The organism is Paenibacillus sp. BJ-4 (assembly GCF_020404765.1).
Taxonomy (GTDB): domain Bacteria; phylum Bacillota; class Bacilli; order Paenibacillales; family Paenibacillaceae; genus Paenibacillus.
This window is the reverse complement of sequence record NZ_JAIVEM010000140.1, coordinates 230,687-461,372: the sequence shown is the minus strand read 5'-3', so window position 1 is coordinate 461,372 and position 230,686 is coordinate 230,687. Positions and strand designations below refer to the sequence as shown.

Here is a 230,686-nt window from a genome sequence, read left to right as displayed (position 1 = left end):
TATGTATTTGCTCTGCTTAATAACAATGATTGTATCCCTGCCTAATTATTCCGTCAATACTTTGATGAAAATTTGTCATATTTATCTATAATTCAGGAAGAAAACAGTTGTTTTATTTCAGAAATAAATAAAAAAAGCCTAAAATGGATCAATTCCATTTCAGGCTTTAATTAATGCTATACGATTCATCACACGAGTGGCTCCGTAACCAAGGGACCGCCGAGTTTCTCTACAATTAAGCGGCTTTCCTCATTGAGCCCCCGCAGCGTGATGGATTTACCGGAGTTCCTGTATTTTTGCAGTACCTTGCCAATGGCAGTCACCGCAGAATGATCCCAAACATGTGAATGACTAAAGTCCACCACGACACGCTTCGGATCATCCGCAGGTTCAAAATGATCGACAAAATGAGTTGTTGAAGCGAAAAACATCGGACCCGCAACATGGTACACCTTCTCCTCGTTATCCTCTGTTGCACTGATGCGGATTTTAGCCATTTTCCAGCCAAAATGCAATGCACTCAGCAGGACGCCCGCGATCACGCCCTTTGACAAATCATGCGTAGCCACCACGATGATAACCGTCATAACCATAATAAACGTGTCTGCCTTGGGTACCTTGGCGATATTTCGGAGTGCATTCCAGTCCACGGTCCCGATACACACCATGAACATGACGCCCACCAATGCGCCCATCGGCACTTCCTTCACAACCCCGCCAAGCACTAACAGCAAAAAGGCCAAAAATGCCCCTGCCGTAAAAGTGGACAAACGTCCTCTGCCGCCTGAGCTGACATTAATGACCGATTGCCCGATCATGGCACAACCGCCCATACCACCGAAAAAGCCAGTTACAAAGTTGGCAATCCCTTGCCCACGGGCTTCCCGGTTTTTATTGCTTTTCGTTTCGGTCATTTCATCCAGAATGCTAGCCGTCAGCAGCGACTCCAGCAATCCGACCAGTGCCATCGTAAAGGAGTACGGCAGCAAAATCCATAACGTGTGCCACGACCACTCAATTTGAGGCAAATGGAATGAAGGCAACGAGCTGGTCAGCGTACCGATATCCCCTACGGTTTTCACATTTAATCCAAATACATACGTAGTGATCGTCATGATAATAATGGCAGTCAATGGAGCGGGGATGCTTTTCGTGAACTTTGGTAAAATATACACAATGAGCAGCGTACCCGCTACCATTGCGTACATGATCCAGTTGGCTCCATGAAAATGGGTAAGCTGAGCCATAAAGACGAGGATCGCCAGCGCATTCACAAACCCGGTCATAACCGGCTGCGAAATAAAGCTTATAAAGCGACCTATTTTCAAAACACCCAGCAACACTTGAATGATCCCTGCCAAAATGGTAGCTGCAAACAGATATTCCACGCCATAATCCTTCACTAAGCCAACGACCAGTACCGCTACCGCCCCGGTTGCTGCCGAGATCATCGCCGGGCGTCCGCCTGCAAAGGAGATGACAATGCCCATCGAGATGGAGGCGTACAGTCCAACCATGGGATTGACACCCGCAATGATCGAGAAGGCAATGGCCTCCGGAATCAGCGCCAGCGCCACGGTCATGCCCGCAAGTATATCGGCTCGAATATTACCGAACCATTGTTGTCTAAGATTCATACTGTCTTGTTCCAGCCTCCTATATTTACGGAGAACAGCGTATTGACCCGCAACCCGATACTATTCAGGCATCCGTCCAGCGGCCAATCGCAAAGGCTCTCCTATCATTCAGCTCGTCTCTCTCAAACGAACCCGTCCGTTACATTCAGTCCATCATTATAACGTAAGGGATTCGCAGAAACGAATTGGAAAAAGGCTGTTTATAGAAAAAAATCACTCGTTTTCTTAAAATATCGCTCGTTTACTTCATATGGTTCGTTTTCTTATATTTAAAATTTTTGCAATTTCTAAGACTCCGACCTGTTAAAGTTTATCACCTTAACCTTATACTCGGATTCCGCAAACTGCAAATCTTGATCCGCCGTAACCAGCACCAATCTGTTTATAATAGCTGTCGCAAGAATCAAAGCATCCGGGGTCTTAAGCTTTCTTGCAAACTTATCCTTTTGTTCTCTTCTGATACGCCCGGCTTTAACTGCAATCTCTGAATCAACTGCAATAAAATCCCCGCTAAGAAAAGGTATCAATTCTAAGTCAGTATCTGTGGACAACCCAGCTATAAACTCGGACTGAGTTATGACAGAAAAGAAAATATTTTCTTTATCTTTCTCGGCTTGTCGTATTACTCTATCCAAGGATGAGTCAAGTCTATGAAGGGCAATAGCTGCATTCGTGTCAAATAAATACCCATCTAATCCCAGTCCTCCCTGGATTGCTTAACACTCTCTTCGATCTCAAGTAATTGCTCCTTGCTTAGACTGCCTCGGGAATTTAAGACGGCTTGCAACCCTTTCGGTAACGGGGACTCTAAATCAATAACCTCAGTCTCCCCTTGTTTATTTTCTATAGTAACTTTTGATGGTTCAAACCCAATATCACGAAGGAGATTTAAGAGACGTATACGATGTATATCAGTTAATTTTTTTGCCACTAGAAACACTCCTTAGTAAAGATTAGATTCCGGTCGCAGCTCGGGGGACTCGTTTTCTTATATTTAAAATTTTTGCAATTTCTGCACCAGCTCGGATAAGGCTTCTGCTATCTCCGAATCGGAATTATGCTGATACATGCTTTCAAAATCAGGGAGAGCTTGCTTCAATAGCTGGTAGCTGTAATCGTAATAGCTCCAAAAAGCCACTGAATCATAGCCGCGCGCTTCCTCTTCCTCCCACTCCAGTTCATCTTCTTCGGGATCACCGTTTTCAGACCATAGATATTTTTCGTCCAATAGCATGGTCAGAGATGCCACAGACTGCTGCGAATCGGCTTGCTCTTGTACCATCTCTATTGCCCCAACGACCGCATGATACAATTCCAATTCACTCAGCGTAATACGATCCGGTCTTCTCGTCCGTATATCACGCAATAAGAAAAGCAACACCCACGGCGTAACCTGCCATAATGTGCCCTGATGCTCAATCAGATTGGCGATTCTTTTATACTCTCCGTCTGATATCATTTGTGGCAACTCCGTCCCCCTGCCAAAAGGCGTGGTCAGGCGGTGCCACGGCACATCTGTTATTTGGAGATTATGGATTGGGGCTGTATTGATCTTATGAGTATCCATGGCTCATCCTTTCCTGGCAAGTACCTAAAATCTCCCTGATTTAAAAATAGAATATAGTAAAAAGGCAACCATTAAGAGAGCCACGACAAAACCAATTTCAATCGCAGGCACGTTCCATAGCATCGTCGCCTGATGGTTCAGTGATGAACCGATTATCAATCCAACCATAATAATGCTGAACGCTAACAGTACAATGCTGAAGGAGAGGCGATTGCTAATCTGATCCAGCCTGCGCAGTAGCATTTCCAGTTCTGGTACGGTGACCTCTAGCTTGAGCTTGCCCTTACTGATAATGGAGGCCAAGTGTCTCGCCTGTCCTGGCAGCTCCATGAGCGTCTCCACTAGCTCGGTCGCACCGCCCAACAGCTTGCCCCGAATGCGGCGACCACTGAAGCGTTCCTTCAGCAGTTTGTTACCGAAAGGCTCCGCTAATGCAATCATGCTGAGATCGGGGTCAAGCAGCTCAACAACTCCCTCCAATGTCAGCAACGCCTTGCCGAGCAGCAGGACATCCGACGGCAGACCGATTCGATGGCGCTGTGCTGCGCCAAACAGGTCGTTCAGAGCATCGCCAATGCTGACCTGAGAGAAAGGAACGTCCGCATAATCTTCGCGTATCTTGTCCAGATCGGCACGCAGCGCATTCAAATCGGTATTCGGTTCAACCAGACCCAGCCGTTCGATGGCCCGCACCATGGCATCGGTGTTTTTGCGCATCAGTGCAATAATGAGGGAGGCGAGATGATCCCTCATCTCTTCACTGAGTCGCCCGGTCATGCCAAAATCGAGGTAAGCGAGACTGCCATTTTTCAGGACGAGCAAATTCCCGGGATGAGGATCGGCATGAAAAAAGCCCTCTATAAAAATCTGATGCAGCATGCTGTTTACCAACTGCTGCGCCAGTTCTTTCAGGTTATATCCACGGCGTAACAACTCCTCGCGACTACCCAAATGAGTTCCATCCAGAAACTCCATGGTCAGTATGCGGGAAGAAGTATGATCCCAATATATTTTTGGAATATAGATATGTGGGTCCTGCTCAAATTGGAGCGCAATCTTCTCTGTATTACGGGCCTCATGGTTGTAGTCCAGCTCCTGAATGAGCGATTTCCCCAGTTCCTCCACCATTTGGCGAAGCTGATAACGCTCCACCCATTCCCAACGCTTGGCTGCCATATTGGTCAGTTCCCGCAAAATGTCCAAATCCCGTCGAATGATGCGGTTAACGCCAGGACGCTGGATTTTAATAGCGACCATTTCACCGCTGTGCAGCTTGCCCAGATGCACCTGCCCAATCGAAGCAGCAGCCAGCGGAACATCGTCAAAACGAGCCAATATGTCCTCCAATGACGTGTCCAGCTCCTGCTCCAAAATGCCCCGCGCCATTTCAGGCGAAAAGGGCGGCACCTGATCCTGAAGCTTGACCAGCTCACGGATAATAGGGTCCGGCAGCAGGTCAGCACGCGTGCTTGCCAACTGTCCAAGCTTGATAAATGCAGGCCCCAGGTCCTCCAGTACCAGTCGTATCCGTTCACCCAGCGTTTTGGACTCGGGAGCTTCTCTCGTCAGCCATTTGCGTGGCAGTGACAGCAGTTGGAACAGGCCCATTTCCTCCACCATATAGCCAAAGCCATGACGCGCCAGCGCCATGGCAATTTCCCGGTAACGACCGGCATGCTTCATACGAACTGCCATTTAATCCAGCCGATTCGCTTCTTCGGCATCGCTCGAACCCGTAAGCGCAGCCTTTTCTTTTTCCAGTTCTGCTACCTGTTTTTCCAATAATGCCACGCGTTGCTCCAAACTCGCGACATCATTTTCGGTAGGTACTTCCAGCTCCTGCAAAATGCGGTTAACCTGCTCGCGGATCAGCGTTTTGAATTGGCCCTGTTCCTCTGCTCCCCGTTCGATCAGACGATCGATCAGCGCTTTGGATTCTGAGGGTGCAAGTTCTCCCCGGTTTACAAGATCCTCGACGGCTTTCTCCACCTTTTCTTTGCTGACAATAGTGAGGCCCCATCCCAATGAGATGGCTTTTTTGAACAAGTCGCTCATGATATATCCTCCCCTACCTGTGATTACCTATAGTATAACCTGAAAAGGGAAGCCGCATAAAGTTTGCAGCTCCCCTTCTCTTAAAGAATGGTACTCGTTATGTTTAACCTGGAAAACGTCCGGCCCACTTGGCAGCCTGAAGCAGCAGCTTGCGGTATCCCTCGTGCTGGAAGCTTGGCTGATTATGTCCAGGCATTAAGTAGACGACCCGACCCAAGCCATAGGATAATGACCATGCCGCCGGCCACCACTGGCCTTCATACTCGTATTCCATCAATAGTGTTTTTTCAGTGAATGGATCAAAATCAAAACGATATGGCTCCTCCTGGATCTCGAACGGTTCAATTCCTTCCATGATCGGATGATCCGGCTCAGTTACTTTGAAGGAAAGTGGCCCCGCAGCCGGATGCCGCAAGAAACGTGCTCCCATCAGCTGTGCAATTTCATACCGTCCTTGCAATGTAATTCCATTATGCAATACAAGCAATCCGCCTCCGCCGCTAACGTAGGACAGCAGTCCTGCCGTTTGTTGAGGGGACAAAACCTCCTTGCGACTATCGCAGTACGAAATACATAGATCGAATGAGGCCAGATTTTCCTTGAGCAGCATTTTACGATTTTCGCTGCATTGTACCGTCATCCAGTCCTGTAAAATATGGCTAATCTCTTCGTCCACCCCTTGCAACGGGTGAAACTCCGGGTATGAATAATCTCCCAATAGCAATGCTTTTCTTCTGTCCATGCTAATCCTCCTTGCCTGACTTGTATATAAGGACTTTAAAGGCGTGCCCCGTGTCATTTATTTTTGTTTGTGTGGACAAATCGCTCTACAAATTTCGGTTGGCTCTCATCCATTTCACATAACAACGCCATCATTGCCCGAAGCTACAGCATATATAAATAATTCTACATACCGCCTATGAAATCCTTTAGCAGAGGATTATAACATATACATTCGCTCGGAATAAACTTATTTAAAAATTATAAATATGAACGCTGGCGATTCGGTCCGTTTATGGTATACTCGTAAGAAAAAAAGTGTGCCCACACATTCTTTTAAAAAAGAAGGGACGCTTTTTGTAAAATGTATGCTTGCGGTTATAGAATTGTTAAGCCTTGCTTCAAACTTATACATTCTATAAATCTTAAAAACCGGGGAGGTTGCATGAATGAAAAGGACTGGAATGACCCGGCCCTTGGACAGCTTGGGACGAATTGTGCTTCCTAAAGAGTTGCGCATGACGATGGAGATTGACATCGGCGATCCATTAGAGTTTTTTATTGAAGACCAGACACTCATGCTCCGTAAGTACAAATCAACCAATTGCATCTTTTGTGGTGCGGTTGATACCAACACCTACTTTAAAGATCAGTTTATTTGCGATGAATGTGCAACCTCGATGAAAACGGAAGATTTGCCTCCAGTCACGACGGCTGAAACCAATTCGCCTCCACTTAAGCAAAATATGCATATGAAAAAAATTTATCAGCGTACAGACGTTATTTTGGAGAAAATGAGAGAACTGATGGAGGAGCATCCCGCATCTTCACAAAAACAACTCGCCTCCATGCTTGGTGTGAGTCAAGGAAGGATTTCCCAACTGAAAAAGCTCATGTAAACAAGTCATCAAAAAAGTAATGAATGCGCTTCCGTCAAATGCAAGGTACATCATATCCACGTAATAAAAGCCGGGTTCCCAAAGGGACCCGGCTTTTATTGTTCACATGAAGCGGCTCGTTCAACTTACTGACTGTAAGCTCTGCATTTCTCCACCCAGCGTGCTGCAGCTTTGGGAAGAGAAGCGAGATGTATATGGGTGTAGGCTGCCAAAAGGTTCCCTTGCGCGTAGCCCTCGCTCTGGAGTCCACGCATCCCCTTGGTCTGATAGGCATAGGGGTAGGGAGTAGTCGATTCATCATAGGCCATCACTGAATAATGAAATTCATGGCCCCGAATCGTCTCTCCAGCCTCCAGCAACAGGCAATCCTGCAATGCAGTTGCTTCCCGATATCCCAGTGCAGCCCGCTTCTCCTGCATCCGGACATCGGACGGGATGACTCCAGCCATACGATGAACACTCCCGGCACGATCCCTAAGTGTGCGCGCCAGCACCATATAACCGCCACATTCAGCAAATATAGGCATATCCCGGCGTACTGCATGGCGGATATCTTCCAAAAAGCCTGTATTGGCAGCGATAGCTGCGGCAAACTCCTCAGGAAAGCCGCCGCCCAGATATAGGCCCTTTGCCTGCTGAGGAACGCGCTCTCCCGCCAGTGGACTAAAATAGACAATTTCTGCTCCCGACTGGCGCAGCAAGTCCAGATTTTCCGGGTAGTAGAAATTGAACGCCGCATCTTTGGCGACAGCAATGACGGGGCGCTCCCCGGTCGCGGCCTGCGATCCTTCTGATGGAAGCCCTTCCGGTGGAAGCCGATTCGGGGCAAATAATGGCTGCGCGGGCAGAGACAACGGCGGAGCCGAATCCGCCAATGCCCGCAACGCTTCCAGATCCGTGCCCGCGCGGATCAGCTCTGCCGCCCGTTGGAACAGCGGCTCCAGCTCGCCGCGTTCCACAGCAGGCACCAGACCCAGATGACGCTCGGGTATGTCCAACCCGTCATCGCGCTTCAACCAGCCGAGCACGGGGATACCGCACTCCTGCTCAATCGCCTTCTTGACGATGCTGTAATGTCCTTGGCTTCCACAGCGATTCACGATCACGCCCGCAATGTGCAGCTTCGGCTCCAGTCGCTGGAAGCCGAGCACAATGGCAGCCGCGCTGCGTGCCATGCTGCGCACGTCGACGACCAGCAATACGGGGCTGTCCGTCAGCATGGCAATTTCGGCAGTCGACCCGGTATTGCTAAGCGGGTCCTTACCGTCATACAGCCCCATGACGCCTTCAATCACGGAAAGATCCGCACCTTCGGAAGCGCGGATAAAGGTTTCACGCACCGTATCCGGTGAGGTCATCCAGGAATCAAGATTACGGGAAGGCGTTCCGGTCGCAGCCGTATGATAGGTCGGATCAATATAATCCGGCCCGCACTTAAAGCCCTGCACTCGCAGGCCGCTATCGGCGAACGCCTTCATCAGCCCGAGAGTGACAGTCGTTTTCCCGGCACCGCTGCCCGTGCCGGCAACAACAATACGGCTTCTGCGCACAGCAGCAGACGGATCAGGCTGTACATTCTGCTTCATAACGTCAGTCATAGGAAACCCGTGCTACAGACAGCGTCATATTGCCGCTTTTTTTCTTCTCCAGCAGCCAATACTTTGCACCGGAAGACAACAGGGCTGCAGGCTCGCTGACCCCGTATGCACCGGTGTATTTGAAGACGGTGTCCGATGGATTGGGAAGCTGTATGGTGTTCAGCTCTGACGGGGTGTACGCCACCAGCTCCCAGCCGTATTTGGCGCAGAGGGCAAGCAAGCCCTCTTCATCCTTTTTCAGATCAATGGTAGCTAAATTCCGCACGCTTTTTACGGACAAGCGCAGCTCTTGCAGGGTGTCCAGCACGCCAGCCTCCAGCTCCTCCACAGTCGTGCCCCGGTTGCAGCCAATACCAAGCACCAAGCTTTTGGGGCGGTACAGCACACCGTTGGCAAGAAATTGCTCCTCTTCCTCCGGCTCCAGCAAACGGTCACTAATGACCAACGCGGCGTTAAAGGGCTCTCGTGATGCTTCTGCCATCGAAGCGTATACCTTGATATGCGCAGGTACAGGCTTGTCATAACGCCACCAGTTCTGTTCACCTGTCTCTTGTATGAGCGCGACAGGCTCCTCGTTCACAACAGCCGCACTTACTGGAGTGGCCTTGTCGAAGCTATCGACCACCCAGCCCAATTCCCGACCAAACATGTCGACCGGAATTGTGCCCTGCACATCCGATGCCGTTGTAATCACTGCACGTGCGCCCAGCACAGCGGCGATATGGCGGGTCAACTCATTGGCACCGCCCAAGTGGCCGGACAATACGCTAATGACATGCTCCCCGCGATCATCAATGACGACTACGGCCGGGTCTACCTTTTTATCCACCAAAATCGGCGCAATCATGCGCACCACTGCACCGAGGGAAATAAATAAAATAATTCCGTTATATTGCTTAAATAAATCCGGCAAAATCAGCTTGACCGAGCCTTCGAACAATTGAATGCCGCGCTCCTGCTCGTCACCCCGTTCAAACTTGGACATGTAATATACATCCGTACCGGGAAAGCTGGTTCCCAGATTACGTACCATTTCCACTCCATGCTTCGTGATCGCCACCGCGGCAAATGGATTACTCACCGGGCTTCACTCCCTTCCGGTAGCCGTGGGTGAACGACTTATCATACAGCTTGGAACGATGCACGTCTTTATCCACCAGCCCCGGATCGAGCGCCCAGCCTGCCAAAATCATGGCATGCATCGTAATACCCGCAGCACGCAAATCAGTCGGCAATTGGGCGAGCGTCGTGCGTACAATCTTTTGATCCGGCCAGGTTGCACGCTGCACTACCGCTACCGGTGTATCCTCGCTCCAGCCTGCAGCCAGAAACTCAACGACCACCTTTTTCGCCAGCGTTGCGCTGAGGAACAGGGCCACTGTACAGTGGTGGGATGCCAGGTCACGCAGCTTTTCCCGATCCGGTACAGGTGTGCGGCCTTCGGCACGCGTCAGAATAACCGTCTGCGTCAGGTCAGGCACGGTTAGCTCTGCGCCCAACACAGCCGCAGAAGCAAAGACCGAGCTGACACCCGGTATGATTTCGTAGGCTACTCCACGCTGCTTCAGCAGCACCATTTGCTCCAAAATCGCACCATACACTGCCGGATCACCCGTATGTACACGGGCTACACTGCGTCCAGCCTGCACGGCCTCGCTCATAATCTCGACCTGTCGCTCCAGATCCATACCCGAGCTTTGCAGTACCTGCGCCTCCGGCTTGGCTGTGGCAATCAGCTCGTCGTTCACGAGTGAATCCGTGTACAATACAACATCGGCTGTGCGCAGAATCCGGGAGCCTTTGACAGTAATCAGCTCCGGATCGCCGGGACCCGCTCCTACGATATATACTTTTGGCTCCAACGTCATTTACTCACCACCATCAAACTCAAATATTCAAGCTCCTGCCCGCGCAGCTCACGCGCGTTGCGCCATACCATTTCATATGGGGAAGTGACCTTGGTGATCACAGACGCACGGTCCCCAAGCTTCAGCTCATCCAGCACATCCAGAATCAAATCCAGTACCTTGGCAACCTTGATAAATACAACTGTGTCGTGATTTTCAATTGCCCGCTTCATCGCTTCCCTATCCTCCGTAGCCGGAATAATACCGACCTGTTGATCTCCGTCTGCCAAGGGCAATTCCAGCGCTGCCGCCGCGCCCAGTACGGAGGAAATCCCCGGAATAGATACAATCGGCACCTCAGGATGGAGATCCTTCATCAGTCGCGCCAAATGAATAAAGGTACTGTACAGATTGGGGTCTCCTTCTGTGACAAAGGCCACATCCTTGCCTTCACGCAGCGCCTCCCAGCAAGCAACCACCGTTTTGTTCCACTCCCGCTCCAGGACTACCGGGTCCTTGGTCATTGGAAAAATCAGCCCCAGCATCTCTTTTTCCTCCGGATTTACGTACAGCTCCACGATCTCATGGGCATACGATTTGCCTCCCCGGCGTTTCTTTGGATAAGCCACCACTGCACATTCCTGAATCATGCGGTACGCCTTGACTGTAATCAGCTCGGGATCACCCGGCCCAACACCTACGCCGTAAAGTGTTCCTGTTGCCGCCGTATTCATGCTGTCTCTCTCCCCCTCTTGATTTACCAACTTACTCCCCTGCTGCCTCGTCAACCGCATCCACCGAAGGTCGCCCTGTAATGACATAGATCGGATTCAACCCGTCAAAACGCGTCATATTCAAAATCGGCTTGCTACGCGCCGTCTGCAGCAGCGTTACCGAAGTCTCCAGCCCCGCTTCCTGCATCGCCTTCATCCCATCATGCAGCGTCTCGATGGTGGCGGCATTCACTACAATTCGTCCATCCGCACGCAGACGGGAAGCGCACAGCCGAATCAGCTCGGACAGCTCTCCTCCGCTCCCGCCGATAAACACCGCATCCGGGTCTGGCAGCTCGTCCAGTCCGGCAGGCGCTTTGGCATGGATAACCGGAAAATCGGTGCGGAATTTGATTTTATTCGCTTCCACATTCGCCAAATCGCCTTCGTTCTTCTCAATAGCAAATACTTGCCCGTACTTGGCCAGCCTTGCACACTCCACAGCTACAGAGCCGGAGCCTGCACCGATGTCCCACACGATACTTCGCTCGGTCAGACGCAGCTCGGACAAACTGAATACGCGTACTTCACGCTTCGTGATCAGTCCTTTTTCCGGCTTGCGCTGGTGAAATTCTGCATCCTCGAAGCCGAATCCCCGACGAATTGCAGGTACGTCTTCACCCTTACGGCGGCGCAAAATAACCACGTTCAGTGGTTGGAACACTCCCTGTGCCATTTCCTCCAGCGTATAATGCCGATACGTCTCGTCCGGTCCGCCCAAATGCTCACCGACAAAGGCATCATATTCTGTCATGCCAAAATGCAGCAGATAAAGGGCAACTGCGGCGGGATGATTGCGGTCATCTGTCAATAAAGCGACCTTATTCTGTCCGTCGATCCGCTGCGCCAGTCCGGTTATCGGACGACCGTGTACGCTTTCCAGCACCGCATCCTGCCAGCTTTCACCCAGACGAGCAAAAGCAAGCTGAACCGAGCTAAGATGCGGTAAAATCTCCAGATGCTCAGCCCCCAGCTTGGCAGATAAATACCCTGCGATGCCAAAAAAAAGCGGATCACCTGACGCGAGCACGACAATATCCTTGTCCTCGCGCAAACGTCCCAATTCTTCCACCACGGCGGATAAACCGCTCTTTAATGTTCGTTTTTCCCCTGCGGCTGCCTTGAAAAAGGCCAACTGGCGCTCTCCGCCAACCAGCAAGTCCGCACGCTCAATTCGCTCCAGCGTCTCCTGCGACAAACCCGCCGCTCCATTTTCACCGATGCCAATGACACGGATCACTCTACTCACCGACTCTCGCCCTCCCCAGCACGTTTCCTTTCAGCGTTACCAGTACCATTTCTACGACAATTCCACCGCCTGCATGCTCCAGACAATGCTGACATCCATAGGTGCATAGCTTTTCAAAAAAGCTCAGCTCATGGGCCTCGGTCATCATATCGGCCACCTGGGTCGCGGTGTTCGCTTCTGCTACCGCTGCTGCAAGCGACTCGTCCACACCTGCTTCGCGAGCGACCTTAGCCAAAAAGCCAAAGTCCACCGGGGCACTCTTGGAGTGAACCATCATGACGCCTTGGGCAACCTTGGATAGCTTGCCGGGCATACCGACGAGAATGATCTTCTTCATTCCCAGTCGTTTGCCATGCTTGATCGCAAAGCCGACAAAGTCGCCCATCTGAATAAAGGCTTCTTCCGTCAGCTGATCATACATTTGCATTGCATATTTTTCACTGCTGCCGCCTGTGGTCAGGACAATCTCTTGGCAATTCATCGCTTGCGCAACCGATATGGCCTGCACGACGCTGGCTTTATAAGCCGACGTGGAAAACGGAACGACCACCCCACGTGTACCCAGTATGGAAATACCGCCAAGAATGCCAAGCCGCCCGTTCAACGTTTTCTTGGCGATTTCTTCGCCGTCCGGCACGCTGATGACGACACGGACACCTTTGGCTGATCCGTGCTCCTCAAGCACGCCTGTGACAGCCTCCGTAATCATCCTGCGCGGGACAGGATTGATCGCTGCTTCCCCGACAGGTACAGGCAAACCGGGCTTCGTTACCCGCCCTACGCCGATACCGCCGTCCAGCTCAATGCCCGGCTCCTCACGCCAGCTAACGGACGCGATTATTCTCGCCTGATGCGTGGCATCCGGGTCATCGCCACCGTCCTTGATCGTCGTGCAGGAAGCTTCGTCCGCGTTCAGCACAGGCTCGATCAGCTCGAATGCATGATCGAAACCCGCTGGCAGCGATATCACCGCTTCCTTTGGTGGAATGCCTGTGATGAGCAGTTGCACCGCTCCTTTGGCAACCGCAGCCGCACAGGCTCCGGTCGTAAAGCCTGACCGCATCGGCTTGTCCGGCGCGGGGGCTTCACCGCTTTTCATCCGTTTGGGCCTGTCGGCGGACGCCGCTTCCTTTTCCATACCCATTCCTCCTTAACCTCACATGCTGATCATGCTCCAATTCATTTCATGATACAGCAAACGGACAACCGCATCTAGCGGACAGCCATTAAGGAAATCGCATTCAATGCCGCCACGACGATGGTACTGCCGCCCTTGCGCCCAATATTCGTAATGAACGGAATATCCAGCTTGCGCAGCTCGTCCTTGGATTCTGCCGCCGATACGAAACCGACAGGCATTCCAATCACCAGTCCGGGCTTGGCCGCTCCTTCTTTTACCAGACGAATCAGCTCCAGCAGCGCTGTCGGCGCATTGCCAATCGCATAAATACCGCCTTCGCCTGCCTGAATCGCTTTGCGCATCGAAATGATGGCGCGTGTCGTATTCAGCCTTTTCGCTTCCTCCATCACGTCCGGGTCCGAAATGTACACATGCACATCTCCGCCAAACTGACGGATACGATCCTTGCTAAGACCCGCCTGAATCATTTGCACATCGGCAACGACCTGCTGACCTGCACGAATGGCTGCGATTCCGGCTTCAATCGCTTTTGGATGAAACACCATGCTGCGCCCCAGCTCAAAATCAGCGGACGCGTGAATGACGCGCTGTACGACAGGATATTGCTCAGCTGTAAAAGGATGCTCTCCCAGTTCCTCTGTGATCATCTCGAAGCTTTTGCCCTCAATCTCCTGCGGCTGTACCGTTAACGGTTTAAAATCGGTTTTAAAATCCATCGTCTCGACCGCTCCCTTATATTAGTTTAGAAAAATACCAGTTCATGCTACGGAATAATACATATCACTATAAAACTATATAAACAGAACTTAAAAGTTTCATATTGTGCCACTGCGCAGTCGGATAGTGCTTCCCATCGCCACCGCCCCCGGATTTCTGGAATAAAGCCTATGATAAGGGTAGAAATCCGGGGACAAAAGCGACCGCTGCGCTTGTACAGCACCATTCCGCCTGCTCCATTTTGATGTGCATTTTTCAATTTCAACTTATATAATTATTTTAAGATAGCTATATTTTAAATACACGCCAGAAATCGTTCTGGATTCATCGGATTGACCGGGATCGACCATCTCTCCATAGGATCATAGAGTCATGGCTTAGAGCTCAGGCTTCTATTCGGCTGTACGCAGGGCATCAATCACTCCGTCAAAATGATCAAATACCGTACCAAATTCCACTTCTGGTCTGGAAATTAAAATGACATGAATGCCCAGTTCCAGTGCAGATTGAACCTTTTCATCTACTGCCCCTGTGCGACCACTTTCTTTGGTCACCATCACCGTTGTACCAAAGTGCTTGTACAATGCCTCGTTCATCTCACGGGAAAAAGGTCCCTGCATGGCGATAATATTTTTTTGCTCCATCCCCAACTCGCTGCATTTCTCCATATTGTCCAGACGCGGCAGCATGCGTGCAACCAGACGAATATCCGGGTATCCGAGCAAATGATTGGTGAACGTGCCGAGCGTCTTGCTGCCTGTGGTAAGCATAACAGAGCCTTTCAGTTGCTTCGCTTCCAGTGCGGCCTCCTCATAGGACGATACAATGTGAAGCAGCGGATGATTGTCATACACCAGCCCCGCCCGCTCGTAGCGAATATAAGGCACTCCAGATTCGCGAGCGGCTGCCATGGCGTTCGCATGTGCTTCTTCAGCAAAAGGATGACTGGCATCTACGATGGCCTGTACTCCCAGCTCCCGGACCCCTGCTGCCATTTCATCGGCTGCCATTCGACCTGTCCGTACATCCAGACCCGCTTCGGACAGGCTTGCTGCGGCACTTTCCGTTACGACAGAGGTCAATACCTTGAAGCCATTATCACGGATTTGCAGTGCCAATTCCCGCGCATCGCTCGTTCCACATAGCATGAATATCATGAACTCTTCACCTGCCCGCTGCCAGCAATCCCGCTGCTATCCACGACAGATGGTGTGTGTGCATGATCGTGGTGGTGTTCATGATCATGTTCATGATGACCGTGCGTATGTGCATGAGCATGCTCGTGTCCGTGGTCATGCGAGTGTCCCTCATGGTGATGATCGTGTCCATGGTTATGTTCATGATGATCATGTCCGTGGTCGTGGTCATGATCGTGGTCATGATCGTGGTGATGATGGTGATGCTCCTGCGCCTCCAAGCGGAACTGGCAGTTATCGCAATTCGCTGCGACCTTGCCGAATAAGCCTTCATTAGCACGCTCCAGCACCAGCTCGACCAGTTGCGGATGGAAACCAAAATATCCCCCGATTTCAACCTGCAGCTCGGGGTGAGCCTCGGCAAATTCCTCGGTCATTTCTCCGATACGTTTAATCAACACCCCTGTGAATAGAAAATACGGAAGTACGATAATTTTTTTGGCTCCCAATCGTACACAACGCTCCAAGCCAGCTGAGAAGGAAGGCTCTGTCACACCGATAAAGCTGCTCTCTACCCACGTGTAGGGAAGCTTCTCCCACAGCATGCGACTCATTTTGAAAAAATCGCTGTTGGCATCTGGATCGCTGCTTCCGCGTCCCAGTACAAGCACCGCTGTTTCCGCGTCCGTCGCCTCGGCGGATGCTTCTACAGCGTTATTCATTCCCGCTGGAACTGCAACCGGACGTGCCTCTTTCAAGCGGCTTTGCAAAATGCTAACGATTTTCTCGTGAACGCCAATCGGACGTCCGTATACAAATTCCACCTGCGGATGCTTGGCCTTCGCTCGATCAATCGCCATCGGAATATCAATTTTGGCGTGTCCTGCGGCAAACAAGATAATCGGCACAAGAACAACACGTGTCGCCCCTCTCTCCACACACGCCTGCACCCCATCAGCAATGCTTGGGCGTGTCAACTCCAGAAAGCAGGTTTCTACACACGTACCCGGTACCCGATCTGCCACTGCCTGTGCAAACTCCAGCAGCTCCCGGTTCCCCTCCGGGTCCCGACTTCCATGTCCAACCAACAATATTGCATTCACTGTCTGTTTTTTCCTCCTCATGATAGGGATAGCCTACATGACGCCCTATTTTATATATATGCTTGTGTCCGGCTCATTTAGGCCTCTGGCCCACTAATCACCGCAAACCGCATTCACTTCTACGGTTGTCGGTGCATCCTCATGCCGGAAGCTGGCAACAACGCCTACACGTTTGAAAAATTTATGAAAACGCTCGTTCGGGTGCCCTTTTTCCTTATACTCAGCGATGATATGCTCGACGATGTCTGTAATCTGCTCCCCCGGAATCCCTTCCGCTACAGGTTGAGCGGCATGAGCATTACGGCCGAATTTTTTGCCGCCGAGGAAGAGATCGTATCCGCCCTTACGGTAGACGATTCCGATATCCTCCAGCACTGCTCCATAGCAGGCCATACCGCAGCCGTTCAAAGCAATGCTGGTTTCTTTGGGTGCCTGCAATCCGCCAAGCACAACCTGTAGATGCTCAGCCACAGGCACAGCATCATCCTTCTCCATATTGCAGAAGTCGCACGCCTTCACCTTAAACACATCGCCAATGGGCATGACAATCAATCGCTCATCCCGCAGCCGTCCGACCAGTTCCTCAGGGTCTGCGCACGGTACGCGCAGCACGATCTGATGATCGGGCGTATACTCCAGCTCGCCATCATCACCCACTATCTCCGCGAGCAGGGCCATCTGACGAGCGGTGAACTTTTTGTTTCCCACGCCAGGGGAAACGCCCACCTCGAACAGCGCCGGCTTGCCAAAGCCTCCCGTCGCTGTCCCGGCCGTAGCCCCCGCTCCGGCCACGGCTGCCGTTCCGGCGGCGCTCACAGCGGGTGCCTGCCCGCTCCAGCGTGCGCTGGCTTCGCCTGGCAGCTTCCCACCTGCAGCGAGGCGGCTCAAGGCCTCTGCTGCCAGCGATGCCGGGGCCACCCCGGCTTGCGCCGCAGACGGCGCGGCCTGCACGGCAGCTACCGCTTGCGGGCGTGCCTGCGTGGCAACCGCAGTCGCAGCAACGCTCGCGGAAGGTCCGGACACGGCTGGGGCTACGCTTGCCTGCGACGCATCCAGCGCGCGATCCTCCTGCGCGCCCAGCGACCACGGCTCCGCTTCCGTGCGGAGCCGCTGATGCGGCTTGAGCGCCTGCTCGGTCGCATCCAGCGTATACTTGCGCTGATATCCACGTGGCGTTACAATCAAACCGTCATATACCATCGTCGAGGAATTGCCGATGATTACGGTCGTCAGCATTCCAATGTCATGGTTCAGCATATCCTCCAGCGTCGTCACGATCACCTGCTGACGTTCACGGTAAGCACTCTTAACCAGGCCAACCGGAGTCTGTGGATCACGATAGCGCAGCAGAATGGACTGAGTTTCTACAATTTGGCGTGTACGTCGACCACTGCGCGGATTGTATAATGCGATTACAAAATCCGCCGAAGCTGCGGCTTCCACACGCTTTACAATCGTTTCCCACGGGGTCAGATGATCGCTCAAACTGATCGTGCAGGCATCATGCATAACTGGCGCACCCAGCAATGAAGCGCAGGATTGAATTGCCGAGATTCCCGGCACAACTTCTACCTCAACCCCGTCCTCACGGCGCCAGCCCTTCTGCATCAGCACTTCATACACCAGCCCGGCCATACCATATACGCCTGCGTCTCCACTGGAAATAACAGCTACCTTTTTGCCCATCTCTGCCTGTCGAACGGCCTCCTGTGCGCGGCTCACTTCCTCTGTCATCCCTGTGCGTACAATCTCTTGTCCGTTCAACAACGGCCGGATCAGATCCACGTATGTGTTATAGCCGATAATGACCTCGCTCTCGGCCAGCGCATCCAATGCCCGTTTTGTGATATGTTCCATATCTCCCGGTCCAAATCCAATTACCAGCAATTTTCCTAATGGACTCATCGTGTTCCTCCTCCTATATCTCAAAAAAACCCCATCCTACCCGGATGGGGTTCCTATGTACGCATCTTCTCACCAGACAAGCAGGCGTAAGCAGACATTTCTTGTCTCCTCCATCCTGTCGTTGTTTTCCATCCGTCTGTTTACGCTTCAAACGCTTCTGAACATTCATGTCCACGTAAAGCTGCAACCAGCATGGAAATAGCAACGTGTGCCTGATTCCTGATTTCGTACACCCATCCTCTCCGCGAAGGCTAATGGTGCATACAGATCAAGGTAGGTCTCCTGGCTTGGCATCCATGGATTTTTCCGTCTTCCCCGTTTTTCACGAGTGACAACTTGAAAAAATCCTCTTCCTTACAGTGGCGGGACCGCTCGGGATTTACACCCGATTCCCTGTTACCCTTTGCTCCATCGCAAAGGCACCTTGTCTGTCCGCTATTCGATTATGGGTCTTATCATAACCTTGCCTTAATCAGTTGTGCAAGCACGAAAAACGCTTTATTTCAAGTTCTCCGCCTTATTTTTTAGCATACGCAGCAATTCATCCGGGTCCGCAGAGATGCTCAGCAGCGATGGATGCTCAGCCCCGGCGAAACCCTCCTGCGCACTATGGTGCACCATTTCCACCAACGGATTAAAATATCCGCTCACATTCAGCAATCCAATGGGCTTGCGATGAATGCCGATTTGCGCCCAGCACAGTACCTCGAACAGTTCCTCGAAGGTACCCAGGCCACCCGGGAGGGCAATGAACGCATCGGCCATTTCGCTCATCGCTGCCTTGCGTTCATGCATATTTGCAACCTCAATAAATTCGGTAACGCCCCGATGAACAATTTCCGCATCAAATAACAGCGTCGGCATGATTCCGGTGACCTGACCACCGCCCGCCAGCATTCCGTTTGCCACCTCGCCCATCAGCCCCCTGCTGGAGCCTCCATAGATCAGGCGAACATGATGTCGGGCCAAAGCCTCTCCCAGCTTGCCTGCCGCCTCAAGGTATACCGATGAATGTCCAGGTCTGGACCCGGCAAATACACAAATAGAATTCATAAACGCTCAGCTCCTGTCCTAGTAGCATGCATCGAAAACTTATTCATTATATTAGATAAATATTTTCGCTATAACAAAAAATGCTAACGATGCATTTCAACAAAAAAAGATAAAGGCCTCGTAGACCCTTATCTTTATTGTACTCTTGATCACATGTCAGTGCTCATTCACAACTTCCAGACCGAAGCCATGCGCTGAACCGCGATGCTCAAAATATTTTCCCAGCTCCACCATCATCGCGCCCATACGCTCTTCTACCGGGAACACGATCCGTTCAATTCCTTCCTCCAAAATAGACTGCGCAGTCACCTTGCCTACTGACACCGCAATTACATCTTGGCGAAAAGCCTCTAGCAAATCCTCCATACGGTTCTGTTCTCTAGCATATTGGCACAAAAAGCGGATCTGCGGACCACTCGTAAACGTAACTGCATCAACGTTGCGATTCACGATATCTGCTAGCAACGCTTGTAAATTCGCTTCCTCGGGTGGAATATGCTTATAAGGAAGCACCTGTCGGGTAACTGCCCCCTGCTCATCCAGCCACTTCACCAGCCGCGGGGCCGGATCACCGTGCGGCTGCAACAGCACTTCCTTCCCCTTCAGATCATACGGAGCAAAAGCTCGCGTCAACCCGTCCAAACTTCCATCCTCATCCCGTACATCTGGCGTGAAGCCGCGCTTTTTGAGTTCATTGACCGTCTTGTAGCCTCGCGCTGCAATGTTCGATGAATGTAGCAGCTCCATAATCTGCTCTGCCACACCCATATCCTCAGCCATATCGAACAGCGCGTTCAAGCCCATACCTGTCGTAAAAATGTTCCAATCCGGTGGCTGCTTCACCCACGATACAACCGCGTTGCGCAGCTCAATATCATCCAGAAAAACCGTGCCCTGGGCCGGACGCTGCACTGGCTCGCCCCCCATTTTCGTAACCAGCAATGCCATTTCGTCTGCTTTACGGGGACCGGCAAGGGCAACTCTCTTGCCTGCCATGCGTTGTGCCATCCTGTTCCCTCCTTTGTAGAAGTCGTATTTCTTTCTACCAAGTATACAATTAGAGGGCTGAAAGACAAATAAGAATTACTTTTCCCATGAATATAGTAAACTTATAAGTTAGCTTCTCCTGTGCTGCTTGCCTGCTGGCTTTCTTGCTGGCTCGCGCTATCTGGCTGACTTGTACTATCCTGCTTCTCTCCAGATGGCTTATGATCACCGTTATCTTCTTTTGGTTTGGGCCGGAGTAGCAGCCATAGCACTAAAGGCATGAAAACGAAGAAAATAACCATCACCATGGTCCACTCCCGACTGAAATCATAAATTTGGACGACGTTAGAGAACAGCATAAAAGAGCAGACGTAACCCAACAAGCCTACAGGCCAAACCATCAGACTTCCCCATGTATGGGCAAACATGCGTTTGGTCGTCAAACCAATAACGTACAGATCAACCCCAACTTTGGTAAGAAAGGTCGGTACGGTCAGTCCAGCCACAAACAAGTCAAACCGATCCAGAAAGTCCGTTAGCTGCAACTGGCGCGCCAGTTCATACGATGGATAAAACAGCCGTGACAAGATAGGAACACCAATAACCAGCTCTGACTGCAACACTAGCACGATCAGAAATGCGCTCCCGATCAAATGTCCAAGCCACGCACTGCGTCCATTGTAGCTGCGCCCAGCAATGATAAAGGGCAGCATCATAAGGTCTGCCATATAACCAAGCATGCGCCAGCTGCCTTTGATCACTCCACCTATATCCGGGTGTAAAAACGGTCTTATCGCTGAAAAATCCATATTACGCCCGAAAAAAAGCGGCATCGTCAGTAGCGTCAGAATCAACAACGGTACAAAAATCTCCGCTAAATTCACAATGGTGCTTATACCGCCCTTAGCCATGAACGTTAAGGTCAGTAGTAAAATAAGGGATATGACGACAATCGGAGTCAGCGGCAAAAGGACAATCTCCACCAGATCAGTAATAATTCTCAGATCTCGTGCAAAAATGATCAGGAATAAAATAAGATAGACCACAAGCAGCATACGCCCTAGCACGGGGTGAGAGCTGACTATGGCCTGTAGTAGATCCTGATCTGGAAAACGCCGCTTAAGCTTCAACATCGCCCAGATCGGCAAGCATATTACGATGGCAGCAATCGCACAGGTCCAATAGGCATGCTGGTGCGCGTAATCTGCTGCCTGACCCGGAGCATGCACCAGGGTAATACCGACCTCTAACAATACACCAAGCAATACAATTTGTCTGGTTGTGAACTGCCTCATGCAGGTACATCCTCCTTTTGCGCATTCATTACATGCGTTACAATGCAGCCAACCTCATTCTAGTTTCCCTGTTCTTCTCCCTTATTCTTGGGTCGTAGCAACAGACACAGCACTAAGGGAAGAACTACAAGGAACATCATCATCACGACCGTCCACTCCCGGCTAAAATCGTAAGTCTGAATGATATTTGAAAAAACAATGAAGGAGCAGATGTATCCCAGCAAACCTACAGGCCAAACCATCAAGGCACCACTGACATGAGGGAATAATCGTTTAATTATCATGCTGAGCACATACAAATCCATTCCCAATTTAATAAGCAAGGCAGGTATCGTGAATCCGCCTACAAATATATCAAACCGATCCAGAAAATCCGTTACATACAGCTGACGTGCCAGCTCATAGGAGGGATAGAACAATCGCATCAGAATCGGAACACCTATGACAAGTTGCATAAGCAGGACAATCATGATCATGAAGCATGTCCCTATTAAATGACCCCACCATGCACCAGAAGGGCGATAGCTTTTCCCTTGAAGTACAAAAGGGATCATTAGAATGTCCGCCATATAAGAAAACATATACCAGCCTCCCTTCATGATTCCACTCATGTTCGGGTACAAAAATGGCCTGAACTCTGAAAAGTCCATATTGACGCCAAAGAAAAACGGCATCGTTAGCAGTGTTAAAATGGATATCGGTATAAACATTTCACTCAGGTTCACGATGGTGTTAATACCGCCCTTAGCCATAAAAACAGTGGTTAACAGCACGATCATTGAAATCATAAAAAAAGGGGTTTGCTGTAGTAAGACCGCCTTGACCAAGTCGGTAATAATCCACAGATCCCGGCTAAACACGATTAAAAATAGAACGAAGTAGATCATCAGCAGGATCCGCCCTATGAACGGGTTAGAGCTGACCATAACCTGAAACAGATCTTGATCAGGAAACCGCTGCCCCAGCTTCAAAAATACCCAAATAGGCAGGCATAACACGATGGCTGCAACCACGCAGGTCCAATAGGCATGCTGTGCTGCGAACGCTGCCGCCTGTGAAGGAGCATGTAACAAAGTTACATGGGTCTCCAGCAACACACTAAGCAGCACGATTTGTCTGGTTGTGAACTGTTTCATACAGGAGATCCTCCTTTTCCTACTGGCATCTTACGCTCGTTACAACGCAGGAGGGAGCCATATATCAATGAAACGGCTTAGCCATGTGGCCACATAAACGGAACTCTTTGTCGAAGTTCCATAGATCCAGATCCCAATGCTAATGGCATATAATACGATTGAGACCCAACGATTGACAGAAGGTGCGGATTTTAGACTTTTACGGTCAATCAGATACATAAAAAGCATAGCCAGTACCAACGGTAACAAAAATACTTTATTCATTTTGGATCTGCTCCTTTTTGATCCCGAATGGTTTGGTGATCGCCCCGACATTCTCAATATGCACAATTGGATCTATGGTGACCTCTACCTTGGGATACAGCTGTTCCCATCGAGGTTTAATCCGTTTCCATTCATCAGGAAGATTCATAATGATAGCCCGGCCCAAACCAAGTATGTCTGAATGATATTTTTGCTGAATAACCCGGACAGCCTCACCCAACTCTTTCTTGATTTCTTCGGCAACTTGCTGCTCCAGCCACTTCAAATTTTCCTCATTGGATATATCAAAAGTGGTCTCATCCTCCCTTACATTCCCGTTGCAGTTCAGACGAATGCTCATTCGAATATCATCCCCCTGAATATGAGGCTTGATATGGACGTTATTTTCGATGAGATGAACGGATATATAACCAGCACCTTTAGGAGGGGGGATGAATATCTCCGTATCCTTGGCCTGCTCCATACCCAATAGCAGAAACCGGCTTAGATGGTTATCAATAATTCCCGTTACTCTGTCTTTGCGAAAGACAGCCAGCCCATCCACCTGAATATTCGTCTTCTTGTCTTTTATATTGGCGGGACCATTTTTCACGAGAGACATCACCGGCACAACCGGGTCAATTCCATCCATCAGGATTGAATTCATCAACAGCTTAATGGAGCGGGGTTTCTTCATATATGAAAAGTTGAGCTCACGCACCATCTCTGCTGGATATTGCTCAATCGGCGCATCCGCCTGCAGCACATCCATGGCTGATCCCTTCGTGATGACAACCAGTGAAGACAGACGGTTCTGCGGAATACGCGCCAATACATCCATAAATTTGCTGATCCCCTCACGTGCCAGCGCCTCGCCGAATAATAGTACCCGTCGATGGGAGAAATTCAGCGTTCGTGAAACTCCCCGCTGCTCCTCGGCGCTTGCTCCCCGAAAGCTTGGGCCTGTCTTGGACACCAGATAATAGGATTTTGTTCCGCTTGTACCTCCCCCACCTCCTGTGTTTCCCGAAGAACCGAGCTGTCCGGGAAGAGCAATTTGCATCGTTACACGGTATTGATCTCCTTCCTTATCCAACCCGGTACCCATTACAAAGGCCACATCGTTCACTTCACGACGATCCCAGCATCCCCCCAAAAGAACAGAACAAAGCAACAAACAACTGAGCACAGCCGCTTTACGTACTTTCCCTGCATCAGACGCTTTGGACTTCTTCATCACCATCCCTCCTCGGTTGTGGGCGTTCCATTCATCTTTTTCTTCGCTCGTTTGTTGTTGTCTTTTCTAACCCAGGAAGGTCGACTGGTCAATTTCCACCATGGCGCACGAACGACGATATCCTTTTGGTCCATGTGATTGTACGGGCTATACCCGCTCATGTAAGGCACACCAAACGACGTTAGCTTAGTTAAATGTGTAGCAATCAGTGTGGTTGCGATAATGACTCCAAACAATCCGAATACCCCCGCCATCAGCATGATCGGGAACCGTAACAGGCGGACCGTAATGGCAAAGTTAAAACGCGGAATCGTAAACGAAGCAATCCCCGTGAGGGACACAACAATAACGATGGGAGCCGATACGATTCCTGCTTGTACGGCTGCCTGCCCGATAACAAGCGCCCCGAGGATACTGACAGCCTGACCTACTGTTTTGGGGAGGCGAATCCCTGCTTCCCGTAACGCCTCAAAGGAAATCTCCATCATCAACGCTTCCACCAGGGCGGGGAACGGGATGGACTCACGCGCCGCCGCGATACTCAAGATGAGTGTCGTCGGCAGCATATCCTGATGATAGGTCGTGACCGCTACATATAATGCGGGCAAAAAGAGCGCTAATATGAGAAAAAGAAACCGAATCCAGCGCACCATATTACTGATGAAAAAACGCTCGTAATAGTCTTCGCTCGCCTGCATCATCATCCACATCGTGACTGGACCAATCAGGGCGAAGGGCGTCCCGTCCACAAAAATGGCAAAGCGCCCTTCCAATAATTCCGCGGTGACAGTATCGGGTCGTTCCGTGTATTCCATTTGCGGAAACGGGGAAAACGGGTGGTCCTCAATCAACTCCTCAATGTATCCCGTATCCAGCACACCATCAATTTTGATATCGCTGAGCCTTTTTTTTACATCATCTACTAGCTTCGGATCGATAATCCCCTCGATATAGCTAAGGACGATGCTCGTTTGGGTTTCTTTCCCGATGGTCATGCTGAGCATCTTGAGCTTGGAGGTTTTCAGCTTGAATCGCAGCAAGGCTGTATTCACCCGAAGGGTCTCGGTAAATCCTTCACGCGGTCCACGAATAACCGCTTCGGTCTGAGGCTCCTCCACCCCACGGCGGACGCCTCCCTTAGCACTGAAGATATACGCTCGAGACTTACCGTCTACGAACAAGGCGGCATTGCCGTCCAGTATCGCCGCCGAGACCGTTTTCCATTGATCCATCGTTTTGGTCTGGGACATGGAAATCCGAGTTTCATCCAGCGGGTCCAATGTACCGTTTACCTCAGGGTCCTTGAGCATCATGCCTAAAATGAAAGGCCGCAGGATATGATCCTGCAAATCCTCCGATTTCACCGTACCTTCAACATAAGCCAATAACCCTTTGTGTTCAGGTGAAATCATCAGCTCTCGGTAGACGATATCAGAACAATCCTTGAAAATATCACGCAATGCAGTCAAGTTGTCTTCCAGGCTGCCCCGCAACGGCTGTTCCAGCCAGGATGGTTCAGGCAATCCTTTAAGAGCATTGGTATTTTGGGACTTACGATCTGCGGCCGGAATCGCTCGCCGGCTCCATGGTAATCTTGGCAACTTGGGTCCTTTCCTCATCGTTATTCCCCCTCTACGAATAAGCCGAACAGGTATATGACATGTAGGATTACCAGCCTGCAAAGGATTATGTATCCAACAAGCTCAAAAAGAAGACTCCAGTTCCACTTCAAGGTGGTTTTGGAGTCTTCTTTTTGAGCTTAAAAGTTACCTATTGCGCCACCTGCGCAGTCGGATGGTGCTTCCCATCGCCACCGTCCTGCTTGCACAGCACCATTCCGCCTACTTCGTTTTTGTGTTCATTTTTCGAGTTTAGATTATATGACAAAAAGAGTGCTTCTGGATCTCTCCAAAAGCACTCTGCTGATTCTCAATTCCTTAGACTATCCAAGTTGAGCATAACCCTTCAACCATATCATAAATTGTTTAAGTAGACATAGTTACGACAATCAATAATAAAATAATTTATATTTTTTTCCTTTACTAACTAAAGTTTCGTAATTTGAATGAGCTTGAACGTCTGCAAATTCATTAAATTGCTCAAATAATCTTATGCACCTAATAAAAAAAGCTTCTTTATTAATGGCTAATGATTTAGATAAAACGTCTAACAAATATTTAAATCCAATTGAGTATCTACCTCTATTTAAGTAATATTTAGCTAATTCATATTTAAAACGCGTAGATTGTTCTGGTACTACTTGATGAGTATACATATCAGCAGATGGTTGCTGTTTGGTAATAAATTAATCTCCGTTTCAAAACGCCGAAGTATGTTATCTACATCAATCTGATATCGGTTAGCAGCAAGCATTACGTTCAACAGCTTAGTAACCATTTCTTTGTCGGCCTCATTAGTTGTTACAGCAATGCATTCAACATAATCGTTTAGCACACTTATATCTCCAGACAGGAGTTTATTAACGTAAATATTACATTTCGCCCAATCTTTATACTGTTTGATCCAATATAAAGTATCTTCGTCCGTCTCTTTTACCCCCTATTAATGCCTGCAATATGCCCGAATTACGTTAGGCTCACCCCTCTTGTTTTAGGTATCTGTCTAATTCCGCCCGAATCGTAGGTGTATGCTTCATGTCATATCCATCCTTCATATAAAAATCCTAAAATTTTTATATTATTGCATTTTATTTTTCCCTAAAATTAACCATATATAATATTATATGAAATTTATGTTATGTATCACATTTTTTGCAAAATATGCTGATCATCTAAAAAGCTATTCGGTGAGTAATATGATAATTCATTCAACAAAAAAATTCCCACCGACCAATTAAGGTTAGTGGGAATTTTGATTATTTCTTTTTTCGGAATTATTTTTATTTTTTTTCTCAGCAATAAGTAAGCCTAACAGCTTATACCCCCTGTACAATAGTCCAATTAAAAGCACTCCACCAGCAATAGAAACAAGAATAATTAACATATTAAGTATAACTAGAAATAATTCCAAAATGACACCTCCTCTAAAAAGAAGATTATAGACATGCAGGATTACAATAATGGCATGCGTAAACGTAACCCCCCATCGGCATAGCCAGTAGGGTGTCATTATGCTTCTATACATACAGTTTTCTTCTAAAAATTCACATAACAATAAGCTAAATAGGTATTTACTCCTATATAAATTTTATTCTTCATAATTACAAATATAGCTGAAATATAACAGTAGGTGGGATTCTAATGAGGAATTAATGAGCCTAGATTTAGTAACATAATCAGTAACCGTCGAGACACTGCTTTGCTGCTCCGGACAGTGACGTGGATTACACAATACTTATCTGTTCAGTTACGATGATTTTAGAGTAAATAATAACCCGATGATAAACAGACATGCCTTTTAAAAAGAGAATAAAAAACACCTAGATATCTAAAAGCGGGAACAACTTGAGAGGATGAATATGAATGAGAAATAAATGGTTTTCAATTTTATTAATGGCAATCATTACTGTAGTCACCATTCTTCCTAGTTATCCTGAAACGGTTTCGGCAGATACCTACCATGTAGGCCAAACATGGGAAGTTAGAGATGGAGAAACGTCTTACACCTTTGACCTAGGAGATCCTGGAGTTCCGCGAAATATGTATAGCATAAAGAGTGTATTCAATGCGGAGACAGAAAATACAGGAGCTGATCCCGAATGGGTTTCCCTGTACTATTCTCAGGATGGAGTAAAATGGTACTTAGAGGATTCGACACCGTTGCATTATGATAGATATGATGGTGTTTACACTATTCCTTGGACTATATACAAGAGTAAACACCCAGAAGTGAGCCATATCCGATACGTTAAGATAGAAGCTGACTCATGGCAGGTGTCTATCAAAAACATTCGCTTAGAAGTAGTGGACAGATCTGTAGCTTGGTAGTTGTACTATCGAATTATAAAAATGTAAATATAAAGCGCCTCTTTAAAATTCATTGTGAATGATCAGGAGGCGCTTTATTCTCAAGGAAAAACTGCCAGCTGATTCAGCAAATTACTGACTCTACTAATGTTTACGATTATTCAAGCTCATCATTACCCGTAACTCCAGCCGACTTCCCATCCACATAAGCCTCGGCCAAGATGTACGAAATCACCGCCTCAAATACACCGATTACAACAGTTACTTGGATATCGTATTGCTATCCGCTCCAAAAATAGTGAGCACAGCAACACTCCACATTTCAGATTATACAACAGTTCTATTGCTCTATTCAGTAGATGCAGGTGCTTGAACAGCTTCTGCCGATGCTGAAATAGACTCAGGATCAGACTGCGCCTTGGCAGGAACAACGGGCACCACCTCTGCCGTAGCCTGGGCCAAGAAATCATTAAGCTTTGCAGCCAGACCAGATACAGCCTCTTTAGCAGCCGCCTGTGCTACATCCTCTGATAGCTGTGTTTCAGCGATGGATACAGCCTTTGTCTTAGCTTTATACTCTAGATATGCCTTCTCAATCGCTGCTTGAAGCTCTACGACTGACACTGTAATGCCTTGTTCGGCAAGTCGCAGTGTAACATACTGCAAAGCCTCCTGAAGCTTGCTTGTAATAAACGATGCCGAAAAGGGATGGATTAAGCATTGACTTTTATCGCCATCACCCCTTCCAATCCTTTTTCGACAAATTTTGAGGTGTGAAGGACCCGGGGTTTTTATGTGAGCTTCACATTCGCACCTAACCGGGACAGCCCTTCAAAAATTCAATATAAAAAAAGGATTAATCTCCCCAATACTCCTCGGGATGGTATTCAATCTCAGAACCAGCTTCGAGCGTAAGCTCACCTGTCTGATCATTATATTTTACGCTTTCCGGGGTAACGTAGTACCAATGCTTCACAATAGATTGTTCCTCCGGCGTTACAAAACGAAATACGTTCAGTTCCTCGCTATATCGTACAATCGTCTCTGCCGTCTCACGCGGCAGCTCTTGAATCGTAAAGCGAAAGAGGCCATCCGTCGTATCCAAACGACAATCGAAAACCTGCTTACGGCTGTCAGCAAAGCTACGACCCGTGACGGCATGCTTGATCAGCCAAGTTTCGTGCTGCGCCATTGCGCATACCCCCTTTTAAGGTAAATCGATCAGCATATAAAATACGGGCTCCTGTGCCTCCAGTGACAGCTTGGGCTCCTGCTCAATCCGGGCCGAATCACGCCCTTGCAGAATATGTTCACCGTTCACACGCAGAGAGCCTTCGATGATGAACAAGAACACACGTCGTCCCTCAGCTTGTATGAATTCTACACGCTCTCCAGACTGAAGTTTGCTTAAATAAATCGTCAAATCCTGATGGATTGTAGCTATTTCACCCTCTGTGTCTGGCACAAGCTTTCCGGCAACAACAGGCAAAAGCTGGCCGTGCAATCGCTCAGGGTTGAACGCTGTAGCCTCATAAGATGGCTCCAGCCCTCTCGTGTGCGGGCTAAACCACAATTGCAGCAAGCTGACATCCTCCGTTTGCGAAGCGTTGTGCTCCGTATGGATGATGCCGCGGCCCGCTGACATTCGCTGAATGCCTCCAAAACGGGTCACCGCCACATGTCCACGGTTGTCCTCATGACGCAGCTCTCCATACAGCACGATGGAGACAATCTCCATGTCACTGTGCGGATGCGCCCCAAAGCCTCTTCCCGGTGCGATGACATCGTCATTACAGACGCGCATAGGACCAAACGCTGTATTGTTCTCATCCTGATACTCCGCGAATGAAAAGCTGTGACTTCCCCGCAGCCAGCCCTTATCGAAGCTGAATCGGGAAGCAGCCGGATATATTGTGAACATAATAGCCCTCCTTCAGGAAGTAAAAATGAGATCAAATCCTTTTCATTGTACCCGAGCCCAAGCGATAAAGCTACGCCTGTATCTGAGCGACAATTTCATCGATAAAGGACTGCAAAGTACTGGTAACATAGGCTTCCTTACGACGGATAAACACCGTTGTCACTTCATTGTACGGCTCTGGAAGCGCATGACAATGTACATGTCCCTGGGCCTTCAGCCCGCTGATCGAAGACTCGGGGAAAACGGTCATTCCGATACCAGCCGCCACGCTGCCGACAATCGTCTCAAACGTCCCAAACTCCATAATCTGCTTGGGGATAATCCCCTCCATCTTGAGCCAGGTTTCCAGCCGCTCCCGGTACCCGCACCCCTTTTTATATAAAAGAAGCGGGCGGGTTGTAATATCCTCTATGGAAAAGTCATCTCCCTGGGAAACGAGGACCAGCTTTTCCTGAAAGACATCGAACTGTTCAATGAGGGGATGCTTCACCGGTCCGGTCACAAAGGCTCCATCCAGCCTCATTTCTGCAACCTCCTGTACCAGATGCTCTGTAACCCCGGCCTTGAGGGACAACTCAACATCGGGGTAGTGGCTGTAGTAAGCATGCAAAATCGAAGGTAATGCAACCACCGTCTCTACAATGCCAATCTCCAGCACCCCCGAAGGTGCAGAGGTGCTCTGAAACGCATGCTTCATCTCCTCAAATTGCGACAAAATGCTTTTCGTATATTGCAGCAGACGCTTTCCCTCCGCATTGAGGATCATGCCCCGCTTATGTCTATAAAATAAAGGCGTTTGCAGCTCCTTTTCCAGCAGCTTGATTCTGGCCGTCACATTGGACTGAACATAGCTAAGCTCGGCTGCCGCCTTGCTGACACTGCCATGAGCGGCTACGGTCTGGAAAATGTTTAAATCGTTCAAATCCACAGCTGCTCCCCCTTAAATATGAAGGGCAAGACCGTCGAAATTGACGCGCCTTGTCACTTATGATCATTTTAAATGATTATAATGTTTATTTTCAATCATTTTACCATCAGCTTTCCATCCTTTATGATGTGTCCATAAGATATGTCCGCTGAGACCGGCAAGGAGGAGCTTTTTTTCACCATGAATAGACAAATAATGACCGGATCTTTGTTGTGCCTGATCGCCAGTATGTCCTGGGGGGCCATGTTTCCGGTTTCGCACATTGCCTTACAACAAGTCAATCCGCTGTACTTTTCATTTTTACGTTATTTCTCGGTTACGCTCATACTGATCGTGCTGTTGTGGCTCAAAGAGGGACGAGCTGCTTTTCGCTTTGAGGGCAAGGGCAAGACATTGCTGTTCTTCGGTACGATGGGATTTACCATTTATAATATGGCCGTTTTCCAGGGACAACACTGGATGGGAGCAGCAGGTACCATTGTGGCTTCTATTATGGAAGTTTTGATGCCGATGATCTCGATTGCGATGATATGGGTCATGACCCGTAAAATGCCTCCGAAATATACGCTAATCAGTATGGTGATTGCGTTGGCTGGGGCAATACTTGTGATCACGAACGGAAAATGGACCTTCTTCACGCTTGCCGGGCAGCATTTGCTGCCGCTGCTGCTCATTTTTGCAGGGGTCGTCGGATGGGTCGTGTATTCCATGGGAGGCAGCCACTTTGCAGGCTGGTCCACTCTTCGCTATTCGACCTTAACCTGCCTGCTCGGAACCCTTGTTTCCTTCGTCGTCGTCACGGTCTCCTCTGCCTTCCATTGGATTACAGTGCCGGATTGGCAGGATGTATGGTCAGTCAAATACGAAATGAGCTTTATGATTCTGCTTCCAGGACTTGCAGCCTTGCTGAGCTGGAATGCCGGAATTCGAAAGCTGTCTCCATTGAACGGGATTTTATTTATTAACTTTGTCCCGATTACTACGCTGGTACTCATGTATTTTCAAGGCTATACGATCAGCCAATTCGAGCTGTACGGAACATTTCTGGTCATCTTCGCACTGGTGCTGAACAATATGGTTCAGAGAGGTTCTCTACGCACCACCAGCAGAACACGCCGGATCCGTGTCCGTCTGAATCGGCCCAAGTCATTCCAAAGATAGTACCTATCTATATGAGCCATATACTGTGGCAAAAAAGCATAAAAGCGCATGGACAAGGAGGTAACCCCCTGTATCCATGCGCTTTTTCATTTATTATTTTTCTCCGACCCGGAAGCGTCCAACCAGCTCACGCAGCTCCTCAGCCATTTGGCTCAAATCCGCTGAGGAAGAAGCAATTTCCTCGATAGAAGCAAGCTGCTGTTCGGCTGCGGCCGAGATCGACTCGGTGTTGCCCGCTGCCTCATTCGAAATAAGGGAAATGTCGCTCATAATACTCACGACATCTGCGGCACCGTGGGCCATTTCCTGTGTCACTTCGGTAATGTCATCGATATGCCCCATCGCTCGTTCCACAGCCTGGCTGATTTCCGCAAAGGATTGCTCAGATGTGCTTACTGAATCAATGCCTTCTGTAACCCGTGTCCGCGCTTGATGCATAGCCGTCAAAGCGTGGTCCATATCTATCTGCATCGCCTCAATACGCTCTGAAATCAAGGTCGCCGATTTTGCCGATTCCTCGGCCAGCTTGCGTACCTCCGTAGCAACCACAGCAAAACCTTTGCCTTGATCGCCAGCGCGTGCCGCCTCAATGGACGCATTCAGCGCCAGCAAGTTCGTTTGCTTGGCAATACCGGATATGACACTGATGATATTTCCAATTTCGCCGGAGCGTTCATTCAGGGAATCCATCGCATGTCCGAGATCGTTAACGGTCTCGTCGATATCATGCATCTTTTGTACAGCACGCGTAGCTGCTTTGCTGCCTGCTTGCGCAGACTCGGCGTTTCTTTTCACCTGTTCAGATACGCCCACCATACGCTCCGATACGTTCACTGCCTGCTGAGCAAGCTCCTCCATACTTACAGAGCCATGTTTGACGCTTTGAAGCTGACGCTCGCTGCCCACTGCTACTTCCTGAATAGCTATGGTTACATGCTCAATGGCTTTGGTCGTCTGATCTGCGCCCGCAGCCAACTCCTCTGCCGAAGTGCTTACCCGATCTGTAGTTTCGTGTACGCTTCGAATCATCATACGCAAGCTATCTACCATCGTTTGGAAGTGGGAAGACAACTGACCAACCTCATCGGTTTTTCCCGTTTCCAAATCGCCTGTCAAATCTCCCTCACTGATCTGCTCTGCCGACTTTTGTAGTCTGCGGATCGGTACCAAAACGGAACGAGTAATCAGGAAAATCGCAATTGTTGCAATTACCAACGAGGCTGCCAACACGAAAATGGTTACGTAACGCATGGCAGCGGTGGCATCGCTAATCTCGGATTGATAGAAGGTGCCTGCAATTTTCCAGCCGGTATCCTGATTCGTTACATAGGTCAAATATTTTTCATGATCTTCATACACATAGTTAAAGTTTCCGCTCGGTGATTTATACATCTTATCAATAAAACTTTCCTGAGAAGATGAACCCGGTTGGGCCGTAGGGTGGACCACAAATTTTTTCGTATGATCCAAAATAATGATATACCCCTCCTGCCCCACTTTGATGGAAGCCAGCTTACGTACACTTTCCAGATTCAGGGAGATTCCGATAACCCCGGACTGGTCGGAGAGCGTTCGAGATACCACGACAACAGGAATACCCGAAGAATTGATTAGGACAGGAGTGATGGCCACCTTACCGGGCTGCTTCATGGCTTCGATGTACCAGTCCCGCTTGCGGGGATCATATGTACCTTCGTTCTCTTTGGGCCCCCCCCGGATCATCAAGCCCTCTGGTGTACCGACAAAAATATCGTTCGCATCTTCGTGCAAGCCTTTGTACTGGATCAGCTTGGGCTGAATCAACGGGCTGTTTCGACCATCAATCATCGAACCGTCGAGCCGGTCCGCCAAATATTTCACATCTTTGATTTTACTGGCGATTGCATATTCAATAATGGAGTTGGCCGTGGCTACCCCCTGATTTGCACTGCTGTGAAGTTGTTTCTCCATAGCATTATATGATGATCTATAGGTCGCGATGGATATACTTAAGCTTGGTAACAACAAGACAAGCAGAAAACCTAAAATCAGCTTGTTCCTGAGTGTCCAAATGGTCGTTCTCTTTCGCATTTTTTCCATGTATTTTTCCCCTTTACTTGAAAAGCTATGTTTTGAATTACACTCAATGGAAGTTATATCGGTCAAATACAGCAAATGATTTACAGCTATTTTTCATAAATGGGCAAAATAAAAAACCGCGCCCTGAGACTAGGGACGCGGTTATATGAACATTTAGACCTGCACGTTACTGCTTTCAGACTTTTTACGGCCAAACAACTGATCTACCGCCAGAAAGCGTCCACCAACAAGTGCTTGCTGAAGACTAGTGAACAGAAGCAGTAGATCAAATTCAATCGAGCCAAAAGGCTGTCCTTTTTTAGCAGTCAGTAATACACCGATCATAACGATGGTCAATGCTGCTCCGGCAAGTCGTGTTCCGATACCCAGGACCAGTGCAATACCGCCAACCAGCTCAACGGTAGCGACCACAGGAGCCAGCCAACCAGGAAGTCCGATACTTTGGAAGAAGCCGGCGGTTCCGTCCAGTCCCTGAAATTTTTGTGAACCGTGAACAATGAAAATAACCCCTGTAAAGATTCGTACCAATAGTAATCCAATATTCGTAAGTGTTTGATTCATATGCTCATCTCCTTTTAAGTTGTATACAGATTGGGTGGACAACACTACAAATCGTAGTGTACTGTGCATCAATAATCGGTAGCGCGTAAAGCGCCACCCATTAGGATATATTTTGCCAAACTACATTAACGCCAGTGCAAACATAAGCGTCAGCATCACTAGTACATAGCTGGAAAACATAATCGAACGCCAAGGCATTTGAATGATCGGCTCTTGCTGAGGGTCTAGAATACGTGAAATACGATAATTAATGGATGTTTCAGCAAAAGAGGAACAGGCAACGGAATTTACCAGGCGGGTATTAGCAGGCGTCATACTCAGAAGCTTGAGCAATGCGCTCCCAATCCCCACCGGCGAACCGGTTCGATGAATCGCTTCGTTGTCAGCCAAAATTTCACGGGCTATCTTATAATGGTTGGTAATATGACGCAGTACCGGCAGATAGAACAGCAATGTGGCGCACATTTGCAGCAGCCATGTCTTCAAAGGATCATAATGTTTCATATGATACGCTTCATGGTATACGACAGCCTCCTCCTCTTGTTTGTCCAGTACAGACAGCAATGCGGAGGATAATACAATGCGCGGCTTCCATAATCCCATGGTGAAGGCGGCAGGCTTGGCATAATCAATGACCCAAATCCGGTCAGCTCCGAGTTCACGATAACGTTCGCCCAGTGCTTCCGTCAGCGGCAGATCACGCATTCGGTGCAGTCTGCGGAAAACCGCCCGCGTGGCCATACACTGTCGGATCGCTTCGCCCCCGGCGATGCCGAAGGTAAGGAAGACGAGCCCGCTAAGTGCATCCACCATGTAGCCGATTCCGTAATTTTGCAACAGACTTCTGCAAATTTGAAACACGTTAAAATTCAATTCCCAGCCGAAAACGTGCTGCCCGGCGTACATACCCATCTGTATAAGGGCGAAACCCGAAATCAAGGCGCCTGCTGTAAACAGTAATTTAGAACGTGTTTTCCACATCGTCTACATATCCTTTTTCCATTGTTTAATTTTTTGTTCCAGACGTTCGATCAGCACAGGATCGGCCACCTCCAGAGCATCAATCATATGATTGACGGCGAGTGGACCAAATTCATCCACCAATTCGTGACTCAACTCCTTGGACTGTTCGTCCATGAACTCTTCCCTGCTGAGAACCGGCCGATATAAAGACGTTCTTCCACGGACACTCTTACTCAGTATTCCCTTTTCCACCAAACGGTTCATAACGGTCATTACCGTATTGAAGTTAAAGTCACGATCCCCCTCCAAGGCGGTCTGCACTTCTTTGATACTCCGATCCGAAGTGGACCATAAAATATCCATGATTTTGGCTTCCAGAGGTCCGAAAAAACGGTTAAGTCCAGTTTCGCCAGCTTTAAAATTCAGTCGTTTCATAAGAAGCACCTCACACTACCGATTGTAGTGTATGTATCCTGATAAAGTCAACCGTCACATCTAGTGTCAGTTTCTTCAAGGAATTCATATATCTCCGCCGAATGTCTCTCATCCGGCGGAAATTCATCAGCTTAGATGACCTTCAGTTCAATCGGCCAATCTGTAGCCTACACCTCTTACAGTCGCAATATATTCAGGCTCGGCAGGCCGGTCGTCCAGCTTCTTGCGCAAGCTTTTGACATGTACGTCCACAACGTTGCTGCCGCCTACAAAATCCGTCTCCCAGATATCGTGCATCATTTGCTCACGAGAGATCACTTTGCCTTGAGCATCAATCAGCTTCAACAGCAAATCATATTCTGTTTTGGTCAAACTCAATTGTTTTTCTTCTTTATATACGAGCATTTTGCCACGGTCAATCCAAATATCCTTGAACACGGTACGACGGCTGGTCTGCTCGGCCTGGCGGGAAGTTGCCGGATGACGTACAATCATCCGTTCGATATCATGCACCATGTGATTGGAAACCAGCGGCCATACCAGAACCTCTTCGGAAGGAAGCAGCTCATGCGCTCGTACAGCCAACCGATCCTGAACCACGTACATGACGGGAGTTCCTTTCATATGCTCTGCTGCAAGACGATTGCGGAAATCCAGCAACTCACTACGCGTATCGGTAGCAGTCAAATCGTAAATCAGCAGATCGCTTCCCAAATGGCGCTGCACTTCTGGCTCCCAGCGATGGAACACCATCACATCAAAGCACGCGTCTGACAACGTACGTACCAAACCATGAACTACACCCGGAACCGAGCTGATCAGAACGAGGCGACGGGTGGTCGGGCAATACAACGGCTCATTGGAAGGAACCGTCTGTAACGCAGGAGCAGAAGGATCGGATAATATCGTTGTCCAGCTCCCCTTCACCCGTGTAGGCATCTCAGCTGCTTTGAAACGATTCGTTATTTGATTCGCTTGCTTTGGCATTCCTTACACACTCCTCCGAATACGACATGGGCATGGGCAATGTTATATCCCGTTTCATGCGCAACCGTCTCGATCCAATCGTGTGGAACCTCGCTCATCACTTCATCTACCCGTCCACATACCTGACAAATAATATGCTGATGATCATCCATCCGTCCGTCATAACGACTGGCAGCTTCCCCCAGCTTCAGCTCGCGGATTAATTCCTTATCGGTTAAATAACGCAGCGAATTATATACCGTTCCATAGGCCAGATTATACCCGCGCTCCATTAACCGATTCATGACATCGGCCGCAGTAGGATGATCGTGGGCCTCACGAACCACATCATACACCGCTTGGCGCTGTGAGGTTAAATTTAAAGTTCTCATACCGCATCTCCCTTAGCTAATGCAGATTATATTTATTATCAACTAGTAATCACAACAACATTTTAATTTAGAATAAGTATAAATCTTAATTTATTTTAAGTCAATGGGATCGGATAAATTAGACCACTTTGCAACACAATGTATACATGTAATACGCTCTAGCTCATACACACGGGGGGATATTTGATGAAAATACTTTGGATATTCACACTCTTTATGATACTCATGCTCGGAACCAATCTACTGGTGAACTGGTTATTTGGTATTCATCATCCTTGGGAGCCTATTTCATTGGCTTTTCGCACCATGCGACCATCGGAATATATCGTCCTGGCAGGAATGCTCCTTTTGCTCTTTGTAACCGCGGGCAAAAAGCAAATAGGAAACGCATGTCAATTCCTTTTCTCACGATGGTCACGTTTTCTGAGAGTTCCCTCTTCTAACTCTGCTTCTGCGCACCAGAGTAATCAGAAAGAACAGAAAAGGGAAAATGCAACAAATACTTCAAATCCTAGCCAGAGAACATAAATTACACATATAACCTATCAGAAAGGTAACGTATTACCGAACAATTTACGGACATCGGTGCTCAATGTTTGGCCGGGAAATATTTCTGCCGTGTAGGTATAACTGATGTATGTTTTGTTGGCAAAACGTTGACTCACGACGCATTCTCCTCTCTTTTTTTATTCCGGGTCTTTTTCAGCCATGACACGATAAGCAGCAAGAAAGGAAAAAACACGGCAAATATCGGAAACAGCCATTTCAGCACAAACTCGCCTATTACAAGATGGTGTTGATAGCTCAGAGCCATCAATACGCAAGAAACGAGCATGATCAGCCCAAATGGCAGGAGCAATTTACGGTAAGATATTCTTAATACATCCTCCGCAGCCTTAACCGCCGCATAATAGAAGATGAAGATTTTGAAAAAATCAAAAATAATAACGGTCATGACTCCAATTACATCGATCCTGTCGATAAAATCGGATATTTCTACCTTACTGATCATCGAGAGCAGTGGGTAATTCGCCCGTTTGAACACGTTCTCTCCCAGTGCAAGCACATTGGACAATGTAACAACAGACAGGAGCAGCCCCCCCAACAATACAGCGGTCACCCCTACCCCATTGGCACGGTAGCCCTTTTTTAATGTGGGGAGGATCATAGCAAACGTAACCATCTCGCCGTACGGGAGCATCACGGCTTGCGAATAAACAACTTGCCATATCGGCTGCCAGCCATGCTCGGCTATGGGCAATATATTGCCCACATCCACAATGCCTGCCAACAAAATCAATATATTCGTAGCCAGTCCCAGCAGCAGCAGCAAAATCAACATGATGATGGCCGTCCGGCCTGCAACCTCGATTCCCAGATGCATCACATACATCACAAGTCCAATCATCAAGGCACAGATGACTGTCAACGGCGTATGCTGAAGTGTCCGGTCGGCAATTAGGATCCCCGTGTCCCGAAGATCCCGTGCTCCGCCGTAAAGAAAAAACACGATATATAAAAAAGCAAGCGCACTCCCTGCTTTCTTGCCCAAAAGGGTTCTGCAGTACTGCGTCATGAGCAAGTCGGGAAAGCGTCGGTGAAGGCTGCCATAGCATACAAAAAGCATTGCCCCAAAAACCGTGGAAATGAGGATGGCGATCCATGCATCCTTACCCGCATTCCTTCCGGGAATAGACATCATGGATGTGCCCATCTCAAACAGCACCATAAGAGAGATCATCTCTTTTGTACCTATCCGTATCTCTTTTTTCATGGCCTTCCCTCCTTGTTCTATTTTCACTATTCTGATTCTCCCTTGGAATACGGGTTAGTCCGCGACTGCGTGTGTTTCAGCACAGAAGTCACTTGAATACGGACGGTGCTTTCCGCAAAATAACGGCTCCATTCGGAAGAGAGTTTTTTCCATTTTTTAGGATGACTCCTCTCCAGCGCAAGGCCGAAGCCTATTACATCGCTGCGGGTACGCTGAACCTCCCTGACTGTTGAAGTGATCACTTTTTTCGTCTCCTCTGTCCATTGCTCCTGCAATCTTTTCATCGCCTCCTGACTTTGCAAGTTAATCGGGCACTCGGCTTCCTGTACCGCCCCGGTCTGTTTTAAGTTAATCACAAAAACAGGCTCCCCTTGCTCCATCTGAGTGTGTATATTGGTTGCAGAGAACAAGGTTTCGATGCCAATAGTTTCCCCATTCTTACCGCAGTTCAATGTTGTTTGGGCACTTTTTACCTTGTTGTTGATCATAGACAGTCCAATGGCCTGTTCATCGTTCAACCAGCGGACAAGCCGGTCCTTTTGGAACACCCCCATTCCGTTAATATGAACAATTGCTTTCGGTAAAATATTGTCCACATTGTTCTTGCTTGGGGCCTGCTCCAAATTCCCATCGACCTCTACGCCCGTCAGCACAGGACCGCCACCCTTATTGGACATGCTGCGAATGACATCGTCGATAGTCACCGTGTAATCCCCGGCATACAAACGCTCCGATGTTTCCAGCTTTCCTGAAATATCATTGGCGGGAATACGGCCGATCGCGGTCATGATTGCCAGCACATCCTTCCCAGTATTACCGCGTGCCACCATCATTTTCACCGGCAGCCGGATTTCTGTAGATCTTTCCAGAAAATCCATCGTATCGCCGATTCCAGCCCGTGCCAGCTTTTCTCCAATAACGACCAGTCTGGTATGCGCCAGAGAAATGATCCGCGAAACCCTTTGTGAAGCTCTACGGATCGCTTGAAACAGATTCTTGCCCTTTTCCTGGAACAAGACGACAGGGGTGGCTCCTCTCGCTTTAGCTCCGGCTATTTCATCTGCCACGATTACCTGCAGGGAAACCACATAGCCCGACTCCCCATCCTCATCAATACCTATAGCCGCTACTACTGCTCTCTGGTTCAGCTCCACGGAATCCCAACAGCCAGATAGAAGAGGCATCAATAACAGCCCCGTCAAACTCAGAATCCACACTCTCCACTTGAGGGTTATTGTTCTCCGTTCATTCCCCTTCCCCTGATGCACCCTGAACGCCCCCCTCCTGCATCGGTGAAGTTTTATTGGAAGGGGAAATTCCGCTTCCATCCTTCATTCGTTTCTGATTCGTAGATGCGATACTTTTAGGACGTTTCCGCATCATCCAAAATGGGAGCCGCAATACGGCATCCTTTTGACTCTCCAGCACGAAGGGACTGAAAGGGGCCATGTAGGGCACCCCAAAAGAACGCAGGCTGTTCATATGGGCGATCAGCGCAATCAACCCCAATGTAATGCCATACAGGCCCATAATCGCCGCCAATATCATAAAAACAAACCTGAACAGTCTCCCGGCCACCGCCATGTTATAAGCCGGAATCGCGTAGCTGGCAATCCCTGTAAGTGCTACTACTATCGTGAGCAGCGGGGTGACGATTCCTGCCTCCACAGCCGCTTGTCCCAATACAAGCGCACCGATGACAGATACGGTCTGTCCACCCACACGCGGCATTCGAATACCTGCTTCACGCAGGATTTCAAAGGTGATCTCCAAAATAAACGCCTCCAGAAAAGCCGGAAAAGGAACGGATTCCCGCTGTGCCAGTATGCTGATGAGTAGTGGGGTCGGTATCATTTCATAATGATACGTCGTTAAGGCAATGTAGAGTGAAGGTCCCAAAATCAGAATAATAAAGCTGATATACCGGATGAGTCGGACGACAGTCGCCATATCATAACGCTCCGAATAATCCGAAGAACTCTGAAAAAATTGGGAAAATACGGTAGGCATCACCAGTACGAATGGATTTCCATCCACAATGAGTGCCACCCGTCCCTCCATGATGTTGCTGCTGATCGTATCCGGTCTTTCTGAGTTATAGATCGTTGGAAATGGTGTAAGATTGTTGTCCTGTATCATCTCTTCCACCATGCCGGCTTCGAATATTGCGTCAATATTGATGGATTTTACCCGTTGACGAACTTCATCTACGACACTTGCATCTGCAATATTCTTCATATACAGTATGGCCACATTCGTGAGGGACGTGCTTCCCACTTTGAATATTTCCATCGTAAGATCGGAGCTTTTAATACGTCGGCGTACAAGAGAGATATTCGTGAACAGGGATTCCACAAATCCGTCCTTCGGTCCCTGGACGGCAGACTGTGTGGAAGGCTCGTTGACCGCCCGCACCTCTCCTCCACGTGTGCCGCACGCAATGGCCTTTTTACAGCCCTCCAGTAAAATAATCGTATCTCCCATCAAGAGCTGTTCCATCATGGAATTCCAATCTTCACATTCCTTCACTTCACCAAGTTCAAGTGCATGGCCCTGTATCCGATTGTAGAGCCCTTCCGCACTTTCTGTCTCAGCAGCCACCTCGGCGGATGGGCGGCTAAGCAATGATTTCATGACGAGTTCATTCACTGTATCCGTCTTGGCCATACTGTCCAAAAATACAATTGCGGCAGGAACGTCCGCTTTCAATCCCAGACTAAAGCGACGAATCAGAAAATCTGGGCTGTTTGACGTCAACTCCTTAATTTGCTGCAAGTTGGTTTCCAAATGGGCTTCAATCCTTAAAAAACGCGGGGAATTGCCATTATTCTTGTCCGCAACCGACTTTTTATTATGTTTGCGATAGGGATAGCGAATCATGAGCAAACCTCATCTCCAGAGTGGCAGTCCACGGACACCACTTCTTTTTCCTAATTCTTGTATGTTTGGAGTATGCTCAATCTATTCCCAGTTATACACTAAACCTAAGGGCGAAACGCTATAAGTCACACCCACGTAATAAATTTCAAATAAATTCTTCATTTTCAAGCCTTATATCAGTTTTTTTTGATAAAATGAAGGAATATGCCTCTCGGGAGGGTTAGCATCTTGTTCAGTACGTTTTTTGTAAATACCTGTATCCTTGTCACCTTTTTGTACATAACCGGTCTTATATCGCAAAGATATAAAATCCGTATACACACCTTGAAGCGTAAGGTACATTGGATCGGAGGCACTCTTTTTGGGTGTTATGGCATTGTCTTGATGTACTATTCGATCCCCCTGGAATCTAATACGATTGCCGATCTTCGTCATCTGGCCATCGTAGCTACTGCGACTTACATTGGCGGTCCGGCAGCACTCATGGCTACCCTTTTAGTATGTTTAGGTAGATTATTGCTGTTTGGTATCACCACTCAAGCCATTGTGGGGGCCTTTTTTATGATGCTTGTGGGTCTGGGTTGTGCTTTATTGTCACATCTGTCCTGGTCACGTTTAATGAAGCTGATTGTCATGAACATTTTCGCTTTGGGTATTATTTTCTGTTCTTTCACGATTAATTTAAATAATATCGATGATGTTCTGCATGTATATCCGCTCCATTTCCTTATTTCTATGGCAGGCGGGTTTCTTCTGTATCTCGTAGCTGAGTCCATCAATACCTCCAATGAGCTGTTACTTCGTCTGGAGCATAGCTCCTATACAGACCACCTCACCAATTTAAGCAACAGAAGGCAGCTTGAATTTTCACTGGAAGAGCACCTTCCCCAGGCTCGTCAACTTCACGAGCACTTATCTGTTCTGGTGTTGGATATTGATCACTTCAAGGAAGTGAACGATACCTATGGTCATGCCGCTGGGGATGCCGTGCTGCGCCAGCTTGGGCAGATTTTGATAGACAAATGCCGCTCTAATGATATAGTCACCCGCAGTGGGGGGGAAGAATTCACCGTGCTTTTGCCGAATTGCGCTTTTCGGCAAGCACTGCGCATAGCTAATCAGATCCTTAGCGGCGTAAATCAGTACGAGTTTATTTTAGCGGACGGGCTTATTCTCAAAGTCACCGTGTCCATCGGCGTAACGACTTATCCCGGTACAGGGGGAGATATATCCGGAGCAGTTCTGCTGGAGCAGGCAGATAAAGCATTATACGAAGCTAAAAATGCAGGACGTAACCGAGTTTGCTCGTATGAAATATAATTTGGGACATATGTATTTTACAGAAATAGCCGATACAATCCTCTTCTAGAGAGAGCTGTATCGGCTATTATCATCTTGAATAAATGTGCTATTCCCTTTTGGAAGGTGCCTTGGTATCCTTGCCTTCATTATGACTGCAACTACCCACTACGAGTGTTGTACGCTTGGCGAGCGAAGCTAGTGTATGAGACTCCCATACTTCAAGCATACGCCGTTCACTCTCGGCTAAAATTTCGGATACGGCGGTTGCAAGCTCCTCACAAAAAGGGTTAGTCTCTTGTTCATGCATCATACCCGGGAAAATCGGATCACCTATTTCAATGGCGTGGTATATATCGGCAAGTGTAATCTGGTCCGCCGAACGGGTAAGCACATAGCCTCCCTCACGGCCTTCACGTGCTGCTATTAATTCTGCCTGTACAAGTCGCGTTAACACCCTGCGCACTAAAGTGACCTCGCAGTCAATGGAACGAGCAATAGATCCGCTGGCACAGAGTTCCCCATACTTTTCCAAATAGACAAGCGCCTTTACCGCCACCCCAAGCCATCTGGGCGTTGCGGTGCGTAGTCTTTTTTCACTATTCAAATGAAATGACACCCCTAAGCTGTAGAAACTTCGTTGAATGCATTGTACGTGAAGTCAGAAGTAAGTTCAAGCCTACAGTCTAGAATCTCCTGTAGCACAAGCACTCAAGGTAAAAATGACTTAGCCGCACTTCGCCACTCAACCGCAGATACACATCACGTGAGCCTGAGACTGGACCCAGTGCCTCGGAGAGCGTAATCCATGCTTGCGCTCCTCCCGTATTGCCAACGTTCATACGTGCTACAGCTGCGCTGTCCGGCGTATCCAAGCGAAGCTCAATTGCTGCGTCACTGCTATTGCCAGACACGCGGCATTGAAGTTCGACCGCTCCCGTCGTATCTAATTCTACGCCATGAAAGGCAATCCAGCCAGAACGCTGAGGTGAATACAGACGTACACAGGCCTCTTTTTGCTCCTTGCTTTCATCCAGCAGGATGTTGGAACAATCATCAAAGTTCTCAGCGCGAATGCTTCGTCCGGCTTGCCAGGGCGGAATGACTTCGCCTCGAACGTTCACAAGATGCTCCAGCCGGATATCCGCTGAAGAAGCGCCTGCCAGCAAAATGTACTCGCCAGCTTCAACGCAATAACGATCCCGTGTAACATCCCAAATCGCCCAATCCCTTACTCGAATCGTAAAAGAAACCGTTCTCGTCTCACCCGGCTCTAAGCAGATGCGTTGAAACCCGCATAAGGTCTTCAACGGTCTCTTTACTCGCGAAGCTCCGGGACGTACATATAGCTGCACAACCTCCTCGCCGGCAGTTACGCCCCGATTAGTCACATCCACCCATACGTTAAGAGCATCCGTTGCGTCCAGTGCAGCAATAGCGTTTACTTTACTCTCGCCATCTTCTACACCAGCCATGTCGCTTGGGCCAGGCGATTGGGCATCTGTGCGCAGCTCGCTATATTCAAATGGCGAGTACGTCAGCCCGTGACCGAACGCATACAAGGGCTCACCTTCAAAATATTGATAGGTACGACCGCCGCGAATAATATCATAATCTATGATATCGCCTAACTGATCCTCGCTCTGATACCATGTCATGTTCAAACGACCCGCGGGCGCGTAATCACGAATAGTACATCGGCTACTGACGTGCCATGCTCTTGACCCGCATGGGACGTGTATATAATCGCCGGGATATGCTCCTGAACCCAGGGAATGGCATACGGGTAGCTGCCTGTCAAAACCACAATCGTATTCGGATTGACACGGTACACTTCCTCGATGATCCGCTGCTGGGAAGCTGCCAATTCCAAGCCTGGGCGGTCATTCTCTTCCTTTCCGTTAATGAGCGGGTGATTGCCGACGAATACAATCGCTGTATCTGCCGCTTGCGCAGCGGCTATCGCTTCCGCTAAACCATCCAACACCGTTTCTACCTGGAACGTCGTATGGCCCTGTCCTGAGGCTGTTGTGGCCTCCATTACCTTTAATGAGCCCTCCGCCCCAGCAATCACAGGCTTACCGTTCCATGTCGTCCACAGATGATCTCCTTTTTCAACAGGAGTCAGTCCGAAGACTTCTTTAACATACCAGCCATACGCTTCTTCAGCCGTCACACGAAGCGTTTCTTCATCGCTCGTCACGTAAGTACCCAGATGCTCATCGGTCAACGTCACACTTCCATAGCCCCAATCCGTCACGGTCAATACCGTTGGCTCATTATCATGGGACAGCCGTATATCGCCGGAAGGATCGACTGTAAGCTTCGCCCCGTCGGCCGCCGCCGTGAAGATCACGCGATCCTTGGCATCGCGGTATACGACGCGTTCCTTCACGTTCTCACCTTCCAGCTTGGCGCGAATCGCTTCCAGAGGCGTAACCCGATAAGGCAATGTACCGGAATACCAATCGCGGTACACCTCATTGCCGAGCGTACCGATCACGGCTACCTTGCCGCACTTCGCAGGGTCCAGTGGCAAGAGCGAGCGCTCATTTTTGAGCAGTACGATCTGCTCCCTTGCCGCACGCAGCGACAATTCACGGGCTTGTTCCGTCATTAGAAGCTCTTCACCGATCAAGGCATAGGGATTGTCTGCCGCCGGATCAAATTCTCCCAAACGGAAACGGACACGGAACGTATGGAACAATGCCCGATCCAGGTCTGCTTCCTCCAGTGTCCCTTGCCCCAATGCCTCACGGATTGCCTGCTTGGAAAGCTCCGCATCATCCGTTATGCTGTCAATTCCCGCTCGAATGGATTCGGCCACACCTGGCGTATGGGAATCATAATACTGATGGTCGTTGGCAATCCCCGTGACATCACCTGCATCACTAACGACAAAGCCGTTCATCCCCCATTCGCCCCTGACAATATCGTTCACCCCATGATACAACGTAGCAGGCGTTCCATTAATGAGGTTATAAGAGGTCATCATGGACTGGGCTCCGCCCTCCGTAAAAGGCTTCTCGAAGGCTTTCAGATAATATTCTCGCAGGTTCCGCGGATCGATGCTGGAAGAGCCGCTCCCCCGATCTACTTCATTATTGTTGCCCAGAAAATGCTTTAACGTCGCAACCGCTTTCAAATATACCGGATGATCACCCTGTATTCCCTTAACCAGTTCCTTCGCCAACTCTCCTGTCAAATACGGGTCTTCACCATAGGCTTCCTCATTACGTCCCCATCTTGGGTCACGCTCCATATCCACCGTAGGTGCCCACAGGGTCAGGCCGTTTAATTTCGGATCACGACGGTAATAGACACGCGCCTCATCTGCGATCACAGAGCCGATTTGCCGCATTAATTCCGTATCCCATGTACACGCCAATCCCACGGGCTGAGGAAACGAAGTCGCCTCTCCCAGCCAGGCTATCCCGTGTGCCGCTTCCGTACCGTGCTTGTAAGCCGCGACCCCCAAACGGTCAATGGCAGGCTGATATTGCAGCATGGATTCAATCTTTTCCTCCAAGGTTAGTCGGGACACCAGATCCCGTACACGATCGTCCAGCTGAATCCTCGGATCTTGAAATAAGTATTCGATATCCGTTGTTTCATGACTCATATCCGTCATCTCCTTGTTCCAAATAAAATGTTATAAAAGGTCGTTATGAAAGCGTTTTAGTATATCATAGCGAAAAAGGATACGTCCGGCAACAATACCGAAATTCTCCTTTATTAGATGGAGAAGAGGCCATAGCAAAAAAAGTTTTTTTTTCCTGCAATATTCAAAGCTGAAAATAATATCTTTTGGTATAATCAGGATATATCACGAAAGGAGGAAGCAAGGATGAAAAATACTGGAATGACAAGGCCTCTGGATCAATTGGGGCGAATTGTACTCCCTAAGGAAATGCGCACCACGATGGATATCAATATTGGTGATTCGCTTGAGTTTTTCGTAAATGAAGAAGGATTTGTGTTAAGAAAATATACCGGGGTCTCCTGCAAATTTTGCGGCACAGTTGATCATTTAACTTATTTCCGAGACAGCTTTATTTGCGCAGACTGCATCCGGGTATTAAAGACAGAGGAAAATGTACATGCCACCAGCACCGATGCCATCCAGGCTCAAGAACATGTCAAACCGATCAGAACCAATACAACCTGGCAGCCTAAGCAATCCAGAGTGCAGCAGGGTGAAATGGTAAAAAAGCTCCGCAAGCTGATTCTGGAACATCCAAACCTGCCACAAAAGGTTTACGCCGAAATGCTCGATATTTCCCAAGGCCGGGTGTCTCAGTTAAAGAAGCTACTCTAAACCTTCAAAAAAATGATATCCCAAAAATAAATATTTACGCTAGACCGCAATTCTATATTTATTTTCATCACGTATTCCATGGTCAGGCATAGAGTAAAGAACGTATCTCCAGATGTGTTCCTTACTCTATGCCTGACTTTTTTGTGCTTTCCGCCCCACCCCGAATGTGACAATAGTCACATACTCATATACCATCCGTATATACAATATATAGACTGAAACAATTGGTTAGAACACAATATCATCAATATGTTGTTTTTGTGAAAATAATATATATTTTACTATATGGAGGGTTTTACGATGAAAGTGTTGGAGGAACAGCAATTATACGACATCGGGGAGCGGGTCATAGGAGCACAAGATCTGGACATGCTGCGCGAGAATGCAAACTTGAACGGAGAATCATTCAGCGGCAAAATGAGCAAGCTCGGCTCCGAATATGCCAAATGGTATGCACGCCTGCGCGTGCTTCCGCCTGAACTGACGGACGCTATTGATCACGGTTATGTATATGTTCACGATTTGGACCAATATGCGCTCGGAACAACAAATTGTATCTTTATTCCGTTTGGTCGTTTGCTGCAAGACGGCTTTAATACAGGCAACGGGTCTGTGCGCACACCGCAAACGATTATGTCCGCTATGGCACTGGTCGCCATCATATTCCAGTCTCAGCAAAACAGCCAATTCGGCGGTGTCTCCGCCAATAAAATAGATTGGGACCTTGCCCCATACGTCGCCCGCTCCTTCCGCAAGCATCTGCGTAAGGGACTTCGGCTGTTTGAGGAAGAGATTAAGCCTGCACTGTCTGAGGATGAATTACATATAGCCAATAGCCAATTGCAAGAAATCTGTCCTCGTTCATACGCATTTGCACGCGAAGAAACGGAAACAGAGACCCGGCAGGCCGCTGAATCGCTCATTCATAACCTGAACACCATGAGCAGTCGGGCGGGCGGGCAAATTCCGTTTACTTCACTGAATTACGGAATGTGCACTTCCGCTGAAGGGCGGCTTATCTCGCAATCGCTGCTGGAAGCCACTATTCGCGGACTGGGCAGCGGAGAAACTCCTATTTTTCCACAACATATTTTCCAGTGCAAAAAAGGGATTAACCAGGCAGAGGGCGATATCAACTACGATTTGTTCTTGAAGGCGGTAGAATGCTCCAGCAAGCGGATGTATCCCAATTTTGTGAATGTGGATGCTACCTTCAACCTGCCCTATTACCGTGCAGATGACCCGGATACCATCATTGCGACGATGGGCTGCCGTACCCGCACCATTTCTGACCGTTTCGGCAGAAACCGACAGAGCGGCAAGGGCAATCTCTCATTTAATACCATTAATCTGGTGCGCCTCGGCATTGAATATGGCATTTGTACAGGCAAGCGCATGGTGCCTGACCGGGATGGCTTTGATGCCAGACTGGAAGAGGTTATGCGCATTGCTGTAGATGGACTAATACATCGCTATCACATCCAAACGAGCCAACCGGCCAAAGCGTCAGACTTTATGATGCGCGAAGGGGTATGGGAAGGCGGAGAAAAACTGGCGGCGGATGAAAAAGTAGGAAGCGTACTAAAGCACGGTACGCTGTCGGTCGGGTTTATCGGATTGGCCGAATGCATGAAGGCACTCTATGGCAAGCACCACGGAGAGGATGACGCTGTATATCGTGAAGCGCAGCGAATCATCACTTCCATGCGCATGTATTGTGACCGGATGAGCGAATATCACAATCTGAACATTACGTTGTTCGCTACACCTGCCGAAGGTCTGTCCGGCAAGTTCACACTGCTGGACCAACGTGATTTCGGAATCATTCCCGAGGTAAATGATCGAGAATACTACACGAATTCTTTTCACATTCCTGTGTATTACACGCTCCCGGCTGCCCGTAAAATCAGTTTGGAGGCTCCGTTCCATAACCTGTGCAACGCCGGTGCGATTTCGTACATTGAGCTGGACGGCAATGCGCGGAATAACCCGGATGCGTTTCTTAAAATTGTACAGTATGCACTCGGTCAAAATATTGGCTACTTCTCCATCAACCATCCGGTGGACCGCTGCACAGACTGCGGCTATGAAGGGATTATAGGGACAAGCTGTCCTCAATGCGGCACAGACGAGGAGCACACCCACTTTCAGCGCTTACGTCGGGTAACCGGATATCTGACAGGGGATTATACCGTTCGCTTCAATGCTGCCAAGCAAGCCGAAGTTCGCGATCGGGTGAAGCATAAGTGAATTTGTGCGGCTATATTCCGGAGTCTCTGAACGAAGGGGACGGCCTGCGCTCGGTCGTGTTCATTAGTGGTTGCCGCCATGCCTGCCCTGGCTGCTTCAATCCGGCATCGTGGAGCTTCCGCGCAGGTGAGCCATTCACACCGGAACGACAACAGGAAATCATCCGTGACATCATGGATAATCCGTTGTTGGACGGGCTGACCCTCTGCGGAGGGGACCCGTTCTTCTCGGCGGCAGAATGCTCGCAATTTATACGTGACTTTCGCACAGCCTGTCCCGACCGAACCGTGTGGGCCTATACGGGTTTTGTCTATGAGGATTTGCTTGCGGATCAGGCACGACGGGAATTGGCACTGCTATGCGACGTGATTGTGGACGGACCTTTTGTAGAACAACAAAAGGACCTGACCCTCCGCTTCCGAGGCAGTCGCAATCAGCGTCTGGTGGATGTAAAGGCCAGCATTCAGGCAGGTCATGCCGTTTCATTAGCTTGAGCCAATCTTATTCTCTGCCAAATCGTTATCCCCTAGACAAGTCCCCCCCTACAGGGAAGGCTTGTCTTTTTTCTATTGCGTATCCCGTCCGTTTCACTTATGATGATGAACAAGTATACGAGTGCATAAATATTCGTCATACCTTAATTTCATAGCTTGGAGATAGGTGTCTGTTCTATTCAGTTCAGACTTAAAAGGGAAGCCGGTGCAAATCCGGCACGGTCCCGCCACTGTATACGGGGAGCTTTCAGCTATTCATACATCCACTGGTCCACACATAGACCGGGAAGGATCGCTGAAAGTCATGATCCGTGAGTCAGGAGACCTGCCTATTTCAACAACATCGCAAGTACCTACGGGAGATAGGGAGGTGTTAAGAGCAGTCGCCGTATTTTTATTTTTTATGTCGGAGGCATTCTTTCCCCTACTCATCTTTAAGCCTTGGGGATGGAATGCCTTTTTTGGTACGTAAAAATAAACTGGCTACCAGCTAGGAGGAAAAGTACATGTCTATTAACGAACGGTCTGCATTGTCCGGTTTGATTAGCAGTAATCTGGGTTATCCGCGTATCGGCGGAAACCGGGAATGGAAGAAAGCGCTGGAACGCTTCTGGAACGGCACCATTGACGAAAGCGAACTGCATGTCGAGATGAAAAGATTGCGCCTGGAGCATCTGCGCAAGCAGCAGGACAAGGGAATTGACCTCATTCCTGTCGGAGACTTCTCCTATTACGATCACATGCTCGATACATCCGTCATGTTCGGTCTGGTACCGGAACGCTTCAACTATCACCCCGCAGGCCCGGTTCCTCTATCCGTTTATTTCGGGATAGCTCGTGGGCAAAAAGGGGCTACCGCCAGTGAAATGACCAAATGGCTGAATACCAATTACCATTACATCGTGCCTGAATTGGCAAATGTAGCCCCGGTGTTCACCGAAAACAAACCCTTACAAGCTTATCGTGAAGCCAAGCAGGAACTGGGCATTGAAGGCAAACCGGTCCTCATCGGTCCCTATTCATTCATTGCCCTGTCCAAGGGCTATGACCGTAAAGAGCTCGCCGCCATTGTACGAAGCTTCCTGCCGCTGTATACCCGTGTCCTGTCTGAGCTAGCAGCAGAAGGTGTTCAGTGGGTCCAAATCGATGAGCCTGTCCTGACCACCTCATTCCCGGCAGAGGATTTGGACATTATTCAGGAAGCCTATGAAACTTTGACTCAAGCGGCACCCGGCTTAAATATCATGCTGCAAACCTACTTTGGCAGCCTGGAGCATTATAAGCGCCTGTCCACCCTTCCGGTACAGGGGTTGGGTCTTGATTTTGTGCATGATCATGGCGAAAATCTTCAGCATGTATTGCAGTATGGCTTTCCTACAGGGAAAACACTGGGCGCTGGGGTCATTGACGGACGTAACATATGGCGCAGTGATCTAAAAGCCGTGGCTGCGCTGCTCAATCAGCTGGCGGAACAGACAAGCGCCCCACAGCTTATCGTACAGCCATCATGCAGCCTGCTGCATGTACCAGTTAGTCTGGAAGCAGAGCAAACGCTGGATACAGAGCTGATGCACGCCCTAGCCTTTGCCGATGAAAAGCTGGAGGAGCTCGCCGGCCTGACAGCTGCACTGGGTGAGCGCAATCCATCCGCACTTGCGCAGCTTGAACAAAGCACAGAAGCAGTAGCCCGCTTCAACAGCTCGTCAGCACGCGTACAGACGGCTGCTGATATGGCCGCGCTGCTGACCAGAGAGCCTCAGTCACGCAGCGTGCCTTTCGCCCAGCGTCACGTGATTCAGCAGGAGAAGCTGAAGCTGCCTCCACTGCCTACAACGACCATCGGCAGCTTTCCGCAAACCGCCGAGGTCCGCAAAGCTCGTCTGCAATATCGCAAAGGAGAATGGTCTACCGAGCAGTACCGGACATTCATACAGCAGCAAATTAAGGAATGGATTGATATTCAAGAGGACATTGGTATTGACGTGCTTGTACATGGAGAATTTGAACGAACAGACATGGTTGAGTTTTTTGGCGAGAAGCTAAAAGGCTTTGCTTTTACGCAAAACGGGTGGGTGCAGTCCTATGGCTCCCGCTGCGTCAAACCGCCGATTATATACGGGGACGTTTCGTTCGATCAACCTATGACGGTGGAAGAAACAGCCTTCGCCCAATCTTTGACTTCCAGACCTGTCAAAGGAATGCTTACAGGCCCTGTGACCATTCTAAACTGGTCCTTCGAACGTAATGATATTCCGCGCAGCCAAGTCGCTTTGCAGTTGGCGCTCGCATTACGGGCAGAGGTAGAGGCATTGGAGCAAGCGGGCATAGGCATGATTCAGGTCGATGAGCCCGCAATTCGCGAAGGACTCCCGCTGAAAAAAGAGCAGCAGCAAGCCTATCTGGATTGGGCGGTTCAAGCCTTTCTGGTGACCACAGCCACCGTCAAACCTGCGACCCAAATCCATACGCACATGTGCTATGCCGAATTTCAGCATATGATCCAGTCCATCTCCGATATGGATGCCGACGTTATATCTATTGAAACCTCGCGAAGCCACGGAGAACTGATTGTCAGCTTTGAGGATCAGGTGTACGACAAAGGCATCGGTCTTGGTGTGTACGACATCCATAGCCCGCGCATTCCCGATGTGACCGAAATGCTGAGTATGATCCAACGTGCCCTACGCGTGTTGCCATCAGATTTATTCTGGGTGAATCCGGACTGTGGCCTGAAAACCCGCACCAAGGAGGAATCTATCGCCGCATTGCGGCAAATGGTGCAGGCCGCTCAAGCCGCCCGAGATGCGTTGGCTGTATCCAACTGATTTCTTTATCGTGTCGCATCAACGCCATTATTTTCACAATATTCTATCCCCTTTCCGGTCCTTTCTGCTTAAAGCCGGAAGGGGCTATTCAAGATCATATAATGTATATGCGCCTTGAATATGCTCCACTTTCATCTGCTTGATATGTACGCCTAAGCCATGTTCTCTATCCCAAGAGCAACTAAAATTCAAATATAGTTCATCCTCCTCCGATGCGTCGGAAATCAGTATGGACACAGGCTGTAATCGCTCCAGCAATTGTTCTGCCCGCTCTACATAAGGCGCGTACTCATCCGGATCCTCTCCCCATGAGCTGTAGACATTCCGGTATTTTTCCACTATGGACGTATAATGATGGTGGATAGATTTCAGAATTTGGGAATGGATAGTCGACGCATATGACATATATTGCTCCCATGTCCTTTTCTGCTTCTCCGTAGGCTCTTGTATAGCCTGTGCCTGTTCTTCGGAATCGGCTTTCACAATAAACTCTACTTCTACTTGCGAATTCTGGCCGCAAAAAAAGAGCTGTGCCACACCACGCAGCACGACTTCCTCCGATACTTCCCAAGCCTCATCATCCTGCTCCAATTCCGAGTACCACCGTTTCCAATCCATCCTTTGCTCATCCTTTCATAAAAAGTGATCTTTAACTCGGTTGAATACTTTACAATCTATCATTTTAATGAATGAAATTAAAGTCGGGTTCTATTTGCACCATTCGCCAGCATTCGATATATTTCCAAATAGAATTACTTTCTTCTACAACATTCGCTAAAGTATGCAGCCTTTGGAGAAGCAAAATCACCTTTTGCCCGAAAAATTTATTTATAAAATTTTAACACCTTGCATTAATCAGTACATGATGTTAAATTATACCTGACTACTATTCTATGATTAGTACCTGTGATAAATTAAGCACGGACACACATTCTTCCCCTTACTCCAAACGACATCTATGAAGCATTGATAACATCAAGGAAGGGAGCACCGCTCGTGAATGTGAACATCCAATTCAAAAAAGGGGTGCTAGAACTGTGCGTTCTGGTTCTAATTGGTCGCAGGGACCGATATGGCTACGAATTGGCTCAGGCCGTTTCCCGTCATATCGAAGTAGCCGAAGGGGCTTTATATCCGCTGCTTCGCCGTCTGGTATCAGAAGGATATTGCACAACCTATTTACAGGAATCGGCTGAGGCCCCCCCCCCCCCCGCAAATATTATCGGCTGACCGATACAGGCAACCATTATACGATAATGCTTACACGGGAATGGAATGATTTTGTCCATCATGTAGCAAGCCTACTGGAGGAAGGGAATCCCGATGAATAGAAAACAGTTTCTTATAAACGAGACCGAGATTGCCAACGAGCTAGGCAATCCCGCTACTGTTTCTCAATTTGTTAATCTCCATCCCGATTCTAGCCACTCTGTGGGTGATATGAGCTTCGTTGGCCTCAGTATCGGTTAGCCTCGTTGCAGCTCCCCTTCTGCCATCACCGATTATGTGCTGAACAGCATCTTTTACCCGACCACATTCTATTTCTCTATCACGCTGACTGGTATCGGCCTATTGCTGCTCCCCGGAGTACGTTACCTTCTGTCCTCAGTGGAGGCGAAATTTGGTTCGAGGAACTTAAAATTGTATAATGTAACCATGTGCTCATATGTACAAACCGTTATTTATAAGGAGGAGACTGGATGGAGCTTAAAAATAAAACAGCTATTATTACAGGGGCCAGCAAAGGAATTGGCAAAGCAATTGCCGAAACCTTGGCCAAGGAAGGCGTTAATCTGGGGTTAATTTCACGCACATTGACTGACCTGCAAAAATTGCAGGATTCGCTAGGAAGTACATACGGCGTGAAGGTGGTGAGCGCGGTTGCAGATATATCGGATCGCACACAGGCTGCTGCCGCTGTAGCATCGCTGGAGAACGAGCTGGGCGCTGTCGATATTTTGATCAACAACGCAGGAATTGCTACCTTCGGTACAGTCGCAGATATGGCCCCTGAAGAGTGGGAACGTATTATTCGTGTCAATTTGTTGGGGACCTATTATGTTACACACGCGGCTCTCCCAAGCATGCTGGCACAACAGGGCGGAAATATCATCAACATTTCCTCTACAGCAGGAGAACGGGGCTTTGCGACAGGCTCGGCATATTGCGCATCCAAGTTTGCTTTGATGGGCTTCACGGAAGCACTGATGCAGGAAGTTCGCAAATCCAACATTCGCGTTACAGCGCTAACCCCAAGCACCGTTAATACAGAACTGGCGGCAAACGCAGGCTTGCCTATTGGCGACGAGGATCGCATGCTTCAGCCACAGGATTTGGCCGATTTAACTTTGGCCGCATTGAAGCTGCCTCCGCGGGTTCAATTAAAAGTAGCCGGTATTTGGACAACCAACCCACAATAATTTGACACAACATCTTAGATTCATTGGCTGTATCATGCTCCGGTAGGCGTAACTGCATGCCGGAGCTTTTTAGCATAGCTTACCAAAACAGAACGTAATATAAGCGCTTTGTACTTCCAGCATACATAACATACAACTTTCGCAACCATAAGCGCATTTCATGAAAGGGGAAAAAATGATGAAAAACACTGGAATGACACGACCTTTAGATCATTTGGGCCGTATTGTGCTGCCCAAGGAGCTACGCAATTCCATGAATATTAATATTGGTGATGCACTCGATTTTTTTATTACTCCAGAAGGCTTGATGATTCGCAAATATACGGGGGTTTCTTGTTATTTTTGTAGCGCCGTAGATCACTTGAGCTATTTTAGAGACCATCTGATATGTAAAAGCTGTATTGAATCCCTGAAGAGCGGCAACCCTTCCAGTCATTCGAATGAAGTCCGTCCTGCCCCGCCCAAGAAAAGAAGGAGTTACAGAAATCAGAATGAACTTCTGAATAAATTAAAACAGCTCATGCAGGAGCATCCTAATGTATCTCAAAAAGAATTAGCTGAAATGCTCGAACTGTCTCAGGGACGTGTGTCACAGCTTAAAAAGCTGTTGTCTTGAATCTCTCTAATCGCCCCCTGCTTGATCTTACGACACAAAAAAAGAGCCTGTCGGCTCTAGGGGTGATCATTCCTATGCAATGTCAAATTGCTCTATAACCGGGACCCGATAGGCCAGCAAGGACTCGTCTATAACGGCAGATATAAACGTTGCTTCTATTTCAGGCACCAGTCTGAGCGCATAGTTCCATGCATTTTCTTCAATTTGCAGCGCAAGCTGTTGCCGGGTCCCTATCTCACTCTCTTGCTCCAGCGCATCGGAGAGATTCATGAGCTCAGCATCAGCAGCGTGTCCTATCTCATGGGCAAGCACAACCGTAAAATACTCCTCGACTCGTTCAACGCTGCCGAACATCTGCAAACATTGGGTTTCAATAACGTCCGTATACATCGTAATGGCATGAGCATTCAGAGCATACTTGCCGCCGATCAGCCGTCCGCCTGGAAAACGCTTCTCCAGCTTGACCGTCACACCTATAGCAGCTCGTTCCAAGAGCTCAGCGACTATGCGCTCTGCCTGATTTTTCTCCAACTTTGCTTCGCTCCTCAAACCAGTATATATAAAAGCTGAATTCACTACATACTTATGAAATAATGGATGTATTTATATCAATGACAGTACGATATTATACCTTTTTACAAAGGAGAATACCATGCCAGAAGATTATTACGTGGGCTGGGGAACACTCGCCCTCATTAATGCCGGTTTAGCACAGTCCAAAAATCGGAGTAGGCTTAATTGGTTCCTGCTCTCACTGTTAATTGGGCCGCTAGCTACTCTGTTTATCGTTGTATGGGATGAACCGGAGTCCTAGTCCATTCCATTGAATTTACTCTGTTATCCAGAATGGAAAGGGCAGCCTTGTGATTTCTGCTGTGGTACTGAATCTATATCAGCTTGTCTTGGCAAATACGGCTTCTCTTGAACCCCAAAATTTGGCTTCACAAGCCGATTATCGTAGGAACTGTGAAAAATATGCGTTGTTGCCGGGGATAACGGCGGGATCAGCCATGTCCAATTGCCTGTCAGCGCGCGCCCAGCCTTGGCCTCCCTTTCCTCAAACAGCCGGAATTGGGCCGCTGCGGTATGATGGTCGACAATGCTGACTCCTGCTTTTTTAAAAGAATGCAGCACGGCAATATTCAATTCCACCAGCGCCCGATCGCGCCATAGCGTTGTTTCGCTGGTAGTATCCAGTCCCATCAGCTCAGCCACCTGTGGCAGCATGTTATAACGGAAGGTATCCGCAAAATTGCGGGCACCGATTTCTGTTCCCATATACCAGCCGTTAAAGGGAGCCGCCGTATAGACGATACCGCCAATCTCCAATGTCATGTCGGCAATCATAGGTACCGCATACCAACGTAATCCCAATGAAGCCAAGCTTGGAAGCTCCGGATGCTCGATGGGTACCTCCAGCACCAGATGCTTAGGAATCTCAAATAGCTTGGGAGGCAGTCCACCCGCTTCCACAATCAGCGGCAAAATATCAAAAGCAGTCATGGCTCCCTGCCATCCCATATCTCTACAAGCTTTGGTAAAATCCACCGAGATCGGGTCCCCGATCACCCCTTCATCTGTTTCATAGCCTGCATAACGAATAAGCTGATGATTCCAGATGCGAATATTCGGCAATCCTGGCTTGGAGGCGCGAAATACAGTCAGCGTCGGCTTAATTTTACCGTCATTGGTCCCTATGCGTATATGCTCCAGTAGCTCGTTTACGACTTCATCTGCATCTGACGCGTAACGAGCATCCCTCACTAAAAGCTTGTCCCAAAATAAGCGACCGATACAACGATTGCTATTGCGCCAAGCCATGAGTGCTCCGTGCTCCAGCTCTTCGTACGTATGATCATACGTTCCAGTAGTCTCTATGTCGTAACGAACATGAAGAAGCCGGGCTGCCGCTTCATCGCGGCTTCGGCCCAGCTCCTCATAACATGTATATATAAACTGCTCTGCTTCATGCAAAAGCTGTTGTTTCACTTCCATAACACACACCCCATCCCGGTAGCTCTATTACTTATGAGCCTCGTGGTCTACCACGCCTTCTCGTCATTATACTCCAGTGGCAGACTGGAACCAACGGGATGTATGTCTTGTTCACCTGATCTCCATATCCGTGGAAATCTCTCCCAAACCCTTATCCCAAATAAGCACTGAGCATCCAGATATGTTTATCCATCGCTTCTCTCAAACCATTAAGAAGATCTTCTGTCGCTTTATCATGTGCTGCATCCGCTGCTTCCATGCCGTTAGCCAGTTCAACAGTAATGGTTTTGAAATCAGCGACAACGGACTTCACCATATCCTCAGCTGTTTGCTCACCTGCTGATTCCTGAATGGCCGACAGTTGCAAATGCTCCTTCAAGGTAGCAGCCGGACGGCCACCAATGGCCAGAAGACGTTCAGCAATCGTATCCAGATTAGCTGTCGCTTCATTATAAAGCTCCTCAAATTTGGCATGCAGCGTGAAGAACTCAGGACCTTTTACGTACCAGTGGAAATAATGCAGCTTCGTGTACAACACAGACCAGGTAGCTACCTGACGATTCAAAGCCTTATGCAATTCTTGAATAGCCTCTTGTGTAGGTTGTGCGTTCGTATGATTTAATGTACTCATGTTAAAATCCCCTCTCCGTTATCATTCTTAATATGGTTGGTGTAAAGCTTGGATGCTCGTTACAGTAGTGTCTGATTTTCTTTTAAATCCCATGCGTGAATCCAATAATTATTTAGCAATTAATTTAGACTTAATCTAAATCCTGTTTTAATTATAACACTGTGTCGATGTTTTTCAAGACCTTATTCGGTTTTAATCATGAAGATTATGTGAAGTTGTCAGTTTAGTCATTATCCCGCAAGCCGTATAACCTGTTGTACATAGGTTACATCAATAAGAGTATAGAAGATGTTAATTTTGTCTGCTGAATCATTAATACTGGACAGATCCGATCTGCTCACAGCAGACCAGTTGAATACGGTTGTACAGGTTCCTACATTTGCAAATGGATGGACTCCTCCTTTTGAATCTACCTGGAAATGGTTGTTCCATCATGTATATACTCATGAGGCTTACCACGCAGGACAAAATGGAGTAATTGCCAGGCTAAACGGTTTTCCTTGCTCCGGCTTTTGAATTCATAGCCTAACTCATTACCTGAATCACGACAAAAAAAGAGCCGCCCCGCAAAGGGGTCGGCTCTACTATTATTCTTGCATTTCGGAAGGCTCCACGATTAAAGGTACAACCTTGCCCGCGTTTACATCAATCAGGCCGTGATCGGTAATTTTCAAGGCCGGACTGACCGGCAGAGAATGCGTGCTCAGCGACATGATTGGATTGTAATGGCGATAGCCCAGTGACAGCATGGCTGAACGCAGCTCCTTCACTTGGGCCGCAACCATTTCCAGCGGTCCTTCTGTTAAAATCCCACCTACGGTTAACGGCAAATGGGACAGTACATTGCCATTTTCAACTACACAAAAACCGCCTTGGCTGGAAAGAACCGTATTGGCGGCCAATACCATATCCTGCTTGTTATGCCCTACGACCAGCAGGTTATGGTTATCGTGCGAATAGGTGGTTGCCACCGCCCCCCGTTTGATCGTATCTCCCCCGATCAAACCGTAGGCACGGTTGCCGTTCTTGCCATACCGCTCAAACGTAGCAATGAGTCCGTGCTCACCATGTTCCCATATCAACTCACCCTGCTCCACTTGCGCAGGTGCAATCCGTTCGCTTGTAAAGGTCGATCCATCCTTGACCATCATGATACGGCATTGATGTGTACCATCTGCTACATCCATCTCTACCGTAAAATCCTGCTCCGTGAGCGGCTCCAGCTTGACACTTTGATAAAAATGGGCAGGGAAGTGGCGTTGCATCAATTCCTGATGGTATTCCTCGAATTTATCAAATACCTTGTTCCCGTCCTTATAGACTTGATCCACATCAAACTGGCCAAGATCGGACAGCAATACAAAATCAGCTATTTTTCCCGGTGCAATCGTTCCGCGATCATGCATACGCATTCGTGCCGCTGGAGTATAGGTAGCCGCATAAATGGCGTCCTCAGGCTTCATCCCCATGCGGATCGCTTTACTTACAATATGGTTCAGATGTCCTCGCTCTACGAAGGAGTCTGGCATCACATCATCCGTTACGAAGCAAAAATGCTGTGCCACATCTTCCTGAATCAGGTAGTCCATCACCTCAGGAGTCATGGATTTTTCCTGAATCTCAATAAACATCCCGGCGGCCATCCGTGCCTTCATACCTTCAATGCTTTGGTGCGTATGGTCTGAACCAATTCCCGCATAGATTAACTGATGCAGGTCCAAGTCCAGCAGTTGTGGAGTATGACCTTCAATAATCAGCTCCGGGTAATGCTCACGAACATGTCGCAGGATGCGATTCGTTTTGCTTTCCGGGTCACGAATCACATCCACATAGTTCATAATTTCACCCAGGCAAATCATCTCGCCGGTTTGCAGCAGCGCATCAATCTCAGGAATATCAATTTCGCCTCCTGAGGTTTCGAGCGGCGTTGCCGGGACAGAGCTTGGAATACCGTAGAACATATCTGCCACGCAATCCTTGCTGGCTTCCATCATTTCCTGAATTCCTTCCAGCCCAAAAACATTCGCCATTTCATGTGGTTCCGGTACAATCGTCGTCACACCGTTGCGAATGAGTCCATAAGAAAAAGTGGATGGTGTCACCATAGTACTTTCAATGTGCAAATGAATGTCGATTAAGCCGGGAATCATATATTTCCCATGCCCCTCCACAATTTCAGCAACCTCGAAAGACTCCAGACCACGCTGACCAATATACATAAACTTGCCGTCAAGTATAGCAACATTGCCTACCTCGAACGTTTTATAGTAGCTGTTATACATCTTAACTTGTAAAATCATTTTGTCTGCACGCATGATGTATCTCCTTCATTGAACCCGCTGATTATTGGACCAGCACCATTTTATCTGCCGGAAAATGCAGAGTAACCCGTTGACCACTGAGGTAAGGCGTATCCATTTCCTGATTGGCGGTAAAGCTTCCCTTTGCCGTTTCCACCACATATTGATAGCTACGTCCCAGGTACGTACTCACCTTAATGATACCGGGAAGCTCATTTTCCCCTGTCTCGTTGCCTTCCGTACGAATGACCAAATCATCCGGGCGAATAGCGCCCTGACGAGCACCCGGCTGAACTGTCCCTTGATTACGGGCTACGCTGAATGCTAGATCACCTGTATGGAGTCGAATATGATCCTTTTCTTCAGTACGTTCGTCAAAAGTCAGGAAATTATTAAACCCGATAAAACGGGCAACGAATTCAGTCGTTGGGTATTTAAAAATGGTCGATGGCGCATCCAATTGCTCAATATTCCCCTTATTCATAATCGCAACCTGATCAGAAATTGAAAAACATTCCTCCTGATCGTGCGATACATACACGGTAGTGATCCCTAATTCCTGTTGAATACGTCGGATTTCCACACGCATATTCACACGCAGATTAGCGTCCAAGTTACTCAGCGGTTCGTCAAACAGCAGCAGATCAGGTTCAATCACGAGTGCGCGGGCAATCGCGACACGTTGACGTTGTCCTCCTGATAATTCACCGGGGAAACGCTTTTCAAAGCCTCGCAGACTGACCGTATCCAGCATATTCATCACACGGCGTTTAACATCATCTTCCTTAACCTTGCGCAAACGCAGACCAAAGGCAACATTATCAAAAACAGATAGATGCGGGAAGAGTGCATAACTTTGGAATACAAAACCGAAATTCCGTTTGTTGACCGGAAGCCGGGTATAATCCTTATCGCCAAACAAAAATGTCCCTTGTTTGGCTTCGAGAAATCCTGCAATGAGACGCAGCGTGGTCGTTTTGCCACAACCACTCGGTCCGAGTAACGAAAGTAGTTGCCCCCGTTCGAGCTGCAAATCGAAATCCTGCAAGATCAGTTGGTTGTCGTAAGCGACCGAAACGCGATCCAGAGTAAGCAGTGCCATAAGGTTGAAGCCTCCATTACCTTTTAGTGAAGTAAGACAATCCCATCAGTCGTTCGATCAAGAACATAAGGATACCGGTCAAAATCATCAGCATAACCGAAATTGCTGCAATCGTCGGGTCAAAATAATTTTCGACGTAGGTCAGCATTTGAATAGGCAAGGTGCTAAAGCCCGGTCCTGTCATGAAGACGGAAATGTCGACATTGTTGAATGATTCCAGAAAGGCAATCAGGATAGCCGCAATAATACCTGAACGGATGTTGGGCAGAACCACCTTGAAAAAGGTTTCCAGCCGTCCAGCTCCCAAACTGAGCGCTGCTTCCTCAATCGCAAAATCAAAGTTAGACAAGCTGGATGCAATGACCCGTATAATGAACGGCAGCATAATCACCGTATGTCCAATTAAAAGTCCCGCGTATACCGGCAAATGATACACAATAATCAGATAACGCAGCAGTGTAAAGCCAAGAACAATACCCGGTATAAGCAACGGGGAGAGGAATAGAGCATTTAGCGCATCCTTCCCGCGAAACGAAAAGCGACTAAGCGCATAAGCAGCAGGCATACCGATCAGTAGCGCCATGATGTTACCCAACAAAGAGACGACAATCGACGTTTTGAATGTGGACATAAACAAGTCCACCTCAAAAATGTTCTCATACCAGCGCAAGGAAAAGCCCTGCGGCGGAAATTTTAATACCGTGCCCGGCTCGAAAGAAGTGACCGATATGATCAACAGCGGACCGAGCAGAAAGAAGAAGACCAGCAGGCTAAAGAAGCCTAGTCCGTAATGTTTCTCCCGCATATCCACCTACCCCTTCGGATTGAGTTTATGGGCCGCCTTATTTAAGAGACCGACCACGATAAATGTAATGACAATCATAATGGTTGCAATAACAGAGGCTAAAAACCAGTCGTTCAGTGTCATCGCATTCTGATACAAAAATGTAGCGATAACCCGCTGCTTTCCACCAAGCAGTGCTGGTGTCGTATAGGCAGTCAGACTGCCTACGAAAACAAGAATACTTCCGATGATCAGACCCGGCACAGACAGCGGAAATACAATTTTACGAAATGCGCTGAATCTTGAAGCTCCCAAGCTCTGAGCAGCATGAACGAGATCACCATCGATATTTTCAAGTACACCGATTAGTGAAATAATCATCAGCGGTAAAAACAAATGAACAAGACCAATAATCATCGCCGCCGGAGTGTACAAAGTATTCAATGGCTCGTCCACGATTCCCAAACCGATGAGTACGTTATTTAACAGACCTTTGCGACCCAATATGACCATCCAGCTGAATGACCGCACCACTGGACTCGTCAACAAGGGAAAGATAGCCAGCGCCAGCAAAATTCCTTTACGACGCGGGGCCTTTTGCGAAATATAATAAGCTGTCGGGAAGCCCATCAATATGCACACGAGTGTCGTAACGACACTAACTTCCAGCGTAGTCAGCAATATTTTCAGAAAATAAGGGTCCTTGAAGAAATGGAGATAGCCTTCTAGGGTGAATGAGCTGTTCTGTACGAAGGTCGAGCCGATCGTCAACACAATCGGAATGACCATGAACACCGCCAGAAAGAGCAGACCTGGCAGCAGCAGCCAATACAAGTATGTTTTCTTCATGGGTAGCTCCTTGCGGTTATCAAAATGTTATTCCTTGTTCAGCACCTGGATAAACAATTCCAGAAAAGCTTCGCTGTCCACCTGCTCGCATACGTCCATGTTGGGACTATGATTGAGACGGTTCTGCACATCGCCCACCGTTTGTCCGTCACATAAGCGGCTGGAGGTTTCCACATCAACATGCAGCAGCGAGGTTTCTACCAGCCTCGAATTCAACACAACGCCCACGGCAAGCGGATCATGAAGCGCACATGCTTTTACCCCGTTGCGTTCCTCATATCGTTTGGTATAGACGGCTGTGCTTTCAGCCACATAGGTACGAATGGCCGGATGGGTCAAGCGGGCAATATGATCGGCTGTCAGCAGCGCTTTCCGTGTTACATCCAGCCCCACCTGTACCAGCCGCTTAAATCCGGCATGAAATACGATCCGCGCCGCTTCCGGGTCAGCATACATGTTATATTCGGCCACAGGGGTAATATTACCGCAGCCATGAATAACACCGCCCATAAAAACAACTTGATCAACGCGGTCCGTCAGCTCGGGACACTTCAGAAGCGCCAGCGCCAGATTGGTGAGCGGACCGGTGCAAATGAGCGTGACTTCTCCTGGATGAGTCATCACTGTATCAATGATGATATCCGGTGCAAAACCTTCGGACTCAGATATGGCCGGGATAACATTACTCAATGCGCCTCCGATACCGTCTTCTCCATGCACACGGTGCTCGTGCAGTCCTTTACGTATTAATGGTGCCTCGGCCCCCCGATAAACCGGAATATCCGGTCTATCCAAAAGGTCGAGGATTTTGCATGTGTTCAAGGTTGCTTGTTTAAGCGAAACATTGCCACATACCGTAGTAATCGCTTGGATATCAAGCTGACCGCTTTTGGCGGCCAGTAAAATACCCAACGCATCATCAATACCTGTATCTACATCCAATATGACTTTTTTCATTATTGTGTAACTTCCCGGTTCCAGCGATCGGTCCATGCCTTAATATGGTCGTTAACGAATTTCATATCCAGCTTGGTCAGCTTGTTCACTACATCTGTACCGTACGTAATTCCTTCTGTATCCGCACCGGACAGTACCACCTGTGTGTTCACCGGAGAATCAACCTTCGCCTTGGCAGACTTCTCTTGAACTTCCTTACTCAGCTGCCAGTTGATAAATTCCTCAGCCAGCTCCTTTTGATCGGAGCCTTTGACTACATTAATCGTGTTCATTACGGCATAGGCACCTTCACTTGGAGATACAAATTTCGCTCCTGGCACAGCCGCCTGTAAATCTTTGAAGTACATTTCCATAATCGGTCCGCCTGCGATTTCCTGCTGGCTAAACATGTTGACGAACTCGGATGTTTTACTATAGAACTTAACGATATTCGGACTCAGCTCCTTCAGTTTCCCGAAAGCCTTGTCTTCATTAAACTCCTTGCTACCTGCTACCTTGGACGCTGCATCTACCATCATTGGTCCGGCTGTAGCTGTGATGTTCGGCAGAGTCACGTTGCCTTTGAACTCACTGCCCCACAGGTCAGCCCAAGAGGTCACATTCTTTTTCACCAATTCCGGGTTGTAGGCAATCCCAAGACGGCCCACCGTATAAGCAGGGCCATAATCCTCTCCTAGCGGTGCCTTCGCAATATCATAAATTTGATTCAAGTTTGGCACCTTGCTGCGATCCAGCTTTTCAAACAATCCTTGTTGAACCCCCTGTTGAGCATAATAATCAGACAGATAGATCAGATCGACATCGGTACTTCCTTGACTAATTTTGTTCAACCGCTCTGCGTTATTGCCAATTTCCACGACAATATCCACGTTATGTTCCTTTTCAAAGGGCTCGTACACTTCTTTATTGAAAAAGTCCTCGGAAAAGCCCCATGTGGAAATGACCAGCTTCTTTTTCCCATCAACTGAGCTGTTTTTTCCATCTGTCTGACCGCCAGTAGCATTGCTGCCGCAACCAGCCAGTACCACAGATGCCAAGGTCACAGCCACAAATCCTTTAAACCATTTTTTCATTAGAAACTCCCCCTGTTTTTTAATTCGTCACACCTAATGACACAAAAAAGAAAAGTACTCTTGTAAAACAAGAATACTTTTCTTCGTAAACAAAGATAAGTTGATCCCGCTGCGCGTTATAACAGGTTCTCCCCTCAGATAGATCCGAAGCGAAAAGCCGAATATCCAATTGTATTAGGATGCTTTCAATATGATGTTCGTGATTGCCCACTGCGTTGCTGAATCATAATCGCGCAGCAAGGCTTCAATTTCGAGCCCCATATCCTCAATCAGCTTTTCGCGAAGTCTTTTTTTATACAGCATGGACATTCGGAAATCCACTTCCAGCTTCAAGCCGGGGGCTTCCACTTCCAATGCCGCCGAGCGTGGAGAACGCCGGTGCTTCGCCACAAAGGTAACAATATTGTTCTCAACGGTGGCCCGCAGCAGCGTGGTCCCGAAGCCGAACAGTTCCTTTGAAATTTCGTTGTAAATCTGGCACATCCGCTTCTTGCTTTCGTTACTGTCGAGCAGCGTCATGAACCCACCCTCATCAGCATATTACGTACAATCAATCTATCAACATGATAGATTATACATAAATATACGATAAATAGCAATCAGAATCCCCGATCCAATAATATATGATGCGAAAAAGCGAACAATATGTCGAACTTTGTAGAGCTTTAGGACATTTTCGCGTTTTTTTCGTCTGAGATATCAGAACAGCTTATAATTTTTCTCTTCTACTATATATGTAATTTGAATACGTCATTTCTTCCAAGCACATTTAACCGTACTCCGCCAGAGTCCCCCACGGTGTACGGTTTATTTTATAATATGTAGCTAACTGCGCTGAGCTGGAGACTCTTTTATGAAAAAGCTGATTGAATCAATGAGGATACTACAAGGGCAGCCGGCCACAGCAGCATAAAATTCGCTATGATATACGCCTTCTTAAAAGCATAACGATGATAAAAATACCAACAGCTCCACGAAATGAATACTCCTAACGGGTAGCTCATCATGATATAGACAAAAATATAACTGATCAGGTGGTCACCGGCTGTCGGTGCATCAAAGGAAAACACAGCCAGCATCAGCATGAGTGGATAGGCTAGTAACGTTAAGCCATAAACAATATTCAATATAAGTAAAATAACGAATGCGTTTTGATTTTTCATGATGTTCTCCTAACTATTACGGTTACCTATCACCATTGCGCTGCCCGTTTGCGTTTCTCTTCCCGTCGATCGGCTTCTTCCATTTTGCGAATATAACGTTTCAACTGCTCTTTATGCTCGTCCAGTTCTTGTATTCGTACAGTTGTTCCCTGGAGAAACGCCTCCATTTTACGTGTTAATTCAGCAGCCGATTCGCCCCGCCAGTCTTGCAGACGACCATATATATTTCTCATCTGCTGCTCTTGATGCTGAAGTCTTTGCTTTAGCTGCTCGCACTGCTGTACAGCCCTCCGCAGATCCCCAAGGCTCAAAGATATCCTGCTCATCTCTTTTGCCTCCCGTTGTGTTCTTCCAGTTGATGATCTATTTACTGATCCACCATCGTAAATTCCTGGCCCTTGCGATCTATATACTCCGCTATCTCCGTAATTGATTCCTGATACCAGCGATTAATCCGATCCAGCGTCGCCGTTGCACTGTGCGCAAGCGGGGTCAAAGACTGACTTTCACTTGTCCCAATATGAGCCTGGAATAGCTGGATGGAGGCTCGGGTATCGCTGGAAAACCCATGCAAGCTGGAACGCATCTGATTAGCAGCATGCTTTAGCTCCTCGGGTGTTAATTGAATTGTGCCCCCATTTTTGTTGCCCACAAAATAAGCCCCGCCATTGGAGCGACCATTCTGTTGCCCTTCTCCCACAATATTTACTCCCAGTGCAGTAGCAGCAAGCTGCCCGAAGGCACCCATTTGACCACCGTAGCGTTCAACCAAATCGCCCATAACTTCCTTGAATTTCGCCTCCGCCGCAAGCCTTTCCTCGTATGCCTGTAATCGTGGGTTCCCCTCTACCAGTTGTCCGTCCATCGTGTACAATGGATTGCTGATATTGCCGTTTGCATCAAACGTAAAGTTTTCCATTGCATGCGTGTGCTCCCCACCTATTACTGAATTATAGAATTTGGTGAATGCATCTTGTTGTATCATAGGCAATGTAACCGGGACAAAAACAATGGGGGACCATTGAGGGCCAGAAATAAGATCTCTCAATTCATTATTTTTTCTTAGTGGAACTGAAATAGGAATAGTAATCTTGGCCGCATTCGCAGTCTTATAATCACTCCCAATATGATACGTCTCTCCCACATGTTGATTGGCACTTGTGGCCCCTCCACCAACTGAATCTCCCGGATGGGCATAAGCTGTATTGGTCTTCTTGAACTCCCCTGCCTTTGCTCTCTTTTGAAGCTCCTCGGGCAGCAAGTGTACAATGCCCGGAGCAGCAAAACTCACGGATGATAAACCATTTTTTACTGCAACATATTCTGCTTCTGCACCGCCCAAAGAATGGCCCGTTGTAGATATTTCGGCAGCGGGGTACTTCTTCTTCACTTCATCGTACAGATTTTGGGCTTTCGTAAATTGATTATCCTGATATTGGGCTTCATATTGCTGAAATGAACTTTGCACCTGTGGGGGGAGCTTTTTTATCTCTTCCTGGTTATTCACATAGTAATCGTGAACTTGATTTAGGGTTTTTGTTCGTCCACCCACGACATCGCTGATATCCGTACCTATGTCCATCATTCTACTCCATATTGGTCTTCCTCCTGGTTCTGTCCCCCTATACCCTATAATTACCTGGTTAGTGTCCGCGTTATGAAAAACGGCCGCATCAAATCCAGAACTGTTCGTGTCATGTAATAGTTTCTCATCCAACTTAACAGCCTTCCAACCAGGAATTTCTTCATTTTTATAAGTCTTTGGATCAATATCCAATATGTAAGCCTCATCTGCTATCTTCCAGTATGTTTTATCGCTAATATACTGCAACTATTATCCCACCTTGTCTAATCACCTAATATATTATAAAGTTAGAAAAAGTTGATACTTTTAAAAAAGGAGCATCAAAAAGTTGAAAAAGAAAAAAATTTGGATTACTGTTCTTGTCTTGCTCTCCATCCTAGTAGGTGTTTTCTATTACATGCAGTACGCATCGAATGTACAAAAGGAGGAGAATGTTCGCACAGGTATACCTATTGGTAAAGAGTACATCAAGAAGTACTACAGAGCTGATTTCATATTTAAGAGTTACGACTATATAGGTAGCTATGTTAATAATACGGTTCATCTAATCGGCTATATAAAGGGGCATGAAGACCAATCGATATCCATTGCTTATGATTTCAAAAAAAAGGAAGTGCTTAGTGTAACAGGACCAGATTGGTTCATCGACAGCCGATATCCCAAAAAGAATGTACCCCCATATTAAAAATTAAGACACGTATTCAAGAAAAGATACTCATAATTAGTCCCTATACAACGAAAGTGTTTTTCCAATCTAAGGAAGTGAAATCATTATAATACTTCCTGTTTACTTGGGGTATAGTTAAAACTAAAAATAAGTATAAAGTCGTTGGTCACTGCATTCCTGGTCATAGTTCATACCTAATAACGATTAGGACTTTGTAACTTTATGTTAGAAGAACTTTGCATGTATGAACACAATTTGAAATACTACAATGCAGAATTTATATACAAAGATTACGACTTTATTGGTAGCTATGTTAACTCTACTGTTTATCTTCGTGGCTATATAAATGGGCATGAAGGCCAAATAATCTCAATAAATTACGACTATAAGAAAAAAAAGGTGCTCTACGTGACTGGTCCTGGTTGGTTCATTGACAGCCGGAATCCCAAAATAGAGGCATCTACTCCTTAAAAGCTGCATCTAATAATAAGAAAAGGCTCCTGAGGAGCCTTTCCCAGTCGTCACCAGACACATTTACCGTTCTTCACTTTTGGTACTATGCTGATTTACATGAATAAAAGGATATTCGCCTCTGCTTATTTTACGTTTCCATTCTTGAATTATATCTTCCTGGGTTGGCGGTTGCTCATTCACGATTGCTCCAGTAGTTACTTTAGCCATGATTATTACCTCTCACGATAATTTAATTATTGCGTCTTTTTCTTTTCTCCAGTCATTTTGATGTTACCATTCATTTCTACCAAACTCGTTTTACATTTTAAACCGATGGCATCCTTCGCTGTGACTTGTATTGTGTTACCCGCATTGAACACCAGGTTTCCATCAGCCTTAACACGGATATCTTTTTTACTCCGCAATTCGATTCCATGGTCATCCAGCAGTCGAATCACCACTTCATCGTCGTTCCCGGTGATTAAAATTTCATTTTTCTCAAATATAATCGCTTTGCGGTACTTGGTCATAAAGATCTTTGTTGACGGGTCCTTAATAAAGTCGCCCCCTTTGGATCTCTTGCGGATCGAGTGGGTTACAATGGCGTCTTTTTCTTCAGGGGTCGGAAAGTAGATGTCTACAAAGTCAAACAGCTCTGGCATGCAGTACCATCCCGTATTCTCTTCCGATGTATAAAATGTAGCCGTTGGAAAAGCACAGGTTTCCTTGACGTTCGGCTTTACCTTATCCATTTCATAAAAGAATACCTTCACATGATCCTGCTCAATTCCAATGACCTTGGACTTCAATGAGATACCGCGAATGTTCTCATTTACAATCAGATCCTGCTTCATTCCATCCGCTGTCGTCAGCACATATTCATGCCACAAGGCACTGTGCCGTACAAACGCAACAGACTGCAAGGCGTACAAGTTTTTCCCTTTGAATTTGACTTCAGCCCCAATGTCCAGCAGGACATCTTTGGCCCCTGTCGTCTGCACTTTATAATACAAAAGATTATCGTCCTTGCTGGCCCCTGGCTTGGTTTTTCTGGTCATGGAGTAGTTATACTGTTTGAGCTCCCCTTGATTGACACCATCCGGTAACCCAAAATAAAACTGAGGTTTTTCTCCTACCGGATCAGGTATCAGCCCCCAACCGAGCCGAGACGCTATACGTTTCAGAAACGACCAGTCTGTTTCGTCGAATTGCATCGTAAATTCCTGTAAAAGCTGATCCTTTAATTGGCTCGTACAATTAGCTTTAGGATAGGACTTGAGCACATGCTCCAGCAATGTCTGCAGCTTCATCTTTACATTTTGAAAAGACTGCCTATGAGGCACTTCATCCAGCTGGCTTGTATAGGATACGGCTTCAGCGACCAAATGAGCTACATTGGACACCAGCTTGATTCGGATCTGCGTGGTTAATCCCCTGAACAACACAATCTGTTTATGCTCATCGTTCATTAAGAAACAACTAACTTCGCCCCTGCCTCCATATGATCTGTATACTCTTCCATTTGTGTACCGTTTAACACCCCCGTCAAAAAGACCTTCACATGCTCATTCATTTTCTGTACAACTTTAACCTTCGGATTTTGAAGAGATAGAACAGCTCCGTTATACTTGATGATTGGATATCCCATGTTTCTGCCCCTTTTTGTCGGTTAGTTTACGTTTATCCGTTGTTTGCTTACATATTGAATGACATCTTTAATGGTTTGATTATGTCCTTTATCATTGATGGCCTGATCCAGTGCAGGGAGTGTGGTAAAGGTTTTATTTTTCTTCTGAAAATATATGCCTACTACAGGAAATGGCTTTGCACCATCTGGTCCAGATCCCGTTTCATAATAAGCAATAATAATAACGTCTTTTAATCCATCCTTATTTATATCCTTGAAGGCCACTGCTTCTACGCCTTCATCAGCATACCACCATTCATTTCCATATAAATCTGGAAATGAATATATAACTCGCTCTCGGTCATCTAATAGAAAAAAATAGTTTTTGGGAATTCCCTCTTTCTTTGTTTGAGTCGATACAAAACGTACTTTCCCAAAGCCTTCGAGAGTAGTTTGAAAAGACTGCGACTCTTCAATTTCATATTGGTCGGAATCCAATTTTCCACCGGCAACAGCGGAAACAGACTGATCCACAACATGATTTAGCTCACTCCATAGTTCCTTATTTCGCTTGATATCCTCTGGAATTTGTGCAAAACGAATTTCATACTCTGCGTGGTCCCCTACTGCATGAACCACAGGAATACTAATTCCCAGTGAATCGCTTGTGAGATAACTAAACGTATCTGATTCTGACTCCTCGGTTGAACCTTCGAGTACATCTGCGCATGTTAACGATTGAATTAAATCACGTTGTGTAAAATTAGCAATCAAACCTTTTTGCTCTGGCTGTATTGCTGTGAACTTTCCGCTTTTTAAAAGCTCAATAAAAGGTTTCTCGATCTTTATGAGATCACTCAATTTTAATTTTGAAGTCTGCTTCATATCCAAATTGGTCGTATAAAATATATGATTAGGATAAGCTGCACCCTTGAAATAACGAATACCCTTATATTGAATACTCAAGAACCGTTCACTTTGCCGTTTAATCTCATAATCAATTTCAAGATGAACTCCAGAATCAGAATCGCCGTATTCGTGTAATCCTTTTAAAGCTTCGTTCTTAAGCAATTGGTTTAAAGATTTTTGCTTTTCAGCATCCTCAAGTTTCGTAATTTGAGGATACTTAATAACGATTCCGTTTTCCGAATATATCCCTTGAATGAGTTCATAGCTTTGCTGCCCAATATGAGTATCTGAGGTGAGGCTATGTGCAGAATCAATACGGACTTCTCTACTTTTAGAAAACTCAATGATAATGTTCTGTTCAGGATCATCACTGTTTATTAAGAAACCATCGCCGTGGTCTAATACTTCGATACCCATGGTATTATGTTGTCGATTCTCGAAAATAAGCTCATTCACATCCTTGTTCAATTCCCACGCATCTGGGAGCTTCATCTTACCTACATCTATACTTTTCTGCGCCCACTTTTGCCCAAACAATTCCCACAAATCAACAAATACGGGGTTTGGATGATATATGGAGACATGTCCCCCTAACCACAACTGTATTCCTTGGTCTGAGTCTCGAATCACAAAATCTGTAGTCAATTCCGGCCCGCCATCCTCAATCATCTGGGCGTGCACACGCTGTTTCGTAGTCCACCACTGAATAAATGTGTATTTATCTCCGATTGTACCTGTCACCGTAGTGGGTGCTCTATAATTCACAACTCTAACATTTAGCTGCCCACTTTTTAACTGAAACGATTTTGTTAAGATAATAAGACTGTTATCAAATTTTTCTACTAATTCTCCACCCTTCATCTCTACACTTTCTGGTTTGTTTAACAACAAATTAAGTTCCTGTGTGAACTCCTCAATCTTTTTTTGTCTGACATCAGATTCCACATTTTCATCGTTGACTATATGAAGTTTTTGCACTAACGCATCCAACTTTTTCGAATAGGAAATCGTTTTAGCATCATTTTGGAGAGAAAGCGTATGATTAGTTTCTGTTGTTGGAGAATCCTGTCCCTTCGTACATCCGTTCATTACTACACAGGAAATTAGTAGTAACAGCGCGTAACAAATTCGCCCATGCTTCAAGTAGCTCATGCTAGATATCACGCTCTCTACAATTTATCGTTTATCTCTATGCTCATAATCTGCCACTTACCCGACTGCTTTTCTAACGTAAACACAAGTCCTTGACTTGTTTCCTCTTCTTCTGAGCTACTCCTTACCAAAAACGTCCGCTGATTAGCCTCATTAGCAATTTCTCTTATATTCAGATCTAGTCCCGTATAGTCCATAGCGGAAAAATCTATGATATCTTCAAAATTATTTTTGGAGCTTGCTGACAAAGCAGTGAATTCCGCCATTTCAGGCAAGTGTATCAAGAAGCGATTCATAAGATAATGATCCTCCAAATAATTTCGAATAATATCTTTAGGAACCGTTGGGTATGCAAATTTCTTATTTTTATTCTCATATAGTACTTTTAATTTTTCTGGTCCAGTCCTGTCGAATTTTTGATTAGTCATTATCGTATGTTGTTGAGTATCCTGAAAACGGTAGTAACTCACATCCTCAAAAACACCATCTTTATTAATATCCTCCAGCTTCCTGCTTCCTTGCCCTGTTGCTTCTGGATAATTGTAATTCAGGTTGTTAATTCGGTTATGGTCTAAAGTAAATATAGAAAATCCTTCTCCATCATCCTCTTTGCTAGTGGAATATACTACGATGAAATCACGCTTAGTTTGGTCTAAATGCATAACCTTAACATCCTTATTAATATGCTCTGTAACTATCGGATCATCCAATTTTCCAATTATTTCAAGGTGGTCATCCTTATTTCTTACTACATATATAGATTCTAAATGATCCGGTTTTTTCCCAAAAGCAATCACAAATTCTAAAGTACCTTCCTTGTCAATATCCTGTTTTATTAATTTTTGTAATTTCATATTAGCGGGTTGAATTTTCTTAATAAACAGATCTAATTTATTCGATTCTTGCACAATAGCTTTGCTTGAATCATACGTTAGCTCATGGCTACTAGCAGTCGATATAGCTGATTTAGAAACTGCGTTTTTTACCTCAACTTCTTTCTTCAGACCACACCCACTAAAAATTAGAACAACTAAAACAAGCACAAATAGCTTCTTCAAATACACTCCCTCTTCTTTCGAAACATAAATTTTTTATAACCTGATTACCTTGACAAAGGTTGTATAGGCTCAGGGAAAGCATTGTCCGGCATATTTTTATAAATCGGGATCCTAAAACTAAGAGGTGCATCAACAGTTTTAAGACCTTTTGAAAAACGGTCAGCTTTCGTATAAGCATCCATAATATTCGTAGCATATTGTTTACTAATAGTTCCGTTCTTCTTGAATGAATTTACATTCCACTTTAAGCTATAGAGAGTATCTTGGCCCTTTTGAATATAATTCTCATTAATCCACTTACCTCCACCAATTATCGCACTATCTACAGAGTTCCAGTTCTCTGACTTGGCTTTTTTCGCACCCTTTATACGTGCATTTCCATCATTCGCACCAATGCCATACATATTGTACCATCCGGTATATCCTGGAACCTGTCCTCTTCCTAAAGTTGAAGTCCCACCTCCTGATTCAACCATGGCTTTTGCCGCTAAAAATACTGCACTCGCCTCATTCCCTCCTGCCTTTAGAAATACATCTCCTTTATTAGCTAGACTTTTGCTTAACACTTTATTAACCGCCTCTTTATTTTGGGTGTTCTTATCATACTTTCCAGATAAAAATTGAAATACACGAGATTCAGTCAGAAAGTTACGTGGATCTAAAAAATATGAAACTGCTTTAGGGGAAGCGGCGTTATATTCATTATCATATTTTAACTTCGGATCCCTCCAAGGCGGTGAATATCCATATTCACTTACTTGAGTGCATACCAATCCATTTTTCATTTCAGCCTTCAGGAAACTATTAAAATCCACATTAGTTTCTTCTGCTATAAAACGCCAAGATGGATGTTGATTGTGTAATTTTAATAGCGCATTTCTATATGATTCCGGGAATTTAGAAAGCTCAGCCTCAAAGCTATCATTTTTTGACTTATCAGGAGGTACTTGTGTGGGTTCAGAATCATCCTTCTTAGGTGGTACCTCAGAACTCGTATCGATCAGACCCAACTTCTCTCGTATAGCCCGTCCCGCTTCCTCAGCAGCCAGCTTTTGCTTGATATTTCCGCTTGCCTCAGCTGTCATCCAACGAACGGTTTCTTTTTGCATCTGCTCTTGAGCCCACTTGGGGAATGTCGCCATTTCGCGGAGCTTACTGCGAAGTCCTTCTGCCAGCTTTTGCGCTTTACGCATGCCAACCTCGTCGCCATTTGCTCGAGCGATGTACCAGTCCTCTTTGTATTTACGCATCCAGGTTTGGGCCCAATCAGGGTAATTCAGTTTTTGTTTCTTCTGTTCTGCCGCCAGATCAAAAGCTTTTGCTTTCCTGTGCGCATTAGCGGTTGTTAAAACTTTCAACATAGGTGTTGCACCAAACGTTGGTTCTTTCCACTTCATATGACTTCTCCTTTGTTAGGAATGCTAGAACAGTCGTAGATCAGATATACATGTATCCTGATATTTCGTTCCACGTTCAACCGATAAAATAGTAAGTTTAATAAATGAGGTATAAATGGGTTCTTTAAAACTTTTACGTGCGTTAAATTCATTCAATACCAGAGAGGAACCGTCTGAGAATTGCAGCTTTAGTTTCTGAGCACGATTGTTTTCCCGATAACTTTTTTCAGATTTAGCATATCCATTAATAATTTGGATGCCATTTACCTTTTGTAAAGAACCCAGATCTAATACTATTGTTTCTCCTTCCCCGTTGCCCTTCACGCCTTCACACCATGCAGTAGCTATATTCCCATCCACCAGATTTTTGGCATCATAAGACTGGTTACCTTCACTTGATAGAGTGGATGAAGCTTTGATTTGATGCACTTTTATTTCACTTTCATATTTAGAAAAATCATTAGCGGTATAAAACCACTGCACAGGTGTTGCCATATTTCCATCAATTGTAGTGATGGGTGCAGCTTTACTTTCGAAGCCTGTATTTATATTCAGTTTATAATTGGACGACGAATCTAACTTTTCAAACCATAATTCCGACCCATCACGAGACATTAAAAGTCGTTCCATCCCTTTGCCTAAAAGGCGCTCCTTTCCATCACCTAAATTTAACAGGTACGTTTTAGTTACTGACATAGAATCTAGGGAATAGATTATTTTATCTTTCTTAACCCATTGGTTAACTATTGCCATACCAGAATCAATATGGATTTTCTTAATAACTCTATGATTTGATACATCAAATACGACAATATTCTGCTGGCTGTCAGTAAAACAAAACTGGGTACTATCTGGAGAAAATTGTCCTTGATTAATGTCATCTACATCTGTAGAACTTCCATCTAATTGAATAGCTGTTGATTGATTAGTTAACGTGTCATGTATATACGCTTTATCTTGATCCGCATATAAATACTTGGTTAAATCAGAAGAAATTACTGGGTGGTTATAAGGCAACTCAAATTCATTTGCTTTGTTACCCGAATCTAAATCATAAATTTGTATTATTAATCTTGCTTCTTTAAATAAATCTAATACGAATGCGATTTGATTCCCATCATCTGTGATTCTCCCTACACTTATATAGGAATCTCGATATTTCTCTTTATCCTCCTTCGACTGTAGGAGACTGATCAGCTTCTCGGCACTTAAGAACCGTTCAACTTTTGCCCCTTCCAGTTGAACTAAAAATTCTGCAGGGTCTTCCTTACCTTCTTCTACCGTCAAAGCCCATTCTTTCTTTCTATTCTCTTTAGCAACCTCAGTTTTATCATTTTTATCCGATGACTTTACCACTTCCGAGACTACATTCGCTGTTTTCGAAGAAAAGGGAGTAGAGTCTCCTTGGGAAGCATTACACGCTGATAATACGATTAAAAAAAGAATTAATAATATATTTCTTATCATCTTCACTTTGATCTATCCTTCCGATCAATGATAACTAGTCCTTTTATTTTAATGTCATCGGCAGTGCTTATATCATCTATACTAACTCTTTTGTTAATAACCCCCACTGCTAATAAAAAATTTACATACTCTCCCTTATAGATAGTAATACATCCTTCCGATGTATCTCGACCAGCAGTATCGTTATTATAGCCCATATGAACGTTTATCCCTTTTGCAGGATGATCTAACTTCCCACCTTTATACGTAGCCGGTATCAGTCCACCACTTCTAACTCTCAAAGCTGGGTATATCCCTTTATGACGTCCCCCAGCAAAATCATATACTCCTTCCTTAATAGTGGTAATGCTGTTATTCGTGTAATCGTTTATTCTGTACAGGGCTCGAGCCTGATTGCCTATTATGCCCTTACTACTTATATAATTTTTAATCTTTTCCACCGCTACCAACCCATCTTTATAATCATCAGGGTTTAATGGCTTCGATTCCTCCTTCGTCGGCTTTTCAGGAGTAATCGGCGGCTTCTTGCCCGGTTCCGTTTTCGTTGTCGGAACAACTGGCGTTGCAGCCTTGCTAACCTTAGGCCATGGAAGAATGCCGTTGGCTACCTGATGCAGGTACACTGCGAGCACATCACGACCATAGCCCTTATTCTCCAGACCATATTTCTTCGCAAAATCGTGCAATGCGGCGTTAAGCTCCTGATCCCAATCGCCTGTAGTCGGCAGCTTGTATGAGAAGCTGTCCGGATATTTCTTGGCAAGCTTGTTCAAATTCTCTCTCGCAAGCAGGCTGTTCACGCCATACTTGCTCCGCAGGGCAGCCGCTTCCTTGGCGATAGCCTTTTGATCAGCTACGGTCAGCTTATGAGCCACATCCGCGTATTGCCCGGACAGCTCCTCTAACCGATTGGCATCGAGATAGGAGTTGGGCGAATGGCCACGAATCAGCTCGTTGATGATCACATTGTCACGTAGCTGATTCGCGAGAAGATGCATTTGCTTTTGCTTGGCTTTATCGTTGGCGCCATGTGCTTCCCACCACTGGGACGTGTATTCATGCATTTGTACTCTGGCCCAGGCAGGCATACGATCTATTTCTGCCACCTGCTGACGCAACTGCTTGGCCTTGGTCGCTGCTTCCTTGGCCGCCTTTTTGTCTCCTGCTGCCACAGCTTTGTAGTAGTCCTTTTTATATTGAAGCAGCAAATCCTGCACCCATTGCGGATATCCCTTTCCCTTCAATTCCTGAGCCAGGGATTTATAGGCTTTCAGTTCTGCATCAGGCACTTGATTTTTCATGAACTTACCAGCCTTGAGATGAAGCGTTCCATCGGTTCGAATGTAGCTGGTTTTGCACGTCAAAGACAGCTCGCGAGTAGCGGTCATCTGTACCTTTTTGCCATGCAGCACCAAGTCTGTATCGGCGTGAAAGGTAAGATCGTGGTGACTATATACGTGAATACCGGATGCAGAATTTAAGCGTACAAGTATTTTTTCTTTTTGAATGGAGAAAGCTACTTCTTTATCATCGAATCTCGCCACTTTTTGAGCTTTGGTATGAAACAGCTTTCTTTCCGGCTTACTGATTTCATCTCCTTTGTAGTCTCTCTTACGAAAAGATTGAACCACATGAGCTTCCTGCTCTTTATTGGATGGAAAATACAAATGAACATGATCCCCAAGCTCAGGCATGCAATGCCAGCCGATTCCATCACCGGTATACATCGTCGGGTAAGAAAACCAGCAGCCTTCGGCCTTGGATTGCAAAGCATCCACGGACAAGTGGAGCTTGACGGCCTCTCCTTCACTGTCTAAATCAATGACCTTTCCCTCAATCGAGACTCCTTGTATAAACCGATTATGTATAACCTCTCTTGGAATACCTACTTCCGGAACAAGAACATAATCATAGGTCATGACACCTTGCTTCATCTCTGCCTGAATCTCCTCAATAACCCAATGCTTTCGTTGAAACACAACGACATCTCCAAGCTCAAAACGTTTCGTATCCTCCACTTCAGCATATGTATACTTGGAACCTGACTTTGTTTTCTGAAGGGAAAAATTAATACTATGCAGTTCCCCCTTCACCTGTTCCTTCGAGGTGCCCAACCACAATCTCGGGAACACGGAGGTGATCTCGGCAATCAATCCGGTTTGCAGGTGAGAGGCCATTCTTTTCAGAAACTCCCAATCACTCTCTCGATACTGAATAGTAAAGCCGTCCATCTTTTGATCGTTGTCTGTCAGGTCAATAAAATCCCCGTGTGGGTAGGCATCTATTAGCTCACGGAACAATTGATAGTACGTCAAATTATGATTTTGAAACGAACGATTTTTCGGTTGTTGATCCAACAAATATGTAAAAGAGGCGGCCTCTATGTACATGTGATATACGCCATTTTTGAATCCAATTCTAATATTAGTGACTATTCCTTTAAAAATGCTAACTGTCCCTCGATCTTCATCCGTCTCATATACCTCCAGCACATCCTCAGCATAAGCTAATCCGTCATACTTGGCATGATCCTCATCCGGTATGAGAGCAGTGATGTATACCTTGCCATGCTCATTCACCTTCTGCGTCAATTTAACATCTAGCAGCCGGACAATTTCATATGGAGCATTCACCCTTATATTGCCATAAGTCAGTACAGTTCCAGCCAGTCCCATCTTGCTCCCCCCATTAGTCTTTCATATGATGTTGATATCACTTTCTGCAACCTCAGCTATTCCTGCCCATCTGTCGTGAATGAAATTTTACCGCACCACATGCATAAATTCGTGGAGCAGCTCATAAGGGCCGGAGATTGATCTACGTATACATCTCTTTTTCCATTCAACCAAGGCATAGATACACTCGGTTTGCAGGGCTGCGGAATGATTTTTCCGGAATTACCTCTGTTAGCAGAAACCACTGCAGGATTATGCATACTGCGGCACATGCCGAAGGATGGGATATGAGTCTGCGGGTGAAAATCCTGAATATTCCCCTGCAGTTTATCGCCAATACTAATCCCCCTGTTAGCTGAAACACTAAACCTTCCCGTATGACTTCCATAGCTGCACTGGATCTGTGCTCCATCCACTACATAGCTCTCACTCATTCTTGGACTCTCCTTTGCATAGATGGGCCTGCTGTTTCGATCTTTTGTAATTTCAAGCCTGTCAGATTAAACTTCAAAATACATTCAGCCACATCGAGATCTACGATGATATGATGATGTGCATCCTGAACTCTGAAAATCTTGTAATTCTGCACTGCATATTCATCTAAAATGATTTTCCTCAGTGTGCCGTCCCTGTGATATTCACTAAGCTGTGATAAACACATAAGGCTAGGCGGATGAGCCAGCCAATACCTCGTCTGCTGCATTCGCTGCATATCGGCAAAAACAACCAGCTTCCAGCTGAATCCCGCTTGATATCTATCAAAAATTTCCTTTAGCTGTTCAGAAACAATAGATACCGGATGCTCCATAAAATCAATATAGTCTGCCTCACCTGAGACATAAAATTGTAAAATGGAATCCTCTGCACTGGCTGCCCACTCCAGTAGCTGCCTGCGATTCATCTCTACGGGATGCATATACTCTGTGATACGGTCATCTTGCTGAATCATGTAATATTCCATTGGCTGCTGAGTACACCACCTTACTAATTCCTTTATACTCCCCTATTCGTACTTCCAAATCATCCTCGCACCTTAGCACCTTAAATTCCGGTGTTTGTACAGCCTGTCCAATAGCATCCCTGGCTAGCTGCAAAATATATTGATGAAATTCCTCCACTGCCTGACGTGCAAAGCGCTCTACATCAGGCTGAATAACCTTATTCATATAGGGTTTTCGAAGCTGGCTTAATTCGTCCTCCAGTTCTCCCCAAAAGCTGAAGGCCCATCCTGCATCATAGATTCCTTTGGCATGGCCCAGGATCAAAGAACCAGCTTCTATCATAGGCTCCGATGATATAGCTATAGTTTCGCTCCATCAGATAGGTCCGCCGCATGGAGTAGGTAATGTATCCGATTCTGGCTTTGGACACCTCTATATGCTTAGCTTGCTGACAAATCAATTGAAAGGATTGAATAAAAGATAAGATAAGTTCTTCTTTTCTCTGTTCATACAAAGACGCTACGTCGTGTATTTTCTGATTCAGCACCTCTTCTGCGTAGGTCTTATGAAAGTGTTCTAGGGCTTCCAGTCTATTCATAATCCCACCTCTGAACCTATTATATAGAATATTTATAGGATATTACTGGCACTATCCTCCTATTTTATTACACTTTTTTCATATGATGAGATTTTAAATGAAAATGTGAAAATTTACGAAAATCATTAATCATTTTCGCAAATGTGTATTTATATGTCCCATATCTCTCAAAAAAGGCTCCTTACTAGACCTATGAGATGGAGGTTTGCGCAAGCGAGTAGGTAAATCGAAGCAGAAAGCTCAGTTTATAATAAAATAATCATGTATAATAAACAACAGCCTGTACTGAAGAAACATGAGGAGTCCGCCTGAATAGAGGTTGGCTTGCGATGATATGTGACCTACAATGGCAATAAAAACCCGTGACGGATAACGTCACGGGTTTTTATGTACGGTGACTGGCGAATAAAACCGCATCGTCGCTTCAAGCAGCATGCATAGACACAGCCAGGCTTAGTAGCGTTTGGGAGCAGCCAGCTTGGCCAAATCCGTCATATACGTAAAAAAGGCTTCCGGGTCTGTATCATATACCAGGTTCACAGGACGACCTTCTGCTTGCTCCACCGTTCTGCCTTGGCTTGGACCTTCAGCGATGACGCTGCAATGCACCGTCTTTTTCTTGACAATGTCCGGGCGTCCGACAGATGCAGTGGTCAGAACATCCCACAGAAAGTATGTTGAATTCGTTTCACTATAAACGAGCGGCGGACAGCCTGCGTAGCAGTTGCCCAGGAAATCCACGCCCTCATAGCGGCGCTCGGCAGCCCAACGATTGCGCACGGCTGGCGTTAATGGCACTTTGCTTGTGCTTTCCAGCGCCACCAGATCAATCGTAATGCCGCTTTGCCAGACACGGTAAGCCGCTTCCGGGTCCCAGAACACATTCCACTCTGCTGTACCGTCATGCTCCGGCTCCTCTACATTCCCTTTTTCAAAGGTGCCGCCCATCCATACCAGCTTATCAATCTTGGCTTCAATGTCCGGTGCCTCATCCAGCGCGCGTGCCAGATCGGTCAGCGGTCCGGTAAACAGCAACAGCGTTTTACCTTCGGCCCCACGTACCTTTTCGATCAGATGCTGATGAGCCGGCAGGGACGAAAGCGGCGCTTCCATGCGCCCCGATTCATTCAGCACCGGTAATGCATCCACATAGAAGGAATGTATACGCCAAGCGGCAGGAAATGGATTTTTACCGCGTGAATTGGATTTTGCAACTTCCACAGGCCCTTTATTTTGTCCAAAACGATCAATAATTTTACGGCTGGCGTCCGTTGCAGGCTCCAGGTAGCCATCCGCTGGAATAACGGATACTCCAGTCAAATGAACCTGCTCCATCTGAAGCAGCATAAACAGGGATACCAGATCATCTACTCCACCATCATGATTAAAATAAACGTTTGTCTGACTCATCTGTCTCTTCCTTCCTTTATCCCCGTAAAACAGGCTTGTTCTTGTCGGCATCATTCTTCATTATGCCTGATCGCTGCACAGGAGTAAATGTACTATAGTGATTTAGAATGGTTAAAAATACATATATTTACCAATCATGTATAATTCAAATTTTATGCAATTACTTTTATAATCTAATAATCAGCAGGGAAGAAGGTGCAGCCTATGGTATCCAAGCTGAATGCAGTCGGAGATGGTTTACATGCCATTATTGAAGAATTGCGCAGAGAGCTTATTTCAAAGGCACAATATGCCACCCTTACCGACCCTTCCATTGTAGAGTTAAGTCAACGTCTGGATCATTATGTAGTCCTTGCTCAACAGAAAAAAAAGGGCAACTAATGCCTCTTTCTCTCCGTCACAGAATCCCTCTTAGGGTCTATTCATATATAAAGCGCCCGTTTCCTTATCTAGCGACAGACCACTTCTACGGTTCTATTACTGGATAAGGGAATTTTTTTGCTTGCTCCGTGCTTAAGAAAGGTAGTTATGCGTGTAATAAATGATAGAATCATAGGTCTCATTCGGAAACGTACAAAGGAGAGATGCATGATGAGAGCCCGAACAATAGAAGAGCTGGAGCAGGTCCGTAAGGAGTGCAAATCCATGGTGACGAAAAGGGCCGCAGCTTCGGGAGGAGCGGTGCTGGTTCCGATTCCAGGGGCTGACGTTCTTGCTGATGTTGGCATTTTGATGCAGTTGCTGCCTGCTATCAACGAAAAATTCGGATTATCCGACAAGCAGTTAGAGGGTCTGGATGCAGAAACAAAATCCATGATATATGGTTTTATCACCTCCGTTGGCAGCAAGCTGATCGGACGAATCATTACCCGAGAGGCCATCGTGCGGATTTTGCAAAAGATGGGCATTCGTATCGCTACGAAGCAGGTTAGCAAGTTTGTGCCTCTACTGGGACAAGGATTGGCCGCAGCGCTTGGCTTTACTGCAATGCGCGCCATCGGCAATCGACATGTCGATGAATGCTACGAAGTAGCCAAGCGTCTGCTGGAGCAGCAGACTGCTGCAGACACTGCACGCAACTGGACGGTTCCAGAGCAGCCTTTAGAACCTGTAGGAATAGCGCAGTTGCCAAACCGGGACCCGGAAGCAGCGATACCACTGCTGCCCCCCGCTAATAGAGATAAAAATCCCAAATCCTAGTATATACCCATTCTACCAGCACAGGACATTACAGAGGGATTCGGCTTCTGTGATGTCCCTGTATTTTTAACCTTCCACCTTTGCTCCATAGGAGCGAGCCACCGCTACAGCCTGCTGGATATCCAGTTTGGCTCCGGTGATGTTTAAATCTTTAAAATTCACACCATCCATCTTTGCACCACGCAGGTCCGTTCCCTGAAGATGCGCCTTATGCAGTCTTGCCTGGGTAAGATCTGCTTCGCGTAAATCCGCCTTTTCCAGATTACATTCAGACAAATCTGCTTCCTTGAACCGTATTTTTCGCAAATCCTGCCTCCTCAAATCTGCATGACGCAAGTTCGTATATGACCAGTCTCCACCTGTAATCGTGATCCCGTCCATATTGGCCCCCGCAAAATCTGAGCCGACCAGCTTGCAATGATCAAACCGGGCTACAAACAGATTGGTACTGGTGAATAGACAATTCGTAAAAGCAGACTCCTTGTAATGAGAAGCATTCAGAACGGCACCGGTAAAATCACAGTCCACAAAAGTACAGCCTTCCATGAGCGACTCATTCATCTCCACCCCCCGAAAACGGCATCGGGTAAAATTACAATTCGTCCACTCGCCTTCTCTGGCATCCATCGAGCCAAAATCACGGTTTTCATAGACCTCATCTGTATAAAAGAACATATTATCTCCCCTATTCCTTGTCCCCTAAAACCAGGAATTCAGCATTCTGGCAAAGATCGCTCAAAACCGCTTTTCATTTTCCCAAGCAAGGTCTTCATGGTCTCATGATCCTGTGCCGTAAACTCAGACATACATGATCCGATCAACTTCGTGTAATACGGACCTACCGTCCTCAGCAGCTCTCGTCCGGCCTCCTTTAACCCGATGGCCACCATCCGTCCGTCACTTTCGTGAGCCACACGTTCGATCATATTATCCCGCTCCAGCCCATCAATCAAACCTGTCATGGTTCCCCGTGTGACATCAGCCTTTTCAGCCAGCTCCGATGGTGTCATTCGATGTGGTGCATGAAAATGTAACAGGCTAAGGACGATGACTCGGCCCTGTGAGGCCCCCAGCCTGGCAAGATCCGTATCCATTTCTCTGAAAATACTGTTAGCCAAGCGCGCAAAAGTCACGAAAGTCTCCATATGGTCTACTTCGGCCTCCTCTTGACCAAAGCGGCGCAGCACCCCACGTATGGAGTCATTATGAAAATTAAAATTCATAGTCTGTCCATTCCTTCCCTAATCCCGCTAGTTCCACCCAACGATAGCTCCTCCATTCCTCTGGCAGCAAAGAAGCATACGGCTCCTTGGCAAATCGATCATCTACCAGAACCAGCAGGCCTTCGTCCTGTTCTGTGCGGATAAGTCTGCCCCCTGCCTGCAGAACCTTATTCATTCCAGGATATACATACGCATAGTTAAAGCCATTCCGTCCTTGCTCCGAAAAGTATTCCCGCAGCACATCCCGTTCCGCTCCAATTTGTGGCAATCCAACGCCGACAACCACAACCCCATTCAAGCGATCCCCCGGTAAATCGATCCCTTCGGCAAATACACCACCCAGCACAGCAAAGCCGAGCAAGGTGCGCTCCTGTCCAGGCTGGAATGCCTCCAGAAAGCGATCGCGCTCCGGCTCGGTCATACCTGGACTTTGCACCAGCGTATCTGCGAGCACGTCCCGACTCATAAACTCCTCGTATACCTCACGCAGATACGGATAGGACGGGAAAAACACGAGGATGTTCCCCTTACGCTCCTCTGCCAGGCCAGCCAGCATGTCTACAATCGCTCCCTTCGAGCGCTCACGATCCCGATACCGGATGGAGAGCGGCAACAGACGTACATCCCATTGCTCCTGATAGAAGGGAGAAGGAACCTGCAACGTATAGTCCTCCTCCTTCGCTCCCAGCATGTCTCGGTAATAAGCAAGCGGCGCCAACGTTGCCGAGAAGTAAATAGCTGAGCGATAGCCCTTGATAGCCTGTCCGAGCAAGTGCGAAGGATCGAGGCAGAATAGCTTGACCCGCACTTCACTGCGTCCCGCTTCAATATAGGTAACGTAGCGTTCATCGTACAAAGCGGCAATTCGCAGCATATTTTGAGCGGCAAAGTACGTTTCCAGAAGCAATGCATAAGCCGCTCCCGTACTGCTTGCACGATGGGCATCGCTCACACCGCCCCCCGCCACCAGTTCACGCTCGGCTGCTTCCACAAAGGGCGTCAATAGCTCCAGCATCTCTTGCGGCGAGGATGTCTCTACTGCTTTTCCTGTATCTGCGTACCGTTTGCGCAGCGTAATCATATGCGCGTTCACTGCGCTCGCAGCGGCGGCAATCTCCGGGCTGAGCAGTTTAAACTCCCTTTTCAGCTCCAAAAAAGGCGATTTCAGCATATCCGCCGAAAACATATCCCGGCCGCGTTCCACCAGATTATGCGCCTCGTCCACCAATACAACACCTTTTCGCTTGTGTTCCTCAAGCAATCTCTTCAGAGAAATACGCGGATCAAAAACATAGTTATAATCACTGATTATACCATCCGAGGCATACGCCACATCCAGTGAAAATTCAAAGGGGCATACCCTATGCTTGCGCGCATAATGCTCAATCACCGTCCGAGTCATTAATGTCTCATTCGCCAAAATATCGGACACCGCACCGTTGATTCGGTCATAATAGCCTTCGCACATGCTGCATGCTCCGGCATCACAATCATTTTCATCCTTGAAGCAAATTTTGTCCTTTGCCGTCAAAGTCACCACATGCATATGCAGCCCTTGCGTCTGCATTTTGGCATACGCTTCTTCTGCGGCTGCGCGGGTCGTGGTACGGGCTGTCACATAATATACTCGGCTTACCAGCCCTTCGCCGATGGCCTTGATTGCAGGAAATAAGGTGGATATCGTTTTACCAATACCCGTAGGGGCTTTGGCAAACAGGCTGACTCCTTCAGCAATCGTTTTGTACACCGAACCCGCGAGAGTTCGCTGGCCTGAACGATACGTGTCAAATGGAAAGTCCAACGTGGCAATACTGGCATCCCGCTGCTCCGCATGCGCTCTCAGCAGGAATGCATACGGTGCATAGCCGGCAATCATCTCCTGTGCAAAAGACTCCAGCTCTGCAAAGGATAGCTCCCGTCTAAATCGGCGAATGTCTTCACCATGTGCCTGTACATAAGTAAGCTGAACCTGCATGGAATGATGCTGCTCTTCACGAGCAATCATATAAGCGTATAAGAACGCTTGCGCCCAATGTACGAGTTGACCATCCCCCTGAATATCTTCAAGGGGATGAGATATCGATTTGATCTCATCAACCGTCCATACACCATCAAGCTCAATCAAGCCGTCACAGCGGCCTTCGATCATAAACAATGCGTCCTGGTAAGGAATTTCCGTGCGCAAATATACCTCTTTGCGATCATGCTCCTTATAGCCTTTCTGGATCACCTGATGCACGCGAGTTCCTTCCAGCATACTGCTGTTCGAGCGAAAACCACTGTGAATGCTGCCACTCCGATGCACATATTCCACAAGCGGACGCACCGATATGTGAATTGGTTCCTTCATACGATCACCCGTTCTGGTCATAGTTCTTTCACTGTAACATGTAGATAAATGAAACGTAAGGGACATAAGAATCGTTTGTATCAATTGGTATTCATTCATGCCTGCTTTTTACCGAAATATAGAAACGAGGCTTTTTACTTTACTTTTCAATGATACTACCCACATTACAGCATAAAGGACAGGGATATGGTAAAAGAATTAATTAACAATTTTGCATTATTAACGAGCTTCTTATTCTTTGGAAATTTACTTTCCCGAAAATATGAACGTTACCTGGAAAAACATGCACTCCTTTATCGGGTAATGAACGGTTTAATGCTGGGCCTGTTTGGCATTCTGTTAATGATGACCGGCTTATGGATCCGCGGGAATTTTGTGGTCGACCTGCGTCAATTGGCTATTATCATATCTGTTTATATGGGAGGACCGGTATCTGGTCTGCTGACCACGCTGATCATAAGCCTGTACCGTATTTACATCACCGGTGGTTGGACAGATGTTTCTCTTGCTGCTACTGTCAATTGCTTCATGACCCTGGCCATTTCACTTATCTTTATTCGAGAAAAAAGCCTAACGCTCGGCAAATGGATGTCAGCTGTGCTTGTATCAGCTGTTGTGTCGCTGTTAGCTACTCTCTATGTGGCTAGTCCTCCCAGTGCTGAAATTATTATCATATTCACAGCCATTAAGATGCTTGGCGGCTTGTTCACCTATTTTATGATGCACCATATCAAAAAAACAGAACGGGCCATTCACCTGCTGGAAGAGGCTGCAAACCGAGATCATTTAACCGGATTATACAGTCCGCGTGCTTTCGATGCGTTGTTTGAAGAGGTCTTTCATATTTCCAGGGCTACAAAACAACCCTTTGGACTCGTGATGCTGGATATTGACCACTTTAAAAAAATCAATGATACGTATGGTCATTTGAACGGAGACACCGTCTTAAGCCAGTTGGGAATTTTGTTAAACCGGGAGTCTACAAGGAGGGCATACCCCTCCCGTAAAGGCGGGGAGGAATTTGCCATTCTGATTGGAAATTGCGACAGCCAGACGGCCGCAAGCTTTGCCGAAAGGATACGAAAAGCCGTGGAAAAGGGCCCCTTTCAACTAAATGACGGAACCATTGTTCCTCTGACGGTATCTATCGGAGCAGGCAGTTTTCCTACCATTGCAGCGGATAAATTATTGGAGAAAGTGGATGACGCTCTGTATGAGGCTAAACGGTCAGGGCGTAATCGGGTAGAATTGGCAAAATCATAATTATTAGTCGCTAAATGTCAGGAGAGCTGGATTATTGTTAATAAAAAGTGGTAAAATGGAAATATAATCATTATTAAAAAACCTTCTGCCGCTAGTGGAGACATGCCTTACAATCGACATGGGGGGTGGGCTTTTTGAACCTCGAACAATTGGAAAAACTCATGGAAAAAGAACGCCGTGAACTGAATCGTATGGCTAACTTACACGGATTAAGGGATGAACGCGTATTGGACAAATCCTCCCGGCTTGACCGAATTATGGACAAGTACCTTCACACCAAGCGTGCGGTAAACCAAAACAATCAGGCACATTCATAGAAGCAAGCTACATCGCTGCCCTTATGGGCAGCTTTTTTATGTACAATCCGCCTCCCGGCACGCATCGCACCCACATCGAAATCATCTTCTCATGGAACACTTGGACTACTTGCTGCCATACTCTGTCCGCAGGAGCTTCTGTGTGAACGATATCCATTCTCTGGCTGCAAAGGATAGATAACGATCCTTCTGCCAGATCATTCCTAAATGCCAGGGGATGACGGGGTCCACCAACGGAAGAACGCGCAAGCGCTCGGAATCCAGATCCCGGCAAATGGCCTCCGGTAAGAGCGCTACTCCCAGGTTCGCAGCAACCATTTCGCTAATGAGGTCCCATTGTGAGCTTTCGTAGACTACACGCGGCTGAAAGCCGGCACGGACACACTCGGCAATGATACGGTCATGCAGCGTAAAATCCTCACGGAACAGTACAAACGCTTCCTCCGCCAGTGCGGAAAGCGGTACCTCCTTGCGCTCAGCCAATGCATGCGTAGGGTGAACGAGCAGATTCAGCTTTTCCTCCACAAACAGGAAGGTCTCAAACATATCTCCACTTGCAGGCAGCACAATCACTCCGATATCCAATGCCCCAGCTCCTACGTCCCGCTCCACTTTCTTCGCCCCATCCTCGAACAATTGAATGGTTACATCGGGATAGGCCTTGTGAAACTCCCCAATGACACGCGGAAAAAAGCTCGATCCAACCATCGGTGGCAGGCCGATGCGGATATGCCCTTTTTTCAGGTTCATCAAATCACTCAGCTCCGAGGACAAGCTTTGAAAGGACTTCACAATCGCTTGGGCCTGAAGCTCAATCACCTTTCCAGCATCCGTCAGCTCGATTCTTTTACCAGTTCGATCGAACAAGGTAACCCCCAGTTCATCCTCCAGGCTTTTAATCGTCTTGCTGATCGTCGGCTGTGTAATGAACATGCTCTGGGCTGCCTTTGTAAAGCTGTGTAGCCGTGCGACTTCCAAAAAATATTGTAAATGTCGGATATCCAAACCAGCACCTTCTTCCATAGACAAACGGAATACGTTTCATTCTTTATATGCATTTTACTCATGAAAGCTTGTGATGTAAAATTTCATTACAGTTTGAAAAATAACGAAATTCAAAGATAGGAGTTAACATATATGAAAAGCTTCATACGCGGTGTCCTCCAGGTTGCCGTTCTGATGGCCTTTTCACTCATCCTGAACGCTGCAGTTTCCTGGCTCCACCTGCCTGTACCCGGTAGCATTGTCGGTATGGTGATCCTCTTTATTCTGCTGCAAACCGGCTTGGTCCGACTAAGCTGGATTGAGGTTGGCGCGAACTGGCTGCTGGCCGAACTGCTATTATTCTTTATTCCCTCCGCTGTCGGTGTTATGAATTATTGGCCGATGCTGGAACACGATGGTATGAGTATTATGCTGGTGGTACTGCTCGGCACCTTCCTGGTGATGGCCTGCACGGGTATGGTCGCCAGTCTGCTTGGTAAACGAAAGGAGCACAAATCATCATGACCGGTCTTCTATGTATTGTATTGACACTCGCTATTTACTGGTTGGCCAAACGCATGTACCGCACCCTGCCCAAGGTGTATATGTCTCCATTGCTAATTACACCCGTTGTTATCATTTTGATTTTGACACTGACGGGCGTGAACTACGGTTCCTATAATTCGGGCGCCCACTTGCTGTCCACGCTGCTACAGCCAGCTACGATTGCATTTGCCGTTCCTTTGTACCGCAACTTCCCTGTGTTGAAGAAGCATGCGTCCCAAATCGTATTAAGTGTACTGTCCGGCTCCGTTGTAGCCGTATTATCCTCTATGGCTCTTGCCAAATGGATGCATCTGAATTCGTCGCTGCTCAGCAGCCTGATTCCCCGGTCCATTACGACACCCATTGCCATGAATGTATCGCAAACAATTGGCGGTAATCCAACCGTGACTGCTGTATTCGTTATTTTGACAGGATTGAGCGGTCTTATTATTGGTCCGATGATCGTGAAGCTGTTCCGTATTGAAAATGAAGTCTCACGCGGGGTACTGCTCGGTACCGGTGCTCATGGTACCGGCACCTCCAAAGCATTCGAGTTCAGCTCGCTGACAGGTACCATTTCCAGCATCTCTATGGTGCTCGCCGCTCTCTTTACGTTGGCGGCTGCGCCATTCCTGTTTCACTTGATGCTGTAAGCTATTTTATACAAAAAAGCAGAGATTCCCTTGTTATTGGAGAATCTCTGCTTTTTGCTTTCTATCAATGCGGCTGCTTCAGCAGCGGAGAGAACGGAACGATTGAAAAAGCGGAAGCGGTCGCCTTTGTGCCCGGATTTTCACCGCCTGAAGTGCCAACGCATATCCTTCATTACCATCAAATTGCCTTAACGACGCCAGATTGCTTCTCTGACTCCACAGGTGTCACCGCTTCATACAGATAGGCATCCAGTTCATCCGCATACTGGCGCTCTTGAGCGGCGCTCCAGCCTGCATGTTCAGACATCAATGCAATAGCGAGCTGCTTCCAGTGCTTCACCTCGTCAATCTGGAAGAACAGCGCCCCCGTTCGACGTATGAAGAAATCGGACGGTGTCACCGTCATTTCCTCTTCCATCGCATACAGGAGCGGGACACGCACTTCCACAGGCAACGCCGCTTCCGTCTCGGTGGGCTCCTTCATGCTGCGTGCCGCAATAGCAAACAGCCGCTCCGTATTGGAGCCGTATCGTGTGGCCCATGCTCTAGCTGTTTGCGGGGATAGGCCGAGCGCCGCACCTGCTACGGCTTGCTTGCTCACGAAGGCATCCCATCCCGCCGAGCCGCCTACGCTGCCGCCCGAAATCGGGATGTGTCTGGTACGGCATGCCCGGAAGCTATGCCCATGCAAGCGCCCCAGCTCGCGTACTGCACGATCCACGACGAGCTCGGACATTTTCCGGTAGCCTGTCAGCTTGCCGCCCGCAATCGTGATCAGCCCAGAACGGGATTCCCAAATTTCGTCCTTGCGCGAAATTTCGGAAGGGCTTTTACCGTCTTCGTAAATAAGCGGTCGTACCCCTGCCCAACTGGATTCCACATCCTTAGCACTCAGCTTCATATCCGGAAACATCCCGTTGATCGCTTGAAGCACATACGTCCGATCTTCAGCGGTCATTCGGGGATGAGCTGTATCCCCTTCGTATACCGTATCGGTCGTACCCGCATAGGTTTTACCATCACGCGGGATCGCAAATACCATGCGTCCATCTGGTGTGTCGAAGTACACAGCCTGTTTGAGCGGAAAGCGCTTGGCATCGAATACCAGATGGACGCCTTTAGTCAGGCGAAGCATCTTGCCCTCTTTGGAGCGATCCATCTCCCGCAATGTATCCACCCACGGTCCGGCCGCGTTAATGACCAGCGAAGCCCGAATTTCGTAAGGCTTTCCCGTTACCCGGTCCGTTACACTTGCACCGCTAATTCGACCTTCATCATACAGCAGCCTGTCGGCCTGGGCATAGTTCACCGCCAGCGCCCCTCGCGCAACAGCCTCCTTCATAACCTCAATCGTTAGGCGAGCATCATCTGTACGATACTCTACGTAGCTGCCGCTTCCCTTCAATCCTTCACGCTTCAGCAAAGGCTCCCGCTCCAGCGTAGCCTGGATGTCCAGCATTCGGCGGCGCTCACTGCGTTTGACCCCGGCAAGAAAATCATATACCAACAAGCCAATCGAGGTGGTGAACGCATTAAACGTGCCCCCCTTGTGAAAAGGAAGCAGCATACGCTCCGGTATGGTCACATGTGGACCATTTTCGAATACGATTGCCCGCTCCTTCCCGACCTCGGCTACCATCTTAACTTCAAACTGCTTCAAATATCGAAGACCGCCATGCACCAGCTTGGTAGAGCGACTGGACGTGCCTGCTGCGAAATCCTGCATTTCCACCAGAGCCGTCTTCAAGCCGCGATCCGCAGCATCCAGTGCAATTCCGGCTCCTGTAATGCCGCCGCCAATAATTAATATATCAAAATGCTCACGTGCCATACGCTCCAAAACAGCCGTTCTCTCCTGCGCAGCAAATCCCTGTTCTCCCATCATCTATCCCTCCAGCTTTGTATATATTCACGATGCGATCGGCCAACCCAATCATCAAAGATACAAAAAAAGACCACGAACATCGCTGCGGCGCATGCCGAGCGGTTCATGGTCTCTCCAAATCTCCTGACGAGTATTAACTTATCCATATCGTAGCACACACTGTACACGATGAAAAGGGAAATCTGCCTGCTACTTGAACGCCATTGCGGCATGAACAACTTTTTTCCAGCCGCTATAAAGCTTCGCACGTCCTCACTCGGCAATTGGAATCTCCTGTTATGATGTCATGATACTCATTTAATACAATTATTGCTTATAATGCTCGAATAGCTGTTTATTCGATGTCGTTACTGCTGTAGCTCCGGCGGCAAGAGCCGCTTCCACATCCTCCGGGGTACGAATCAGTCCACCCGCCAATATGGGAATACCCGTACGTTCACTGACCTCTTTAATCATTGGCGGAACAATGCCGGGCAGCACTTCAATGTAATCGGGTCGTGTCTTTTCCACCAGCGCGTAGCTTTTTTCCAGCGCAATTGTATCAAGCAGGAACACCCGCTGAACCGCAAGGATTCCCTTCTTTTTAGCAGTTGCAATCACTCCAGACCGGGTAGAGATGATTCCAAACGGCTTAATCTCCTGACACAAATATTCTGTAGCATATTCATCATTCTTCAAGCCTTGCACCAGATCAGCATGTAAAAGCATCTGCTTGTTCCGACTCCTGGCTAGCTGATACAGGCTGCGAAGCTGCGCTACATGTGTGTCCAGAAAAACAGCATACTCGTAGGAGCTGTCCAAAATGCCCTCCAGTTGCTTCATTTGCTTAGCAGCAGGCAAAATGCGTTGTCCCTGAAATGGCATGGATGATCCCCCTTAGATCCCTAGGCTAAAATGTCGGTCAAATCTTTCAAATTTTATATTATCACTCTATTCAACAAACGTGAAGCGGTTTCATTTTTAGGCATATATAAAAAGCTGTCCTCCCGACCATAAATACATTCGGGAAAACAGCCTTAGTCCTTAACAGAAATAGATCACATCATACTTCAGCGCCATAAAAAGCCTTATATTGTGCTAGCCCTCAAAGCCTTCACGCAGCCACGAGGTAGCGAGCGTGATCGCACCGCGCTTTGCCGCGGTTTCCGCCAACGGGTTCAGCATCACGAAGTCATGAATGATGCCCTGAAAGCGTACAGCGGTCACATCTACCCCCGCTTCACGGAGCTTGCTCGCATACGCCTCGCCTTCATCACGCAACACGTCAGCCTCGCCTGTAATGACCAGCGCACGTGGCAGCCCCTTGAGCTGGTCTGTGGTTGCGCGCAGCGGGGATGCCGTGATCTGCGCTCGTTCGTTGGGATCAGTCGTATATTGATCCCAGAACCATTGCATTCCCTCGCGGCTCAGGAAATATCCTGTGGCGAACGCCTGATACGATTCTGTATCAAAAGAAGCGTCCGTCACCGGGTAAAATAACAGCTGCTGCCGGATGGAAGGGCCGCTGCGCTCCTTCGCCAGCAGGGTTACGGCTGCGGTCATGTTACCGCCGACACTGTCTCCAGCTATCGTCAACGTATCGGGTTTCAGCCCATGCTCGCGTCCATGCTGTGCCACCCATTGAACGACTGCGTAGATTTCCTCAATCGCCGTCGGGTATTTGGCTTCAGGTGACAAGCTGTATTCCGGGAATACAACAGCTGCCTGTGTACCCACTGCCAATTCACGGATCAGACGATCATGCGTATGAGCATTCCCGAATACCCAGCCTGCTCCGTGGACATATACAATGACCGGCAGATCGCCTGTCACCTGTTGCGGGCGAACCATTCTGATCTGTACCTCACCGCTTGGGCCACCGGGAATCGACAGGTCCTCCATATCGGCGGTAGGCTTGTCCGCTGGACCGGATTGAACCTCATTGACCGTTTCACGTCCTTTTTCTGGACCCAAATCATACAGAAACGGAGGTTTGGCATTATCGTCTGCAAATTTTTGTGCTGCAGGCTCAAGCTGTATTTTTTTACTCATATCGAGTCTCCCTTCCTGTCTTGTCTTTATATACTTAAACGAGTTCCGCTCTTTCCAATCGAAGGATTTTAGCTGGCTTGGTGGAGGCGCTTGACTTTCATTTCATTTTGTAACTATAATAGTTACATATTAAAGTTCGTGAATGAACAGGATGCATTTACGATTAAATGAATGATACAACCAAATTATATTTATAGGAGGCTTTCTATTATGAAAATTGCAGTTATTGGTGCAAGCGGTAAAGCAGGAAGAAATATTATAAAAGAAGCATCGGACAGAGGACACGAAGCAACCGCAATCGTTCGCGACCCGGCTAAAGTAGCAGACAATCGTGCCACTGTGGTACAAAAAGACGTTTTTGATCTGAAAACAGATGATCTGAAAGGTTTTGACGTAGTTGTTAACGCTTTTGGCGCCCCATTTGGACAAGAGCATCTGCATGTAGACGCAGGTAACGTACTGATTGAAGCGCTGCGTAATGTGTCCGGTACACGGCTGATTGTGGTAGGTGGTGCAGGCAGCTTGTTTACTGACGAATCCCACACCCTTTTGGTAAAAGATACTCCTAATTTCCCGGATTTCGTATATCCAACAGCACATAATCAGGGAAAAAACCTGGAAATTCTGCGTGGCACCAGTGACCTGAATTGGACTTTCATCAGCCCTTCTGCTGAATTTGCTCTGGGCAAACGCACAGGCTCTTATCAAGTAGGAAAAGACACACTGTTGGTTAATTCCAAAGGTGCAAGCTATGTCAGCTATGAAGATTATGCAGTAGCTGTGGTCGACGAAATTGAAAAGCCACAACATCTGAATCAACGTTTTACAGTGGTATCCGAGTCCTAATTCTCCGCATCTTGGCAGCACATTTAAACATAAAAAAGACCCTCCGCTCACTTTCTCATGCTGATATGAAAAAGTCTGATTTTACTCTAAATCGGACTATCTATCCATACGTACTATGAGAATATGAACCCGAAGGGTCTTTCGTTATGACTTGTTGACACCAACCTTCTTCTTCGGTTCGTGAAGGGAAGATTCCTTTTTATCGCTAAAACATAGCTTGAGAATCGGAGGCGCAGCCAAGGTCGTCAAAATAACGGCAATAATCACCGATGTAAAATATTGCTGTGCCAACAGACCCGTCTGCAGACCGGTAGCTGCGATAATAAGCGCGACTTCACCACGCGATATCATCCCGGAGCCGATTGCAAGCGAAGAACGGTTATCAAAGCCCGTCAGCCGTGCACCAATGCCTCCCCCGATCAGCTTTGTCACCAGTGCAATCAGTGTCAAGGCAACAACAAATCCAAGCTGCTGTCCAACTCCCTCAAAGGAAACATTTAAACCAATACTGACAAAAAACACAGGAACAAAAATGGAATAAGCGATGGGCTCCATCTTTTCCTCGACGACGTGCTTATAGCCTGTTTGTGCGATGGAAATTCCGGCTGCGAAGGCTCCGATAATCCCTGCCATCCCCAACACATCAGCAAAATACGCAAATCCAAAGCAGATAATCAGTGCAGCCGTGATGACTGCTTCAGTCACTTTTAGTGGAGCAAGTATTTTCATAATCCACGGAACAACCAACCATCCTCCCAGAATAGCTCCGACGAAGAAGATTAATTTTTTGCCGACGAGAAGCCCGAGCGACATCTCTTGCCCGCCCATACCGAACACACTCATCAGCACTGCAAGCAACACCACAACAAGCACATCATCCAGCACAGCCGCACCCAAAATGGTCGAGCCTTCCCGGGTATTTAGCTTGTTCATATCCTTAAGCACCTGCACCGTAATACTTACAGAAGTGGCACTCAGGATAACCCCGAGAAACCACCCTTCATGTACCGTGAATCCAAAGGCTTCCCCTACACCAAAACCGCAAACCAGCGGTAAAATAATACCTCCGACCGCCACCGCTACCGCAGGTTTCCAGTTACGTCGAAGCTGATCCAGGTCAGTCTCCAGTCCGGCAATGAACATCAGCAGCAGCACGCCGATCTCAGACATATCATGAATCAGCGTATCACTCTGAACCCATCCTAATACGGCTGGACCCAGCACGATCCCCGCGATCAGCTTCCCTAACACTGCGGGTTGGCCGAGTCGGACTGACAGATGACCTGCGACTTTTGTGAACAGCAGAATCAGCAGAAGATATAGTATAAATTGCATAGGCTGATAACCTCCTTTATTTAAGTTTTCGGGCTCATTTGCGCATCATCTTGAATTTCAACACACCCCTATAGTCATAAAATGCAAAATAAACGTGCAAAATATGTGTCTGACCTGGAACATAATAATCCTGACAAAATAAAAAGGGCAACCTGTAGTACAGCGCAGGTTCCCCAAAAAAATACAAAAAGGAGCCTTGGTGACAGGCTCCTCCGGTAATTCATTATCATTTGATGTTGTCGGTCAAGTTCGCGCAAATGAACATCTATATAATTTATTATATCTCTTCTATAAACCCGTGTAAACGAGTTGAATCAATTTTCTGCTTTTTTTACATATCTGTCGCGGTATTCATGATTCAGCATACTCATCAGGATCGAATCATGGTATTCATGATTGTAGAATAAAGCATCCCTTTGCACACCTTCACGCTGAAAGCCTACTTTTTCATAGCAGCGAATAGCCCGTTCATTATAATCAAATACATTCAGCTCAATCCGATGCAGGTTGCAGATTCCGAATCCGTAACCCAGCATGAGTACAAGCGCTTCAGTGCCGTAGCCTTTACCCTGATTTCCTTGTTCATTGATAGCAATACGGATATTGGCACTGCGGTTCAAGCTGTCCATATCCTGCAGGGCTATATCCCCAATGACACAATCATCTTCGTGAAGCGCAATCAAAAGCAGCAGGCTTGAGGTATCCTGCCCCTTAGCCTCGATATAACGTGCAATTTGATCCTTGGTAAAACTGCGCTGTGTGCCTGTCAGTCTCCGCACATCGGGATGGAACAACGTATTATAGTATAGCTCAGTGTCTTCCACCTGAATGGGACGCAAGTAAACGCGTGATCCTTCAAGCAATCGCGCCACAGGCGCTGTAGTTGAAGTTTGTTGACTCATTACTATTCCCCCTATGGTAAATTAGGAATTTCAGAACTTGAAACAAGCCTACTAGGCAAGGTCGACATTCTGTTCTGGAGCAAGGCTGGAATCAGCGAGGGGTTCTCGCCAAATGACGGATTGAAGCAGTAGTCCGGCCAATCCCAAGACTCCAACGGTCAGCCCGATCCAGACAAAAGCTGTCCCTGCCCCTGCCATTCGAATCAATAACCCACCGGCAAGCGGCGAAACGATCATGATCGCTCCAATCACGGTGCTTTGGATACCGAAGACACGCCCCACCATATCAGCCGGGGTTTTGGCTTGTAATATGTAATTCTGGGTGATGATGTACAGGCCATTGCCCACGCCTAGCGTGGCCCCAATCATAAGCAGGACGGGCAAACCAGTCCCCGGTTGCGACCAGCCCAAAGCGGCAATAGCTCCGCCAACCAGCACATAGCCTCCACCGAGTCCCCAGCCTGCGCTTATGCGATTCAAGCGATTAAGCACCAGCATGCAGCCGACGGCGCCAGCCCCTATGGCTGAAACCAGCCAGCCGAGCAGTGATTCGTTACCCGGAGCGAGCACTCGCAGCAGCGTGGGAAACTGGTAGTCAATCATGAGAATGGCGATCAAGCCGAAAAGCCCGAATATGAGCGTATGCAAAAGCATTCGAGTGCGCCAGAGGAACGCCCAACCCTCACGCCATTGGCTGAGAAAGCCGGATGCGCGGACAGGCTCCTCTCGCATCCTGGCATCACCAGCCTCAGGCGCTGCATGCAATGCCAGCTTTTCTAGCTTTTCTTGCTGCTCGTCAGCAACCGCTGCTTGCTGATCGGTGCTGGCCAGCGCCGGGCCGATTCCGCGCAGCGGCCACAGCAGCAGGCCCGAGCAGAGACGCAGCAATGCATTTAGAATAATGCATGCCTGAGGGGACAGCACAGTCAAGGTCATGGCGCCCAGCAATGGCCCTGCCACTTTGGAGGCCTGATTGACCAGCCCGTTCAGCGAGGTCGCCCGAAACAGGTCACCGCTGGCAACTACTGTGCGGGTCAAGCCTTGCTGTGACGGCATTTGGAATACACCAGCCGCCGCGCGCAAACCCAGCAAAGGCAATAGCCACGCCGGACCTGGGACGGCGAGAATCGCCAGCGTCAATAAGGCGATAGCTGCATCGCAGCCGATCATCAGCCGGGCCTTGTGTACTCGGTCAGCTAACGTACCTGCGATGGAGCCCAGCAGCAGACCCGGTAGCGCCATCACTACCGGAATCAGCGCAATCAGCATGGGATCAGCTTCCCAACGATAAGCAACAAGCACCTGAATGGCGATAGCATCAAACCAATCGCCAAAGGAGGCAGCTGTGTGTGCCGCAAACATTCGCGTAAAACGGCTATTGCGCCAAATGCTGGGCGTGGATTGCAATTCTTTCTTCTCCTTCATTTCTACTCACCCTGCTCTCAATTTTCTGCCTCTTTAGCAATAAGAACATCCTAACGGGCCTATATCAGAAGAAAATCAGACAGCAAAAAATATCAGACTGCAGAAAGTGTCTGCTCCAGCCATCGCCTCAGTGCAGGACGATATAGTGTTAAACCGTTGTCCTGATCAAGTCGTTCGTAACGAGCCGCATATTTTTCTTCCAGCATGGGGTAGGTGCCACAAAGCTTCAAGAAGCCACGGATTTGACAGACCGCTTTGATTTTTAGCAACTCCTGTTTAGCCATATCCAGGGTGTCCAGCCCTTCATCCATGAGCCGCTCGGCGTTTTCCACATCTCCAGTGCGCAACAGCATAAGTCCACGCATCAGGCGATAACGGCCCAGTTCGCGCAAATACGGAGCCTTCGACAGCATGCCTTCCAGACGATCAGACAGTTCGGCAGCCTTTTCCATGTGATTGGCAACCAGATGCATGTACATCTCCATCAGTGCAACAGGCATCACAAATTTATCGAGGTCATCCCGCTCCATCACTGCAAAAGCCAGCGGAAGACCCTCCTGCGCGCGTTCAGGTTGTCCATTCTCCACATAAGCCTCAAGGATGTTGAGAATACGCAATTCCCTCTCCTGCTCTTTGGATAGTAATCCACTGGAAAGCACCTGCTCACATAGAGCAAGCTTCTGATCCGTTACCCCTGCTGTACCTGTATATAGCAGTAACATCCAGTATATTCGATCTCTGGGAGCAAAATCCTCCTGTTCCAAAAACCACAATATATCGGCCTGCACAAACCGAGTATACATCTGATAAAAAGGAGACAGTTCAAAACCCATCTGCTCCTGCTGGGCAGCCAGCGCTACGATGGAATTGCCCTGCCCCAGCAGCTGATATTTCCGGAATAGTCCATGCACGGCGTCCTGCACCTCCTGATCGTACAAGGACGGATGATTGGGTCGCTGCACGTCAGTCAGGGTCAAGCTGTAGCCATACCCTCTAACCGTATGAATACGGAACACATTCCATGACTTGAGTTTTTTGCGCAATCTATAGATATGATCATCCACTGTACGCTCCACCGGATACTCCAGCGGCCATACACGATCCAACAGCTGTTCGCGGGTGAATACCTGGTTCCGGTTATCATAGAGAAAACGCAGCAGCGCAAACTCTTTTGCCAGCAGTATGACCTGCTCTGTACCACAGATTACACTGTAGCCCTCCGCATCAAATTGCAGTCTGATCATCCACCTCGCCTCCGACATATCGTTTCCTCGCTGCGCCCAGCCCTGTAAACATAAGCACAACACTCAGGCACAAGAGCAGCAGCAGCGGAATCGTCCAGCCTTGGGTCGCATCATGCAAATAACCGAACAGCGTTGGCCCCGTCGCCGCCAGCAAATAACCAAAGGATTGAGCCATGCCAGACAGCTCTGCCGCCTGCTGCGGTGTCCTCGTTCGCAAATTAAAGAACATCATCACTAACGGAAAAGCAAAACCACCCGCTATACCGATACAAATGACCCAAATCACACTCCACTGTGTGGCCCCCAGCAAAAATCCGCCCAGACCGATAAAATACAGCACAGCCATAATGAGAACCAATACCCGCTGATCCTTCAAGCGTGCTGCCCAAATCGGCACAATAAAGGTAAATGGCATTTGCGCAAACTGCAACACGGACAGCATCCATCCTGCAGTCTCGGAATCCATTCCCTGTCCACTCATCATCTCGGGAAACCAGGCGGCAGGGACATAAAACAGGGCAGATTGCAGCCCCATAAACAGCGTCACCTTCCAGGCTAAAGACGATTTATACACATTGACGGTTCGGGCGGATATTGCCGCCTTATTAACTGTTTTGCGCGTTTTGAGAAGCTGGGGAATCCAGAGTAAAATACCGATGACACCCATCATCGCCCATATTCCCAAAGCACCACGCCAGCCCATACCTGCGTTCAAAGCGAGCGGTATACTCAGACCGGAGGCTGTTGCAGCGACCACATTCATGGATACTGAATATACGCCGGTCATGAGTCCACTGTTACGGGGAAACTCTTCTTTAATCAGACTGGGCAGCAAAACATTGCACACTGCAATAGCCAATCCCAGCATGGCTGTTCCGGCAAATAATGCAGTCACTCCCAACGTGGAACGCACCACGATACCCGCGGTTAACAGCAGCAAAGCTGTAAAAATAACACGGGGTGACCCGAAGCGACGCGCCAGATGAGCTACAAAAGGCGACAATAATGCAAAAGCAAGCAGCGGTAATGTCGTTACTAAGCCGCTCAGTGTATTCGAGATATGCAAAGAATCCTTAATCAAGCCGATCAGAGGCCCTACAGAAGTAATCGAACCGCGCAAATTAGCACCTACCAGAACCACTCCTAAGGCAAGCATCCAAGGACCGGCATACCACAAAGATTTGTATACTAAAGCTCGTTGGTGTTGCTGTGAATTCATCTCTCTATTCTCCAATCCTACTGTGTTATGCTCAAAGGCTCCAACCGAGTGTACGGCTGGAGCCTGAGCAATTTTTCTCTTATTAAATTATAAAGGCATTGATGCCATATGCATAGGACGGATCGGCATAGCAGTCCGAATCTTCCAGTTCAGCGTACAGCTCCAACCGAATAAGCAAAGGCTGCCTGCAAGGATTTGTTCCTTTGGAGGCAGCCTTCAGCTCATGACTCAGATGTATTATGCCGTGCCTAACGTACCAACCAGCCGCCATCCACCGCAAGGATATGACCATTCATGTAATCGGAACCTTGACTGGCGAGGAAAACAACAACCCCCATCAGATCGGAAGGATCGCCCCAGCGGCCTGCAGGAATACGCGACAAAATTTCCTGATTGCGGCTCTCCTCCGCACGGATTGGGGCTGTGTTCGCAGTAGCAATATAACCAGGGGCAATCGCATTAATCTGAACGTTATGAACCGCCAGCTCGTTGGCAAATGCCTTGGTCAAGCCAGCCACTGCGTGCTTGCTCGCTGTATACGGCGGAACGAACTTGCCGCCCTGAAAAGCAAGCATAGAGGCGACATTGATAATCTTCCCGCTTTTTTGCTCTACCATCACCTTCGCTACTTCCTGGCTCAGATGATATACAGCATTCAGGTTGATTTCCATTACAGCATCCCAATCCTCATCTTTGTACTCCAGCAAAGGAGCGCGACGGATCGTACCCGCATTGTTTACAAGGATATCAATTTTACCAAATTCCTTGACGCATTCTTCTACAATCTTCTTAATAGATGCTTTTTCCGTCAGGTCAGCTTGATAAAAAGCAACCTTCACACCTGTAGGCTCCAGCAGACGTCTGGTTTCTTCATACTCATCATTGTTAGCTACAATGAACAGGTCAGCGCCCGCTTTGGCTAAAGCCACTGAATACCCTTGACCCAAACCCGTGTTGCCTCCTGTTACAATTGCTGTTTTGCCTTTCAGATTAAAAAAGTCTAATGAAAAATTGTCCAGACCCATGTCCACGCCTCCATCATACTTTAGTTTAAAATATATACCTGTAATGAATCCTACAGTGCTGCACGAACTTCCTTATATTTAGCTACATAACGCGCCGCGTTTTCTGTAATCAGATCATAGCGGCCTTCCTTGGCCGGAGCCGTCAGATTGCCACCAATCCCTACTGCCACACATCCGTTGCGCAGCCAGGTCTCCATATTATCCAGATCCACACCACCGGTTGGCATAATCTGCACATGAGGCATTGGACCTCTAACTGCCTTCACAAAATCAGCTCCCATCGCACTGCCCGGGAACAGCTTTACAACATCACTGCCTAATTTCATGGCTTCCTTGATTTCGTTCAGCGTCATGCAGCCGGGCATATAAGGGATCGCATACAAATTGCACAGCTTCGCTGTTTCTTCTTCAAAAGAAGGACTCACTACAAACTCCGCTCCAGCCAAAATAGCAATTCTCGCCGTCAGGGACTCCAGTACTGTCCCCGCACCAATAACAGCCTGATCCTTAAATTCGTCTCTCAATCTACGAATAACCTGGTCTGCATCCGGCGTAGTAAACGTAAGCTCAATATTGTCCAGGCCGCCTTCAATGCAGGCTTTGGACATTTGGTACGCTTCCTCCGCTGCGTTTCCCCGAATAACTGCGACAACACCAACCGAAGTGATATGCTCCAAAACTTTCTTTTTTGTCATGTTCCTGATCCTTTCCACCAATGGAATGACCATGTATCATTAGCTGCTTGCAGGTCTCCGCTTCCAAACGCCGAACGGATTAACGCAACTCGCTCATGGCTACCTGATCCATGTCTTTGTATGTTTTATTTTCACCGGCCATGCCCCAAATAAAGGTATAGCTGCCCGTAGCCGCACCGCAGTGGATCGACCAAGGCGGAGAAATAACCGCTTCATCATTCTTCATCACCAGATGGCGCGTTTCGTTCGGCTCACCCATCAGGTGAAACATTCTGGCGTTCTCTTCCAGCTCAAAGTAGAAATACACTTCCATACGGCGATCATGCACATGTGTCGGCATGGAATTCCACACACTGCCGTTCTCCAGCGTCGTCATGCCCATAACCAATTGACAGCTTTGAATGCCTTCATCATGAATAAAGCGACGCAGCGTACGATTATTGGCCGTTTCCTGCGAACCCAGACTTTCAGACGGCACATCGGCAAAAGACTGCTTCTTTGTCGGATAAGTCGTATGAGCCAAGGCCGAGACGATATAAAATTTTGCAGGCTTTTCACTGGAATCGCTTTCAAAGATCAACTCCTTGCCACCTTTGCCTACGTAGAGGCAGTCTTTCGTGTCCAACTCGTAGGTGTCACCGTCTACCTTGACCGTGCCGCTACCGCCAACATTAAAAATCCCCAGCTCGCGGCGCTCCAGGAAGGTTTCCGCTTTGATTTGATCGCTGCCTTCCAGCGCAACAGATTTATTCACGGGATAAATGCCCCCGATAATAACACGATCTTCATGTGTATAGACCAGCTTTACTTCCTCAGGCACAAACAGATCCTGAATCAGATAGTGCTGACGCAACTCTTCAGTCGTAAAATGCTTGGCATGTTCGGGATGAGTTGAATAACGCATTTCCATAAAAACATTCCTCCTGTTTAGATAAATTTTTTTATCAATGGAATTGTTATAAAAGCGGTTTCTAACTCTACTTCTTAGCTAGAATTGTAATTATTATCTAAGAGGGTGTCAACCCAAAACTTCATCACACCTTGAAAAATCCTGATTATTCACGAACTTTTACACGTTTTTTACCTTTTGATAAACAAATTCATATTTTTTTATCTACATTACCCAAAAAGTTTTTATTAAATATATCAACTTCCTCATTGTGAAAAACCGATTTATGTGATAATTTCAATTTATTCAGTTGGTGCATACGCTTACAGATTTAGTTTACTAAACACAAGGAGGAATTCAAATGACCGCAACATTGGATGCTGTTACCTTTGGAGAACCGATGGCCATGTTTTATGCCAATGAAGCAGGCTCTCTGGATGAGGTACGTTCATTCACCAAAGCGCTGGCCGGGGCGGAGACGAATGTTTCGGCCGGTTTGGCGCGTTTGGGACTACGCGCGGGACTCGTGACCAAACTTGGCGAGGATACGTTCGGCAAGTTCATTGCCGATGCGCTGCGCCAGGAGAAAATTGACACCCAGAACGTCATGTTTACCAAGGAAAACTCTACCGGAATGCTGATTAAATCCAAAGTCACCAGTGGAGACCCTGAGGTGGAGTATTTCCGCAAGCATTCCGCTGCTTCCACACTGAGCATCGCTGATTTTAACGAAGCCTACTTTGCCGGGGCTCGTCACCTGCACTTTACAGGTATTTCTGTCGCACTTTCCCCTGAATGCCGTGACTTCGCCCGCCATGCGAAGCAATTTATGAAAAAAGCAGGGAAAACGGTATCCTTCGATCCCAATCTCAGACCCAAACTATGGCCTGACACACCAACGATGGTGGAAGCAATTAACGAGGCTTCTGAGGGCTGTGACTGGCTGTTGCCAGGCATTCATGAGGGTAAAATATTAACAGGCTACACCTCGCCTGAGGATATCGCCTCGTTTTACCTTGACCGCGGCACCTCGCTGGTCATTATCAAGCTGGGAACGGAAGGCGCCTATTACAAATCTGTGGATGCAGAGGGATATGTCAAACGCTTCCGCGTGGATCATGTCGTGGATACCGTCGGGGCTGGTGACGGCTTTGCCGCAGGTGTTATCAGCGCGCTGCTGGAGGGCTTGCCTTTGGCCGAAGCAGTCAAGCGCGGTAATGCCCTTGGCGCGCTGGCCGTCATGTCAGCTGGAGACATGGACGGCTATCCGACGCGAGCCGAGCTGGAGTCCTTCTTGCTCAGCGCCAGCACGAATTAGGCCCGGTTCATTCTCAGTCAGGCTCATTCCCAATCGGGTTCATTCCCAGCATGATCTTCACCGCTAGCAGAACAAGCTTAATAAGGCCGAATCATAAGATCGGCCTCAACCTTCAATAGCCCGTATTCGCTTTTGTGTGACCTGAGCAGCCTATGAGTGCTCAGGCGTACCAAGGAATACGGGCTATTTTTTTATAATGTATGACTCGATGCTCGTCTACAGCGTTTTGACGGATTCTCCCCGATTGATATCCGGCACAAAACGGTAAATGATCGGAACCGATTCGCCGCCCTCCTCAATGCTGGACAGCAGCGTCTTGGCCGCCTGCTTCCCCATATCCGCAATCGGCTGCGTAATGGTCGTAATCGGCGGATTGTAAATATGGGCAAACTCCGCATCGTCAATTCCGATAATGGATAGCTCAGCCGGAATGCGTATGCGGCGGGCATTCACATATTTCAGCGCTTCTGCCAGCACGATATCATTGCCCGCCAACAGCGCAGTCGGCGGCTCCGGTAGCTGAAACAGCTCCTTCAGCGTCTGCTGGATTTCTTCTCTCGGTACACTGCGCATGTACTCCTCCCGAAAGGGCAAGCCAGCCTCCTCCAGCGCCTTTTTGTAACCGCTCAGCCGCTCCACTCGTGGCGTAATCCGGTTCACTCCAAGCGGCAGGGTAATCAGCGCAATCCGCTCATGCTTATGGGATACCAGTTCTTGAATCGCCAGCTTGATCGCCATTTCGTTATCCAGCAGCAGGCTGCGTGTATTCACCCCGTCAACCAGACGGTCCAGAAATACCAACGGGTACTTTTCACGAATGAGCTGGTTGTAAACATCCGCATGCCTGCCTGTCGGGAAGATGATTAAACCGTCCACCTGCCGGGCCTTGAGCATCTCAATATACTGGCTCTCCTTATCCGGGTTTTCGTCGGCGTTACAGATGATTACCTGAATGCCAAAACGCTGCAATTCCTCCTCAATCGCGCGGATGGACTGGATCGACAGCGTATAATCAATGTTGGCTACAATAACACCCACCATAAACGTTCGGTTTTGCTTCAAGCTGCGGGCCAGCCCATTAGGCTGATAATTCAGCTCCTGAATCACCTCGGCAATTCGATCTCTGGTCTGGTCGCTCATATATTTATATCGTTTGTTCAGAAATTGCGAGACCGTGCTTTTAGACACTCCCGCCTTCTGGGCAACATCTTCAATCGTAGGCTTCTTCATCGGTACACTCCTTGTCCTTCGTACTGCGTTAGTGCAACAAAAGTATATCTTTTTTTTAGTAAATTTACCATACTTCTATTTATGAATGCCATGATTATATATGCTGAACTTAAAAGTTGCCTGTGGTGCCACTGCGCAGACAGATGGTGACCCATGCAGCAAAAAGAGGCAGCTCAAGATGTTCTCTTGAACTGCCTCCACGTAATCATAAATGCTACTCAGATCAATGCGCCGGAATCGGAGCTGCAGGCTGATCTGGTGTATCGTGCTCGACCAGCGCATGCTTTTCCCACAAACGGCTTCTCCAGCGAGCATACATAATGACGGCACGAGTCCATTCATCAGCGGCAATAGCCAGCCATACACCTGCGAGTCCCATATCCAGCTTGAACACAAGCAGATAACCAAGCGGTAAGCTCATGCAAACCATGGAGATCAGTCCCATAAAGACCGGGAACTTGGCATCTCCAGCGGCACGCAACGAGTTAATAATGACGATATTCGTCGTCCGGCCGCTTTCCAGCAGGATGCTAAGTAAGATGACCTGTGCTCCCAAACGGATAATTTCAGGGTTTTCGGTGAACAGACCAAGCAAAGGCACACGGAAAAAGATAACTACCGCATCAATAACCACGGTCACGAGCAGCGCCCATTTTACACTGCTTAATACACGTTTATAGGCTGTATCCTTCTGTCTGGCTCCCACGAGCCTTCCCACCACGATAGCCGTTCCCATACCGACTGCCATGCTGAACAAATAAATATAGCTTGAAATGTTATTCGCATATTGACGCGTTGCCATTGCTTCTGCACCCAGATAAGTCACGTATAATGTGAATATGAGCTGACACGACTGATACATAATGGATTCCAGCGCGGATGGCACACCAATACGCAATATTTTAGAGATAAATTTTTTGGACAATTGGACGTAATATTTCCACTCCACACGTACTTCGGTTACCCGGTACATAAGCCAGAAGAAGATCAAAAGACAAATAAAGCGGCTGCCTACCGTAGAAATAGCTGCCCCCTCTACACCGAGCGCAGGCATTCCCCAATGTCCGAAAATCAAAACATAGTTGCCGACGACGTGGATCACGTTCATTAGCACCGATACATACATCGTTTCCCGGGTAAACCCATGTGTACGAATGGTCGCCGCCAGCGCGTTAATCAATGCCTGAAGGAAAATGGCGCCCCCGACGATACTTATATAGGATTCTGCATAAGCCAGAATATCTCCTTGGACGTTCAGCCACTGCAGCATATGAGTACCAAACACGAGAAAAATTACGCTAAGCAATAGACCAACCATTAAATTCAATGTAATGGCCGTGCCCGTAACCTGGGCCGCTTCGACAAGTTTTTTAGAACCGATATATTGAGCTACGACGATAGCAGCGCCGTTGCCGATAACCTCCAGTACAAGGATGGCAATTGAAATAATTTGGTTGGACGCGCCCACACCCGACACTGCATTATCAGATACAGAGCTGAGCATGAATGTATCGACGCTTCCCATCAGCATAAACAGGAACAATTCAAGGAATATAGGCCATGTCAGACGGAACAAATTCAGTTCCTTGGCTTCGGACAATACCGAACCATTTTTTAGTGCTCTGGTTGTCATTCATTCACCTTTCTTCATAGATTTATTTAACGATCAAAGGGTATGTTAGCACAGTCATTCTGAAAATACATCCCGTTTACGTAAAAAGAATTGCAAAACGCGTAAGAATTCATTTATCACTTTCTTTCAATTGATTATCGAACTTTATTGAAACATAATATGGCACGATTAGATCCGTAATCCTCGCTTTTCCGGCAGAATTAGGGCGTAAGTGTATAATATATGATAAGCCTGTGAGTATTGCCGCTGACAGACTGCGAAGATGGTTATAATCTAAATTTTTAAAGGCTCATACTGTAATAAAGGAGGCTTTTACAAATGACTCAATCATTTCAAGCCCTGGTCGTCGATCAGACGCAGGACGGTGAAGTTCAAGCAGAGGTACGCTCTTTGGAAGCTGGCAGTTTACCCGCTGGAGAAGTATTGATTCATGTCGCTTATTCCAGCATCAATTATAAAGACGGGCTTGCCGCCCGCAAGGATGGCAATATCGTCAAAGCCTATCCGTTTGTACCTGGCATAGACTGCTCTGGAACGGTCGTGGCTTCGGAGGATGGCCGCTTCAGCGCAGGACAAGCAGTGCTCGTGACTGGATACGGATTTGGTGTATCTCAATTCGGGGGATTCAGCGAATATGCGCGTGTGCCTGGAGACTGGGTGGTTCCGCTTCCGGACGGACTCACACTGAAAGAGGCGATGATCTACGGGACAGCCGGATTCACCGCAGCCCTGTCGTTATATCGGCTGGAGCAAAACGGCGTTGCGCCGGATCAGGGCAAAGTACTCGTCACCGGAGCGACGGGCGGTGTAGGCGGCGCAGCCATTGCCCTGCTGAACAAGCGGGGCTACCATGTCGTAGCCAGCAGCGGCAAGGCCGATGCGCACGATTACCTCAAGGCGCTCGGAGCCGCCGAGGTTATCTCCCGCGATGAGGTCTACGACGGCGCAGAGAGCATCCGCCCGCTGGGCAAGCAGCTCTGGCAAGCGGCCATTGATCCCGTAGGCGGAAAGCCGCTCGCTTCGCTGCTCAGCCAAGTCGCCTACAACGGCTCCGTTGCCGTGAGCGGCCTGACGGCAGGCACCAAGCTGCCTACTACGGTGCTGCCGTTTATTTTGCGCGGCGTAAGCCTGCTGGGCATAGACTCCGTCTTCTGCCCTTACGACACCCGCGTAGCGATCTGGAAGCGGCTCGGCAGCGACTGGAAGCCGGAACGGCTGGAGCAGCTTGTTGAGCGCGAGATCGGGTTGGCTGACCTGCCAAGCGCGCTGGAGGACATCCTTGCTGCCCGCTCGCAAGGAAGAACGATTGTGCGGCTGGCTGATTAAGCGGAAGTATATCCGTAAGCTATCCGTCGATATCGTTTTGCGTGGAGAGTGTTCATCCCCTGACACTGAACTTCAATTTTTAGAAGCCTGTAAATCTGCATTTTTGAGATTTACAGGCTTCTTTTTCGTTCTACCGTTACTTAATGAATGGATGTGCAAGCAACCTGGATAAAACATGGTACATTTGAGGGAAAACAAAATACAGTCGACACGGACGTCTACTTTTTCACAACAATGAACCTTTTTGGAACTCCAATTGTTATATAGATAACCTGCACAAGAAAGGAGAGCGAATATTGGAAAGCAATCGAGAGTTGTTTGATAGGTATCAACGGGATATATACCGAACCTGCTACTATATGGTTCATGATGCGTCAGATGCAGAGGACTTGACGCAGGAAGTATTTATCACCCTGTTTCGCAGCAATCGCGAACACATCGAACAACTAAAAGCCTGGATTATGAAAATTACAGTAAACCATTGTCTGAATTACCTTAAACGCCGGAACAGCTTGCATATGAAGGTGTCAGCTAATCCCCATTTATTTACCGGGACTGAAAGCAAGCCTGTGGACAGGCTGGTGGAGGAGCGCGAATCCGCAGAGGAATGGGCTGTTTATATGAATCGTCTTCCGGCCAAAATCCGCGCTGTGCTGACACTTCGCTATATGCATGATTTCACTCTGGCGGAAATATCCGAACTGCTGGCAATCCCGCTGGGAACCGTCAAATCAAGGACACACAAAGGACTTAGGTTAATGGAGCGAATACTGAGGGATGCAGGCGTACAGCTCCCCGAGTGGGAAGGAGACAACTATGAGCAAAATAGAAGAAACCTTGAAGCATAAACTAAATGAAGATGCGGGAGTTCCCTATCCCGATTTCGAGAACATGTGGAGCCGTATGGAACAGGCAGGGCATACTGCACCTACCACGACGGCCCATTCCGAAACCGTTACCCCACGCCGACACAGAAACTGGCGCAAAATAGCTATTGCCGCCTCTCTAAGCGCACTTCTGGTGGCAGTTCCTGTCTATGCCGCCATCCACTACAACTGGGACAATCTGCTACGCGGAAGAAATGGCATCCAGACAGCATTGAAGCAAAACCTTGGGCAACCGCTGGAGCAGTCCGTGACCAGAGACGGAGTGAAGCTAACGCTGCATACAGCTATTGTCGATGAGAACCGGACCGTGATCCTGTATAGCTTGGAGGTCGGAAAACGTGCAGACAACGAGTTTTGGAATGTTAAAGGTATGTCACTCAAAAAGGCTACAAAAAAAGGCAGTGACGGGGAATACAACTTCCAACAGTGGGATCCCAAAAACCAGCGGTATAACGGATACTTTGAAAGCGATTGGACACCGCAGCAGGAGACGGAGAACATGCAGCTGACCGTAGATCATATGCAGCTTTACAGCATACAGGAACTGGATTTGCCGCTCCATATCCAATCGCCTGAGCCGCAAACTTTCACGCTGGGTCGTGACGGATTGCATGACATAAAGGTACAAGCATTTGATCAAGGGAAGGACAAACTGATGCTATCCTCCGCAATTACCTTCGATTCGTCCATGCCAAAGAAATGGGATAATCCGCAGATTATGGCCTATAAGGGCGGAATCCCTGTGATGTCGCAGCCGGGAGGAGCTTTTGGCAAACCCGGAGAGAATGGAGAATATACGGCACAGCAGTATTTTAAGCGGAGTGATATACCGGAAGAACAAACCACCTACAAACTACAGTATGCCAAAACGGAAAAAAGTATCGACGGGCCCATCGAATTTGATCTTCAGTTAAGCAAAAAACAAATGGAGAGCGGAACGATTAAAACCGTGCTGAATACCCCACTGGAGAAGGGATATCCAAATTTTACGATGGAGCATATGATCGTCACGCCCACACAAATTCGTGTCACGGTCAGAAGTAAGAAAAAATTTGCCGATATCCCTTATCAAAAATACTCCCTTTCCGTGAACGGCAAGACGCTGGAGGGTAACCGATGGTCACCGCCTAATAGCGAACCTTATCTGACCACGATCCGTTTTGAGCGACCGTCCGATCTTGTCATTACCAAGGACACCCCGGTTACCTTCACCGGGAAATACAAAGTAACGATACACTCAGATGATAAAACGCCGCTGCGTTTAACTCATATTTCCGATCAAAGGCAGACGCTGACCACACAAATTGGCGGCTATCCGGTGAACTGGACCTACTATAAACAAGGAGCGGATCTGTTCGTGGAAACCGATAGCGAGGATGCCCGTTTTGGTGGAATCAACCAGACCCATATTGGTCTGGGCAAAGAACGGATTATCGGCAAACCGATCACGACCAACTTCAACGGAGACGGCAACAACAAGGCGGTTGATGTCTACAAGAACTTCAAGGGGACCGAGGCTTCCATCTATATGTTCTACTACACGACGGACGACCCAGAGGCAGGGACAACTATACCATTACAGCCTCTGACAAATACAAGCGAAGCATCTGAATAGTAATGCTATAAAAAGGGTGTCCCATATACCTGTGTGAACTGCGGTATATGGGACACTTTTTTCCAGTAAGCTGCGGTGGGCATGGAGTTATTTTATTTTCGCTTACTTCACGGAGCCTTGCGTAACGCCGTTGATGATCCATTTTTGTGCAATCAGATAGACAATAATCATCGGCAGCAAGGCCATCAGATACGAGGCAAAGGCCAGATTGAAGTCGGTATTGAACTGTCCCTGGAACACATACTGAACGAGCGGCAGCGTGTACTGCTCCGAGTCGCTGATTATAATGAGCGGCAGCAGAAAATCGTTATAGGTGGACAGGCAGGTGAGTATCCCAACGGTAGCACTGATCGGCGCCATCAACGGAAAAATAATTCGCCAGAACGTGCCCCATGTCGTCGCTCCGTCTACTGTAGCCGCTTCTTCCAGCGCCACCGGAATGGAACGGATATAGCCGACATAGACGAACACATTAAACGCCAGCCCGTACACCGTATGCAGCATAACCAGGCCAAACAGATTGGTCATATGAAGTCCCGAGGCCAATTTAACAATCGGCAGCATGATGATCGGGAACGGAATGAACATAGCACTCACAAAATAAAAATATAATCCTTTAAAAAATCGACGCTGCATGTTACGGGCAATCGCATAAGCAACCATGGAATTAGTCAGCAAAGTCAGTATGACTGTCGATGTCGTGACCATCACACTGTTCTGAAAAGCGCTGAAAAAGTTGGTCATTTCCACCGCGCGACTAAAATTTTCCCAATGCAGCTCGGTCGGAAAGGCAAAGGCTGAATGCGCCATCTGCTCGGGATTTTTAAGTGCAATCGTCACTGTCATATAGAGGGGAAACAGGATAAATATCGTCCCCAGCTTCACCAGAAGCAGTACAGGCCAGTTGGTACGTCTGCTCGTTCTCATTAGTTATCCATCTCCCTTCTCTGGAGGAATCGCAGCTGCAAGATGGAAATCATCGCGATCACAATAAAGTAAATGACAGAGTTAGCCGACTGATAAGCAAATTCTCCGCCTCTAAAACCTCCAGTGTAAATCAGGTGAGAAATGGACTGGGTTGCCCTTCCCGGCCCGCCATTCGTCAAGGCCACGATCTGATCGAACACCATGAGGGAATTTTTCATCGCCAGTACCATATTGATCGTAAAAAACGGAGCAATCAGCGGAAAGGTAATGCTCCAGAATTCACGCCATTTACCCGCACCGTCCAGATTGGACGCCTCATACAGACTTGTCGGAATGGTTTGCAGCCCGGCCAGATACAGAATTGTATTAAAGGCAATCCCCTGCCATACAGCTACGATCACTACCCCCACCCAGGCCAACTGCTCGCTGCCCAAGATGTTCGTCGAGAGTGAAGTAATGCCCAGATTCTGCCCCCAAATCGTAAACACGTTCGAGAACAAATAATTGAATATGTACCCAACGATCAGCACACTCAAAATATTAGGCAGAAAATAAATGCCCCGAAAAAAATTACGAAACTGGATTTTTGCATTCAGCCCCATGGCAATCAGCAAGCTGAGGATGTTAATCGCAATCGTAACTACAATAGCGAACTTGAAAGTAAACCAGTAGGCGTTACCCACATTTTCGTCCTGAAACAAATTCAGATAGTTTTTAAACCCTACAAAGTGATACTGATGACCAAATCCGTTCCAGTTGGTGAGTGAATAATACACTCCTTGCAAGGCAGGCAATGTTAAAAATATAAAAAACAATAGCACCGCCGGCACGGTCATCCAGTAAAAAGCCGTTAGTCGCTTATTCATGTCTTATCCTCCTCCCTATCGGCGGTTAGCTACCTTATCCCATTCCCTATCCAGCTTCGCCAAATAAGCGTCGATGTCCCCATTTTGCAGAAAAGCCTGCACAATGGAATTCAACTGTACAGCCTTGGGAATATAGTGATCCGCAAAATCAATGACTCTCCCCGATTTAAAATACGGTAGCAGCTCTGCCACACTCGGATCATCCTGCGTGACTCCCTTCACCGCCGAAAACAGCGTCTGCTCCGTGATGTACTGCTTGCTGTTCTCCGGCTTCAACAGGAAGGCAATAAACTCCTCGGCCTCTTTTTTATGCGAGCTGCTCTCCGAAACGGCCAGCAGGGTATCTATACCGGACACCAGCTTAACTGCCTGCTCGTCGTTTCCTGTCGGTAGCGGGAAAAATCCCAGCTCTACCTTGGGGTTTGCCTTACGAATTTCAGATATCGCCCATGAGCCCTGGATGTACATCAATCCCTGCCCGTTAGCAAAGGCCCGATTGCCGTCCGCATAGTTTTTGCCAAAGTTGTCGCCATGTCCATACTTCAACAGCTCCAGCTGCTTTTGTGCAACCTCGCGGTACTTGTCCTGAAAGGTGACCTGGTTTTCACGCCGTTGCAGGAAAAAATCAATGCCCACCAGATTCGGACCCAGTGCATTAAAGGGGAGGTTCGTTTGCCAATCATCTTTATATGTAAAATAAAACGGTATTTTGCCAGCAGCCTTGATCTTTTTCGCCGTTGCAATCAGTTCATCCCACGTTTTAGGCACCTGTAATCCCATTTCCTTAAACTGCGTTTTGTTGTACATCACACCATTTGCATTCGCAGCATAAGGAATTCCATACACGGGATCGCCCCCGGTTACATCCTTAAGCATTTTGAGGTAAATCGGGTCTACGGTAGTCGGTAGCCTGGTGTTGGCCAAATCCGTAAAAATACCGCTCTGTGCCAAAATGGAGTAGGTGTCGGTGGCGCCAATCCCCACAATGTCAGGTACATCGTTTTTGACAACCCGGGTCAATAGCACCGTCTCTGCCTCGGGCGGGTTCACCTGTGTCACTTCAATACCGGGATGCTCATGGTTGAATTGAGCGATCAGCTTATCGAAGGAGCCCTTGGCCTCCGGCTTGTTTTGAAAAAACTCAATGTTCACCTTGCTTGAAGTGTCCTCCTTATTGCACGCGCTTACAAAAACGGCAAGCAGCAGGATTGATGCCAACACGGACAGTCTTTGAACCCATTTCCACATGCTCATACCTCCTTTTCCCCTATGTCAATCTATGCGGGACTAGACAATTAATACCCGTCCCTTATGGAAAAGAAACGACACCGTATTTCAACATTACAATAGGTGTCATATGTAGCCATATCCAACATAGGATTAACTGGACTATAAAGGAGGGGGCGGTTGGTTCGTGGGAAATTGGCGGTGATGCGCGGGGTAAACAACCCTCATATCTGGTTTGATGCGTAAGCCTATCAGGCACTGGATGCGATCGCTGCGACGAAGTCCAACACCGTTCGCATTGTGTGGCAAACCAATGGATCGGCGCAAAGACTGGGAGAAATCATTGAACGCGCAAAACAGCTCAAGCTCATTTCCGTGGTTGAACTACACGACGTTACCGGCAGCAACGATGCCAATCGTCTGAACGACATGGCTCGTTATTTCGCCGAGCCAGCCGTTAAAAAAATACTTGCCGATAACCAGAAGTATGTCCTCGTGAATATAGCCAATGAATGGGGCGACCACAACCTCTCGGATGCCGCATGGCGGGACGCCTACAAAACCGCAATTACCACCCTGCGCAACGCAGGCCTGCCGAACGATTGTGATCTATGCCAACTATAACGATTCCAGCAAAATCGGCTCTGAGCTGCAAGCCATCAAAGACAAGGGGCTGGCGGTAATCGTGGGTGAATTTGGCTACAACTACAATAATGGCAACAACAGTCTTGGCACCACCGTGAATCCTTATGAGGTCATGATGCAGTCTCAAGAAAAAGGTATCAGCTATCTGGCCTGGTCCTGGACCGGCAACAATAGTGAGAACGCTTGGCTAGCTCTCGTGAATAGCAGCGATTGGAAAACGCCGACGGCATGGGGGAACACCGTGCTTAACGATGCCAACAGCAGCAAGAACACCTCGAAGACGGCTTCCGTCTACTGAGGTAGAGTCCCGGGAGGAAATTCGTTATAAAAAAGATCCAGTCGCCCCTCAAATGGTCGACTGGATCTTTTTTTAATTTTATGATGTTCAGGTTAGGTTAGACAATAACATGATATATCTTAGCGAATTAGAAAAGCAGCATCCCAATCCGGATTTTCATCCCCTATCAATGAAGCCAACACCAATGCAACTCCAGCACTTCCATTCAGAAAGCCAGCCTCATCTACTTCTGCTAACCTCCCATCCAAGAGGCTATGATCATAAAAGCCAAACATCGAATTAGCATCGAACATATCCAGTACTTCTTCTAGCAGTCTGTCCCGCATCATACCTAACTGCTCATGGCCCGTATCTGAATACATACGTTGGACCAGATGCAGCAAGCCCCCAATACCATGACACAATGTCGCAGAAGATAATCCTCCTTTGCGATAGAGCCGTTTTTCTATATCCAAGTATGCACGTAGTCCCGTTTCGATCCAATCTTTATTTTGAACAGCTTGTCCCGCCAGCCAGATCGAACGTGCAATGCCCGGTACACCATAACACCAGGAATCACGATAATACTGCGTGCTTTCAGGCAGCAGACGGTTATCCATCCATTCCTCAAGGGAAACACGCCCAGGCCAAATCATGCCCTCGGTATCCTGAACACGCCAATGATGTATAAATTGTGCCAGTCTGTGAATATCGTCCACTAAAGGGGGAAAGTCGGCTCCATGAAGGGCAGACAGGCTCAGAAAAGCTAATGGACCCGCGATACCATGCGAAAGCCCTAAATTAAAATTTCCCTGCGGATATTGTTTCTTTTCATTCTCCTGAAATTGATTCTCCGAGGTAATATACCATCCAGGTACAAGATGTCCATTCCAAGTACGGTCGCTGCACATCACTTGAAGCAACTCAATCGTCTGGTTCCACACGGTATGCATAGTCGGGCGGTCAGAAAATAACATGGCGATGCGTCCGATCCCTGTAAAGCCTGATATGGCGTCATACTGGCTCATTTGTAATTGTCCTCTTCCCCATTCCTCCCGACATAGGGCCAAGCTAGGTAAAGCAGCCTCTTCGAACCAGGAGGCAAGGGAATCAAGCATTCCTTGATAACGTGTGCCCTTCCTGGATAAAGAGTAAATAGCCAGCAAAATACCTGATAATCCACTATACAGGGATAAGTCATGGACACCCTTTTGCTCCACGATCATACGAATTCGCTCTAAATATTGGTGTCCTACAATATCCCAACCATCCTCAGGGTATAGTCGATCCAACTGACTCATTAACAAACAGATGCCCGTGAACCCACTTCCCAAACTTTCATCTGACCAACGGTCCATCTTCATCCCATCAGCCTCTATCGGGGGCGTTTTTTTCATATACATACGCACTTGATCGGGGTCTTTGTAACGATTGGCAATCTCTTGTAAGATTACAGTTACTTTATCCTTCATATCCAAATTAATGGGTATCCATTTATCACAAATATATGAAGTCGTCGTCATCCTAGCACCCTCCCTCCGCTTTCAATTAAGGAAGCTTCTTCACCGAATGAGCTGGCCTGAATGTTGTACATCTCTGCGTATAGCCCATTGAGTAACATCAGCTCCTTATGTGTTCCCTGCTCCACAATTAAACCATTGTCCATTACCACAATTTTATGTGCCAGACGTGCTGATGAAATCCGATGAGTAATAAAAATACCAATGCTATCCTTCATCAACTCCAAAAATAATACCAACAAATCCTGTTCTGCCACAGGATCCAAGAAGGAACTTGGCTCATCCAAAATATACACATCCGCTTTACGCAGGAAAGCCCGTGCGATTGCTATTCGCTGCCATTGGCCTCCTGAGAGTTGGTAGCCATCCTCAAACCATTTACCAAGCTGTGTGTCCAAACCTTGTGGAAGTTTGGCTATAATCTGGTCTATAGCTGCGCACTGGGCTGCATGGATGAGCTCCTCATCCTGCTCCATACGCCCTAATGATCCAAACCCAATGTTATGACGTGCTGACATTTCATAATGCATGAAATCTTGAAACACGACTCCAATTTTGTCTTGAACCTGCTGCAGATCATAATCCTGAACGGGACGGTCGTTAATTTTAATGACGCCACTATATTCAGAATAAAGCTGCATCAGGATTTTCATAAGCGTCGATTTTCCTGATCCATTTTTCCCTACAATGGCTATCGTTTGTCCTTTAGTCATTGTTAAATGCATGTCCTGAATAGAAGCCTTCGATTGACCCGGGTATGTAAAGGAAACCCCTTCAATTGAAATTTGTTCAATACAAAATCCGGTGCTGCTCTTTGGGTGATCCAGAAGTGCCTGTTCCTTTTGACGCCGAATGGGGTCCGATGTAGGCAACTGTAAAAATACAAATAACTGCTCCATATACAAATTATTTTGTGAAAATTGAACAATACCTTGGATCAGTGCCTGCATTTGACTTTGGGTCAGCATAATCGCTTGAATATAGCCATATAAGTTCCCTATTAATATTTTTTTCACAAAGGTTTCCTGGATTGCCATCCACACTATCCATAACAGAACAGAAAGTTCAAGCAAACTGTACAGGAAAGTAATTCTAACTCTTTTACCCAATATACGCCTGTCTTCTACAAAAAATCTTTGCAGTAAATTCTCATATCTTTTTAGTAAATAAGGACCCAAATTAAAAATCTTCACTTCTTTGACCGCACGATCATTTGTAAGCAAATAGGTCATATACCATGACTGTCGATATAACGGGGTACGATTCATATAGATTTCAAACTGTTCTTTGTTTAACTTAAAAATTGAGTAAACCGACACCAGTGAAATCACAAATAGAATAACCACAACCCACCATTTCCATAAGAAAAGTAAAAATGCCGAAGACAGCATGGTAACTAGACTAGATAAAATACCAGCCATTTGTGTATATAATTGGTAAGGTCGATAGGAAGCTTCTTGGGAAGCCCGCTTTAGCTGGTCGTTGATTTGAGAATTTTCATAATCCGCCAGTCCCAAGTAGCCTGATTTTTCTCCAATCATGATATTTAATGACTTGGACAGCACAGATTCAAGGACGCCCTCTACATAACTCTGACTCATCGTAACTAGACTTTTTAAAACGTGAATAAATATAAAGAGACCAAATTGTAGCATAATTATAGAGATATCATTAGGACTAGAAGAAACAATACTATTAAGTAAATTTTGCATGATAACCAAAGTAAGTACGGGCATCACACCTTGAATGATATGCAAAAAAATGCTAGAAAGCATATAGACCTTATTCATGCTAAATACTAAGGCAAAAAGCTTAAGCCCTTGACGTACAGACTTCCATATGGAAGAAGTCCTCCGATCTGTACTTTTTTGTACGCTACTCATTAGCGATTCCCCCGATATTGAACCAGGCTGTTCATAGCATGTCTGGCCATGATCATTATTTTGCGCTCCCGATCCCTGTCAATTCCAATTAATCGGTTCAAATGCATATGGATCACACTGTATATAATATCCTCTCTTGTATTGGTAGCTCCCCCCTCCCGTTCCTGCTCATGGAGTATATAATTATATTGCTCTACTGCTTCTTTTCTTGCATAAAAAATATTTTCTATGGATTCGCGACTGGATGCAGTCGAAGCTGTCATTTCCTGATCTGATGCCATCCATTGTAAAAAGAACTTCCGTTCCTTGCGAAAGTCTTTCAAATAGTCTTTGAGATCAAATTGACGATTTAAGAATTGAAACGCATCTTCCTTATAGTAACCAAACTGGTAGAGAAGATTGATCACGCTTAAAATAGCTATAACGTCCTTCTGTAAAGAAGTCTGGTTGAATCTAATGAGACGTACCAATTTGGCTGTCACTTCACTGTCACAAGAAAACATTCGTTCTGCCCACATCATGAGCTTCTTTCCACCATAACGCTCTACTTCTGGCTCATAGGTATCGATCACAACTCTGGATATCATGCCTTCATTTAAAAGCATCTCTGTCCATTGATGAAACACGGGAAGAAACAAGTTTCCCTCCTGAAACTCCGGTAGCTTAAACCGGACACGAATATGTTTATCTGGATCAGCGTATCGGATAAAGTACCCCTGAAGGATGTTACCGTCCTCTTGATGCTTCCGCACAAATTCATCCCAATAACCACCAATAAACTCATCTTGGCGACTGTTCATACCATATAATTTGGCATAGAACCAAGGACCACCAGGAAGATAAGTACAGGTTGCCTCTGAGGAAAGACGACTTGTATCCTCATGCCTTCTATCCAGTGTGGCAGCAACTTCCTCCTCAAAATGGTTCGTTGCTACAGCCTGTTTACGTATAAATGGAAATACAAATTCAGCCGCCAAGCGTCCACTGTGACGAGAGACTGGCGTTTCTCCGACTTCACCTATGTGTTCGATTAAAGTAACTTTTCCTTTGGATTGAAGATCTCTACAAACCTGTTCAACATGCAAGGGATGATTCATATCCAACAGGATTCGATTATCTAATTCAATCATATATACATAACGTGGTAGATTCCATTCTTTTTGGAACTGAAACACTAAATTTTCCAAATCAATCATATCCTTGGATAGGCTAGTTGCCGCATCCCATGTCATTCTCCATGTAGCCGGATTGAGAATGACATGCTTATATCTTAGACGTGGGGTAAAAGGAGCATGGGTGGCGAATCCCCACTCCATAGATGACCAATGGCGATAACCATCCTCACTGACCTCCAAAAGAAAACGATGTATGTTAGGAGTCAATTCAGCATTGAGCATATGTCCAGCCCTAGCAATGACCTCACGATTGCGACTTATCGACTTCAAATAAAAATGATCATTACGTACCCCAACAGCAAGGTCCGAAACATGTATCTGTTGTTCCTTTGGCAGGGTATGATTGGTTCCTATTGCGATTTCATAGGGGCGAGTATGCTTCGTTAATACTACATTTGCCGATCTTCCCGAACTGGGTAAATACGATATTTCGGCTAACAGCTTTTCAGGCTGTAACCGTTGCTCTTCCGATTGAATGCTGGAGAACATATCAGTAAAAGGCTCGTCAAACAAATCCAGAAATCTCCCGAACGTCTTTCCCGCCCCGTCTGATCCCTGATTAGGTGCCAGAAGTAAAATATACTCGCCGCGATCTACAGCCTGCTGATCAGGGGCGACCAACTGAAAAAACAATTCCATAGAAGGTGCTGCCAACCATTTGCCTGATTTCTGCCCTTTTAACATTTCGTCTATCATGGCATCTGTAAGTACCACTTCATGTTTTCCTTCATGAATGCAAGATACGAACCATTGAAATAAAAGCTTCTCCTGATGTGATCTCGACTGGGACGGTGACATGTTTTGAAGCCGTGTTCGGTTACTCAATGGGTGTTTGTAGCCTGCCGGAGCACCCATCCCTGTATCCTCATCAAGAAGCTCCAGCAAAGGAACCTCCCGATATGGACCATACTTTTCCAAAAATTCCATACAAAATTCATCCAAAGGTCTATTCTCTCGCGACGAAAGCTTAGTTAGTAATTCGGCAACACATTCAACATCCTTACGGATACATTGGGGAAGAACAACTCCTCGATCCTCCAGGGAAAGGTCGATTTGCAAGCTTGATTTTGCACTGAACATTTTGCCCATCTTTCGTCTTAAATGCTCCAACGAATCTTCCCCTTGGCCTATAGGGAGACGATTATATTTATTAATAGTATCCGCGATGTTATTAAAATTCTCTTTTAACTCATCAATACCCGTTACTAATTTCAAGACGGATCGTATATGATCCAGAGGTTCGGTAGTAGTGGTAGGAGGAATAAGCTCAGATATCAAAAACTCTTGCTCAAATAGCTGCCATACATAACGGTCAATTGTCTCGATATCAGCTCTTTCAAATGTCTTATGTAGATGGTTGACCAGTTCCTGATAAGGTATGAGGGTCGAACTTGCTTCCATCACACAATCAAATACCTGAGTCGCACGAACGGACACACTCTGATCTTCTCCACCGACTATACTGCCGCATCTTGTCGTGTAGGGGATTTTAGCCCGGTTCCCCTGACGATAAATTAATGTATTACGCTGAACCCGCAGCTGGCGGACAACCTCCTTACTGCTTGTGACCATTTCAACGGCTTTCATTAGCCATTCCATGTCCGGTCTTGCACGCTTTCGATACATATCTGGCTCTTGTAAAATGAGCTGAGACTGCTCTCCGAATTGTCCGTAAGTGACTCCAGATAACAATCCGAACGGCGTAGGTCGTGTAGCCATTCTAGTGATATAACGCATAAAGGATTTGATAACTTGTTCCTGTTTGCGCGGATTGTCCTGATCGCTGATATGTACTAAAGATTCAAGCAGAGTAGGGCTGGAGGCAGCTAACGCTTCACGAATAAATGGATTACGAGATAATTCCGTAAGACGATTTATTGCAACTTGTCTGATTCCTTCAGTCTCTCCGACATTGGTTAGAAAGCATTTTCCGAACTCTTCCATAGGTAGCACAGGAGTACGAAGCATAAAAAAATCCAAGGTTTTATAAAGATGCTCTTCCATTCCCATTAAACCTCCGTTCTAAGAAAACGTTTAAATTGTTTTCTTTTGCCAACGAACAAAGCTAATAGTCGAACAAATCAATATAATCACGATTAGACACATCCAGAATCTGATGGAACCATCCACTCTTAAAGCAAGCATAATTTGCTGGAAAGGATCTATTAACATCACAAGTGGCTTGTAAAATGGGTAGATAAACATAGATATAAATAAAATAGAAATAAACGAGAATAAAGGTCTGGATATGAACAAACACACTGCACTACTTAGCATGAGCTTTGCCAGGCAAACCAACGTTAATACCAAATAAAACACAAGTGTATATGACATAGCATCTAATGAGGTGGAAGCCTCTGCTGAGCCGTATTTAAAAAAGGTTAAGCTACGGGGAAAAATAGTCCAACCAGCCAGTATGCCTATGAGCAAGGCTGTACCCGTAAAAACGATCGTCGTGACCGATAATGCGAACAGTTTTCCAAGCCAAAATTGAAAGCGACGGTATGGACGCAGTACATATAAACGATACGCCCCGGAGTGAATATCCCCGCTTAACTGATCCACATACAAAATAGGCAACAATGCCAGGATCAGAAATAGGGAAATTTCACTCATCATAAGCCACGGCAAGTTCAGATTATTAACAGTGGCAATCCCTTCGCCAAAGCGGAATTTCATTGTTCCATTAATTTTAAGACTGACAATATTCGCAATAACCATCAATAGAAAAATTGTATATAATAAAAGAGTAGATCTTCGATTCCATATTCGTTCCATTTCACTTCGCCAAATTCCTAGCATAAGAAAAATCCTCCTAATACAAATAATCATCCTTGGTAAAACGACGATATGCTCCCCATGTAAAAAGGATTAGATATAAAATAACAACGGTGGCAATCGCCCCATTTGCAGACAGGTTTCCGGATAAGGATGTCTTCAATCCTCTATACTGCATATAAGGAATAAATAAAAAGACTATAAGATCATGTATGTAGGGAATATGAGAAAATAGAGATGCTAATTTAAGGTATAAGCCATCGAACAGCAAGGAGAACAGATTATAGGTCGTACAAATACCAATTGCATGGGTTACACTCTTGCTACACATGGCAATATAGGAATACAGACAGCCAATAGCCATAAGTGAGACAAAAGCCTTTGCATAATATTGAAATACATACATTATAAGCTCTCCATATTGCCTTGTTTCGCCTTCAGAATAGGGAAATCGCCATACTCCGACACCCCAAAGAGACAGACCCAATATAAGTAAGAGTAATAGAACAGAGACCTGTAAAACCAATAGCTTGCTCCAGAAAATCTGTCCCCGAGTAAAACGCCGCATGAAGATTAGACGCAACTGTCCACCCCGAAATTGCTCCGTATATAGAGTTGCTACTAATGCAGCTACAGCAATATTGCATATTAAAAACAAATTTTCTTGCAGGCCTATAATGACAAAAACTTTGGACAACACTTCTACCGAAGTCTTGAGATACAAAAAATAGCTGGCTGTGGAATAAGCGAGTACAGGGGTACATAAAATCAGAAGCCAGAACCATTTTCTGCTATACAATCTCTCGAACTCACTGTAAATGAGTGTCTTCATAATCCCATTAGCTCCATAAAAGCATCCTCCAGCCGTTGACCTTCCTCAACCAATTGATCTGCGGGTCCCTTCCAAACTAGCGTTCCTTCTTTAATCACAATTAATTCGTCACACATTTGCTGCAACTCATCCAGCAGATGGCTGGAGATAAAAAATGCATAATTTTCTGAATTTCGCAAACGAAGGATAATATCTCTCAACTCCCTCATTCCCATAGGATCGAGACCATTGGAAGGCTCATCGAGCAGCAGTAGCTCCGGGTTACCCAGCATAGATTGGGCAATGCCCAAGCGTTGCTTCATGCCCAAAGAATAAGTTTTCACCCTGTCGTCTCCACGCAAATCCAGGCCTACTCTTTCTAACAATTCCTCTATATGCTTTTCCCGATCGGAAGATTTAATATTCGGATGCAACCGAGACAAATTACGCAGCACCTGTTTACCCGTCATATAATCAAAAAAGACCGGGGACTCAATGATAGCGCCTACTTTGGAGAGCGCCTTTTCCCGATCCGCCTGTACGTCATATGAAGCTATCCTTACAGAGCCACTGGTTGAATGCATTAATCCCGTCATGATCCGCATCATTGTTGTTTTCCCGGCTCCATTCGGTCCAATGAAACCATATATTTTCCCCTTTTCAAGCTCGAAGGAAATGTCACTTAATAAAGTCCGTTTCCCCATTTTTTTGGATACTTTTTCAACTTCCAATAAGACATCCGACATTACACATTCCCTCCATTACTAAATCCAGATATAAGGATGCCTCTGATATTCACAACCAGGAAACCAAAGGTTTTCTCAAAGAAGAAGAAGGGACTTCAAGGTCCCTCCTCCTTTTGCTTAATTAAATAGTTATCCATTATAAAGGTTTTTCAAGTTGCAAAACATCTAAAATCCATTAACAAAGTGATCCAATATTCGTGAAGCAAGGTGAACACGTCTCAACACAAGTTTTGGATGTTTTGCCGTTACCACAGCCGCCAGAGCAGTTCAAAATACTTATTACTTTAGGCTCCACAGAACCCTGAGATTTGTTTACTTGAACGTCCAGATCAAATAAATTTTCAGCCATTGCATTCCCCCCCCCTTTCATTCAGATATACCATCAGCCTTCAGCGAGATTCATATTCACCCCGCCGAAGCTTTCCTTCTCGCAATAGAAGAGAAGGATTTATATGAACAACACCCCGACCAGATCGTCACCTACTCGAAATATTGCCATATATCACGTAGACAACCTGTATGTATGATCTTTGTTGACAACAAATACTTCATTTAACAATGGTTTATATCTTTCTTACAAACAAAAGAATATCACATTTTGCAAAATGTAAATCTATTACTTTATATGTAAAACAAAATAATAATTATTCATTTTAATGTATTAGTTTTAATATATGGTTATTATATTTCCACTCCCACTCTCTTTTACCATACAAAAATAGCCCTTCAGTAATTTCTACCTCAGGGCTATCCTTATAAAATATACCGTTGTCTATCCAGCAACCAGTCTGTCACCTACTCCAGCTCAACCCACTCGCCGAGCAGTGCGTCCAGCTCCGCTTGCAGTCGCTCACGCGCGTCCCACAGCTCCGTCATGCGGATCGTGTCGCTGCTTGTGCCGAGCAGCTCCAGCTCGGCATCCGTCGCCGCCAATTCTGCTTCCTTGGCGGCAATAGCCCGTTCCAGCCGCTCGCTGGATGCGGCTGGCGTGTGAGACGGCTTCGCGGCCTTCGCTCCGCGTGCCCCCGGGTCCACTCCAGCGTCGGACGCCCCCCAGCGCCCCGCCTTCCCGGAGCCTGCACCGCTCACATCGGCTCCGGTAGTCGCTCCTGTACGCCCAGACGTCCCCGCGCGATTGCTGGCTGCACTGGAATGTGCAGCCCCGCCCGAGCCTGCACCGCCACCGGATGCGGCTCTGCTTGCGGATGCCGGGCGCGTCCCGGCATCTCCCTCGCTCTGCAGGCGGGCGTTTTCTAGCTCCCACTTCTTCGCCCGATATTCATCGAAGCTGCCCAGATAAAAGGACAGCTTGCCATCCTCCAGCTCCCACACGCGCCCAGCCAGCTTGTTCACAAAGTAGCGGTCATGTGAAATCGCCAACACCGTTCCCGTGTAGGTGTTCAGCGCTTCTTCCAACGCCTTACGTGAGTCAATGTCCAGATGGTTGGTTGGCTCATCCAACATCAACAAATTCGGCTTTTTCATAACCAGCAGCGCCAGCCGCAAGCGGGACCACTCACCACCGGACAGCATGCTTACAGGCTTAAACACATCGGCACCGTAAAATAAATACTTCGCCAGCAGTCCGCGCGCTTCGCCTTCCTCCACGCCGGCTTCTTCCTTGAAGTAAGCAAGCACGGTCGCACGGCTATCCCGTTCTCTCTCTTGCTGCGCCAGATAGCCATACTCTACACGTGTACCCCATTGTACCGTACCTGCATCCGCACTTTCCTGACCAAGCAACAGCTTGAGCAGTGTCGTTTTGCCTGAGCCGTTATCGCCCAGCAGCGCCACCCTTTCACCAAACTCCAGACTGCCTGTGGCCCCTTTCAATATCTGCCGCTCTCCATAGGATTTTACGATTTCCTCAAATTCCAGCACTCTGCGACCTGAGCGATCCTCCAGCTTTAGGTGAAACTCAGCCCCCTGAGGGTCCAGTACAGGCCGCTTCACCAGTTCCATGCGCTCCAGGGCTTTACGGATCGAGTTCGCTTTTTTAAAGAACTTTTCGTTGTCGCCATTGCGGCCCCACTCTTCAAAACGCCGAATGGCCTCCTTCATCTTTTTAATCCGCTTTTGCTGTTCCTTATAATCCTCAAATTGCAGCAGCAGACGTTCTTCCTTTTCCTTGACGTAGCCGCTGTAATTCGTATAGTACGTAAACGCCTCTCCATCCTCCAGCTCGATCATCTTGCCTGCAACTCGATCCAGAAAATAACGGTCATGGGACACAACCACACACGCACCTGTATAGCCCTGCAAAAATTGCTCCAGCCATTCCAGCCCCTTCAAATCCAGATGGTTGGTCGGCTCATCCAGCAGCAGCAAATCCGGCCGTCCGATGAGCTGTGATGCCAGCGCGATTTTGGTTTTCTCTCCACCAGACAGCGAGCCGAAGCTGCGGGTATACATCACTTTGGCAATACGCAGTCCATCCGCCACCTGGTCAATATTGGCATCCATTTCATAGCCGCCATTGCGCTCAAACCGTTCCTGCAAAGCAGCATACGATTGCAGCAGCTTCTCCAAGCGATTCGTATCTGCCGCCACAACCGGATCTGACATTTCCTGCTCCAGTCTGAACATCTGGCTGCGGCAATCCTTCAGCTCTCGATAGGCGTAAGCCAGCGTTTCATACACCGTGAAGCTCTCAAACTCCACCGGAATTTGCGGCAGGCAGCCGATTTTCGCATCCTTGGCGATGACAAGCTGTCCGTCATCCGGGCGGGACAGACGCGCGATTAGGCGTAATAGGGTGGTTTTACCGCTTCCGTTGCGGCCGATGAGCCCCACCTTTTCTCCCGTATGGATATCAAACGATGCACCATCCAAAATTAGATTCGCAGCGTGGTATTTCTTCAATTGTTGACCGTTTACAATATACATGTTCAGGCTCTCCTTTATTTAGGAAGACCCTTACCTGGGTAACACAAAAAGAGCCGCAGGAGCAACCCCGCGACTCTTCGGAAGATACAGCAATCCGTTCGAGTTAAGGTAGGCGTCTTCTCGCGATGTTTACAACCGTATGATTAAAATTGGACAGACTTCTCCCGTTGTATGGAAAAGCATGAACAATGCCAGCCATAGCAATCGGCAGCTGGCTAATACGGTTGTTCAGCATCTCGTGATTCACCTACCTCACCCCCTTCTTCATAATTGTGTGTAGTATAACATGATTTCCCGTATTATGAAAGAGGGGGATGGCCTATCCAACTATAAAATGGATTGGTGTCCGTGCCCTCTGGGGGTCTGCGATGCTGTGGCTCTGGTAATCGAAAATACGCCGCATACAAAAGCAACAATTACAAAGGTCCCGCCGACCCAGGCATTCGTGGCAACAGATTCGCTATTCTCAATCACCACACCACCCAAGGCGGAGCCGAGAGCGATCCCGACCTGAAGTGCGGAGAAGTTAAAGCTTTGCTGAATGCTACCCGATTCAGGCGCATTTTCAATAAGATAGCTTTGCATCGGCGGCGACAAGGCCCAGCTCAGTATCCCCCAGATGATCAGGAGCGGCGCAAACATATAAATCGAGTGAATCGAAAACGGTAGCAAGAACATCACGGCGATAAACACCCCAACGACGATTAGAATACTTTTCGCTGTGCCGAACCGGTCAGCCAAAGAGCCGCCAATAAAACCGCCACTCACTGCCGCCAGCCCAAATACGAAATAGGCCACACTAATCCACGAGGCGTTTAAGCCCATCAGATTCTCCAAAAACGGAGTGAAATACGCATACAACGTGTAATGCCCTGCCAGTGTCAGCGTAGTAACCAGATGGGCACTGATCACTTTAACATTTTTCAAGGATTTCAATTGCTCGCGCATAGGCACAACATGTTCCGTCGGAATCCGCTCCATAAACAAGTTTATAACGATCATAGCAACGACCGTCAACAAGGCAATGATCAGGAAAAGCACCCGCCAGCCAAATGCATTGCCAATCAGCACCCCGGCTGGAATGCCAAGCACGATGGACGAGCTAACCCCCATGGAGATGACACCGAGGACTCGGGCCTGATAAGCCTTGGACACTACTTTGACCGCAATGGTCAGCGACAATGTCACGATCAGTGACCCGCTTGCAGCGGTAATGATACGGGATACAAACAAGACTGCATAATTCGGACTCCAGAAGGCCAGCAGGCTTCCCAGAATAAAGATGAACATCGACCACAGGTACAGTCGTTTTCGTTCAATTTTGGCTGTCAGCGCCAACAAAGTTGGCCCAGCAATAGCGTACACGAGCGCATAGATCATGATAAGCTGTCCTGCCGTGCTTACGGAGACATTCAAATCCTGTGCAATTTGGGGCAGCACGCCACCGATAATCAGCTCCACCAAACCCACCGTAAAGGTCGCAATTGTTAAAATAACTACTTTGAAGTTCATTACATTAGCTCCTTTGAATGTAAATCCCTCGTATGACGCAAAAAAATCCTGACCACAAGAAATGTACAAGACGTACACTTTTTGTAATCAGGATTTATCGGTTCCTGGTAGAGACCCTCAAACCATATTATTGAGGTTATACAAAGGGGGCATTCATTTATTACGCTTCACGAAGGTTATAGCTACTACTATAAAGGAGCCTCTGGCTAAGTTCAACCCCTACAGCCGCAAAAATTCGCTCATCGCACGATCCGACAGATAGGGTAAATACTCATGACCGTATTCGTGATAGAGGAGTATTTCCTTGTCTGATACGATTTTATTGTACACCGCAAACTGCGTGGAGGGTGGACAAATGATATCCGATAGCCCCGTCACAAACAACACACGACTACGAATACGGTCTGCCAAATGTTGAATGTCGATGTAGCCTAATCGGTGAAACAACTCCTCCTCGCGCACATGATTTGGATCAAACCAGCGGAAATAATAAACCAGCTCCTCATACGCAGAGGTAGTGGCATCGAGCGCCCAGGCTCTTTTATAGTCGGACAGGAACGGATACACCGGGACCGCCACACGGACACGCGGCTCCAATGCAGCGCAGGCAATCGTCAATGCCCCTCCTTGGGAACAGCCAAATGCGCCGATGCGTTCAGGGTCGACCTGCTCCATAGACATTAGAATGCGCACTGTCTGCACTGTATCCAAAAATACATTGCGGTAATACAACCGATCCGGGTCCGGGTCGTCAATACCCCGGATGATATGGCCGCGAACCGTCGTTCCCTGAACCTGCAAATTGTCCTCAGACAGCCCGCCTTGCCCCCGGCAATCCATGGCCAGCACAGTGAATCCGTGTGCGGCATAGCTCACCTTGTCGAACCAGTCGCCGCTGTCACAGGAGTATCCGTGGAACATAGCCAGAGCCGGCCCTTTTCCCGTAGCCTGTTTGGGACGGACAAGCTTGCCATGGACCTTCGCTCCGCCCACCCCCGTAAAATACAGATGGTAGCACTCCACCAGCGGAGAGGCAAAATCGGCCCGCTCCAGTGTATAATCAAGTGGCTGTTGTTCCAGTTCCTGTAACGCCCGTTCCCAGTATGCATCAAAATCCTGCGGCTTCGGACTGCTCCCCATATACGACTGCAACTGCTGTAAAGACATATCCTCCGGCATTCAAGTTCCTCCTACATCCGGCCTGACTCATGGTCGTCTCCGACCACTTCATCCGTTGCGATCACATACTTCATCATGTCGGATACGGTCGTGTATGCAACACCTACATACGTATCGGCGGCACCATAATAAATTGCAATCCGTCCGGTATCCGCATCATGCAGCGTAGCACACGGGAACACCACATTCGGCACAAAGCCGCGTTCTTCGTACCACTCCTCCGGGGTCAGCACGAAATTGGAGGAACGATATTTAACCTTAGAAGGGTCATCCAGGTCAAGAACGGCCACCCCCATGCTGTACACTAGCCCATTACACGTGCCTGTCACCCCGTGGTAGAACATAAGCCAGCCTTCGGTCGTCTCAATCGGAGCCGGTCCGCCGCCAATCTTCACTGATTGCCACCAGCCCTGTCCGCCCTTGCTCATCACATGACGGTGCTTGCCCCAATACACCAAGTCAGGACTTTCACTGAGAAAAATATCGCCAAACGGCGTATGACCACTGTCGCTCGGACGGGATAGCAACACAAAGTTTCCGTTTAGCTTGCGGGGTAACAGCACTCCGTTGCGATTAAACGGCAGAAACGGATTTTCCAATCGTACAAAGCTTTTAAAATCCTTCGTTTGCGCTATCCCCAACGCCGCACCGTAAAAATCTGTACACCAGATGATATAGTACGTATCCTCCACTCGAACCAGACGCGGATCATAAGCATAATTAGGCTGATAATCTTTTCCTTCCTCATCGACCAAATGCAAACGTTCCGTTTCAATATTCCAAGCCAACCCGTCGTCACTCCAGCCCAGGTGCAAATGCGGGCGTCCATTAATCGTTTCGGCCCGAAACACTCCCACAAACCGTCCTTCATACGGAGCTACTGCACTGTTGAAAATACGGGCAATGCCTGGCGCCGGATTCCGTCCAATGACCGGATTCTCACTATGTCTCCATACCGGAGCCTCGCTGCCTTCCGGCTTATCTTGCCACGGCATTTCCGACAGGCTGTCTCCTACAATTCGTACGTTACCTACATCCAAATCCACATTCAATTTACTCATACGTATATGCTCCTCTCACCGAGATAGTTGATTTTATCGATTTCTCTATTAAACGTTTATTCTATTTCACTGAACCCTGCGCGAATCCATTATAGATATATTTTTGTAATGATAAAAACGCAATCAACGTCGGAATAATGGCAATGATAATGCCCGCGCTAATGACTTCCCATTGCGAGCCATATGGCCCTTTAAATTTGAACAGTGCCGTCGATATGACCTGAAGGCTTGTTTTGGGCATATACAGGAACGGGGTGTAAAAATCATTGTAAATATTAACGCCCTTGATAATGATCACCGTCACAATGGCAGGCTTCAGCAGGGGCAAAATAATGCGCCAGTAGATGGTCAGATAGGACGCCCCGTCCAGCATGGCCGATTCATCCAGCGCCACCGTGATGGAATCCAGGAACTGCAGAAAAATATACACCGCAATAATATCCGTTCCCAAATACAGCAGGATCGCTGCCCAAGGCGTGTTAAACAGCTCCAGCTTGTTAATAATCTGGAATGTCGACACCTGTGTCGTTACCCCCGGAATGAGGGTTGCGAGCAGAAACGCCCCGAGCATGAGACTTTTGCCTTTAAATTTAAAACGGTTCAAAATATACGCAATCATGGAGCCCGTCAGCGTGGCCCCGATGATCGAAATCAATAGGATGAAAGCTGTGTTCACAAATCCGGTCAACATATTTCCATTTACAAAAGCTTTGGTATAGTTACCCCAATTCAGCCAGTTCACCGGGGGAGTCAGAGGACTGGTTGCCGCATATTCAGCCTTCGTCTTCAAAGATGCAAACAAAATCACGACAATCGGCAGTAGAGCAATGAACGCACCTAGCAGTAGCGCGGCATACTTAATGCTGCTTGCCAGCATTCTTTTCAGCTTATACATGATCAGTCCTCCTCTCCCCGAATCAGCAACCGTTGAAGCAACGTGACCACGACCACAATTAGCAGCAAAATAACCGCCATCGCTGAGGCCAGACCGACCTTACTGTATTTGAACGCCACATCAATCGTCTGGATAACGAATGTTTTACTGCCATTAGAGCCACCAGTCATAATGTAGGGAATATCGAATGCACTGACCGCACCGCTAATTGCCAAGATGAGATTCAACTGCAAAATCCGCTTGATGCTCGGTAAAATAATGTATCGGAACTGATGCCAGCGGTTGGCCCCATCCATATCAGATGCTTCATACAGATCACTGGATATGGAGGAAATCGCACCGAGAAACACAATAAAGTTAAAGCCCATGTATCTCCAGATCGACGTGCCAGCCAGCGAAATATTGATAATCTCCGGGTTGCCCAGCCACAGCTTGACATACGAACCCAGCCCCACTGCCTGAAGCAGTGTATCGAGGGTGCCGTCTGGCTTAAAAAAGAATAGAAAAATAAAACCAATGGCCACCCCGTTCATCAGGGAAGGGAAAAACAAAACGCCCTTAAAGAAATTTTTAAACCAGGTCTGAAAGCTGAGAATAGTCGCAAAATAAAGGGCCAGACCCATCTGTACAAACGTGGCTACAAAGTAATACAGGCTGACCTTAAACACCGAGAAATACTCAGGATCGGTAAAGATTTTGATATAGTTTTCAAAGCCCACATATTCTAGATGCTTACTATAGCCGTTCCAGTCCGAAAAGCTGTATTTAAACATATTGATCACCGGCAAGTACGCAAAAGTGATCAGCAGCGCCAGCGGAATAAATGAAAAGGCAACAATAATCGCTAATCTTTGTTTGGAGTAGCTGAGATTCGAAAATTTAAACATGCTGCACCTCCTTGCTATCCGTCCATCGACTACCACGTCAATCCTTTCTTATGGTCAGTTCAGATGGCTATTTTGCTTCCTTGGCTGCCACTTCAGCACGCGCCTTCACCCATGCATCGTTCAGATCCTTCATAATAGAGTCATACGATTCCGGGCGGTTACCAACCGCTGCCTCAATAATGCGTTTCTTGAAATCAGGCTGCCACAAACCAATTTCCCCCATTTTATCGATTTTATCAACAATCCCTTCTTGTCCTTTTGGTGAAGGAGTGAGCGTTTCAAAGACGACTCCCTGATCTCCGTATTGCTTCAAAATGTCCGGCAATTTCGCACCCTGTAGCGGACTAATGCTGCCCGCCTGCTCTACGGCATAATTGGACTTCTCGGTAAACCAATCCACCCAGGCACGGGCCGCTGCTTTATTTTCACTGTTTACGTTAATACCGAGGTTGTAGTCACCTGCCAGCGGAACAAGCACCTTGGCAGCATTGGTCGGAAACGGCATAAACCCGATATCATCCTTGTTAGGAGCTGTGCTTTTGATCTGGTCAATCGCCCACGAGCCAAGCACCATCGTACCGATTTTGCCTTGAGCGAGATCCGCCTTGGAGGTCTCCCAATCCGTAGTAGTTGGATCTTTTTCAATCAGACCATTTTTAGCCGCATCGTACAGGACCTTGTACAGTTCATAGTGGGGCTGGCCCTTCGTAAAATTGTCATCCGTATTCGGTTGTGTGACATTCACATATTCCTTCGTACCTGCCACTGTAGCCAAATCAGCTTCCCACTGGGTCAGTGCCCATCCGGAGGCATAGTTCGTAAACAGCGGTACCGCCTTGGTTTTGTCCTTAATCTGCTGTAGCGCTTTCAGGAATTGATCCGGGGTTTTGGGAAGCTGCGTAATCCCCGCTTCCTTGAACACTTTTTTGTTATAAATCACACCGGAATACGTCATTGCTACCGGAATACCGTAGACATTGCCCTCCACCATACGTTCTTCAATGCCGGTATACTTGCTTTTCATCTCCTCATAAGTGCCCAGTGGCTCAAAAAAATCTGGTAGCTCTGCAATCGGAATACTGGTAGGAATCAGCAAAACATCTCCGTAATCCCTAGTCCCCATCCGAATTTTAATTTGGCTCTCATAATCGGCTAATGCCTGAAAATTGACCTTCACCTTCGGATAAAGTTTGTTAAATTCCTTGGCGTAATCCTGAAACACCGTATCCACAATATCTGTCCGCTGTGTGATAACCGTGATTTCACCCTCCACATTCTTTGGATCCGAGCTGGCTGCTGGTGTATCTGATCCTTTCGGGGCACACCCTGCAAACAACCCAGCTAACAACAGCACCGATAGTAACGGCACCAAAACCTTGGACAACTTCATAAAACGACCCCTCCCGCTTTTTAAAATAAGGTTATCGTTAAACCAACAAAATCATTTTATTATGATAACGCTTACTATGTCAATTTTATTATTTTTTAAAATCTGTTTCGATGGACAAGAAAGGATTAAACAACACCGTAACTTTCGTGTTTATATCGCTTATCCTTTGAAAAATTGTTGTTGATCAGAAGAGTTGACAGCTTCCGCATACGTGATTATGATCTTTTTGTAAGGTTAACGATAACTTAATTAACTGCAAAGGAGGATTGTGCCTCTTGGACACGTTGCTATACGAGATCAGACAGGAATGGAAGGATCATATACTTCCGTTCTGGCTAGGGTTGAAGGATGAAGCGCACGGTGGATTTTATGGTGAGGTGGATGTCGACCTGCACATCCATAAGAAGGCGGATAAGGGCAGCATTGCTACTGCACGGTTACTCTGGTCATTCTCGGCAGCAGCCCGTGTAACCGGGGAACGCATCTATAAGGATGCCGCACGACACGCTTTCCTGTTCATGCAAGAGCACCTGATAGACCCGGTTTATGGAGGAATGTACTGGATGGTAGATCATACGGGCCGTCCAGTCGACACGTGCAAGCATGTCTATGCGCAGGCATTCGCCATTTATGCCTTGTCCGAATATGCGCGGGCAACGGGCGACCCGGATGCCCTGTCACTAGCCAAGGAGCTATTTCACCTGCTGGAGCAAAAAGGATATGATCGCACCCGCCAGGCATACGGTGAACAATTTGACCGGATGTGGAACACGCAGCCTAATGAGCTGCTCAGCGAAAACGGAGTTACCGCGCAAATCACCATGAATACACATATCCATGTTCTGGAAGCGTATACCCAGCTGCTTCGTGTATGGCCGGATGAAAGCGTACGGGATGCGTTGGCGAATGTACTGGACATTTTATACAGTCGTGTTTACGATGCTTCCGCCCGGCGGTTGGGGGTATTTTTCGACAGTGACTGGCGCTCTCTGCTTGACCTGACCTCGTACGGTCACGATATTGAAGCCAGTTGGCTGATTGAGGACGCTATGAACGTGCTGGGTCACCACCCCCCGGAATATATAGACATGGTGGTGGATATCGCCCATGCGGTAGCCGAACGTGCTGTTCAGCCAGATGGTTCACTGATCAACGAACGGGAAGACGCTCGGGTAGACACCTCGCGTATATGGTGGGTACAGGCAGAAGGAATCGTCGGCTTCTACAATGCGTATCAACGAACACAGGACGAACGTTTCTTACAGATTGTACGGGATTTGTGGGCCTACACCCGGGAACACATCGTAGATTCACGACCCGGAGGGGAATGGTTCTGGTCCGTTCAAGCGGATGGCAAGCCTGATCCGAGAGAGATTGCAGGGCCTTGGAAATGCCCGTATCACAACAGCCGATTTTGCATCGAAATGCTGGAAAGGATGAGAACGAAATGATTCATACCCAATACCATAAGCTGCTGGCGCAGCAAGAGGAACTGATTACACGTCCGAATGAGGTCAATACCACCTTCTACAACGGCATCTACGAACGCTACCGCTATCCTGTACTCACACGTCATCACGTCCCGCTGCACTGGCGGTTTGATTTGAACGTACACACGAACCCATTTTTCATGGAGCGTCTGGGTGTGAATGCAGCGCTAAACCCGGGCGCGATCTATCATGAGGGCAAATATATTCTGGTTTCCCGCACCGAGGGGCTGGATCGAAAATCGTTTTTTGCCCTGGCCGAGAGTGATAATGGTATTGACCAGTTCCGATTCATTGATGCCCCATTGATATGGGACGATATCGACCCGGACGAAACGAACATGTACGATATGCGGCTGGTGAAGCATGAGGACGGCTGGATCTACGGCATTTATTGTTCCGAGAAAAAGGACCCTGACGCACCACCCCATGACACCTCCAGCGCTGTCGCTCAGGCTGGACTGGTTCGTACCCGCGATCTACGCACGTGGACCCGTCTACCGAACATTTCCACCCGTTCCCCGCAACAACGCAACGTTGTCCTGCATCCCGAATTCGTGAACGGTCAATACGCCTTTTACACACGTCCACAGGACGGATTTATTTCCACTGGCTCGGGTGGCGGCATTGCCTTCGGTCTGTGCGAGGATATTACACAGCCTGTGATTGAGAGCGAAACAGTGATTGACGAGCGCTGCTACCATACCGTGTACGAGGCCAAGAACGGGCAAGGACCCGCTCCGATCAAGACCAGCCGCGGCTGGATTCATATCGCTCACGGCGTGCGTAATACCGCCGCTGGCCTGCGATATGTGCTGTACACCTTTGCCACCAGCCTGGAGGACCCTTCGCGCGTCATCGCCAAGCCAGGCGGGCATTTTATAGCCCCCTATGATGAAGAGCGTGTCGGGGATGTCTCGAACGTTATTTTTTGCAACGGAGCAGTGGTTAACGAGCACAATGAGGTCTTTATTTACTACGCCTCCAGTGACACCCGTATCCACGTGGCAACAACAACCGTTGCCCGCTTGGAGGACTACACATTCAACACACCAACTGACCCACTGCGTTCACTCGGCAGTGCCGCTGTCCGCCGTGAGCTGATTCAACGCAATGAAGCACTGTTGCAAGCACAAGCTCATGCTTCGCAGCGGACATAAGCCGCAAGCTTTATCCTGTCTGCGGAACCATGTATACTAGCCAGAGAACAACTGTTATCCGCAGGCTAATGGTTGTTCTCTGGGCAGCTATGCTGCTAATCTTTATCTTTACAGGATATCTTTACAGGGTAGCTATGCTGCTGATGTTATCTTTTTTAAATTGGAAGGCGGAACAGGAAATGAAGAGCAACGTAACGATGCGGGATATTGCAGATAAGCTGGGGGTTAGCAGCGTGACCGTGTCGAAGGCGCTCAATGACAAGGATGGAGTTAGCGATGAGCTAAAGGAGCGCATCAAGACGCTTGCGGGCGAAATGGGCTACCGTTTCAATACCGCTGCCAAATCGATGAAGGAGGGCCTCACCTATAACATTGGTGTGGTCATTCCCGAGCGTTTTACCGGCCCCAGCCAATCGTTTTATCTGCACATCTATCAGCAAATTTCACGGGAACTCGAACAATACGGCTACTATGGCATCCTTCACATCCTCCATCGCGAGGACGAAGAACAGCTTAATCTGCCTCGCATCTATTACGATCGCAAGGTGGATGGCTTCATTCTTCTGGGACAAGTGAGTAAGCCATATATCGAGCTGGTGCAATCGATGGACCTGCCCAAAATGTTTCTTGATTTTTATGATGAGCATGCCGATATCGACTCTGTAGTAACCGATAATTTTTACGGAGCCTACGAGCTGACCAACTATTTGATTGCTCAGGGACACCGGGATATTGCATATGTGGGTAATCTTTATTCCACCAGTAGCATTCAAGATCGTTTCCTCGGCTACTATAAATCCTTGCTGGAGCACAGGCTGCCCCTACGTAACGAGTGGGTGCTCAGCGACCGGGATGACGAGGGTGCTGTATACGTTGATGTGGAACTGCCCCAGCCACTGCCAACTGCCTTTGTATGCAACTGTGATCAGGTGGCGTACAACCTGGTGCAAAAGCTGATTGCTCAGGGATACCGTGTGCCTGAAGATTGCTCTGTGGTTGGCTTCGACAATGATGTATATGCCACTCTTATTGTTCCGCAGCTGACTACCGTCGGCGTGGACATTGAACAGATGGCACGTACTGCCATTGAATCAATCATGAAAAAAATAAGCCATCCCGGCAGTCGTTTTGGCCGAGTCCTTGTACAGGGTCACATTGTGTATCGTGATTCCGTACAGCGTATTGAGAGGCCGTGATCGATGTATGCCTGCCTCTGAAAAATCAGCCCCCTATTCGCAGGATTCACATTCAAAAGCCGCTCAGCATACGCTGGAGCGGCTTTTGATGTTCATAGTTTTGCAAGTGTGGTCATCGTACTCACTTACAATTAAGAGCGTTGGGCGACAAAGGAATTGCCCGCCTGATTGAGAATCGGCAGCATCCGCATTTCCTGCCCCATCGAGGCTTGGCAAAGCGGACACATCGGTTCGCTCAAAAAGGTAAAATCCGTTCGCATCCAGCCGTTGCAGCCCTCATTTGTACACGACCAAATGGCTGTATTTTCCTCTGGAATGATCTCCGGGGCCTGGCGTCTGTACATCTACATTCCCCCTCGGTTTTTATTAGGGTAATCCCCTGTCAGCATTCTGTTTATTCTCTCCTGTGCGGGTATTAATATGCTCCAAACTCCGAAAAATATGCGTATTTTACCAAAATATTTATTTGCGGATTGCTTTGGTCCAGAAGCCGCCATGAAATTGCTTCGGTTCTACCGTAATGACAAAGGCCTTGGGGTCCAGGTCCAGAATCGATTGATACAGCTTATTCTGGTTTTTTCGTTTAGCTAAAATCTCCATCACCAGACGCTCTCCATCACGTCCACTGCCCAGCCAGGCTGTAACGCCATATCCTTTATCCCGCAGCGCATTGGCAATCCCTCCATTGATCTCATTGCTGATTACCTTGACAGTGACGTAGCCGAGCGCTATTTTTTCCTCAATCCATGCTCCGATAAGAATACCCAACGCATAACCAATGGCGTATACCGCGAGACTTGCCACCTGATCCAGATACTTAAGCACTACATTCAAGCCAAGCACATAAACCGTAACCTCCACAGTGCTAATGAGCGCAGCAATGTACTTCTGTCCTTTCAGCGTCAAAATCATGCGCAGTGTATACGCCGATACATAAATAATTTGAATAACGAGAATAAATAGCAAAATTTTGAGCATTCGCTCACTCCCCACTTCACGTTCTGATTTGGCCCGTACTCATCATTATACCCCTGTATGTTATATACAGCCTCAGGTTTCGTAAGACCTGTGCTCGGGTAATAACTCACTACAGCATGCTGAATAATGTTCGATTACATGAAGGATAACGGAATTAGCGATAAAATCAAAGGTCAGGTAAACAAAGCCAAAGGTGAAATCAAGGACCAAATCGGGAGCGCCACGGATAACAAGTCCCTACAAGCTGAAGGTAAGCTGGATAAGGCCAAAGGTCATCTTCAGGAAACAGCAGGCAAGCTGAAGGACGGCAAATAATCCTGATTTTTAATTCCCTTGACGCACTTTTATGATGCACTATTTATCAACAAGTCTCGCTGTCTTGTACAGCAGGCTTGTTTTATTTTGTTCGGATACTTTTAGAAAAATATTTACGCAAACAGGGCAACTTTTGCAGTCGCTTTTGCGTCTAACTAGTATAGGCACAACCAATAACAACCCTTCCAACTTGTTGGATTTTGCATGTATTAATGTTACTCTAGTCTATGTATCATGCTATAATTCTTAAATAAAGGGGTAGACCAACGAATGAAATCATTGAAATCCATGAAGAAACCTGTCATCATCACTGCCGTATCGGCCTTGGCCATCTCCGGAGCTCTTTTTAGCCAATCTACATATGCTGCACAAGTAACTAAGCCGATCCAAGCAGTATATAACAATATTAAAATTATCTACAACGGAACCGAGGTTCCTGCTGATGCTAAAACAGAACCATTTCTGCTGGATGGCGTGACGTATATCCCGTTGAAACTGGCAGGTACAGCGCTGGATAAAAAAGTAACATGGGATGGTACCAACAAACGCGTAGTCATTGCTGACAACGGTGTTCCTATTGATCAATCTACAGTTACAGCATTGAACAACCAAATTTCAACGCTGACGCAGGAACTGAACACAGCGAAAGCAGCGAACACAACGAAAGACGCTACCATTGCTCAATTGCAAAAAGACAATCAAACGCTGAAAGATGAAGCGAGCAAAAATAGTTCAAGCACCTTGAAAGATCTTCAAAAGCAACTGAACAAGGATTACAGTGATTCCTACAACACGAACTCGGATATCACACTGGATGGTAACAAAAGCGATATTGACGTGACCATCGAAATGACCAAGTCCAGATGGGATGACCTGTCCGACAGCAGAAAGGAAAGCTACCTGGAGGACATCGTTAAGGACATTTTGAAAGAGTACAAAGATGCCGATATTGACGGCACAGTGAAAAACTCCAGTAATAGAGATAAATTGGCGACCTTTTCAACCAACAGCAGAGGCGATGTAACGATTAAAAAAGTGGCTTCTTCTCTGGATGCAAGTACGATCCAACGTAACTTGTCCGATAGATATGGCACCTATAATGGAGTCGGCTTCGATTTCACCGTAAGAGGCGACAGCAGTGAAGCTATCGTCGAGGTTTATGTAAATTCGGATGACTGGAATAAACTTTCGAACAATCAAAGAAACAGCCTGACAGATGGCGTTACTGATTATCTTAAAGATAGACAGTCTGTATCCAAAGTCGTTGGATATGTACGTAATAAAGGAAACGGTAGTCAAATCATTACCTTCTAAATAATGACTTAAAAAGAGAGACCGGAGCAGCAATGCATCCGGTCTCTCTTTATTTATATTAATTTGGCTCGCTTCGATTTCTATTTAGTAAGCCGCCCTACAGCGATAATATAACGTACCTTTTCTAAGTCGTTTCTAAAATCCCGCTTAAATGTAAGCTGTCCCTCTCCAGATAACTGAATCGTTTTAACTGATACCGGTCTGGAGTAAGGGTCCATCGTGTAAGTTTTCCCGTACATTAGCAAGGGATGAATATCCACTTGTTTCTCGGAAAATTTCAGGCCCTTATCAAAGTCCGCATGAATCGTCAGATTTCCAGCGGCATTCCATTCATAACTATGCAGATCAAAGGCCTCCTTATTCGTTACCTCCGCTAGATCTTGCCCCAAAAAGCTAAGAAGCACTTGACTTTTGTTAAAACTTTCATGGTTCAGCTTCAGTAGCCCCCGCTGGGCATCCCATTCCATCTTAGCATCCGTATCCTTGACGAGTACCGAGACAGGTAGAAACATAGTATTCTCTTTCATAACAGGTACAGTATCCATTGTTACAGACTCACTATTGATAAGAATATCTCTTGTTCCGATGGTTACTTCTATGCTTCGACCCAACAAATCTATCGTTGCTGTTTTATTCATGGCATTGTAGGTTACTTTACCTCCCAGCAAATCTTCCACCGCTTTGAGCGGGATCAGCATTCTTCCTTTCTGATCAACAAAGGGGGGTGCAGGTGAAGTATAAAGGATGTAGAAATCGTTCACTTTAAGTTGTATAGGCAATGAGACTTGAGATTGAGCAGCTACACTCTGTGTATTTGGCCCCAAAAAAAGTAAAATAACTACAAAACATATCAAAAAATTAGTTTTAGTTTTCATACTATCCTCCTGTATGTGTAAGCAATAATAATCACTCATTCGCAGAGGACTTGAAATAACTATCTATTTCGATTCTTAATGGTAGCAGTTAGTCTTCGGTTATCTTGGTTGTCGAAGTACTGAACATAATAAGTAGGCCAATCAATGGTACCATGCCATTGTGCTCCATCCCACAAAGAATACTCTGAATAGTTTTCCTTATGGATAATAATAATCTGAATTTGTTTTAGACACCACTAAATCCATAAATGCCCCATCTGATTGCCCATATATATTATTACCATTAAAATTATCTTTTGCGATTGATATTACTCTTTTGAGAGACATAGAAGATAAGTCCGACGAATTAAAAGGAGTTTGCATAACAACAACTTCACTATTTTCCATTGAAAGGTAAGAATCATAGGTATTTTTATCAATATAAAATTTAACATTCCTAACTGTTTGTCCACTTGGCCAAGTGCCTAAAGAATAAGCAAATTTGCCGTTCCTGATGTAACCCTGCCACACTTTTCGCCCAGTCTGATAACCAAATCCCCCCTCAATTACTTTTCCTCTTGGGGAATCAAAACCGAAATACATCCATGGTTGCTCTTCAGCTCCCAAATTATAAACAAAAGGAACTTGTACTCTTCCATTTACACCATCGAACCCGTCAAAATTTAATTGAATTCGTGAAAAGGCTCCTGTGGTGCCACCATTGACTTGCGAAGGAGTCGGATTATTTTTACTATTGATAGTTTTATTATGGTTGTTGTATGACTCATTCGGTAGATTCGTTTCCATATAAGTAGCATCCGTTACACTATCCTCTTTTGGTTCAACTTTATCCGCCATGCCTACATAACCTTTTTCTGAGCTGTATACTTCTCCATCGAGCGTAAGATATATGTATTCCGATTTGTTAAGCTTCTCCAGATTTTGTTTTAGATCACTGTTATTATTTTCACTCTTTAGCGATGTACGATCCGCTGTATTCAACAGTTCAGCAATAGATGCTTTCGGATTAACAGCGATCTTGTGTTCTTGAAGCTCATGGACTATGGCCCGCTGTTTGAGATTTTCAAAAAATGAAGCATCGTACGTACTGGATTTCGATTCCGCATAGGCGAGACTTCCCGAGAGTGTGGAGCACATGAGAATGGTTGCTAACCCCATGCCTAAAAACTTTTTTTTCCTAAACATACACAAACCTCTTAGTTATTTTTCAAAAAAAGTATACCTCCACAAATATATATTTTCAACCATAATTTACAATTGATACCTAAATAAAGAGTATATCTTTTTACACATCATGACATATGGAGGTTACATTACATATCAAAAAAAGATGCAACAAAAAAGAGAGCACAGAACAGCACTCTCTTCGAATAAAGCATATAAAAAATAAGGAATATTAGTAAGCCAAAGCAAAAAGTCCTTTAATATGGGACAGGTAACGGATGTTACTGCCTTCTTTCATCAAAGTGGCTACAGCGCCTTTCAGTTGGGTGCCATTCGCGCCTACCGTACCGATCGCGTCTGTTCTGCCCAAGCTGCCCAGCGTACCGGAGAATACCGGTGTAAACTGTTCCATCTTTGCTCCGTTAAAATAAGCGAAAAGGTTGTAACCCACAGTCTCGCCCATTTGCCAAGCCAACTGCGCAGTTGGAGGGTATGGACGCTCGCCTTCACCTGGGAACACCACTGCACTGTCACCAGCCAGGAAGATGTCTTCGTGGGAAGTCGATTGCAATGCACCATTCACGGTTGCACGACCACGGTTTACTTCGATACCGGATGCGCCAACCAGTGCGTTACCTTGTACGCCGCCTGTCCAGATCAGGGTGTTCGTTTTGATCGAACGTCCGTCTTTGAGCAGAACTTCGTCGGCTTTCATTTCCGTAATTGGAACACCAGCTACGATTTGAACGCCACGTTTTTCAAGGCTTGTTACTGCACGATCAACCAAAGCCTGAGGGAAGCCTGCCAAAATAGATGGTCCAGCTTCTACACAGTAGAGGCTAATATCTTCGTAGTTAATGCCTTTTTCACGACAAACCACAGGCAGCTTGTCAGCATATTCGCCCACCAGCTCAACGCCTGTCAGACCACCACCGCCGATAACGATTGTAGCATCTGCTTTGTTGCCGGATTGCTTGTAAGCATCCAGACGAGCTTCCACATGTGCGCGGATGCGATTAGCTTCTGCCACTGATTTCAGTGTGAAGCTATGCTCTTGCAGTCCTGGAATACCAAAGTAAGCCGTTTCACTGCCCAGGGAAATAACGAGAGCATCATAGCTCAACGTAGCGCCACTAGCCAAGGTTACTTTTTTATCGTCCGGTTTGATTTCCGAAACCGTATCCACTTTCAGGATAATATCTTTGTTACGCAGCAGTTTCTCCAAAGGAAGCGCAACAGCTTTTTCGGCAATTGTACCTGCCGCCAAACGGTGCAGCTCCGTAATAATTTGGTGCGACGCAAAGCGGTTTACCACTGTAATGGTTGCTTGGCTAGCGTCCAAGTGCTGACGTGCTGTGAGAGCAGCCAGCAATCCGCCGTATCCGCCGCCCAAGATCAAAATTTGCTTCGACATGTCCATCCTCCGTTCTCGATCAGGTAATTATTTGCTTTCGCGTTGGCGCTCATTCAGAATATCCAGGAAAGCCTGGCTGAAACGCAGCGTTTTTTGTACATTTGGATCTTTAAGCATTTTGAGCAGGCCAAACAGACCTACACTGCCGTCCGTAGTTTGTACGCGGTCGTTAGCTTCAATGGCAGCAGAAGCCAAACCTTTAGCCGACTCTGTAACAGGCTTCACAAACTCTCCCATGGAGCTTTTCATATCTCCGAGAAAGACAGGGTCAGTTGCCAAACTGCGGGCTACATCATAAGCGTCGGTCATCAGAGTAACCATCTCAGTCAACTTGGGCAGATTCTCTACCAGCACGGTTAGCGATTGCTGAACCTCCGGTTTCATCAATTGGTCCAGTACATCCCGAGACTCTTTGGTAGCTTCTTGTGTTACAGCCACCTCTTGTTGGTTTTCAGACATGCGTGAACGTCCTCCTTTACTGTGAAAATAGAAGTCCATTCCTTTCTCATAACCTGTATCTATAAACTCTAGCAATAAAAACGTTCAAAGAATTCGCGCCCTTAAACATGCAAGAAGCACAGCTTAAACCAGGCCTATACCCTAAAGGGCAAGACTGATCATCGCAGATGCCAATTGTATATTGCTCGGACGGTATTCTGTTGTTGTTACTGCTGCGGAATATCTCACGAAGCACTTCTCCGTGACTACAACAGGTTGAAACGGAACCCTATACCTCTATATTACACTGTTTACAACACTAACGTCGAAAAAATTTTAAATTTGCACAAATTTCTGCAAATTTTATTTGTTATTTTAGATAAAAATTAGAATAAGCTCGATTTTTGTCCAAATTTACCGTTAAAAAAGAGTGTCCTCCGAAGTATCGGAATCATCAGGAGACTCTAAATGATCAAGAGATGGCAGCGGCACACCGGACTCGATGAACTCCTCTACATCACGGGCAGCTTTAACCTGATTGCACTCATTGCAGGCACATACACAGTTGACCGGCGTCGTATGCCCACCTTTAGCCCGAGGCAGTAAATGATCAATTGTATTACCATAGCCGCCGCAGAAAAAACAGGTATAACGATCACGCTTGAGCACGTATTGGCGAAATTCTTTGTTACTGTAGAGTCTGCGAACGGTGTATGGATTTACAATCACCGCCATGCGCTCTCTAACCAGAGTTATCGCCAAATCAAGCTCAATCTCCTGATGCCAGCGTCTCCCCTGATCGGTTTTGCCTCTCAGCCGAATCATGCCGTTGCGATTGAGCCGCAGCGCACGGGTATCCGCAGGCTTCAGCCTGCTGAGCAGATTCCGCACCCGTTGCCGATGGCACTCGCGCGCCTTATCTGTGACCGGCTTCCTGCGGGGTGGGTGAGGCAACAGCTCAGGCTGTGCTGATGTATCCAGACTTGGGACAGTCTCACCTGCCTCCGGGTTATGCCGCGCAACGGAAGCGGCCAAGGGCTTTATTGCCTCGCCGGAAGGGGTAGAAATGGCTACACGCTCTTGTGGGGCTAATCCCCGGCAGGAACGGCAAGGACCACGCCGGGAATATGGACCTGCCCGGCGGCCGGTTCTACGCTGAAACTCCGTTAGCGGCTTCAGCTCCTGACAATACGTACAGTTTTTCATCAGCGGCTCGCCCGCTTCATTCCTGTTTTGCTGCGGTTCCGTCATGTTCATCCCTCCTTCCTCCGTCGCTCCTGTTTCATCGGTAGCCTGAAATTCGTGCCCCTTGTTAAGTTAGATCCATTTTATCGTGTTCACGTTTCCTTTTCTAGCCATCGCATGGCTGCAATGATCAGGTATAACAAATTTTAATGATTTGGCATACGTTATACAGCGATGTCTGTTCTTTGTTTAGCACCATATTCACCGTCTGACGTTTAGCCCCCCTCACTTGGTGGGTAACTTGTTATATATGGAGGAGGGACGCACATGAAAAGGAACCATACGATGATGCAGTTTTTCGAGTGGAATGTCGAAGCAGACGGTTCACACTGGAAAAAACTTGCCCGCCTGGCACCGGAACTGAAGGCTAAAGGAATTGACGCGATATGGATTCCACCTGTCACCAAGGGTCAATCGCCCGAGGATACGGGATACGGCGTCTATGACCTTTACGATCTGGGTGAGTTTAATCAAAAAGGTGCGGTACGCACCAAATACGGTACCAGGGAAGACCTATTGGAGGCTGTTGCCGCCTGTGTTCGCCACGGCGTAGCCGTCTATGTCGATCTGGTTATGAACCATAAGGCCGGTGCAGATGAAACCGAAGTGTTCAAGGTCGTCGAGGTTAATCCGGATAACCGCAATGAGGTTATTTCAGAGCCCTTCGATATCGCAGGGTGGACTAAATTTACATTTCCCGGCCGTCAAGGTCAGTATTCCACATTCCAATGGAATTTTGAACATTTTAACGGAACTGATTATGATGCAAGTCGGGACCGGACAGGAATTTATCGTATTTTAGGCAAAAATAAAAGCTGGAGCAAAAATGTAGATGATGAATTCGGCAATTATGATTATTTAATGTTTGCCAATATTGACTATAATCATCAGGATGTGCGCAGGGAAATGATTCGCTGGGGCAAATGGCTGGTGGATACCCTGCAATGCAACGGATTTCGTCTGGATGCGATCAAGCACATCAATCATGAATTTGTACGGGAATTCGCCACGGAAATGATCAAAAAACGTGGACAGGATTTTTATATGGTAGGCGAGTTTTGGAAACCGGATCTGGAATCATGCCAGAAATTCCTGGATACCATCGATTATAAAATCGACCTGTTCGACGTTTCCCTCCACTACAAACTACATAGCGCTTCCTTGGGTGGCAAGGATTTCGATCTAAGCACCATTTTCGAGGACACGCTGGTTCATACTCACCCCCTAAACTCGGTCACTTTTGTCGATAATCATGATTCCCAGCCCCATGAAGCGCTCGAATCCTGGGTGGAGGACTGGTTCAAGCCCAGTGCCTATGCGCTCATTTTGCTACGCAAGGACGGTTACCCCTGCGTATTCTACGGGGATTACTACGGCATTCAGGGGAAAACACCTGTGAAAGGCAAGCAGGCCGAGTTAGATCCGCTCCTGTATGCCCGATACCATAAAGCCTATGGAGAGCAAAAGGATTATTTTGATGATCCCCATACGATTGGATGGGTGCGTCAGGGCGTTCCTGAACTGAAAGGCTCCGGCTGCGCTGTAGTGATTACCAATGCAGACAACGGGGAAAAGCGCATGTTCGTAGGGAAACAGCGCGCTGGAGAGCAATGGACTGATTTGACGGGACATCACGACCACATTATAACAATCGGGCAGGACGGCTACGGCGTATTTCCGGTTCGTGCTGGCAGCGTCTCGGTATGGGCACCTCCTGCCGAGGATGACAGCCCGGAAGCAGAAGACGACGTGGAAGCTTAACTTTATCCAACACAAAGAGGACAGGATGCGAGGAAGCGCCCTGTCCTCTTTGGTATCATCTATTACTCCGTCACCTTGCTTTGGTTGGCTACAGCCTGCTTTTTCGCCTCTACATGACTTGGATCACCCAAGTAGAAGCGTCGGATCGGATCTATATGATCGTCCAGCTCATACACCAGCGGAATGCCTGTCGGAATGTTTAAATCCAGCAATGCGGTTTCGTCCAGATTCTCCATATACTTGATCAATGCGCGTAAAGTATTGCCATGCGCGGAAATGATAACCCGATCCTTTTTGAGGATCAATGGCACAATCCGCTGCTTCCAAAACTCACCGACCCGGTGCACCGTATCCTCCAGACTTTCCCCCAGCGGCAGCTCCTCTGGCTTAATATGGCGATAACGCTCTTCTCTGCGTGGACTCCGCTCATCCTTCTCATCCAGCATGGGAGGTCGTACTGTCAAGCTGCGCCGCCAGATATGAACCTGTTCCTCGCCGTATTCAACGGCAGAATCCAGCTTGCTAAGCCCTTGAAGAGCGCCATAATGGCGTTCATTCAGCTTCCAGGACTTCTGCACAGGTATCCACAAATGGTCAAGTTCATCCAGGATGTGATACAGCGTGCGGATGGAACGTTTTAGCACAGAGGCAAACGCCAAATCAAATGTATACCCGGCCTCCTTGAGAATACGCCCGGCCTCGATGGCTTCATGCGTTCCTTGTTCAGTTAGGTCCACGTCCGTCCAGCCTGTGAACAGGTTTTGACGGTTATACACACTTTCTCCATGTCTCACCAACACTACTTGATACATACACTCACTCCTCTCCTTGTCAGTCATGATGTATATGTTTTACCCAACTTCTATGTATTTAACGTAAAATACAATTTTTAAAACGTTTCTTCTTTGGTATCCGTTCTATACAATAGTTACCTAATACAACATTAACGTGGTGTCGTCTTAAACTAACAAAAAAAGCTGTCGAGACTTTCTCGACAGCCGGGACTGACCCCATAACGTGAGACAAATCAAAACACCTTCAAGAGAATCAAGCCATGTCGTAAGATATGGAGATAACCTTGGAGGTGTTTTTACGTTGGCAACGAGAGTGAGTTACCCCTAGAAATAAAGATGCAAGCGATTGAATTGAGATTGGCAAGAGTTCCGGTAAGAGAGGTTATGGAGCAACTGGGAATACGAATAAGACACAGCTAAAAACATGGATGAGGTGGTATCGAAAAGGTGAAATGCATCAATGTACTGTACGCCATTCGCCATTAATTAAGCGAAAAACTTCAGTAGTATTCCAACATTTTTGAAGTTTTTCTTGTCCATCTTCTCCTGCTACGTAATTGTGTAAATTATAACTCAACACAGCCAAATCACCAGTTTCACTGACAGCAACATCTGAATTGAGTTATTCACTCCGAACAATATTAGGATTTATATAGCGTGACATTTTGTCACTACCGTATGTGACAGAAAAACACTTAGAATCACAGAGGAAGTTTTAACACATTAACAATAAATGAGGAGGGGAGATTTTCATTGTGTATGATAAAAATTTAACGAGGCGTGAAAGGGGAAACAGGTATGACCTATTTATGAAAAACAAACCAGTAACAAGAGTGTTTTAAGGAAAATAAGTAATTTCTAGGGTTAACATACATGTGGAAAAAAAGGAATTTACCGTTTGTTAGGACACAATAGCGTTTGTGAAAATAATAATGAGTAAAGATAATTGCAAATCCACTCTTGCCCTAAAACAGCAAATAACTACCGATACAATATGAATAGAGGAGAGGAATATCTTTATGAAAAAGCATTGTCAAATTGCATCTACAGGTTTAGTCCTTTTAATGGCTGGAAGTTCTCTGTTATACACAACACCAACCTCAATTGTAAAAGCGGAGTCCATTCAAAATGTATCTAGTCCGTTACAAACAAGCACTCAAAGTGAACGTAATTCCGTCAAGGAGGCAATGCGGGATACATTGCAACTTGGATATCCTGGGATACTTGCTAAAACTTCTGAGGGTGGAAAAACATGGAGTTATGCCGCTGGGTTAGCGGACCTGAGCACCAAGAAACCAATGAAAACAGATTTTCGCTTTCGCATTGGTAGTGTAACGAAGACGTTCATTGCAACAGTTCTACTTCAATTATCTGGAGAGAACCGTTTGAATCTAGACGACTCCATTGAAAAATGGTTGCCTGGTGTCATTCAAGGAAACGGATATGATGGTAACCAAATTACTATCCGGCAGATATTGAATCATACAAGTGGTATCGCTGACTATGTAAATTCAAAAGACTTTGATTATACGGATACAAAAAAATCGTATACGGCTGAAGAATTCGTAAAGATGGGGATTTCTCTTCCCCCAGACTTTGCCCCAGGAAAGGGTTGGTCTTATTCAAACACAGGATACGTAATACTGGGGATCCTTATTGAAAAAGTAACTGGAAACAGCTATGCGGAAGAGGTTGAAAATCGGATTATTGAACCGCTTGATTTGTCAAATACATTCCTACCTGGCAATTCAAGCGTGATTCCAGGCACCAAGCATGCCCGTGGCTATTTCCAACTAGACGGAGCAAGTGAGCTAAAAGACGTTACTTATATTAACCCAGGTAGCTCGGATGGAGATATGATTTCTACTGCTGACGATTTAAACAAATTCTTCTCTTACTTACTCAGTGGTAAATTACTGAAGGAACAGCAACTAAAACAAATGCTTACTACAGTTCCTACAGATAGAGAAGGAACCGGATATGGTCTTGGGATCTTTGAAACTAAGCTTCCAAACGGTGTCTCGATATGGGGACACAAAGGTAGAGTTCTAGGGTTTACCACTTTTGCTGGTGGCACACTTGGAGGCAAGCATACATTGGTCGTCAATTTGAACAGCTTTAAAGCTGATAGTCCTGATCCATTTAAAAATATTTTACTTGCTGAATTTAGCAAGTAGGCAAAAAGGAAAACAATGGTTTAAACTGGGCTCCTTAGAGCATGTCAAAAAAACTAACAAATAAGTATTTTAGGAGGGTATTATGAAAAAGAAAATGATTATTGCACTTGGTGTTTTTGCTATGATACTGACTAATTTTGTAGGAAGTACTTATGCAGACTCGAAAACAGGAGTTTCTGTTACAGCTCCCTACAATACAAATCAAATAACGGAATGGTTAGAAATGCATGCAAAGCCTTTAAAAACAACTAATCCAACTGCATCTTTTAATGATTTAAAACCACTTAAGAATATGGTAGGTTCAGCTTCAATTGTAGGTTTAGGTGAAGCTACGCATGGGGCTCATGAAGTTTTTACAATGAAACAACGCATTGTTAATTATTTAGTATCTGAAAAGGGATTCATCAACTTAGTTTTAGAAGAGGGATGGGACAGAGCTTTGGAGCTTGATCGATATGTTCTTACTGGTAAGGGAAACCCAAGCCAACATCTATCACCTGTATTTAACACAAAAGAAATGTTAGATCTACTTAGTTGGATTCGACAATATAATGCTAATCCAAAACATAAATCTAAAGTGCGTATCATTGGGATGGACATTCAATCAGTAAACGAGAATGTCTATAATAATATAATAGAATATATAAAAAGAAACAATTCAGATCTTGTGCCTAGAGTAGAAGAGAAGATAAAAGGTCTTATTCCTGTAACAAAGGATATGAATACTTTTGAGAGCCTTACGAAAGAAGAAAAAGAAAAGTATATTTCAGATGCTAAACAAATCAGTGCTTTATTAGAACAAAATAAAAGTTATCTAAACGGAAAATCCAAAGAGTTCGCATGGATAAAACAAAATGCTCGTATTATTGAACAGTTTACTACAATGTTAGGAGGAACATCCCCTGATAAACCATCGGATTTTTATTTGAAACATGATATTGCAATGTATGAAAATGCGAAGTGGACTGAAGAACATTTAGGGAAAACCATAGTTTGGGGACATAATGGACACGTTTCGAAAACAAATATGATTCCATTTATATACCCTAAAGTAGCTGGGCAGCATTTAGCAGAATATTATGGAAAACGGTATGTATCTATTGGAACATCTGTTTATAAAGGACAATATAATGTCTATAATAATGATGGTGAATTTGGCCCATATGGAATATTAAAATCAGATGATCCAAACAGTTATAATTACATTTTTGGACAGGTCAAAAAAGATCAATTTTTTATTGATTTACGTAAGGCGAACGGAGTGACAAAAACTTGGTTAAACGAACAACACCAAATTTTCGCTGGAATAACCAAAGAAGGCCCTGCTATACCAAAAACTGTTGATATATCATTAGGTAAAACGTTTGATATACTTGTTCAAATTCAAAAAGTCAGTCCATCTCAACTACATCAATAATTTGTAATAATGTGGCTTAACGAAGTGTAGTACTGATGATAGTGTTAAGTGTCAATAGAGTTGTTTAAAAATGTCAGCTAGGTTATTCTATTAAAAGATCATTAGATGGAATAAATGTTTTCAAAATGCGAGAAGGCTTGCTTAAGGGCACAACGATTCGTGAAAAGTTTGAATTTGGTTGGAATCGGGTTAGTATTCGTTCTCGCCTTATATTTACGAAGAGGTAGAGCAAGAAGTCTATACCGGCGGATGGTGTGCGCCAATGAACGAGTTATATCAAGAAGCTATCCAGGAGAAGTTATTTTTCCCGATGAATCCGAAAATGATGGTGCAGATGCATTACGGGACATTTGTTTATATGCTGAAGGCCCATCGACATGGAATCTTCGAGTTAAGCAGTGAGAGCGTTAGTGGTGCAATCCGTTTGTGTTGGAATGCTGTAACTCTTAGAGATTTAACATAGGTAGATGGACAATAGTCGCTCTCAAAGGAAGTTCGATAACAACCTTTGAGGGCGGCTTCTGTTTTATGGATGGTTTATTACAAAAAAATGGAGTTAGGTACACAACTTTATTGTCTGTAAACAAAATCCCGTTACCGTCCCAACGCATGTCCGAATCACCATGAACCATCGTTCCAAGCGTAGCAGCTTGGCTACTACTACAAATGTAAATTACGCACCAACTTATTTACATTTTATTACGTGGGGATGTGTTTTTATTTTTATCTCAAATAATCCATTTTATAGAATAATTATGATCGTTATGTGGGATTGGGAAGAGGAATATTTTTGCATAAGGAAGGAGGGGTTTCTGAGGTTTCTGACTGAACATAGTGATGTTTATTCAGATACATACGATTGTACTGATTCATTAGTTCGTCCAAAAACATAGCCTGCTCAAGTACGCAAGCATGTCCAAAATCATATTGTTCATAAAGATCATGCAATCGTTGTCTGGCACTTTCTATCTGTTGATTTAACGTTAAATTTTCATTATTGTTCATGTGCATTACCCCCTGATAAATCTCATTTTAGCAGGTAATGAACAAATACATTAGGATCATTTTTTAGCCAAAAAGTTAAAAAAAGACCAGCATGAAAGCTGGTCAATAGCATGAGATTATGACTTTGAATCACATTCCACCAATGTGTCCTTGAGTTTCGATCGTACCATGGCCTGGAATTCCAGCTTGTACCGGTACTGTGAATACCAGTAATAAGCTAGTTACCGTCAAGAAGAAAGCCATCTTTTTTATCATTTTTTTCCCACACCTCCTCATACATGAATTGGAACTGAGTCTGTGTTTCAGGAGCCGCATGCGTTTTGAAATGGAGAAATAGCCCAACACAATTGGCAATTAGCAGTCCATGATTAATTGTAACAGCTTTTTCAAAAGCGTTTATTAAACATTTGAAACCATATGGATATCTACCTTTATTTAGGCTATATTTAGCCATTTTATACCAAAAACGAATGTATTCTTCTGGTAAAACTTGTTGGGTATACGTGTCAGAAGATGACGGTTCCTGATAAGTTGCAATCTGCAATTCAAAGTGTTGGAGGATATGATCCACATTTACATTATATCGGTTGGCTACTTCGATGATGTTTAGCAACTCGGCAAAAATCTCTTTTTCGGCAGCCATATGTTCTACGTAATTCGGCAAAACACTTATGTCTCCAGACATGAGCTTATTTACGTAAGTATTAATTTTGGCCCATTGCTGATATTGCTGCTTCCAATAAAGCGACTCAGGGTCATTCTCCTTTACCCAACTTAGATCAGCATAACGATGGATATGTTCTAATGCCTGTTCATGTTCTCCTCTCGCATCACAAGCATTAGCACATAATAACTCTGAATAAGCTATGTAGGTAAAAAGCGGTTTACTTGGGTTTCTTTTCGGTTCTGTTCCTTTTCGCTTAGAGTTATGAACCAAATTATATTGAATTTGGGCTAATTGACCCATTTGATATGAAAATTCGGTAACCTTGTTCCATAGGCTTAATGATCTATACACGTTGGCCAAGTCCTTAAAGGCATCCAGTTGGTCAATTTCGTCCAAACGGTCGACAAAAGGTTCAAATTTAGCAGCCGCTTGAAGATTTTGAGCCTGATCTTCCCCGATCCGGATGCTGAACAAACGATACTGGCATAAAGCAAGACGTTCTGAATGCTGCTTTCTTTCACTCACAGCCACGTTTTCATAAAGGTAAGCTGCTGTATCCCGATATCCTTTGTGGAACAAATCCTCAGCCAGTTCAAAGAGTGAATGAGTGTAGACCGGATTATCCAGAAACATGCTTACAGCACGCTGTAAGCAATCAAGTCGCCCTAACTCAACACAACGATACAAGAAAGGTTTTATTCTCCGCCAGTTAAGTGGAGTTTCTTCAACGCACTCTTCAACGAATCGCTCATAAAAATAATCCGGTGGTAAATTCATGCCCGACGTAATGCGATCCAGTTGATTAACAGATAAAGAACGATTGCCTGTGATGATGCCGCTAACTGTACCTACATTCAAATTAGTGATATGGCCAAACTGGGTCATACTTAGGCCTTTCTGTTTTAGATATCCTTCAATTTCTGCCCGAATCGTAGGTGTTATTTCCATGAATAAATCACCCTTTCAGTGTGAGCTTTGGAATGTGCAAATTTAAACAAAAAGAAGAATTGGAAAACTCGTAATATAATGAAATATTTGTATGTTTTCAATATACCATCTATTTGTACAACAATAAATACCCCCTTTTGGAGAAGATTGGATTATGTATGCAAAAAATCACAGGCAACAGTTCAGATCATTTAGTGGGTTCCTATTATCTGATAAGGAGGACATCAATTGAAAAGAACAGGTATGACACGTTCCCTAGATACGTTAGGCCGGATTGTTATTCCCATGGAAATCCGAAACAGCATGGGGATTGAGATTGGCGAGCCTTTAGAATTTTATATGGACGTTGAAGAAAGGTTTATGGGCATAGGAAAGTATAGTAGCGGGGTTTCCTGTAATTTGTGCAATTCATTTCAGGATTTAACCTATTTCAAAAGCTTACTTTTATGTAAGCAATGTATACTCGACCTGAAGGGAAACGTAGGTGTTAGTCCCATTCCTGCCCCTGTTGTTAAGCAGCCTATGTACAAAGAAAAAAAAGTAAATCGGTCGACACAAGAACTGGTTGAAAGCCTGAGAAGACTTGTCCGCGAGCATCCGACAGCCAAGCAGAATGAATACGCGAAAAGGCTTGGCGTGTCACAAGGCCGTATTTCCCAGCTTAAAAAGTTATTATAGCGTGCGATGACGTTATCTTCATGATTATACTTATGGAGGTGTCAGTGATGGGGGATCGTTCTAATGCAGAGGAAGAAATTTATTTGTTGTCTGAACACGTACATCCCTTGGATAAGGGTTTTGAACTATTTCATCTAAATTATAGACAAAATGATTGGGCAGAAGCGGATCGCGTCGCTGATTACATTTTAAGTATGGCCGAACGCAGTTATAACAGCAGACAAAAATGGGGTGAGGTTGTTCCTCTAAATCAGATGCTAAAGCACCCACTTATATTTTATTTTGGATACGGATATCTGGCTAAATCCATCGTTTTTCAGAAGCAAGGTCTTTTTGATCGAGCAAGAGAATATATAGCTCAATATGCTGACTTGGGATGGTATGAAAATGCTACGGACGAAGATATACAAGAAATAGAACGTTTTAAAGGATTAGCAGTGGCAAATGGATACGCTGTAGACTTATTATCAGGGAATAAGGAAGTATTGAAGGAGTACAATGAGTTTATACAAGAAAACGACGAGGAAACATTGCCCGGATTCATCACAGTTTTTGAGGCAGCAAACATAAATGAATGGAATATAGACGAGTATTATTATAATATTCCCGATCAGCTAGAGACTTTTTCCAGCTTTGAGGACCTTGGAAATCGTGTGTATTATGTGAAATTACTTAATCAACTAGCTATCTATAACATAAATCAGCAGCGGTATGGTATCGCCATAAATTATATTCTGGATTATTTGCAAACAGCAGTTACAATGGATTTGTACAAGGAATTTATTACAACTATTGCCATGTTCGAAACCGTTCGTCCGTTTGCAACAACGGAACAGCTCACAAAGTATCAAAATATCTTACAGGGAGTGCGTTCACATGAGAAAAATATTAGTAGTTACGTTTATGTTGATGACATTTGCTCCTTTCAATCACGGTGTTAACGGGTAACAGCAAAGGCCGCTTGCATCAGCAGGTGGTCCTCAGGCTGTCGAGATTTTCTCGGCAGCCTGAGGACAGCTTTCAGCCATCCTTCTTCTCATCTGCACATATTTGCACAGAAAAGTGGAAATATATTAATGAATTGCAGACACTTAGTCCCTCTTGCTGAATTTGGCCAACAGATCCAAAATCCGCACATACAGCCACACTAAAGTCACCAGCAATGCAAAAGCGCCATACCATTCCATGTATTTGGGTGCGCCTTGATCCGCTTGTTCCTCAATAAAATTAAAATCCACCAGTAGATTTAAAGCTGCAATGATTACAATAAATAAACTGATGCCGATGCCAATCCAGCCCGATTCATGGATATACGGAACATTCATGCCGAAAAAGTTCAGGATAAAGTCCACCAGTGTGACCAGAGCAATCGCCAATGTGCACAGAACTACGAATGAGATAAAGCCTCGTGTCACCTTGATGATTCGCTGTGTGTACATAAAGAGCATCAAGAACAGGATACCCACGGTCAGCAAAATAGCATTGACCACAATGCCGGGGTATTCATACTCCATAAAAGCTGAGATACCACCCAAAGCAAAACCACTCAGAATCGCATATACAGGCGAAAGGAGCGGCGCAGTTTTGGGAAAAAAGGAGATCGCAAGGGCTACGCCAGCCATACCAAACGCACCTGCGGTCAGCAAGGATAGCACCTCTACGGTTCCTTGGTAGGTCATGTACCAGGTAATACTGCCAGAAACGATGAGCAGAACCAGCAGAAGCAACGTTTTGTTCACCGTTCCTCCAATGGTCATGCGTTGTTCGCTAGCTTCTCTTTCATCTTCACGTAAAAAGATGTCATCTCGTAAAACAGGATTGCTAAAGCTCATACAGGGTGCTCCTTTTCGATGTGTTTTTTTCTATGCCTGACCTATTGATTCTCTATGCTGTATATGTATATATCGGTACAACCCGGAAAAAGTTTCAGAAAGTTTTCAAACAAACAAAAAAACTCTAGCTTGCCTTGTGGCAAAGCTAGAGTTAGAGGATCAGTCGTTACAGATTAAAAATCAGCTGTAGCAATTTGGATGGTGCCTGTTACAGCTCCGGCTGCAGTAGCCTGGAGAGCGGCTACCAGCAGCAAAGCAACTTCTAACGTAAGACTGTTGGCTGCCGGAATAACATAAGTGATCACAGGTGCATTGACACGGGTAACGACAAGATTGACCGGATTGGCCCCCGTATTATTCACGGTAATTGTAGCATTACTGCCGCCATTCAAGTTTTCAAAAAAGGATTTACCCACACCCGCAGCGAGATTGTAGAATTGCGAAGGTAAAAGAATCGCCATAGTTTTCACCTCCCCTGTACTTGATAGTGTATTCTATGCTTCCAATCTATGATCGCAACGTTAATTGACTCAGACATAAGACACAATTTAAAAGAGTTATAGATTAACGTACCTTAACATACACAAAAGAGGGGCTGCCCTCTCAGATTCTTAACAGAATCTGCGGACAACCCCTTTTTAAATAATCGAAACCTCACTTACAGCGATAATACTCCTTATTTTACGAGAATGCTCAATTCCTGCGGATTAAAGCGGGAAGGGGCGGAGACCTTCACGCGGATATTGCCAGCCTCACCCTTGGTGCGAATCCAGAACGCAATACGCCCACCAATGAGCGATAGACTGGAGGGACCGATCAATTCACCCGCTCCCTCGACCTCCACCGAAATGGGATCAGCATAGAACGGCAAGACATTGCCGTATTCGTCCAAGGCGTCCACCACAACTCTAGTCACGTCCCAATCCCCCGCCTCCAGCAGGGTATCGTCTGCGGTCACCCGTAGCTCCGTCGGCACCGGATTACGAGAGTAGCGTCTGCGAATCACTTCTTGACCGTCCACATACCCGATAAACACCGCATCTTCCCACTTCATGCCCCAGTGACCTGTCAACTCGTCGATAACGACGGGAGGATGCGGAAGTGCCGGGTACTTCTCTTGGTTCGGACGATAAACCCCCTTGCGCTCATCACCGTAAATAAACTCCACCTCATCGCAATTGGTGAACACGACCAGCGGCACGACGCCCCCGATATTTCGTTCACCACGGGACCAATAAGTGACTGGTTCCATCACAATTTCCTGTTCGACACGCTTCTGGCTGCGGTACACATTCGCCGCAAATTTAGGCAGACGGAACATATCCATGACACCGTGGTAACAGATCTTATCACCGGAACCAAAGTCGGCATGGGTATTATAGTCAAAAGCACACCAGCCAATCGCTCCGGCAATGCCCTCATCGGCATAGGAAGCATTCTGCACCCGCGTATGGCGCAGCGCATGCTCCATTACCCGCTCCTCCTGATCAAAACGTTTGGTCGGATACATATGCCCGTTATATTCTGTCACCAGATAAGGGACGGGATGATCCAGCTTTGTAACAAAAGACGGCTGGCGCAAGCCAGTTGTTTCGCCATCTACGCCCTCTGTATCGTCATACGTATCGTAATTGCGAATTTCCTTCGCCAAATATTTCATATGCCCACCGTCATGAACAAAATCGTTCATCGTATATACATCTTCCAGCAGCTCGCTGCCTACAATATAGCGTACACCGCCCGTAGCTCGGGTCGGATCAAGCTTGTGTGCAAGCTCGTTAGTACGCGCGTACAGATCATGGTCATCCTGCGATTCATTAATCCGCACACCCCAGATCACGATGGATGGATGATTACGATCACGGATAATCATGTCCTCTACGTCCTTCACCGCCTGTTCTTTCCACGCTTCACCACCGATATGCTGCCAGCCTGGAATCTCCTCAAAAACGAGCAATCCAATCTCATCACAACGATCCAGAAAATGACGGGACTGCGGGTAATGCGATGTCCGCACCATGTTCAGACCCAATTCCTCTTTGAGTACATCGGCATCACGACGCTGCGCTCTTTTGGGCATCGCATAGCCGACATATGGGTAAGACTGATGGCGATTCAAGCCGAGCAGCTTGATCTTACGCCCGTTCAGGTAAAATCCATCCGGCTGGAATTCAGCTTCCCGAAATCCAAAGCGCACGGTTAGCTGATCCAATGCTTCCCCGTTACGCAGCAGCGTCAGCTCTGCTTCGTACAGCTTGGGATCGTCCAGCTCCCACAGCTGTATGCCATTTAGCTCTTTCAGTTCCAGTGTCATATCGCCCGCAGTCACTGCTGTCGGGCCAGTCTCCGCCTTCAAGCTGTCTCCATCCAGCAGCCGTAAGGCGACCATCAGATCGTCCTGCCGAGCATCCATTCCCTCCAGCTCGACGGTTACACGTACCCCTTTGCTTGCCGTCAACGCCTCTGGTGTCTGAACGAATACCGCTCCGAAATGTACAGGCTCGACGACTCGCAGCTGCACCTCTCGGTAAATGCCGCCGTAGGTCAGGTAGTCGATAACTGCCCCAAAGGGAGGAATGTCGTCCCGTTCCGTAGAATCGACGACAACGGTGAGCATATTGGAACCGCCGTATTCAGCAAGCTCGGTCAATTCAATGCTGAACGGTGTATAGCCGCCTTTATGCTCACCCGCTTTTACTCCGTTCAAATATACCTGTGCATAGGACATAACCCCTTCAAAATCGACATACAACCGCTTACCCTTGGCATCTACCGGAATATCCAGCTTCCTTTTATACGTAGAAATAAACTGAAACGCCTTGTCGTCAAAATAGTTATACGGCAACTCCACATTGGTATGCGGAAGCAGAATGGGTTCATACCGATTCACATCAATACCTGAATTCACTTCGCTCTCGACATATTCGGGACGGTAAAACCACTGATCATTCAACGGCAAAATGGTACGCATGGGCAGTCACCTCAACCTTTTATTTTTCACACTTATACCATAGTAAAATATTTAAGTAAAAATAACGAGTAAAACTTAGTAAAATAATTATATTTTTAATGTAAGCATTTACAAGGTAATTGTCAATTCCATTTTTGTATTCGCCCATAGCACAAACAGCCCCGGTACACCGGAGCTGCTTAAATCCATTTGTTATTTCTAATTTGAATGAGTATACAGCGGTGCACTGCTGTTGCGAATCATCAGCTCAGTCGGAATAGTGACTTTGCGTCCCACCTCGTTCGGACCGTTACGCACCGTATGCAGCAAAAGCTGAACGCCCGTCTCCCCCATCAGTTCGGTATACGTTTTGACCGTTGTTAGGGATGGCGTCAAATATTCGGCTGTCGGAATATCATTGAAACCAACGATTGAGATACGTTCCGGGACAGCAATGTGATGCTGCTCCAGTGCCTTCAATGCTCCAATAGCCACTGAATCGCTCGCTATGAAGAAGGCCGTAGGCAAACGTTCCGGGCCTGCCAGGATCGCGGCTTCCATCGCGAGAAAGCCGTCCGCCGCTGTTCCTCTGCATTCATGCACGTCATCCGATGTGCATAATCCGTACTGCTCCTTGTACTGCAAAAAGGTCTCATAGCGGGCATCCAGTTCTGCCCGTTCTGAATCATGAGCTTGCTCATCCCGCCCCATGCCCACATATCCGATATGACGATGGCCCGCGTCCATCAAATAATCAAGCGCGTCAGCCGCAGCGCTCGCCAGGTCAATGACCACATAGTCTGCGCCCATGCGCTCCACCGGGTGATCCAGAAAGACACAAGGAATGGGCAGCTCCAGCATGTGCTCAACCTCTTGGCTGCTAAAATGCCCCAGCACGATGAGTCCGTGCAGCCCTTCAGACAACGTCTTCAGGGCTGCCAAATCTTCCCGTCTGAAAATACGCTTCAGCTGCGCCCCGCTTTGGCGGCATTCTTTTTCCACGCCAAACCGGATGGACAGATAATAAGGGTCCTCCAATTCATGGTACGCACTCAACCAGTGTACCATCCCCAGTCGGATCGGCCCCTCCGCCTTTTTGCGGGGCTGACGGCCGATACCGCCATTTTTGCGTTTAACAGTCGTATATTTCATCCGTTCGGCAACCTCAAAAATTTTACGCCGTGTTTCCTCTGACACTGACAGTGTTTCATCATAATTCAATACTCGGGAGACCGTTGAAATAGAAACCTCCGCCTCCTGAGCGATATCTTTTAACGTAGGCATTGCAGACTCCTTTAATCGTTTTACTTCATTTTTACGTTCTTTTACTGTTATCTTACTCGTCGTACCCATGCAACACAACCCGTCATCTGAAAAGCCTAATCCATTTTTTTCATATATAAGGCCAATCATGATAAAATACATATCATTAGCGTTTTGAAGAATACCCATCATATCAGTAATGACACCAAGGAGGATATACACATGAAACAGGAACTGATTGACCGCCTGACTACTTATGTTCAGGTAGATACCCAATCCGACGAAAGCAGCCACACCTGCCCCACCACACCAGGACAGCTTACATTGGGCAATCTCCTGGTGGGCGAATTGAAAGCCATCGGTATGACGGACGTAACCATCGATGATAACGGTTATGTGATGGCGACCCTTCCTTCCAATACGGATAAAGAGGTTCCCGTCATTGGCTTTCTCGCACACCTGGATACGGCAACCGAGCTGACTGGCGCAGGGGTAAAGCCGCAACTGACGGAAAATTATGACGGAGGAGATATCACGCTGAATGCATCGCTTGGTGTGGTGCTTTCTCCACGTGAGTTTCCCGAGCTGGCTCAATATAAAGGCCACACGTTGATCACCACAGACGGTACCACCCTGCTTGGCGCAGACAACAAAGCCGGGATCGCAGAAATCATGACAGCGGTACACTACCTGATAGATCACCCGGAAATCCAACATGGCAAGATCCGCGTTGCCTTTACACCGGACGAGGAGATTGGAAGAGGACCGAAACGCTTTGATGTAGCTGCTTTTGGCGCTGAATATGCTTATACCGTGGATGGAGGCCCTCTCGGAGAACTGGAGTATGAGAGCTTCAACGCGGCAGCCGCCCATATTACCATCCACGGGGTGAGTGTCCATCCCGGTACGGCTAAAAACAAAATGATCCATGCTGCCAAAATCGCCATGGAACTGCATAGCCGTCTGCCTGCGGACGAAGCCCCGGAATATACGGACGGATACGATGGCTTCTACCATCTGCTGGAAACTACAGGTACGGCAGAACATGCAAAACTACACTATGTTATCCGTGATTTTGATCGTAACAACTTTGAGAACCGGAAGGCTTATATAACGAACGTGGTAAAAGAGCTGCAAGCCGCTTACGGAGAAAATCGCATCACACTGGAGCTGAGAGATCAGTATTACAACATGAAGGAAAAAATCGAGCCGGTCAAACATATCGTGGACATTGCTTATGAAGCCATGAAAAAGCTGAATATTGAGCCTATTATTAAGCCAATCCGCGGCGGTACAGACGGTTCACAGCTGTCCTATATGGGACTGCCTACACCGAATATTTTTACAGGTGGAGAGAACTATCACGGGAAGTTTGAATATGTATCCGTGGACAACATGGTGCTTGCAAGCAAGGTTATTGTCGAAATCGTTCAATTGTTCGAACAGCGCGGCAAGCGAAACAATGCAGCAGCTGGCCAATAATCTGACATCTTATATCGTAAAATAAGTAATCGACATAAAAAAGGGGAGCTCACTGATCGCAATATGCGTAAAAGTGTGCTCCCTTTATTTACAAAACCCCTGCTGGAACTCATCACGGAAACCCAAAGCTTAAACATGATGAGAAAAAACACCATGATTTGAAGGATGCAGGGGCTTTAACCCTCCCGCTGCATTTACCACCGGAAGAGCAATACTAAGAAACGCCAAGACCATAGTTACCGAGATTAATGCCTTTTTCATGATGAAGCCCCCTTAATAAAATGGTTTGATATTGCTCTTGCTGTGACGTTGTTGCCCAATCTCGATAAGCCTCAAACAGAGCAACCAGCGTCCTGAAATCAGCATCTGCTTCCACATGAGCAGAGAATTGCAGGGAAACAAGGACATAGTTTAAGGCAATGGTGTACTGCTGCTTTTTGAAATAGTAAATGGCTAACTGGTTGACCAACTTTAAATAATATACGCGGTTCCCTCTATCTTCATAACCTTCAAATATCTCAATATCATCGGCAAAATCGTTTAACAGATCATCGATATCCCAATTATTCAGATTAGCCGCTTCGGCAATACCGATCAACCCCGGAAGTACTTCCTCGTCATTATTGTGAAGAAATTGAACATATTCAGGCAGAAGCTCCCTTTTGCCCGAGAGTAATTCTACGGTATATAAATTGGCTTTGGCGAGAAAACGGAATCTCTCTACTTCTTCTTGACCGTTCTGATCCAGCCCCATAAACCAACCCATTTCGCCGTACTTCATAATATAATCTCTGGCTTCTTGATATTTGCCCTTATTTTGATAATAAATAGATTTAGCCAGATAGCTGTAAGCATAATAGAACACCAGCGGGTGTTTGGTGTCCAATGTCTCGTATTTGCCGTCCGCAGCATTTCTCAGTTGGGCATGATACAGGCTCTCAGCCAACGTATGCATATAGTCTGCAACTTTGTTCGCTTCATCCCAATCATTATGTGTGTAGCTGATTCTAAACAACTCACAAGCCTTATCAAGTTCGTGGCTGTCCGACAACAAATAAATGGCTTCCCTTTGATTCAGGACCTCTTCCACTAAAACCCGCCTCCCTAGCTGAAAATTACGGTTACCCTTAGCCTAATCACTATTCTTCAGGGCAGCTATGCTGCTAACTTCTATATTTTTCATACCAGTATATTACAAATATAGTCAAAAACTAACTTGAAGTCAATTCAATGTTAGCTACATTGATTTTTTTGCAACCTGACATTGCTGTGTACGGATACAGCCTGTGAATAGTCGGCTCCCTGCTGCGAAATCTGCCAAGAAGATGAGATGTAGCCCCCCCTCCTCACGAGTGGTTTTTTAAAAGCTACAGTATCGTCTGGGTAACTACGTTACGAATTAGTGCGTACTTTTCAAGCAGATACTAGGGCCTTACAATCAAACCTGTGCATGAAGTCCAAGAATAAGCAACACTTAACAGAACATGTACCCGTTGATCAAATACAAATTCACCGAAGGAGTGAAGTTAATAACATGGAACTTCAATTGGCTTTAGACTTAGTAGATATCCCGCAAGGTATTGCATTGGTAAAAGAAGTAGAGTCGTATATTGATATCGTTGAAATCGGTACGCCGATTGTCATCAATGAAGGACTTCATGCGGTAAAAGCAATGAAAGAAGCATTCCCGAATCTGAAAGTACTTGCTGACCTCAAAGTTATGGATGCTGGCGGTTATGAGGTGCTGAAAGCATCGGAAGCCGGTGCAGATATCGTTACAATTCTGGCTGTAGCTGAGGATGCAACGATCAAAGGCGCAGTGGAAGAGGCTAAAAAACAGGGCGGTAAAAAAATCCTGGTGGACATGATTGGCGTTAAAAACCTGGAGCAACGCGCCAAAGAAATCGACGCGCTCGGCGTAGACTACATCTGTGTGCATACAGGCTACGATCTGCAAGCGGAAGGACAAAGCCCGTTCGAAGCTCTGCAAACCGTCAAAAAAGTCGTGAAAAACTCCAAAACAGCCGTGGCTGGCGGCATTAAGCTGAGCACATTGGCTGAGGTTGTAAAGGCTCAACCGGATTTGGTTATTGTCGGCGGTGGAATCACTGGCGAAGACGACAAAAAAGCTGTGGCTTCCCAAATGCAACAGCGTATCAAACAAGGTTAATTTCGATGGAAACCTCTCAATATTTATCCCGGGTGCTCAAGGAGCTGCAACTGGTTCCACAATTAATCAGTGATGCGGAATCGGAACAGCTGATTCACTCCATCACCGCTGCGAACAAGGTGTTCATAGCCGGGGCGGGCCGTTCAGGATTCATGGTCCGTTCGCTGGCAATGCGGCTTATGCATATGGGAATTCAAGCATATGTGGTTGGGGAAACCGTAACTCCCGGCTTGGGTAAAGGCGATCTGCTGCTGATAGGCTCAGGCTCCGGTGAAACCAAAAGCCTGACCTCCATGGCGGAAAAAGCCAAGAAGCTCGGGGCCTCCCTGGCGCTTCTAACCACTTCGCCAGAGTCCACCATTGGCAAGCTGGCTGACATCATCGTCAAGCTGCCCGGCACGCCCAAGGACCCGGCCAACAAGGATTACCAGACGATTCAGCCCATGGGCTCATTGTTTGAGCAAACCCTGCTGCTGTATGGCGACGCGTTGGTACTCAAAACGATGGAGCTGCGCAAGCTGACATCCGAATCGATGTTTGGCCAACACGCCAATTTGGAATAGAGCCCTGTACCTCTGCAATAACAAGGCAGGCTGCCTTTTACATGTCAAAACATGTGAAGGACAGCCTGCTTTTCTGCTTCTATCAATAATTGTCCTCCGGATCTAATCCATACCATCGTAGGAGAAATATCCAAAATAGGCCGGGGTTGCTGTGACACGTGCCGCTTGATCAACGGCGGTATGTGACGGGGAATGTGATTCGGACAACTCCCCTCTGGCTACGCTCATTGTAGCGTACATGCCGATCAGTGCTCCGGTGAAACCGCCATTGCGTTCAGGCGAGACCACATAAGCCGGCACCGTGGCAAGCGGCATCCAGTTGCCCGGACGTATAGCATAAGATAAGGCAAAATGATACGCATCGGATAAGATGCGAAACTCCACGCCTTCACCGCTTTGTATATCGGGAGCCACCGGGAGGGGTACAGAGGCCAATACAGTCGGTTTTCCCTGATCTGTGACCGAAGCCACTACGGTAAGCCTTTCGCCGTCTTCGACCCGCCGGACACCCAGCGTAAAGTGACCACGTTCGTTAAGCCGTACTGCAAGCCCGGCTTCCTCGCCCGCCTGCTGCGGTTGAAAATGGAGCCGACTGCGGACGGTGACCTGATGATGCCGCAACCGGGTGCCGAGAAACACGCTCGGCGCTTCCTCCAGCAGCGTGTGGCGATTGCCGGTAAGCGTCAGCCAGCCGGGACGTGCATTGAGGCTGGCGCTCACCTCGCATAGCCTGCGCGGAGCCGTCCAGCGGCAGTCCAGCCGCTGACCACCAAAGTCATCGCGCCAGCTATGACGCTGTACAGAAGCGGGCTGTACAGGTGCAAGCTGCGCAGCAGCGAGCGCGCACGCCTGCCCCGCAAGGCCGAGCGGCTGACGGTCTACAGACATGTGCAATTGCACCATGCCTGTGTTATTGTCAGCCACAGGCCACCCGTCCGTTGTCCAATGGACGGGTGCAAGAAAGGTTTCGCGTCCGAGTACGCTATACGAGGACGGCACCTCGGCCTGGAGCGCGGCCTCTTCGCAGTCAGCTACAGGCCGCACGTCCACCACCGGACGGACGCCGAGGAACAAAGTCCACCAGTCGCCCCGGGTGTCCTCAATCAGCTCGGCGTGACCTGTATTTTGAATCGGATGCGACGGAAGACCATTATGCGTGAGCATCGGCTCTTTCATAAGCTCGAACGGACCGTACGGGGCATCGGCTCGATAAACGAGTGTCCGATGATCACGCCCCGTGCCGCCACAGGCGCAGAGCAGATAATAACGGCTGCCGATGTGATACAGATGCGGCCCTTCGGTCCATACGCCGCCATCCCCGTGAGCAATCGCCACAGGCTCTGTCAAAGCCTGACCTGTAGCGATATCGATCTCATACTGAATAATATGCGATTCGGCACCTGCCCCGGATTGAACCGTCACATACACCTTCCCGTCGTCATCAAATAGCAGGGAAGGATCTATGTTTCCATAAGGAATACGGATCGGGTCAGACCAAGCTCCTGCGGGGTCCACAGACGTGATATAAAAATTGCCTATTCTCATCACATCCGTCGTAATCAGGTAAAATACACCCTGATGATAACGCAGTGTAGGCGCATATATGCCTTCCGAGCTTTTCCGTGTCGACAAATCAATCTGACTGCGCCGGTTCAACGCGTGCCCGATTTGCCGCCAATCCGTCAGGTTGCGGCTATGGAAAATCGGCAAGCCCGGCATATATTCAAATGAGCTTGCCGCCATGTAATAATCCTCTCCGACACGTATCACGCTCGGATCAGGGTAAAATCCGGGGACCACCGGATTCTTATAGCGCAAAGTAGCCATAGCTCCAGCTCTCCCTTTGAACAGCTCTATTAATCTGTTTCAAGCCATTTATTCGTTATTCCCTGCTGGCAACGGCGGAACTTTGGACGGGTCAACCAGCGCCCAATAGGCATATTTGGCCTTTAACCGTTCATCGAACAGCAGCGGCTTATCCAGCCGGACAATCGGGAACATACTAAGCCACGTATTTCCGTCATCCGTACCCCAAATCGTCACATTACTGATATGCTCCTGCTGTCTGGAAAACATATCGAACAACGCCCGATAGCGGTGAGCCTGCTGGATCAGCATGGATTCAGGTATCGTTTCGTAGCGATCTGTATCATTGGAATAGAGGCCCATATCCAGCTCTGTGATCTGATTATCCAGGCCGAGCGAAGCAAACTTTTCAATGGACTGCTCAATCTCGCTAATAGCAGGAAACGCCAGGCGGATATGCGATTGGTGACCTACGCCGTCAATCGGTACGCCTTTAGCGAGCAAATCACGCACCAAATTGTACAGAAAATCCCGTTTCTTCGGTTCATGCGTGTTGTAATCGTTGATGAACAGCCGGGCATTCGGCCCCGCCGCTTCCCTCGTGACACGGAACGCTTTTTCAATATAATCCGTGCCGGTAATCTGATACCACTTGCTGCGGCGCATACCGTCCGGCTGGTCGGGATCAATGACTTCATTCACCACATCCCAGTCGGTGATTACATTTTTATAACGGTCTGCAACAGCACGAATATGCGTCTCCAGCCGATCCAACAAAAGCTTTTTATTCTCAGCAGTCGGTGTCATCGGTTGTCCATTCTTATCCATAAACATCCAATCCCCGGTCTGGTTATGCCACACCAAGGTATGAAAGCGGATCGCTATTCCATGCTGTCTGGCATATTGCACAATCTGGTCCGCTTCTTCCCAATGGAACTGTCCCTCGGACGGCTGCAAAGAAATCGGCTTCATCGCATTCCCTGCCACGACGCTGTTAAAATGCTTTTGCACCAGCTCACCGTAAGCTCCTTCGGTCTGGAAAGCCTCAATTGCCGTACCGATGCTGAACTGGCCCTGATACAATCCATGCAAAGAGGGAATATCCTTTTCGATAGCCAGCGGGGGAACAACGGACAGCTCAAAATCATCCATATAAAAGGAAGCTGTTCCTTCGGATGTTTCCAAATACATAGAGACGGTATCCGCATCACGCGAGAGAGTATACGTTCCGGACAAATGCGTCCATCCTCCTGTCGTGATCGCCGTGTCGCCTACTACAGTTTCATACGCACTTTCACCTTGATGATCGCGCTGTACGCTGAGCCTCACCTTGCTAGGCTGTTCGCCAGGCGCCAGCTTCACCCAGGCACTGACCGTATAGCGGCTCCCCTTTTGCACCGTGGCTGTCACATCCAGCTTTGGCCCGGCATATGTCTTCTGTCTGCCTGTTGTCAGCAGGCTGTACGAGCCGGTTCGTGCATCGGCATTCGAAGCCCGCACCGTCTCGGTCCCCATACGGGATACCCAGCCTTGAGACGTACCCTCCTCAAACCCGGATACAATTGTCGGTTCCGTTGGGGGATTCGTTGGTGTCTCCGACACCTGTCTGATTTCCACCTCATCCATGTAGTAGGCCTGTGCGGGATTCGAGTTCTCCACATACAGCTTCAATACATCCACCTCCCCGGTAAAAGTATATTCCCCTTGAAGTTTGACCCACGATGTATCTGCTGTCTGCTTCTGCGCTACTGTCTTCCATGCTGTAGCCCCGCCTGTCGGCTGCTGCTCCATCGTAAACTTAATCACGCTCGGAACCGCCGCATTGCCGTCCAGCTTCACATAACCGCTAATTTCATATTCCACATTGGGCTGCAAAAGCGGCTTCACATCCAACTCCGCTCCATTCCAGGCAGCGGTGCGGGCAGTTGCCTTAAGACTGTGCGCACCGCCGTATGCGGCCTCCGTGACGGAAGCAATTTGGGTATACGTCCCTCGTGGCTTCCAGCCCTGAACGTTTCCTTGCTCAAATCCATACGTTCCGATCATCTTATTCACGCTCCCCGCCGCCAGTATCGTATCTGAAACAGACGGGGAATGTTCCACTGCCGGAGCCGCCCTCGCTGCGGGCGCCCCCCACCATCCGACAGGCAATAACAGTGCTCCAGCCAGCAGCAGACAAAAAGCTTTTAACCTATATGACCGCAAATATGACCGCAAAACAATCCCTCCCGTACTCAAATTTTAAAATTCGTATTCGGCACCTTTGGATTTCTGTTACTTGCGGATTGAAAATGGCTCTCTGGATGAATGGAGAATCTTACTATCCTTTGACACCTCCCAAGGTCATTCCCTTGACAAAATACTTCTGCAAAAATGGATAGACCAAAATAATAGGCACCGAAGCGACAATCGTCATCGTGGCACGAATGGAGGTTGGAGTAACCGCCTTCGCCAGATTTTCCGAGCTCGCGAACTGGCTGGCATAATCCTGAGCGTTAACGGACGTATTGGAATTTTGCAGGATTTTCATCAGCTCATACTGGAGGGTACTCCATTGCTCATACGACGAATTGTACAAAAACACATCGAACCAGGAATTCCATTGCGAGACCGCCGTGAACAGCGACACCGTCGCCAGCACCGGAACACAAAGCGGCAAAACAATGCGCATAAAAGTAGCAAACTCCCCTGCCCCGTCAATACGCGCCGACTCCAAAATCCCTTCTGGCAACCCTTCAATAAAGGAACGAATCACGATGACATTAAACACCCCGATCAGCCCAGGCACGACATACACCCAGAAGGTTCCAAGCATCCCCAGCTCTCGAATCAGGAGAAAGTTCGGAATCAAGCCACCGTTAAAATACATCGTTAATATAAAAGCGATCGAGACAAATTTGCGCAGCACATACTCCGGTCGGCTGATCGTATACGCCACCATCGCGCAGCAAAACACCGAGGTTACTGTACCCGCAACCGTACGCAGTACAGAAATCAACGTAGCATGGAAAATCGTCGCTTCCTTGAATACAAATTCATAATTACTCCACGTAAATTCACGCGGCCACAAATAAATTCCACCCCGAATCGAATCATTTGCTTCATTTAATGAAACCGCCAATGTATTCAAAAACGGATACAGCGTCACCACCATCAGGCACAGCATAAATACCAAATTGCACGCATCAAAAATCCGATCCGAGGGCGCCCGAAATCGCCCATGCAAGGTCTTCCCTTTGCCCATGACTCCCGCTCCTTTCTTTAAATTAGCTTAATCACTCTAATTCGATGATCAGGACGATTGCTGGTGAAGATATGGGTCTTATATTTCGTAGTATTATATTTGTATTGTTATATGAACCAATGTTAATCCAGTCAATTATTATCGCTATTTGGAAGCTATGAACTGGCTCGTTCATAAGGTCTTGGTAAGCTCTTGATAAGGTCCGCGAAGCGGCCTGTTAAATATCCACTGACCTGCACCTATAGTATGCATGAGCACAAACCTTCTGCTATCGCCACCATGGCGATAGCGAAGCTGAGCCAGCCATCATGACGCAGTTACCCAAGAAGCGCGAGCACGCGCCTTCCTTCGGGCCTTTCCCTGCCCCACCCTCAACTCTATAAAAAAGTGACTTTACGGCGGGGAGCAGCGGAGCGGACAGAATTGTTCTGAAGAAGCGGTAGCGGTCGCCTTTATCCCCGGATTCCAACCTCTAATGTTTTGATAAAAAGGAACCCGGGGATAACAGCGATCGGAAGAACATTCTACACGCGAAGCGACGATACACCCTCCCCCCATAACTCACCCTTTTTTTAGAACAATCTCTCCTCCCCTAACCGCTTCGCAATATGATTGGCGCTAAACAGTAAAATAAAGCTGACTACTGTTTTAAACATTCCGGCAGCAATCGAAAGCGAGAAATTGCCCATCTGGATACCATACTTCAGCACGAAAATGTCCAGATTTTCCGAATAATCCACATTCATACCGTTACCCAATAAATATTGCGGCTCAAAGCCCGACTCCAGCAGATTGCCGATATTCATAATGAGCAGGATGATGAATACAGGCTTTAATCCTGGTAATGTCACATGCCAAATCCGCTGAAAGCGCCCCGCTCCGTCGATCTCAGCCGCCTCATACTGCGAGGGATCGATCATGGTCATCGCGGCCAAATAAATGATGGTGTTCCAGCCGACATTTTTCCATACCTCCGATGCGCCGAGAATGCCCCAAAAATAGCTTCCCTCGCCCAGCCATAGAATAGGCTCCTTGATCAGTCCCAGCCACATCAGCACCTCATTGACAATGCCGCCGTCCGCTGATAGCGCCGTACTGATAATGCTGGCCGCGACTACCCACGAAATAAAATGCGGCAAGTAGCTGATCGTCTGCACCACTCGCTTGAATACGATCTGACGAAGCTCATTCAGCAAAATCGCCAATGCTATAGCGGTTACAAAGCCCAGCACCAGGTTAATGAAGCTCATCGCCAGCGTATTGCGCATCACCCGCAGGAAGTGTTCATCCTGAAACAAAAAACGGAAATGCTTCACCCCGACCCATTGCTGATCGAGCAGCTTACGGGCAGGCTTAAAATCCTGAAAAGCAATCGTCCAGCCCCAGAGGGGCAAATATTTGAAAATGAACAGCCAGATTAAAAAAGGGACGGACATCCATACCAGTGCACGCTGCTGGTTCAGCTTGTGTATAAATCCCCTAAAGCCGGTTCGCCGTGAGGACGGCAAATAGCCCGAAGAGGTCGTAACAGGTGGCGGTGACGTGTAGCCCATAGCTGCTTCCTCCTTTATTTTTTCCCGACCGTCTTGATTTTTTTGGCAACCTCCTTCGTGATCAGCTCCTCAAAGGCCTTCACATCCAGCTTGTTAAACTCGGTGGTGTATTCATTCCAAATTGCATCAAACTGTTCCGGTGCAGACAGCACCAAGCGCGGGAAATATTTGCGCTGCAGGTCTCCTTTCTTTTGCTGGAAGATCTGCGCAGGTGAGCCCTGGGCAATCTGAATGCTCCAGGCCGGGAACCATGGACGCTCGTCAGGTGCGGAAAACATCTGCGAGAAGGACTCTACACCGTGCGCTTTTAGCAGCTTTTTATCACCTTCGGTATACGACATACGCGCAACCTCAGGCTGCCGTCCGGGGCTAACCGAGTTGCCATCGGGCAAGGAAGAACCGTTACCGTATCGCGGCCAGCTGTATTCAAAATATTTGAACCCAAATGAGTCACGGAATGCATCCTCACCCGTCTTCTTAATTTGCTCCTTGGTCCGATAAAAACGCCCATTTTTATCTACATCATAGGTTTCACCTTTGATCCCCCAGTTGGATAACACCTGGTTTTCGTCGGTCAGCAGATTGTTGAAAAATTTGACGATACGTATCGGGTCCTTGGCACTGACCGTAATTCCAATGCCTCGGTTATTAACAAATGACGACGGATCAAGATACTGATCCTTTATATTCCGGTCGTATACAACAGGCAGCCCTATATATTCCAGATCATCATCACCCGATTGCTTGGAAGCCTCCTGCAGGTTATTTAGAGCCTGCCCTGCCTGCCAGCGGTAATCGAAAAAGCCCAGCACCTTGCCCGAGGTCAGCTTCGCCAAATATTGATCGTAATTGTCCACAAAGGAGGCTTTGTCAAACAGGCCCTCTGCGTTCAGCTGATTCAGTTCCTGGAGATACCGCTTTGTGATTTCCTTATCTCCATAATCCGTCGCCTGGTGTGATTTCATATCAATAATCGTGCCGCCATCGTTCGGATAGCCTGCCAGGTGCATCGGCGCATTCGTAAGCGCATAAAACCTATCCTGCGTGGTTAACGCCAAGTACCCGGTTAAACCCTCGTCTGCATGCTTTTTCGCATAGTTCCGAATCAGAGCCAAGTACTCATCTAACGTTTTTATTTTTGGATATCCCGCCTCCTTCAACACTCTGCGCTGTATCCAAAAAGCTCCCTGCTCTATGTTAGGAGCAGGCAAATAATCGCCGACCACCGCACTGAACGGCAGGAAATAGATATTCCCATCCTCCGCTTTCATCAGGTTGTAGTACGGTCCGTATACACGCTTGATATTTGGCCCATATTTGTCGATCAAATCATTCAGGGGAATAAAAGCCCCGGCATCCAGCAGTTTATCAATCGTGCCGTCCGGTACAATCACGTCCGGGTAATCGTTGCTTGCAATAAACGTGCCGATCTTCGTATTCGAATCCCCTACCAGATGCTCCAGCTTCCAGTTCACGCCTGTCTGATCCTCCAGAATTTTGCCGATCCGCGTTTCATTGGTATTAATGTCCCTTCCCGCCGTGGCATTAAAATACGTGAATGTGACCTTCTCCTTGCTATCTCCCGACGCAGTCTCCTTGCCCGCACTTCCTGAGCAGGCAGTGATCATAGATACCATCATGATAAATACCAGACTCATTATTCCGAATCTTTTGCTTGTCATACCAGACAATCCCCTTTCGGCCTCTTTGTCGGTTATATGTGGATATCAAATTGTAAGCACTTTCATTTTATAAAATGCCATGAATTTCGATCAACTGACAATCTAAAGGTGTTACTTAGGAAACTAAAGGAGTGCCAGCATGAACGTCCATTACCGCAATACGCCTTGACTCCATTGTCAGTAAAAATCGCGTTGTGATAAAATAAAACAAAGAAGATTATAATAAAAAAGAGCAGAGATGCGCTAACATCCCTACTCTCTAGTAACAGCCGCTTATAAGGGCGTTGCTTTGAACTAGGTGCAAAAATAGACCGCTAACCTTTGTCCGGGGAGCGGTCTATTCTTTTTGCTTTGGTTCAACGCAATAATTAGCGTACCGAATATCATTAGTGTCAGAGCCTCTTTAACCTCCATAGGCATCACCTCCTTGGCAGGAGACTAGCCGACCGCGCCATCTAAGTCATTCTGTAATTATGGGAATTATACCATATGGTTATCCTATAAATGGAATAATTAAGGCGCGTTCACTCCAAATCCGCCGGAATCATCATTTTAATCTCCGTTCCCTCGCCGGGGGCGCTGCGAATAGCAAGCTCAAAGCGGCTTCCGTAGTAAAGCTTCAGACGATAGATGACATTCTGCAAACCGATACGCTCGCCCATTTCCTCCTGCTTTTGCATGTAACTGTACAGCCGTTGTACCTGTTCCAGAGACATGCCAACTCCATTATCCCGTACCGTTAACATCAGCCGCCCCTCTCGATGCTCAAAATGAATCTCAATGCGACCTCCATGCTTCAGCGGTTCAATGCCGTGAATGCTTGCATTTTCAACCAGCGTCAGCACAACCATTTTGGGAAGCAGATAGTCCAGGTCTTCGGGCTGCGCCTGCACTTCGTACCGTATTCGCTCACCAAAGCGGTATTGCTGAATTTCCAGAAAACAACGGATCAGCTCCAGTTCCTCCCGCAATGTGACCCTATCCTTGTTCCACACCAGCGAATTGCGGAAAATCCGTGCCATGTTATGAATAATGCGGGCTGTCTCGTCCTCATGCTTCATCAGACTTCGCATACGAATCGTCTCCAATGCATTGAACAGAAAATGCGGGTTGATCTGGCTGTGAAGTGCATTAAGCTGGGCATGTCTGCGCTGAATCTCCAAATTTTTTCGCTGAATATCTGCTACATAGACATCGTTAATCAGTCGCTTGATTTTGAGCGTCATCCGATTAAATTCACCTGTTAGCTGCCCGATTTCATCTCGCGATTCTGTACCGGGAATCAGCTCAAAATGCTGATTTTTCACCTTTTTCATATACCTCAGAATACGATGAATCCGCACATTCAGCGAACGTGTAATCCAGATAATGATCAAAGTAGGCAGCAGCATATTCATACAGGTTAACAGCAGCACAAAATTGCGGGATTCCTGCATTTCGTACAGCACTTCATCTCCCGACACCGCGGCCACAATGCTCCAGCCATTGAGATTACTCGTCAGCACATAATTTGTCTTGAACTCGATGGTGTCCCCGGGCAGCTGGAGGGCGCTATAAGCCACGATCCTATGATTTATATCAATCTTGGGATCGGTCGTATATTCGATTTCCCCCCGTTCGTTGAGCAGAAAGAGACTGCCCTGCAAATTCAGATTATGGAAAATCTCTTGAATGGACGACATTCGCAGCTCTATTTTCAGTATTTTCTCGCGGCCATTTTGGGAATAAAAATAGTTCATCCGCCGAATCAGGCTAAAGGGATGAAGCTGTTCGCCCGTATCGTCGTCGGTACGTACAAATATAGGCTTGGACTGCCGTCCGGGCGGGATTTTGCCATACCAGGACAAGCTTTTGACCCGCTCATCTATAAAGCTGATTCCCCCGGAATTCAGCAGCGTCGGATTATCTGTGTAGATCGTAATTCCACCCACAGCATGGTATACAGGACTGTAAGTATTGTTCAACATACGACGTAAATAAGAATCATAGGCGGCAATATAATCAGCGGGATGTGGATATGTTTGCTCCAACAGCTCATTGAGCTGATGATCGGTATAAAAGATAGACGAGATTTCCACCGCATCCTCAAACTCACGGTAAAATTCAATTTTAATCTGCTCCAGCGCACGGGAAATATCCTGCATACGCTGTTCCTTCACATTTTGCGAGGTGACGTGGTAAAAAATCAGATTGGTCAACACTACGGGCGTAAACACACACAGGAAATAGAGCAGCAGCATTTTATCCCGCAGCCGGACATGATCAAGTGTTGTATGCAGCAGCTTCATTCGCTGACCCTCTCTGGCTTGTGTCCAACGTTCAGGCTGTTGCGGTATTCGCTTGGTGTGGCATGCACCATCTTTTCAAACTGGGTAACAAAATAGTCTGAACTGCCAAAGCCCACACGCTCGGAAATTTCATAAATGCGCAAATCCGTCTGCCGCAGCAGTCGCTTAGCCTCCCGAACGCGCAGCTTCAGCAGGAATTCGTTAAAGTACACGCCGTACGTTTTTCTGAATAATTGGCCGAGGTAAACTGGATTCATGTAAAAGCGGGCTGCAATACTTTTGAGGCTTATATTCTCGCTGGCATGCTGCTCAATATACGCACGGATGTGCTGAATACCTCCCTGCTGACGATCCTTGCGCAGAACCCCGATATATCTTCCACTTTCCTCGGCAAAGGCTGTAAACAGCCGCCGTAGTTCACCCAGTGACAGGTTCATATCCTGCCAGTTCATCATCGGCTCTAATGACTGAAGTGAGCGCTCATTTCCCTGCATGTTTTGAATGACTCGCACAATACTGAGCACGCATTGATGCAGGCTCATTTTCATAGCCTCAGGGGCATAGCACTCTTCCCGAAAGCTGCTAAATAAATGATCCACGGTCGTACGCAGCTCTTCCAGTCGCAGTTCCTCGACTTGTTCCGTCAAGCAATCCAGTACGTCCTGCTGAATGGTCCTGTAGTGAAGTGACGGCATTCCCCCCTCCACATATGCCACAATACCGCTAGGATCATGAATGTATTTATGGAGCAATGCTTCCTTCGCGCAGGCATAGGACTGATGGATATCCTGCAACCGGTTCACAGGACTCCCTGCGTAAATGAAGACCCGGTTTGCCACCCGATCTTTCAGTGACTTCATCCCCTCTATCTCTCTTTGTAGCGCTTTCATAAATACGTCCACTTTGGCTTCAAACCCCTTCAAAAAGAAGTCGGGTACAATGAGTCCAATCCGGTTCCGATGCTCATGGACATAAAGTGGATACTTGCCGTCTATTAAACGATGAAGCGCTTGTTCTATAAGCTCCCTGAATTGGAAAAGCGACAACAGGATGCTATCGTCACCAGAACGCCATGGATGTTGATCATTCAGCTCGACGAGTACATAGTACATATGCGCGGCTTCCCCAAGGCGCAGTTGCTGTTCCCAACGGGTCACCACGCTATCATCCACGTTGTTCATCATCAAGGTCTCCAATAGTCCGCCTGTACGGTGGTTTTGAAATAATTGTATATTTTGCTGCTCACGATGCAGCCTTTCACTCAGTCGGCGCAGCGTAGCCGAAAAGTCACCCTCATCAATCGGCTTGATCATAAAATCATGAACCCCATAGCGAAGTGCCTGCTGCGCATAAGCAAAATCACTGTAGCCACTCAAGATAATAAACGCAGGATGTTTTGTACTCCGTTCGAGTACAGATCGAATCAGCTCTAATCCGTCCAGCACAGGCATGCGAATGTCGGTAATGACGAGGTCCGGGTGAATACTGCCGATTAGCTCCAGTGCATCCTCACCGTTATCGGCTTCTCCCACGATTTCAAAGCCACAGGCTTCCCAGTCCATGAGTTGAAGCAGCCCTTTGCGAGTGAATATTTCATCATCCACCACAATGGCTCGATGCAGCTTCATAACCTGCTTCCTCCTTTCGAGTATGCATCATTTTATTTTGGATAACTATTCCAATTGTATCTAGCAATATGGTAATGTGAAAACATCGGGAATTGGGAATTGCTGTTACACCTATCATATGACGAATGGGGCGGTGTCAAGCATGCGCATGGTATTTCGTTGGTTTGGTGAAGGAAACGATACGGTAACGCTGGAACAAATCCGACAAATTCCGGGAGTGGAAGGGATCGTGTGGGCGCTACACGATATTCCAGCCGGAGAAGAATGGCCTATGGAACGTATTGTGGCACTTCGAGAGCAGGTTGTACAGGCGGGATTTCACAATGAGGTTGTTGAAAGTGTGAATGTGCACGAGGATATTAAGCTCGGACGACCGACACGCGATCAGTATATCCGCAACTACATACGCACATTGGAAAAGCTCGGCCAGAACGGCGTGAAGATCGTCTGCTATAATTTTATGCCCATATTCGATTGGCTGCGCACCGATTTGCACAAGGAACTGGAGGACGGCTCCACGGCCCTCTTTTTTGAAAAGTCACGAATTGAAGGCATTGATCCGTTCGAACTGGTACGTCAAATTAACGCAAATAGCTCGTTAACCATGCCCGGCTGGGAACCGGAGCGGCTGGAGCATCTGACGGCTTTGTTTGAAGCGTACACTCACGTCACGGAGGAAGACCTGTGGCAGAATCTGGCCTACTTTCTGGAGGCCATTATTCCCGTTGCCGAACGCAGCGGCATTCGGATGGCCATTCACCCCGATGATCCGCCATGGTCTGTATTCGGACTGCCACGCATCATCACAAGCCAGGCTCATTTGCGCAGGCTGCTGGCGCTGTACGACAGCCCCGCGAACGGCATTACCCTTTGCTCTGGCTCGCTAGGAGCCAACCCCAATAATGAAATCGTTTCCATGATTCATGAGTTCAAGGACCGTATTCCGTTCGCCCATATACGCAATGTGCGTGTGTCGGCTAACGGAGACTTCATCGAAACCTCTCACCGAACTCAGGATGGAACCGTCGATATTGCCGGCATTGTCCAGGCGTATCACGATGCCCGCTTTACGGGCTACGTCAGACCGGACCACGGCCGCCACTTGTGGGGAGAGCAATGCAGACCCGGCTATGGACTGTATGACCGCGCGCTTGGGATTATGTATTTGTGGGGACTGTGGGATGCGCTGACACATAACCAGGCCCGACACACTTCTCCCGTTTCCAAGACGGAAACCACACGAACCGGATCAGTCCATACGAAGGAGTCAACCCTATGAGCACACCATCTCTACACCCTTCGCTGGCAGGCAAAACAGCAGTAATCACAGGCGGTGCCGGGGTGCTTTGCAGCGCAATGGCCCGCGAGCTGGCAAAGCAAGGCGTGAAGGTTGCTATTTTGAACCGAACGGAAGAAAAAGGTCTGCGTGTAGTCCATGATATTCAGGCCGCAGGCGGAGAAGCGATGGCGGTGGCCTGTGACGTTACCGACGCGGACAGCGTACGGCTAGCCGAACAGACGGTACGCGAGCAGTTCGGCGCATGTGATATTCTGATCAACGGAGCCGGAGGCAATCATCCGAGCGCCAACACCTCCCGCGAGACCTTCCGGCTGGAGGATCTGACGCTGCTCGATATTACTACCTTCTTCGAGCTAAGCATACCCGGTTTTCGCCAGGTACTGGACGTCAATTTCATCGGAACGCTCATTCCGACACAAATATTCGCTCAGGGCATGACTGGACGTCCGGGGGCCGTCGTTATTAATATTTCCTCCATGAGCGCACCCAGCCCCATGACCAAAGTTCCGGCCTACAGCGCAGCCAAAGCAGCAGTTAACAACTTCACCCAATGGCTGGCTGTCCATTTAGCCGAAGCCGGTATTCGCGTCAACGCCATTGCACCCGGCTTTTTCCTCACTGAACAAAACCGCAGCCTGCTAACCCATAAGGACGGCTCCCTCACCGAACGTGCGGCTAAAATCATCGCCCATACTCCTATGCGCCGCTTTGGTGTACCGGACGATCTGCTCGGCACCCTGCTGTGGCTTGTGGATGAACAGACATCCGGTTTTGTCACAGGCACAGTGATTCCGGTAGACGGTGGCTTCATGGCGTATTCCGGGGTGTAAAATAGTGCACGCCTAAAAGCCGCTTGGCATTTGAACCGAGCGGCTTTTAGGCGTGCATTTCTTTTTCCTCTGTTTTATTTTTATCATTTATAGCAGTGATGTACCCTCTTTATATATTTTGCGCGTAGCTTTCACTTGGCGTTTTGGTCAACACCACATGCAGGCTGGAGTTCGCCTCTGCACCACCGCGATAGGAAAAGTGTTCATCTCCTGTAACATGGATTATATCCCCTTGAACCACTTCCGTTTCTTCACCATTCACAGTTACAGTACCGTTCCCTTCAAGAACAAGCAAGTATACATTCGCTCCTGGATGATTATGTGTTGGCAGCTCAGCATTAGGAGTGAAGTTGAGAATAAAAATAACATTGTCGGCTTCCTTATGCACAATTCGTTTAGTAAAGGCAGCTTCTTTATATTCCTGAAATTGAATGAGGTTTGATTTTTTCATGTAGGTTCACTCTCCTGTTTGAAATTAGATTTTCCTATATGGTCTTATTGTATTTGATTATTACGCTCTCCTTGTGATTGCAGTCACAAAACTAAATTTAAGTTATAAATACTTTGAAATATTTAAAAATTTGATTTCAATCATCTTTTTCATCGACATATCCAACTAGAATCGAATTGTGTCAGACAAACAAAATAAGCAGGAGGTTGTTCCTATGAAACCAGGATTCCAACTGGCAAAAGATATTTATTGGGTAGGAAAAATTGATAATCGTGAGGTTCCCTTCCATCGTCTTCTACTGTCTAAAGGTACAACATATAATGCCTATCTATTGAAAACTGGAAAGCCAACCATTGTGGATACGGTAGATATGGCGTTCGGTAGAGAATTTGCAGAGGCTGTGGCCGAATTGATCGATCCGTTGGACATTCAATATATTATCGTCAATCACACGGAGCCAGATCACTCGGGCGGATTGGCGGCACTAGCTTCCAAGGCAACGAACGCTACGATTGTCTGCACGGAGATTGCCGTTCCGGAAATTCAGCAAATGTACAAGCTTCAGCACCGCAACTTCCTGGTAATCAAGGACGGAGATCAACTGGATATTGGAGGCAAGACACTGCTGTTCAAGGAAACACCTTATCTCCATACGGAAGAAACCATGATTACCTACTGTGTAGAAGATAAAATCTTGTTCCCTTGCGATATTTTCAGTACACATGTGGCTGTAGAGCATCTATTTGCCGATGAGGCTGGTTTTGATATCACCGAGGACTTTATCGGATACTATCAGGCTATTATTCACCCACATCGCAGATATGTGCGCACATTAATTGAAGCTGTTGCTGATCTGGATATTAAGATGATTGCACCTTCACACGGCTTCGCAATCCGACATGATATTGCTAAGTTTATTGATTTGTACGCATCTATGAGTACCGAAACCAAGGATGATAAAAAAGTAGCGATTGTCTATGCCACCTTAAAAAATAACACTAAAAAAATGGCAAACATTCTGAAAGACTGCTTTTTGGAAAACCAAATCAAGGTGGAGCTATGGGACGTAGATAAGGCAGATGAAACGGAGATTTTGAATAGTATTGCCTCAGCGGATGCTGTTTTCGTCGGTAGCTCTACCAAATATGCCGATATGACGGGTAAGCTGGAAGACCTGCTGCAACAAATGCAAAAGATGAATCTGGAAGGCAAGCTGGCTGCTGCCTTTGGTTCCTACGGCTGGAGTGGGGAAGCCATTGAGGTCGTACAGGATTACTTGAACGGTACCAATATGAAAGTCCAAAGCACTTCTGATGTAATCAAGTCGACTGGCATGACGCATGTGGAGTTCCCGGTACGCATTCGTTTCTCTCCTAAAGAAGATGAAAAAGTGAAGAAAATTAAAAATGCCGCTGAATTTGTCTCAGATCTGCTGCTTAGTGTTATTTGAAACACATCAGCGTATAACGAATAGGAGAGATACTGAATGGGCAACCAACATTACGTTATTATCGGGGGCAGCGTTGCCGCCGTCAACGCGGCGAAAGCGATTAGAGATCATGATGAGCTAGCCGAAATTTCTATTTACGGGGAAGAAGCATCCCTTCCGTATAACAGAGTCAAACTTTCCAAGGGACTATTCACTGACTTGCACAGCGACAAAATCCTGATCAAAAAGGAAAAATGGTTTGCCAATCAACGAATTCATGTTTATTCAGGCATAAAAGTCACCGCGATACATGCAGCGGACTCCACCATCGAAACAGCAAACGGACAAACCGTTGCTTATGACAAGCTGCTGCTGTGTACAGGAGCCCACAACCGTAAGCTTTTGCTGGACGGAGCTTCACTACGTAACGTTCACAATATCCGTTTTCGACAAGATGCAGACAGCCTTAAGACGAAATTACAAAAGGGAGACCGGATATGCATCATCGGCGGTGGGATTCAAGGCGTGGAAACCGCCTGGTCCTTCCAGCAAGCCGGGTATGCTGTAACCATTTTGGAAGCCTCGCATCGGCTTATGCCCCGCCAGCTAGATGAGAAGGCTTCCGCTATTTTGACCCAGCGAATTACCGAGCAGGATACCAAGGTAAGCCTTGGACAAGGCGTAAAGCGTATTATAGGCACAGATCACGTCGAAGGTGTAGAGCTACAGGACGGCTCCGTTATTCCCTGCGAGCATGTCGTGTATTCTATCGGAATTGTACCTAATACTGAGCTTGCCCGCCAAATCGGCCTTGATATTGGACAAGGCATCCTGGTGAACGCACAGATGGAGACCAGCTCCGCCAATATATATGCGGCAGGTGATGTAGCCGAGTTTCAAAATAGAGTGGATGGATTATGGGAAAGTGCTATAGAGCAGGGGAAAATAGCAGGCGCCAATATGGCGGGCGCATCCGTCAGCTATCAGCGACCTATCCCTGTAACCCTATCCAACAGCTATGAATGCCCCTTGTTTTCCATGGGTCTGGTGGATGAACAAATCTGCGATACCAGCCTGACTAGTGAAAATCAAGTTTCTTATACACGCATGTTCATACAAAAAGGCTCTATCTGCGGCGTGATCGGCTTTGGGGATGCTCTTGCTTCACTTCCATTTAAAACAGCCATCATCCAAGGACTCAAACCGGACGCGCCAGAGCTTACAAAAATTTTGAGTGACAAGGAGAACTAAAGATGAAAAAATATGTATGTCAACCTTGTGGATACATTTATGATCCTGCATTGGGCGACCCTGATGAAGACGTTATGCCCGGTACAGCGTTTGAGGATCTCCCGGAAGACTGGGTTTGTCCAGTCTGCGGTGAGGATCAAAGCCATTTTGCCCCAATAGATGATACAGAATAACAAGAACACGCAATACTTTTTAGTTTCCGGTTTATGAATGGAGTGAATGAATGTGAATGAGATGTCCTGCCAGTGCGGAAAGGAGCCCTGTGCCCGCAAAGTGCCTATCTTTTCCTCTTTGTCCGAAGAAGATTTGTGTAAGGTCAGTTCCATGATCCGACACCGAAAATATCAGAAAGGCGAGGCCTTGATTGTCGAGGAACAGGCATCCGATACGCTGTACATTATTCAAAGCGGGCATGTCAAGCTTCTGAAAATGACACCTCAGGGCAAAGAACAAATTCTGCACATTCTGACAACTGGCGATTTTTTTGGCGAGTTGAATATATTTAACAGCGATGAGTTGAGTAATTTTAGTGCCTATGCCTTAAAAAATACTGATATTTGTATGCTCACCAAGGATGATATGGAGCAGTTGATTCGCAACAATCCCGATATCTCTTTGAAGCTGCTCAAAACCATTACTAAACGCCTGGCACATACCGAAAATCTGGCTCAAAGCCTGGCGACCAAAGACCCGGAGATCCGTATCGCCTATATGATTCTTGAGCTAGGGCATAAATACGGCAAACCGGAAGGCTCCTACATTAAAATAAATCTCCCCCTTTCACGCGAAGAAATGGCTAATTATGTTGGTGTCACACGCGAAACCATCAGTCGCAAATTCGCAAAATTTGAACAGCTGGGGATTATTCATATCAAGGGTACACGAGAGATTACGATCTGCGATGTCCAGAAGCTGAACGAATATATAGATTGAGATATATAGATCTAATGCTGCTCTAGCATGAGGACAACAAAAAACCGCTTCTTTAACTTATGGATTACAGTTGATCTATCAACCACTTCCATTTCGTTAAAGGGCGGTTTTTACCGTATTTTATACTTTACTAACGATCAATTGTCGTGTTCACACCTTGGGAAGAAGCTCCCATGTTAATTCCCCTGAAGAAAGCTCCGATGGAATCGTGTCCTTGGCAGAAGCAGCCTGAATCGTGGTGGATCTGCAGCAATCCCAGACCACTTTGACCAGATACCCAAACAGCAATACGTTCAACAACGAAGTCACGCACAATATAATGCCGTGATGATCCCGAGAATTGGAGCTATAGAAAATATCGAAGGTGTTCAGGAAGATCGTAAGACTGAATCCACCCGCAAGCCACAAAAATCTCCGGTCCCGCAAATACAGATACGCCAGTACCGCCAATGCTGCCGCAGGGAACAAATACCGTTCATGCATGCTGGAAGCGAAGGTAAAGACACCTGCAATTTGCACCAGTGCAGCTGCTGCCGCAAATTGTGGTTTGCGACTGCGGACATACATCCACCATATAAACAAAGTCACCAGCACAATGCCGATCATGCCCCATGTATGGTAGCTGAACAGGAACAACGTCGTAGTGTCCTGCGTATAATTGCCACCGATCAGTGCGAAGAAGTTATACGCATTCACGGAAGCATACGGATATTCGCCAACCGTTCCCTTGTATAAATCAAGCAGCCATAACGGCTTCTGCCCCCACGAAAATGGCAATATGACCAGAATGGTCGTCACAACCGCTCCACCGATGGCCAAGAGCCAAGGTTGTATTTTACGCTGTCTCAGTAGCTCGAAGAACAGAACTGGTCCATAAATAATCCCCTGCGGCTTCATCAATACCGCTATCGCAAACAATACGGCAGACCAGCCGATCCGGTTTTCCACCAGCAGCACAATCATGCCCACAATCAGCATGGTAAAGAATGAATCTACCTGTCCCCAGAAGGTCGAATTGATAAATACAGCCGGGTTAAACACATAGAATATCGCCAGGCCGAGGCTCATACCATAGCCGATCCGTTTGCTTGCCAGCCGGTACAGCATGTACGCTGTCACGATATCGGCTAATATATTCGGAAGCCGCAGCAGCACGGACATATAGGGGCTGAAAGCAGCCGTAGAGCCGATTTTACCGATCACATATAAAATATAAATATAGAACGGCGGATAATCACTTGATCCGTTCGTGTAAAAGCCAGATAAGCTGTCCGCTGCTGTCGTAGCCCAGTTCCGAAATAGCATTAAATCCATGTGACCCGATATCCACGGGGCTACCGCCATTCTTAAAAAGAATCCCACACCCAGCACAGTCCACAGCATCAGCCTGCGGTTACGTTCCCCGAGCTTCCATTCACGGGTCCGAAAACGGTACGCAATAAACACGAACGCACCGAAAAATAAAGCGGCAAAGATCGCCAGCGGAGTTGCATAAGCGGATGAAGAATTCCCATTTCTTCCACCACCCATACCGCCGCCAGGCTCGCCCATGCCAGATTCGTTGCCGGACATGCCGCCCGGACCTCGATGCTGCCCGTCTCTGGCAACACCGCTGCCCCCGGATGTGGAATTGTCATTCCCAGCTGTCTGGCCGTTAGCAGGACGCTGTCCCGGTCCCCCCATACCTTCACCGGGTCCGCCTCCTCCCCCGAATCCGCCGGACGGGCCCTGCTTAAAAGCAGCGGATTGGGAGGCCGAGCTGCCCGAATAACTCCATAAAGAAACGACACTTACGACAGCACACAATATGAGACTACATAGAAGGATATATTTCAGACCGTTCGCTTTCCAAACGTTCAAATCCGATGCACCTCTCTCTGTTTCTATTTTCCTCATATTGTATCTGCCTTAGCTTAGGACTTTGTGAGTTCTGGCTGAATGTTGGCTGAATATGGGGTCATTGCGCTGTACCTTGTTGCTCCATCTCCTTAATAGCCCTTTCCATTTGAGACTGCGGATGCTGTAGCATGTTGCCGTGGCCAACAGCCAATAAAGACGGATTGAAAAACGCGAGCTTTTTGGCGCTTTCCAGCGAGCTTCCCTTGTTCCATGTAGCCAGTGCGGGAAATGGAAACAGCGGCTTAAGCCTTCCCGACACCGCAACCCCACCCCGGACCTGGAAGGCGTCGCCTGCAATCAACGCACGGGTGCGAGTGTCCAAAAATGCCATCGAACCCGGCGTGTGTCCAGGTGTGCTGATCGCCAGGAGCGAGCCTACAGGATCCCCGTCCTCCAGCAAAACATCAGGCCGGGTAAGAATTCCCTTCGGCACACTGCCCCGAATGGGGGTATTCGGTTCATCTGTCTCTAACGATACATCGCCTTGCAGCAGCCGCGCATCTCGTCTGGAAATGAACACTTGCGCATCAGGGTACCTTGCCTTCAACCGATCCAGCGCACCCACATGATCCTCATGGGCATGGGTAAGAACGATTCTTGTAATCGGCTGCCCCATCCGCTCGGCAGCCTGTTCAATACCTTTGGCACTGTAAGGCAATCCGGCATCTATCAGAGTAAGCCCATCATTCTCCTCCACCAAGTAACAGTTCACCGGGAACAGTCTCGGCAGAAACGTCAATTGATATATATGCTGCACCTGAACAACACGCATCCGTCTCATCTCCTCATCTTGATTAAAACTAACTATATTAGTATTATAAATAACATGATTAGTTTTAATCAAATCTTTTCGCAGATATTCAGCAGCAAAAGGCAGACCCGGGATAACATCCCTGGTCTGCCTCTCTCCAACTATGATGTGAATGCTCCTAAATCCATCAACCCTGCTGGATAGCCTCAGCAATGGGCGTGCTGCCTGACGCCAGATTAATCGCACGGTGATACGTCTGCCGTTCATCCAGTGCCGCTACCACTGCGGCTTCATCCTCACGGGAAATGGTACTAACGGAAGGATCATCCCCCGTAGCAACCTTTCCGATACCGGGATCATCTGTCAGTCCACCCGGACGAAGGATCGTGTAATCCAGCACATTCACAATAACCCTCCTGTATTCGCAGTCTCTCATCTACATTATACAGAAGTATTTTACCCTTATGGTTCAGGACGCAATCAGATTGATATGTCGAGTTTGTGATCAGGTGTTGTCCTACAGTTTGGCTTCCCGCTCCCAGCACTCCACCTGCTCCAGCCCCGGAATGCTATCTTTGTAGAACACAGGGTCGTGACCCGCCTTTTTCTGCCGTGAATAATCCTTTAAGGCTGCAAAAGCGACTCGGGATAAAAGAGCAATGGCAATCAGATTGACGACAACCATCATGCCCATGAATAAATCGGCCAAATCCCACACCAGCTGCACCTTGGCTACCGCTCCGAAAATCACCATGCCAATTACAGCAGCGCGATAAAGCCATACCCAGATTTTACTGGATTTCATAAACCCGATGTTCGTTTCGCCGTAATAGTAGTTACCGACCAATGCGCTAAAAGCGAACAGGAATACCATAATGGCAAGCAAACCAGGCGCCCACGGCCCGATGTGCACACTAAGAGCCGCCTGAGTCAGCTCAATACCGCTAAGTCCCGCCTTCGTATATGCCCCGGATAACAAAATAATCATTGCCGTGCTTGTACAAATAATAAGCGTATCCGTCAGCACTCCAAAAGCCTGAATCAAGCCTTGCTTGACCGGATGGCTGGTGTCTGCGGTAGCTGCCGCATTCGGTGCGCTCCCCATTCCTGCTTCATTGGAAAATAAGCCACGCTTGATGCCATGCATCAAGGCTGCCCCAATGGAGCCTCCCGCAATCTGCTCGAAACCAAACGCACTGCGTACAATCAGGGACAACACGTGCGGCAATTGCTGAATATTAATGATCACAATAAACAGCGCAATTCCGATATACAGCACCGCCAGTACGATGACGATATATTCGGACATTTTGGCAATCCGCTTGACCCCTCCAAAAATAATGACCGCAAACGGAGTCGCCATAATCAGACCCACGACCAACCGATTCGTGCCGAAGGCATTTTCAAAAGCCAGCGTAACCGTATTGGACTGCACCGCGTTAAAGACCATCCCAAAGCTCAGTGTAATCAGTATCGCAAAGACGATACCCATCCACCGCTTTTTCAATCCGATCTCCATGTAATACGCCGGACCGCCACGGAATCCGCCTTTGTCCTTCACTTTATATACTTGGGCTAATGTACTTTCGACGAAGCTGGATGCTGATCCGATGATCGCAATGATCCACATCCAGAACACCGCACCCGGGCCGCCCAGCGCAATGGCGATAGCAATCCCTGTAATGTTACCCGTACCCACGCGCGCCGCCATGCTGATACAAAATGCCTGAAAAGGCGAAATGCTGTCCTTGGAGCCGCGCTTCGACTCTCTCAGAACCCGGAACATATCTCCGATCATTCGTACTTGCAGACCTTTAGAGCGGAACGTAAAAAATAGCCCCAATGCGATCAACATGACAATTAACAACTTGGACCAGAAAAAGTCGTTAATTACACCGATCACATCCTGTAAAACCTGTTGCATCCACAATCCCCCTAATATCCATATTCTTTGTCTTCATTCTCTCAGTGAACCGGTTCCATACCCGCCGTTTAGCAGTATTTTTTGAGTATATCAATTTTTCGCCGCACAGAGCAGATAATTATACATTTCACTGTATAGAAACCATTACCAGGGAAGAGCACGGTATTTGAACCTCATGTTATACTCGTTTCTGCTGCATACGCAAACCTGCTAAAAAAGTGTTCATCATCACTTCAATGCTTCGATCCACTTCTACAGGTAAACCAAAGCCCCCCTTCTGTTCCAGCGAGGCAAACCCATGAAGAAGACTACGGAACCCTCTTGCTGCATGAATGCAATCCTCTTCCTTGAAGCCGTAGCCACTCGACAGGACGGAAATAACAAGCTCTGCCACGCGATCCGCAGCGTCCCTCAATTCAGTATCCTGGCGGTCTGTAGCATACAGCATCGCTTCATACAACCCGGGTCGTTCGCGGGCATATCGCATGTATGCTTTCCCCATAGCAGCCAGTGCATCATCTCCCGCTCTGCCAACCGCCGCACTTGTCAAAGTATCCTCCAACTGCTTGAGGCTGCGTAGTGCCAGCACTTGACGCAGTCCGTTCAATCCGTCCACATGGTTGTACAAGGACGGCGGGCGAATGTGCAGCTTTTGCGCCAGCGTGGTGAGCGTGACCTCCCCCATCCCCCGTTCATTGGCAATGTCCTCTGCAGCCTGCAGGATATCTTGCAGCTTCACTCCGTTTCTGGGTGACATCATCCGGTCCCCTTTCATCGAATTTCTATGTAAGGCTATTACATATACAAATACATACTGAACCCTATGTTCATTTTAACTAATCCTGTTAGTCTATATAAAGACCATGCCGTTTGCAACCATAGCCCTGCCCGGACCTTTATAGAAGAAGAGCATATCTGCCATAACTGATATAATAAAAGAAATAAGATCATAAAGCGGGTCTGACAACTTTTTCGATCCTCTACAAAGGAGATAGCTATATCTATGGATTCCAATCCACTTCCTGCCATTGAATTTAAGCATATCACTAAGTATTTCACCGGGCCTGAGCGGCAACGTGCTGTCCTGAACGGAATTACAGCAAAAGTTTCTCCCGGCAAAATTACCACGCTGGTCGGCCCGTCCGGGTCTGGCAAAAGTACGCTTCTCTCACTGTGTAATCTTTTACTGTCACCGGATGAAGGAGAAATCAGCGTATTCGGCAAGCCTGTATCCGAGTGGGAAATCCCTGAGCTGAGACGCAAAGTGGCATTGGTCTTTCAGGATGCGCCCATACTTCAGGGAACCGTCCTGTACAATCTCCAAACCGTAGAACGGCTGCACGGTACGATGCTGCATGATCCGTCCGGCCTGTTGGAACGGGTAGGGCTCACCCGCGACCTGCTGGAACAAAAAGCGCAGGAGCTGTCCGGTGGTCAAAGGCAGCGCTTGGCCTTGGCCCGAACGCTCGCCAACCGCCCGGATATTTTACTGCTGGATGAGATTACTTCCGCACTGGACCCCGCCTCGGTCAAAGAGGTTGAGGAGCTGTTGCTTCAAATGAATAAAGAAGAGGGAACGACCATGATTTGGATTACGCATCATATGGAACAAGCCCGCAGGGTCGGCCATGAAACATGGCTGATGATTGACGGAAGATTGGTGGAACAAGCGGATACCGAGACCTTTTTCCATGCTCCGCAGCATAGTGAAACTCGCAGGTTCATAGCAGGAGAATGGGTATGACGATTATTGCCTTGATTCTTTCCCTCGGTTTTGTATTTATTTCCATCGTTATGTCCAAGTCCTTCAAGCTTGGTCTGGACCGGGATATTATGATCGCCACGATCAGAGCATCGGTTCAACTGCTGGCTATCGGTTATGTATTACATTTGATTTTCGGGATGCAGAGCTACGGATTCATCGCATTGTTCATTCTGCTCATGATCACCGTAGCCTCTCAAAATGTTGCGCGCAAAGGACGATTTATCCCCGGCCTTATGTGGAAGTCATTCCTGACGCTGCTGTGTGTGGAAATCGTTACACAGGCATTCCTGATTGGCCTGCATATCATTCCGGCGACAGCCCGGTATATGATTCCGATTAGCGGCATGATCATTGGCAGCTCCATGATTTTATCCAGTCTGCTGGTGTCCCGGCTCAAATCGGAGGTCCTGCTGCGCAAGCCTGAAATCATGCTCATCCTGGCACTGGGTGGCACACCGAGACAAGCCATTTTTCCAATACTCAAGGATTGCATACGCTCCAGTATGATTCCAACCATTGAGGGACAGAAAACGCTGGGGCTTGTCCAGCTTCCCGGCATGATGACCGGACAGATCATCGCAGGAGCCAATCCCATTGCCGCCGTCCGTTTGCAGTTGCTGATCGTATTTACTACCATGACCTCTGCCATTCTGACCAGCGTACTGCTCAGCCTGTTCATTTATCCGGTATTATTTACGCATCAACAACAGTTGCGCACAGAGTCTTGGGAAGTCTGATGGAGATGGTTATACCCAGTCATCTACAGTTACTTGCCATTATCAAAATAAAATAGAGATGTTTAATTCCTGACACGAGGGTTAATAGATACACGAACACGCTTTACTAAAATTCGATGAGGAGTGATTGAACATGGCTAACAACAACCAAAATGGCAAAATGAGTCGCGAAGAGGCAGGACGTTTAGGTGGAGAAGCTACTGCTAAAAATCACGACAAAGAATTTTATCAAGAGATTGGCGAAAAAGGTGGCGAGGCCACTTCCAAAAGTCATGGCAAGGAATTCTACCAAGAAATCGGTGAAAAGGGTGGCGAAGCCACTTCCAAAAGTCATGGCAAGGAATTCTACCAGGAAATTGGACGCAAGGGCGGTGAAGCCCGCGGCAATTCAGACCAAAGTGACAGCGACGGGAAAATGAGCAGGGAAGAAGCAGGCCGCAAAGGCGGCGAAGCTCGGGCCCGTCAGCGTAGAGATAACTGACGATAAGGAATATAGAGTCTGTGTAATGTAAAGGCACAGGCTGGTATATACGAGGTATAGTGAATATTTTAAATAAGCAAAAACCTATCTGCTGTTGTTTAAGCGGGTAGGCTTTTTGTGTGAAAGTTACTTTCATCATCCAATCATACGTCATACAATATACATATACAGGTCAAATATCCAAACATAAATATTTTATTATAAATGAAAGAACTGATTAGTCCTGTTTCTTTTCTCATGTCATCCTATTCATTGTATGAGTTATGGGAGGTTTGTAACAATGTTGATTACAAAGAATAAAACGGCTACAGCTATATTAAGGGTTATATTTTTTTCACTAATTTTCGGCTGGATTTATTATTGTTCAGGATATCACCCGGCTGAAATTGCTAAATTAGTTAAAATTACAGATGACTATTTGGTCATACAAAGAGATGCTTCTAATGGAGGTGGATATAAAGAATTATATATTTCCTCAAAGTCTGTGATCCCTCCTCTGGATGTAGGCAAACAATATTTTTTCGAGTCTGATCAAAGGTACTTTCAACACCCATATATCCGTTATGTAGAGGAGTAGAACAAAACAAGACTGTCTAATCATTCAAAACTGCAAAATGAATCAGCATCTAAGCTAGTTCGTGGCTTTACAATATAGGTTTGGAGGTACGGTTAATGAAGTCATTTAGGTTTTGGTTATTCCTAATCTCATGTCTAGTTATTACTGTAAATATTACGGGATATGATGACTATAATATACTATTGGCTATCATTAGTCCGTTGGTTTGGATATACGAATCATTTCAATTTGTACGAAAAGCAGACATCCCCATAGCCGTCGTTTATTTCACTACACTAGTTTTCTGGTACCTTATTGGATATGGTTTGGATCGTTTGATTAAAAAATTGAAGAATTAAAAATTATCTTCTAAATTGTCGTCCACCTTCTCAGGTCCGTACTCAACTGTTTTATAGTCAGGTGATAAGCTTTCGATTGCGCCATTCGCCGCCCCATATGTAGTACCAAAGCCCATCGGACGCTGGCTGAATGCTCCGGACATGAGGACAATTGAGCCGCCCTTGGAGATATACTTTTATTCGGATAGGCTGTCCTGCACCGTGCTTTTACGGTAGGATGTCGGCGACTGACCAGACCAACGCTTGAACTGTCTGCTAAAATGCGCAATATCTCCGTAACCCAACATATCGGCAATTTGCTGCACCGACCATTGCGGATCAGCCAACAGCAACTTGGCCTCATGCAGGACAAGCCCGGATAGATATACACGGGGGGATACGCCGAAGATACTCCGGAATACACGATTACAATGGGACACACTAATGCCCAGCTCAGATGAAATCCCCTCGATTCCATCCTGTTTCTCCACCGAGCCAACTTGTCCAAAAGGCTGATTTACCCTGCGCTGAAGACGGCTGGCAATCTGATGGGCAAGTTCAGCCTGCACGTATCCGCGCCCCGGCAGATGTGCCGCTTCGCTGGATACCGCCTCCCACAAAGTTGCGAACAACTCAAATACAGCGGACTGAATTCGCATACGTTTGGCCACCGAATCACCGCCTGCTCCTATGCCTTCTGGCGCAGAAAGATCGAGCAGCTTGCTCAGCGCGGGCCCCATCTGCCCCGCTACTGTGCCTTCAGCCGGAAACAGCACTTGCTCCAAGCGGCTCAGCAGCGAAAGAAACAACTTATCATCAATATCAAAATGCATGCAAAAATACGTAAAGCCCTCTCCGCTACTATGGCTGGAATGGACGATTCCCGGGCGCAGAAGCACCAGATCACCCTCACGCTGCGTATAGCTGCGACCATCCACAACCATGATCTGTTCTCCCGCAAGCACGATGTTAATCTCATATTGAGGATGCTCATGTGGCGGATAGCTCCAGTCTCTTCCGACACTTCGCGTATGTATGGCAAACAGATTGACCGTAGTCCGCACATCGGGAAAAAAGAATTCCTCTCCGGCAGCCGTAAGCTCTGGATGATCTGGACGCTTCGGTAAACGTGGTGCTGACATGTCTTCCCTCCTGGCTTACATCGTATTTACTCCAGTATATCGTTTTTAGTGCGATTTGGATAAATAGTTGAGCGATTTGACAATGGTTCCTCAGAGCGTAGCATGCTAGGCTCTATATGAGATCAAGTGAGTATAGCATATGACGGATATATGAACATACTGCAAAATACTTTTGTGTATGAAAGTCACTTTTTATTTTGAAAGGGGTTTCATGATATGACGAAAAATATATTTTATAACACGCAACACTCACCTATCGGGGCCTTTTCCAGCTTTACGCTCGGGTTCAAAGGCAATCGCGGTGGACTCGGCTTGGAGCTGGGCAAGCCTGCCGATGAAAATGTATATATCGGGCTGCAATCCAGAGACGGCAGCGTATACGAAGCGCTTCCTTTTTTTGCATCTGCAGAGGACGAAAGTACCCGCTATGATGTAGAGAAAAAGGATAAAAAAACGGAGCCGATGCTCGTTGCCTTTGCCGATCAGGATATCACCCGTGAGCTAAAAGCAGGGACAGATACATGGCAGGCCGGCGATCTGACGTTCCGGCTGTACTCTCCCGTTCGTCCGGTGCCCGAGCCGGGAACTGCGGATACAAACGAGATGCGGGCAGCGCTGGTTCCGGCAGTATTTGCCGAGCTGACAATCGATAACACGCAGGGAACTGCTGCGCGGAGAGCTTTTTTCGGCTATCAGGGTAGTGATCCGTACAGCGGCATACGCATTGTAGGAAAAGACCCACGCAGGGACGCTACGGATTCTACCCAATTGGAGGAAAGAATCACAGGCATCGGCCAAGGACGTAGCACAGGTATTGTGACCAACAGCAGGGAAGCGGTACCTGCCAGCGGATTTGCAATGGAGACACTGCTTGGGGAAACCATGGCTGAGAATTTATCCTTTGGGCTGGGCGCGACGGGTGCGCTCCTCATGGACGTTCCCGCAGGCGAAAAGCGCACGTACTCCTTCGCTATATGCTTTTATCGCGGCGGCATCGTGACGACAGGCATCGAAGCAACCTATTACTACACCCGGCTATTCAAGGATATTGAAGACGTGGCGAGCTATGCCTTGGAGCATTTTACAGACCTGACCACGGCCTGTGTTCAGGCTAATCGCTGGATAGAGTCGACAAGCTTGAGCCCGGATCAGGAATTTATGCTCTCACAGTCCATTCACAGTTACTACGGCAGTACCCAGTTGCTTAGTCAGCAAACAGATGGAGAACCAATCTGGGTTGTGAACGAAGGCGAGTATCGGATGATGAATACGCTCGATCTGACGGCGGATCAGCTTTATTATGAATTGATTTTGAACCCATGGACGGTACGCAATGAACTGGAGTGGTTTGTCAAACGGTACAGCTACCGCGATGAGGTACGCTTTCCGGGAGAGGAACAGACCTATCCGGGCGGGATCACGTTTACGCATGATATGGGCGTGGCAAATGTGTTCTCCCGGCAGGGTTACTCCTGTTATGAGCTGGCAGGAATTGACGGCTGCTTCTCTTATATGAGCCATGAAGAGCTGGTGAACTGGCTATGCTGCGCCACGGTATATATCGAGCAGACACAGGATCAGTCATTTACGACACGTATGCTGCCTGTCCTGTGTGATTGCTTTGAAAGCATGCTGCGGCGGGATCACCCGGACCCGGCACAACGAAACGGCTTGATGGGCCTGGACAGCTCCAGAACCCTTGGGGGCGCGGAAATAACGACCTACGACAGTCTGGACGTTTCTCTGGGTCAGTCCCGCAACAACATTTATTTAGGCAGCAAATGCTGGGCGGTATATGTTGCACTGGAAAAGATATTTGCCTCAGAGGGGCTCGACTCGCTTGCACGGGAGGCTGGCTTACAGGCTGACAAATGCGCAGCAGCGATCACAGCGCATATGACAGACAAGGGCTATATTCCTGCCGTCGTTCAGGAGGGCAATGATTCGCAGATTATCCCTGCGATTGAGGGGCTGATCTTCCCTTACTTTACAGGATGTGAGGACGCGCTTAAGCCCGATGGACGGTTTGGCGGGTATATACAAGCACTACAACGCCATTTGGAAACTGTGCTGGTGCCAGGTGTCTGCCTGTTCGATGATGGAGGCTGGAAGCTGTCCTCGACCAGTAACAACTCCTGGCTGAGTAAAATCTATCTGTCGCAGTTTATTGCCCGTGAGCTGCTGGAGCTGCCTTGGGAGGAAGCAGGGCAGGCCGCAGATGCTGCCCATGTCTCATGGCTCCTGCATCCTGAGGAATCCTATTGGTGCTGGAGCGACCAAATGCTCTCCGGCATAGCCCACGGCAGCAAATATTACCCGCGCGGAGTTACCGCAATTTTATGGCTGTATGAAGGCAAGGGCAACCGTCTGACTCTTCCCCGGCATCTGAGTCAGGATCAGGAGCAGCATGTCTGATACTAATCTTCACCTGTCCAAAAGGAGGCGTCAAATATGAGCAAGCGTATGGATATGCAAAAAGAGAGCGGCTATGACGCTTGGCTGCATTATCGCCGCAATCGAAAGGTGGACGATTTGCCCACTTGGTGCAGGGTCATCATAGTTCAAGAGGCAGATGAAGTGCTTCACACGGCTGCGAATGAGCTTCAACACGGATTGACCTCTATGTTCGGACAGCAGCCAAGGATCAGCGCCGTTCCTGTGAGTGCGCCATCCATTGCTTTGGGTACGTTCCAAGAGCATCCATGGGTTGCAGAACGATTTGGCGCAGAAGAACAGGCAGAAGTGAGCACAGAAGGCTACCGAATTCGCGGGATGAAAATTTCCAACCCGGCCCATCCAGCTTCATCTGATAACGATGATATCAAGGGAGCGTACGTCACTGTGTCCGGCCAGACGAGTAAAGGCGTATTATACGGGGTTTTTCATCTGCTGCGCTACCTGCAGGGAGGACTGGATGGTAAGCTACAATCCACCACCGAATTCTTGCAGGCTCCCATTCTAGACATATTGTCCAATCCGGCTAATCCCATTCGCATGATCAACCATTGGGATAACATGGACGGTAGTGTAGAACGCGGATACGCGGGAGCATCCATTTTCTACGACAATCATGCCTTTACTACAAATATGGACCGCCTTCGAGACTACGCCCGTCTCCTTGCCTCTGTTGGCATTCAGGCGCTATCCATTAACAATGTGAATGTCCACCACGTAGAAACGAAGCTGATTACAGATACATTTCTACCGGATGTGGCCAGAGTGGCTGCGGTGTTCCGCACCTATGGCATCCAAATTTACTTGAGCATTAACTATGCCAGTCCTATGCAGATCGGCGGGCTAACCACCGCCGATCCTCTGGACCCCGGTGTAGCTGAATGGTGGCGGGCCAAAGCCCGGGAAGTCTACACCGCCGTTCCTGATCTGGGCGGTTTCGTGGTAAAGGCCGATTCCGAGAATCGGCCTGGCCCGTTCAGCTACGGGCGTCATCACGCCGATGGAGCCAATATGCTGGCAGATGCGTTGCAGCCCTATGGCGGACGCGTGATTTGGCGCTGCTTTGTCTACGACTGCAAGCAGGATTGGCGCGACCGCAAGACGGATCGGGCTCGCGCAGCCTTTGACCATTTTAAACCACTGGATGGGCTATTCCGGGACAACGTCATTTTGCAAATTAAAAATGGCCCCATGGATTTTCAGGTGCGGGAGCCTGTCTCCCCCCTGTTCGGCGCGCTGGAAGCTACCCAGGTACTGCTGGAATTCCAGATTGCACAGGAGTACACGGGACAGCAGCGACATCTGTGTTATCTTGTTTCGCAATGGAAGGAGATACTGGATTTTGACACCTACGCACAGGGAAAAGGCTCTACTATCAAGCGCATCGTAAGCGGCGCTCTGCATAGCAAGAGCGATTCTGCTTCCAGTGGCAGAAAAGCTATTGTTCATGCCTCTCACATCAACTATGGGATCACCGCTGTATCCAATATTGGAGCAGACGCCAATTGGACCGGACATTTGCTCGCCCAGTCCAACCTTTACGGGTATGGTCGGTTAGCATGGGACCCGGAGCTATCCGCAGACGAAATCGCGGATGAGTGGGTTCGGCTGACGTTTAGCGGACAAGAAGATGGGGACAGCGGTACAGATTTATTTCCTGCTATCAAGCAAATGCTGCTCGATTCATGGAATATTTACGAGTCCTACACTGCTCCTCTCGGGGTCGGCTGGATGGTCAGTCCCGGTCACCACTACGGACCCGATGTCGACGGATACGAATATTCAATGTGGGGCACTTATCATTTTGCCGATTGCTGGGGAATCGGGGTAGATCGCACGACCGCAACCGGAACGGGTTATGCAGGACAATATTTTTCTCCCCATGCCGATATTTACGAATCTACTGACACCTGCCCGGATGATCTGCTATTATTCTTTCACCATGTTCCGTATACGCACACGCTCCACTCCGGCCAAACGGTCATTCAGCACATATATGATACCCATTTCGAAGGTGCGGAACGGGCGGCCCGTCTCAAAGACACATGGATCAGTCTGCGAGAGCAACTGAATGAAGGGCTATATGAACAGGTGCTGGAGCGGCTGGAGCATCAGGCTGAACACGCCAAGGAATGGCGGGATCGGATCAATACGTATTTTTACCGCAAAAGCGGTATTGCTGACCAAAAGAATCGCCCCATTTATTAAGCAAGTTACGATGAAACAAGCAGCCTCGGCCATACTTTCCTTCCATACAGGCTGGAACAAGACTTTTATACGCTCAGGTTCGCTTTCCCCTATGCTGGCATTGGCTATCCGCACAACCCTAAAAGGCATGCGTCTTACTCAGACCTATGGCTTATTATTTTGCCTGGATTCATTTTAAGCACACGGTTGCTAACGAGAATGTCATATTTGTCCACCCTGAGTGTGCAATAAATTCTTCTTTTTGTGCAACCGCTTGCTTTATACTATTTTTGTAGACGTTTACAATATGTTGTCGAAATAGACTATGCTTTGGGGAGGATGATCGGATTGACCTTGTATCGAAGTCTATGGAACAAAGGGCGCCTGATTCTGCTAAGCCTTGTGCTGTCTCTGACCGCCTTCATTGGCTCACCCTCCAATACCGCGAGCGCTGCGGTTGCTGATGATTTTCAGGCTTCTGTCATGGGGCCGCTGGCGAAAATCAATGACTGGGGCGCATTCAAAAAGCAGCTGCAAACGTTGAAAAGTAACGGCGTGTATGCCATCACCACCGACGTCTGGTGGGGCTATGTGGAGAGCGCAGGCGATAACCAGTTCGATTGGAGCTATTACAAAACCTATGCAGATGCTGTGAAAGAAGCAGGTCTGAAGTGGGTTCCTATTATCTCTACGCATAAGTGCGGAGGAAATGTAGGGGATGACTGCAATATCCCGCTGCCAAGCTGGCTGTCGAGCAAGGGCAGTGCAGATGAAATGCAGTTCAAGGACGAAAGTGGCTATGTTAATAACGAAGCCCTTTCGCCACTATGGAGCGGAACTGGCAAGCAATATGACGAGCTGTATGCTTCGTTCGCTGAAAATTTTGCCGGATACAAAAGCATTATTCCCAAAATTTATTTAAGCGGCGGTCCTTCCGGTGAATTGCGATACCCGTCGTACTATCCGGCGGCAGGATGGAGCTACCCGGCACGCGGCAAGTTCCAAGCCTATACGGAAACAGCCAAAAATGCGTTCCGCACAGCCATGAATGAAAAGTATGGATCATTGGACAAGATTAATGCGGCTTGGGGTACCAAGCTAAGCAGCCTTAGCCAAATCAATCCGCCGAGCGACGGGGACGGATTCTACACGAACGGCGGGTATAATTCCACGTATGGGAAGGATTTTCTGTCGTGGTACCAAAGCGTGCTCGAAAACCATTTGGGCGTCATCGGAGCAGTTGCCCACAAAAACTTCGATTCCGTGTTCGGTGTCCGGATCGGAGCCAAGATTTCTGGCCTGCACTGGCAGATGAACAACCCTGCCATGCCTCACAGCACAGAGCATGCAGGCGGATATTATGATTACAATCGTCTGATTCAGAAATTCAAGGATGCCGATCTGGATTTGACCTTTACTGCACTGGAGATGAATGACAGCGGCACTGCACCGAATTATTCCTTGCCGTCCACACTGGTAGATACCGTCTCCTCGATTGCAAATACGAAGGGCGTTCGCCTGAATGGTGAAAACGCACTCCCAACGGGCGGCAGCGGCTTCCAAAAAATCGAAGAAAAAATCACAAAGTTCGGTTATCACGGCTTTACACTTTTACGACTGAACAATCTCGTCAACAACGACGGCTCACCAACCGGTGAAATGAGTGGATTCAAACAGTATATCGTAAACAAGGCCAAGCCCGGCGATAACGATGGCGGTACAGGCAACAAAGTAACTATATACTACAAAAAAGGCTTCAACTCACCTTATATTCACTACCGTCCGGCTGGGGGAAGCTGGACTGCTGCGCCTGGTGTGAAAATGCAGGAGGCCGAAATTAGCGGCTATGCCAAAATTTCCATCGATATCGGGTCTGCCTCCCAATTGGAAGCCGCTTTTAACGACGGTAATAACAGCTGGGACAGCAACAACACCAAAAACTACTCCTTCAGCACGGGCACTTCTACTTACACGCCCGGTAACAGCGGCAATGCAGGAACGATCACATCAGGCGCTCCAGCGGGCACGATTCCCGGGGATGGCGGCGGTACAACTAACAAGGTAACGGTATACTACAAAAAAGGCTTTAACTCGCCTTATATTCACTACCGCCCGGCTGGCGGAAACTGGACTGCTGCGCCTGGTGTAAAAATGCAGGATGCCGAAATTAGCGGCTATGCCAAAATTACCGTCGATATTAAGTCTGCCTCCCAATTGGAAGCTGCCTTTAATGACGGCAATAACAACTGGGACAGCAACAACACGAAAAACTACCTTTTCAGCACGGGAATTTCTACCTACACACCCGGCTCTAACGGAACTGCAGGAACTATCCGAACAGGGGCACCTTCGGGGAGCATCCTCAGCGTAGGGACTTCCACCTACACAACCAACCTCAACGAAGTTGCAGGAACTATCCAAACAGTGGAACTTTCGGGTGCACCCTTAAACGTAGGCACTTCTACGTACGTACCCAACTCTAACGGAGTTGAAGTAACTATTCAAACGGAGGCGCCTTCGGGCGCCTTCACTCCTATAGATCTGAATACCCTCTCCAAGCCCACTCCCCTCAACACAGATTGGAGCAAACAGAGCATTTATTTTATCATGACAGACCGATTTAGCAACGGAGATCCATCCAACGATAATTACGGTGGTTTCAATTCCAACAACAGCGATCAGCGCAAGTGGCATGGTGGCGATTTTCAAGGTATTATTAACCAACTCGACTACATTAAAAATATGGGGTTTACCGCCATCTGGATTACTCCGGTAACGATGCAAAAGAGCGAATACGCTTACCACGGCTATCATACGTATGATTTTTATGCGGTAGACGGACATATTGGTACCATGGACAAGTTCAAAGAGCTGGTTGGTAAAGCACACGACAAAAATATCGCTGTTATGCTGGACGTAGTTCCCAATCACACTGGCGATTTTCAACCTGGGAACGGCATCGCCAAGGCTCCTTTTGACAAAGCGGACTGGTATCATCACAATGGCGACATCACAGGAGCAGACTACAGCTCCAACAACCAATCGAAAATCGAAAACGGTGATGTGGCTGGATTAGATGACCTGAATCAGGACAACCCTGCAACAGCAAATGAGCTCAAAAACTGGATCAAATGGCTGTTGAACGAGTCGGGGGTCGACGGACTGCGGGTGGACACTGTGAAGCATGTACCCAAAGGGTTCCTGAAGGATTTTGACCAAGCGGCCAATACCTTTACCATCGGTGAAATTTACAGTGGCGACCCCGCTTATGTGGGCGATTATACCCGATATCTCGATGCCGCGCTGGATTTTCCGATGTATTATACAATCAAGGATGTGTTCGGACACGATCAATCTATGAAGAAAATCAAGGAACGATACTCAGATGATCGTCACTATCGCGATGCCCAGACCAACGGCGTATTTATCGATAATCATGATGTAAAACGTTTCCTGAATGACGCCTCCGGCAAGCCGGGTGCTAACTATGACAAATGGCCTCAGCTCAAAGCTGCCTTGGGCTTTACTTTGACCTCACGCGGGATTCCTATCATCTATCAAGGCACCGAGCAAGGCTTTAGTGGCGGAGATGATCCTGCTAACCGGGAAAACGTTGTGTTTAACGCCAATCATGATCTGTATCAGTACATCGCTAAGCTGAACCGTGTCCGCAACAGCCATCCTGCCCTGCAAAACGGGAGCCAAAAGGAAAAGTGGGTAGACGACTCCTTTTACAGCTTCCAGCGCTCTAAAAATGGCGACGAGGCCATCGTACTCATCAACAACTCGTGGAGCAGTCAAACCCGCACCATTGGCAACTTTGACAACCTGTCCAACGGCACCCGTCTGACCAACCAACTAAGCAACGATTCCATTCAGATCAACAACGGTTCGATCACCGTGACCCTCGCTCCGAAGGAGGTTAAAATTTTCACTAAGTAACAGTCACATTCAGTCATATTCAGTTACATTGATTATTCAGATGCGCTAAAATAAGTTATAGAAGGATATGCTAAAAAAGAGCAAGGATGCTGGTAACATCCCTACTCTTGGCAACAGCCGCTTTGAAGAGCGGTCGGCTGTTCAAAGGCGATCTAAAGAGATAGACCGTTTTCCCCTTGAGCAGGGCGGTCTATTTCTTTTTGTTATACTCTACTTATTTTTCTATACGAACATAACTTCGCAACGCTAAAAAAAGTCCCAGCACAAAAATAAAGAAAATACTGATGACCCCTCCAGGAACATACGTGAATGTTCTGCCCATTTGTCCATGGGGAGAAAACAATAACGGCACTGTCCATGGATAAAAGGTATTCCCCGGTGTATTAACCAAAACAAAATTTAAGCACATAACCGTACACATCCCAATAATGGCGGGTACAAATTTTTTCCAACGAATGGCGAAGAACGTGATGATCGGGATGAGCATAGCGTGCATAAGAATCATTTTAGCAAATACCCCAAGCTGATACATAACGATTTCAAAGATTAGCGGTCTGATTGTAATAAACGTACCCAATACTGTAGATAGCACAAATGCCATCAGTAGGCTAACAGCGATGTACATATAAATAACGAGTAGCTTGCTGAAGTAAATCTGAGTTCGGCGAACCGGGTTTGTAAACAGTGCAATATGAGTGTTCTCCTGGTATTCTCTCGCATAGATATAGCAGGTCAAAATGTAATAGCTCATATACCCAGTTATTAAATTAATGGAGGATACCAAATCCATAAAGTATTCATTCCATCCATCACGATCCAAGGAAAGTTTAGGATTTATGGCGTAAGTACTAAAAGTCAAAAATACGGTTGCTATTAAAATAAACACACTTAGAAAAAGAATTTTAGTTCCTTTCAGCTTCAAGCACTCTGCTCTAAACAGGTCAAACATAGTAGCCCTCCTCTCAAAAACTCTCCATTTAGTCTTTTCTTTGATATGTCCATATGGATAAAAACAATCCAAGAAGAAAGGTCATGGATAAGCTGAACCATGCTATTGAAACATTGGTAGGTATAGTCGCATTTCTTTCATTAGGAGATAAGAGATAGGGCACAATCCAAGGGTACCATTCACTTTTGTATATAAAATTCAAAAATATTGCAGTACAAACTACGAGTACAACCACCATGATGCTCTTCCAGCGTATAGCAAAAAAAGAGGCGATTGGGATTAACATCGCATGCATCACACACATTTTAGCAAACACTTGGATTTGGTATACCCAGATAGCCATCGTTAAAGGTCGATCTGTAATGGACATGCCTAATAAGGCAGACAAAAACAGAACGAGAAATAAGGATACAATAATAAATCCATAAATAATGATCAATTTACTAAAATAAAATTTAACCCTGGTGACAGGCGTGGTAAACATAAATAGATGCGTGTTTTCCTGATACTCTCTTGCAAAAATATGACCTGTTAATATGTAGTAACTGATAAATCCGGCTGCAGCATTGACGAAGAGAACTATGCTCTCGAAATAGTAGGTCCAACCCCGTTTATCAATTGAATATCTGTAAAAAATAGCGCTCGTCGCGAATTCCAACAGCACAACAGCCAGCAATATAATATAACTCAACAAGAAGGCTTTAGAGCCTTTAAGCTTAATGAGCTCTGCTCTAATCATGTCGCCCACCCTCTCTTGAAATGAGAGTTAGAAAATACTCCTCTAGCGTCTGCTTTGTAGTGTGTATCTCATAGACTGAAAACTGATGATCTATTAACTGTTTATTTAAAGCTGCTGTATTTTCAATCGGACTATGAATTCTTAGTTGTTGTGGAGATATAACTTTAGATTGTAGCTGCTCTATATGCTCTTGCAGAAATGTTTGCACTGCTTCTGCATCGTCTACCTTTACATCTGTGTATTGCTCAAAACCTTCCTCCAACCGACTCAAACGATCTTCTATTAACAGCTTTCCATTATGTATAATCCCGATGTGTGTAGCTAACTGCTGAATTTCGCTCAAGATATGACTGGAAATAAGAATCGTTTTCCCTTCTTCCTCGCACAACCGCTTCAATAGCTGACGAATTTCCTTAATTCCAGATGGGTCCAGTCCGTTCGTCGGCTCATCTAATATGAGTAACTCAGGATCATGAACAAGCGCCCTTGCAATCCCTAATCGTTGCTTCATCCCTAGAGAAAAATCTTTGAACTTCTTTTTACCAGTATGCTCTAAACCTACCGTGGTTAAGGTACGTTCTATTCTTCCATCATCCTTCATTCCCATGTACGTACAGCAAATTCTCAGATTATCGCGAGCACTCAGATTTCCGTATAAGCCCGGTGTTTCGATAATCGTGCCAATCTTAGAAAAGATAGACGGATAGTTTTTCTCCAGCCGCTCACCAAATAAAAAAACCTCCCCCCTTGTAGGCTCAATCAGCCTCATTAGCATGCGGATGGTAGTCGTCTTGCCAGCTCCATTCTCACCGAGGAAGCCGTAAATACTGCCTCGCTCCACATGTAAGGAAATATCATCTACGGCTACTGACATCCCAAACTGTTTGCGAAGCTTTTTCGTTTCAATAATATAATCCATTTCTTCCAGCCCCCTAAAACACCAAATGTGATTATTATACAGAATCAATCATCCATAAAATGTAAGATTCATCACATTTATTCATGTTCAATCCGTATTCCTCAAAACAAATAGGGCACCTGACGAAGCGTACACTTCGTTGCAGGTGCCCTGTTTATATATAAACAACGTGGGGATACTTAGGCCTCAGTAGCCACGTTGATATTGTTCAGGTATGGAGGGCTCCTCGCCGCGCAATGTCACCGCTGCATGCGTACCCCAGTAAGGATCGCGCAGCAATCCGCGTCCGATAGCGACCAGATCGGCATCCTCGTTGCCGATAACAGACTGCGCCAAGGCCGGGTCATCCAGTGCGCCGACAGCGATCACCGGAATGCTCAGCGCCTCGCGAATTTGGCGCGCGAACGGCACTTGGTAGCCCGGATAATTGCCCGGCTTTCTTGCCCCAGCCGGTCCTTCTCCGCCCGAGCTGACATGGACGGCATCTACGCCGGCAGCTTGGTAGGCACGGCTCAGCTCAATGGCATGATCCACATCGTACCCGCCATCTACGTATTCCACTGCGCTAATGCGGAAGATTAACGGCATGCCCGCAGGCATTTCCTTGCGCACAGCCTGAATCACTTCAACACCAAAACGGGCTAAATCTTGACCATATACGTCATCCCGCTTGTTCGTGAGCGGCGAATGGAATTGGTGAATCAAATAGCCGTGTGCTCCATGAAGTTCAATCGTATCCACACCCGCTTGAACTGCGCGCCGGGCGGCATTTGCAAATTTTTGCACCATGCCCTGCACTTCTTCTGTGGTGAGTGCACGTGGCTGTTTGTAATTTGCACCTGGGTAGGCAATGGCCGAAGGAGCAACTGGCACTACCGCATCCTCAGCTTTACGGCCCGCGTGAGCAATTTGAATGCCTACCTTAGCCCCGTGCGCGTGAATGCCGTCCACGATCTTTTTAAAAGCAGGAATATGTTCGTCTGACCAGAGGCCCAAATCATAGTCCGTGATTCGTCCATCCGGCTCTACATCTGTCATTTCTATAATAATTAGACCCGTGCCTCCAATGGCCCGGCTCAAGTAGTGAACATGATGCCAATCATTCGGAATCCCGTCCTTGGCGGTCACCGAGTATTGGCACATAGGGGCCATAACTACACGATTTTTTAATTCCAAATCTCTCAGTTTATACGGTGTAAACAACGAATTCGTCAAAACGTTCATCCTCTCTTTTCTAATCTTTACTACCAAAATCGGCACAGCCCAAACGTAACAAAGAGATTCCCCAACCGGAGTATCCCTCGTGTTTGCACCTTGCAGTCATTATGTATACTGTATGTCGTAGATATATTGCACACAATCTATTATCCATAACTCGATAACTTTTTGCAAGTAAATATTTAAATATTATTAAATATTTTTTTGTCTATCCCCTCGTGCACTCCCAGCTATAGCAAAAAGACGCCCTTACGGACGTCTCTGTCAAATCAGCCTTATTGTGCCGAGCCTAATTGTATCCATGCCTTTTCAATCTCTGCAACCGTCTGATCCTTGTTCATGTTGCCGCTGATATAAGCCTGCATCAGCTCGCCAAACTTTTGGTGGAACGTATCCAGCGAGTAGTTGACAGACAGATCACCGGACTTCGATGTTTTCAAAATACTTTCCATTTCCTTAGGCATCTCCAGGTCAGGAAGCGGCGCATCCTTAATTGGAGGAATCACTTTCGCTACTTGGGAGAACCAGTTCTTACCGTATTCCGAGGTGTACAGCCAGTTGAAAAATTCAGTCGTTTCTTTGGCTACTTCGGAATCCTTGTTAATACGCAGCGCCTGATCCGCCCCGGTAATGATGACCGATTGTTCGGCTTTGTCACTTACCGGATATCCCATGATACCAATCTTGAGATCGGGATTAATCTTCTTAATCGCTTCCTCATCCCATGCGCCTTTACCTGTCATAAACGCTGCTTTACCAGATGCAAAATCACTTACTTCCGCATTGCTGTCCCGTTCCAGTGGCTTATCTGTGCCATGCTTCACCGTCAAATCAATGAAGCTGAAGAAGTTGTTGTACAGCACCGGGTAGTCCTTGATTTTGGCTTTGCCTGCAATAAAATCACTAACGAGCTGCTTCGGCTCTACGCCTGCATCCTGCGCGGCAGCATCTACATAGTGCTGGAAGATGTGCTTCCATACCCACCACTCTTTATATGCGTTGGCAAATGGAGTAATGCCCTTCGCCTCCAGCTTGGTGACTGCATCCTGCATCTCCGCAATCGTTTTAGGCGGGGAGGTTATCCCGGCCTTGGCAAGCAAATCCTTATTGTAAATCAGTGCAAACAGGTTCCCCTTCACAGGTAATCCCAGCACTTTGCCGTCGCTGGAGCTCATATTCGCCCGAACTGCATCCGTCATGGCTGCCGCCAGCGGTTCATTGGTCAGATCGGCGCTATAATCAGCATACGTATCAATATCGCCTCCTGCCGTCGTTTGGAATACATCCGGTGTACTGCCTGAGGCAATTTTCGACTTGAGAATCGTGTTATAGTCTGCCTGCATGATTTCCAGATTGATCTTTACGTTAGGCTTGACCTTCTTATACTCCTCAATATACGCGTTAAAAGCATCCGTATACTCCGGTGAGGCTGTGAACATATTTATTGTAACCGGTTTCAATTCTTCGTTGCCGCCAGCCTTTCCTTTTGCTGCATCTGAGTCACCGCCGCTTCCGCATCCGCTCAACAAACCGACTGTCAATAGCAAACTGCCGGACAACGCCATCATCTTCTTTAACATGGATACTCCCCCATTTGTTTGTGATCAACGTCCATGCGCTCATTCTAAAAAATATAGTCCGATTTAAAAAGGCAGATAAGTGAAGCGTTAAGGGTAAAAAAGTAGTTTATTGCAGGCTCACCCGATACTCGGACGGTGAAACCTGATAATAATTGCGAAAAGCCTTGCTGAAGTAGTTTTTATCCTTGTAGCCAAGCATATCGGAAATCTCCTGAATTTTCAGACTGGAATCGCTCAGCAGCTCCTTCGCCTTGTCCATGCGGACCTTCTGCACATATTCGTGAATACCGTAACCAAACTGCTGCTTGAACAGCTTCATCAGGTACTCCCGACTCAAGAAATAAGTCTCGGCAAAAAACGAAATTTTGATATCTTCAAAATAGTAACGGTCGATGTGCTTTTTGATATCCGATATATCAAAGGGCTGGTTCCCCGCCTGGGCATGCTGAACCCCGGCAATGTAAAGCTCCAGCATTCGGGTCAGCCTGTGTCCGTAGTCGACAAAGCTTGTAAAATCAGCAGACAACTCGCCTTCAACCACCCGTTCCGCTTCCCCAAAAGCGCCCTTTTGACTAGACGCCGACACAGATGCACCCAATTCAACCGCTGCTTCTCTCAGCAAAAAATGAAACTCCCTGATCAGTCGATCCGCGTCCTGCAAGCGAAAAACAGAGCCGGATGCCAATTGCTTCAGCAGATCGTTTAGCAGTACCTTTGCCCGAATCCCCTGGCCTGTCTGGGCGTCCTTTTGGATCAACAGCAGCCGATCCGTCCACTGCATTTCCTCTGACTTTATCATCTGCCGAGGCGCTGTATGAAGAACGGATGCTCCTTCCAGCTTCAACACATCTGTGCTGTGAATAAGCGCCTTCGCATCCGCGTAAGCAGACGCCAGCTCCACTACATCTGCGCAAGGCTGACCTACCCCGGCGGCCACCACCATGCCGAACAGCCCATGCAGGTTCGTCACCGCCTTCTGTGTCACCTGTGCCAGCAGAAGAGCCATATGTTCTTCCTGCCCTGGAGCCAGGGTACAGACGGAGATGACCTCACGCTCCCGTCTTGGATGAGGGAAGCTAAAGCAGCTCAACCGCTCGTCCGATGTCTGAGCCAGCACATTCGTTACGGCAAAGTCCATCAGCTCGATATCGCCATGAAACCGTGTCCTGCGAACCTCATCCCTGTTCAGCAGCCGCAGCACGCTCACCCCAAAGCGATTCCCCGGTTGATCCGCCCCGATCAAGGGGAGCAATGCCTTATTCGCTTGCCTTTTGAAGCTGCCATCCAAAATAGACAAATACAGCTTCTCCTTCAGCTTCGGCAGCGACATATTCAGCGTAATGTTCTGGCTGATGAACTCGTTTTCGCTTTGCTTGCGGCTTTCCAGGACGTCCACGGCCTTGCGCAGTGCCTGATTCAGCTCCTGTCGATTGATCGGCTTGAGCAAATAGTCCACCACCCTGGACTGAATCGCTTGCCGTGTAAATTCAAAATCGTTGTAGCCGCTAATGACAATCGTCAGCAAATGAGGATAGGCCTTTTCGATGGCACGGAGAAACTCGATACCGTTCAGCTCCGGCATTTTCATATCCACCATGACCACATCTACGTTGTGCTGACTCAGCACCTCCAGTCCAAGCCTTCCGTTCGTTGCCTCATAGATATGTTCGATGCCGAGATGATCCCAATCCCCGACAATACGAATGGCTTCGCGCAACGGCTCCTCATCGTCAATGATCAGTACGTTATACATGACTATTTCCTCCCTGGGGGATGCGCATTTTGATTTCCGTTCCCGTTTCATCTGCAAGTATGAATAATCCTGCCTGATCTCCATACAAAAGCTTTAACCGTGTATTCAGATTTTTTAAGCCGATGTGCTCGCTCTCCCGTTCTTCCCATTTTTCATGGAACGAATCCAGCACCTGCTTCAGCTTGTCCTCCGAGATCCCCGGCCCGTTATCCCTGACCGTAATGGTGGCATCTGTAGCACCGGATTCGGCCGAAATCACAATTAGAATATCGCTCGATACTTTTTCCAGTGCATGCTTGATCGAGTTTTCCACCAACGTCTGCACGGATAATCTCGGAATCCGCAGCTCCATCAGCGCTTCCTCCCACACCAGCTCCAACCGCAGCCTCGTCCCGAATCTTGCTTTTTGCAGACCCATATACCGTTCAATATGCTTGAGCTCTTCGCGGGCAGCCACGATATCCTTGCCGCTGATCGAATATCGCAACGTTTGGGCCAAGGCATCGACCATATCGGCCATGTCGAACATCTCTCGCTTTAATGCCTGTGTGGATATGGCTTGCAGGGCATTATACAGAAAATGAGGATTAATTTCAGCCTCCAGCGCCTTGAGTATGGCATTTTTTTCGACCAGCTTCATTCGATAGCGCTCATTAATTAATTCTTCGGTTCTTTGGACCATTTCGTTAAAATGCAGTGACAAATACGCAATCTCGTCATGTCCCTTCACAGGAGCCGCTGCCCCAAAATCTCCGGTACTAAACCGCTTCATCTGGGTGGACAGCTTATGTAAAGGCCGGGTAATGGCGTTCGAGGTCAGCGTCACCAAAATAATAGATACGCCTAAAAATAAAGCCCCGATAACGTAGCTCCAATTGCGCGTCGTCGTAGCCGTCTCATAAATTTGGCGGTAAGGAATGGGCTTGATCAGCTGCCAGCCTTCCTTTTCGCCAGCATCATAAACAATCAGATACTCCTGGTTGCTGCTGCTGTCTGACCACGTTACCCGTCCACTTCTTCCCTTTCCGATCTGTGCCAACACCCCTGAATCCCGTATGCGCTCATACAGCGGAAAGCTGTCCACATAAAAGGGGACTCGCTCGGGGCTCATCAGCAGCAGATGATCTCCTTTGCCCAGTGGAATGTTCTTCATGATATCGTCGACGGCGCTCGTATTGTAATAAAAGGACAATACCGCCTGCGGATGACGGGATGCAATCGACCGCAGCACTCGATGATAGGCCATAAAGCTGGCTTGTGGCGCCACATAGCCCATATCGGAACGGGACCCCACAAAGGATTGAAACGATTCATTGGTGGTGCTCTTCATCGCCTCTTGATACCAGGGAAGCTTGGGAATATCCGTATTAACTCCTTTGCGTACCGTAATGTTATACGTCTCCCGGGTAACCACATAGTATTGATGACGGTCGGCCACGTACAGATAGATGGCCTCCAGATCATTGCGCGAATAAAACATGCTGCGCAAGTAATTTTCAATGACCATGCGCGAAGCATAGTCATTGTTCTCATTGGCAATCGCGTTCATGATATCGTTATAACGAAGCTGCGGAAGAGCCAGCTGCTGCATCCCTTCCAGATAATCCTCCAAATTTTGATTAACCAGCAGCAGATTATTGGTTGTGCTGGCGATGCTGTGGTTGACCGACTCCTTTTCAATCATCTGATAGGAAATAATCGTGAGCGAGCCCACCACCAGAATGATGACCGAGGTAAAAAGCAATATAAGCTTGTTCACTAATCTCTGCGTGATTCGCCTCCATATGGATCGAAGAAGCGCGTCTGCCCGCTCTGATATCATCATAACCGCCCCTTTTGAAAGCGTACACATTTTTACCCTCAACTGTTTTCTTAAATCCATTGGTCCGGCCCTGTGGGCTATCCTATACTTTTATTATATCTCAAACGGCTTGGAGCGAAAGATCGGAAAATGTTGAGAAAAAGAGGTGCGTTATGCTGAAAAAAAGGGGAATTGGGGGCAACAAGGGTAGTAAATTGGAATTCGGTTTATTCACACTGCCCGTCATCTTGTGCATTACGATTGCATTTTATATTCCGTTTTTGATGACAATACGCTATTCCCTGACCAAGTGGAACGGCATTGCCAAACATCCGAAATTTGTAGGTCTGGATAACTTCAAGCAAATTCTGCTCGGAGACGCCAACTTTGCACATGCGGCCTGGTTTACCGTCAAATATGCCGTTCTGTACATTGTGCTGGTGAACGTGCTGGCCATTTTGCTGGCGCTCGTCCTCGACATGAAGCTGAAAAGCTCGGCCTGGCTGCGGGCGGCTTTCTTTATCCCTTACATCCTCAGTCTCGTAATTGTAGGATTTATATGGAAATTCATCTTCATGCAAGGCTTTGAATCACTGGGACACAGCACGGGCTGGGGCATCTTCCAGCTAAGCTGGCTGGGTGAGGAAGGACTCGCGTTTATTTCCATTTTGGCGGTATCCATTTGGCAATCCATCGGCTTTTACATGGTGATTTATATCGCAGGTTTGCAATCCGTGCCGGACGATCTGAAGGAAGCTGCCATTGTGGACGGAGCAGGGCCGATTCGGAGGTTTTTCAGTATTATTTTGCCGATGCTGGCAACTTCCATTACGATCTCGGTCTTCATGGCATTGACCAACTCGATCAAGGTGTTCGACGTCATTTTATCCCTGACTGGCGGTGGGCCGGGAGGTACGACCTACAGTATTGCCTATGATATTTATCGGGACACGTTCCAGAATAATCTGTACGGCTATGGAACAGCCAAAGCCTTGATTTTATTTGTCGCCGTGCTGGTCATTACAATCATTCAATTGTCTATTTTCAAACGCAGGGAGGTTGAAGCCTGATGCAACGCAGCCGTACGGGACGTATTTTGCTGGAAGCGGGCATGATTGTATTATCGCTGTTATTTCTGTACCCGCTGTTTCTCGCCATTAACAATTCGTTTAAAAGCTTCGCTGAAGTCATGACCGACGTCATTGCGCTGCCCAAGCAGTTTTCGCTGGATAACTACGTATATGTATGGCAGTTTATTAACTACCCACGCTTGTTTCTGAACAACACGATCATTACCGTGGTCGGTCTGGCAGGTATCGTGCTGATATCCTCCATCGCCGCCTACAAGCTGGCAAGAACCAAAAGCAAATGGAGCTCTGTGATTTACATGCTGTGCATCATGCCGATGCTGATTCCGTTTCAGTCCATCATGCTGACCGTCCTACGGCTGGCAAAAGATCTGAATTTGGCGGACAGCACTTGGGGGCTTGGCCTATTGTACTGGGGCTTTGGCGCACCGCTGGCCGTATTTATCTACCACGGCTTCGTGAAAGGTATTCCTGCCGAGATTGACGAAAGCGCCAAGATCGACGGAGCCTCGGGCTTCCGGCTTTTCTTTTCCGTGATCTTCCCCTTGCTGAAATCGGTCACCGCCACCATCATTATTATCGACGTAATGTGGATTTGGAATGATTTCCTGCTGCCCCTGCTCATGGTTAACGGCTCGCCCAGCACCAAGACGCTTACGCTGGCGGCTTATACCTTTGTTGGGCAGTATACGTCAGACTGGCAATATGCCATGACCGCCATGGTAATGGCCGTGCTGCCTTCCATTATTGTATTTATCTTTCTGCAAAAATACATTGTCAAAGGCGTTGTTGCCGGAGCCGTCAAAGGCTGAGACAAGCATATGAATACAGAGTCAAAAAAGAGGACTTGCGTGTAATTAACGCAAGTCCTCTCTTTAAGATTAGAAGACAGGTTTCCCTTCCTCCCCCAGGAGCTATATGAGAAGCTACCTTTGGATCTCAAAATTGAACACGGTAAATTTAGTATCAAAATGAATAGGGGCGATTACAATGGGTTTTGGTGCTGATCTTGCCCGTTGGGTTAACTAATTTCACTCTTCATCATAGTATTTTGGATTTGAAATTCACAAAGCTAATATTAAACAGTAAAGCTGATCCTTTCTAGGATCAGCTTTACTGTTTACCCATTCCACTCTACAAGTAAAAGTACCTTTTTACTTGTGAGTCTTTAGCGTTCGACCCTTAAAGAGAATATAGGACAGCTCATGTTTGATAATTTTATTATTCTCTATTGTTTTCACATAATCTATGTCATCTTCGCGAGTTACAATTTCATCCTTCTCTATACTGGGTCTTTTACGATTTCTATTTTCCCCGGCCGTGCTATTGTCAGAAAAAATAAAAGTGGTATTTAAATCTTCAATGCCCTCACTAATCTTGTTCCCTGTCATATTCTTAGCTGTAATGGCCAGATGAATTTTTTCTCCCATGTTCAATTTGTACGATAACAACTGGAATGCATTTTCATTATCCACTTGTTCTCTAAAATGATCCAAATCTTCTACATTCTCCATCATAGGTGTCTTCATTAATTCTTTCCCAGAGAGAGAATACAGTTTATTTTGCTGATCCCATTCCTGGTGTATGTCTAAGTGCTTAGTAAGTACCCCTAAAGGAACAAACATCGCATTTTTATAAAGTACAGGAACGGTATCCATTACGGACGTGTTCGAGTCGGTAACAATCTCAGTGGAGTTCATTTTAAACTCAACCTTGTGTGTTCCAAACTTAATTGTGGCCGTATTAGAAGTTGGGTCAAATGTAGTCTGTCCTCCCAACAAATCATTAATGGATCTCATAGGCACCATATAGCGATTGTTCTTATCAATATAAGGTGCTTTAGGAGTTGTAAACAAGACATAGTAATTGTTAATCTTCAAAAATTGAGAGCTTGGAGCTATACTCTGAGCTGACATTTTTCCTGTACAGGGTTGAGATAAGCAAAATACAAATACACTTAAAAGCAGAATCCTAAACAGCATCTTTCCCACAAAGTTTCCTCCTTAAAAGAAAGGGGTAAAGCAGCCCCTCTCAAAAAAATTCAGTCTAAATATACTGTCTGTTTCCTCTCCTCCATGCACGTAATTGACTTCAACTTTACTCCTTGGCATAGAGCAATAATCATAGGTTTGACTGTTTCGCCAAGGGATATTATCTTCTGAATTTGTACCGATATAGGATGTAGACCAACGAACTCTTCTGATGTAAGAACCATCATTATAGTCTTATCGATTTTGTATCTGGCCTATACTTGTCGTTCTTTTGATAAGGTTACCATTACCAGTCGCAGTCCAACCTGGAGCCGGCTCGACATAGCTCCTACTTATCTTATTACCGTCTGCATAACCCGTTACAGTCAAAGCAATGTTACCGTCAGAAGGAACATAAAATTTCATTTGTACTTCCTGATCAGGCTCAAAGCGTGGCTTAAAAGTATAAGGGTTCTTTACACCTTCAATGAGCATGAAAGGAGCCCAGTCATTATATTTTGTACTATGCTGTAAACCAACATCAACCGCCATATTTGTGTTACTCCAACCACCCATATAGATGAACCCTGTGCTTCCATTATAACCACTATTATTATCACGAATCTGTCTAGCACTTGGTAAATGAACTACTGTACTAGCCCATGCAAACCCTATATGTGACCATACTGAACGATACGGCCCGTTTTTGAGGTCTCGACATTCAGGGAAGCTCGCGGAGTTAGTGCTAAAATCCGTTGGTGTTAATGAGTGATTTCCCATACACGCTGGTTTAGCCTGTGGCCTCGCCATCTCATCGACGATTTCTTCATTATTGTTAATCAGCTCGCTTCCCTTATATAATTGCCCGTCCTTAATCTGCCATGCCCACTATACTTGTAGTCCACCAGTCGAGTAGCCATATTCAAGTCTCTTTTTCAAATTTTAATCATTTGTTGTTTTGAAAATCACTAGTCTCTCTTTCCTTGACATTTTCTTTCATTAATGATTTACTAATTTTACTATTTGTAATCATTACGATTAAATAATTCGAGTAAGGAAATCACTGCAACATATTCAGCATTTCATGAACACTTTCGAAGGGATGAGTGATTACGTTGGCAAACACGATCGAATCGGAAAAGAAAATACCGGTTACGGTACTAAGCGGGTACCTCGGCGCCGGCAAAACCACGCTGCTCAACCATGTACTGAACAACCGCGAAGGCTTGCGTGTAGCTGTCATTGTCAATGACATGAGTGAGGTAAATATCGATGCCGATCTCGTTCGTGACGGTGGAGGATTATCGCGCGTAGATGAGAAGCTGGTGGAAATGTCCAACGGCTGCATCTGCTGCACCTTGCGGGAGGATTTATTAAAGGAAGTGGAGCGACTGGCGCTCGACAAAAAGTTTGACTATATCCTTATTGAGTCTACAGGTATAGGCGAGCCGATTCCGGTTGCCCAGACGTTCAGCTATGTAGATGAAGAGAATGGTATAGATCTGACCAAGCTGACACGACTGGATACTATGGTTACCGTCGTGAATGCGCCGGAATTTTGGAAGGACTTCTACTCAAGAGACTCGCTCAAGGATCGTGGACAGGAAGTGGCAGATGAGGATGCACGCGGTATCGTTGATCTGCTCATAGAGCAGGTAGAATTTTGTGATGTGCTGATCATTAACAAATGTGATCTTGTATCCATGGAGGAGTTGGAACGACTGGAAAAAGCGCTGCGCGGCATTCAACCGAACGCCAAAATCATTCGTTCCGAATACGGTAAAGTTGATCCAAAGGAGATTTTGAACACGCATCGCTTCAATTTTGAAGCAGCCAGTCAAGCGGCAGGCTGGATACAGGAAATGAACAAAGATGAGCACATACCAGAGACAGAGGAATACGGTATTGCTTCGTTTGTGTACAAGCGCAAGATTCCATTTCATCCCAAACGCTTGCTGAAATGTCTGGCAAAATGGCCTGCTGAGGTTGTCCGCTCCAAGGGATTGGTGTGGTTCACCACGCAGAACCGTACTGCTTTTACATTCAGTCAGGCAGGCAGCTCCAAGCAATTCGCGCGCGCAGGGCTATGGGTATCTGCCTTGACCGAAGAAGAACGACAATACTATCTCGGCGAGGATTTTGAAAAGACACCTGACTGGGATGAACAATATGGCGACCGGGTTACCAAGCTTGTATTTATCGGTATCGACATGGACCGGGCAGGAATCGAACGCACATTGGATGAGGCGCTGCTGACTCCTGAAGAGATGGAACAGGACTGGCGGATGCTGCCTGACCCTTTTACGAAAAAAATATAATATATAAAGCCGAACTAAAAATGTACAAGTAAAACGGAGCGGGCGGAATGGTGCTGTACAAGCGAAGCAGCGGCGATGGGAAGCACCATCCGTCTGTGCAGTGGCACGATAGGTAACTTTTAAGTTCAGCTTATATTATTTGTGCTTGACCCACTGCATACTTTCCAGCGGCCAAAATATCACATCCGCACGTCCAACAATATCTTTAATCGAGACAAAGCCAATGGCACGACTGTCTCTACTGTTATTGCGGTGATCACCCATGACAAAAATATATCCCTCGGGAACCTTGGAATCCGTTATGGTTCCGTTTGGAAAGTCCACATTGTTGTATAGCTCTCCCTTGGCGTGGGCCGCTTGAATGGCCCCTTGAATGTATGACTCCTCTACTTTCTTGCCATTGACGTACAGGTTGTCGCCTTGGTATTGGATCTTATCCCCTGCAACACCAATGACACGCTTAATAAAATCCTTACTTTCCTTTCTCACATGAAATACAATAACCTCACCGGGCTTGGGATCACGCAAACTATAAATCATCTTGTTCACGACAACTCGTTCATCTGTCTTGAAGTTCGGTTCCATGGATGCTCCCTCAACGATAAATGGTGCAAATAGCAGCCAACGTATAATGAACACGAGCACAATAGCCACAACAATCGCTTTAAGCCAATCTATCATCTCACTTTTGACTAGCGGCTGCTTTTCTAGCAATTCTTTGGATGTTGGATTCGTCAAATCATTTCCATTCCCCATGTGTTAACCCCGCCTTTTCTCACAGATTCCACTTCTATTATATGTATAATGTTTAAGTATAATCAAATTTTCCCAGTCTGGCAAAACTTCATTTTTAGTTGAAACAAAAGTGTGAACTTTTTTTCACAATCTCAAAAAAGATGCAAAAAACTGTTGATGCAAACGTTAACATATATTACACTGTGCATAAGCATCTTAGAGCGTTTTGGACATAGGGTAGTTGAATCTGTCACCCAGGAGGTGCCCTATTTTTACTGGAAAGACGGCAGGAGCCACTTGTACTATGCTATCTTTTTTTAAAAATAAGAGATCAAATAAGGAGGAATTTACATGTTTAAACGCAATGATCGTCCAAAACAGGGCTTTAACGCTCTAAGTCTCGGTGTTTCTTTTGTTTTCGCTTCTTCATGCCTTATTGGAACCGCTTACGCAGATACGTCATCCGACATCCCTTCCTCTACCCAGGCAACAGAGATTTCCAGTGCAGTTGATTCATCTGCTGTCTCCACAACGTTGGCGGCGGGCGACTTGTATGTGGCGCCAAATGGTAACGTGTCCAATCCAGGCACCATATCCAGTCCTACCACTCTCGAAGCAGCACTAACGCAAATTGCACCGGGTAAAACTATTTACCTACGCGGTGGCAACTACGCCTACTCCTCAACGATCACCGTTCAACATGGAAATAGCGGTAGCAAAGGCTCACTCAAAGGGCTAGTTGCTTACGGCAGCGAAAAGCCGGTACTTGATTTCTCAGCTCAAGCCTTTGGTTCAAGCAACCGGGGACTTCAGCTTTTCGGAGACTATTGGCTGGTGAAAGGGCTTGAGGTTAAAGGTGCCGGGGATAACGGTATCTATATTGGCGGTAGCAACAACCGAATCGAAAATGTGGAAACCCACCACAACCGGGATACGGGACTCCAGCTTGGACGTTACTCCACCACCGCCTCCAACAGTGAGTGGCCTTCAAACAATTTAATTTTGAATTCCTACTCTCACGATAACGCTGATCCCGATAATGGTGAGGATGCCGACGGCTTTGCCGCCAAGCTGACTGTTGGACCAGGCAATGTGTTTGATAACTGCCTGGCTGCGTACAACGTAGACGATGGCTGGGATTTGTTTAGCAAATCCGAAACAGGCCCCATCGGTGAAGTAACCATTTTGAACAGTGTTGCCCACCACAACGGGCAGACCGCAGATGGAACGTCTACCGCGAACAGCGACGGCAACGGCTTTAAGCTGGGTGGAGACAAAATCAAAGTCAACCATATCGTGAAAAACAGCATTGCTTTCCAGAACAAGAAGCATGGCTTCACCTACAACAGCAACCCCGGCAGCATTACGTTGACCAATAATACCTCGTGGGACAATGGTCAAAGTAATTTTGCTTTTGACAAGGGTGATCACGTGTTCATTAACAATCTTTCCTTTGAGGGAAGCACCAGTGACAAAACAAGCGGTACAGATCAAGACAACTCTAGCGTGTGGTGGAAAGACAAAAAATCGACGAATGGCAAAGGTCTGGCAGTCAGTGCGGATGATTTTGTCAGTCTCACGCCTTCCATCACACGAGGTGCAGACGGTTCCATCCAGCTGGGCAATTTCCTTAAGCTCGCCAAGGGAAGCGATCTGATCGGCTCGGGAACACCGAGCGGCACGAATATAGGGGCACGCTAAAAGCCCATTTCCACTCAGGACGCCCTGGCCCATCTACCAACTTAGACAACTCTGCATAATATAGCGACCGGTGATTGTCCTCATAACCAGACAAAATATGAGGTGAACAGAATCATGGAACGAAAAATCACACTGAAACACACTCTCGCCTATGGAAGCGGTAACATGCTGGGAAGCGGCGCACTTGCCGTCAGCGGCGCATGGCTCATGTACTTCTATACGACCTTTTGCGGACTGTCTCCAGTTCAGGCCGCAGCCATTTTCTCCGTTGCCAGCATCATAGATGCAGTTAGCAATCCGATCATGGGCTTTATCAGCGACAACTTTCACCGAACCCGCTTGGGCCGTAAATTCGGCAGACGCCGTTTTTTCATCATGCTGGGTATCCCGCTGATGCTTGTGTATCCGTTGCTTTGGGTAGATGGGCTGGGCTTTTGGTATTACCTGAGTACCTACGTGCTGTTTGAGCTGGTTTATACCTCTGTTATGGTACCATACGAAGCGCTTGCCGCAGAGATGACCCGGGATTTCGGTGCTCGCTCCAGACTGACTGGATGGAAAGCAATGTTCGGTAAAATGGCCAACTTTGCTGCTGCTTTCATTCCTGGGCGTTTTATCGCCGCTTACGGCAAAGACTCTCCATTGCCCTTTTTGTATACCGGGCTTGTATTTGCAGCGATTCTGCTGATTGCTTTGGCATTTTTGTACAAAAACTCCTGGGAACGTCCCGACGAGGAACTGCAAAAGGAATTGGAAGGCGAGACTCCTCTCTCTTTTATGGATTCCATGAAAAAACTCTTTGTCGATATTTCATCGACCTTCCGGGTAAAAACATTCCGTCATCATCTTGGTATGTATTTAGGGGGCTTTTCAGCCGAATGGCTGTTCACGTCTGCCTTTACGTATTTTATTGTATTTTCTCTGTTCCAAAGTTCGGAAATGGTATCCAATCTGAACAGCTTTAACTCTGTCATTCAATTGATTTCTACCTACTTGTTCATTCAATTTTGCGTGCGCAAAGGGTTCCGCATGCCTTTCATCGCCGCACTTGTCATCGTTTGCTTTAGTGTATTGGGCTACGGTGTGCTCTACTTGACAGGCGCCTCTAATATGATGATGTGGTTGTACGTCATTACACTGTTCATGGGGCTTGGTACAGGCGGTGTTTACTACATCCCTTGGAATCAATATACGTTCCTTGCCGATGTGGATGAAGCACTGACTGGTCGCCGTCGCGAGGGCATTTACGCGGGTATGATGACTTTTGCAGGCAAGATGGTGCGGGCCGTTGTCGTCTTTATTCTCGGCTGGGTATTGCAGCACTTTGGCTTCGTATCCGGGGCCGAAAGTCAGCCGATTGCCGCTCAACATGCCATCTTTTATGTGCTCGTCGTCGGCACGATCGCTTTGGCGATCATCGGTATGATTGCTTCTGTTGTGATGAAGCTGGATATTGACAGTCACAAGAAGCTCATTGCCGAAATTGATCGTCTCAAAAACGGAGGCTCCATGAAATCAGCTAAGCCGGAAGCACGTAAGGTGTTCGAACAGCTGACAGGGTTTAATTACGATCGGTGCTGGGGCAACAACAACGTAGGCTTCAAGAACAAGCCCGTTGACCCTAAGACACATACTCCGTCCATGTAAACCAAAACAACGATCAAAGATCGAACATTTTCCAAAGAGGTGACTGTATCATGGCAAATCCAATATCACAACCAACAGCCAATCCGACAAAAACAGATTCTTGGGCTGTTCGCATGAGCGACTCTGTATTGGAACGGAGTCCTGAATTTTATGAAAAATGGGAATATGACCATGGTGTCATTTATAAAGGTCTGGAATGGGTCGGCGAACTGACAGGCGATCCCAAGTATATGGAATATGTAAAAAAACATATGGATCATTTTGTTGACGAAAATGGCGTGATTCAGCGCTATAAAGTAGATGAGTACAACATTGACCACGTCAATAACGGCAAGCTGCTTTTCTCTCTGTATCGTGCCACAGGGGATGAACGGTATAAGAAGGCAGCTTACCAATTACGCAGCCAGCTGGAAAAACACCCGCGTACCAGTGAGGGCGCATTCTGGCATAAGCAAATCTATCCATATCAAATTTGGCTGGATGGCCTGTACATGGGTGCACCGTTCTACGCTGAATTTATCCGCGAATTCGGAGATCCGTCAGAGTTTGACGATGTGACCCTGCAATTCAAGCTATGCTACAAGCATACGCGTGATCCTGAAACGGGTCTGCTCTACCACGCTTGGGATGAAAAGCTTGAACAGCCTTGGTGCAACCCGCAAACAGGCTGCTCCAAAAACTTCTGGGGACGCTCCATAGGCTGGTTCGTCATGGCACTCGTTGACGTGCTGGACTATATTCCGGAAGATCATGCAGATCGTCCGGCCTTGATCAATATGCTGACAGAAACACTGGAAGCCCTGCTGAAGGTCCGCGATGAAGCTAGCGGTGTCTTTTATCAGGTGCTCAACCTGGGTCACGTGAAAGGCAACTATCTAGAAGCATCCGCTTCCTGCATGATTCTCTATGCTATCGCCAAAGGCGTGCGCAAAGGCTATCTGCCAGAGCATTATCGTCAAGAAGCGGAAATCATCCGTAAGGGAATTATCGATGAATTTATTACGATTACTGAAGAAGGACTCGTGAATCTGAACAAAACGGTGCAAGTAAGCGGCTTGGGCGGTAAGGATCGTCGAGACGGTACATTCGCCTACTATATCAGCGAGCCTATTGTAACCAACGATCCTAAAGGTATCGGAGCTTTTATTCAGGCGATGGGTGAAGCAGAGCGGATCTAATAGGCTTACAAAACTACAATAAAAGAGGACGGGGGCCATGGGGTACCCCGTCCTCTTTTATTATTCACCATTTATCCTTTAGAACTTATTTACTTCATAATCTTAAATTCATATCCCTGTTTCTTTAGATATTCTATAATTTGCGGCAAGGCTTTTGCAGTTTCTTCCTTGCCATAGGTATCATGCATTAAGATCACGGCCTTTTCCCGACCTTTGACTGACTGTATGAATTGGTTTACTAATGCAGCCGCTTTCTTGGGCTTACCCTCTGCATCTTTGTTTAGTACATTCCAATCTACCTGATGGTAATCCTTTTGAAGTAATACTTTATCCAATGCAGCCATCCCCTGCGGATCTCTTCTCTTCCATGTCATGTGCCCACCCGGAAACCGGATCATTCTTGTAGAGAAGTCCGGCCCCAGAATACTCTTTAAGACCTGATTGTTTTTCTCAATGTCCTCCATAACACGGTCTGTATTTACTTTCCTGTGAGGATACAAATACTTATAATTATGTGAATACGTATGGTTTCCAATCGCATGGCCTTCTTTAACGATTCTTTTGATCATGTTCCTGGTATGTTCATTTTCATTGGCTTCCTTTCCTACGATAAAAAAGGTTGCCTTTACTTTCTGTTTTTTTAGAATATCCAATACTTTAGGAGTTACAGTCAAAGATGGCCCGTCATCAAAGGAGAGATAAGCTACCTTTTTCCCATCAGCTCCATCCGGCAATTGCCCAAGCATTTGCTGGTTTAAATATTTCTCAACAAAGGCACCGTCTTCAACGCCGGTTTCGTTTTTTGATATAGCTGCTTTACCCTTGGAGTCCGTATTTGCTTTTACTTTTGATGGATCATGCGCTACGGAATCTGTCTTTTGGGCATGCTCCTGTGTTTGCACTGGTGGTTTGCTGTCTGAGACCTTGATCGCAATAAAAGTAATACAACCTACTACAAATAATAAAATGGCAACCAACATGAGTCTTCTTCTGTTCCTCTTTGAGCGGTGCTCGCTTACCCTACTATGTGAATAGCCCTTTTCCATTAGCTTATGTACCTCCACACCACATTTGATATCCTCTGAATATAGACATATTTACATAGGTTACTTTACCACAAAGTGCGCTTCCCTTCGGAGTCTCAACCTAAAATAAGAAAAACCACCGGATCAGGAGACAACCTACTCCCGGTGGCTTTTTCACTTACCTTGCTTAAAGAAGTTTATGAGTATGATTGCTAATTATGAAGATTGCTTCGTTAGGGCCTGAGCCAACAAAGACGCATAGGCTTTGGCGCCCTTGGGTTTCAAATGAACTCCGTCATGTTCGAAGTATGTGTTTTTACCAGAGCTGGCTTCGTACCAATCGATCATCGTGATTCGCGGGTCCTGGGACGCAGCTTCGGCAAGATGCTTGTTCACAATGCTCTCCCACGGCCGAGGCACACGGGTATTCACGAGTATAATACGCTTCGCATCCTTCAGACTGTCCAGCAGATTGGATAGCTGGTCCTTGGTAAAAGCGCCGTTCGTGCCCAACTCAATAATAACCGTCTTTCCCAGCTGCCCATTCTGTCTCAGCTGCTCCAGTACGGCAGGCGCCTCCGCCATCTGACGGCCGATCCGCCCATCTACAACAGCGCCTGGGAAGAATTCCTCAATGTACGACTGTACATCCAGCATGACAGAGTCCCCAATCGCAGTCACACTTGAGCCATCAACTGTCTTAGGCGCAGCCTGTTGGGTTGAAGTATCTGACGTTGTCGTAAGATCATCGGTAGTCCCCTCCTTGACCGCCTTATTATTAGGCGTTTGTAGCCCGGTCGACGCTGAAGTCTGCACCTTGCTGCCTTGGGAAGCTTGCGGCGGCTTGACTTGGGGCTCCTTGGAAGCGACGGATACCGTGCCATGAAGCGGCGGCATCGCCTTTGACTTCGCAATAGGCTTCTCATCGCTTGATGCCGCCTGTATCGTTGCGTCAGGAGACGCCACGTATAGATGGACGGTGCCTGCAAAAACGCCTACAAAAAGCATAGATGCTGCGGTTGTAGGTATCCATCTCCATCGTGCCTGTCTACGAACCACTGAACGGATTCCCGCAATCCAACGGCGGAATCCCCCATGGCGGATCGGCTCCTCGATATATTTAAACGAGAGAGACGCCAGCAGTACGGTAGCTAACAGTTGTACAATGATTCGCGTGACATGCACACCATCGGTATCCACCTGTGGTGTGGTCAGTGTGATAACCGGAACGTGCCACAGATACAGCCCGTAGGAACGGGCGCCAATCCAGCGCAGTGGCTTGAGTCCCAGCAGTCGGCCAAGATGGCTGACCGGATGTGCCAACGCTGCGACTACAAGAGCAGTGACCAGTGCTATGCCTAACAATCCGCCCCGATACAGAGACGGGTCATATTCATTCGAGGCCCACGCCCAGTGACAGAGCAGCAGCAAGCTAACTGCGCCGATGCCGTCCAAAAGCAACTGTGCCTTGGCAGATGCCTGCTCTTTCAGCTTGCCGCTCGGCCATACCAAGGCCAGCGCTGAACCAATGAGCAGAGCGAATCCACGCGTATCCGTGCCGTAATACACCCGGCTCGGATCGCTGCCCGGCACATAAAGCACGGCCATTAGAAGCGCAGAGATTAACGCCAGACACGTCACCCAGCCGGCAAGCACACTACGCTTGGGCATGTACTTTAGCCCAAACGCCAGCAACAGCGGCCACAGGATATAAAATTGCTCCTCCACTGCCAGCGACCACAGATGCCCGAGTGGAGAAGGTGGCCCAAAGCTTTCAAAGTACGAAACCTGATAAAAAATAAACCACCAGTTGCTCATGTAGACTAAAGCGGCAGGAACATCTCCGCGCAGGGCGGTAAGCCGCGACGGATCGAAAAGCAACGAGCACAGGACAATGACAGCTACAACCGTCAACATGGCAGGCAGCAGCCTTCTGGCACGACGCAGCCAGAAATCTTTCATTTTAAAGCTATGATATGTATCCCACTGACTGACCAAAATATCGGTAATCAAATACCCTGACAAAGTAAAAAACACGCCTACACCCAACAAACCACCCGGCAACCAGTCCGGATTCAGATGATACACAATGACTGCGATGACCGCCAGCACTCTTAATCCATCCAAACCTGGCATATAACGACGTTGTGATGACAGCCGATTCAATTCCATTTCAGCCGCCGTCCTTCTTGCAAATTCAAGCTCCCTGTCTGTTCCAATGCTCTTCTGCCCTTTCTCTCTCCTGCACATCGTCCGTGCAATGCCCTATAGCCTTTTTATTCATTATATAAAACTTCATAATCGTAATGATTTCATTGAAGTTAAAATTAATGACAATGTTTTTATTATATCACTCCTTTCCACACTTAGGTAAGTCGTGATAGATATACAAAAAAAGGTATCCCTTCCCTTAGGAAGAAATACCTTTTTACTGGTTTGGCTTAAAATTTGATAATTCCTGAGGTGTGCAGGAAGACCAGCAACATCAGGACCGGTGCAACATACCGAAGACCGAACAACCATACGCGGAACCAGAAGGGTTTGAGATTTGCATGCTCACCCGCAGTCTTCCAGTAGTAGCCTGTGAATATAACAATCAACAAGCCGCCTAACGGCAAGAAGATATTAGAGGCTGTGAAGTCAACGAAATCAAAGAAGGATTTGTCACCAACTTTTAATTCCGGAACCAGTCCCATGGACAATGCGGAAGGGATACCCAGCAGCAAGCACAGGATAGATACGACGATAACCGAACGAACCCGGCTCCAGCGGAACCGTTCCATAACATAGGCTACGGGTACTTCCAGCAAGGATACCATAGAACCCAATGCAGCAACCGCCAGCAGTACGAAGAACAAACCGCCGAAGAAAGCGCCGAAAGGCATGGCAGAGAATGCAGCCGGTAAAGCAATAAAGACCAGAGACGGCCCTTGAGCCGGGTTAATGCCAAAGGAAAAGGTTGTAGGGAAAATAATCATGCCTGCGATAAACGCATAGATTAAATCCCCGCCACCAACTGCCAGCATGGCTCCACCCAGCGATTGTCGACGATCCACATAAGCACTGTACGTGACCATAATCCCCATCCCTAGTGAGAGCGAGAAGAAGGCATGTCCCAAAGCAACCAATGCAGACTCTATACTAAGCTTAGAGAAGTCAGGATTCAGAAAGAAGGATACACCCGCACCTGAGCCTGGCAGCATAAGCGCATTTATCATTAACACGAGCAGCAGAATAACCTTGGCAGGAATCAAAATTTTATTGAACTTTTCAATCCCGTTCGATACTCCGAGGGTAACCACGATGGATGTAAATGCAAAAACAATCAACAGCCAAACCAATGGAGCGTAGCCTGAGGAAAAGGAAGCAAACTGTCCAGCAAAATCCTTATTCGAAAACAGATTTCCACTAAATGCCTCTACAGCATAGTGCAGTGTCCAGCCTCCTACAATGGCATAAAACGACAAAATAACAAACGGCACGATAACAAACATAATACTCATCTTGCCCCAAATCGGATGACCGCCTACTTTTACCATCGCAGAAGCAGCACTTCCCCGACCCGCACGGCCAAGCGCCAGCTCCGCTAAAAGTACAGGCAAACCTACAAGCAACAGGCAGACAATAAACAACAAGAAAAATGCAGCTCCACCATATTGTCCAGTAATATACGGAAATTTCCATATGTTACCCAATCCTGCCGCACTCCCGATAGCTGCCAATATGAATCCGGCTGACGAGAAGCGTTCATTCTTATCTGACAGGCTATTCTGCCCCTTGCTCAAACTCATTATATCCCCCTCATTCTCTCTACTTCCGCATAAACATAAGCATGCGTACATAAATAATTTTTACTCATTATAGCGTAAGTAGGATGTAAGGTCATACAAAATTTTTCACTATTATCGAATTTATTTTCATATTGTCTGATATCTACGTAATCCTACAAAAAACTACATTTCTTTTTCGACATCCTTCTTAATAATGGCCTCTCCCATGCGATTGGATACTTTTTGATAAATATACGAAATCGCCAGTAACACCACGCCGAAGGAGAAGTAGGCTACGATGGTGCCTCCTAATGTTAACAGGTGTAGATCATACAAAAGCAGTTTACCTGTCGACAGCAGGGTCAATCCCAAGCCGAATCTGCGAATATAGACCAATCGCTTGAGGAAGCCGTATACGATATACAGAATCGCCAGCAGCAGATATACCAGACTGAACACGAGGCCTGCATCCCCCAGACGGAACTGAACTCCGAGGAAAGCGGTAATAATGCCCAGCAAATATACCCCCATAATGACCGGATACAGCTCTGTGCTTCTATAATGGCGTGTCATCAGTGCGTTCAGGAAATCCCTGCTGCTGAAGAATACCAATACATTAAAAGCGGCGAGTACCGCCAACGCCACATAATCAGCAGCCGTATTTTGCGCGTAATTTCCATTCAAGGTTGGAATCGCTACCGTGGCCAACAGTCCGAGCGCGTAGCCTATAACGTACAGAGCCAGGCTGTAGTATTGAATCACCCGATCGTACAACAGCTTCACTTTAGGCAGGAAATACGCCAAAACCAGCGATACGCAGGTGTACAGCAATACCTTGTATAAAGTATAGTGTGTAAAATTGTCCGACACGAAGATGTTGTACCAATGCCCGGCTTCATACAAGAGGTAGCAGTACACGTTCACCAAGGTTAGATATTTAAATCCTTGCATAATACGCATTTCGGACAAACGATTGTTTTTGAAAGCATCCGGACGGCTGAATTGAATGGCATAAAAGACAGTAACAACCAACATCCCCAGCGTAATGAGTGTATATTTAAGCCCAAAATAATCCGTCTCAAATCCTGACAGCAGGTATATAGGAAAATCGACGAAGAAGAATGCACCCAGACACAGTAATAAAATGCCCCAGCCTGCTCGCTCCAATTCCTTTAATCGGTAATGGCGCCCACACAATGTCAGAAGAACGGCCTCGATCAACCAGCCCATGGATAGCCATCTGACTCCAAACTGGAACGGAATCATGAGAATGGCAAAGGTCAGTGAAGTCGCATAAAATAATATTTTGGTCTGTTTCTCCTCTGGAATATATCGACTAACCCAACGTCCCAATCCCCCATATACCAGGCAAAAGACGAACGCCAGCAAGCCTTTGTAATCATCCAGACCCGCATCACCAAAGAGAGAGTACAGAACGCTGCAGCTCACGACGGTATTCAGAGCCAGCAGGGAGAAATCCAGCCATGACAGCTTTGCTTTCAAACGGAACGGTACCCACAGCGTCATACCGAGGTACATCGCAAATGTAATAACTGCATACAGCATGCTCGCTGCGGCGCTTTCCGATAACCACGTCAGCACAATCATCAAAGGCGTATTAAGCAAAAAGCTGATATATTGCACAATGACCCACCGTTTGCGCAAGGATACGAGCAAAATGAGCAGGTTTAACAGAAACAGATAGCCCATAGCGATATAAACCGCGTTCCCTTCCAGCCCGTTCGCAGCCATATAGGAAAACAGCGGGAGATATCCCCCTACTAATCCAAAAGAGCAAATCGTTCGCGATTCATACCTTAACGACAATAGCACAGCGGTTACCGTAACCAGCACGGATAAGCCGATGCCTGTATACATCCCTATGATTTCCAATAAAAAGTAGCTGTAAAAAATAGATCCATACAGTACGGAAATCCCGCCGCCCAAAATACCGAGCGCAAAGGTCTGCTTTTGCTTGCGGTACAGCCATTCACCGCTGACTAGCATCAACGCTCCTAGCAGAAAGAAGGCTACGCCCTTCATATTTCCTGTAAACCAATTCGAATATGAATATTTAAAGGCGGCTCCTACACCCAGAATAATGAGCAAAATTCCCAGCTTGTTGATCCAGTTCAGGCCTAGCTTCATTTCAAACTGATTCTGCTTGATGCGCTTCTGCATCGTTTCTTCGCTGATCTCTTCTTCTCCGAGCTGATGGAGCTCGCTTGCCGTCTGGTGGAGTAATTTTTGCTCTGCCTCTTGGAAACGCCCACGTTGCTCCATGATTCGGTCACGGATCTCCTCCGAGAACAGTCGCAATCTGGCGACGATTTCCTCCTGATCCTCTTTAAGTTCATGCGTGGCTTGCTGAATAAGATGATCCACCCGGTTCTTAGCCCCATACTCAAAGGCTGTCAGCCGATTTT

General features: G+C 47.1%; 206 protein-coding genes, 4 pseudogenes and 3 riboswitches (1 of these 213 only partly in view). Of the genes and pseudogenes, 61 read left to right on the top strand and 149 right to left on the bottom strand.

All coding sequences use genetic code 11. From position 1 onward, the window contains the following. Nucleotides 1-188 precede the first annotated feature (188 nt). The 7 genes from LCF57_RS21700 to LCF57_RS21670 form a co-directional block, all read right to left on the bottom strand. The gene (locus LCF57_RS21700) at nt 189-1,637 is read right to left on the bottom strand and encodes a SulP family inorganic anion transporter (protein WP_226002552.1); all 1,449 of its coding nucleotides are present in this window, start codon (nt 1,635-1,637) and stop codon (nt 189-191) included. Nucleotides 1,638-1,924: 287 nt separating this feature from the next. Next, entirely contained in the window at nt 1,925-2,338 is a 414-nt protein-coding gene (locus LCF57_RS21695) for a PIN domain-containing protein (RefSeq protein ID WP_226002607.1), read from the bottom strand. After that, complete coding sequence (locus tag LCF57_RS21690; protein ID WP_226002551.1) at nt 2,329-2,568, bottom strand: hypothetical protein; 240 nt, start codon at nt 2,566-2,568, stop codon at nt 2,329-2,331. The genes LCF57_RS21695 and LCF57_RS21690 overlap by 10 nt, the downstream gene beginning before the upstream one ends. A 63-nt stretch (nt 2,569-2,631) precedes the next feature. Further along, the gene (locus tag LCF57_RS21685; RefSeq protein ID WP_226002550.1) at nt 2,632-3,204 is read right to left on the bottom strand and encodes a hypothetical protein; all 573 of its coding nucleotides are present in this window, start codon (nt 3,202-3,204) and stop codon (nt 2,632-2,634) included. Nucleotides 3,205-3,228: 24 nt separating this feature from the next. Next, nucleotides 3,229-4,899, bottom strand: coding sequence for an ABC1 kinase family protein (locus LCF57_RS21680; protein ID WP_226002549.1), 1,671 nt, complete (start codon nt 4,897-4,899; stop codon nt 3,229-3,231). Beyond that, the gene (locus LCF57_RS21675) at nt 4,900-5,259 is read right to left on the bottom strand and encodes a phasin family protein (protein ID WP_025717242.1); all 360 of its coding nucleotides are present in this window, start codon (nt 5,257-5,259) and stop codon (nt 4,900-4,902) included. 103 nt (nt 5,260-5,362) lie between these two features. Then, nucleotides 5,363-6,001, bottom strand: coding sequence for a ThuA domain-containing protein (locus tag LCF57_RS21670; RefSeq protein ID WP_226002548.1), 639 nt, complete (start codon nt 5,999-6,001; stop codon nt 5,363-5,365). A 427-nt stretch (nt 6,002-6,428) separates the two neighbouring features. On the opposite strand from LCF57_RS21670, the gene LCF57_RS21665 reads away from it, so the two are divergent. After that, the gene (locus LCF57_RS21665) at nt 6,429-6,878 is read left to right on the top strand and encodes an AbrB/MazE/SpoVT family DNA-binding domain-containing protein (RefSeq protein ID WP_226002547.1); all 450 of its coding nucleotides are present in this window, start codon (nt 6,429-6,431) and stop codon (nt 6,876-6,878) included. A gap of 125 nt (nt 6,879-7,003) precedes the next feature. Here LCF57_RS21665 and LCF57_RS21660 read toward each other — a convergent pair whose 3' ends face one another. The 20 genes from LCF57_RS21660 to LCF57_RS21570 all read right to left on the bottom strand — a co-directional run bounded on the left by LCF57_RS21660 (nt 7,004) and on the right by LCF57_RS21570 (nt 27,328). Then, the gene (locus LCF57_RS21660) at nt 7,004-8,476 is read right to left on the bottom strand and encodes a cobyrinate a,c-diamide synthase (RefSeq protein ID WP_226002546.1); all 1,473 of its coding nucleotides are present in this window, start codon (nt 8,474-8,476) and stop codon (nt 7,004-7,006) included. Next, nucleotides 8,469-9,557 carry a cobalt-precorrin 5A hydrolase gene (locus tag LCF57_RS21655; RefSeq protein ID WP_226002545.1) on the bottom strand — a complete coding sequence of 363 codons (1,089 nt, stop codon included), beginning with the start codon at nt 9,555-9,557 and terminating at the stop codon, nt 8,469-8,471. Before LCF57_RS21655 ends, LCF57_RS21660 begins: the two co-directional genes overlap by 8 nt. Continuing rightward, a complete protein-coding gene (cobM, locus tag LCF57_RS21650; protein WP_226002544.1) occupies nt 9,550-10,344 on the bottom strand; it encodes a precorrin-4 C(11)-methyltransferase in 795 nt (264 codons plus the stop codon). The genes LCF57_RS21655 and cobM overlap by 8 nt, the downstream gene beginning before the upstream one ends. Then, nucleotides 10,341-11,057, bottom strand: coding sequence for a precorrin-2 C(20)-methyltransferase (gene cobI, locus LCF57_RS21645; protein ID WP_226002543.1), 717 nt, complete (start codon nt 11,055-11,057; stop codon nt 10,341-10,343). Before cobI ends, cobM begins: the two co-directional genes overlap by 4 nt. 31 nt (nt 11,058-11,088) lie before the next feature. Next, entirely contained in the window at nt 11,089-12,345 is a 1,257-nt protein-coding gene (cbiE, locus tag LCF57_RS21640) for a precorrin-6y C5,15-methyltransferase (decarboxylating) subunit CbiE (protein ID WP_226002542.1), read from the bottom strand. Next, entirely contained in the window at nt 12,338-13,483 is a 1,146-nt protein-coding gene (locus LCF57_RS21635) for a cobalt-precorrin-5B (C(1))-methyltransferase (protein ID WP_226002541.1), read from the bottom strand. The genes cbiE and LCF57_RS21635 overlap by 8 nt, the downstream gene beginning before the upstream one ends. A gap of 74 nt (nt 13,484-13,557) precedes the next feature. Then, a complete protein-coding gene (locus LCF57_RS21630; RefSeq protein ID WP_226002540.1) occupies nt 13,558-14,202 on the bottom strand; it encodes a precorrin-8X methylmutase in 645 nt (214 codons plus the stop codon). 393 nt (nt 14,203-14,595) lie between these two features. Beyond that, nucleotides 14,596-15,360: a precorrin-6A reductase gene (cobK, locus tag LCF57_RS21625; RefSeq protein WP_226002539.1), complete on the bottom strand. Its 765-nt coding sequence runs from the start codon at nt 15,358-15,360 to the stop codon at nt 14,596-14,598. Beyond that, nucleotides 15,357-16,442: a sirohydrochlorin chelatase gene (locus LCF57_RS21620; protein WP_226002538.1), complete on the bottom strand. Its 1,086-nt coding sequence runs from the start codon at nt 16,440-16,442 to the stop codon at nt 15,357-15,359. The genes cobK and LCF57_RS21620 overlap by 4 nt, the downstream gene beginning before the upstream one ends. Before the next feature lie 93 nt (nt 16,443-16,535). Continuing rightward, complete coding sequence (cobJ, locus tag LCF57_RS21615; RefSeq protein WP_226002537.1) at nt 16,536-18,347, bottom strand: precorrin-3B C(17)-methyltransferase; 1,812 nt, start codon at nt 18,345-18,347, stop codon at nt 16,536-16,538. Between the two features lie 254 nt (nt 18,348-18,601). Next, nucleotides 18,602-18,789: riboswitch (cobalamin riboswitch) on the bottom strand. A 56-nt stretch (nt 18,790-18,845) separates the two neighbouring features. Further along, complete coding sequence (locus tag LCF57_RS21610) at nt 18,846-19,400, bottom strand: TIGR00730 family Rossman fold protein (RefSeq protein ID WP_226002536.1); 555 nt, start codon at nt 19,398-19,400, stop codon at nt 18,846-18,848. Nucleotides 19,401-19,556: 156 nt separating this feature from the next. Then, nucleotides 19,557-20,408, bottom strand: a complete 852-nt coding sequence (locus LCF57_RS21605; protein ID WP_226002535.1) for a uroporphyrinogen-III synthase — start codon at nt 20,406-20,408, stop codon at nt 19,557-19,559. A 101-nt stretch (nt 20,409-20,509) separates the two neighbouring features. Next, entirely contained in the window at nt 20,510-21,682 is a 1,173-nt protein-coding gene (locus tag LCF57_RS21600) for a GerAB/ArcD/ProY family transporter (RefSeq protein WP_226002534.1), read from the bottom strand. 59 nt (nt 21,683-21,741) lie between these two features. Continuing rightward, entirely contained in the window at nt 21,742-22,818 is a 1,077-nt protein-coding gene (locus tag LCF57_RS21595; RefSeq protein WP_226002533.1) for a GerAB/ArcD/ProY family transporter, read from the bottom strand. Nucleotides 22,819-22,857: 39 nt separating this feature from the next. Next, nucleotides 22,858-23,082, bottom strand: a complete 225-nt coding sequence (locus LCF57_RS21590; protein ID WP_226002532.1) for a hypothetical protein — start codon at nt 23,080-23,082, stop codon at nt 22,858-22,860. Next, nucleotides 23,075-24,304: a Ger(x)C family spore germination protein gene (locus LCF57_RS21585; RefSeq protein WP_318840745.1), complete on the bottom strand. Its 1,230-nt coding sequence runs from the start codon at nt 24,302-24,304 to the stop codon at nt 23,075-23,077. Before LCF57_RS21585 ends, LCF57_RS21590 begins: the two co-directional genes overlap by 8 nt. After that, the gene (locus LCF57_RS21580) at nt 24,298-25,917 is read right to left on the bottom strand and encodes a spore germination protein (RefSeq protein ID WP_226002530.1); all 1,620 of its coding nucleotides are present in this window, start codon (nt 25,915-25,917) and stop codon (nt 24,298-24,300) included. Before LCF57_RS21580 ends, LCF57_RS21585 begins: the two co-directional genes overlap by 7 nt. Nucleotides 25,918-26,306: 389 nt before the next feature. Further along, nucleotides 26,307-26,573 carry a hypothetical protein gene (locus LCF57_RS28325; protein ID WP_413232217.1) on the bottom strand — a complete coding sequence of 89 codons (267 nt, stop codon included), beginning with the start codon at nt 26,571-26,573 and terminating at the stop codon, nt 26,307-26,309. Then, nucleotides 26,555-26,752: a hypothetical protein gene (locus tag LCF57_RS28320; RefSeq protein ID WP_413232216.1), complete on the bottom strand. Its 198-nt coding sequence runs from the start codon at nt 26,750-26,752 to the stop codon at nt 26,555-26,557. The genes LCF57_RS28325 and LCF57_RS28320 overlap by 19 nt, the downstream gene beginning before the upstream one ends. A 405-nt stretch (nt 26,753-27,157) precedes the next feature. Continuing rightward, nucleotides 27,158-27,328 carry a hypothetical protein gene (locus tag LCF57_RS21570; RefSeq protein WP_226002529.1) on the bottom strand — a complete coding sequence of 57 codons (171 nt, stop codon included), beginning with the start codon at nt 27,326-27,328 and terminating at the stop codon, nt 27,158-27,160. A gap of 452 nt (nt 27,329-27,780) precedes the next feature. On the opposite strand from LCF57_RS21570, the gene LCF57_RS21565 reads away from it, so the two are divergent. Then, complete coding sequence (locus tag LCF57_RS21565) at nt 27,781-28,245, top strand: hypothetical protein (RefSeq protein ID WP_226002528.1); 465 nt, start codon at nt 27,781-27,783, stop codon at nt 28,243-28,245. 327 nt (nt 28,246-28,572) lie between these two features. Here the strand turns inward: LCF57_RS21565 and LCF57_RS21560 are convergent, their stop codons facing one another. The 4 genes from LCF57_RS21560 to LCF57_RS21545 form a co-directional block, all read right to left on the bottom strand. Continuing rightward, the gene (locus LCF57_RS21560; protein WP_264083732.1) at nt 28,573-28,890 is read right to left on the bottom strand and encodes a hypothetical protein; all 318 of its coding nucleotides are present in this window, start codon (nt 28,888-28,890) and stop codon (nt 28,573-28,575) included. A gap of 190 nt (nt 28,891-29,080) precedes the next feature. Beyond that, nucleotides 29,081-29,416: a hypothetical protein gene (locus LCF57_RS21555; RefSeq protein ID WP_226002527.1), complete on the bottom strand. Its 336-nt coding sequence runs from the start codon at nt 29,414-29,416 to the stop codon at nt 29,081-29,083. A gap of 15 nt (nt 29,417-29,431) precedes the next feature. Further along, nucleotides 29,432-30,145, bottom strand: coding sequence for a pirin family protein (locus LCF57_RS21550; RefSeq protein WP_226002526.1), 714 nt, complete (start codon nt 30,143-30,145; stop codon nt 29,432-29,434). Between the two features lie 70 nt (nt 30,146-30,215). Continuing rightward, nucleotides 30,216-31,073: a LysR family transcriptional regulator gene (locus LCF57_RS21545; RefSeq protein WP_226002525.1), complete on the bottom strand. Its 858-nt coding sequence runs from the start codon at nt 31,071-31,073 to the stop codon at nt 30,216-30,218. A gap of 180 nt (nt 31,074-31,253) precedes the next feature. Here LCF57_RS21545 and LCF57_RS21540 point away from each other — a divergent pair, with 180 nt between their 5' ends. Next, on the top strand, nt 31,254-32,234 hold the full coding sequence (locus LCF57_RS21540) for a DMT family transporter (RefSeq protein WP_226002524.1): 981 nt from the start codon (nt 31,254-31,256) through the stop codon (nt 32,232-32,234). Between the two features lie 93 nt (nt 32,235-32,327). On the opposite strand, the gene LCF57_RS21535 is transcribed toward LCF57_RS21540, so the two are convergent. The 6 genes from LCF57_RS21535 to LCF57_RS21510 form a co-directional block, all read right to left on the bottom strand. After that, the gene (locus tag LCF57_RS21535; protein ID WP_226002523.1) at nt 32,328-34,313 is read right to left on the bottom strand and encodes a methyl-accepting chemotaxis protein; all 1,986 of its coding nucleotides are present in this window, start codon (nt 34,311-34,313) and stop codon (nt 32,328-32,330) included. A 153-nt stretch (nt 34,314-34,466) separates the two neighbouring features. Continuing rightward, on the bottom strand, nt 34,467-34,874 hold the full coding sequence (locus LCF57_RS21530; RefSeq protein WP_226002522.1) for a DoxX family protein: 408 nt from the start codon (nt 34,872-34,874) through the stop codon (nt 34,467-34,469). Between the two features lie 120 nt (nt 34,875-34,994). After that, nucleotides 34,995-35,855 (bottom strand): M56 family metallopeptidase, encoded by an 861-nt coding sequence (locus LCF57_RS21525; protein ID WP_226002521.1) that lies wholly within the window; start codon nt 35,853-35,855, stop codon nt 34,995-34,997. Between the two features lie 3 nt (nt 35,856-35,858). Next, a complete protein-coding gene (locus tag LCF57_RS21520; RefSeq protein WP_226002520.1) occupies nt 35,859-36,272 on the bottom strand; it encodes a BlaI/MecI/CopY family transcriptional regulator in 414 nt (137 codons plus the stop codon). Between the two features lie 147 nt (nt 36,273-36,419). Next, entirely contained in the window at nt 36,420-37,259 is an 840-nt protein-coding gene (locus LCF57_RS21515) for a response regulator transcription factor (protein ID WP_226002519.1), read from the bottom strand. Further along, nucleotides 37,235-37,630 (bottom strand): Fur family transcriptional regulator, encoded by a 396-nt coding sequence (locus LCF57_RS21510; RefSeq protein ID WP_152379750.1) that lies wholly within the window; start codon nt 37,628-37,630, stop codon nt 37,235-37,237. Before LCF57_RS21510 ends, LCF57_RS21515 begins: the two co-directional genes overlap by 25 nt. A 186-nt stretch (nt 37,631-37,816) precedes the next feature. Here LCF57_RS21510 and LCF57_RS21505 point away from each other — a divergent pair, with 186 nt between their 5' ends. Continuing rightward, nucleotides 37,817-38,158, top strand: coding sequence for a hypothetical protein (locus LCF57_RS21505; protein ID WP_226002518.1), 342 nt, complete (start codon nt 37,817-37,819; stop codon nt 38,156-38,158). Nucleotides 38,159-38,291: 133 nt separating this feature from the next. Here the strand turns inward: LCF57_RS21505 and LCF57_RS21500 are convergent, their stop codons facing one another. From LCF57_RS21500 to LCF57_RS21490, 3 genes are read right to left on the bottom strand one after another with little or no spacing between them, the layout of a single operon-like run. Continuing rightward, nucleotides 38,292-39,404, bottom strand: coding sequence for a GerAB/ArcD/ProY family transporter (locus LCF57_RS21500; protein WP_226002517.1), 1,113 nt, complete (start codon nt 39,402-39,404; stop codon nt 38,292-38,294). A gap of 26 nt (nt 39,405-39,430) precedes the next feature. Continuing rightward, on the bottom strand, nt 39,431-40,672 hold the full coding sequence (locus tag LCF57_RS21495; RefSeq protein WP_226002516.1) for a Ger(x)C family spore germination protein: 1,242 nt from the start codon (nt 40,670-40,672) through the stop codon (nt 39,431-39,433). Then, entirely contained in the window at nt 40,650-42,284 is a 1,635-nt protein-coding gene (locus LCF57_RS21490; RefSeq protein WP_226002515.1) for a spore germination protein, read from the bottom strand. Before LCF57_RS21490 ends, LCF57_RS21495 begins: the two co-directional genes overlap by 23 nt. A 228-nt stretch (nt 42,285-42,512) precedes the next feature. Between LCF57_RS21490 and LCF57_RS21485 the strand changes: the two genes are divergently transcribed. Continuing rightward, nucleotides 42,513-43,604: a diguanylate cyclase gene (locus LCF57_RS21485; protein WP_318840743.1), complete on the top strand. Its 1,092-nt coding sequence runs from the start codon at nt 42,513-42,515 to the stop codon at nt 43,602-43,604. A gap of 88 nt (nt 43,605-43,692) precedes the next feature. Here the strand turns inward: LCF57_RS21485 and LCF57_RS21480 are convergent, their stop codons facing one another. Together LCF57_RS21480 and LCF57_RS21475 are read right to left on the bottom strand one after the other, a co-directional pair. Continuing rightward, entirely contained in the window at nt 43,693-44,190 is a 498-nt protein-coding gene (locus LCF57_RS21480) for an RrF2 family transcriptional regulator (RefSeq protein ID WP_226002513.1), read from the bottom strand. Nucleotides 44,191-44,269: 79 nt separating this feature from the next. After that, nucleotides 44,270-47,205 (bottom strand): annotated as a pseudogene (locus tag LCF57_RS21475) (glycoside hydrolase family 3 C-terminal domain-containing protein). A gap of 225 nt (nt 47,206-47,430) precedes the next feature. Here LCF57_RS21475 and LCF57_RS21470 point away from each other — a divergent pair. From LCF57_RS21470 to metE, 4 genes are all read left to right on the top strand, one after another. Beyond that, a complete protein-coding gene (locus LCF57_RS21470; protein ID WP_226002512.1) occupies nt 47,431-47,901 on the top strand; it encodes an AbrB/MazE/SpoVT family DNA-binding domain-containing protein in 471 nt (156 codons plus the stop codon). 300 nt (nt 47,902-48,201) lie between these two features. Beyond that, a complete protein-coding gene (locus tag LCF57_RS21465) occupies nt 48,202-50,151 on the top strand; it encodes an anaerobic ribonucleoside triphosphate reductase (RefSeq protein ID WP_226002511.1) in 1,950 nt (649 codons plus the stop codon). After that, a complete protein-coding gene (gene nrdG, locus LCF57_RS21460) occupies nt 50,148-50,645 on the top strand; it encodes an anaerobic ribonucleoside-triphosphate reductase activating protein (RefSeq protein WP_226002510.1) in 498 nt (165 codons plus the stop codon). Before LCF57_RS21465 ends, nrdG begins: the two co-directional genes overlap by 4 nt. Nucleotides 50,646-50,792: 147 nt before the next feature. Beyond that, nucleotides 50,793-50,993, top strand: a riboswitch (cobalamin riboswitch). A gap of 158 nt (nt 50,994-51,151) precedes the next feature. After that, nucleotides 51,152-53,470 carry a 5-methyltetrahydropteroyltriglutamate--homocysteine S-methyltransferase gene (metE, locus tag LCF57_RS21455; RefSeq protein ID WP_226002509.1) on the top strand — a complete coding sequence of 773 codons (2,319 nt, stop codon included), beginning with the start codon at nt 51,152-51,154 and terminating at the stop codon, nt 53,468-53,470. An 84-nt stretch (nt 53,471-53,554) separates the two neighbouring features. Here metE and LCF57_RS21450 read toward each other — a convergent pair whose 3' ends face one another. Further along, entirely contained in the window at nt 53,555-54,088 is a 534-nt protein-coding gene (locus LCF57_RS21450; RefSeq protein ID WP_226002508.1) for a DUF6985 domain-containing protein, read from the bottom strand. A 378-nt stretch (nt 54,089-54,466) separates the two neighbouring features. Here LCF57_RS21450 and LCF57_RS21445 point away from each other — a divergent pair. The 3 genes and pseudogenes from LCF57_RS21445 (at nt 54,467) to LCF57_RS21435 (ending at nt 56,506) form a co-directional block, all read left to right on the top strand. Beyond that, a pseudogene (locus LCF57_RS21445) lies at nt 54,467-54,801 on the top strand (PadR family transcriptional regulator). A gap of 369 nt (nt 54,802-55,170) precedes the next feature. Continuing rightward, complete coding sequence (locus LCF57_RS21440) at nt 55,171-55,890, top strand: 3-ketoacyl-ACP reductase (protein ID WP_226002507.1); 720 nt, start codon at nt 55,171-55,173, stop codon at nt 55,888-55,890. 178 nt (nt 55,891-56,068) lie between these two features. After that, nucleotides 56,069-56,506 carry an AbrB/MazE/SpoVT family DNA-binding domain-containing protein gene (locus LCF57_RS21435; protein ID WP_226002506.1) on the top strand — a complete coding sequence of 146 codons (438 nt, stop codon included), beginning with the start codon at nt 56,069-56,071 and terminating at the stop codon, nt 56,504-56,506. Nucleotides 56,507-56,578: 72 nt separating this feature from the next. On the opposite strand, the gene LCF57_RS21430 is transcribed toward LCF57_RS21435, so the two are convergent. Further along, complete coding sequence (locus LCF57_RS21430; RefSeq protein WP_226002505.1) at nt 56,579-57,037, bottom strand: hypothetical protein; 459 nt, start codon at nt 57,035-57,037, stop codon at nt 56,579-56,581. A gap of 121 nt (nt 57,038-57,158) precedes the next feature. On the opposite strand from LCF57_RS21430, the gene LCF57_RS21425 reads away from it, so the two are divergent. Beyond that, nucleotides 57,159-57,320, top strand: a complete 162-nt coding sequence (locus LCF57_RS21425; RefSeq protein ID WP_226002504.1) for a hypothetical protein — start codon at nt 57,159-57,161, stop codon at nt 57,318-57,320. Nucleotides 57,321-57,343: 23 nt separating this feature from the next. Here the strand turns inward: LCF57_RS21425 and LCF57_RS21420 are convergent, their stop codons facing one another. Together LCF57_RS21420 and LCF57_RS21415 are read right to left on the bottom strand one after the other, a co-directional pair. Next, nucleotides 57,344-58,501 (bottom strand): nitric oxide synthase oxygenase, encoded by a 1,158-nt coding sequence (locus tag LCF57_RS21420; protein ID WP_226002503.1) that lies wholly within the window; start codon nt 58,499-58,501, stop codon nt 57,344-57,346. Between the two features lie 151 nt (nt 58,502-58,652). After that, nucleotides 58,653-59,132, bottom strand: coding sequence for a Dps family protein (locus LCF57_RS21415; RefSeq protein WP_226002502.1), 480 nt, complete (start codon nt 59,130-59,132; stop codon nt 58,653-58,655). Between the two features lie 288 nt (nt 59,133-59,420). Here LCF57_RS21415 and LCF57_RS21410 point away from each other — a divergent pair, with 288 nt between their 5' ends. Then, nucleotides 59,421-59,648, top strand: a complete 228-nt coding sequence (locus LCF57_RS21410; protein ID WP_226002501.1) for a hypothetical protein — start codon at nt 59,421-59,423, stop codon at nt 59,646-59,648. Nucleotides 59,649-59,719: 71 nt separating this feature from the next. Here LCF57_RS21410 and LCF57_RS21405 read toward each other — a convergent pair whose 3' ends face one another. The 10 genes from LCF57_RS21405 to LCF57_RS21360 form a co-directional block, all read right to left on the bottom strand. After that, nucleotides 59,720-61,447: an adenine deaminase C-terminal domain-containing protein gene (locus LCF57_RS21405; RefSeq protein ID WP_226002500.1), complete on the bottom strand. Its 1,728-nt coding sequence runs from the start codon at nt 61,445-61,447 to the stop codon at nt 59,720-59,722. A 28-nt stretch (nt 61,448-61,475) separates the two neighbouring features. Continuing rightward, the gene (locus LCF57_RS21400) at nt 61,476-62,534 is read right to left on the bottom strand and encodes an ABC transporter ATP-binding protein (RefSeq protein WP_226002499.1); all 1,059 of its coding nucleotides are present in this window, start codon (nt 62,532-62,534) and stop codon (nt 61,476-61,478) included. 16 nt (nt 62,535-62,550) lie between these two features. Next, nucleotides 62,551-63,339: an ABC transporter permease gene (locus tag LCF57_RS21395; RefSeq protein ID WP_226002498.1), complete on the bottom strand. Its 789-nt coding sequence runs from the start codon at nt 63,337-63,339 to the stop codon at nt 62,551-62,553. Nucleotides 63,340-63,345: 6 nt separating this feature from the next. Then, nucleotides 63,346-64,167: an ABC transporter permease gene (locus LCF57_RS21390; protein ID WP_226002497.1), complete on the bottom strand. Its 822-nt coding sequence runs from the start codon at nt 64,165-64,167 to the stop codon at nt 63,346-63,348. A 27-nt stretch (nt 64,168-64,194) separates the two neighbouring features. Next, nucleotides 64,195-65,124 carry a nucleoside hydrolase gene (locus tag LCF57_RS21385; protein ID WP_226002496.1) on the bottom strand — a complete coding sequence of 310 codons (930 nt, stop codon included), beginning with the start codon at nt 65,122-65,124 and terminating at the stop codon, nt 64,195-64,197. Continuing rightward, nucleotides 65,124-66,197 (bottom strand): ABC transporter substrate-binding protein, encoded by a 1,074-nt coding sequence (locus tag LCF57_RS21380; RefSeq protein ID WP_226002495.1) that lies wholly within the window; start codon nt 66,195-66,197, stop codon nt 65,124-65,126. The genes LCF57_RS21385 and LCF57_RS21380 overlap by 1 nt, the downstream gene beginning before the upstream one ends. 174 nt (nt 66,198-66,371) lie before the next feature. Beyond that, nucleotides 66,372-66,716 carry a DUF2294 domain-containing protein gene (locus LCF57_RS21375; RefSeq protein ID WP_226002494.1) on the bottom strand — a complete coding sequence of 115 codons (345 nt, stop codon included), beginning with the start codon at nt 66,714-66,716 and terminating at the stop codon, nt 66,372-66,374. Nucleotides 66,717-67,048: 332 nt separating this feature from the next. Next, nucleotides 67,049-67,360, bottom strand: a complete 312-nt coding sequence (locus LCF57_RS21370) for a hypothetical protein (protein ID WP_226002493.1) — start codon at nt 67,358-67,360, stop codon at nt 67,049-67,051. 29 nt (nt 67,361-67,389) lie between these two features. Then, a complete protein-coding gene (locus LCF57_RS21365) occupies nt 67,390-67,686 on the bottom strand; it encodes a WXG100 family type VII secretion target (RefSeq protein WP_007432891.1) in 297 nt (98 codons plus the stop codon). A 41-nt stretch (nt 67,687-67,727) separates the two neighbouring features. After that, entirely contained in the window at nt 67,728-69,191 is a 1,464-nt protein-coding gene (locus LCF57_RS21360; RefSeq protein ID WP_226002492.1) for a hypothetical protein, read from the bottom strand. 82 nt (nt 69,192-69,273) lie between these two features. On the opposite strand from LCF57_RS21360, the gene LCF57_RS21355 reads away from it, so the two are divergent. After that, nucleotides 69,274-69,630 carry a hypothetical protein gene (locus LCF57_RS21355; RefSeq protein ID WP_226002491.1) on the top strand — a complete coding sequence of 119 codons (357 nt, stop codon included), beginning with the start codon at nt 69,274-69,276 and terminating at the stop codon, nt 69,628-69,630. 516 nt (nt 69,631-70,146) lie between these two features. Here the strand turns inward: LCF57_RS21355 and LCF57_RS21350 are convergent. The 12 genes from LCF57_RS21350 to LCF57_RS21295 form a co-directional block, all read right to left on the bottom strand. Continuing rightward, complete coding sequence (locus tag LCF57_RS21350; protein ID WP_226002490.1) at nt 70,147-70,293, bottom strand: hypothetical protein; 147 nt, start codon at nt 70,291-70,293, stop codon at nt 70,147-70,149. Between the two features lie 26 nt (nt 70,294-70,319). Further along, the gene (locus tag LCF57_RS21345) at nt 70,320-71,534 is read right to left on the bottom strand and encodes a hypothetical protein (RefSeq protein WP_226002489.1); all 1,215 of its coding nucleotides are present in this window, start codon (nt 71,532-71,534) and stop codon (nt 70,320-70,322) included. Beyond that, nucleotides 71,534-71,713 (bottom strand): hypothetical protein, encoded by a 180-nt coding sequence (locus tag LCF57_RS21340; protein ID WP_226002488.1) that lies wholly within the window; start codon nt 71,711-71,713, stop codon nt 71,534-71,536. Before LCF57_RS21340 ends, LCF57_RS21345 begins: the two co-directional genes overlap by 1 nt. A gap of 21 nt (nt 71,714-71,734) precedes the next feature. After that, nucleotides 71,735-73,753, bottom strand: coding sequence for a DUF4163 domain-containing protein (locus LCF57_RS21335; protein ID WP_226002487.1), 2,019 nt, complete (start codon nt 73,751-73,753; stop codon nt 71,735-71,737). 17 nt (nt 73,754-73,770) lie between these two features. Further along, entirely contained in the window at nt 73,771-74,817 is a 1,047-nt protein-coding gene (locus tag LCF57_RS21330) for a hypothetical protein (protein ID WP_226002486.1), read from the bottom strand. 38 nt (nt 74,818-74,855) lie between these two features. Next, nucleotides 74,856-76,208: an N-acetylglucosaminidase gene (locus tag LCF57_RS21325; protein WP_226002485.1), complete on the bottom strand. Its 1,353-nt coding sequence runs from the start codon at nt 76,206-76,208 to the stop codon at nt 74,856-74,858. Nucleotides 76,209-76,232: 24 nt separating this feature from the next. Beyond that, nucleotides 76,233-77,675, bottom strand: coding sequence for a discoidin domain-containing protein (locus tag LCF57_RS21320; RefSeq protein WP_226002484.1), 1,443 nt, complete (start codon nt 77,673-77,675; stop codon nt 76,233-76,235). A 2-nt stretch (nt 77,676-77,677) separates the two neighbouring features. Then, nucleotides 77,678-80,350 (bottom strand): phage baseplate assembly protein V, encoded by a 2,673-nt coding sequence (locus LCF57_RS21315; RefSeq protein ID WP_226002483.1) that lies wholly within the window; start codon nt 80,348-80,350, stop codon nt 77,678-77,680. Nucleotides 80,351-80,406: 56 nt separating this feature from the next. Continuing rightward, on the bottom strand, nt 80,407-80,784 hold the full coding sequence (locus tag LCF57_RS21310) for a DUF4280 domain-containing protein (protein WP_226002482.1): 378 nt from the start codon (nt 80,782-80,784) through the stop codon (nt 80,407-80,409). Further along, nucleotides 80,781-81,299 (bottom strand): hypothetical protein, encoded by a 519-nt coding sequence (locus LCF57_RS21305; protein ID WP_226002481.1) that lies wholly within the window; start codon nt 81,297-81,299, stop codon nt 80,781-80,783. The genes LCF57_RS21310 and LCF57_RS21305 overlap by 4 nt, the downstream gene beginning before the upstream one ends. Continuing rightward, nucleotides 81,283-81,633: a hypothetical protein gene (locus tag LCF57_RS21300; RefSeq protein WP_226002480.1), complete on the bottom strand. Its 351-nt coding sequence runs from the start codon at nt 81,631-81,633 to the stop codon at nt 81,283-81,285. The genes LCF57_RS21305 and LCF57_RS21300 overlap by 17 nt, the downstream gene beginning before the upstream one ends. A 709-nt stretch (nt 81,634-82,342) precedes the next feature. Then, on the bottom strand, nt 82,343-83,299 hold the full coding sequence (locus tag LCF57_RS21295) for a nucleoside hydrolase (protein ID WP_226002479.1): 957 nt from the start codon (nt 83,297-83,299) through the stop codon (nt 82,343-82,345). 204 nt (nt 83,300-83,503) lie between these two features. On the opposite strand from LCF57_RS21295, the gene LCF57_RS21290 reads away from it, so the two are divergent. Together LCF57_RS21290 and LCF57_RS21285 are read left to right on the top strand one after the other, a co-directional pair. Continuing rightward, the gene (locus LCF57_RS21290) at nt 83,504-83,680 is read left to right on the top strand and encodes an aspartyl-phosphate phosphatase Spo0E family protein (protein ID WP_226002606.1); all 177 of its coding nucleotides are present in this window, start codon (nt 83,504-83,506) and stop codon (nt 83,678-83,680) included. Nucleotides 83,681-83,890: 210 nt separating this feature from the next. Beyond that, complete coding sequence (locus tag LCF57_RS21285; protein ID WP_226002478.1) at nt 83,891-84,499, top strand: hypothetical protein; 609 nt, start codon at nt 83,891-83,893, stop codon at nt 84,497-84,499. A gap of 66 nt (nt 84,500-84,565) precedes the next feature. On the opposite strand, the gene LCF57_RS21280 is transcribed toward LCF57_RS21285, so the two are convergent. From LCF57_RS21280 to LCF57_RS21270, 3 genes are read right to left on the bottom strand one after another with little or no spacing between them, the layout of a single operon-like run. Continuing rightward, nucleotides 84,566-85,174 carry a pentapeptide repeat-containing protein gene (locus LCF57_RS21280; protein WP_226002477.1) on the bottom strand — a complete coding sequence of 203 codons (609 nt, stop codon included), beginning with the start codon at nt 85,172-85,174 and terminating at the stop codon, nt 84,566-84,568. Nucleotides 85,175-85,212: 38 nt separating this feature from the next. Continuing rightward, on the bottom strand, nt 85,213-85,722 hold the full coding sequence (locus tag LCF57_RS21275; protein ID WP_226002476.1) for a MarR family winged helix-turn-helix transcriptional regulator: 510 nt from the start codon (nt 85,720-85,722) through the stop codon (nt 85,213-85,215). Then, nucleotides 85,712-88,093, bottom strand: coding sequence for an ATP-dependent DNA helicase (locus LCF57_RS21270; protein ID WP_226002475.1), 2,382 nt, complete (start codon nt 88,091-88,093; stop codon nt 85,712-85,714). The genes LCF57_RS21275 and LCF57_RS21270 overlap by 11 nt, the downstream gene beginning before the upstream one ends. Before the next feature lie 165 nt (nt 88,094-88,258). Here LCF57_RS21270 and LCF57_RS21265 point away from each other — a divergent pair, with 165 nt between their 5' ends. Next, on the top strand, nt 88,259-89,335 hold the full coding sequence (locus LCF57_RS21265; protein ID WP_226002474.1) for a diguanylate cyclase: 1,077 nt from the start codon (nt 88,259-88,261) through the stop codon (nt 89,333-89,335). A gap of 134 nt (nt 89,336-89,469) precedes the next feature. Continuing rightward, nucleotides 89,470-89,652: an aspartyl-phosphate phosphatase Spo0E family protein gene (locus LCF57_RS21260; protein ID WP_025721441.1), complete on the top strand. Its 183-nt coding sequence runs from the start codon at nt 89,470-89,472 to the stop codon at nt 89,650-89,652. A 105-nt stretch (nt 89,653-89,757) separates the two neighbouring features. Here LCF57_RS21260 and cidR read toward each other — a convergent pair whose 3' ends face one another. Beyond that, the gene (gene cidR, locus LCF57_RS21255; RefSeq protein ID WP_413232219.1) at nt 89,758-90,657 is read right to left on the bottom strand and encodes a cidABC operon transcriptional activator CidR; all 900 of its coding nucleotides are present in this window, start codon (nt 90,655-90,657) and stop codon (nt 89,758-89,760) included. 132 nt (nt 90,658-90,789) lie between these two features. On the opposite strand from cidR, the gene LCF57_RS21250 reads away from it, so the two are divergent. Beyond that, the gene (locus LCF57_RS21250) at nt 90,790-91,161 is read left to right on the top strand and encodes a CidA/LrgA family protein (RefSeq protein ID WP_025721445.1); all 372 of its coding nucleotides are present in this window, start codon (nt 90,790-90,792) and stop codon (nt 91,159-91,161) included. Next, the gene (locus tag LCF57_RS21245) at nt 91,158-91,835 is read left to right on the top strand and encodes a CidB/LrgB family autolysis modulator (protein WP_226002473.1); all 678 of its coding nucleotides are present in this window, start codon (nt 91,158-91,160) and stop codon (nt 91,833-91,835) included. The genes LCF57_RS21250 and LCF57_RS21245 overlap by 4 nt, the downstream gene beginning before the upstream one ends. 178 nt (nt 91,836-92,013) lie before the next feature. On the opposite strand, the gene LCF57_RS21240 is transcribed toward LCF57_RS21245, so the two are convergent. The 3 genes from LCF57_RS21240 to LCF57_RS21230 form a co-directional block, all read right to left on the bottom strand. Next, nucleotides 92,014-93,717: a glycerol-3-phosphate dehydrogenase/oxidase gene (locus LCF57_RS21240; protein WP_318840742.1), complete on the bottom strand. Its 1,704-nt coding sequence runs from the start codon at nt 93,715-93,717 to the stop codon at nt 92,014-92,016. Between the two features lie 309 nt (nt 93,718-94,026). Then, nucleotides 94,027-94,584, bottom strand: a complete 558-nt coding sequence (locus LCF57_RS21235; protein WP_226002471.1) for a glycerol-3-phosphate responsive antiterminator — start codon at nt 94,582-94,584, stop codon at nt 94,027-94,029. 213 nt (nt 94,585-94,797) lie between these two features. Beyond that, nucleotides 94,798-95,751: an alpha/beta hydrolase gene (locus LCF57_RS21230; protein ID WP_226002470.1), complete on the bottom strand. Its 954-nt coding sequence runs from the start codon at nt 95,749-95,751 to the stop codon at nt 94,798-94,800. Between the two features lie 210 nt (nt 95,752-95,961). Here LCF57_RS21230 and LCF57_RS21225 point away from each other — a divergent pair, with 210 nt between their 5' ends. After that, nucleotides 95,962-96,597 carry an NAD(P)-dependent oxidoreductase gene (locus LCF57_RS21225; protein ID WP_226002469.1) on the top strand — a complete coding sequence of 212 codons (636 nt, stop codon included), beginning with the start codon at nt 95,962-95,964 and terminating at the stop codon, nt 96,595-96,597. Between the two features lie 144 nt (nt 96,598-96,741). On the opposite strand, the gene LCF57_RS21220 is transcribed toward LCF57_RS21225, so the two are convergent. From LCF57_RS21220 to kduI, 8 genes are all read right to left on the bottom strand, one after another. Next, the gene (locus LCF57_RS21220) at nt 96,742-97,932 is read right to left on the bottom strand and encodes a cation:proton antiporter (RefSeq protein ID WP_226002468.1); all 1,191 of its coding nucleotides are present in this window, start codon (nt 97,930-97,932) and stop codon (nt 96,742-96,744) included. Between the two features lie 314 nt (nt 97,933-98,246). Then, nucleotides 98,247-98,834 carry a GNAT family N-acetyltransferase gene (locus LCF57_RS21215; protein ID WP_226002467.1) on the bottom strand — a complete coding sequence of 196 codons (588 nt, stop codon included), beginning with the start codon at nt 98,832-98,834 and terminating at the stop codon, nt 98,247-98,249. Between the two features lie 51 nt (nt 98,835-98,885). After that, nucleotides 98,886-100,259 (bottom strand): MFS transporter, encoded by a 1,374-nt coding sequence (locus LCF57_RS21210; protein ID WP_226002466.1) that lies wholly within the window; start codon nt 100,257-100,259, stop codon nt 98,886-98,888. Nucleotides 100,260-100,351: 92 nt separating this feature from the next. Next, on the bottom strand, nt 100,352-101,503 hold the full coding sequence (locus LCF57_RS21205) for a winged helix-turn-helix domain-containing protein (RefSeq protein WP_226002465.1): 1,152 nt from the start codon (nt 101,501-101,503) through the stop codon (nt 100,352-100,354). Beyond that, the gene (locus LCF57_RS21200; RefSeq protein WP_226002464.1) at nt 101,484-102,722 is read right to left on the bottom strand and encodes a CynX/NimT family MFS transporter; all 1,239 of its coding nucleotides are present in this window, start codon (nt 102,720-102,722) and stop codon (nt 101,484-101,486) included. The genes LCF57_RS21205 and LCF57_RS21200 overlap by 20 nt, the downstream gene beginning before the upstream one ends. Nucleotides 102,723-102,970: 248 nt before the next feature. After that, a complete protein-coding gene (gene kduD / locus LCF57_RS21195; RefSeq protein WP_226002463.1) occupies nt 102,971-103,747 on the bottom strand; it encodes a 2-dehydro-3-deoxy-D-gluconate 5-dehydrogenase KduD in 777 nt (258 codons plus the stop codon). Nucleotides 103,748-103,797: 50 nt separating this feature from the next. Beyond that, nucleotides 103,798-104,442, bottom strand: coding sequence for a bifunctional 2-keto-4-hydroxyglutarate aldolase/2-keto-3-deoxy-6-phosphogluconate aldolase (locus LCF57_RS21190; RefSeq protein WP_226002462.1), 645 nt, complete (start codon nt 104,440-104,442; stop codon nt 103,798-103,800). Nucleotides 104,443-104,521: 79 nt separating this feature from the next. Then, the gene (gene kduI / locus LCF57_RS21185; protein WP_226002461.1) at nt 104,522-105,352 is read right to left on the bottom strand and encodes a 5-dehydro-4-deoxy-D-glucuronate isomerase; all 831 of its coding nucleotides are present in this window, start codon (nt 105,350-105,352) and stop codon (nt 104,522-104,524) included. 340 nt (nt 105,353-105,692) lie between these two features. Between kduI and LCF57_RS21180 the strand changes: the two genes are divergently transcribed. Continuing rightward, entirely contained in the window at nt 105,693-106,649 is a 957-nt protein-coding gene (locus tag LCF57_RS21180) for a sugar kinase (protein WP_226002460.1), read from the top strand. Between the two features lie 216 nt (nt 106,650-106,865). Here LCF57_RS21180 and LCF57_RS21175 read toward each other — a convergent pair whose 3' ends face one another. Both LCF57_RS21175 and LCF57_RS21170 read right to left on the bottom strand, forming a co-directional pair. Next, nucleotides 106,866-107,879 carry a LacI family DNA-binding transcriptional regulator gene (locus LCF57_RS21175; protein WP_226002459.1) on the bottom strand — a complete coding sequence of 338 codons (1,014 nt, stop codon included), beginning with the start codon at nt 107,877-107,879 and terminating at the stop codon, nt 106,866-106,868. A 223-nt stretch (nt 107,880-108,102) separates the two neighbouring features. Beyond that, nucleotides 108,103-109,512 (bottom strand): MATE family efflux transporter, encoded by a 1,410-nt coding sequence (locus tag LCF57_RS21170; RefSeq protein WP_226002458.1) that lies wholly within the window; start codon nt 109,510-109,512, stop codon nt 108,103-108,105. A 318-nt stretch (nt 109,513-109,830) separates the two neighbouring features. Here LCF57_RS21170 and LCF57_RS21165 point away from each other — a divergent pair, with 318 nt between their 5' ends. From LCF57_RS21165 to LCF57_RS21155, 3 genes are all read left to right on the top strand, one after another. After that, the gene (locus tag LCF57_RS21165) at nt 109,831-110,838 is read left to right on the top strand and encodes an acryloyl-CoA reductase (protein ID WP_226002457.1); all 1,008 of its coding nucleotides are present in this window, start codon (nt 109,831-109,833) and stop codon (nt 110,836-110,838) included. Nucleotides 110,839-111,134: 296 nt separating this feature from the next. Continuing rightward, on the top strand, nt 111,135-111,686 hold the full coding sequence (locus LCF57_RS21160; RefSeq protein ID WP_226002456.1) for an RNA polymerase sigma factor: 552 nt from the start codon (nt 111,135-111,137) through the stop codon (nt 111,684-111,686). After that, nucleotides 111,655-113,340, top strand: coding sequence for a DUF4179 domain-containing protein (locus LCF57_RS21155; protein WP_226002455.1), 1,686 nt, complete (start codon nt 111,655-111,657; stop codon nt 113,338-113,340). Before LCF57_RS21160 ends, LCF57_RS21155 begins: the two co-directional genes overlap by 32 nt. A 102-nt stretch (nt 113,341-113,442) precedes the next feature. Here LCF57_RS21155 and LCF57_RS21150 read toward each other — a convergent pair whose 3' ends face one another. Genes LCF57_RS21150 through LCF57_RS21140 form a run of 3 tightly spaced genes read right to left on the bottom strand, consistent with a single transcriptional unit; the run spans nt 113,443 to nt 116,381 of the window. After that, on the bottom strand, nt 113,443-114,267 hold the full coding sequence (locus LCF57_RS21150) for a carbohydrate ABC transporter permease (RefSeq protein ID WP_226002454.1): 825 nt from the start codon (nt 114,265-114,267) through the stop codon (nt 113,443-113,445). Beyond that, nucleotides 114,267-115,133, bottom strand: coding sequence for a carbohydrate ABC transporter permease (locus LCF57_RS21145; protein ID WP_226002453.1), 867 nt, complete (start codon nt 115,131-115,133; stop codon nt 114,267-114,269). The genes LCF57_RS21150 and LCF57_RS21145 overlap by 1 nt, the downstream gene beginning before the upstream one ends. 15 nt (nt 115,134-115,148) lie before the next feature. Then, entirely contained in the window at nt 115,149-116,381 is a 1,233-nt protein-coding gene (locus LCF57_RS21140; RefSeq protein ID WP_226002452.1) for an ABC transporter substrate-binding protein, read from the bottom strand. 279 nt (nt 116,382-116,660) lie between these two features. Between LCF57_RS21140 and LCF57_RS21135 the strand changes: the two genes are divergently transcribed. Continuing rightward, complete coding sequence (locus LCF57_RS21135; RefSeq protein ID WP_318840741.1) at nt 116,661-116,984, top strand: cellulase family glycosylhydrolase; 324 nt, start codon at nt 116,661-116,663, stop codon at nt 116,982-116,984. Then, nucleotides 116,965-117,303 carry a cellulase family glycosylhydrolase gene (locus LCF57_RS21130; protein ID WP_226002451.1) on the top strand — a complete coding sequence of 113 codons (339 nt, stop codon included), beginning with the start codon at nt 116,965-116,967 and terminating at the stop codon, nt 117,301-117,303. Before LCF57_RS21135 ends, LCF57_RS21130 begins: the two co-directional genes overlap by 20 nt. A gap of 119 nt (nt 117,304-117,422) precedes the next feature. Here LCF57_RS21130 and LCF57_RS21125 read toward each other — a convergent pair whose 3' ends face one another. From LCF57_RS21125 to LCF57_RS21055, 15 genes are all read right to left on the bottom strand, one after another. Continuing rightward, on the bottom strand, nt 117,423-118,805 hold the full coding sequence (locus LCF57_RS21125; RefSeq protein ID WP_226002450.1) for a lanthionine synthetase C family protein: 1,383 nt from the start codon (nt 118,803-118,805) through the stop codon (nt 117,423-117,425). Next, nucleotides 118,802-120,592 (bottom strand): ABC transporter ATP-binding protein, encoded by a 1,791-nt coding sequence (locus LCF57_RS21120; RefSeq protein WP_226002449.1) that lies wholly within the window; start codon nt 120,590-120,592, stop codon nt 118,802-118,804. The genes LCF57_RS21125 and LCF57_RS21120 overlap by 4 nt, the downstream gene beginning before the upstream one ends. Before the next feature lie 92 nt (nt 120,593-120,684). Beyond that, a complete protein-coding gene (locus tag LCF57_RS21115; protein WP_226002448.1) occupies nt 120,685-123,864 on the bottom strand; it encodes a lantibiotic dehydratase in 3,180 nt (1,059 codons plus the stop codon). A gap of 30 nt (nt 123,865-123,894) precedes the next feature. Further along, nucleotides 123,895-124,662: an ABC transporter permease gene (locus LCF57_RS21110; RefSeq protein WP_226002447.1), complete on the bottom strand. Its 768-nt coding sequence runs from the start codon at nt 124,660-124,662 to the stop codon at nt 123,895-123,897. Between the two features lie 13 nt (nt 124,663-124,675). After that, nucleotides 124,676-125,470 (bottom strand): ABC transporter permease, encoded by a 795-nt coding sequence (locus LCF57_RS21105; RefSeq protein ID WP_029518679.1) that lies wholly within the window; start codon nt 125,468-125,470, stop codon nt 124,676-124,678. Continuing rightward, nucleotides 125,467-126,195 (bottom strand): ABC transporter ATP-binding protein, encoded by a 729-nt coding sequence (locus LCF57_RS21100; protein WP_226002446.1) that lies wholly within the window; start codon nt 126,193-126,195, stop codon nt 125,467-125,469. Before LCF57_RS21100 ends, LCF57_RS21105 begins: the two co-directional genes overlap by 4 nt. A 175-nt stretch (nt 126,196-126,370) precedes the next feature. Then, complete coding sequence (locus tag LCF57_RS21095) at nt 126,371-126,544, bottom strand: FDLD family class I lanthipeptide (protein WP_226002445.1); 174 nt, start codon at nt 126,542-126,544, stop codon at nt 126,371-126,373. A gap of 446 nt (nt 126,545-126,990) precedes the next feature. After that, complete coding sequence (abc-f, locus tag LCF57_RS21090; RefSeq protein ID WP_226002444.1) at nt 126,991-129,081, bottom strand: ribosomal protection-like ABC-F family protein; 2,091 nt, start codon at nt 129,079-129,081, stop codon at nt 126,991-126,993. 103 nt (nt 129,082-129,184) lie between these two features. Continuing rightward, nucleotides 129,185-129,328 carry an RAxF-45 family protein gene (locus LCF57_RS21085; protein WP_016822706.1) on the bottom strand — a complete coding sequence of 48 codons (144 nt, stop codon included), beginning with the start codon at nt 129,326-129,328 and terminating at the stop codon, nt 129,185-129,187. An 80-nt stretch (nt 129,329-129,408) separates the two neighbouring features. Continuing rightward, complete coding sequence (locus LCF57_RS21080) at nt 129,409-130,593, bottom strand: MFS transporter (protein WP_226002443.1); 1,185 nt, start codon at nt 130,591-130,593, stop codon at nt 129,409-129,411. 64 nt (nt 130,594-130,657) lie between these two features. Then, nucleotides 130,658-130,757: riboswitch (purine riboswitch) on the bottom strand. 55 nt (nt 130,758-130,812) lie between these two features. After that, on the bottom strand, nt 130,813-131,772 hold the full coding sequence (locus LCF57_RS21075) for an acetylxylan esterase (RefSeq protein ID WP_226002442.1): 960 nt from the start codon (nt 131,770-131,772) through the stop codon (nt 130,813-130,815). A gap of 11 nt (nt 131,773-131,783) precedes the next feature. Continuing rightward, nucleotides 131,784-132,833, bottom strand: a complete 1,050-nt coding sequence (locus LCF57_RS21070; RefSeq protein ID WP_226002441.1) for a glycoside hydrolase family 130 protein — start codon at nt 132,831-132,833, stop codon at nt 131,784-131,786. Between the two features lie 61 nt (nt 132,834-132,894). Next, complete coding sequence (locus tag LCF57_RS21065) at nt 132,895-133,728, bottom strand: carbohydrate ABC transporter permease (RefSeq protein WP_226002440.1); 834 nt, start codon at nt 133,726-133,728, stop codon at nt 132,895-132,897. 2 nt (nt 133,729-133,730) lie between these two features. Then, entirely contained in the window at nt 133,731-134,615 is an 885-nt protein-coding gene (locus LCF57_RS21060) for a carbohydrate ABC transporter permease (protein ID WP_226002439.1), read from the bottom strand. 67 nt (nt 134,616-134,682) lie between these two features. Next, nucleotides 134,683-136,005 (bottom strand): ABC transporter substrate-binding protein, encoded by a 1,323-nt coding sequence (locus tag LCF57_RS21055; RefSeq protein ID WP_226002438.1) that lies wholly within the window; start codon nt 136,003-136,005, stop codon nt 134,683-134,685. A gap of 275 nt (nt 136,006-136,280) precedes the next feature. On the opposite strand from LCF57_RS21055, the gene LCF57_RS21050 reads away from it, so the two are divergent. From LCF57_RS21050 to LCF57_RS21040, 3 genes are all read left to right on the top strand, one after another. Then, on the top strand, nt 136,281-137,456 hold the full coding sequence (locus LCF57_RS21050) for an AGE family epimerase/isomerase (RefSeq protein ID WP_226002437.1): 1,176 nt from the start codon (nt 136,281-136,283) through the stop codon (nt 137,454-137,456). Next, nucleotides 137,453-138,652: a glycosidase gene (locus LCF57_RS21045; protein WP_226002603.1), complete on the top strand. Its 1,200-nt coding sequence runs from the start codon at nt 137,453-137,455 to the stop codon at nt 138,650-138,652. The genes LCF57_RS21050 and LCF57_RS21045 overlap by 4 nt, the downstream gene beginning before the upstream one ends. A gap of 179 nt (nt 138,653-138,831) precedes the next feature. Further along, nucleotides 138,832-139,848 (top strand): substrate-binding domain-containing protein, encoded by a 1,017-nt coding sequence (locus LCF57_RS21040; RefSeq protein ID WP_226002436.1) that lies wholly within the window; start codon nt 138,832-138,834, stop codon nt 139,846-139,848. 131 nt (nt 139,849-139,979) lie between these two features. Here LCF57_RS21040 and LCF57_RS21035 read toward each other — a convergent pair whose 3' ends face one another. Further along, nucleotides 139,980-140,192 (bottom strand): cold-shock protein, encoded by a 213-nt coding sequence (locus LCF57_RS21035; protein WP_226002435.1) that lies wholly within the window; start codon nt 140,190-140,192, stop codon nt 139,980-139,982. 118 nt (nt 140,193-140,310) lie between these two features. Continuing rightward, on the bottom strand, nt 140,311-140,826 hold the full coding sequence (locus LCF57_RS21030) for a DUF2179 domain-containing protein (protein ID WP_226002434.1): 516 nt from the start codon (nt 140,824-140,826) through the stop codon (nt 140,311-140,313). A 138-nt stretch (nt 140,827-140,964) separates the two neighbouring features. Here LCF57_RS21030 and LCF57_RS21025 point away from each other — a divergent pair, with 138 nt between their 5' ends. Together LCF57_RS21025 and LCF57_RS21020 are read left to right on the top strand one after the other, a co-directional pair. Next, nucleotides 140,965-141,141, top strand: a complete 177-nt coding sequence (locus tag LCF57_RS21025) for a CsbD family protein (RefSeq protein WP_226002433.1) — start codon at nt 140,965-140,967, stop codon at nt 141,139-141,141. A 270-nt stretch (nt 141,142-141,411) separates the two neighbouring features. Next, the gene (locus tag LCF57_RS21020; RefSeq protein WP_226002432.1) at nt 141,412-142,455 is read left to right on the top strand and encodes a stalk domain-containing protein; all 1,044 of its coding nucleotides are present in this window, start codon (nt 141,412-141,414) and stop codon (nt 142,453-142,455) included. Nucleotides 142,456-142,535: 80 nt separating this feature from the next. On the opposite strand, the gene LCF57_RS21015 is transcribed toward LCF57_RS21020, so the two are convergent. From LCF57_RS21015 to LCF57_RS20995, 5 genes are all read right to left on the bottom strand, one after another. After that, nucleotides 142,536-143,330: a copper amine oxidase N-terminal domain-containing protein gene (locus LCF57_RS21015; RefSeq protein WP_226002431.1), complete on the bottom strand. Its 795-nt coding sequence runs from the start codon at nt 143,328-143,330 to the stop codon at nt 142,536-142,538. Between the two features lie 198 nt (nt 143,331-143,528). Continuing rightward, entirely contained in the window at nt 143,529-144,515 is a 987-nt protein-coding gene (locus LCF57_RS21010; RefSeq protein WP_226002430.1) for a hypothetical protein, read from the bottom strand. Between the two features lie 211 nt (nt 144,516-144,726). Then, complete coding sequence (locus LCF57_RS21005) at nt 144,727-145,908, bottom strand: NAD(P)/FAD-dependent oxidoreductase (protein WP_152379806.1); 1,182 nt, start codon at nt 145,906-145,908, stop codon at nt 144,727-144,729. Nucleotides 145,909-145,935: 27 nt separating this feature from the next. Beyond that, complete coding sequence (locus tag LCF57_RS21000) at nt 145,936-146,367, bottom strand: DUF1641 domain-containing protein (protein ID WP_226002429.1); 432 nt, start codon at nt 146,365-146,367, stop codon at nt 145,936-145,938. A 399-nt stretch (nt 146,368-146,766) separates the two neighbouring features. Continuing rightward, complete coding sequence (locus LCF57_RS20995; protein ID WP_226002428.1) at nt 146,767-147,597, bottom strand: HNH endonuclease; 831 nt, start codon at nt 147,595-147,597, stop codon at nt 146,767-146,769. Between the two features lie 261 nt (nt 147,598-147,858). On the opposite strand from LCF57_RS20995, the gene LCF57_RS20990 reads away from it, so the two are divergent. Then, complete coding sequence (locus LCF57_RS20990; protein WP_226002427.1) at nt 147,859-149,352, top strand: alpha-amylase; 1,494 nt, start codon at nt 147,859-147,861, stop codon at nt 149,350-149,352. Nucleotides 149,353-149,414: 62 nt separating this feature from the next. On the opposite strand, the gene gpmA is transcribed toward LCF57_RS20990, so the two are convergent. After that, on the bottom strand, nt 149,415-150,164 hold the full coding sequence (gpmA, locus tag LCF57_RS20985; RefSeq protein ID WP_025716436.1) for a 2,3-diphosphoglycerate-dependent phosphoglycerate mutase: 750 nt from the start codon (nt 150,162-150,164) through the stop codon (nt 149,415-149,417). 439 nt (nt 150,165-150,603) lie between these two features. After that, a pseudogene (locus LCF57_RS20980) lies at nt 150,604-150,750 on the bottom strand (DUF4440 domain-containing protein); the annotation flags it as partial. A 415-nt stretch (nt 150,751-151,165) separates the two neighbouring features. Here LCF57_RS20980 and LCF57_RS20975 point away from each other — a divergent pair. The 3 genes from LCF57_RS20975 to LCF57_RS28315 all read left to right on the top strand — a co-directional run bounded on the left by LCF57_RS20975 (nt 151,166) and on the right by LCF57_RS28315 (nt 154,203). Continuing rightward, nucleotides 151,166-152,323, top strand: a complete 1,158-nt coding sequence (locus LCF57_RS20975; protein WP_152379810.1) for a serine hydrolase domain-containing protein — start codon at nt 151,166-151,168, stop codon at nt 152,321-152,323. An 82-nt stretch (nt 152,324-152,405) separates the two neighbouring features. Then, the gene (locus tag LCF57_RS20970; RefSeq protein WP_152379811.1) at nt 152,406-153,740 is read left to right on the top strand and encodes an erythromycin esterase family protein; all 1,335 of its coding nucleotides are present in this window, start codon (nt 152,406-152,408) and stop codon (nt 153,738-153,740) included. Between the two features lie 262 nt (nt 153,741-154,002). Then, entirely contained in the window at nt 154,003-154,203 is a 201-nt protein-coding gene (locus LCF57_RS28315; protein ID WP_413232215.1) for a hypothetical protein, read from the top strand. A 299-nt stretch (nt 154,204-154,502) separates the two neighbouring features. Here LCF57_RS28315 and LCF57_RS20965 read toward each other — a convergent pair whose 3' ends face one another. Both LCF57_RS20965 and LCF57_RS20960 read right to left on the bottom strand, forming a co-directional pair. Beyond that, complete coding sequence (locus tag LCF57_RS20965) at nt 154,503-154,745, bottom strand: aspartyl-phosphate phosphatase Spo0E family protein (protein WP_226002425.1); 243 nt, start codon at nt 154,743-154,745, stop codon at nt 154,503-154,505. A gap of 217 nt (nt 154,746-154,962) precedes the next feature. Beyond that, complete coding sequence (locus tag LCF57_RS20960; protein ID WP_226002424.1) at nt 154,963-156,360, bottom strand: helix-turn-helix domain-containing protein; 1,398 nt, start codon at nt 156,358-156,360, stop codon at nt 154,963-154,965. A gap of 228 nt (nt 156,361-156,588) precedes the next feature. Here LCF57_RS20960 and LCF57_RS20955 point away from each other — a divergent pair, with 228 nt between their 5' ends. Both LCF57_RS20955 and LCF57_RS20950 read left to right on the top strand, forming a co-directional pair. Further along, complete coding sequence (locus LCF57_RS20955; protein ID WP_226002423.1) at nt 156,589-157,038, top strand: AbrB/MazE/SpoVT family DNA-binding domain-containing protein; 450 nt, start codon at nt 156,589-156,591, stop codon at nt 157,036-157,038. A 47-nt stretch (nt 157,039-157,085) separates the two neighbouring features. After that, the gene (locus LCF57_RS20950) at nt 157,086-157,979 is read left to right on the top strand and encodes a DNA-binding protein (protein WP_226002422.1); all 894 of its coding nucleotides are present in this window, start codon (nt 157,086-157,088) and stop codon (nt 157,977-157,979) included. 150 nt (nt 157,980-158,129) lie between these two features. Here the strand turns inward: LCF57_RS20950 and LCF57_RS20945 are convergent, their stop codons facing one another. The 4 genes from LCF57_RS20945 to LCF57_RS20930 form a co-directional block, all read right to left on the bottom strand. Next, complete coding sequence (locus tag LCF57_RS20945; protein WP_226002421.1) at nt 158,130-158,870, bottom strand: Bax inhibitor-1/YccA family membrane protein; 741 nt, start codon at nt 158,868-158,870, stop codon at nt 158,130-158,132. Nucleotides 158,871-159,043: 173 nt separating this feature from the next. Next, entirely contained in the window at nt 159,044-159,331 is a 288-nt protein-coding gene (locus LCF57_RS20940; RefSeq protein WP_025720906.1) for a hypothetical protein, read from the bottom strand. Between the two features lie 215 nt (nt 159,332-159,546). Next, entirely contained in the window at nt 159,547-161,841 is a 2,295-nt protein-coding gene (locus LCF57_RS20935) for a glycoside hydrolase family 2 protein (RefSeq protein ID WP_226002420.1), read from the bottom strand. A 198-nt stretch (nt 161,842-162,039) separates the two neighbouring features. Continuing rightward, nucleotides 162,040-163,173: a LacI family DNA-binding transcriptional regulator gene (locus LCF57_RS20930; protein WP_226002419.1), complete on the bottom strand. Its 1,134-nt coding sequence runs from the start codon at nt 163,171-163,173 to the stop codon at nt 162,040-162,042. 132 nt (nt 163,174-163,305) lie between these two features. Here LCF57_RS20930 and pepT point away from each other — a divergent pair, with 132 nt between their 5' ends. Continuing rightward, complete coding sequence (gene pepT, locus LCF57_RS20925; RefSeq protein ID WP_226002418.1) at nt 163,306-164,565, top strand: peptidase T; 1,260 nt, start codon at nt 163,306-163,308, stop codon at nt 164,563-164,565. Between the two features lie 214 nt (nt 164,566-164,779). Here pepT and LCF57_RS20920 read toward each other — a convergent pair whose 3' ends face one another. After that, the gene (locus tag LCF57_RS20920; RefSeq protein ID WP_226002417.1) at nt 164,780-165,655 is read right to left on the bottom strand and encodes a DNA-binding protein; all 876 of its coding nucleotides are present in this window, start codon (nt 165,653-165,655) and stop codon (nt 164,780-164,782) included. A 444-nt stretch (nt 165,656-166,099) separates the two neighbouring features. Here LCF57_RS20920 and hxlA point away from each other — a divergent pair, with 444 nt between their 5' ends. Together hxlA and hxlB are read left to right on the top strand one after the other, a co-directional pair. Next, nucleotides 166,100-166,735: a 3-hexulose-6-phosphate synthase gene (gene hxlA / locus LCF57_RS20915; protein ID WP_226002416.1), complete on the top strand. Its 636-nt coding sequence runs from the start codon at nt 166,100-166,102 to the stop codon at nt 166,733-166,735. 5 nt (nt 166,736-166,740) lie between these two features. Then, nucleotides 166,741-167,298: a 6-phospho-3-hexuloisomerase gene (gene hxlB, locus LCF57_RS20910; RefSeq protein WP_226002415.1), complete on the top strand. Its 558-nt coding sequence runs from the start codon at nt 166,741-166,743 to the stop codon at nt 167,296-167,298. Nucleotides 167,299-167,400: 102 nt separating this feature from the next. On the opposite strand, the gene LCF57_RS20905 is transcribed toward hxlB, so the two are convergent. From LCF57_RS20905 to LCF57_RS20870, 8 genes are all read right to left on the bottom strand, one after another. Beyond that, nucleotides 167,401-169,125: a glycoside hydrolase family 43 protein gene (locus tag LCF57_RS20905; RefSeq protein WP_226002414.1), complete on the bottom strand. Its 1,725-nt coding sequence runs from the start codon at nt 169,123-169,125 to the stop codon at nt 167,401-167,403. 48 nt (nt 169,126-169,173) lie between these two features. After that, nucleotides 169,174-171,321, bottom strand: coding sequence for an endo-1,4-beta-xylanase (locus LCF57_RS20900; protein WP_226002413.1), 2,148 nt, complete (start codon nt 171,319-171,321; stop codon nt 169,174-169,176). Between the two features lie 103 nt (nt 171,322-171,424). Continuing rightward, entirely contained in the window at nt 171,425-172,348 is a 924-nt protein-coding gene (locus LCF57_RS20895; RefSeq protein WP_226002412.1) for a carbohydrate ABC transporter permease, read from the bottom strand. Nucleotides 172,349-172,920: 572 nt separating this feature from the next. Then, nucleotides 172,921-173,901 (bottom strand): ABC transporter permease, encoded by a 981-nt coding sequence (locus tag LCF57_RS20890; RefSeq protein WP_226002411.1) that lies wholly within the window; start codon nt 173,899-173,901, stop codon nt 172,921-172,923. A 14-nt stretch (nt 173,902-173,915) separates the two neighbouring features. Then, the gene (locus tag LCF57_RS20885; protein WP_226002410.1) at nt 173,916-175,583 is read right to left on the bottom strand and encodes an ABC transporter substrate-binding protein; all 1,668 of its coding nucleotides are present in this window, start codon (nt 175,581-175,583) and stop codon (nt 173,916-173,918) included. A gap of 294 nt (nt 175,584-175,877) precedes the next feature. After that, the gene (locus LCF57_RS20880) at nt 175,878-175,997 is read right to left on the bottom strand and encodes a putative holin-like toxin (RefSeq protein ID WP_226002409.1); all 120 of its coding nucleotides are present in this window, start codon (nt 175,995-175,997) and stop codon (nt 175,878-175,880) included. A 110-nt stretch (nt 175,998-176,107) separates the two neighbouring features. Next, a complete protein-coding gene (locus LCF57_RS20875) occupies nt 176,108-177,871 on the bottom strand; it encodes a sensor histidine kinase (RefSeq protein WP_226002408.1) in 1,764 nt (587 codons plus the stop codon). Further along, nucleotides 177,868-179,499 carry a response regulator gene (locus LCF57_RS20870; RefSeq protein ID WP_226002407.1) on the bottom strand — a complete coding sequence of 544 codons (1,632 nt, stop codon included), beginning with the start codon at nt 179,497-179,499 and terminating at the stop codon, nt 177,868-177,870. The genes LCF57_RS20875 and LCF57_RS20870 overlap by 4 nt, the downstream gene beginning before the upstream one ends. Before the next feature lie 142 nt (nt 179,500-179,641). Between LCF57_RS20870 and uxuA the strand changes: the two genes are divergently transcribed. Both uxuA and LCF57_RS20860 read left to right on the top strand, forming a co-directional pair. Further along, a complete protein-coding gene (gene uxuA / locus LCF57_RS20865; protein ID WP_226002406.1) occupies nt 179,642-180,778 on the top strand; it encodes a mannonate dehydratase in 1,137 nt (378 codons plus the stop codon). Next, entirely contained in the window at nt 180,775-181,629 is an 855-nt protein-coding gene (locus LCF57_RS20860) for an SDR family oxidoreductase (protein WP_226002405.1), read from the top strand. The genes uxuA and LCF57_RS20860 overlap by 4 nt, the downstream gene beginning before the upstream one ends. 109 nt (nt 181,630-181,738) lie before the next feature. Here LCF57_RS20860 and LCF57_RS20855 read toward each other — a convergent pair whose 3' ends face one another. Continuing rightward, nucleotides 181,739-182,080: a cupin domain-containing protein gene (locus tag LCF57_RS20855; RefSeq protein ID WP_226002404.1), complete on the bottom strand. Its 342-nt coding sequence runs from the start codon at nt 182,078-182,080 to the stop codon at nt 181,739-181,741. Between the two features lie 214 nt (nt 182,081-182,294). Between LCF57_RS20855 and LCF57_RS20850 the strand changes: the two genes are divergently transcribed. Genes LCF57_RS20850 through LCF57_RS20835 form a run of 4 tightly spaced genes read left to right on the top strand, consistent with a single transcriptional unit; the run spans nt 182,295 to nt 185,693 of the window. Then, nucleotides 182,295-183,530 (top strand): FprA family A-type flavoprotein, encoded by a 1,236-nt coding sequence (locus tag LCF57_RS20850; protein WP_226002403.1) that lies wholly within the window; start codon nt 182,295-182,297, stop codon nt 183,528-183,530. Nucleotides 183,531-183,566: 36 nt separating this feature from the next. Then, a complete protein-coding gene (locus LCF57_RS20845; RefSeq protein WP_226002402.1) occupies nt 183,567-184,760 on the top strand; it encodes an NAD(P)/FAD-dependent oxidoreductase in 1,194 nt (397 codons plus the stop codon). Between the two features lie 2 nt (nt 184,761-184,762). After that, nucleotides 184,763-184,933, top strand: coding sequence for a rubredoxin (gene rd, locus LCF57_RS20840; RefSeq protein WP_134911980.1), 171 nt, complete (start codon nt 184,763-184,765; stop codon nt 184,931-184,933). Nucleotides 184,934-184,979: 46 nt separating this feature from the next. Beyond that, a complete protein-coding gene (locus LCF57_RS20835; RefSeq protein ID WP_413232214.1) occupies nt 184,980-185,693 on the top strand; it encodes a Crp/Fnr family transcriptional regulator in 714 nt (237 codons plus the stop codon). A 130-nt stretch (nt 185,694-185,823) separates the two neighbouring features. Here the strand turns inward: LCF57_RS20835 and LCF57_RS20830 are convergent. The 5 genes and pseudogenes from LCF57_RS20830 to LCF57_RS20810 form a co-directional block, all read right to left on the bottom strand. Then, nucleotides 185,824-187,589 (bottom strand): annotated as a pseudogene (locus LCF57_RS20830) (glycosyltransferase 87 family protein). A gap of 61 nt (nt 187,590-187,650) precedes the next feature. Further along, the gene (locus LCF57_RS20825; protein WP_226002400.1) at nt 187,651-188,364 is read right to left on the bottom strand and encodes an MBL fold metallo-hydrolase; all 714 of its coding nucleotides are present in this window, start codon (nt 188,362-188,364) and stop codon (nt 187,651-187,653) included. 166 nt (nt 188,365-188,530) lie between these two features. Then, entirely contained in the window at nt 188,531-188,749 is a 219-nt protein-coding gene (locus LCF57_RS20820; RefSeq protein ID WP_226002399.1) for an NAD(P)H-binding protein, read from the bottom strand. Nucleotides 188,750-188,860: 111 nt separating this feature from the next. Beyond that, complete coding sequence (locus LCF57_RS20815; RefSeq protein WP_226002398.1) at nt 188,861-190,267, bottom strand: alanine/glycine:cation symporter family protein; 1,407 nt, start codon at nt 190,265-190,267, stop codon at nt 188,861-188,863. A 178-nt stretch (nt 190,268-190,445) separates the two neighbouring features. After that, on the bottom strand, nt 190,446-191,024 hold the full coding sequence (locus LCF57_RS20810) for a TetR/AcrR family transcriptional regulator (RefSeq protein WP_226002397.1): 579 nt from the start codon (nt 191,022-191,024) through the stop codon (nt 190,446-190,448). 246 nt (nt 191,025-191,270) lie between these two features. On the opposite strand from LCF57_RS20810, the gene LCF57_RS20805 reads away from it, so the two are divergent. The 4 genes from LCF57_RS20805 (at nt 191,271) to LCF57_RS20790 (ending at nt 193,827) form a co-directional block, all read left to right on the top strand. Then, a complete protein-coding gene (locus LCF57_RS20805; protein WP_226002396.1) occupies nt 191,271-192,011 on the top strand; it encodes a phosphate ABC transporter ATP-binding protein in 741 nt (246 codons plus the stop codon). Further along, nucleotides 192,008-192,769 (top strand): ABC transporter permease, encoded by a 762-nt coding sequence (locus LCF57_RS20800; protein WP_226002395.1) that lies wholly within the window; start codon nt 192,008-192,010, stop codon nt 192,767-192,769. Before LCF57_RS20805 ends, LCF57_RS20800 begins: the two co-directional genes overlap by 4 nt. 133 nt (nt 192,770-192,902) lie before the next feature. After that, a complete protein-coding gene (locus tag LCF57_RS20795) occupies nt 192,903-193,250 on the top strand; it encodes a KGG domain-containing protein (RefSeq protein ID WP_226002394.1) in 348 nt (115 codons plus the stop codon). A gap of 280 nt (nt 193,251-193,530) precedes the next feature. Then, on the top strand, nt 193,531-193,827 hold the full coding sequence (locus tag LCF57_RS20790) for a hypothetical protein (RefSeq protein WP_226002393.1): 297 nt from the start codon (nt 193,531-193,533) through the stop codon (nt 193,825-193,827). Nucleotides 193,828-194,161: 334 nt separating this feature from the next. Here LCF57_RS20790 and LCF57_RS28310 read toward each other — a convergent pair whose 3' ends face one another. Further along, nucleotides 194,162-194,308, bottom strand: coding sequence for a hypothetical protein (locus LCF57_RS28310; RefSeq protein ID WP_413232213.1), 147 nt, complete (start codon nt 194,306-194,308; stop codon nt 194,162-194,164). Between the two features lie 33 nt (nt 194,309-194,341). After that, nucleotides 194,342-195,286 (bottom strand): helix-turn-helix domain-containing protein, encoded by a 945-nt coding sequence (locus LCF57_RS20780; protein WP_226002392.1) that lies wholly within the window; start codon nt 195,284-195,286, stop codon nt 194,342-194,344. Between the two features lie 216 nt (nt 195,287-195,502). On the opposite strand from LCF57_RS20780, the gene LCF57_RS20775 reads away from it, so the two are divergent. The 3 genes from LCF57_RS20775 to LCF57_RS20765 all read left to right on the top strand — a co-directional run bounded on the left by LCF57_RS20775 (nt 195,503) and on the right by LCF57_RS20765 (nt 203,869). Next, a complete protein-coding gene (locus LCF57_RS20775; protein WP_226002391.1) occupies nt 195,503-197,701 on the top strand; it encodes a glycoside hydrolase family 52 protein in 2,199 nt (732 codons plus the stop codon). 36 nt (nt 197,702-197,737) lie between these two features. Then, the gene (locus LCF57_RS20770; protein ID WP_226002390.1) at nt 197,738-199,948 is read left to right on the top strand and encodes an alpha-glucuronidase family glycosyl hydrolase; all 2,211 of its coding nucleotides are present in this window, start codon (nt 197,738-197,740) and stop codon (nt 199,946-199,948) included. Between the two features lie 327 nt (nt 199,949-200,275). Continuing rightward, on the top strand, nt 200,276-203,869 hold the full coding sequence (locus tag LCF57_RS20765) for a family 14 glycosylhydrolase (protein ID WP_226002389.1): 3,594 nt from the start codon (nt 200,276-200,278) through the stop codon (nt 203,867-203,869). A 214-nt stretch (nt 203,870-204,083) separates the two neighbouring features. On the opposite strand, the gene LCF57_RS20760 is transcribed toward LCF57_RS20765, so the two are convergent. From LCF57_RS20760 to LCF57_RS20730, 7 genes are all read right to left on the bottom strand, one after another. Further along, nucleotides 204,084-204,818, bottom strand: a complete 735-nt coding sequence (locus LCF57_RS20760) for an ABC transporter permease (protein ID WP_226002388.1) — start codon at nt 204,816-204,818, stop codon at nt 204,084-204,086. Between the two features lie 28 nt (nt 204,819-204,846). Beyond that, nucleotides 204,847-205,557, bottom strand: a complete 711-nt coding sequence (locus LCF57_RS20755) for an ABC transporter permease (RefSeq protein WP_226002387.1) — start codon at nt 205,555-205,557, stop codon at nt 204,847-204,849. Continuing rightward, nucleotides 205,550-206,476: an ABC transporter ATP-binding protein gene (locus tag LCF57_RS20750; RefSeq protein ID WP_226002386.1), complete on the bottom strand. Its 927-nt coding sequence runs from the start codon at nt 206,474-206,476 to the stop codon at nt 205,550-205,552. Before LCF57_RS20750 ends, LCF57_RS20755 begins: the two co-directional genes overlap by 8 nt. Nucleotides 206,477-206,662: 186 nt before the next feature. Beyond that, nucleotides 206,663-207,691 (bottom strand): NADH:flavin oxidoreductase/NADH oxidase, encoded by a 1,029-nt coding sequence (locus LCF57_RS20745; protein WP_226002385.1) that lies wholly within the window; start codon nt 207,689-207,691, stop codon nt 206,663-206,665. Between the two features lie 278 nt (nt 207,692-207,969). Beyond that, entirely contained in the window at nt 207,970-209,274 is a 1,305-nt protein-coding gene (locus LCF57_RS20740; protein ID WP_226002384.1) for an extracellular solute-binding protein, read from the bottom strand. Between the two features lie 106 nt (nt 209,275-209,380). Continuing rightward, nucleotides 209,381-211,027, bottom strand: a complete 1,647-nt coding sequence (locus LCF57_RS20735) for a response regulator (protein WP_226002383.1) — start codon at nt 211,025-211,027, stop codon at nt 209,381-209,383. Then, entirely contained in the window at nt 211,020-212,879 is a 1,860-nt protein-coding gene (locus tag LCF57_RS20730; RefSeq protein ID WP_226002382.1) for a histidine kinase, read from the bottom strand. Before LCF57_RS20730 ends, LCF57_RS20735 begins: the two co-directional genes overlap by 8 nt. Before the next feature lie 122 nt (nt 212,880-213,001). Between LCF57_RS20730 and LCF57_RS20725 the strand changes: the two genes are divergently transcribed. Further along, nucleotides 213,002-213,898, top strand: coding sequence for a carbohydrate ABC transporter permease (locus LCF57_RS20725; protein WP_226002381.1), 897 nt, complete (start codon nt 213,002-213,004; stop codon nt 213,896-213,898). Next, nucleotides 213,898-214,728, top strand: coding sequence for a carbohydrate ABC transporter permease (locus tag LCF57_RS20720; RefSeq protein WP_226002380.1), 831 nt, complete (start codon nt 213,898-213,900; stop codon nt 214,726-214,728). The genes LCF57_RS20725 and LCF57_RS20720 overlap by 1 nt, the downstream gene beginning before the upstream one ends. A gap of 342 nt (nt 214,729-215,070) precedes the next feature. Here the strand turns inward: LCF57_RS20720 and LCF57_RS20715 are convergent, their stop codons facing one another. Together LCF57_RS20715 and LCF57_RS20710 are read right to left on the bottom strand one after the other, a co-directional pair. Next, nucleotides 215,071-215,898, bottom strand: coding sequence for a copper amine oxidase N-terminal domain-containing protein (locus tag LCF57_RS20715; protein ID WP_226002601.1), 828 nt, complete (start codon nt 215,896-215,898; stop codon nt 215,071-215,073). 243 nt (nt 215,899-216,141) lie between these two features. Next, nucleotides 216,142-216,666: a YrpD family protein gene (locus LCF57_RS20710; protein WP_226002379.1), complete on the bottom strand. Its 525-nt coding sequence runs from the start codon at nt 216,664-216,666 to the stop codon at nt 216,142-216,144. A gap of 335 nt (nt 216,667-217,001) precedes the next feature. Between LCF57_RS20710 and LCF57_RS20705 the strand changes: the two genes are divergently transcribed. Further along, nucleotides 217,002-218,204, top strand: a complete 1,203-nt coding sequence (locus LCF57_RS20705; RefSeq protein WP_226002378.1) for a GTP-binding protein — start codon at nt 217,002-217,004, stop codon at nt 218,202-218,204. 135 nt (nt 218,205-218,339) lie between these two features. On the opposite strand, the gene lepB is transcribed toward LCF57_RS20705, so the two are convergent. After that, the gene (gene lepB, locus LCF57_RS20700; RefSeq protein WP_226002377.1) at nt 218,340-218,960 is read right to left on the bottom strand and encodes a signal peptidase I; all 621 of its coding nucleotides are present in this window, start codon (nt 218,958-218,960) and stop codon (nt 218,340-218,342) included. A gap of 330 nt (nt 218,961-219,290) precedes the next feature. On the opposite strand from lepB, the gene LCF57_RS20695 reads away from it, so the two are divergent. The 3 genes from LCF57_RS20695 (at nt 219,291) to LCF57_RS20685 (ending at nt 223,465) form a co-directional block, all read left to right on the top strand. Then, complete coding sequence (locus tag LCF57_RS20695) at nt 219,291-220,640, top strand: right-handed parallel beta-helix repeat-containing protein (protein WP_226002376.1); 1,350 nt, start codon at nt 219,291-219,293, stop codon at nt 220,638-220,640. A gap of 114 nt (nt 220,641-220,754) precedes the next feature. Continuing rightward, nucleotides 220,755-222,287 (top strand): MFS transporter, encoded by a 1,533-nt coding sequence (locus LCF57_RS20690; protein WP_226002375.1) that lies wholly within the window; start codon nt 220,755-220,757, stop codon nt 222,285-222,287. 50 nt (nt 222,288-222,337) lie between these two features. Further along, on the top strand, nt 222,338-223,465 hold the full coding sequence (locus LCF57_RS20685) for a glycoside hydrolase family 105 protein (protein WP_226002374.1): 1,128 nt from the start codon (nt 222,338-222,340) through the stop codon (nt 223,463-223,465). An 89-nt stretch (nt 223,466-223,554) separates the two neighbouring features. Here the strand turns inward: LCF57_RS20685 and LCF57_RS20680 are convergent, their stop codons facing one another. The 4 genes from LCF57_RS20680 to LCF57_RS20665 form a co-directional block, all read right to left on the bottom strand. Continuing rightward, complete coding sequence (locus tag LCF57_RS20680) at nt 223,555-224,511, bottom strand: polysaccharide deacetylase family protein (RefSeq protein ID WP_226002373.1); 957 nt, start codon at nt 224,509-224,511, stop codon at nt 223,555-223,557. 195 nt (nt 224,512-224,706) lie between these two features. After that, nucleotides 224,707-226,662, bottom strand: a complete 1,956-nt coding sequence (locus LCF57_RS20675; RefSeq protein WP_226002600.1) for an acyltransferase family protein — start codon at nt 226,660-226,662, stop codon at nt 224,707-224,709. Between the two features lie 269 nt (nt 226,663-226,931). Next, the gene (locus tag LCF57_RS20670) at nt 226,932-228,281 is read right to left on the bottom strand and encodes a sodium-dependent transporter (RefSeq protein WP_226002372.1); all 1,350 of its coding nucleotides are present in this window, start codon (nt 228,279-228,281) and stop codon (nt 226,932-226,934) included. Nucleotides 228,282-228,443: 162 nt separating this feature from the next. Next, nucleotides 228,444-230,686, bottom strand: the 3' portion of a protein-coding gene (locus LCF57_RS20665; RefSeq protein WP_226002371.1) for a DUF2339 domain-containing protein. 310 nt of this gene lie beyond the right edge of the window; only the last 2,243 of its 2,553 coding nucleotides appear in the window; its start codon lies off the right edge, out of view; its stop codon occupies nt 228,444-228,446.

Bases quoted from the DNA above. Each gene is read 5' to 3' on its own strand.
- LCF57_RS21440 (WP_226002507.1), top strand. From the start codon at position 55,171: ATGGAGCTTAAAAATAAAACAGCTATTATTACAGGGGCCAGCAAAGGA.
- LCF57_RS21535 (WP_226002523.1), bottom strand. From the start codon at position 34,313: ATGGAAAAAATGCGAAAGAGAACGACCATTTGGACACTCAGGAACAAG.
- LCF57_RS21070 (WP_226002441.1), bottom strand. From the start codon at position 132,833: ATGAGTAAATTGAATGTGGATTTGGATGTAGGTAACGTACGAATTGTA.
- cobM (WP_226002544.1), bottom strand. From the start codon at position 10,344: ATGACGTTGGAGCCAAAAGTATATATCGTAGGAGCGGGTCCCGGCGAT.
- LCF57_RS20835 (WP_413232214.1), top strand. From the start codon at position 184,980: ATGAATGTGAATGAGATGTCCTGCCAGTGCGGAAAGGAGCCCTGTGCC.
- LCF57_RS20945 (WP_226002421.1), bottom strand. From the start codon at position 158,870: ATGAGCTTTAGCAATCCTGTTTTACGAGATGACATCTTTTTACGTGAA.
- LCF57_RS21300 (WP_226002480.1), bottom strand. From the start codon at position 81,633: ATGATAGAAGCTGGTTCTTTGATCCTGGGCCATGCCAAAGGAATCTAT.
- LCF57_RS20760 (WP_226002388.1), bottom strand. From the start codon at position 204,818: ATGTTTGACCTGTTTAGAGCAGAGTGCTTGAAGCTGAAAGGAACTAAA.
- LCF57_RS21465 (WP_226002511.1), top strand. From the start codon at position 48,202: ATGAAAGTGTTGGAGGAACAGCAATTATACGACATCGGGGAGCGGGTC.
- LCF57_RS21005 (WP_152379806.1), bottom strand. From the start codon at position 145,908: ATGTCGAAGCAAATTTTGATCTTGGGCGGCGGATACGGCGGATTGCTG.
- LCF57_RS21015 (WP_226002431.1), bottom strand. From the start codon at position 143,330: ATGAAAACTAAAACTAATTTTTTGATATGTTTTGTAGTTATTTTACTT.
- LCF57_RS21375 (WP_226002494.1), bottom strand. From the start codon at position 66,716: ATGACGCTGCTCGACAGTAACGAAAGCAAGAAGCGGATGTGCCAGATT.
- LCF57_RS20860 (WP_226002405.1), top strand. From the start codon at position 180,775: ATGAGCACACCATCTCTACACCCTTCGCTGGCAGGCAAAACAGCAGTA.
- LCF57_RS21095 (WP_226002445.1), bottom strand. From the start codon at position 126,544: ATGGCTGAAAATTTATTTGATCTGGACGTTCAAGTAAACAAATCTCAG.
- LCF57_RS21280 (WP_226002477.1), bottom strand. From the start codon at position 85,174: ATGTTCTTTTATACAGATGAGGTCTATGAAAACCGTGATTTTGGCTCG.
- LCF57_RS21700 (WP_226002552.1), bottom strand. From the start codon at position 1,637: ATGAATCTTAGACAACAATGGTTCGGTAATATTCGAGCCGATATACTT.
- LCF57_RS21275 (WP_226002476.1), bottom strand. From the start codon at position 85,722: ATGAATTTTAATTTTCATAATGACTCCATACGTGGGGTGCTGCGCCGC.
- LCF57_RS20795 (WP_226002394.1), top strand. From the start codon at position 192,903: ATGGCTAACAACAACCAAAATGGCAAAATGAGTCGCGAAGAGGCAGGA.
- LCF57_RS21225 (WP_226002469.1), top strand. From the start codon at position 95,962: ATGAAAATTGCAGTTATTGGTGCAAGCGGTAAAGCAGGAAGAAATATT.
- LCF57_RS21405 (WP_226002500.1), bottom strand. From the start codon at position 61,447: ATGCGTGCAGACAAAATGATTTTACAAGTTAAGATGTATAACAGCTAC.
- LCF57_RS21200 (WP_226002464.1), bottom strand. From the start codon at position 102,722: ATGAATTCACAGCAACACCAACGAGCTTTAGTATACAAATCTTTGTGG.
- LCF57_RS21180 (WP_226002460.1), top strand. From the start codon at position 105,693: ATGACCGCAACATTGGATGCTGTTACCTTTGGAGAACCGATGGCCATG.
- LCF57_RS21035 (WP_226002435.1), bottom strand. From the start codon at position 140,192: ATGTACAGACGCCAGGCCCCGGAGATCATTCCAGAGGAAAATACAGCC.
- LCF57_RS21590 (WP_226002532.1), bottom strand. From the start codon at position 23,082: ATGAATAAAGTATTTTTGTTACCGTTGGTACTGGCTATGCTTTTTATG.
- LCF57_RS20895 (WP_226002412.1), bottom strand. From the start codon at position 172,348: ATGGGCAAAGGGAAGACCTTGCATGGGCGATTTCGGGCGCCCTCGGAT.
- LCF57_RS21370 (WP_226002493.1), bottom strand. From the start codon at position 67,360: ATGAAAAATCAAAACGCATTCGTTATTTTACTTATATTGAATATTGTT.
- LCF57_RS20695 (WP_226002376.1), top strand. From the start codon at position 219,291: ATGTTTAAACGCAATGATCGTCCAAAACAGGGCTTTAACGCTCTAAGT.
- LCF57_RS21055 (WP_226002438.1), bottom strand. From the start codon at position 136,005: ATGAAGTTGTCCAAGGTTTTGGTGCCGTTACTATCGGTGCTGTTGTTA.
- LCF57_RS21335 (WP_226002487.1), bottom strand. From the start codon at position 73,753: ATGAGCTACTTGAAGCATGGGCGAATTTGTTACGCGCTGTTACTACTA.
- LCF57_RS20755 (WP_226002387.1), bottom strand. From the start codon at position 205,557: ATGATTAGAGCAGAGCTCATTAAGCTTAAAGGCTCTAAAGCCTTCTTG.
- LCF57_RS21190 (WP_226002462.1), bottom strand. From the start codon at position 104,442: ATGACAAAAAAGAAAGTTTTGGAGCATATCACTTCGGTTGGTGTTGTC.
- LCF57_RS21310 (WP_226002482.1), bottom strand. From the start codon at position 80,784: ATGAGTGAGAGCTATGTAGTGGATGGAGCACAGATCCAGTGCAGCTAT.
- LCF57_RS21580 (WP_226002530.1), bottom strand. From the start codon at position 25,917: ATGAGGAAAGGACCCAAGTTGCCAAGATTACCATGGAGCCGGCGAGCG.
- LCF57_RS21240 (WP_318840742.1), bottom strand. From the start codon at position 93,717: ATGGGAGAACAGGGATTTGCTGCGCAGGAGAGAACGGCTGTTTTGGAG.
- LCF57_RS20905 (WP_226002414.1), bottom strand. From the start codon at position 169,125: ATGGCTACTTTGCGCTATAAGAATCCGGTGGTCCCCGGATTTTACCCT.
- LCF57_RS21665 (WP_226002547.1), top strand. From the start codon at position 6,429: ATGAAAAGGACTGGAATGACCCGGCCCTTGGACAGCTTGGGACGAATT.
- LCF57_RS21320 (WP_226002484.1), bottom strand. From the start codon at position 77,675: ATGATAAGAAATATATTATTAATTCTTTTTTTAATCGTATTATCAGCG.
- LCF57_RS21470 (WP_226002512.1), top strand. From the start codon at position 47,431: ATGAAAAATACTGGAATGACAAGGCCTCTGGATCAATTGGGGCGAATT.
- LCF57_RS20880 (WP_226002409.1), bottom strand. From the start codon at position 175,997: ATGGAGGTTAAAGAGGCTCTGACACTAATGATATTCGGTACGCTAATT.
- LCF57_RS21325 (WP_226002485.1), bottom strand. From the start codon at position 76,208: ATGAAGTGGAAAGAACCAACGTTTGGTGCAACACCTATGTTGAAAGTT.
- LCF57_RS21235 (WP_226002471.1), bottom strand. From the start codon at position 94,584: ATGCCATTTCAGGGACAACGCATTTTGCCTGCTGCTAAGCAAATGAAG.
- LCF57_RS21315 (WP_226002483.1), bottom strand. From the start codon at position 80,350: ATGGGACTGGCTGGAACTGTACTGACTTATGGCAATATAAGGGTGAAT.
- metE (WP_226002509.1), top strand. From the start codon at position 51,152: ATGTCTATTAACGAACGGTCTGCATTGTCCGGTTTGATTAGCAGTAAT.
- LCF57_RS21685 (WP_226002550.1), bottom strand. From the start codon at position 3,204: ATGGATACTCATAAGATCAATACAGCCCCAATCCATAATCTCCAAATA.
- LCF57_RS21500 (WP_226002517.1), bottom strand. From the start codon at position 39,404: ATGAAAAAAGAGATACGGATAGGTACAAAAGAGATGATCTCTCTTATG.
- LCF57_RS21295 (WP_226002479.1), bottom strand. From the start codon at position 83,299: ATGAGTCAGACAAACGTTTATTTTAATCATGATGGTGGAGTAGATGAT.
- LCF57_RS21265 (WP_226002474.1), top strand. From the start codon at position 88,259: ATGGTAAAAGAATTAATTAACAATTTTGCATTATTAACGAGCTTCTTA.
- lepB (WP_226002377.1), bottom strand. From the start codon at position 218,960: ATGGGGAATGGAAATGATTTGACGAATCCAACATCCAAAGAATTGCTA.
- LCF57_RS21165 (WP_226002457.1), top strand. From the start codon at position 109,831: ATGACTCAATCATTTCAAGCCCTGGTCGTCGATCAGACGCAGGACGGT.
- LCF57_RS20805 (WP_226002396.1), top strand. From the start codon at position 191,271: ATGGATTCCAATCCACTTCCTGCCATTGAATTTAAGCATATCACTAAG.
- LCF57_RS21340 (WP_226002488.1), bottom strand. From the start codon at position 71,713: ATGGGATATCCAATCATCAAGTATAACGGAGCTGTTCTATCTCTTCAA.
- LCF57_RS21530 (WP_226002522.1), bottom strand. From the start codon at position 34,874: ATGAATCAAACACTTACGAATATTGGATTACTATTGGTACGAATCTTT.
- LCF57_RS20685 (WP_226002374.1), top strand. From the start codon at position 222,338: ATGGCAAATCCAATATCACAACCAACAGCCAATCCGACAAAAACAGAT.
- LCF57_RS20730 (WP_226002382.1), bottom strand. From the start codon at position 212,879: ATGTGTACGCTTTCAAAAGGGGCGGTTATGATGATATCAGAGCGGGCA.
- LCF57_RS21110 (WP_226002447.1), bottom strand. From the start codon at position 124,662: ATGCTAGGAATTTGGCGAAGTGAAATGGAACGAATATGGAATCGAAGA.
- LCF57_RS21250 (WP_025721445.1), top strand. From the start codon at position 90,790: ATGAAAAGCTTCATACGCGGTGTCCTCCAGGTTGCCGTTCTGATGGCC.
- LCF57_RS21410 (WP_226002501.1), top strand. From the start codon at position 59,421: ATGTTAATTTTGTCTGCTGAATCATTAATACTGGACAGATCCGATCTG.
- LCF57_RS20770 (WP_226002390.1), top strand. From the start codon at position 197,738: ATGAGCAAGCGTATGGATATGCAAAAAGAGAGCGGCTATGACGCTTGG.
- LCF57_RS20810 (WP_226002397.1), bottom strand. From the start codon at position 191,024: ATGTCACCCAGAAACGGAGTGAAGCTGCAAGATATCCTGCAGGCTGCA.
- LCF57_RS20790 (WP_226002393.1), top strand. From the start codon at position 193,531: ATGTTGATTACAAAGAATAAAACGGCTACAGCTATATTAAGGGTTATA.
- LCF57_RS20935 (WP_226002420.1), bottom strand. From the start codon at position 161,841: ATGCGTACCATTTTGCCGTTGAATGATCAGTGGTTTTACCGTCCCGAA.
- LCF57_RS21425 (WP_226002504.1), top strand. From the start codon at position 57,159: ATGCCAGAAGATTATTACGTGGGCTGGGGAACACTCGCCCTCATTAAT.
- LCF57_RS21675 (WP_025717242.1), bottom strand. From the start codon at position 5,259: ATGAGCGACTTGTTCAAAAAAGCCATCTCATTGGGATGGGGCCTCACT.
- LCF57_RS21435 (WP_226002506.1), top strand. From the start codon at position 56,069: ATGAAAAACACTGGAATGACACGACCTTTAGATCATTTGGGCCGTATT.
- LCF57_RS21420 (WP_226002503.1), bottom strand. From the start codon at position 58,501: ATGGAAGTGAAACAACAGCTTTTGCATGAAGCAGAGCAGTTTATATAT.
- LCF57_RS20965 (WP_226002425.1), bottom strand. From the start codon at position 154,745: ATGAACAATAATGAAAATTTAACGTTAAATCAACAGATAGAAAGTGCC.
- LCF57_RS20995 (WP_226002428.1), bottom strand. From the start codon at position 147,597: ATGACGGAACCGCAGCAAAACAGGAATGAAGCGGGCGAGCCGCTGATG.
- LCF57_RS21115 (WP_226002448.1), bottom strand. From the start codon at position 123,864: ATGGAAGAGCATCTTTATAAAACCTTGGATTTTTTTATGCTTCGTACT.
- LCF57_RS21385 (WP_226002496.1), bottom strand. From the start codon at position 65,124: ATGAAAAAAGTCATATTGGATGTAGATACAGGTATTGATGATGCGTTG.
- LCF57_RS21155 (WP_226002455.1), top strand. From the start codon at position 111,655: ATGAGCAAAATAGAAGAAACCTTGAAGCATAAACTAAATGAAGATGCG.
- LCF57_RS20690 (WP_226002375.1), top strand. From the start codon at position 220,755: ATGGAACGAAAAATCACACTGAAACACACTCTCGCCTATGGAAGCGGT.
- LCF57_RS21170 (WP_226002458.1), bottom strand. From the start codon at position 109,512: ATGACAACCAGAGCACTAAAAAATGGTTCGGTATTGTCCGAAGCCAAG.
- LCF57_RS20850 (WP_226002403.1), top strand. From the start codon at position 182,295: ATGAAACCAGGATTCCAACTGGCAAAAGATATTTATTGGGTAGGAAAA.
- cobI (WP_226002543.1), bottom strand. From the start codon at position 11,057: ATGAATACGGCGGCAACAGGAACACTTTACGGCGTAGGTGTTGGGCCG.
- LCF57_RS21140 (WP_226002452.1), bottom strand. From the start codon at position 116,381: ATGTGGAAATGGGTTCAAAGACTGTCCGTGTTGGCATCAATCCTGCTG.
- LCF57_RS21080 (WP_226002443.1), bottom strand. From the start codon at position 130,593: ATGAACTTCAAAGTAGTTATTTTAACAATTGCGACCTTTACGGTGGGT.
- LCF57_RS21380 (WP_226002495.1), bottom strand. From the start codon at position 66,197: ATGAAAAAATGGTTTAAAGGATTTGTGGCTGTGACCTTGGCATCTGTG.
- LCF57_RS21395 (WP_226002498.1), bottom strand. From the start codon at position 63,339: ATGCGGGAGAAACATTACGGACTAGGCTTCTTTAGCCTGCTGGTCTTC.
- LCF57_RS21270 (WP_226002475.1), bottom strand. From the start codon at position 88,093: ATGACCAGAACGGGTGATCGTATGAAGGAACCAATTCACATATCGGTG.
- LCF57_RS20875 (WP_226002408.1), bottom strand. From the start codon at position 177,871: ATGAAGCTGCTGCATACAACACTTGATCATGTCCGGCTGCGGGATAAA.
- uxuA (WP_226002406.1), top strand. From the start codon at position 179,642: ATGCGCATGGTATTTCGTTGGTTTGGTGAAGGAAACGATACGGTAACG.
- LCF57_RS21510 (WP_152379750.1), bottom strand. From the start codon at position 37,630: ATGAGAACTTTAAATTTAACCTCACAGCGCCAAGCGGTGTATGATGTG.
- LCF57_RS20670 (WP_226002372.1), bottom strand. From the start codon at position 228,281: ATGAGTTTGAGCAAGGGGCAGAATAGCCTGTCAGATAAGAATGAACGC.
- LCF57_RS21105 (WP_029518679.1), bottom strand. From the start codon at position 125,470: ATGAAGACACTCATTTACAGTGAGTTCGAGAGATTGTATAGCAGAAAA.
- LCF57_RS21285 (WP_226002478.1), top strand. From the start codon at position 83,891: ATGAGAGCCCGAACAATAGAAGAGCTGGAGCAGGTCCGTAAGGAGTGC.
- LCF57_RS20990 (WP_226002427.1), top strand. From the start codon at position 147,859: ATGAAAAGGAACCATACGATGATGCAGTTTTTCGAGTGGAATGTCGAA.
- LCF57_RS21550 (WP_226002526.1), bottom strand. From the start codon at position 30,145: ATGTTCACAATATATCCGGCTGCTTCCCGATTCAGCTTCGATAAGGGC.
- LCF57_RS21010 (WP_226002430.1), bottom strand. From the start codon at position 144,515: ATGTTTAGGAAAAAAAAGTTTTTAGGCATGGGGTTAGCAACCATTCTC.
- abc-f (WP_226002444.1), bottom strand. From the start codon at position 129,081: ATGTATATTGTAAACGGTCAACAATTGAAGAAATACCACGCTGCGAAT.
- LCF57_RS21145 (WP_226002453.1), bottom strand. From the start codon at position 115,133: ATGAATAAGCGACTAACGGCTTTTTACTGGATGACCGTGCCGGCGGTG.
- LCF57_RS21100 (WP_226002446.1), bottom strand. From the start codon at position 126,195: ATGTCGGATGTCTTATTGGAAGTTGAAAAAGTATCCAAAAAAATGGGG.
- LCF57_RS20870 (WP_226002407.1), bottom strand. From the start codon at position 179,499: ATGAAGCTGCATCGAGCCATTGTGGTGGATGATGAAATATTCACTCGC.
- LCF57_RS20710 (WP_226002379.1), bottom strand. From the start codon at position 216,666: ATGGGAAATCACTCATTAACACCAACGGATTTTAGCACTAACTCCGCG.
- cobK (WP_226002539.1), bottom strand. From the start codon at position 15,360: ATGATATTCATGCTATGTGGAACGAGCGATGCGCGGGAATTGGCACTG.
- LCF57_RS21365 (WP_007432891.1), bottom strand. From the start codon at position 67,686: ATGAGCAGGATATCTTTGAGCCTTGGGGATCTGCGGAGGGCTGTACAG.
- LCF57_RS21040 (WP_226002436.1), top strand. From the start codon at position 138,832: ATGAAGAGCAACGTAACGATGCGGGATATTGCAGATAAGCTGGGGGTT.
- LCF57_RS21045 (WP_226002603.1), top strand. From the start codon at position 137,453: ATGATTCATACCCAATACCATAAGCTGCTGGCGCAGCAAGAGGAACTG.
- LCF57_RS20940 (WP_025720906.1), bottom strand. From the start codon at position 159,331: ATGGCGATTCTTTTACCTTCGCAATTCTACAATCTCGCTGCGGGTGTG.
- cobJ (WP_226002537.1), bottom strand. From the start codon at position 18,347: ATGAGTCCATTAGGAAAATTGCTGGTAATTGGATTTGGACCGGGAGAT.
- LCF57_RS21125 (WP_226002450.1), bottom strand. From the start codon at position 118,805: ATGACGACGACTTCATATATTTGTGATAAATGGATACCCATTAATTTG.
- gpmA (WP_025716436.1), bottom strand. From the start codon at position 150,164: ATGTATCAAGTAGTGTTGGTGAGACATGGAGAAAGTGTGTATAACCGT.
- kduD (WP_226002463.1), bottom strand. From the start codon at position 103,747: ATGGGTCTGGACAATTTTTCATTAGACTTTTTTAATCTGAAAGGCAAA.
- LCF57_RS20825 (WP_226002400.1), bottom strand. From the start codon at position 188,364: ATGCGTGTTGTTCAGGTGCAGCATATATATCAATTGACGTTTCTGCCG.
- rd (WP_134911980.1), top strand. From the start codon at position 184,763: ATGAAAAAATATGTATGTCAACCTTGTGGATACATTTATGATCCTGCA.
- LCF57_RS21175 (WP_226002459.1), bottom strand. From the start codon at position 107,879: ATGAAGAAGCCTACGATTGAAGATGTTGCCCAGAAGGCGGGAGTGTCT.
- LCF57_RS21515 (WP_226002519.1), bottom strand. From the start codon at position 37,259: ATGCCAAAGCAAGCGAATCAAATAACGAATCGTTTCAAAGCAGCTGAG.
- LCF57_RS21390 (WP_226002497.1), bottom strand. From the start codon at position 64,167: ATGAAGAAAACATACTTGTATTGGCTGCTGCTGCCAGGTCTGCTCTTT.
- LCF57_RS21065 (WP_226002440.1), bottom strand. From the start codon at position 133,728: ATGTATAAGCTGAAAAGAATGCTGGCAAGCAGCATTAAGTATGCCGCG.
- LCF57_RS20715 (WP_226002601.1), bottom strand. From the start codon at position 215,898: ATGCTGTTTAGGATTCTGCTTTTAAGTGTATTTGTATTTTGCTTATCT.
- LCF57_RS20930 (WP_226002419.1), bottom strand. From the start codon at position 163,173: ATGGGTACGACGAGTAAGATAACAGTAAAAGAACGTAAAAATGAAGTA.
- LCF57_RS28315 (WP_413232215.1), top strand. From the start codon at position 154,003: ATGAACGAGTTATATCAAGAAGCTATCCAGGAGAAGTTATTTTTCCCG.
- LCF57_RS21540 (WP_226002524.1), top strand. From the start codon at position 31,254: ATGAATAGACAAATAATGACCGGATCTTTGTTGTGCCTGATCGCCAGT.
- LCF57_RS21290 (WP_226002606.1), top strand. From the start codon at position 83,504: ATGGTATCCAAGCTGAATGCAGTCGGAGATGGTTTACATGCCATTATT.
- LCF57_RS20735 (WP_226002383.1), bottom strand. From the start codon at position 211,027: ATGTATAACGTACTGATCATTGACGATGAGGAGCCGTTGCGCGAAGCC.
- LCF57_RS21150 (WP_226002454.1), bottom strand. From the start codon at position 114,267: ATGAGAACGAGCAGACGTACCAACTGGCCTGTACTGCTTCTGGTGAAG.
- LCF57_RS20720 (WP_226002380.1), top strand. From the start codon at position 213,898: ATGCAACGCAGCCGTACGGGACGTATTTTGCTGGAAGCGGGCATGATT.
- LCF57_RS20815 (WP_226002398.1), bottom strand. From the start codon at position 190,267: ATGCAACAGGTTTTACAGGATGTGATCGGTGTAATTAACGACTTTTTC.
- pepT (WP_226002418.1), top strand. From the start codon at position 163,306: ATGAAACAGGAACTGATTGACCGCCTGACTACTTATGTTCAGGTAGAT.
- LCF57_RS20725 (WP_226002381.1), top strand. From the start codon at position 213,002: ATGCTGAAAAAAAGGGGAATTGGGGGCAACAAGGGTAGTAAATTGGAA.
- LCF57_RS21635 (WP_226002541.1), bottom strand. From the start codon at position 13,483: ATGGAAAAGGAAGCGGCGTCCGCCGACAGGCCCAAACGGATGAAAAGC.
- LCF57_RS21610 (WP_226002536.1), bottom strand. From the start codon at position 19,400: ATGAATTCTATTTGTGTATTTGCCGGGTCCAGACCTGGACATTCATCG.
- LCF57_RS20885 (WP_226002410.1), bottom strand. From the start codon at position 175,583: ATGACAAGCAAAAGATTCGGAATAATGAGTCTGGTATTTATCATGATG.
- LCF57_RS21605 (WP_226002535.1), bottom strand. From the start codon at position 20,408: ATGGCACAACGCATGGCAGGCAAGAGAGTTGCCCTTGCCGGTCCCCGT.
- hxlA (WP_226002416.1), top strand. From the start codon at position 166,100: ATGGAACTTCAATTGGCTTTAGACTTAGTAGATATCCCGCAAGGTATT.
- LCF57_RS21525 (WP_226002521.1), bottom strand. From the start codon at position 35,855: ATGTGGAAAACACGTTCTAAATTACTGTTTACAGCAGGCGCCTTGATT.
- LCF57_RS21305 (WP_226002481.1), bottom strand. From the start codon at position 81,299: ATGATTCAGCAAGATGACCGTATCACAGAGTATATGCATCCCGTAGAG.
- LCF57_RS28310 (WP_413232213.1), bottom strand. From the start codon at position 194,308: ATGTCCGGAGCATTCAGCCAGCGTCCGATGGGCTTTGGTACTACATAT.
- LCF57_RS21660 (WP_226002546.1), bottom strand. From the start codon at position 8,476: ATGACTGACGTTATGAAGCAGAATGTACAGCCTGATCCGTCTGCTGCT.
- LCF57_RS21350 (WP_226002490.1), bottom strand. From the start codon at position 70,293: ATGGCTAAAGTAACTACTGGAGCAATCGTGAATGAGCAACCGCCAACC.
- LCF57_RS21220 (WP_226002468.1), bottom strand. From the start codon at position 97,932: ATGCAATTTATACTATATCTTCTGCTGATTCTGCTGTTCACAAAAGTC.
- LCF57_RS21120 (WP_226002449.1), bottom strand. From the start codon at position 120,592: ATGAATAAGGTCTATATGCTTTCTAGCATTTTTTTGCATATCATTCAA.
- LCF57_RS20970 (WP_152379811.1), top strand. From the start codon at position 152,406: ATGAAAAAGAAAATGATTATTGCACTTGGTGTTTTTGCTATGATACTG.
- LCF57_RS21490 (WP_226002515.1), bottom strand. From the start codon at position 42,284: ATGATTCGCTATCCCTATCGCAAACATAATAAAAAGTCGGTTGCGGAC.
- LCF57_RS20680 (WP_226002373.1), bottom strand. From the start codon at position 224,511: ATGGAAAAGGGCTATTCACATAGTAGGGTAAGCGAGCACCGCTCAAAG.
- LCF57_RS21450 (WP_226002508.1), bottom strand. From the start codon at position 54,088: ATGGATTGGAAACGGTGGTACTCGGAATTGGAGCAGGATGATGAGGCT.
- LCF57_RS20950 (WP_226002422.1), top strand. From the start codon at position 157,086: ATGGGGGATCGTTCTAATGCAGAGGAAGAAATTTATTTGTTGTCTGAA.
- LCF57_RS20775 (WP_226002391.1), top strand. From the start codon at position 195,503: ATGACGAAAAATATATTTTATAACACGCAACACTCACCTATCGGGGCC.
- LCF57_RS21415 (WP_226002502.1), bottom strand. From the start codon at position 59,132: ATGAGTACATTAAATCATACGAACGCACAACCTACACAAGAGGCTATT.
- LCF57_RS21205 (WP_226002465.1), bottom strand. From the start codon at position 101,503: ATGATCAGACTGCAATTTGATGCGGAGGGCTACAGTGTAATCTGTGGT.
- LCF57_RS21230 (WP_226002470.1), bottom strand. From the start codon at position 95,751: ATGAGTAAAAAAATACAGCTTGAGCCTGCAGCACAAAAATTTGCAGAC.
- LCF57_RS21520 (WP_226002520.1), bottom strand. From the start codon at position 36,272: ATGAAACGACTGAATTTTAAAGCTGGCGAAACTGGACTTAACCGTTTT.
- LCF57_RS21680 (WP_226002549.1), bottom strand. From the start codon at position 4,899: ATGGCAGTTCGTATGAAGCATGCCGGTCGTTACCGGGAAATTGCCATG.
- LCF57_RS21600 (WP_226002534.1), bottom strand. From the start codon at position 21,682: ATGAGGCAGTTCACAACCAGACAAATTGTATTGCTTGGTGTATTGTTA.
- LCF57_RS21400 (WP_226002499.1), bottom strand. From the start codon at position 62,534: ATGGCACTGCTTACTCTGGATCGCGTTTCGGTCGCTTACGACAACCAA.
- LCF57_RS20675 (WP_226002600.1), bottom strand. From the start codon at position 226,662: ATGGAATTGAATCGGCTGTCATCACAACGTCGTTATATGCCAGGTTTG.
- LCF57_RS20845 (WP_226002402.1), top strand. From the start codon at position 183,567: ATGGGCAACCAACATTACGTTATTATCGGGGGCAGCGTTGCCGCCGTC.
- LCF57_RS21585 (WP_318840745.1), bottom strand. From the start codon at position 24,304: ATGGTGATGAAGAAGTCCAAAGCGTCTGATGCAGGGAAAGTACGTAAA.
- LCF57_RS21020 (WP_226002432.1), top strand. From the start codon at position 141,412: ATGAAATCATTGAAATCCATGAAGAAACCTGTCATCATCACTGCCGTA.
- hxlB (WP_226002415.1), top strand. From the start codon at position 166,741: ATGGAAACCTCTCAATATTTATCCCGGGTGCTCAAGGAGCTGCAACTG.
- LCF57_RS21000 (WP_226002429.1), bottom strand. From the start codon at position 146,367: ATGTCTGAAAACCAACAAGAGGTGGCTGTAACACAAGAAGCTACCAAA.
- LCF57_RS21245 (WP_226002473.1), top strand. From the start codon at position 91,158: ATGACCGGTCTTCTATGTATTGTATTGACACTCGCTATTTACTGGTTG.
- LCF57_RS20975 (WP_152379810.1), top strand. From the start codon at position 151,166: ATGAAAAAGCATTGTCAAATTGCATCTACAGGTTTAGTCCTTTTAATG.
- LCF57_RS21670 (WP_226002548.1), bottom strand. From the start codon at position 6,001: ATGGACAGAAGAAAAGCATTGCTATTGGGAGATTATTCATACCCGGAG.
- LCF57_RS21210 (WP_226002466.1), bottom strand. From the start codon at position 100,259: ATGAAGGAGAAGAAAGAATTGCAATCCACGCCCAGCATTTGGCGCAAT.
- LCF57_RS20890 (WP_226002411.1), bottom strand. From the start codon at position 173,901: ATGGGCTACACGTCACCGCCACCTGTTACGACCTCTTCGGGCTATTTG.
- LCF57_RS21505 (WP_226002518.1), top strand. From the start codon at position 37,817: ATGAAAATACTTTGGATATTCACACTCTTTATGATACTCATGCTCGGA.
- LCF57_RS21075 (WP_226002442.1), bottom strand. From the start codon at position 131,772: ATGCCGGAGGATATGTCTTTACAGCAGTTGCAGTCGTATATGGGGAGC.
- LCF57_RS20750 (WP_226002386.1), bottom strand. From the start codon at position 206,476: ATGGATTATATTATTGAAACGAAAAAGCTTCGCAAACAGTTTGGGATG.
- LCF57_RS20780 (WP_226002392.1), bottom strand. From the start codon at position 195,286: ATGTCAGCACCACGTTTACCGAAGCGTCCAGATCATCCAGAGCTTACG.
- LCF57_RS21025 (WP_226002433.1), top strand. From the start codon at position 140,965: ATGAAGGATAACGGAATTAGCGATAAAATCAAAGGTCAGGTAAACAAA.
- LCF57_RS20800 (WP_226002395.1), top strand. From the start codon at position 192,008: ATGACGATTATTGCCTTGATTCTTTCCCTCGGTTTTGTATTTATTTCC.
- LCF57_RS21060 (WP_226002439.1), bottom strand. From the start codon at position 134,615: ATGTTTAAATTTTCGAATCTCAGCTACTCCAAACAAAGATTAGCGATT.
- LCF57_RS21565 (WP_226002528.1), top strand. From the start codon at position 27,781: ATGAGAAATAAATGGTTTTCAATTTTATTAATGGCAATCATTACTGTA.
- LCF57_RS20855 (WP_226002404.1), bottom strand. From the start codon at position 182,080: ATGAAAAAATCAAACCTCATTCAATTTCAGGAATATAAAGAAGCTGCC.
- kduI (WP_226002461.1), bottom strand. From the start codon at position 105,352: ATGGAAATGCGTTATTCAACTCATCCCGAACATGCCAAGCATTTTACG.
- LCF57_RS21215 (WP_226002467.1), bottom strand. From the start codon at position 98,834: ATGAGTCAACAAACTTCAACTACAGCGCCTGTGGCGCGATTGCTTGAA.
- LCF57_RS21555 (WP_226002527.1), bottom strand. From the start codon at position 29,416: ATGGCGCAGCACGAAACTTGGCTGATCAAGCATGCCGTCACGGGTCGT.
- LCF57_RS20740 (WP_226002384.1), bottom strand. From the start codon at position 209,274: ATGTTAAAGAAGATGATGGCGTTGTCCGGCAGTTTGCTATTGACAGTC.
- LCF57_RS21630 (WP_226002540.1), bottom strand. From the start codon at position 14,202: ATGGATTTTAAAACCGATTTTAAACCGTTAACGGTACAGCCGCAGGAG.
- LCF57_RS21345 (WP_226002489.1), bottom strand. From the start codon at position 71,534: ATGAACGATGAGCATAAACAGATTGTGTTGTTCAGGGGATTAACCACG.
- LCF57_RS21595 (WP_226002533.1), bottom strand. From the start codon at position 22,818: ATGAAACAGTTCACAACCAGACAAATCGTGCTGCTTAGTGTGTTGCTG.
- LCF57_RS28325 (WP_413232217.1), bottom strand. From the start codon at position 26,573: ATGTATACTCATCAAGTAGTACCAGAACAATCTACGCGTTTTAAATAT.
- LCF57_RS21030 (WP_226002434.1), bottom strand. From the start codon at position 140,826: ATGCTCAAAATTTTGCTATTTATTCTCGTTATTCAAATTATTTATGTA.
- LCF57_RS20960 (WP_226002424.1), bottom strand. From the start codon at position 156,360: ATGGAAATAACACCTACGATTCGGGCAGAAATTGAAGGATATCTAAAA.